Genomic DNA, 208,342 nt, shown 5'->3' on the forward strand with positions numbered 1-208,342 from the left:
CAACCGCCCACGGCAACGAAGCGTTCTATTATGTGTGCCTGGCAGGGCGCACCTGTTGGTGAAAGGCCGGTCGCGAGATCCGGGCTTCACCACCTCTGGCGAACGCCATGCCATCCCCTTCCACTTCCAGCGACCACAGCCGGGCTTCCGACCAGGAAGCCGTGCGCAAGATGCGGTATTAGTCCGATCAGGCGACTGCCCCGGACGCTTTCTCGGACGTGCGCAACGCCGGCCTGCCGGCTAATGCCGTTAAGTTAAGCTAATAAATCGTCGTTCCCGCGAAGGCGGGAACCCACAGCGTCTACGAACTGACGTGCTATGGATTCCCGCCTTCGCGGGAATGACGGCCTTAACAGAACGGAATTACGGCCTGCCGGCAAGTTTTTTTTGGCCGGGTCAACCTTACGCTGTCGCAAAACCGATACGCAGCAGTTAATACGTTCAACATTTATTGTTTCAATTTGTAAGTGTCACTTTGTCGCTTATTTGAAAAAACATGAATGGCGTGCGATCGACAGGAGCGCCAGGGGACCCAGTAAAAGAGCGAAATCCCACCTTCCGCCCGGGGCGTGCAGGGAAATCGGGATTGTCTTAGGGCAAGGTATTGCTTTCGCGGTAATATTCTCTGATAATGATCCGCCATATTTTTATGGGAAAAAATCCAAGTAATGTTTGAAGGAATTGTTCATTTTTGTGATGATCGTCACACAAGGTGGGCAAGGCCTTCTGCCATTATTCGGTACGTTGGATTGCAGCCCACACATGTGTCACTGCAAATTGAATTTACTCATGATCGAAAGATCGACATAGGAGCATTAAATGGCATCGACTTATCACACCCAGATTCAGAAGCTGTACGTTGCTTACTTCAACCGTCCAGCAGACTTTCTGGGCCTCGACTACTGGGAAGGCGTAGTTGAGCGCGCCGCCGCCGCTGCCGGCACCGACCCAGTTAAAGTTACTGCTGCAGTTAACGCAACCCTCGCAGCGATCTCCGGCGGTTTCGCCGCGAGCGCTGAATACAAAGCCGAATACGCTGGCCTGGACACCGAACACGTCGTTGGTAAGATTTACCAGAACTTGTTCGGCCACGCCCCTGACCTGCCAGGCCTGATCTACTGGTCGAACGGCATCCGCGCCGGTAACTTCACCATCGCTACCGCAGTTACCGTGATCGCCGGTGGCGCACAAGGTTCCGACCTGGTCGCATTCAACAACAAGGTGACCGCGGCTACCGCCTTCACCAACGCACTCGACACCGGCGCAGAAGTCCTGGCTTACAGCGGCGAAGCCGCCCTGGCAGCTGGTAACCTGTTTATCGCTGGCGTAACCAATGACGCATCCCTGGCAGCAGCTATCGCTCCTGCTGCCCTGAACGCAACCATCGCGTCGATCGTTGAATTGGCTAACCCGGGCACCACGTTCAACCTGACTACTGGTCTGGATACCGTTCTGGGCACTTCGGGCAACGACACCATCAACGGTGGCACCCTGAACACCTTAAGCGCATTCGATAACATCGACGGCGGTGCTGGTAACGACACCCTGACGATTCTGACCGACGCTGCTACCCTGCCAGGCGGCGCGACCATCAAGAACGTCGAGAACATCAATGTGAACGCCTCCGTTGCAGGTAATTTCACTGCAAATGCCTCGGCCTACACCGGCGTTAAGTCCTTCTCCGTGGTTTCCTCGGCACAAGCCGCTGGCACCCTGACCGTTGACTCCGCTTCTGGCGTTACCGTCAACTCCGCAGCAGCAACCACCGGCATCATCAACGTTGGTCAATCTGTTGCAGCTACCGGCGCTGTGGACGTTTCCAAAGTCATCACCGCCGCAGGCAACAACATTGGTGGTGCAATCAACATTAAGGGTGGTACCACCGTTAATGTTTCCACTTCCGCTACCAACTCCGGCGCTGCCGGTACTGTAGTTTCCCAAGGCGACGTAACCGTTACCGGTACTGCTGACACTACCTCCGTCACCGTTAAGCAATCCGCAACCGTTGCTGCTGTTGCAGCTGCTGCAGAGACTGCTGTTGTTGACTTCGGCGGCGTGGCAGCTCAGAACGCCACGATCGTGGTTGGCGGCCTGACCCTGACGGTTACCGACGTTGGCGGTATGACTGGTGCTGAGATCGCTGCAGCTTTTGCGAGCCTGGCCAACGGCGCAACCGGTCCTAACCCTGCCAAAGGTACCTTCACCGGTACTCTGACTGGCTGGAGCACTGGTGTAGTTGGCGCTGTTGATCAGATTACCTTCACCAGCACCACCAACGCCAACGTAACCAACCTGGCGGTTACCGGTACTGCAACGATCACTGGTGTGACCACGACCAACGGTACCGCTGGTAACAACGGTATCACTGCTGGTGCTATTGCCATCACCGACGTGAACGCAGCCTCGGCTTCCGCTGCTGGCAAGATCACCACCGTCAGCCTGGAAAACTTCGGTGCAACCACCATCAACTCGGGTGCCCTGGCTACCCTGACCCTGGCTGGTAAGGGCACCACCGTGACCGAAACCGCTGGTGCACTGACCACCGCGACTGCTACGACCCTGGCTCTGAACCTGAATGGCGTGACCACTTCCGGCGCAGTGACCCTGGACGCAGACCACACCACGCTGAACATCGCTTCCAGCACCGCTACGAACACGCTGGCAAACCTGGCTGCTTCCGGCGCCAAGGCTGTCAACATCAGCGGCGACAAGGCTCTGGTGGTATCCGCTCACACTCTGGATGCAGCTGCTGTTATCACCAGCACCAACTCCACTGGCGTGACCATCACCGCAGAACTGGGCACTGGTGTGACCTTCGTTGGCGGTGCAGGCGACGACGAAATCGGCCTGGGCGCTTCGACCAAGGCATCCACCCTGGGCGCTGGCGACGACGTTGTGACCCTGAGCGGTGCCGCTCTGGGCGTTGACGGTTCTGTGGCTGGTGGCGATGGCCGCGACACCCTGGTGCTGACCGCTGCGAACGCGATCACCGCTACCGCAGGCACCGCTGTTGCAAACTTCTCCGGCAAGGTAACCGGTTTCGAAGTCCTGGCAGTTGGCGCTGTCGGCGTCGCTGGTGAAATCAAAGTGGCTAGCCTGGACAACTCGTCCTGGAACGCCATTGACACCGTGCTGTTCACCGGTGCTGTTGGTGCAGCAGTGACTGTTTCCGGCCTGGTAAGCGGCGACACCATCGCCTTTGAAGCAACCAACGGTGCAGCAACCACCGCCGCTGTAACCGGTGCGACCGCTGCTACTGCTGACGTGCTGAACGTAAGCATCTCCGGCACTGCTGGTATCAACGTCAACACCGTTATCGCTGCTGACATCGAAACCATCAACTTCAAGACCGACGACGCGGCTACCACCGCTTCGGGCATCCAGCACACCGCTGCGCTGACCGCCGGTTCCGTGAAGACCATCACTGTTGCAGGTGATGCAGGCCTGGCGCTGACCAACACCGACACCACCGTCACCTCCTTCGACGCTACCGGCGTTACCAAGGGTGCTGTGAACTGGACCACCGGTGCACTGGCTGCTGCTGCCACCATCAAAGGTGGCGCTGGTATTAACACCATCGATGCTAGCCTGGCTACCAAGGCTGTGACCTACACCGGCGGTGCAGGCGTTGATAACATCACCATCAGCAACGCTAATGCTAACGTGATTGATGCCGGTGCTGGTAACGACGTTATCACCGTAGGTAACGGCGCGAACACCATCACCGCAGGTGCTGGCAACGACACCATCAACCTGGGTAGCGGCGCTAACACCGTGGATACCGGTGCAGGCACTAACAGCGTGAACTTCGATGTTGCAATCGCTGGCCTGAACAAGATCACCCTGGGTTCCGGTGTTGATACCCTGGACTTCGACGTTGTCTCGACGGCTGCTGGTTACTACCCATCGGTTACCGGCATCGCTGCTGGCGACAAGATTGACTTCGTATCTGCCTTCGCCGTTGCTGACGAAGCAACCCTGGGCGCGAAGATCACCCTGGGTGGTAACGCATCGTTTGCTAACTACCTGGACGCTGCTACTGCAACCGGTGGTGCAACTGCAGGTCAGGAAGTGAACTGGTTCCAGTTCAACGGTAACACCTACGTCACCCTGGACAATAGCGCTGAAGCAACCTTCAAGGATGGTTCTGACCTGGTGATCGAACTGGTTGGTCTGGTTGACCTGAGCACCTCGACCCTGGTAGCCGAAGTCATCACCATCGTTTAATTCCCTTAAACGACAAGCATCCGCCCCCGGGTAGGTGCTTTAGGTGAGAGCCTCTCAACCCCATCCCTCACAAAAGGGGTGGGGTTTTTTCTTAGTGCATCGCAAAATGGTGTGCTCAGAAAAGACCCCAAATAACAAGGAAAAGCAATGAGTGACTGGACTGCCGGCTATGTGGCCGATATTGGCTATACCTATGGCTATTACACCGAATTGAATCCACAGCGTGTCAAGCTCGCATTTCTGAACCAGGGCTTGGTTTTCCCAGAGGTCGGTACTGCGTGCGAGCTAGGTTTTGGCCAAGGATTGAGTGCCAACGTCCACGCCGCCGCCTCGGTCACCCAGTGGCACGGCACTGACTTCAATCCCAGTCAGGCGGGCTTCGCCCAGGAATTGGCCGCCGCTTCCGGTACTGGCGCCAAGCTCTACGACGAAGCCTTCGCCGACTTCGCCAACCGGGCCGATCTTCCGGACTTCGACTACATCGGCCTGCACGGAATATGGAGCTGGATTTCCGACGAGAATCGCCAAGTCATCGTCGACTTCATCCGCAAGAAGCTCAAAGTCGGCGGTGTGCTCTACATCAGCTACAACACCTTGCCGGGCTGGGCTGCCTTTGCCCCCATGCGCCACCTCATGACCGAGCATGCCGAGGTACTCGGCTCGGAAGGCCGTGGCATCGTCAGCCGCATCGACGGTGCCCTCGACTTCGCCGAGAAGCTGCTGGCGACCAATCCCCTCTTCAGCCGTGCCAACCCGCTGGTCGGGGATCGCCTGAAGAAGATGAAGGAACACAACCGCCATTACCTCGCCCACGAATACTTCAACCGCGACTGGCACCCGATGCACTTTGCCACCATGGCCGAATGGCTAGACGGCGCCAAGGTGCAGTTCGCCTGCTCCGCCCACTACCTCGACCACATCGAGGCGGTCAATCTAACCGCAGAACAGCAGGCCTTCCTGAAGGAAGTCCCTGATCCGATGTTCCGCGAGACCACTCGCGACTTCATGGTCAACCAGCAGTTCCGGCGCGACTACTGGGTCAAGGGCGCGCGCAAGCTGAATGCGCTGGAGCAGGCGGAAGCGCTGCGTGCGCAGAAGGTCATCCTCACCACCCACCGCGCTGCCGTGTCGCTAAAGGTCACCGGCGCCCTTGGCGAGGCCGACATGAGCGAGGCCGTCTACGCCCCCATCCTCGACCTGCTGGCCGACCACAAGGCCAAGACGCTGGGTCAGATCGAGCAGTCACTGAAGGACAAAGGCATTGCCGTCGCCCAAATCATCCAGGCCGCCATGGTGCTCACCAGTGCCGGCCACCTGGCGTTGGTGCAGGACGATCAGGTGATCAATAAGGCCAAGACGCAGACCGACAAGCTCAACGCCCACCTCTGCCAGAAGGCGCGCGGCAGCAACGATATCGGTTACCTGGCTAGCCCAGTAACTGGAGGTGGTTTTGCCGTCAACCGCTTCCAACAACTCTTCCTCATCAGCATCGGCCAAGGCAAAGAACAGCCCGCCGAATGGGCGCAATCCGTGTGGCAGATTCTTGCCGCCCAAGGCCAGAAACTGGTCAAGGAAGGCAAGACGCTGGAGACTTCTGAGGAGAATCAGACCGAACTCACGGCCCAAGCCCAGACCTTCGCTGAGAGACAGTTGCCCATTCTCAAGGCGTTGCAGATCGTTTGAGTTGAAAGCCATTGAAACCCCTGTAACTTCGGTTGACTGCCGCGACATCATCCGCAAACTCGCGCATATATCATTCTGACGGTAGCAACCAACAGAAGCCCAAGGCCCTCATACGGTCTTGGGCTTTTACCATTTCTGGACCGTCAAGAAGGAATCCCATCATGAAGAAGGCTATACGCCCTCCCGCGCTCGGCTGGATAACGCCCGATAAGGACAGCACCCGCCCATCCCAAGGCCGACCGAGAGGCACCCGTGTTCGGCCCTACGACCCTCAGGAAGGCGGTCTTGCCGCGCAGCCTGGACCTGATGCTCTCGCTGAGGTAGCGCCGCTAGACAAGCCGTCACGGCAGGAGGCTACGCGCTTGGCCTCCATAGATCCGCAATCGCCCACTCCCACAGTCCCCCGTCGGCCTCGTCAGCCACGGTTGATTTTCTTTGGTCATCGGACACACGATGCGCACCGATGCCGACCAAAAAGCCGCACGCAGCGCCAAGCGGACGCCACCGGCCAGGGCAGGACCGAAGCCTCGAAGGCGGCCCGTCAGGGAGAGCAAAACATCAGCGACAACAACCATTCAGGAGAACGAGATGAGCACCGACAATCCGAACTAGACCATCATTCTCAACTGGCGCACCAAAGGATTCGGTTGCGTCAAGAATTGTCAATATTACAATTGGCGCGACTCGCCGCTCCTGCCCCACGGAGGGCAGAGCGCCGAGGCAGTATCGAGCTTCATCACGCAATGCCGAAAGACGTTCGTCACCATCAGCGGCGGGGCCGATCCGCTCTATCGCTACGAGGAATACGGCGACCAATTACTAGAGATGATCGCCGTCATCAAGGCCCACGGTTTCCGGGTGCGCCTGATCACGCGGGAAGTGCAGCACATCGCCAAGCTGCGCGGCGTGGTCGATCACTTCTCGATCTCGCTGGATGCGGATGTCCTGGACGAGATAGACCAGCATCGAGCGGACTGGGCGGGACTCGATATCGATTACTCCCTGGTGCTTCCGGCGATCCCGAGCGCCGACCTCGTGCGCATCAAGCCGCAGTACGCTGCCCTGCGCGGTAAATCGGCGGGCGATTGGTGTTGAGGGAGAACCTGAACAGCATCTTCTCCGTGGACAGGAAGTCGCTGTCTTTCGGCCACAACGGCATCGTGTTTGTGCCGAAGGCGCTGTGCCTGAGCGGGAGCTACCTGTCCACCATCGACTGCGCCGGGTACGAGATCATGCAGGACAACGAGGCGCTGGCCGCCTACCTGATGGGCGACCCGCGCATCCACCTGTTCGGAGGCATGGTGCGTCACCTAGTCAGTCCGACGCTGCACACGGACTACGGCGATATCGACGTAATCGCCACCGATCCCGCCGTCATCGAGGAACTGACGGGCCGCTTCGGCTACGCGTTCCGGGAAAGCTCCACCAGCGAAAATTATCCGCGCTACTTCCTGGGCAAATCCAGCAGGGCAGGGAAGACGATCCAGCTGATCCTGATGCGGTCAGGCGCGGATGCCATGAGGTTCATCCATAACGCCCAGTACGACCTGGACCGGATCGGGTAAAGGTGTGTTGCAGGATTTGGACGGGTGGATTCGACGCAAGCTGCGCTGCCTGCTATGGCGGCAATGGAAGCGTCCTGCTACCCGGAGGAAGAGGCTACAAGCAAGAGGCCTCGACGATCAACGCGCGTGGAAGTCGGCAGTCAATGGGCGAGGACCTTGGTGGAACGCCGGGGCGAGTCACATGAACGCCGCCTATCCAACGAGCTTCTTCGACGTATTAGGGTTGGTCTCGCTGCTGGAAACCCGGCAGCGCTTCCAGATTGTTCAATGAACCGCCGTATCCGGAACCGCAAGTACGGTGGTGTGAGAGGGCGACGGGGGTAACCCCGTCCCCTACTCGATGTCCAGCTTGGGCGCGTCTAAAAAACGCTACAATGAAAGAATGATTGTTTAGCAATTCTATTTTGAGCGGACGAAGGAGACCTAATGGACTGGACGGCTGGCTATGCATCGGATGTGGCCGCATGACACCGGCCCGCCAGGCTGAGTGGCTCACCAGGACGGGCCTGCAGCTGCTGGTCCCGCGCGACACGGCGACGCTGGCGGGATTATCTAAGCCGGGCCGGTTTTTTGAATGCCGCAGACCGCTAACCCTGGCGGTCCTGCGGCAATCCGCTTTCATGGCGGATGCTGCCGTCCGTCGTTTCTATGCCACGCCCGCCTTCGCAAACTTCTGCAAAAAACCACGTCGCGACGCTGGCACGCAACAAATTTGTGATGTGCATCACATTTCCACCAGCTTTTCCGCGATAATGTCTTCTGAATCAATTTTTCTGTGGCAACGGTAACCTGGACTCCTGAAAGCCCGGCGCTCGCCGCGCTGGCATGCTTTCACCCTGAACCTTTAGCGGTAACCTCATAAATGATAAATAAATTTCTTAAGCCTAAGAACGAGATCGAGCAGGTGCTGGCGACTTTCAAGGGCACCTTCATCACCATCGGCGTGTTCAGTGCGATCACTAACCTGCTGATGCTGGTGCCTTCGCTGTACATGCTGCAGGTTTATGACCGCGTGCTGGCAAGCCGCAATGAGGTCACGCTGCTGATGCTGACGGTGCTGATGCTGGGCGCCTTCATGCTGATGGGCGCGCTTGAGCTGATCCGTTCATTCGTCCTGATCCGCGTCGGCGCCAAGTTCGACATGCAGCTGAACAAGCGCGTGTACACCGCCGCCTTCGAGCAAAACCTCAAGAAGGCGGGCGGCAACGCCGGCCAGGCCTTGCAAGACCTCACCAACCTGCGCCAATTCCTGACCGGAAATGCGCTGTTCGCGTTCTTCGACGCGCCGTGGTTCCCGATCTACCTGATCGTGATCTTTTTCTTCGAGCCGTCGCTTGGCTTCTTCGCACTGGGCGGTACAGTCATCCTGGTTGCGCTGGCCTATATCAACGAGCGGGTCTCGCGCAAGCCACTGGCTGAAGCAAATACCATGGCCATCACGGCAACCAATCTGGCCACCAATAATTTGCGCAATGCGGAAGTCATCGAGTCGATGGGCATGCTGCCGAACCTGCTCGGCCGCTGGTTCAAAGCGCACGGCCGCTTCCTGCATCTGCAGGCCGAAGCGAGCGAAAAAGCCGGCATTGTCGGCGCCCTGACCAAGTTCGTCCAGGTATCCTTGCAGTCGCTGGTGCTCGGTTATGGTGCGCTCCTGGCAATCGAAGGAAAAATCTCACCCGGCATGATGATTGCCGCATCCATCCTGGTCGGCCGCGCGCTTGCGCCAGTGCAGCTGGTGATCGGTGTCTGGAAGAGTTTCAGTACGACGCGAAGCGCCTATGAGCGCCTGAGCACCTTGTTGGAAGCTAATCCGGCGCGCGAGGCAGGCATGCCACTGCCGAAGCCGATGGGTGCGTTGAGCGTCGAAGGAGTCACGGCCGCGCCGCCTGGGTCGAAAGTTCCGGTTGTAAAAAATCTTACTTTCGCGATTGCGCCAGGCGACGTCCTGGGTGTCATCGGCCCAAGTGGTTCTGGCAAGTCGACCCTGGCGCGCCTGCTGGTCGGTGTCTGGCCTGCCTTCATGGGTAAGGTCCGCCTCGACGGCGCCGACATCTATCACTGGAATAAAGGCGAGCTGGGACCAAACATTGGTTACCTGCCGCAGGACATCGAACTGTTTGGCGGGACGATTAGTGAAAATATCGCCCGCTTCGGCGAAATTGATCCGGAAAAGGTCGTCCTGGCTGCAAAGCGCGCCGGGGTTCATGAGCTGATTTTGCAGTTCCCGGAAGGGTATGACACCATCCTCGGGGACAGCGGCGCCGGTCTTTCCGGCGGCCAGAAGCAGCGCCTTGGCCTCGCCCGCGCAATGTATGGTGATCCGTCGGTGATCGTTCTGGATGAACCAAATTCAAACCTGGATGATGTTGGCGAGAACGCACTGGTACAGGCGGTAGGCGATCTGAAGAGCCGTGGCAAGACCATTGTGCTGATCACGCATCGCACCAGCATTATCGGTGTCACCAACAAGCTTCTCTTGCTGCGCGACGGTAACGCCCAAGCCTTTGGCCCGACCCAACAGGTGCTGGCGGCCCTGCAGGAAGCCAACCAGAAACAGATCCAGGCCAACCAGCAGGCCGCCCAGGCACAAGCTCAAGCCCAGGAACAAGCACAAGCCCAGTTGAGCGCGCAGCAGCTGGCGCAGCAAAACTCGCCTGCCGAGCCGGGCCATGGCGCGGCAGCGACGACGGAACAGGAAAAATGATGAAAGCACTTCACGACAAGAACCAGATAACGGAAGTCATTACCCATGACGTGACCCCGTTGACGGTGAAAACCGACGCAGGCGCGTACAGCAAGCTGGGCTGGATTGTCAGCCTGGTGGGCATGGGCGGCTTCCTGCTGTGGGCACTGCTGGCGCCGCTGGACAAGGGTGTGCCGCTGTCGGGGACGGTGACCGCCGAAGGCAACCGCAAGACCGTTCAGCACCTGACCGGCGGCACCATCCAGGAAATCCTGGTCAAGGACGGCGACGTGGTCAAGGCCGGGCAGACCCTGGTGCGCATGAATCCGGTCGTCGCCAAGTCGGCTGCCGACATTACCAGCGGCCAGTACCTGACCGCGCGCGCCACCGAAGCGCGACTGCTGGCGGAACGCGACGGCGCCAGGAAGGTCACCTTCCCGGCCGACCTGCAGAATGACGCGGCGGATCCGCGCATCTCTGAACTGAAGAGCCTGCAGAACCAGCTGTTCATGTCCCGCCAGTCCTCGCTGCAAAGCGAGCTGGGCGCGCTGGACGAGAACATCGCCGGCCTCAAGCTGCAGATGCGCGGCATGCAGGAATCACGCGACAGCAAGAAGGTCCAGCTGTCGCTACTGAAGGAACAGCTTGACGGCATGCGCGACCTGGCCAAGGAAGGCTATGTAGCGCGCAATCGCCTGCTGGACCTGGAACGTACCTATGCCCAGATTGGCGGCTCGATTTCTGAAGACATCGGCAATATCGGGCGTGCCCAGCGCCAGGTCATCGAACTGACCCTGCGCCGCTCACAGCGCATGCAGGATTACCAGAAGGAAGTGCGCACCCAGCTGGCCGAAGTGCAGAAGGAAGCCGAAGCCCTTGGCAGCCGTAAAACGGCGCAGGACTTTGAACTGGCCAATGTCGATGTCAAGGCGCCGGTGGACGGCGTGGTGGTAGGCCTGGCCGTGTTCACCCAGGGCGGCGTGGTCTCGCCTGGCTTCCGCATGATGGACATTGTGCCGAGCGGCAACTCGCTGGTGGCCGAAGGCCGCCTGGCTGTCAACCTGGTCGACAAAGTACACACCGGCCTGCCGGTCGAGCTGATGTTCTCGGCATTCAACACCAACACCACGCCGCATATCCCCGGCGAAGTGACCCAGGTGTCGGCCGACCGTTCGGTTGACGATCGCACCGGCGAGCCTTACTACATGGTCCGCGTCAAGGTAACCGATGCCGGCGCCAAGCTGATCGCCAAAAACAAGCTCGATATCCAGCCAGGCATGCCGGTGGACCTGTTCGTGAAGACCGGTGAACGCACGATGATGAACTACTTGATCAAGCCGATTATCGACCGTGCAAAGACTTCGATGAGCGAGGATTGATCGTGGCCCAGGTAAAATCAAATGGAAGCACCGGCCGGCTTGGCCGGACCGCATGGGCACTGGCCGTGTTGCTGGCGATGTCTGCCGGCAGCGCCAGTGCGATCAGCCTGCAACAGGCTTACCAGGCGGCGCTGGCGAATGACCCTTCCTACCGCATGAACTTTTTCGAGAATGAGTCAGGCAAGGAAAATCGCATCATCGGCCGTGCCGCCCTGCTGCCAAATATTTCAGGCAGCTATAGCGCAAACCGGGTCCGCGCCGACGTGACGCAGGAAACCTTGGGCAAGGAAAATGTTACCCATCCACGCTACACCAGCCGTAGTGCGGTGGCGCAGCTGCGCCAGCCACTGATTAATTTCGAGGCATACGCGCGCTACCGCCAGGGCATCGCCCAGGCAGGCGAGAGCGCGGAACGCTTTGAAACCAACAAGGACGCGGTGGCGGTACGAGTTGTCAGTGCTTATGTCGACGCCTTGTATGCGCGTGACCAGCTGAAGCTGGTGAAAGCAGAGCGCGATGCGTTCAGCGAGCAAATGAAAGTCAACAACCGCCTGTTCGACAAGGGCGAGGGTACCCGGACCGATATGCTGGAGACCCAGGCCCGGCTCGACTTGGCCGAAGCCCAGGTGCTCGAAGCCGAGGATGCATTGACGGCAGCCCGCACCACGCTCGAGGGCGTGATCGGCATGCCTGCGGGTGAGCTGGACAGCTTGTCGGCGTCGTTCAAGATCGACCCGCTGAGTCCCGCATCGTTCGACGAATGGCGCGCGACTTCGCTCGCCAACAATCCCGACCTGAAAGCCGCGCGCCTCGCGGTAGAAGTGGCGCACCAGGAAGTGAACAAGTCACGCGCAGGCCATGCGCCGCGGCTCGACCTGGTCGCCAGCTACAGCAAGAATGACTCCGAGACACTGACGCAGCTGAACCAGGAAACGGTCAACCGCACTGTGGGTATCCAGCTCAACGTGCCGATTTATTCCGGCGGCCAGATCAGCGCCGTGTCGCGCCAGGCAGTTGCCACGCGCGAACGCGCCAAGGCAGACCTCGATCGCCGCACCAGCCTCGTGCTGGTAGAACTGCGCAAGGCGCATAGCGTCGTGCTCAGCAGCGTGGCGCGCGTCGATGCTTTAGTGAAGGCGGTCGGCTCGGGCAAGCTGCTGGTAACTGCGACGGAGCAAAGTATCAAGGGCGGCGTACGCATCAACCTGGACATGCTCAACGCCCAACAGCAGTTGGTGGCAAGTGAACGCGACCTCGCGCAAGCGCGCTATGGCTACCTGCTCGGCTTACTGCGTCTAAAGGCGGCCTCGGGTACGCTAACAGATGGTGACGTATATCAGGTGGCCAAATACTTCGAATAGTGTGCGCTTATATTCCAGTTAAAGTTAGCGTTAAATTATTAACTGGGGAATGACATGGCCACCAACATCGAGCAGATTCAACAACTTTACATCGCCTTTTATGGCCATCCGGCAGATGCCGGTGGCCAGTCTTACTGGGGCAATATTCTTGCCACCGATCCCAACGCCATCCCGACAATTGCCGCCACGTTCGCGCAACGCGCGGAGTATTCTGCGACCTTTGGCGGCAAGACCAATCCGCAAATCGTAACCATCCTGTACCAGAACCTGTTCGGCCATGCGCCGGACAGCGCCCAGCTTGCGGAGTGGTCGGGCAGGCTGGATTATGGAACTAATCTCGGCTCCGTCATGACCGGCATTATCGGCAGCGCCGCCGCGGCAGATGCCTCGGTGCTGGACATGAAAGTCCGCGCCGCGACCGCATTCACCGCATCGCTCGACACCACGGCCGAAACCCTTGGGTTCGGGACCAACGCCGGTCACGCCACCGCCAAAGAGTACCTCGCGTATGTGCACGACGCGCTGTCGCTGAACGCGACCACCACCCCATTCGCACTGAATCTCGTCACCTCCGACATCGTCGCGCAGACGGCCTGGTCGATGCCGGCCCGCGTCGACCAGCAAGTGCAGGAACTCTACGTCGCCTACTTCTCACGCGCGGCCGATGCGGGCGGGCACGACTACTGGACTGCGCGGCTCGACGGCAATCCTGCCAATCCAAGCCTGTCGGCGATGGGAGGTGCTTTTGCCATGTCCCAGGAATATCGTGACGAATACGCGCAGGCGACCAACGAACTGAAGGTCGCCAATGCGTACGAGAACCTGTTCGGACGGGCAGCGGAGCCTGCTGGAGTGGCGTATTGGGCGCAGCTGATGAACGCGGGCACCCTTACCATTGACGCCGCGGTCACTGCGATCGCCGACGGCGCGCAGGGAAGCGACAAGTACGCCTACGGCGCCAAAGTCGACGTGGCGCAGGCCATTACGGCAGCCATCGATACGCCGCAGGAAGCGCAGGCTTATACGACTGCCAGCGCGAATGCCACGGTAGCGGCCTATATCGCGCAGGTCAAAGATGTCGCCAGCTTCAATGCCGCGATCGCCCCTGCCGCAATCGATGCGCTGATTGCGTCCCTGGACGGTACGTCTGGCACCGTTCCGCCACCGCCGCCACCTGTGTACGGTGACCTTCAGCTAATCGGCATCGGCACGCAGGAAGGGTTGCCGGGAATCTTCTAAACAGCGTGCGGCTGGGCTTGCGGTGCATCTTCCTGCTTCGTCCCGTAGCAGTGCGGGCACGACACCTCGTACACATATTCAGGCGCCAGTTGCTGGCGCGGCGTAACGATCGCACGGCAAGCAAAACATTGAACCGTCGTCGACGGTTCCAGTTGCGGATTCAGCGCGGTGCGGTAATCGAACACGAAGCAGTCGCCCGTGTAGTGGTCGCCGCCAACGTCCTCGAAATACTTCAGGATGCCGCCTTCCAACTGGTACACGTTCTCGTAACCGATGTCCTGCATATGGATGGCCGCCTTCTCGCAGCGGATTCCGCCGGTGCAGAAGGTGACGACGGTCTTGTCGTTCAGCTCATCCTTGGCGGCAGCGATCACCGCCGGAAATTCGGTGAACTTGTCGATACGGTAGTCGATCGTGTTGGTAAACGTCCCGACATCCACTTCAAACGCATTGCGCGTATCGACCATCACGACTGGCCGGCCCGTGTCATCGTGGCCCTGGTCGAGCCAGCGCTTGAGCGTCGCCGCGTCCACGGCCGGCGCGCGGCCGAGTTCCGGCTTGATCAGCGGCATGCGCATCGTGATGATCTCGCTCTTGATCTTCACCAGCATGCGCTTGTGGGACTGTTCTTCCGACAGGCTTTCCTTTACTTCGATATCGGCGAAGCGCGGGTCGCTGCGCAACCAGGCGAGGTAGGTGTCGATGTTGGCGCGGGTACCGGAAAGGAACATGTTGATGCCTTCCGGCGTCAGCAGGATCGTGCCTTTCAGGCTTAGCTCGGCGCAGATGGCCTGGTACTGCGGGCGCATCTCTTCAGTGTTGTCAAAGGTGACAAATTTGTACGCGGCGATGTTAACGTAAGGGGTAGCGGCTTGCATATCGGTTCAGTGCATAGAGACGAGGCCACATTATAAAGCAATGGCCTTATCCACAGTGTGGCCTTACAATACCAGCCCAAGTTATCCAACCGGCAATTTAGGCGCCGTTATCGATGAAATCGCTGAACATCCCCTACAATCCGCGCATTGACCAGCTCAGGTGGCTGGCCGCCACGATGGTGTTCCTGTTTCATTTCTATCTCGAATGGCGCGGCCTCGGCGGTCCCGGAGTCACCTCTCCCTGGTTCGGATTGATCACCGAGGGCCACACCGGGGTGGGGCTGTTCTTTACCTTGTCCGGCTTCCTGTTCATGCAGATCGCACTGCATCAGACCGTCATCAACTATGGTGACTTCATGCGCAACCGCTTCCTGCGCATCTTTCCCCTGTTCCTGACCGTGTTCCTGGTGGCGACCTCGATAGGGCGCGACAAGTTCCAGCCGCAGGATATTTTCTACGTCCTGACCACCAACCTCGGCCTGGCGCCGACGTCGCTCAGCGTGATTACCGGCGCGGCCTGGACGATTTCGCTTGAGTTCCTGTTTTACGCGATTTTCCCGTTCCTCGCCCGGTTCGCGATGGAGCGCGGCGTGCGCTATTTGTTGAGCCTGATCCTGCTCCTGTTCTTCTTCAAGGTAGCGGCGTTCACCGTCAACGAGAACAGTACCCACATGTACTTCAGCACCTTCGTCGGGCGGTTCGACCAGTTCCTGATCGGCATGATCGGCGCGATGCTCTACCAGCAGAAGAAAGCGGCATTGCACCGCGCGGCTCCCTGGCTTGTCCCGGTGGCTTTATTGCTGGCCCTCGCCAACAGCGCGCTCCAGGCGAAGACGGCGAGTTTCGGCCAGCATCCGCATTCCGCGTTCTGGATCATCTGGTCGACGCTCGAAAGCACCGCTTGGGTGGCCGTGATCCTCGCATGGGTATCGTTCGACAAGGCGCTGCCGGCCTGGCTCGAGCGCGTGATGAATCACGGCGGCAAGATCAGCTTCTCGTTCTACCTTTTGCACATGGCTGTACTGCATGTGTTCGCGGTTGGGGCGCGCATGGCCGGATACGCGGGAAAAGTCACATGGCACGACTTGTTGTACATGCTGCCGATCGCGTATGGCGCAACCTGGGCGCTGTCTGCGTTGACCTACATCGTGATCGAAGAGCCGTTCCTGCGCATGCGGCGGGGATATGGTAAGGCGAAAACGGTGCCGCTGGCATCAGCGGCCTGACGGGGTCCAACGCGAAAACACGGAGTAGGGCGGAAGAGCCCGGAGGGCGTCATCCGCCGTTTGGGCGTTGCGGTGACGAATTCGCCGAATCATGGATCCCGCCTGCGCGCACTGCTGTCCGGAATAAGCTTGTTGACTTCAAAACCGTCGCCCTCGCGAAAGCGGGGGCCTAATTTGCCGCAAATTTTTGCTGGCACGCGCGGATGCTGTGATTATATTTACCCGAGAATCGCCCACGCTATAATTTAGCGAGGCAGGTCGGGGGAGATGTCATGAAGCGCTGGCGAATACAGGACGCAAAAGCAAGATTTCCTGAGCTTATCCATGCAGCCGCAGTTGACGGCCCCCAGGACATTACTCATCACGGCAAATCGGTTGCTGTCGTCCTCTCGCGCGACGCCTTCGATTGTTTGTCCCAAAACAGCGAGACGCTCGTTGCCTTTATGCAGCGTTCTCCGCTATACGACCTTGATGAGCTGGAGCTGGACCGCGCCTTGTAGCTCAAAATGTCAAGGATTTCGTCTCCTTGCCTGTTGCAACAATTGATCCCTGGTCGGACCCTTGAATCAGCTGCCAGTGTTCGCGGCACTGTAAAATACCGTCCTTTGCACAGCAGGAAACCGGATCATGAGCATGGATGTCCTCGAAGTCGGAAATGAAGCGCCCCTGGCGCCCGCCAAGCCAGTCGCCCCGGCGTTCGTCCACCTGCGCGTGCACTCGGAATACTCGATCGTCGACGGCCTGGTGCGCATCGACGACGTCGTCGCCTCGGCCGCCAAGGACAAGCAGCCCGCGCTGGCGATCACCGACCTGTCCAACCTGTTCGGCATGGTCAAGTTCTACAAGGCCGCGCGCGGCAAGGGCATCAAGCCGCTGATCGGCGTGGACGCCTGGATCTCGAACGACGACAACCGCGACAAACCGAGCCGCCTGCTGCTGCTGGCGAAGAACCGCATGGGCTACCTGCAGCTGTGCGACCTGCTGTCGCGCGCCTGGCTCACCAACCAGCACAAGGGCCGCGCCGAAATCCGTCCCGAGTGGCTTGAAGCGCTGGCCACCAGCGAATCGACCCTGACGCCGGGCGAAGACCAGAGCAATGGCCTGATCGTGCTGTCCGGCGCCCACTTCGGCGACGTCGGCACCGCGATCGAAAACGGCAACCTCGCGCTGGCCGAACGCTGCGCCCAGCGCTGGACTTCGGTATTCCCGGGCCACTTCTACATCGAAGTACAGCGCGCCGGCCAGGCCAACCAGGAAGCCCAGGTCCGCCAGGCCGTCGCGCTCGCGGCCAAGCTTGGCCTGCCAGTGGTTGCCACGCACCCGATCCACTTCCTGTCGCGCGACGAATTCATCGCGCACGAAGCGCGCACCTGTATCGCCGAAGGAGAGATGCTGGCCAACGCCAAGCGGGTCAAGCGCTTCAACGAAGAGATGTGCTTCAAGTCGCAGGCCGAGATGGCCGAACTGTTCGCCGACATGCCGGCGGCGCTGCAAAACTCGGTCGAAATCGCCAAGCGCTGCAACGTCGTGCTCACGCTCGGCAAGCCGCAGCTGCCGAACTTCCCGACCCCGCCGGGCATGACGATCGACGAATTCCTGGTCGCCGAATCGAAGGCCGGCCTCGAGCAGCGCCTGCTGCACCTGTACCCGGACCCGGTCAAGCGCGAAGCCGAGCGCCCGCGCTACGAAGCGCGCCTGAAGTTCGAGACCGATACGATCTGCAACATGAAGTTCCCGGGCTACTTCCTGATCGTTGCGGAGTTCATCAAGTGGGCCAAGGAAAACGGCGTGCCGGTCGGCCCGGGCCGAGGCTCGGGTGCGGGCTCGCTGGTCGCGTATTCGCTGCTTATTACCGACCTCGATCCGCTGAAATACAACCTGCTGTTCGAGCGCTTCCTGAATCCTGAACGCGTATCGATGCCCGACTTCGACATTGACTTCTGCCAGGAAGGGCGCGACCGCGTCATCCAGCACGTCAAGGACCTGTACGGCAAGGAGGCGGTCTCGCAGATCGCCACCTTCGGTACCATGGCCGCAAAAGGCGCGATCCGCGACGTCGGCCGCGTGCTCGATTTCGGCTACAACTTCTGCGACGGCGTCTCAAAGCTGATTCCGTTCAAGCCGGGCAAGCCGGTCACGATTGCGGACGCGATCGAAGAAGAACCGATGCTCAAGGAGCGCCTCGAGAACGAGGAAGAGGTCAAGCAGCTGCTCGACCTCGCGCAGCAGGTCGAAGGCATCGCCCGTAACATCGGCATGCACGCCGGTGGCGTATTGATCGCACCTGGCAAGCTGACCGATTTTTGCCCGCTGTACACGCAGGGCGGCGACTCCGGCGTGGTGTCGCAGTACGACAAGGACGACGTCGAAGCCGTCGGCCTGGTCAAGTTCGATTTTTTGGGCCTGACCACGCTGACGATCCTCGATCGCGCGGTCCGCTACATCAAGCAGCTCGACCCGGCGGCAAATGCCGACTTCGCGCTCGAGACGCTGCCGCTGAACGACAAGGCTTCCTACGACCTGCTGACCAAGGCGAAGACGGTAGCGATCTTCCAGCTGGAGTCGCGCGGCATGCAGGGCATGCTGAAGGACGCGCGTCCCGACCGCTTCGAAGACATTATCGCGCTGGTTGCGCTGTACCGTCCGGGCCCGATGGACCTGATCCCGGACTTCTGCAAGCGTAAGCACGGCGAAAAATTCGACTACCCGGACCCGCGCACCGAGTCGATCCTGTCCGAAACCTACGGCATCATGGTTTATCAGGAACAGGTTATGCAGATGGCGCAGATCGTCGGCGGCTACTCGCTGGGCGGCGCCGACATGCTGCGCCGCGCGATGGGTAAGAAGAAGGCCGAAGAGATGGCCGAGCACCGCGAGATTTTCCGCGCCGGCGCCGCCAAGGATGGCCTGTCGACCGAAAAGGCCGACGAGATCTTCGACCTGATGGAAAAATTCGCGGGCTACGGCTTCAACAAGTCGCACGCCGCCGCGTACGCGCTGCTGTCGTACCACACGGCCTACCTGAAGGCGCACCACACCGCGGCGTTCATGGCGGCCAACTTGTCGCTCGCGATGGACGATACCGACAAGATCAAGATCCTGGTGGAAGACAGTCTCGACGTCTGCCACCTGACCTTGCTGCCGCCGGATATCAACCACTCCGACTACCGCTTCACGCCGGAAGGCCCGCCGCCGTCAAGCACCGGCAAGCGCGTCACCAACATCCGTTACGGGCTGGGCGCGGTCAAAGGGTCGGGGCAGTCGGCGATTGAAGCGATCATCGCCGCGCGTACCAGTGGAGGCCCGTTCAAGGACCTGTTCGACTTCTGTAAGCGGGTCGACCGCAAGCAGATCAACCGCCGCACGATCGAATCGCTGATCCGCGCCGGCGCGATGGACTGCTTCGGTGTCGACCGCGCGATTCTGCTGGCGTCGGTCGCGTTCGCGGTCGAAGTGGCGGACCAGGCGCAGGCCTCGGTCAACCAGGTCAGCCTGTTCGGCGGCGACGACAGCGACCTCGTGGCGCCGCCCGAGTATGTCAAGGCGGTGCTATGGACGGACAAGCAGAAGCTATCCGAAGAAAAGATCGCGCTCGGTTTCTACCTGTCTGGGCACATGTTCGACACGTATGCAGGCGAAGTGCGGCGCTTTGCGCGCACCAAGCTGGCCGACCTTGATCCGTCGCGCGAGCCGCGCATGCTGTGCGGCGTGATTACCGGCGTGCGGCCGCAGATGACCCAGCGCGGCAAGATTTTGATTGTCACGCTGGACGACAAGACGGCGGTGGTCGAAGTGACGGTGTACAGCGAAGTGTTCGAAGCTAACAAGAACATCTTCAAGGAAGACGATTTCCTGCTGGTGGTCGGCAAGGTCTCGGAAGACCGCTTCAACGGCGGGCTGCGGATCACAGCCGAGAAGGTGTATGACCTGACCGCGTCGCGGATTCACTACGGCCGCCAGGTGGGGCTGTTCCTGCCGGCTGCGGTGCCGACGGCGAAGATCGCCGAAGTATTGAAGCCGCACCGCGCGCAGGAAGGCCTGCCGGTGGCGCTGCGCCTGAAGCCGGAAGGTGTCGAGTGCACGATCCAGCTGGGGGATGACTGGCTGGTGGCGCCGTCCGATGCCTTGACCCTGGCGCTCGAGCAGGTGCTCGGAGCGAAGGAAGTCGCGATCGAGTATTAACCACTCCCGTCGTTCCCGCGAACGCGGGAACCCATAGACAGCGTGACCGCACACTCTGCATGGATTCCCGCGTACGCGGGAATGACGATGTACGTTTGATCTGTCTCCATCTTCCTCTGCCTCGCCCGCATAACCATTAAAGCTCACGTGCGGGGGCGACATGGAAAAACAAAGCTACGTCTACATGCTATCGAGCATGCGCTATGGAACCCTCTATATAGGTGTAACATCCGACCTGATCAGACGCGTATGGCAGCATCGCGAAGGCCTGGCAGGCGGATTCACTAAGAAGTACGCCGTGAAAACCCTCGTTTGGTTCGAAACGCACGACGATATCGTCGAAGCGATCACACGTGAAAAGCAGATCAAGAAATGGAATCGCGCGTGGAAGATTGCATTAATTCAACAACATAACCCGATGTGGACGGATCTGTATCCGGAGATTGCCGGTTGACATACACCCCGTCGTTCCCGCGCAGGCGGGAATCCATGCTGATCGGCAGGGACTAGAGGCGTATAGGTTCCCGCCTGCGCGGGAACGACGGGATTCACTACCCGTGCTCCGCCAAGCCCCTGGCCGCGCGCACCGTCCCATCCTTCGCGCGCATCACCACCAGCTTCTTGTTACTCGACTCCTGATCCCGCGTCGCCTCGCGGTGCCACAGGTGGAACACTTCCGTTGCAAACGCGCCGTCCTTGCGCATCACGCCCGCGTTGAACAGCCTGACCACCAGGTCCGAATCCTCGTGCCCCCAGCCGGTGAAGCTTTCGTCGAAGCCGTTCACCAGCTCCAGGTCCGACTTCCACACCGCCAGGTTGCAGCTCTTGATGCGGCGCCACGAGAACCGGCGGCGATGACGCCAGATATCCGGCCAGCGCAGCAGCAGCTGCGCGACCTTGTTGATATGCCCCCGGAATCTGTAGGCCAGCTTGTCGCCGGCGTCGGCCTGCTGCAGGTCGATCCCCTCGGCCAGCACGCGCGCGGTGAAGGCGGGGCTGAGCAGCACGCGGCTGCCCGACACCAGGTAGCCGCGCCGCGCCAGCTTGCGGTGCTGCGAGATGAAGTCGCGCTGCGGGATGCAGTCGCCGTCGATGAAAACGATATACTCGCCAGCGGCGGCCAAAGTGCCGCGGTTGCGCGCCATCGCCGCCCGGAAGCCTTCGTCGGGCTGCCATACGTGGTGCAAGGGGACCGGCGAGCGCAATTTCAGGCTGTCGATACAGTCCTTCGTGTTGGCAGTAGAGCCGTCATCAGCGATAATGATTTCGAAATTTTTATCATCCTGGCCAAAACAGGCCTCCACGACCGCCTGCAAGGCGTCCGGCCGGTTGTAAGTCGTAATAACGACGGAAATTGTTGGTGCTTGCTGCATGTCTGTCATGGTGCTTTCAATTGCCGAAGGTAGCAGAATATCCCACCTAAGAATTAATGAACAATAACTCGATCAAACGAACGGACCCAAAACAGGCAGTTATTGGCTTCCTGATCTTTTTATTTCCATTCATTAGCCTGATTACGCCCTTCGGCATCGGTCTTTCCAGCTTCATTTTCCTGGTCGCCGCACTGTTCTTCCTGAAGCCCGGATTCGCCGCGCTGCGCCGCCATTGGCCGGCCATCCGCTGGGTCGTGATCTTTTTCGCATTTAACTTCTTCTACACGCTCGCCTGCTTCGCGCTGCGCGGCCAGGAACTCGGCGACCTTGAAAAGCCGGCCCGGATGCTGTTCGCGGTGTCGGCGATGATGCTCGTCATGGCCACAAAGCCTGACCGCAAGGCCTTGTGGTGGGGCGTGATCGGCGGGGCCTTCGTGGGCATGCTGCTGGTCGGCTACCAGCGCCTGTTCCTCGGCGAAGACCGCCCCGGCGGCCTGCTTAACGCGATTACCTTCGGCGACATCGCCTTGTCGCTCGGCCTGATCGCACTGGCGTCGATGATTGACGTGCGCGCTGTGCGCAAAGTGTTCTGGCCCGCCATCGGCGCACTGGCCGGCCTGGCCGCATCGACCATGACCGGCACGCGCGGCGGCTGGCTTGGGCTGGTCTTGTGCGGCCTGCTGTTCATCCAGCACAGCCACGTGCTGGCCAACCGCCGTGTGCGCGCCATCGTCGCGTTTACCTTCGCATTCATGGCCGCCACCTATTTCGTCCCCGAGACCGGCGTGCGCGAGCGCGTGCGCCAGGGCGTCGTCGACATCACGACCTACTTCTCGGGCGGCAGCGCGCTTACCAACGTCGGCGTGCGCCTCGAGCTTTGGAAGGCCGCCGGCATCCTGATCGGGGACGCGGCAGTGCTGGGACGCGGCGAGACAGGCTATCGCAAAGTCCTCGAGCCCCTCGTCCAGGAAGGCGAGCTCGATCCCGTCGTGCTGACGATGCCGCACTTTCATAATGAGGCGCTACAGGCGCTGGTGACCGGCGGCGTGGTGGGATTTGCCGCGTGGTTTGGCATGATCCTCGCGCCGTTCGCGTTCTTCACCCGCGCCATCAGCGTCAAGAACGCCAGCAGGCAGGAGTTCGCGACCGCGCTGGCCGGCATCCTGCTGGTGACCAGCTACTTCGGCTACGGCCTCACCGAAGTCATTTTCTGGTCGCTCAAGGGCGCCTTGTTCTACGCGCTGATGGTGTTCCTGCTGATGGGCTTCTACCTGAACGCCAAAGACGCAGGCCAGCAGCCGGGCCCGGTTTGACAGTATTGACGATAAAAAGAGATACTTCGACATGCCAAATACGATCAATGTAGTTGAGCCGACCCTGACCACCGCCGCCGGACACTGCTACAGCTTCATCACCGCGCTGTGCAGGATGGGCGACGACTCGCGCACCCTGCGCTTGTGGGCCAGCCGCAAGGTCGAGGTGACGTTCAGCGGCGCCAACGTCGAAGTCAAAAAGACATTCTTCCGCCGCATCCGCCGCGTGCAGAGTTATTTCCTGTACAAGTCGCTGCTGAAGGCGCCAGGCAAACTGTTTATATCGACCGCGCGTAATTCCGACCTCTTGATGCTGGACTGGGCCGCGCGCGGCACGGTCGTCCCTCCCAAGAAGGTCTTCCTCTACGTTCATTGGTTCAAGGCCAGCGAGAGCAAGATGGCGCGCCTGAAGGCGATCGCGCGCAAGCAGCCGAACTTCGAAATCTACGGCCCGACGCCGTCCGTGACCAAGGTGTTCCAGGACGCCGGGTTCGCCAACGCGCGCGTGGTGCCGTATCCGATCTCCAAGCCGCAGGTGCCGGCGGCGGCGCAGGCGCAGCCGTTCCGGCACGTCCTGTATGCCGGCGCTGCACGCAGCGACAAGGGGTTCTCGCAGGTGGTCGACCTGGTCGAGCGCATGCACAAGGACGGCCTGCGGATTCCGGTGGTGCTGCAAACTTCGCCGGAGCAGGCGGGAAAATACGACGCGGCCATTCGCGCCGACCTGAAACGCCTGGGCGAGATCGGCTACCCGCACCTGCGTATCCATGGCGAGACGCTGTCGCCCGAACAGTACGCGGACCTGTTCCGCGGTGCGGTGTGCCTGCAGCTGTATGACGCCGCCGCTTTCGCCGACCGCATCAGCGGCGTGACGCTTGACGCTTTCTCGCACGGCAGCCCGGTGATTTCGACACCCGGCTCGTGGATCGCGCGAATGGTGGAGCGCTTCGACGCCGGCAGCATCGTCGGCGACACTTCGCCCGACAGCGTGCTGCGCGCGGTGCAGCAGCAGATTGCCGCTTACACCGGCTATGCGCAGCGCGCGATTGCGGCCGGCGCTGTCCTGCAGGAAGAAAACAGCGCCCAGACCTTGTTTGACCTATTGACCACACCCGCTTAACGCGGGCAGAGAGACGAATGAAAGACCGGACAGTGGCCTCGCGCCTGTTTAACCTCGTAAAGCCTTACCGCGCGCGCGCCTTCCTGTCGCTGCTGGCGATGGCCGGCACCGCCGCAACCCAGCCGATGCTGGGCAAGGCGCTTGAACTTTTGCTCGACAAGGGCTTCGGTCCCAACAAGACCGGCTTCAGCCTGTGGCTGGTGCCGCTGGTCCTGCTGACGATTTTCATCATGCGCGGCGTGTTCACCTTCTCGACCGCTTACCTGAACAACTGGATCATGAGCCGCGTGCTGAACGACTTGCGCCGCATGGTGTTCGACAAGCTGCTGCGCCTTCCGGTCGCGCGCTTTCACGAAGAATCCACCGGCAAGGTAATCAACACCGTCATCGGCGACGTGCGCCAGGTGGTGGACATGATCAACTCCGTGTTCCTCGCCTTCGTGCGCGATTCCCTCGTGCTGATCGGCCTTCTGGTCGGCCTGCTGTACCTGAACTGGAAGCTGACGCTGATCGCGCTGGTGGTTATCCCGCTCACCGCGCTGATCGTCCGCACTACCACCAAGCGCCTGCGCCGTTTGAACCGCGAGAACCAGCGCGTGACCGCCGAAATGACGCAGGTGGTCGAGGAGGCCGCGCGCGGCCACCAGGTCATCCGCGTGTTCTCGGGCGAGCGTTACGAGCGGCGCCGGTTTGAAGAGCGCAGCACGGCGCTGCGCGGCTTCACCCAGCGCGCCACCGTGGCCGCTGCCGCCACCGTGCCGATCACGCAGGTCGCCACAGCGCTCGCCGTGTCGATCGTCATCGTGATGGCGATCCGCTCGGACATGACGGTCGGCGAATTCACCAATTTCATCACACTGATGCTGATGCTGCTGCAGCCGCTCAAGGCGCTGGTGGAAGTCAATGGCCCCATGCAGCGCGGATTGGCAGCAGCGGACACTGTCTTCGGCATGATCGATTCGCCGGTCGAAACCGATACCGGCACGATGGTGCTGGGCCGCGCGAAAGGACACCTGAAGCTGGAGGACGTGTCGTTCCGTTATTCTGAGCAAAACCCGCTGGCGCTGGATAAGGTCAACCTCGAGATCCTGCCGGGCCAGACGGTGGCGCTGGTCGGCGTGTCGGGCGGCGGCAAATCCACCTTCGTCAACCTGGTCACGCGCTTCTACGCGCCGAACCAGGGACGCCTCACGCTCGACGGCGTGCCGTATGACGAGATCACGCTGGCCAGCCTGCGCGAGCAGCTTGCGATGGTCAGCCAGAACGTGGTGCTGTTCGACGATACGCTCGGCGCCAACATCGCCTACGGCGCCGAGACGGTGGACCATGAACGCCTGGCTGCCGCGATCAAGGCCGCGCACCTGTCGGACGTCGTGGCGGCGCTGCCGGAAGGCGTCGACAGCCAGATCGGCGAGAATGGCATGCGCCTGTCGGGCGGACAGCGCCAGCGCGTCGCCATCGCGCGCGCCATCTACAAGGACGCGCCGATCCTGATCCTCGACGAAGCGACATCGGCGCTCGACAACGAATCCGAACGCGCCGTGCAGGCCGCGCTCGACACGCTGATGGCCGGCCGCACCACGCTGGTCATCGCGCACCGCCTGTCGACAATCGAACGCGCCGACCGCATCGTCGTCATGGAGCAGGGCCGCGTGATCGAAGCAGGCCGCCACGACGAGCTGCTGGCCGCGAACGGCATGTACGCCAACCTGTACCGCCTCCAGTTTACCAAGACCGAGCAATGAGCCAGGACCGCACCCTCATCATTTCCCCCAACTGGATCGGCGACGCCGTGATGGCGCAGCCGCTGCTCCAGCTGCTCAGCAAAAAGAATCCATCGCGGGCGATCGACGTGCTGGCGCCGCCATCCGTCGCGCCGGTCTGGCGCGCGATGAAGGAGGTCGACAACGTGCTGGTGACGCCGTTCCGCCACGGCGCGCTGCAGCTGCGCGAGCGCTGGAACTATGCCCAGGTACTGCGCGCGCGCGGTTATGCCGACGCCTACGTGCTGCCCAATACGCTCAAGTACGCGCTGATCCCGTGGCTGGCCGGCATTCCGCACCGCGTCGGTTACAAGGGCGAGATGCGCTACGGCCTGCTCAACCAGCTGCACCACGACGACCAGCCGCCGCGCGCGATGGTGCCGTTCTACGCAGCGCTGGCCGATGCGCCGCGCGACCCGCTGCGCGCCAGCCTGCCGCGTCCCGCGCTGGCGGTGAGCGATGAACAGAAACGCCTCACCCGCGGAGCGCACGGAATTGCGCTGGATAAGCCGCTGGTGGTGTTCGCGCCCGGCGCGGAATTCGGATCTGCCAAGCGCTGGCCCGCCGCGCATTTCGCCGCGCTGGCGCGCGCGATCGTGCTGGAGAACCAGGGCACGCAGGTCGCGTTGCTCGGGTCGCCGAAAGACCGGGAAGTGTGCGACGAGATTGTCGCGCTGGCGCTGGCCGCGTCGGTGCGGGTGCTCAACCTGGCCGGTGCCACCAGGCTCGATGAAGCGATTGCGCTGATTGCCAGTGCGGACGCGGTGGTGTCGAACGACTCGGGACTGCTGCACGTTGCGTCGGCGCTGAACCGTCCGGTGCTGGCGATCTACGGGCCGACGGACCCGGATCACGCGCCGCCGTTTTCGGACATGGCAAAGTCGATGTCGCTGCGGCTTGAATGCGCGCCGTGCCGGCAGCGCGAATGCCCGTTGGGGCATCACGCGTGCATGCGCGAGCTCACGCCGGATATGGTGTGGATCGAGTTGCGGAAGATGGTTGGCTGAACCGGCGTGCGCCACGTTGGCGCCTGTCTGTTGTACGATAAATCCCTCCCAACCAACGGAGCAGGACGATGTACATGGTGTACTGGACGATTCTCGAAGACGGCGCTGACACGCCTCACTCGCAGGCTTTCGATACCTCCGAAATGATCCCGGCCATGACCTTCATGGAAGGCCTGCGCAAGCGCCAGCGCGCGGGCGAGGGCGTCTGTTTCATCACCATGTCGTCCGAACACCCGGACTCGGTCGGCCACCCCGGCGTCGATGTCACCGGACCCGACTACGACTGGAAAAAGCGCCGCCGCTAAGCGTCGCGGCGCGGCCCGAACGCCTCGTCGAGCGAGAAGATCCTGCCAGTGTCCGCGGCGTCATAGCCGGTCAGCTTGTCCACCGCCTTGTGGTACTCCGGCAGCTGTAAAACCGCGATCAACTGCTGCATCAGCGGCTCCTGCAGCGCCGCCTTGGACAGCGCGAAGAAGTAGCGCTCGCGCACCAGCGGAATGAAGCCGAGATTGAACCGCTGCGCCGCGGTGCGCACGCCGACGCCGACATCGGCCATGCCGCTGGCGATATACGCCGCCACCGCCGAATGCGTGAACTCGGCATTGTGAAATCCCGTGATGCTCTTGCACGAGACCCCGGCCGCGTTGAGCATCAGCGACAGCAAGGTGCGCGTGCCGGACCCGTTCTGGCGGTTGACGAATCGCACATCGGCGCGCGCCAAATCCGCGATGCCGTTGATCCCAAGCGGATTCCGCGGCGCGACAAACAGGCCCTGGTCGCGTACCGCCACGTGGATCAGGCAGTGCTGCTCCGGATCGAGCCAGCGCATGTACACGTCCAGCATCTCCTGCTCGAATTCGCCGGTCGGCACATGGAATCCGGCCAGGTCGCACTCGCGCCGCGACAGGGCCGCGACCGCGTCGGTGCTGTTGCGGTAGCGGAGTTCAACCGGCAGCTCAACCTTGTTCAGGTGGACCATCAGCGCCGCCACCGCGAAGCCGTGGCTCGCATCCATGCGAATCATGCGCAGCTTTTCGGCGGTGATTTTCCCTAGCTCGCTTTCGAGTTCCGATGCCAGGCTGTCGAGCGTCGGCGACAGGCGCGCCGAGATGCGGCGGTCCGCCCATACCAGCTTTTGCGCCAGCGGCGTGAGCTGGGTGCCGCGTCCGCGCCCCGTCGCCAGCAGGCTTTCGCCGAACAGCGTTTCGGCTTCGCGCAGCAAGCCCCATGCGTAGCGGTAGGACAGGTTCGCGGCCTTGGCCGCCTGCGCGATCGAGCCGGTTTCCTGGATGCCCAGCAATAAGCCGAGCAGCGCCGCCGTATCCATGGCGGGCTGCGCACCGAAGCTGATTTCCCAATGCGGACGAATGTTCACTTTAAGCATATGCTTTAAATAGCCTATTTTTTAACCATTTGCATCATGATACGCTCCGCAAACAATAAAAGTTGTACAGGATATATGCTTTTTTGAGCATATTCGAGGTCAAATAAAATAGTGGAGCGAGACAATGGCTTTTCTGGATTTTCTAGATAAGAAACACACGATTGCGGGTCCGGGCTTTAACCGCTGGCTGGTTCCGCCCGCAGCGCTGGCAATTCACCTGTGCATTGGCATGGCCTACGGTTTTTCCGTATTCTGGCTGCCGCTGTCGAAAGCGATCGGCATCACCGAGTCCCTGGCGTGTTCCGCGGATATGGGTTTCATGGCGCAGATCATGTCCAGCACCTGTGACTGGAAGATCTCGATGCTGGGCTGGATGTACACCTTGTTCTTCGTCTTCCTCGGTTTGGCCGCCTGGCTGTTCGGCGGCTGGCTCGAGCACGCAGGCCCGCGCAAGGCCGGCCTGGTCTCGGCAGTGTGCTGGTGCGGCGGCCTGGTGATTTCGGCCTTCGGCATCTACACCCACCAGATCTGGCTGATGTGGCTCGGTTCCGGCGTCATCGGCGGTATCGGCCTCGGCCTCGGCTACATTTCGCCCGTATCGACCCTGATCAAATGGTTCCCGGACCGCCGCGGCATGGCGACCGGCATGGCCATCATGGGCTTCGGCGGCGGCGCGATGATCGGCGCACCGCTGGCGAATATGCTGATGACCTACTTCGCGACCCCGACCTCGGTAGGCGTCTGGGAGACCTTCCTGGCCCTGGCTGCGATCTACTTCGTGTTCATGGTGGCCGGCGCACTGACCTACCGCGTGCCTGCCACCGGCTGGAAGCCTGAAGGCTGGACTCCGCCGGCCCCTACCGCCAACACGATGATCACCGCGCGCCACGTGCACGCCAGCCGCGTATGGGGCATTCCGCAGTTCTGGCTGATCTGGGGCGTGCTGTTCCTGAACGTCTCGGCCGGTATCGGCATCCTGGGCATGGCGTCGCCACTGCTGCAGGAAGTCTTCGGCGGCCGCCTGATCGGCGTCGACCTCGGCTTCAATGACCTCGACGCCACGCAAAAGGGCCAGATCGCCGCGATTGCCGCCGGCTTCACCGGCCTGCTGTCGCTGTTTAACATCGGCGGCCGCTTCGCATGGGCGTCCTGCTCCGACTACATCGGCCGCAAGGCAACCTACTTCATCTTCCTGATACTCGGGTTTATACTGTACGTATCGATTCCGTCGATGGCGCACACCGGCCAGCTGGCACTGTTTGTGGGCTTCATCTGCATTATCCTGTCGATGTACGGCGGCGGCTTTGCGACCGTACCGGCTTACCTGGCTGACCTGTTTGGCACGCAGATGGTGGGTGCAATCCACGGCCGCCTGCTCACCGCCTGGGCTGCGGCTGGTGTACTTGGTCCGATCCTGATCAACTACATCCGCGAGTACCAGATCGCCAACGGCGTGCCGAAGGCGCAAGCCTACGACGTGACGATGTATGTCCTGGCCGGCCTGGTCGCGCTGGGCGTGCTGCTTAACGCGATGATCCGTCCGCTGGACAACAAGCACTTCATGACCGACGACGAACTGAAAGCCGAAAAGAGGCTGGCCCAGGAACGCGAAGTCACCGCGGCCACCGGCCCGCGTGTCGACAGCGGCGGTAGCGTTGGAGTCGGCAGCAACCCTGTCGTTACGACGTTCGCCTGGGCAGCAGTCGGCATCCCGCTGATGCTCGGCATATGGATCACGCTGCAGAAGGCGTCGGTGCTTTTCAAGTAATTGAGTAATCGAAATCGCGCGGGGGCGGCCACGAGCCGTTCCCGCGCTTGTTGAACTACCCAGGATTAAATCATGAACCACCCCATCATCCCGATCGCAGTGCAGGGCGCCAGCCGTGAGCGCAAGCGCCAGGCCCCGAAAGGGCGCCGCGTCGAACCGCAGGCGCTGGCCGAAGTGCAGGCGCTGCTTGGCGACGAATCGCGCCAGGCCGACCTGCTGATCGAGCACCTGCATAAAATCCAGGACCGCTACGGCTGCCTGTCGGCGCCGCACCTGGCCGCGCTTGCGCAGGAAATGCGCCTGGCCCAGACCGAGGTGTATGAGGTGGCTACCTTTTACCACCACTTTGACGTCGTCAAGGAAGGCGAAGATGCTCCCGCCGCCCTGACGGTGCGCGTCTGCGACGGCCTCTCGTGCGAGATGGCCGGCGCGCGCGATTTGATCAACAAGTTGCCAAGCATCCTTGGCCGCGATGTGCGCATCGTACCGAGCCCGTGCATCGGCCGCTGCGAGCAGGCGCCCGCGGCGCTGGTTGGCCAGCATCCGGTGCCATTTGCGACCGCTGAAGAAATCGCCGCCAAGGTCACCGCAGGCGAAACGAAACACGTACCAACCGGATTTGTCGACTACGCGGCGTATCGCGCCAGCGGCGGCTACGCGCTGCTGCGCGACTGCGTCGCAGGCGTGCATGACATCGAATCCGTCATCGCCACGATGGAAAGCTCGGGCCTGCGCGGCCTTGGCGGCGCAGGCTTCCCCGCCGGCCGCAAATGGCGCATTGTGCGCAGCGAGCCCGCACCGCGCCTGATGGCCGTGAACATCGACGAAGGCGAACCGGGCACCTTCAAGGACCGCTTCTACCTCGAGCGCGATCCGCACCGCTTTATCGAAGGCGCGCTGATCGCCGGCTGGGCGGTCGACGTCGAGACCATCTTCATTTACCTGCGCGACGAATACCACGGCTGCCGCGCGATGCTCGAAGCCGAACTGGAAAAGCTGCGCGCAGATCCGCCTGTGCCGGGAATGCCGAAGCTGGTGCTGCGCCGTGGCGCCGGCGCCTACATCTGCGGCGAAGAATCCGCGATGATCGAATCGATCGAAGGCAAGCGCGGCATGCCGCGCCTGCGTCCGCCGTACGTGGCGCAGGTCGGCCTGTTCGGCATGCCTACGCTGGAACACAACTTTGAAACCCTGCACTGGGTGCGCGACATCCTGGAAAAGGGCGCCGACTGGTTCGGCAGCCATGGCCGCAACGGCCGCAAGGGCCTGCGTTCGTTCTCGGTGTCGGGGCGGGTCAAGGAACCGGGCGTCAAGCTGGCGCCGGCCGGCATCACTATCCAGGAGCTGATCGACGAATACTGCGGCGGCATGCTGGACGGCCAGCAGTTCTACGGCTACCTGCCGGGCGGCGCATCGGGCGGCATCTTGCCCGCGTCGATGAACAACATCCCGCTCGACTTCGACACGCTGCAGCAGTACGGCTGCTTCATTGGCTCGGCTGCCGTGGTCATCCTGTCGGACCGCGACACCGCCACCAAGGCAGCTGTGAACACCATGAAGTTCTTCAAGCACGAGTCCTGCGGCCAGTGCACGCCGTGCCGCGTCGGCACCGCCAAGGCACTCGACCTGATGGAGCAGCCGGTCTGGAACGTCACCCTGCTCGATGAACTGTCCCGCGTGATGCGTGACGCGTCGATCTGTGGCCTCGGCCAGGCCGCGCCGAATCCGTTCGACTGTGTCGTCCAATACTTCCCACATGAGCTGACCAAATGAACGTGACCGCCCTCAAGTTCGAAATCAACGGCCGCGAGGTCGAGGCCTTTGCCAACGAGACGCTGATTGCAGTGGCCGACCGCGAAGGCATCGAGATTCCGCGCCTGTGCTACAAGCCGGGCATGGAAGAAGTCGGCAACTGCCGTTCCTGCATGGTCGAAATCGACGGCGAGCGCGTGCTCGCGCCGTCGTGCTGCCGCTTCCCGACGCCGGGCATGAAGGTCAGCACCGACAGCAAGCGCGCAGTCGCGGCCCAGAAGATGGTGCTCGAACTGCTGATGTCCGACATGCCGGAGAGGGAATACACGCGCCATAACGAGCTCGATTTCTGGGCCGGCAAGATGGCGCTGGGCCGTCCGCGCTTCGCCGCGCGCGCCCAGGTGGCGCGCGACGCCTCGCACGCCGCGATCACCGTCAACCTCGACGCCTGCATCCAGTGCACCCGCTGCGTACGCGCCTGCCGCGACGAGCAGGTCAACGACGTGATCGGCTTTGCCTTCCGCGGCGAGTCGAGCAAGATCGTGTTCGACATGGATGACCCGATGGGCAATTCCACCTGCGTCGCCTGCGGCGAATGCGTACAGGCCTGCCCGACCGGAGCCCTGATGCCGGCGCGCGAGGCCGCGCTGTCGGTCCCGGACAAGAAGGTCGATTCGGTCTGCCCGTATTGCGGCGTCGGCTGCCAGCTGACGTACAACGTCAAGGACAACAAGATTTTGTACGTCGAAGGACGCGACGGCCCGGCCAACCACGGCCGCCTGTGCGTCAAGGGGCGCTACGGTTTCGACTACGCGCACCACCCGCACCGACTGACCAAGCCGCTGATTCGCCGCGAAGGCATGCCGAAGACCGGCGACTTCAAGATGGACCCGGACCGCGTGATGGACGTGTTCCGCGAGGCCACCTGGGAAGAAGCGCTGGAAGTCGCCGGCGGCAAGCTGGCGCGGATCCGCGATACCTTCGGCAAGCGCTCGCTGGCCGGCTTTGGCTCGGCCAAGGGCAGCAACGAAGAAGCCTACCTGTTCCAGAAGCTTGTGCGCACCGGTTTCGGCAGCAACAACGTCGACCACTGCACGCGCCTGTGCCACGCATCGTCGGTCGCGGCGCTGCTGGAAGGGATTGGATCGGGCGCGGTATCGAACCCGGTCATGGACGTGACGCTCGCCGATGTGGTTATCGTGATCGGCGCCAACCCGACCGTGAACCACCCGGTGGCGGCAACCTGGATCAAGAACGCGATCAAGCACGGCACCAAGCTGGTCGTGTGCGACCCGCGCAAATCCGACCTTGCGCGCAGCGCCCACCGCTACCTGCAGTTCAAGCCTGACACCGACGTCGCGCTGCTCAACGCGATGATGCATGTGATCGTCAGCGAAGGCCTGGTCGACGCCGACTTCATCTCCAGCCGCACGATCGGCTACGCCGAGCTGGAACAGAACGTCGCCGGGTACAGCCCGGAGCTGATGGCGCCGATCTGCGGCATCGACGCCGACACCATCCGCTACGTGGCGCGCCTGTACGCGACCTCGAAGGCATCGATGATCCTGTGGGGCATGGGCATTTCGCAGCACATCCACGGCACCGACAACGCGCGCTGCCTGATCGCGCTGGCGCTGATGACCGGCCAGATCGGCCGTCCAGGCACCGGCCTGCATCCGCTGCGCGGCCAGAACAACGTGCAGGGCGCATCCGACGCGGGCCTGATCCCGATGATGTTCCCAGACTATCAGCGCGTCGATAATCCTGCCGCGCATGCCAAGTTCGAAAAGGCATGGGGCATGAAGCTGGACGACAAGCCGGGCCTGACCGTGGTCGAGATCATGGACGCGATCCTGCGCAGGGAAGTACGCGGCATGTACATCATGGGCGAGAACCCGGCGATGTCCGACCCCGACGCCAACCATGCGCGCGAATCGCTCGCCGCGCTTGACCACCTGGTCGTGCAGGACATCTTCCTGACCGAGACCTGCTACCTCGCCGACGTGATCCTGCCAGCTTCCGCCTTCCCGGAAAAAACCGGCAGCTTCACCAACACCGACCGCCTCGTGCAGATCGGCCGCCAGGCGATCAATCCGCCGGGCGACGCGAAGCAGGACCTGTGGATCATCCAGCAGATGGCGCACAAGCTTGGCCTCGACTGGCAGTACGGCCACGTGTCGGAAGTATTCGACGAGATGCGCCACACGATGCCTAGCATCGGCGGCATCACGTGGGAGCGCCTGGAGCGCGAACACGCGGTCACCTATCCGTGCGCGGTGGAGGGCGACCCTGGCCAGTCAGTGGTGTTCACCGAAACCTTCCCGCGCGAGTCTGGCCGCGCGCGCTTCGTGCCGGCCGATATCATCCCGGCCAACGAGCGTCCTGACGCCGAGTACCCGATGGTGCTGATCACCGGCCGCCAGCTCGAACACTGGCATACCGGCAGCATGACCCGCCGCGCCACGGTGCTCGACGCGATCGAGCCGGATCCTGTGGCGCTGGTCCATCCGCTCGACCTGTCCGCGATGGGCGGCAAGCCGGGCGACGTGATCACCATCGAATCGCGCCGCGGCACGGTCACCTTATACGCGCGCGCCGACGACAGCTCGCCGCGCGGTGCGATCTTCGTCCCGTTCTGCTACTACGAGGCGGCGATCAACAAGCTGACCAATGCCGCCTTGGATCCGTACGGCAAGATCCCCGAGTTCAAATATTGCGCCATCCGTGTCGCCTTGGGCGGCACGGTCGAAGAGCAAGGTTCGTACGGTGGAGGACAGATACTGGAAGACATGGCACAATCGCCAGCATGACAAATTCGCCATTCCGGTACAGGCCGCAGCTGTCGGAAGCCGCTGCCAGCCTCACGCATGACGTCGAGGTTGTGGATGAGCGCGGCCGCCGTTCGGTGATCGCGATTCCGGCCGAGCGGCCGCTGACCGTGTATGTCGACAAGCGCGAACTGGTGACCCTGATGACCCTGGGCGGCGCGCCGGAAGCGCTGACCCTCGGCTACCTGCGCAACCAGCGCCTCGTCAAATCCATCGAGGACATCGTCTCGGTGCAGGTCGACTGGTCGGTCGACGCGGTGGCGGTCGTCACACGCCACGGCATCGCCAACGTCGAAGAACGCACGTCCAAAAAAGTGGTGACGACCGGCTGCGGCCAGGGCTCGGTGTTCGGCGGCCTGATGGACGACATCGAACAGATCTCTCTGCCGCCGGATGCGCGCCTGCGCCAGTCGACCATCTACCGGATCGTCGAAACGATCCGCACGCAGCAGTCGATCTACAAACAGGCTGGCTCGGTGCACGGCTGCGCGCTGTTCTCGAAGGACGGCGAGCTGCTGTACTTCGTCGAAGACGTCGGCCGCCACAACGCGGTGGACGCCATCGCCGGCAAGATGTGGCTCGAGCAGATGGACGGCGGCGACAAGGTGTTCTACACGACCGGCCGCCTGACTTCCGAAATGGTGATCAAGGGCGCGCAGATGGGGATACCCTTCCTGCTCTCGCGCTCCGGCACCACGCAGATGGGCCACATGGTGGCCGGTAAGGTCGGCATGACCTTGCTGGCGCGCTGCACCGGCAAGCACTTCCTCTTATTGACGGGGCATGACAAGATCGATTTCGAGCCGCAGCTGCTCGAAGTAGCGCCCCGCATCGCCTGATGTCCCTCGCCGACGCAACCGCTGCCGCCTTCGGACTGCTCGTGTCGGGCGATGCGACGCTGTGGCAGATCATCTGGGTGTCCCTCAAGACCAGCGTCATCGGGCTGCTGCTGGCGACGCCCGTTGCGGTGCTGCTCGGGTATGCGATCGCCAGCTATCGTTTTCCCGGCCGGCGCATCGCGATCTGGCTTGCGCAGGCGGCCCTGTCGCTGCCGACGGTGCTGATTGGACTGCTGCTGTACCTGCTGCTGTCGCGCCACGGGCCGTGGGGCGCGCTGCACTGGCTGTTCACCCAGCCCGGCATCATCTTCGGACAGTTCATCATCGCGATGCCGGTGCTGGTCGCCTTCACGCTGGCCGCGGTGCAGGCGGCCGACCCGCGTTTCGCCGAGACTGCGATCGCGCATGGCGCCTCGCCGTGGCGCGTGATGACGACGGTGCTGCATGAAGTCCGCTTCGGCGTGATGGCGGCCGTGATCAGCGGCTTCGGGCGCGTGATCTCGGAGGTCGGCTGCGCGCTCATGGTAGGCGGGAACATCGCTGGCGAAACGCGCACGATCACCACCGCCATCGCGCTCGAAACCAGCAAGGGCGAGTTCGCGCAAGGGATCGCGCTTGGCATCGTGCTGGTCGCGATCGCGCTGCTGATGAACGGCGCACTGATGCTGCTGCAGGGCGATGCCCATGCGGCGAGGGGCAGGGCATGAGCGCCCTGATCCGCATCGCGCGCCTGCGCAAATCCTTTGGCGACCGCCCGCAGTTCGACATCGAACGGTTCTCGCTCAAGGCTGGCCACGCCTACGTGCTGACCGGCGTGAACGGTGCGGGCAAGAGCACACTCCTGCGGATACTGGCGGGACTCGAGGGCGCTGAGGCGGAGGGCGTGACGTTCGCAGGCCAGGCCACGACGCTGTCACCGTATCCGGCAGCGATGCGCGCCGCGGTGGTTTACGTTCACCAGCACCCTGTGATGTTTTCAACCAGCGTCGCTGCGAATATTGGCTATGGACTGACTGTGCGCGGCATGCCGAAGGCGAAGGTGGCGCAGCAGGTGGACGAAGCGATGGAATGGGCCGGCGTGGCGCACCTGCGCGACAGCGACCCATCGCGCCTGTCGGGCGGCGAGAAGCAGCGCATCGCGCTGGCGCGGGCCAAAGTGCTTGAACCGAAATTGCTGCTGCTGGACGAACCGACGGCAAACCTGGACGGCGCCGCGCGCGAACAAGTGCTGGCGTTGATACCGCAGTTGGTCAGGGAGGGCACGTGCGTGGTGATGGCCTGCCATGACCGTGATTTGATTGGGCTGCCTGGAGTCGGGCGCCTGAAGCTGCGTGATGGGAAGCTTGAACGGCGCGACGCTGACCGCGATGGCCCGGCAATCGCTCTCGTAACCTAACAACGTCATTCCCGCTTCCGCGGGAATGACGGATCTGGAGATAACTAATATGAACTTTCGAACCCTGATCACATTTGCAGTGCTCGCGATTGCGTCAACGGCTCAAGCCCAGCAAGTCATCCGCCTCTCCACCACCACCAGCACCGAAAGCTCCGGCCTGCTGGCCCATCTGCTACCGGCATTCGAAGCGAAGACCAACACCAAGGTCCACGTCATCTCGGTAGGCACGGGCAAGGCGCTCGAACTGGCAAAGAACGGCGACGTCGACGTGACCCTGGTCCACGCACGCGCGGCCGAAGACAAGTTCGTGGCCGATGGCCACGGCGTCGATCGCCGCGACGTCATGTACAACGACTTTATCGTGGCCGGGCCGGTGGCCGATCCGGCCGGCGTGAGGGGCAACAAGGACGTCATCGCGTCGTTCAAAAAGATCGCATCGAGCGGCGCGAAGTTCATCTCGCGCGGCGACAACTCGGGCACCGACGTGATGGAAAAATCATACTGGAAGCTGGCCGGCGCCCAGCCAGCACCAGGCGCCTACATCTCCGCTGGCCTCGGCATGGGCGAAGTGCTGACGATGGCCGCCGAACTGCAGGCCTATACCCTGACCGACCGCGCAACCTACGGCGCCTACAAGGCAAAGACCGGCCTGGCCGTGCTGGTCGAGGGCGACAGTAAAATGTACAACCCGTACGGGATCATTGCGGTGAACCCGGTGCGCCATCCGGGCGTGAACAACAAGGGCGCAAAGCTGCTGATCGACTGGATCACATCGCCGGAAGGGCAGCAGAAGATCGCCTCGTTCCGGCCTGCAGGGCAGCAGTTGTTCTTTCCGTTAGCGCGTTAATCGTTAGCGCCGCGCCCCCAGCAATCGCAGGACTTCCTCGGCGGCGGGCGCGGACGAAGCCGGGTTCTGCCCCGTCACAAGGCTTCCCTCGGTGACCACATACGGTTTCCAGTCCGGCCCCTTGCTGTAGCGCGCTTCGTTCTCGAGCAGCGCGTCTTCCAAAAGGAAGGGCACGATGGTGGTCAGCTGCACCGCTTCCTCTTCGCTGTTGGTAAAACCCGTGACGCGCCGGTGGCGTACCAGCGGCCCTTCGTCGGGGGCGGTCGCGTTCAGCAGCGCGGCGAGCGCGTGGCACACGGCTGCGACTACCTTTCCCTGCGCGTACATATTCTCGATAAGCTGGATTGAGTGTTCATCGGTGGCGAGGTCCCACAAGGGGCCGTGGCCACCCGGATAGAACACCGCGTCGTAATCCTCGTCGGAGATGTCCTTCAGCTGGACCGTGTTCGCCAGCACCTTTTGTGCATCCGGGTCGGACTTGAAGCGTTTGGTTGCCTCGGTCTGCGCGTCCGGTTCGTCGCTTTTCGGATCGAGCGGCGGCTGGCCGCCCTTGGGCGAAGCGAGCGTGATCTTCGCGCCCGCATCCTTGAAAACGTAATACGGCGCGGCGAATTCTTCCAGCCAGAAACCGGTTTTCTTTCCAGTATCGCCGAGCTTGTCGTGCGACGTCAGCACCATCAGGATGTTCATGTTGCCCTCCCGTGTTTTCGTACGGAGAGCTTACCCCGAATTGGTCAGCGCACGTTTTGAAGCACGAAGCTTTCTTGGCGGCAGCTGCTGTACGAACGCTTGATTTGTCCCTCGCTGCAACTACGCGATTCGCCGCGCTTGTTGTAGCACACGTGGACTTCGCGCAGGAAGCGTCCGCCGGCGGCACAGAACGGCAGTACCGAATACTGTTGCAGTTTCGGGTTCGCGCGCTTGAACGCCTGGACGAATTCGCCGTAGCTGACACGCACCGGTGACGAAGGCTGCTGGAAGGCGGGCGGAATCGCAACCTGGCTCTTCAGCTTTCCCGACAAGACAAAGTAGCCGGCCGGATCGAGGCCCGAACAGCTGCCGTGCTTCTTCCACTCATGCTCCGCCAGCCGTTCCGACGGGAACAGCGAGCTGTACTTGTCCTTCACGTGGCGCGGCAGTTTCTCCGTCGAACAGTTTTCCGGGTAGCCACGCTCGTGCTGGGGCCACAGGCCATGCAGGACGAAGCCCAGGCGGCGGCCAATCGCGCACTGGTCTGGATCGTTGCGGGTGGCGCAGTACGACGGCGACCAACTGAGCGCCACGGCGTAGTAATCGAATTGACCCGGGGCGTCAGAAGGACGCCTCGCCTCAGCGTTAAAGCCAAGGGCGGCCGTGACCACGACCAAAAGGATTTTGATTACGTGCATGTGTGTCCAGGAAGGATTTTTGATGGCGGCATCAAGCCGCGATGTGCGCATTCTACATGCCTCCTCAGCGACCATCTTCGGGCCGGGAGGGTGATGGTATAGTGGCAATCTTTACGCCAAATGGACAGGACGCCTTTCCCATGAAAACATTATCTACCAGGATGAAGTATCTGCGGAGCCGCGAGGCCTTCTCAGCTATTGTGCTACCGGCCGTAATCGTCTGGGGATGGTTGAACACGGGCGGTGACATCGCCTGGAGTTTGCGCATCGCCGCGCTGGCGATGCTGGCCTATATTCTGGTGCAAGGCACACTGTACTGGCATCTCAAACTGCGTTCGCTCGAAGATCAAACACCACTACCGGCGTACTTTGATATGGTGTTCCGCAGCTTTAAATGGTCGAACGTGATCGCAATCGGGACTATGCTGCTTGTCCTGCTTCTGGCCGATCGGAATTCCGTGTCGGAGGCTGATATTGGGTGGTCGGTTGGCTTGCTCGCTGGCGCCGTGCTCGAACATATCAACTATTATCATTATCAACTGATGTACGACACGCGCGCGTCCTTCGGCCACTTGCTGCGTAATTGCCGCCTGCGCAAAGCCGCGCTGGGGATCGATCTTGCCCAGTCCGGTTCAAAAGCAGGGCGCGCGGCTGCAGCGTAACGGTCTCGGCGCTTCCGCTCCGCCGTCGCGAATGTGACACATTGCGTTGAACAGTGGCAACAATGCAGCGTCGGACCGGAATCCCCGCCATAATGGACTCGGGCACCCTTTGCGCCGAACTCCAGCATGTCCATTCAATTCGAAGAATTCGATTCCTTTTCCGAAGGTCCGTCAGCGCCGCCCCAGGCGGCGGCGCCACTCGTTCGCCTTCAATACCTGCTCGACAACACTCCGGCAATCATCTACAGCTCGGTAGCCAGCGGCGATTTCAAGATGACCTTCGTCAGCAACAACGTGGTCAACGTGCTTGGATATCGCCCGGAGGAGATGACCGATGACCCGAACTTCTGGTTCGACCATTTGCATCCTGAAGATGCTTCCGAAATTTTTTCCAGCCTCGCCCAGCTGTTCGTCGAGGGAGAGCGCACTTACGAGTACCGGTTCCGCGCCGCAAACGGTGACTATTTGTGGATGCATGACAAGCTTCGGCTGATCCGCGACGAGAACGGCGTGCCGCTGGAAGTGATTGGTTCCATGACCAATATCTCGGAACACATCCAGATGGAACTTGCGCTGCAGGCGCAGGGCGAGGAACAGGTGCGCCTGATCGCGCGCCTGCGTGACGCCCATGATCAATTGCTCCAGTCTGAGAAGATGGCCTCGATCGGCCAGCTTGCCGCGGGGATCGCGCACGAGATCAACAATCCGGTTGGCTTCGTCAACTCGAACATGGGCACGCTGAAAAATTATCTCGCGACGCTGTTCTGCGTGATCGAAGGATACGATGAGGCCGTCTCCGGCGCTGCGCCCGGTTCATCCGTTGCGCGGCGGCTGGCCGAGATCCGCAAGAACTCCGAACTGGACTACCTGAAGGAAGACACCGCCGACCTGATCCGCGAATCGATGGACGGGCTCAAGCGCGTGAAGGATATCGTCCAGGCGCTTAAGGATTTTTCGCATGTCGGCGAGAGCGACTGGCAGCCGGCCGACCTTCACCACGGCATCGACAGCACGCTCAATATCGTCGCAAACGAGATCAAGTACAAGGCGACCGTCGAGAAGCACTACGGCCAGCTGCCCGAGGTAACGTGCATGGCGTCGCAGCTGAACCAGGTCTTCATGAACCTGCTCGTCAACGCCGCGCATGCGATCACCGTCAATGGGCTGATCACGATTCGCACGGGCGCGGGGAACGGCTGGGTATGGGTGGCGATCAGCGATAACGGCTGCGGCATCCCGGCGGAAAACCTGAACCGCATCTTCGAACCATTTTTCACCACCAAGCCGGTCGGCAGCGGCACCGGGCTGGGCCTGTCGCTGTCGTACAGCATCGTCAACAAGCATGGCGGGCGGATCGAGGTCGATTCAAAGGTCGGTGTTGGCACCACCTTCACGGTACGGCTGCCTGTGACGCAGCCCGAGGTTGGGTCTACATCAGGATGACGTCGTACTGTTCCTGGTGATAGCTGGTCTCGACCTGCAGCGAAATGCGCTTTCCGATGAAGTCGCCCAGCATCGCCAGGTGCTGCGACTCTTCTTCGAGGAACAGGTCGACCACTTCCTGCGACGCGAGGATGCGGAATTCGCGCGGGTTGAATTGCTTCGCTTCGCGCAGCAGCTCGCGCAGGATCTCGTAGCAGATCGTACGGCTGGTTTTCACCTGGCCCTTGCCCGAACATGCGGGGCACGGCTCGCACAGGATATGCGCCAACGACTCGCGCGTGCGCTTCCTCGTCATCTCCACCAGGCCAAGCGCCGAGAAGCCCGATACCGACACCTTGGTGCGGTCGCGCGCCAGCGCCTTCTTCAGCTCCGCCAGCACCGCGTTACGGTGCTCGTTGTTCTCCATGTCGATGAAGTCCAGGATGATGATGCCGCCCAGGTTACGCAGGCGAAGCTGGCGCGCGATCGCGTGCGCCGCTTCGAGGTTGGTCTTGAAGATCGTGTCCGCGAAATTGCGGCCGCCGACGAAGCCGCCGGTGTTCACGTCGATGGTGGTCATCGCCTCGGTCTGGTCGACGATCAGGTAGCCGCCGGACTTCAGGTCCACGCGGCGGCCCAGCGCGCGCAGGATCTCTTCCTCGACGCCATACAGGTCGAACAGCGGCCGCTCGCCGGTGTAGTGCTGGAGGCGCGACAGCACGCTTGGCGTGTATGCCTGGGCGAATTCGACCAGCTTGACGTGGTTCTCGCGCGAGTCGACCTGGATCGAGGCCGTCTCGTCGTGCACGAAGTCGCGCATCACGCGCTGGGCGAGGTTCAGGTCCTGGTACAGCAGGCTGGTAGCAGGGCGCGTGCGTGCGCCATGCACGATGGCCGCCCAGGTCTTGCGCAGGTAGTCGACGTCGGCGGCGAGGTCGGCGTCGGGCGCCTCTTCCGCCATCGTGCGCACGATGTAGCCGCCTTTTTCTTCTGGCGGCAGAAGGCTTTGCAGGCGCGTGCGCAGCAGCTCGCGGTCGGATTCCTTTTCGATCTTTTGCGAGATGCCGATGTGGCAGTCCTGCGGCAGGTACACCAGCATGCGGCCGGCGATCGAGACCTGTGTGGACAGGCGCGCGCCCTTGGTGCCGATCGGGTCTTTGATGACCTGCACGGTCAGCACCTGGCCGTCGAACAGGATCTTTTCAATCGGGGTAGGAGCGACGTTGGCGCCTTCGTGGCTGCGCGCTTCCCAGATGTCGGCGACGTGCAGGAAGGCCGCGCGTTCGAGGCCGATGTCGATGAAGGCCGACTGCATGCCGGGCAGGACGCGCACCACTTTGCCTGAGTAGACATTGCCAGCCAGGCCGCGCGTGAGCGTGCGCTCGATATGCAGTTCCTGTACGGCTCCTTGCAGGATCAGCGCGACGCGCGTCTCTTGCGGGGTGATGTTAATCAGGATGTCTTCGTTCATGGGGCGCAAGCGGCAGCTGGGGAAAGCATGATGATACACGGGCGCGGGGAGGGCCGGGGTGTTGGCCGCAGGGGAGTGATGTGCATGGCGGATGCGCGCAAGCGCGCATCCGCCGAACACCAATTGTTTAAGCCAGCGGAATGCCCGCTTTGCGCAGCAGGTTCGCCGTCTCGTAAAGCGGCAGGCCCATGATGCCCGAGTGGCTGCCTTCGATATGCTCGACAAACAGCGCCGCGAGGCCCTGGATACCGTAGCCGCCGGCCTTGTCATACGGCTCGCTGGTGGCGCAATAGGCCTTGATCGAAGCGAGACTGAGCTTGGCGAAGCGGACGTCGGACACCTGCGTGAACTGCTCGGCGAGGTCGGTGTAATGCACCGCCACCGACGTCAGAACCTGGTGGGTGCGGCCGGACAGTTTTTCAAGCATGGCGATCGCCTCATCGTGCGATGCAGGCTTGCCGAGGATTTCACCATCGACGGTCACGGTGGTGTCGGCAGCAAGCACGGGGCGAACCTTCATGCGCCGCTGGTGCACCATGTTCCACGCGAATGCGGCTTTTTCGTTGGCGACGCGCGCGACGTAATCGGCTGGCGATTCATCGTCGTAAACTTCTTCGGTCACATCAGGTCCGCGAACCGTGTCATTACGTAGCATGAGCAGTTCGAACTCCACGCCGATTTGCCGGAGCAGTTCCCGTCTGCGCGGGCTTTTAGAAGCTAGATATATTTTTCTCTCGTGCGGTCTCATCGAATCTTCCAGCAGTTACTCAAACGCGATGATAGGGGTGATTCTGCGTGATCGACCACGCCCTATACAATTGCTCGGCAAGCATAACACGCACAATCCCGTGCGGGAGTGTCATGCTGGAAATTCGTATTAGCATTTCGGCACGTGCTTTGAGGGCCGGATCGAGGCCGTCGGCCCCGCCGATCAGGAAGGCGGTGTCGCGCCCGTCCTGCTGCCAGGTTTCGAGCTGCTGCGACAAGCCGACGCTGGTCAGGTCCTTGCCGCGCTCGTCGAGGGCGATGATGCGCACGTTTTTGGGAAGGACCGCTTCGATGCGCTCGCGTTCGAGCGCCATGGCGGTGGCCGCTGTCTTGCTGCCGGAGCGGTCGACCGGCTTGACTTCCTTGAGCACGATGCGCAGCTCGGGAGGCATGCGCTTCGTGTACTCGGAAAAGCCGGTCTCAATCCACGCCGGCATCTTGTGGCCAACCGCAGCGATAATCAGCTGCATCGGCGCTTACTCTGCTGCTTTCTTGACGGCGCGCTTGATGACCTTCTTGACCGGAGCTGCGTCAGCTGGCGCTTTTGGCGCTGCTGCCTTCTTCGGCAATGCCTTCAGCGCCTTGACGGCAGCCGCTTCGGTCTTGCTCGGTGCGACCTTCACGACCTTGCCGGCTGGAGCGGCGGCCTTCTTGGCTGCGGCCCTCTTCGGCTTGTCTGCGGTTGCAACTGCCTTCTTGGCAGGCGCCTTGCGTTCGCGGACCGGCTTGACTTCAGGGGCTTCCTGGGTCGATGCGAGGTGCTTCGAGCGAGTCTTCGGCACAGCTTCGGCCGCTTCGGTGGTCGACTTGCGCTTGGCGGCGCCCAGCTTGACTGGCTTGTCGCCCCAGATCTCTTCGAGGCGATAGTATTGGCGGATCGGCGCTTGCATGATGTGGACGATCATGTCGCCCAAATCGACCAGCACCCATTCGCCGGTATCTTCACCCTCGACGCCGATGATGTCGCCGCCGGCTTCCTTGACCTTGTCGCGTACCGATGCGGCGAGCGCCTTGGTCTGGCGGTTGGAGGTACCCGAGACGACGGCGATGCGGTCGAACAGGCTGGTAAGGTGGGTGGTGTCGAACACTGTGATGTCCTGGCCCTTGATGTCTTCAAGAGCGTCCACGACGATCGCTTGCAGTTTTTTGATATCCATTATCTTTTGTATAATTTATGTTGTTGAATATAGTCTAGCACTACCGGGGAGATAAGCGAGTTTGGCATCTCGCCCCGTTGTAATGCGGTTCGTATCTGAGTGGCGGATATATCGACCGCCAGCGCTTCCGCCAGGTACACCTTGCCTGACGGCGCAGAGCGGAGCTGCTCGATGCCGCTCCGGCGCTTTTCAAGTTCCTCGGCCACCGCGGCGGGCAGGGCGGCATTGGCCAGGTCGAAACCGGGCCGCGCGCCCACGCCGATGTGGGCGTAGTCGAACAGCTGGCGCCAATCGCGCCAGCTGTCCAGTTGCTGCAACTGGTCCGCGCCCATCAGGAACACGATCGAGGCATCGGGTCCGAGTTCGGCGCGCACATTGCGCAGCGTGTCGATGGTATAGGTCGGCGCGGTGCGCTCGACCTCCTGCAGGTCGAACGCCACCGGCAGCCCGGCTTCGCCGAAGGCCAGTCCCAGCATCGCCATGCGGTCTTCGGCGCTGGTCTTCAAGCCGCTCTTCTGCCACGGGCTACCCGCCGGGACAACGCGTAGCTGGTCAGGGTTCAGCAGGTTGGCAAACAAAGTGGCCAGCGCCACGTGACCATGATGGACGGGGTCGAAACTGCCTCCCAGCAGTGCGACGCAGAATGTCACGTAGCCAGCCAGTCGCGGTGAACGAGGAAGTCGGTGTACAGCTTCGCTTCGACAGTGCCGGCTTCCGGCTTCCAGTCGTAGCGCCATTTCACGATCGGAGGCATCGACATCAGGATCGCCTCGGTCCGTCCGCCCGACTGCAGGCCGAAGTGGGTGCCGCGGTCGAACACCAGGTTGAATTCGACATAGCGGCCGCGCCGGTAAGCCTGGAAGTCGCGTTCGCGCTCGCCGTATTCCATGTCCTTGCGGCGATTCAGGATCGGCAGGTAGGCGTTGATGAAGCTGTCGCCGACGCTTTGCGTCATCGCGAAGCTTTGTTCGGCGCCGGCCGAATTGAAGTCGTCGAAGAAGATACCGCCGACGCCGCGCGGCTCCTTGCGGTGCTTCAGGTAGAAGTAATCGTCGCACCAGGCCTTGAAGCGCGGGTAGAGGTCTTCGCCGAAAGGCGCAAGCGCGTCAAGGCAGGTCTGGTGGAAGTAGCGCGCGTCTTCCTTGAAGCCGTAGTACGGAGTCAGGTCCATGCCGCCGCCGAACCACCACACCGGCTCCTGGCCTTCGGCGGTGGTGGTGAAAAAGCGCACGTTCATGTGCACCGTCGGCGCATACGGATTGCGCGGATGGAGCACCAGCGACGCGCCCATCGCTTCCCACGCGCGGCCCGCCAGTTCCGGGCGGCTGGCCATTGCCGACGGCGGCAGGTTGGCGCCGGTCACGTGCGAGAAATTGACGCCGCCGCGTTCAAAGACATTGCCTTCCTCGACCAGGCGCGACACGCCGCCGCCGCCTTCCGGGCGAGTCCACTCATCGCGCAGGAACTGCTTGCCGTCGACGTCTTCAAGCGCATTCACGATGCGCGACTGAAGGTCGATAAGCCAGGCTTTGACAGCCGCAGGGGAGGGGGAAGACATCGGGATCTTGATCGGGGAATAAAAAAGTGAGGACAGATTGTACACTGTCCGGGTGTTCTATGGTATGTGGGAGGGAAGGGCCGTTGGAGGGCGGATGCGCGCTCCACGCTTATCCGCCCTACGCAAACCCTAGTGCTTCAAGCCGCGCCAGCCGATATCGCGGCGGAACTGCGCGTCGTTGAAGTGGACCTTGTCGACCGTTTCATACGCCTGCTTCTGCGCCATCCGCACGCTGTCGCCCAGTCCCACCACGCACAGCACGCGTCCGCCGTTGGTCAGCAGCTGGCCATCGACCAGCTTCGTCCCGGCGTGGAAGGTGACACACTCCGCCGTCTCGGCCGGGATCCCGTCGATCACATCACCCTTCTTCGGATCGTCCGGATAACCGCCGGCCGCCATCACCACGCCGACCGCCGTGCGGCGATCCCAGTCCAGCTCCACTGTGTCGAGCGTGCCGTTGACCGCGTGCTCCATCACCGTCACCAGGTCGCTCTTCAGGCGCGCCATGATCGGCTGCGTCTCCGGGTCGCCCATGCGGCAGTTGAATTCCAGCGTCTTGGGATTGCCGGCCGCGTCGATCATCAGGCCCGCATACAGGAAGCCGGTGAACGGAATGCCGTCCTTGGCCATGCCGTTGATGGTTGGGTCGATAATCTCGCGCATCACGCGCGCGTGCATCGCAGGCGTGACGATCGCGGCGGGCGAGTACGCGCCCATGCCGCCGGTGTTCGGGCCTTCGTCGTTGTCCTTGAGGCGCTTGTGGTCCTGGCTGGTCGCCAGCGGCAGGATGTTTTTACCATCGCACATGACGATGAAGCTGGCTTCCTCGCCGGCCAAAAACTCTTCGATCACGACGCGCGCGCCGGCGTCGCCGAGGCGGTTATCGAGCAGCATGGTATCGACCGCGGCATGCGCTTCTTCCAGCGACATCGCCACCACCACGCCTTTGCCGGCGGCCAGGCCGTCGGCTTTGATCACGATCGGCGCGCCGTTCGCATCGATGTAAGCGTGCGCCGGGGCGGCGTCCGAGAAGGTCTGGTAGGTGGCGGTCGGGATGCCGTGGCGCTGCATGAACGCCTTGGCGAAGTCCTTCGAGCTTTCCAGCTGCGCCGCTTCTTTGGTCGGGCCGAAGACCTTCAGGCCGCGCGCGCGGAACAGGTTGACGATACCCGCCGCGAGCGGCGCTTCCGGGCCGACCACGGTCAGGGCGATGTTTTCGGACTCGACGAAATCGGCCAGCTGGGCCGGATCGGTGATCTCGACATTGATCAGCCGGACATCGCGCGCGGTGCCGCCGTTACCAGGGGCGACGTAGACCATCTGGATGCGTTCTGATTGGGCCAGTTTCCAGGCCAGGGCGTGTTCGCGGCCGCCAGAGCCGACTACCAGGATTTTCATAGGTGCTTACTCTTCGATGACGGCGTTGGTGTAGACATCCTGGACGTCGTCCAGGTTTTCGAGCGCGTCCAGCAGCTTTTGCATCTTCGCTGCGTCGTCGCCGGTAAATTCGGTTTCGGTGGCCGGCTTCATGATGATCTCGGCGACTTCGGCCTTGAAGCCGGCCGCCTCGAGCGCATCCTTCACGCCTGCGAAGTCGTGCGGGCCGCACAGCACTTCGAAGCCGCCTTCATCGTCGGCCACCACGTCTTCGGCGCCTGCTTCGAGGGCCGCTTCCATCAGCTTGTCCTCGTTCACGCCGGGAGCGAACAGGAACTGGCCGCAATGTTTGAACATGAAGGCCACCGAGCCCTCGTTGCCCATGTTGCCGCCGTTTTTGTTGAAGGCGTTACGCACTTCAGCCACGGTACGCACGCGGTTATCGGTCATGCAATCGACGATGATCGCCGCGCCGCCGATGCCGTAGCCCTCGTAGCGGACCTCCTCGTAGTTGGCGCCTTCGAGGCCGCCCGAACCACGCTGGATTGCGCGGGTTACATTCTCCTTCGGCATATTCGCATCGGCAGCCTTATCCACGGCCAGGCGCAGGCGCGGGTTGGCGGCGATATCGGCACCACCCATGCGGGCCGCGACGGTGATCTCCTTGATCAGGCGCGTCCAGATCTTGCCGCGCTTCGCATCGGTAGCGGCTTTCTTATGCTTGATGTTGGCCCATTTGCTGTGTCCAGCCATGTCGGATATTCCTTAGAGACGGTATGCAGAGTGGCCGACATTTTACCATAGCGACACTTCCCAAAATCGGGGTCCGTCCCCGGGGACGGACCCCGGGGACAGACCCCGGGGACGGACCGGGTCACGCGGACCCCGATCCTGGTGCATATCGAAATCGGATATGTCTCCGATTTTGGCAATTAGGGTCTGTCCCCGGGGACGGACCCCGAATTGCAGCGGGAGAATGTTTGGCCGCCAGCGGGCTTGGGCGTTTGCTTTTACAATTGGGGCATGAGCAAAAACGCAATGGCCACGGCGCAAACATCGATCCCACGCCCGGCCCTCGTCGCCGGGCTGGCCATCGCCATCGGCGGCGCCGTGCTGTTCTCGACCAAGGCCATCGTCGCCAAGCTGCTGTACCGCTACCACATCGACGCCGTCACCCTCATCGCCTTCCGCATGCTGTTTTCGTTTCCGTTCTTCCTCGCCGTGGCGGTGTGGAAAATGCGCACGGAAGCGCCGCTGCCCGTCATCGACCGCTGGCGCATCCTGGGCCTCGGCCTGATCGGCTACTACTTGTCCAGCTTCCTCGATTTCCTCGGCTTGCAGTACATCTCCGTCGGCCTCGAACGGCTGATCCTGTTCCTGACGCCGACCTTCGTGCTGCTGATTACCTCGGTCTTCCTGAAGCGCCACATCAGCAAGGTGGAGTGGATCGCGCTGGCCACCTCCTACTGCGGCATCATCCTGGTGTTCGTGCATGACCTGCACGGCGGCGCCGGCAATGCCATGCTCGGCTCGCTGCTGGTGGTCGGTTCGGCCATCTCTTACGCGCTTTACTTGCTGTTCTGCGGCGAACTGGTGCGGCGCATCGGCACGCTGCGGCTGGTGTCGTACGCGATGTGCGTGTCGAGCGTGGCCTGCATCGCGCAGTTCTTCGCGCTGCGGCCGGCCGCGATGCTGATCCAGCCGGCCGAGGTGTACTGGTTGTCGCTGGTGAACGCGATATTCTGTACTATCTTCCCAGTGTTCATGACGATGTACGCGGTCCAGCGCATCGGCGCGGCCACCGCGTCCCAGGCCGGCATGGTCGGCCCCGTGTCGACCTTGTTCCTCGGCGCACTGGTGCTGGCCGAGCCAATCACCTCGGTCCAGCTGGCCGGCACCGGGCTGGTGTTGGGTGGAATCTATATGCTGTCCAGAAAAAAATAGCGGGTCCTATCAATCAACAACGGGAAAAAGCAGGCATGAAACCACGTATCGCGCTGATCGCGCACGACATGAAAAAAGACGACATGATCACGCTGGCGGCCCAGTACATCGACTTCCTGCGCGGCTGCCAACTGGTCGCCACCGGCACCACCGGCGGCCGCCTGGCCAATGAGCTGGGCCTGACCATCGAGCGCAAGCATTCCGGCCCGTTCGGCGGCGACCTGCAGATCGGCGCCCAGCTGGTCGACGGCCAGATCGACGCGGTGATCTTCCTGCGCGACCCGATGACGCCGCAGCCGCACGAGCCGGACATCAACGCGCTGGTGCGCGCCTGCGACGTGCACAACGTCGCCTGCGCCACCAACCTGTCGACCGCGCACCTGGTCCTGTCGCAGCTGAAGCTCGCGGCACGCAAATAACACCACAAGGAGAACTGAGCATGGCAAAGGCGATTCGCATCAACCGCAACGGCGGCCCGGAAGTGATGGAGTATGTCGACGTGGAGGTGGGTGAGCCAGGTCCTGGCGAAGCGCGCGTGCGCCACCATGCGATCGGCTTGAATTTCATCGACGTGTACTTCCGCACCGGGCTGTATCCGCAGCCGCTGCCGGCAGGCCTTGGCAAGGAGGGCGCCGGCGTGGTCGAGGCGGTGGGCGAGGGCGTGACCGAGGTCAGGCCAGGCGACCGGGTGGCCTACGCGGGCGGCCCGAACGGCGCGTATGCGGTAGTGCGCAACATGCCTGCATCGCTGCTGGTGCGCTTGCCCGATGCGATTTCGTTCGAGACCGCGGCGGCCATGATGCTGCAGGGGTTGACGGTGCAGTACCTGTTCAACCGCACCACGCAACTCAAACGGGGCGACACCATCCTGTTCCATGCCGCAGCCGGCGGTGTCGGCCTGATCGCCTGCCAGTGGGCGCGCGCAATGGGCGTGAACATGATCGGCACGGTGGGCTCGGATGCCAAGGCCGAACTGGCGCGGGCGCACGGCTGCACGCACGTCATCAACTACAACACCGAGGATTTCGTCAAGCGCGTGGCCGAGGTCACCAATGGCGAGAAGGTGTCGGTGGTGTATGACTCGATCGGCAAGGACACCTTCATCGGCTCGCTCGACTGCCTGCGCCCGCGCGGCTTGATGGTCAGCTTCGGCAATGCCTCCGGCCCTGTGGATCCGTTCGGGCTGAATGAGCTGGCGTCGCGCGGTTCGCTGTTTGTCACACGGCCTAGTTTGTTCGCGTACGCGGCAACGCGCAAGGACATCGAGGAGATGTCGGCCGATTTGTTCGGGATGGTCGAAAGCGGGAAGGTGAAGATCGAGATCAACCAGCGTTACAGCCTGGCCGATGCGGCGCAGGCGCATCTCGATCTCGAGGCGCGCAAGACGACGGGATCGTCGATTTTGCTGCCTTGATCAATTCGGCGGATGCTTCGCCAAGGAGTCTCCGCTTGCAAGCGGAGACCGTTTCGCAGGCGAATCGCATGCGATTCGAAACCCCTGCTACACCGGGCGGCGCCCTTATCCGCCATGTGCCCGCCAGCGCGATTCTTACTTCGCCTCGCGCTTCAATTCCACGGTCCGCGCCACCCCGCTCACGCCGGGGAATTCGGCGAACGCACTGTGCACCAGCGCCGGCATGACCTGCGGCGTCGACATCGTCCGGCTCAGGTTATTCACCGTCACATCAAACAGCCGCTTGCCATCCTTGACCGACTTGATCCCAAGCTGCAGATCGCGCTTGTAATGATGAACGATGCTTTCCTGGTACATCGGCGTGCCATACCAGAACGGGTCGTAGAACGGGCTGTGCCAGCCGCGCCAGTAACCATATCCGCGGCGGTACGGCCGCATGAACGCCGAACGCGGCATCCAGTAATGGTCGAAGTGCGAGTACACCGGCTCGATCACCCGGACCGGCACATCAACCGTCATGAAGCGCATCGCCACCTGCAGCGTCGGCGTCCCCGCCGCGCCGGCGTCCTGGAACCCCAGCCGCGCCAGCTCGCCGCGCACCATGTTCTGGTAGCTGCGCCATTCCAGCGTGTCGTCCTGCGCCGGCGGCGCCTCGAACACGTAGGTCTTATCGGCCAGCTGCTCCGGCCACTGGTGGAAGGTGGTCACATCGCTGCGAATGGTCGTGGCGCATCCGCCCAGCAGCAGGGTCAGCGCAGCGGTCGCGGCAATCATCAGGCGTTTCATGTTATTTCTCCGTTTGGTGGGCGTAGTCCACCCAAAGTAACTTTATGTCGTAGTTGGCATTCTGGCAGATAATTTACAGAATGTTACCCATGAGCACATGGCGTTACAACGAATATTGTGACCTGTGCATCTGGCAGGAGTTGGTAGAATAGCCGCCTGCCCACCTGCCAAAGTCCGATTTCCCATGCGCACAGATACCCCCCAGACTATCTACCGGAAAGACTACACGCCGCCAACTTACCAGGTCGAAACCGTCGAGCTCGGCTTCGACCTGGACCCGGACCGCACCATCGTCGCCAGCCGCCTCGTGATGGTCAGTAACCCGGAAAGCGTGGGCGAGGGCATCGAGCTGCATGGCGTCAACCTCCAGCTGGTGTCGCTGCGCATGAATGGACGGACCCTCTACGAGGGCGATTACGATATCTCAGGCGGCATACTGCGCATCCCTGCCGCGCCGGACCGGGTGACGCTGGAGATCGAGACGCTGACGTCGCCGGTCAAGAACACCACCCTGAGTGGTCTCTACGTTTCCAACGGCAATTTCTTCACCCAGTGCGAGGCCGAAGGTTTTCGCTCGATCACTTACTTCCCCGACCGTCCCGACGTGATGGCGAAGTTCACCGTGATGCTGCGCGCGGACAAGAATAGATATCCAGTCCTGCTGTCGAACGGCAACCTGGTCGAGGAGGGCGACCTGGACGATGGCCGCCATTTCGCCAAATGGGAAGACCCGTTCAAGAAGCCGTCCTACCTGTTCGCGCTGGTCGCCGCGAAGCTGGTGTGCCAGGAAGAAAACTTCAGGCTGAAGGATGGCCGCGACGCCTTGCTGCAGGTCTGGGTCGAAGACGGCAACCTCGACAAGACCGACTACGCGATGCAGTCCCTGAAGAACAGCATCCGCTGGGACGAGGAGCGTTTCGGCCTCGAGCTCGACCTCGACCGCTTCATGATCGTCGCCGTCAGCGACTTCAACATGGGCGCGATGGAAAACAAGGGCCTGAACATCTTCAACACGAAGTTCGTCCTGGCCAACCCGCGCGTCGCCACCGACGTCGACTATGCCGGCATCGAAGCCGTGGTGGGCCACGAGTACTTCCACAACTGGACTGGCAACCGGGTTACCTGCCGCGACTGGTTCCAGTTGTCGCTGAAGGAAGGCCTGACCGTGTTCCGCGACCAGGAGTTCTCGGCCGACATGATCGGCACCGACAGCGGCCGTGCCGTCACCCGCATCGAGCAGGTGCGCACCTTGCGCCAGGCACAGTTCCCGGAAGACGCCGGCCCGATGGCGCACCCGGTGCGTCCCGACTCCTTCGTGGAGATCAACAATTTCTACACAGTCACCGTGTACGAAAAGGGCGCGGAAGTCGTGCGCATGTACCAGACCCTGCTGGGCCGCGACGGGTTCCGCAAGGGCATGGACCTGTATTTCGAACGCCACGACGAGCAGGCTGTCGAGTGCGACGACTTCCGCGCTGCAATGGCCGACGCCAACGGACGCGACCTGGCGCAGTTCGAGCGCTGGTACAGCCAGGCCGGCACGCCGGTCGTGACCGCATCGAGCCGCTATGACGCCAACGCCGGTGCGTTCGCGCTGACCTTGTCGCAAAGCTGCCCGGCCACGCCCGGCCAGCCGGACAAGCTGCCGTTCCACATCCCGGTGGCCGTCGGCCTGCTGGGCGCGGACGGCAAGGACATTGAACTGACCGTCGACGGCAAGAAGGCCGGCGCCACCGCCGTGCTGGAACTGACCGAGCCATCGCAAACCTTCCAGTTCACGGGCGTGAAGCAAGCGCCGATTCCGTCGATCCTGCGCGACTTTTCCGCGCCGATCGTACTCGACTATCCGTACACCGACGAGCAATTGCTGCACTTGTTCAGCCACGACAGCGACCCCGTCAACCGCTGGGAAGCCGGCCAGCGCCTGGCGATGGAACGCCTGCTGGCGATGACCGCCGCGGCCGGCTCGGGCGGCCAGTTGGCGCTGGACGACACCTTCATCGACGCGATGCGCAAGATCCTGGTTGACGAGTCGCTCGACCCGGCCTTCCGCGAAAACGCCTTGCTGCTGCCGTCCGAAAGCATGGTGGCCGAACAGATGGATATGGTGAACCCGCAGGCGATCCACCTGGCGCGCCAGAGCATGCGCAAGGCCATTGGTTCCACCTTGCGTAAGGAATTCCATGCGCAGTACGAAGCCAACCAGACACCTGGCGACTACAGCCCCGATGCCATCTCGGCCGGCAAGCGCGGCCTGAAAAACCTGGCGCTGGCTTACCTGTCGGCCGCGCCGGACGATGCCATCAACATGCTGGCCCAGGGCCAGTTCGACCGTGCCGGCAACATGACGGACCGCGTCGCCGCGCTGGTATCGCTGATCCAATCTGCGGCGCCGGGTGCTGCCGATGCGCTGGAACGCTTTTACGCCGAGTTCGACAACGAGGCGCTGGTGGTCGACAAGTGGTTCGCGATCCAGGCCGCGGCGCCGGGCGCCGACGTGGCGGCGGTGCGCGCGCTGATGAAGCACCCGGCATTCACGCTGAAGAACCCGAACCGCGCACGCAGCCTGATCTTCAACTTCTGCAACGGCAACCCGGCGCAGTTCCACGCGCCCGATGGCAGCGGCTACGCGTTCTGGGCCGAGCAGGTGAAGGCGCTCGACGCGCTCAACCCGCAGGTGGCCAGCCGCCTCGCGCGCTCGATGGACCGCTGGCGCCGCTACGCCCCGGCGCTGCAGGCGCAGATGAAGAATGCGCTGGAGAAGGTCGCCGGCGCGGGGAAACTCTCGAATGACGTCAACGAAGTCGTCAGCAAGGCACTCACCAATTAACCTCGTTCCAGGGCTCGGCGCCCCCCTTGGCGGGAACCCATGCCGAGTCTGCTTTCACGCGGGAACGACGAATAGCACAAGCATTTAATCAAACTAAGGAAGTCCATGAAACGCGTCAGTCTCACGCAATACCTGGTTGAAGAACAGCGTCACAACAATTCCATTCCCGCCGAGCTGCGCTTGCTGATCGAAGTCGTCGCGCGCGCATGCAAGACCATCAGCCATTCGGTCAGCAAGGGTGCGCTGGGCGACATCCTCGGCAGCGCCGACACCGAGAACATCCAGGGTGAGGTTCAAAAGAAGCTCGACGTGATCTCGAACGAAATCCTGCTCGAAGCGAACGAGTGGGGCGGCCACCTCGCCGCAATGGCATCGGAAGAAATGGAATCGATCCATCCGATCCCGAACCGCTATCCGATGGGCGAATACATGCTGCTGTTCGATCCGCTCGACGGCTCGTCGAACATCGACGTCAACGTGTCGATCGGCACCATCTTCTCGGTGCTCAAGGCGCCGGACGGCATGGGCACGCCAACCGAAGAGCACTTCATGCAGCCAGGCAGCGCGCAGGTTGCCGCCGGCTACGCCGTGTACGGCCCGCAGACGATGCTGGTGCTGACCACCGGCAACGGCGTCAACTGCTTCACGCTGGACCGCGAGATGGGTTCGTGGGTGCTTACCAGCCGCAACATGACGATTCCGGAAACCACCAAGGAATTCGCGATCAACATGTCGAACCAGCGCCACTGGCATCCGCCGGTGCAGCGTTACGTCAGCGAGATGCTGGCAGGCTCGACCGGCCCGCGCGAGAAGGACTTCAACATGCGCTGGATCGCCTCGATGGTGGCCGATGTGCACCGCATCCTGAACCGCGGCGGCATCTTCATGTATCCGGCCGACATGCGCGACACCTCGATGCCGGGCAAGCTGCGCCTGATGTACGAAGCGAACCCGATGGCGATGATCGTCGAGCAGGCGGGCGGCGCGGCAACCGACGGGCGCCAGCGCATCCTCGATATTCCGCCGCACAAGCTGCACCAGCGGGTGCCGGTTTTCCTCGGTTCGAAGAGCGAAGTCGAGCGTGTGACCAGCTACCACGCGGCGTAAACCGGGGTATTTGTTCAGAAAAAGGCAAGTTTCGCTGATTCGGGGTAGCAAGAGTCAGCGAAACTTTGCTAGAATATCGGTCTTCGCCGCTTTAGCTCAGTTGGTAGAGCAGTTCATTCGTAATGAAAAGGTCGCCAGTTCGATTCCGGCAAGCGGCACCAGAACTTAGTATCAAGCAATCTCAGGTACTCTCAAAACCCGCCTCTCTACTAGGGAGCGCGGGTTTTTTGTTTTCTCAGCGCATCGCAGCCGGTAGCATGACATACCAATTTTCTTGGTAGTTATGTTGGTATTTCAAAAATACCAAAAATCAGATACCAACACCGGCACAACAATGGCACTTACAGATACCTTCATTCGGCAGCTCAAACACAGCGGAGCATCGGCCGGCGACAAGCACACCGATGGCCACGGTATGTTCCTCCAGGTCAACAAGGCAGGCAAGTAATGGCGCCTAAGCTACCGCTTCGCCGGTAAGCAGAAAACGTTGGCGCTCGGCGTCTATCCTGAAGTCTCGCTGGCGCAAGCGCGTAAGAAGCGCGAGCAGGCGCGAGAACTGCGCGCTGCTGGAACCGATCGAGGGCAGGCCAAGCGCGAGGAAAAACGCACGGACACAGTGACGGCTTGGCTGGAGCATGACGTTTTTCCGTTTATAGGAAAGTTGCCAATTGACTCGGTGAAGCCCCGCGACATTCTGTTCGCCGTCCAGAAGATGGAAAGTCGCGGCGCGGTCGACTCTGCCCACAGGGTGAAGCAGGTATGCGGTCAGGTGTTCAGGTTCGCGGTGGCTCTTGATTTAGTGAAGCGCGACATCACCGCCGATTTGCGAGGTGCGTTGTCGACGCCGGTCAAGTCCAACTACGCTGCTATTACCGACCCCAAGCAGGTAGGGGCGCTTATGCGCTCAATATTCGATTACCACGGTCATCCAGCGGCCGTAGCGGCCCTGAAGCTCGCCCCGATGCTGTTTGTGCGCCCGGGTGAGCTTCGCGCCGCGGAATGGGCAGAGATTGACCTCAACGCTGCTGAATGGCGTATCCCAGCCGCGAAGATGAAAATGAAGCTCGAGCACTTGGTGCCCTTGGCGGCGCCGGCGGTCGAGATTTTGCGTGATCTGCACAACGTGACCGGCGACGGCAGGTTCGTCTTTCCCAGCTTACGCACCAGCCAAGCGTGCATGTCCGAAAATACCATCAACGCAGCCCTTCGCGGGATGGGGTACACCAAGGAGGTTATGACCGGCCATGGTTTTCGCGCGATGGCACGCACGATCATGGACGAGGTACTCGGGGAGCGCGTCGACCTGATCGAGCACCAATTGGCGCATGCGGTAAGGGATGCGAACGGCCGGGCCTATAACCGTACCGCCCACCTGCCTGCACGCCGGGTGATGATGCAGCGTTGGGCGGACTATCTGGATGGGCTGCGCGTTGGCGCTGACGTTGTGCAGCTTCGGGCTTAACAAAACTGAATTTCAGAAATCAAAATGCTGCCAGAGAGACAAATTGGTCGACTACCGACGCCAGAGGTTCGCCGAGAGGTCGCGGATTTTGCTGCCGTCTGCCGCAAGGCGTTGAGCAGTCCAGAAAGGCGTGCCTGTGCGAACCCTGAGGCGCCCGTAGAGGAGCGTAGCTATGTGCACGCTGATGAGGTACTGGAATTCGCGCTGCGCGCGTTGGAAAGATTCGGCGAGCACGGCGATCATTTTCGCCCAGACTGGGACATCAACCGAATGGTCATTCGCGGCAAGGTGAGCGGCCTGCGCAAGAGCGGCTTGAGCTTCGAGGAGGCGGTGGGTGCGGTGGCGGACGATCTGGACGTTGACGACCGAACGGTGAGCCGATTCATTAGTCATGGCAAGTCGTGACACGACTCGCCAGTGTTTTTAAAAGTTAGGACTGAAATACTCCTCGTTGTTCTATTACAACGGAGTATTAGATGTCCACCCGTATCATCCGCATCGCAGAACTTGCGACCACCCCCAAGAAAGCCGGCATCCTGCCGGTCAGCCCGGCCACCATCTGGCGCTGGGTGCGCGACGGCAAATTCCCCAAGCCTTTGAAACTCGGTCCCTGCGTGACCGGCTGGCACACCTACGAGGTCGATGCCTTCATCGCGGCGCGCACCATCAACAACTAAGTTCGCCGAAATACCGGCACCTTGGGCGGCAACCGCCGCCAATCCGCCGCACCCTTCCTTCACTGCCCCCATAGCAAACTCCCAGAAAGACTCTATGAGCGCGTTTTCTCCCCGTATGACCCAGCAGTTGCCCCCGAGCCTGACCGCGCAAGCCCTGCTGATGACCCACTACCAGCCGCAGCGCGCGCTGGCCGCCAACGTAAAGTTGCTGATCGATGCGCCCGCCTTCAGCACCGCCTCGGGCCAATTCGGCGATGCACAGCTCGAACTGATGAACGCCTGGAACGCCGAAGCCGACGATGACCTGCAAGATAAGCTGACCATGACCGAAGTCTCGGTGGGCCAGCTCCGCGAGCCGGCGCATGCCGCGCCACATGACGGTGTTTCCTGGTGGTGAATCGTTGGAGCGTGCGAGGTACCCGCCGAGTTGTGCAATTTTTTCTAGATAGCGCGAAAGCGGCGGCTGCTCGCGGGATCTTTTGCTGTCTTTTACCAAGCAGTTGAGGAGACCAATTTCCGAAGGCGTCAGTGCCATCTCGGGCTCTGCATCGGGGCAGGTCCGGTTGAGCATGGTCAGCCAAAAAATGCGCCAGCTGATTATGCAAAAAACAGCGATTAGGTTGGCGAGTCGTTCGGCCGTACGTAGCCGAGACTCCTCGGCATTACATCCAGATTTCAGGATTTTGTGGAACGTCTCGATTTTCCAGCGCATGGCATACCAATCGAGTTTTTCAATTGCCTCGCGTCGGGATGCGACCGGCAAGTCGGTGATTAATTTCCACTCGATGGGCTTCCGATTCGCTGGCGTATCATGTTCGCGCGCATGGATCACGGTCAAGGAGAGAGCTGGATAACGGCTCTGCTTTCCAATTGGCGGTAGCACCTTGATGCGGCGATAGCGGATTTCCAGAACCGCATCGACGACGTTCCCTTTGGGATCGGAAGTCCGGACTCGATGCAGTCCTTTCAATTTCACTTCCTTCATCTCCTGGGCGATGGTATGGCCGCCATCGCCGGCTAAGCGGTCGACGCACGTGCGGACAAGGAAGTGTGTGCCAACGTCTTGCGCTGTACAGAACAACTCATAGATGTCGCTCTCCCGGTCGCCAATATGCACGCAACGCTGAGGATCGTCGAACAGCTCGGTTGACTGCCTCAAATTCTCCAGCCAGCGATAGCTTTCCTTTTCTTCGATCGGCACGCGCGTGGGGTTGATCGTCTTCTTGAGTGCGTTGCAGCCCTTGAACTTACTGCGCGTCCAGAACTTTATCGCCGCCAGACCAAGCGGAACACCCTCTGTCGTCACGGCCAAACTCGAATGCATCAGAATGCCGCACTGGGTCAGCTGTTTGCTGCGCCCATCGATTTTGCGGACCCCGCTCTTCCCAATGAATCCAATGCGCTCTGGCTGATCGCGCTGATAGGAAAACGTGGTTGTGTCTTGAAGGATAAGTATCGGCCCTTCCGCATGGGCGAAGCGCTCGCTTGTCGCCTGAAAATGGCCACCCAATATGTCCTGCTCACTGACGTGGTCGTTGGAAAAAAAGCGATAGGCCGCTTTCGTACTGGCCCAGTCCTGGCAGGCAAATGGAATGCTTTGGCCCATGTGCTTCCAGAACTGCTCAAGCAGCAGGCGGAAGCGCCTCTTGAGTCGTTCGTCTCGGAAATGACAGGCGGAATTTTCTTGATCCATCCAAGTCTGCTCGCCTTCCGGCGCCACCGCATGACGAGGCCGGGAATCGTCTGGCGATCCCCGCGTCGTCATCTGATTGCGATCAAATTCCTCATGTGAAAAAAGTTAACAGAACTGGCAAAAGTACCAAGCGAATTGTGGGTAATCGGAAGACTGGGCTGACGCTTACATGTGGCGCGATGTCGGGACGAAAAAAAGCCGCCCGGCTTGCACCGGGCCGCTTCGCACTTCAACGTCGGTTTATTTGGTGACGGTGCGCGTGCCAACCACTTCGACGGTCACCCGGCGATTCTTCGCGCGGCCTTCGGCCGTAGCGTTGTCCGCCAGCGGCTGGGTCTCGCCCTTGCCTTCGGTGTAGACGCGGGCCGGATCGAGTCCTTTCGATACCAGGTAGGCCTTCACGGCAGCTGCGCGGCGTAGCGACAGCTTCTCGTTGTAGGCGTCGGATCCGACCGAGTCGGTGTGGCCGATCGCGATCATGACTTCGGTATTCATGCCCTGCAGCCTGGCCAGCAAATCATCCAGCGCTGCCTTGCCGTCTTGCTTGACGACTGATTTGTCAAAATCGAACAGCGTTTCGGCGGCGAAGGTGACTTTTTCCGAGACGGCGACCGGCTCTGGCTGCGGCGTTGGCGGCGGCGTTTCGACAACCGGTGCCGGCATCGGCTCGGCTGCCGGCGCGACTACCGGTGCGGCTGCCGGGCGGCCGAGTTTGTAGACCAGGCTTAGCGACAGTAGGTCGACCTCGCCGCGATTGGATACCGCGTCGTTCACGCGGTATCGCTCAACTTCACCCCTGACGGCCAGGGCTTCGCTTAATTTGTATTCGAGACCAAGGCCGACCTTGGCGTTCAGCTTGCGTTCGCTGGCGTTCGGGTTGGTCACGGCTGCGAGGCGATTGCCTGAGAAGTGGGTTTTGGCTTCTGCATAGTTCATGCCGACGCGGGCCAGCAGCGAAACGCGCTGGGTCAGTGGGAGTTGTCCGACCAGATCGAGGTTCACGCCGCGGAAACCGGCTTCGCCGCGAAGTACGCCGTTACCCGATGTGGTGGCATTGAAATCGAATTTACCCAGGTCGAAATACCCGCCTTCGACCGCGAAGTATTGGTTCAGCTGCTTGCCGACGAACAGCTTGTAACCGGCCTCGCGTTCATCGGTGGTGAACGAGCTCATTGTCGCGCCATTCGCGGTAAGGCTGCGGACCAGGCGCTGGTCGTCGATGCTGGCGCGCGACTGGCCGATGGCCGCGCCAATGTACCAGGCGCTGTTGGCCCAGTCGGGGTGGATGAAGTCTTCCGCGTGGACGGCCTGGGCGGCCATCATGGCGCCCGCCAGCACGGTCAGGGTTGCGAGTGATTTTGTGGGTTTCATTTTCTTGGTCGTTTATTTAGTGATTTGGTTGTTGCTCAGGGTAACTGCGGCAGCGGTCAGCACACGGCCGTTGAGCAGCGTGGTGTTGTCGCCCACCGTAATGGCGGCGGCCTGGCCAAGGATCGAACCTTTGAAGACACTGTTGGCGCCAAGCGTAGTCGGGCCGACTGGCACCCACGTCACGTTGTCCGCCGTTGCGCCGTTGGTCAGTGCAACGATTGAGTTCGCGGTTGTGTCCAGCGTCAGGGCAGTGCGGAAGATATACACGCCCGCGCCGCTCAGTTGCAGTGTGCCGGTGATGTTGATGGCGCCCGCGTAACAATAAACACCTGGAGGCAGCACCAGGCCGCCGAGGTCGATTCCGCCGGCGAAGGTGACGTCGCAGGTACGGCCGTTCGCATCGGTGATCGCAGTTTGCAGGTCAGCCAGTGCACCGTCGAGAATCGCGCCCGACTTGTAGTTGGTGAAGCCTGCCGCGATCACCGGGTCGGTGGTTTGCGAAGGCGAACCGACGTCGCCGGTCACCAGCGTCGTGCCACCGGCATTGTTGGTGATCGACGTTCCGGCGAGGACTGCAAAGTTCGCTGCACTGCGCAGGTTGACACCGGCCGAGGCTGGCGGCGGGACGATTGCTGCTACGGTCAGCGCCGCAGTGGCAGACGTGCCGCCGAAAGTGGCGGTGATGTTCGTCGTGCCGGCGGCGATGCCGGTTGCCGCACCAGTATTAAGTACGGTGGCGATGCCGGTTGCCGACGAGGTCCAGGTGGCGTTGTTCGTAATCACCGCAGTGGAGTTGTCCGAGTAGGTGCCGACAGCAACGAAGTTCTGGTTCGCACCAACGGCGATGGTCGCCGAAGCTGGCGTGATGGAAATGCTCGACAGCGTGACAGCCTCGGTCGTTGCATTTGCCGTCGCCGTCTTGCCGCCGAAGCTTGCGCTGATCACCGACGAGCCCACAGCCACGCCGGTGATCAGGCCAGCTGGGGTGGAAGCGACTGCGGCGGTGTTAGCCGACACGAAGTTGGCTGACGCGCTCACATCGCTGGTGCTGCCATCGGAATACGTCGCGATCGCCGCCAGCTGGCGGTTGACGCCGGCTTGCAGGGTAACCGACTGTGGCGTAATCGCCAGCGACATCAGCGACGCCGGGGTCACGGTCAGTGTTGTGCTGCCGCTGAGGGCGCCGGAGGTGGCGGTGATCACCGAAGTGCCGGCGACTTTGCCCAGTGCCAGGCCGGTGGTCGCGTTGATGCTGGCGACGGCCGGTGAGGCCGAGGTGAAGGTCGACACGGCAGTGATGTCGCGCGTAGTGTTGTTATCGAAGGTTCCCATGACAGCGAACTGCTGCGAGATGCCTGCGCTGACCGACGGGTTGGCCGGCACAAGGGCGATCGACACCAGTACCGATGGCATGGCGGTCAGCGTGGCCGAGCCCGCCTTTCCGTTAAACGCGGCGGACACTACCGAAGTGCCTGCGCTGACGCTGGCGGCCATGCCGGTGGTGGCGTTGACCGTGGCGACCGCTGGGGTCGCCGAAGTCCATGCGGCGCCGGTGGTCACGTCGCGCGCCGATCCGTCCGAATAGACCGCGGTGGCGATGAATTGTTGGGTAGCGCCGGTGGGCACTGTTGCCGTGGCGGGCGTTACCGCAACGCTGACCAGGTCGGCGGCAGGCAAACCGAGGATGGGATCGCGTCCCTGGTCGCCGCCGCCGCAGCCGGCCACCAGCGCGGCGGTCAGGAGACCGGTCGAGCAGAGTAGGATTTTCGTGTAGCGCTTGAATGCATTCATGTTGTGTTTCCTTCGTGAGTAGCCATCGTTCGACGTCCTTGGTTCCCACTATTGCCGTTCGAATGGACGCGCTCGGTGCAATAGCGCACATAAGGAGCGGAAGTTGGAAAATTCACTCCGAAAAACAACAGTGTGGTTCCGGCTGGCGCCGGGCGTCGCCGTCCCGGACAAGGAATTCTGGCCCGCAATCTGCATTACCTTCTGGAAAATGGCTGCTCGTCCGAGATTGCCGGCGTCGGCAACGACCGTGCTCGGCATTTCGCTGTTCATGGGCGGCGACACGACCCCAAGCCGCGCCGTTGTCCGCGAAGCGCGCCCGACGCGTACCTCAGGGCAGCCACTAATAAATCAGTCCACCTTGGACAGCATCGACGTGAACATCCCGCCGCCAAGTGTTCAACGCGATATTGGGGTCTTCCTGTCTGCCCTTGATAACCGCATCGCCCTCCTACGCGAAACCAACACCACCCTGGAAGCCATCGCTCAAACCCTGTTCAAGTCATGGTTCGTGGACTTCGATCCAGTGCGCGCCAAGCAGGAAGGCGGGTGCCTGAAGGAGTGGATGATGCGATGGCCGCATTGTTTCCTGACAGTTTTGAAGGGGGCGGTGCGCGGGCCAGTGCCAAAGGGATGGCGCGTGACAGCCTTGGCCGATGCGTTCGACATCAACCCAAAACGTCAGCTCAGGAAAACAGTGAGCGCGCCTTATCTTGACATGGCGAGTCTGGCCACGAGCGGGCACTGTGTTGAGGCGCCCATCCAACGCGACATGGGTTCCGGTGCAAAATTTCGCAATGGCGACACCCTGCTGGCGCGCATAACGCCCTGGTGGGCTTAGCGTGGCCTGCACCGCGCGGGAGTGGCCATGTGGACGTATCAGTCGCCGCGACCATGAAAAAGGACAGCGATCATTTGAGGAGGCTTGCCGCGCAGGTCACTGGAGCGGCGCTCACTTCACATCTGACCAGGCAGTAGCAGGAAAGCCACAATTGGTTCGCTCAGCCCATCGCGCGGATTTGATGGTATTTTTGTTGGTATGTTTACCAACGTCAAACGATTCTTCCTATAGGTAAAGCCTCTATTCGATTAGTTCGATTCCGGCAAGCGCACCAGGATTAGGTAGTAAGAAAAAAGCTTCGCTGGTAACCCTTTTTTCTTTGTACGACACTTTATGGAAAAATTTCGCATTTCCGGGCGGCACAGCGCGCTTCGCTGAGATTTCCGCCCGAAACCATCCCATTCCTCTGCTCCACATTTCAGCGTAGACCCCGTCGCAACAGCATTTCCTTCATGTCCGAGCTCTGTTAGTCAGCGCACAGTGAGCATCCCCTCGACGTTATATTTTTGGTATTCGCTCATCCGGGAAGGAATATTGAAGGGGCGATAGCTTCACGCCGCATTGGTATAACTATTTAAAGGGAATGGATCATGGATAATCAAAAGTCGAACGAGGGATCGGGTAGCAACATGGGTAAGGATTCCGCAGACAAAGGCGCCGGCGGCAACCAGGCAAGCAGCGGTTCGCCAAACGTTCCGGGCTCGGGCAACCTGGGCGCCAGTAGCTCGGGCAACATGGGTTCGTCGAGGAACGATACCTCGGCAAGCGGTACCTTGAACAAACAATCCCCGTCGAGCGGCGGCAGCATGGGCAGCGGCAGCGCAGGCAGCATGGGCTCCAGCGCTTCCCCATCGATGGGCGGCATACCGAAGAACGCCGACGACATGCACAAAGTGATCGACAAGGCAGCCGATTCCGCACAGCCTGCCGTTGACCGCCTGGTCAGCAGCGCACACGCCGGTGTCGACAAGATGTCGGAAATGTTCTCCGGCGCTTCCGGCAAGATGGATGAACGGAAGCACCAGGTCACCGACGCGTACAACAACTTCACGGCAACCAGCCGCGAATACGTCCGCAACAGCCCAGGTACCGCGGTACTGGGTGCATTGGCTGCAGGCTACCTGCTGTCGAAGATCCTCGGTGGCCGTCGCCACTGACCCAGGCGCAGTACCTGAACGCTCCGGCCGCCCGCTAAAGCGGCCGGGTGCTTTTGTACGTCCCGATTCCCATCTCCAATTGTCAGGGGTATCAAATGGCTACACGTAAAAAGAACGGGCAGTCCACCGCCGGCGCCGGTTCGATCCTCAGTACCGTTTCAGGTCCGTCCGCTGCGCAGCCGCCTTCCAGCCTGGGCATGAAGAACGACGTCGCCGAGCAGCTGCGCGGAAACAAGGTCGCCGGCATGAACCTGGCCGCCGCGATGCCGTTCAATCCGAACAAGCCGGGCGAACACGGCGACGCGGCGCGCACCCCGCAGCCTGGCGCCACGGCGGAGCCGGAAACCTTGGCGGCAACCGCCAGCACCAGCACCGAAAACGCCGTCTCGGCAAAAGTGGGCAGCGGCGTTCCGCCCAATGGCAGCAATCCGGCCAATGGCCCGCTCGACCGGGTGCGTGTCGACAGCGGCGGCCAGATGCTGACCACCAACCAGGGCGTCCCGGTTGCCGATAACCAGAATTCGCTGAAGGTCGGCCTGCGCGGACCGACCGCCATGGAGGATTTCATCCTTCGTGAAAAGCTTACCCATTTCGACCACGAACGCATTCCTGAACGCGTCGTCCACGCACGCGGATCGGCCGCGCACGGCTACTTCGAAGCCTACGAAGACTTCAGCGACCTGACCCGCGCCAATCCGTTCTCCGCAGCCGGAAAGCGCACGCCCGTGTTCGTACGATTTTCGACCGTGGCCGGCGAGCGGGGTTCCGCCGATACCGTGCGCGACGTGCGCGGCTTTGCCGTCAAGTTCTATACGGAAGAGGGCAACTGGGACCTGGTCGGCAACAACATCCCTGTGTTCTTCATCCAGGACGCGATGAAGTTCCCTGATCTCGTGCACGCCGTCAAGCCTGAGCCGCATCACCAGATGCCGCAGGCTTCCAGCGCGCATGACACCTTCTGGGACTTCGTCTCGCTGATGCCGGAGTCCGCCCACATGCTGATGTGGCAGATGTCGGACCGTGCGATTCCGCGCAGCTACCGCACGATGCAGGGCTTCGGCGTGCACACCTTCCGGCTGGTTAATGCCGCAGGCGAATCGCGCTTCTGCAAATTCCACTGGACGCCGATGCAGGGTACCCATTCGCTGGTGTGGGACGAATCGGCCAAGATCACCGGCGCCGACGCCGACTTCCATCGCCGCGACCTGTGGGAAGCGATCGAGGCCGGCGCCTTCCCTGAATGGGAACTGGGCGTGCAGGTGTTCACCGAAGAACAGGCGGAAGGCTTCCCCTTCGATGTGCTGGACCCGACCAAGATCGTGCCGGAAGAGCTCGTGCCGCTGCTCCCGCTGGGCAAGATGGTCCTCGACCGGAATCCCGACAACTTCTTCGCCGAGACCGAACAGGTCGCGTTCTGCACGGCGCATATCGTGCCGGGTATCGACTTCAGCAACGACCCGCTGCTGCAAGGGCGTATCCACTCCTACCTCGACACCCAGCTGACGCGCCTCGGCGGAGCGAATTTCCACGAGATCCCGATCAACGCGCCGGTCGCGCAAGTGCACAACAACCAGCGCGACGGCATGCACCGCCAGGCCGTCCAGCGCGGCCGTGTCGCCTACGAGCCGAACTCGCTGGCGGGCGGCTGCCCGTTCCAGGCCGGCATGGCCAAGGGCTTCACCAGCTTCCCTGAGCGTATTTCGGAAGACAAGGTACGCGGCAAGCCGGAACTGTTCGCCGACCACTACTCGCAGGCGACGCTGTTCTTCGAGAGCCAGACGCCGGTCGAGCAGGCCCACATCGCCGCCGCCTTCCGCTTCGAGCTGACGCGGGTGCAGGTGCCGGCGGTGCGCCTGCGCGTGCTGGCCTTGCTGGCGAACGTGGACGCGACGCTGGCGGGCGCTGTCGCGGCCGGCCTTGGCATGGACGTGCCGGCGCCGCTGCCGCTCGCGATCGCCGGTCCTGCTCCCGCGTACGAGCCGTCGCCGGCCTTGTCGCTGCTGAGCCGTCCGGGTGAAACCGGCATCAAGACGCGCCGCGTGGCGATCCTGGTCGCGCATGGCGTCGACGCCGCGATGGTGCGCACGATCTACGACTCGCTGCTGGCCGATGGCGCGGTGCCGCGCGTGGTGGCAAGCACGCTGGGCAAGGTCAAGGCGGCCGATGGTGGAACGCTCGACGTCGAGATCTCGCTCGAAGCCGGTGCGTCGGTGCTGTACGACGCGGTTGTCGTGCCGGACGGGCAGGACGCCGTCACTGCGCTCAGCCGCGACGCGCATGCGCTCGACTTCGTGCGCGAGCAGTACCGGCACTGCAAGCCGATCCTGGTTCTTGGCGCTGGCGCTGGGCTGCTTGCAAAGGCCAGCGTTCCGCCGGCGCTGGCGGACGGCTCGGATGATCCGGGCCTGCTGGGTGCGCACGGCGAGGACCTGAAGCAGGCGCTTGCCGCGTTCAAGGAAGCGCTCGCGACGCACCGCTCGTTTGGGCGCGAGACCGATCCGCCGATGGTGTAAGAAGATATAAAATTTGCATAAATTAAGTTTTATGCAAATTTTATTTAGTTAAATCAATGGATGCCGAAGATGATGGTGAGTAGCGCCAATACCGTATTTTTACTGTATTGCGATGCACCATAGGCGAGACTATATTGAACCTGTCTCCTCCAATCTCTGTATTGGATTATCGCCCGCCCGCCATCATGGCCTGCGGGCGTTTTTTTGGCTATGTCACCGTTAAGTGTGGAAATTAGCATGTCGTTCGCGCTGCGCGGGAACGAGGCGGGGGATTCCCTCTGCGCTGGTGAGCGCGCGCCGCTCATGCGGGATGCAGCTGCCTGACCTGTGCCCCTACTGGCCCCGGGACTTGCATCACCTCGACGATGCCCTGCTCGACTGCATCGCTGAAGCCGGATTCGATCGCTGCCAGCGCGTCCGTCTCGTCCGCATTGACGCCGGCCACGGCCACCGCGCGGTTGCGGCCCTGCTGCTTGGCGTGATGCAGCGCCTTGTCGGCCAGGCTCACCACTTTCTGCCAGTCGAATTCGGCCTCCGGGATGCCGGAGAACGGCACGCACGCCAGGCCGGCGCTGATCGTCACCGGGATCGATTTGACGTCGACCTGCACCGGCGTCGAGCCGACCGCGCCCATCACCCTTTCAAGCATCATGCGCATCTGGTTCGGATGGGCGTTCGGCGAGAACACGAGGAACTCTTCGCCGCCCCAGCGCACCAGCATGTCGGTGTCGCGCACGACCTTGTTCAGGCGGCGCCCGACTTCGGCCAGCACCGCGTCGCCGACGTCATGGCCGAGACGATCGTTGACCAGCCTGAAATTGTCGATATTGATCAGGGTGATGCAGTCGGTGCTTGCCCTGCGCTGCGCCGGCGACTCCGAGCGCTCGGTCATCTTGTCGAGGAAGGCGCGGCGGTTCTGCAGGCGGGTCAGCGGATCGCGGCGTGCCTGATCTTCCAGTTCGCGATTGAGCTGAGCCAGCCGTTCGCTCTTGTCCTGCGCGCGGCGGTACATCATGAAGACCGCAGCGGCCGCCGCGGCCGCCGCCACCGCCGCCAGGGTCGTGGCCAGCAGGCGCAGGCGCTGTGCCCGCGGGATGGTTTCGGCCGTGCTGCGCGAGCCCGCAGGCTGGGCGCGGTCGAGCCCCGGCGCGCGTGCCGGCGTGGCGCCAAGCGCGGGCTTGCCGAGGGCCGGCTTGCCAACGCTCGCGCCGCCCGGCGCTGCCGCCACCGCCAGCCCGGCGATCGCCTGCAAGGCGCCCGGCGACAGGCAGCCGCGCACGCGTTCTTCGGTGCTGGCCAGTTCGCGCTTGAGCAGCGGCGACGCATCGGGCGGCAGCGCCAGGCGCACCATCTCGATACGGCGCACCGCCTCGGTGTCGGCATGGTCAACCAGCGCGCGAATCGATTTCAGTTCGGCGAGGGCGCTCTGGTCACTGGCCAGCGCCACCGGAGGCGCGAGGAAAAGGGCGGCAATGATGCCCGGCAGGGCGAGGCGTCGCAATGGGGCTTGATATTTGAGCATCATGGAACGGGCGTCTGGCCCCGTATCGTCAAATTAAACCCTCGCACATTAGCTCAATTTTTGATGCTTGTGGGAAATATCTAATGGCGATCCGGCTTGCATCAAGCCGGCCGGCTCAGGCGGCTGGCTTGAATTCGCGGGTGGGAAGGCTCAGCGTGAAGGTGCTGCCGCGGCCGAATTCGCTGCTCAGCGTCAGCGTACCGCCCAGCAGGTTGGCCAGGTTCTGGCACAGGTACAGCCCCAGGCCGGCGCCTTCCACATTGCGGGTCGAGGTCGAGTCTAGCTGCGAGAACGCCTGGAACAGCCTGGCCTGGTCTTCGGTGCGGATGCCGCTGCCGCTGTCTTCCACCGAAATCTCGGTCAGCGATGCGCCGTCGGCGATCCGCTGCGACAGCGCGACCTTGATCGAGCCCTGTTCGGTGAACTTGATGGCGTTGTTGACCAGGTTGATGACGATCTGCGTCAGCGCGCGCCGGTCCGACGTGATGATGACCGGCGTCTCCGGCAGGTCGAGCGCCAGCGACAGTCCTTTTTGCGCGGCCAGCGGGCGCAGGGTGTCGGCGGTTTCGTTCAGCAGGTTCTGGCAGTGCACGCGCTCGGCCGCCAGCGTGACCTTGCCCGATTCGATCTTGGCCACGTCGAGGATATCGTTGATCAGCGAGAGCAGGTGGCGCGCGCTGGTGCGAATCGTGTTGAGCTGCTTGTCCTGGTCGGTGGTCAGCGGCCCGGCAAGCTTCATCAGCAGCGCGCCGGTAAAGCCGATGATCGCGTTGAGCGGGGTGCGCAACTCGTGCGACATGTTCGCGATGAAGGCCGACTTCATGCGGCTCGCCTCGGCCAGCTCAAGGTTCTTGTGCGCGATCTCGCGGTTGGTGTTTTCCAGCGCGGTGGCGTGGTGCGCCAGCCGCATATTCAGCTCGATCACCTGGCGTTCGCGCGCCTGCAGTTCGCCGTTGACGTGCACCGCCTGCTCGTAGGTCGAGATCAAGAGGTCGAGGATCTGCTGGCGGCCCGCGTTGATGAAGTGCTTCTGCTCGCCCAGGTACAGCGCGACGCCCACTTCGGCATTCATGTCGCGGCGCAGGACCTGGTTGGCCAGCATCTGGCTGATGCGGCTTAGCAGGTAGTCTTCCGCGTACGGCTTGCGCACGAAGTTGTCGGCGCCGCACTCGATGCCGCGGATGATGTCCTTGGCGTCGTTCAGGGCCGTCACGAGGATGACCGGGACATCTTCCAGCGCCGGGTCGGACTTGATGGCGCGGCACAGGTCATAGCCGTTCATCTCGGGCATGATGATGTCCGACAGGACCAGGTGCGGCTTGCGTTCCCTGATCTCGTCCAGTGCCAGCCTGCCATTGGCCGCGACGCGCACGCAGTAGGACCGCGCCTGGATCAGCCGGCGCAGGCGCTCGGCCTGGGTCGGGCTGTCCTCGACGACCAGGATCTCGAAAGGCTGGTTATGTATGTCGTTCGTTAGTTCCAACGGACTGCTCCTCGCCGCCGCGGCTCACGCCGCCTGACCAAAGACTATATCGAACTTCGAGCACGGTAAGCATAAATTTTCAGTGTGCGAGAAGTCACATTTTTTACGGCACCTGCGCGCCCTGGAATCCGCCGGCGCGCCACGTCAATACGAGGGTGTCGCGATGGCCGTTGGCGCCGTCCGGCTGGATCGGCGTCGATTCGTGGATCACGCGCGCGTCGTCGAGCAGCAGCAGGGTCCACGGCTCCAGCATCGTGAAGCGCTGGCCATTCGGGCCATCGGCGTCGAACACGCGCGTCTCGCCGCCCTTGATATGGCTGCGGCCGACCAGCAGCACGGCGACAAAGTCGACCCCGTCGCGGTGCGCGCCTTCCGGCGTCGGGCGGCCGATGCCTTCCAGCGTATCGATGCGGAACTGATGCGCTTCGACATACCAGCGGCGCGCGCCCGCCACTTTCGAGCACACGTCGCCCAGGCTGCGCAGCAGGCGCTGCCAGCCGGCTTGCGCCACGGTGCCCGCTTCAACCGGCGCGAACAGGCGGTGCATGCCGCCGTGGAGCGCGTTGTACTCCACCGGCTGCCAGTGCGCGCGGTGCGGCGCCTGCGCCAGGGCGCCGTCCTGGATGAAGCAGGAGTGGCGCCGGCGCCGGTAGCGGCCGGCGTCCTTCAGGTAGTTATCGAGTTCGAGATTGTCCCAGCTTGCGGCCAGCGCGGCCAGCTCGGCTTCGCTGCAGCCGGCCAGGGCGCACACGTCGGCCGGGCGCAGTACGGCGTAGCCGTCGTCTTTCAGCGCGGCCGCAAGCCGCGCAGGATCTGAATAGGGTGGTTCAACGTAAGTCATCCTGCAAGCGTACCATTTTTCACGCCGGCCGGCAGGGGGAGGCCTACCACTGAACGATGGCGGCGACGCGGAAATTGCGCGGTTCGAGCGGATGGAAGTGCACGTCGTCGCGTGCTTCGCTTTCACCATTCAGGCGCGAGGCATAGAAATACGAGATCGCCGCATCGCGCCGGTCGAGCAGGTTGAAGCCTTCCAGCTCAAGCCGCACACGGCTGTTGATCCGGTAGCCGATGCGTGCATTCAGCGTGCTGCTGCCGCCGCTGCGCACGCTGTTGTCCTCAAGGAGCGGACGCGGTCCGGCGTAGCGCAGGTTGGCCGAACCCGACCAGGCGCCGCGCCGGTCCACCGTCACGCCCAGCTGCCCGACGCCTTCGACCGCACCAGAGATAAAGTCTTCGCCCGCAGCGGCGCCGCGCGAACGCGCGTGCGCGTACGCCAGGTCCAGGTCGAGCGACAGCCATTTCACCGGCTTGTAATAGTTCGACAGTTCGACGCCGTGCCGCACGCTTGGCAGTCCGGCTTCGGTGGCGCCGGCGTCGCCCAGGTAAGCCAGCTCCGAATCGAACGCAAGCCGGTACACGGCGAGGCTGGTTTGCAGGCCTTTCACGGGCTCGGTGCGCAATCCTGCTTCGATGCCGCGCGACTTTACCAGGCCGGGCGAACGGTCAACCGCGGCGGTCGTGCCGCGCGCATCGTTGCTGTGGAAGCCGGCGCCCATGTTGAAGTACAGCTCGGTGTTTGCGGCCGGCGTCAGCGCCACGCTGAGCGACGGGCTGGCAAGGCGGGCGCGCGCGGTGCCGGAATTATCGCTGCGGTCGCTGCTGACGTCGAAGCGGTAGTGGTCGGTGCGCACGCCGGCGACGGTGCGCAGCATCGCGTTCCAGCGCGTGCCCGCTTCGATGAACATCGCGGCGCTGCTTTCGACAATGTGGTCTTCGCGGGTGACCGACAGGCGCTTGCGTTCGCGCGTGTTGTACAGGCCATTGAAGATATTGTCGTTCTGGAGCTGGATGCCGGCCGTGATGTCGGTCGCGCGGGCGTCGCCGTGCAAGTGCCAGCTGTGGGTCGCATTCAGGCCGCTGGTGACGCGGCGGTCCGGCTGGGCGAACTGGTCGCCGTTGACCGGGTCGTTCAGGAAATAGGTGAAATTCGAGTACAGGTCGGTGCGGTTGCGGATCACGAAGGCATTGACCTTGGACGCCGAATCGCTGGCGGTGCGGCGCCAGGTGCCGGACACGCTGTAGCGCTGCGCCTCGCCGGCGTCGCTCGGGTCGATGGTGTCGAAGCGGCCGATCGTCCCCGCATCGACGGCGCGCTGCGGCACCTGGTCGCTCGCATTCCAGCGGCCGCGGTAAGCCATCGCCGCGATGCTGAAGCCGTTGTTGGCGTAGCCGCGGCTGTAGCGCAGCACGGCGTTGGCCTTGCGGTAGTCTTCCGGGCGCGTGAACGGGCCGTCCTTGTGCAGCAGTTCCAGCGCGTACAGCAGGTTGCCGCCAAACGCTTCGGGCGACGCCGCGGTCATCGCGCGGCGGTAGCCGTCATGGCCGGCCGCGACGCTGGCGATGCCGCGCGCAAGCCGGTTGGCGTAAGTAATCGAGGCGCTGCCGGCCGACGCGAAGTCGCCTTCGCGGGCCGAGTACGGGCCTTTTTTGTAATCCAGCCGCGCAGCCAGTTCGGGAATCAGGAAATTCAGGTCGCTCCAGCCCTGGCCGTGCGCATGGCTGCGCTGGTTGACGGGCATGTCGTCGATGGCGGTGCGCAGGTCGGTGCCGTGGTCGAGGTTGAAGCCGCGCAGGAAGAACTGGTTGGCTTTGCCTTCGCCGCTATGCTGGGTCACCAGCACGCCGGGCGCAGCCTCGAGCAGTTCGCCGGGGCGGTACACGGTGCGCGCTTCGAGCTGCTGGCGCGAGACGCTGCCGGCGCTGGCCGAATCGGCCAGTCCAAGGTCGCCGTCGCGCATGCTGTGGATCAGCACGGACGGCAGCATCGGGTCGTCGGCCAGGGCCGGCAGGTGGCAGCACAGGGCGCCGACGGCAATCGGCGCCAGCCGCAGTCGCAGCGGATGAATCATGGACTCTGGCGTACGCTGGCGCGCTGGAAGGTCAGCGACCGGACCGTTCCGCCGGGCGCCATGTTGATGGTATTGACCTGGTCGGGCAGGAAGTCGATCAGCACTTCGTCATGGATGGCCGCGATTTTTTCCGGCGGCGTGCCTTCGAGCTCCTGGTAGATCGTCACGCTTTGCGGATCGACAGTGACGCCGATCCAGCGCAGCGGCAGGCGCGATTTATCAGGCGCCAGCAGGTAGAACTGCTGCTCGATGTACTTGCGCAGGATCGCCTCGTCTTCCGGGTCCTGCAGGTCGAACTGGCGCTGGTACAGGTTGGACAGCAGCGCTTCGACGTCATGCAGCATGTAGGTGTGCACGATCTCGGTGCTGCCGGTGCGGGCATTGAACGACAGGTCGGTGATGCCGGCGTGGTAGCGGTGCGCGTGCGCCGCCGCGCTGACGCAAACCAGCGCGGCGGCCACGGCGAACTTCAGGCGATGCAAGGCGATGACTTACTCCTCGGCCTTCTCTGGCGCGCCGGCCTTGTCCTGCTCCGTCTTGGTCTTCAACGGCGTATTGAAGTCCTTCATCATGTCGCCCTCGCCGCGCTTGGTCTTGAACAGTTCGAGGCGCGACGGGGTGACCTTGCGCGGCCACGCGTTGTTGGACACGTCGATATCGGCGGTCTCCCAGTACGGGTCCTGGGTCAGGCCGACCATCGGCTCGTCGGTGACGATCAGCTTGGTGATCTTCTTCGACGACATGCGCCACACTTCGGCCGGCACGCGCTCGATGTACTTCTTGCCGCCCTTGAGTTCAACCTCCAGCACCAGCGGCGTGACCAGCCCGCCGACGTTGGTGAAGTCGACCAGGTACAGGTGCTTGCCCTGCGCGAGCAGCGCCTTTTCCCAGTCTTCCAGCGACTCCATCGTCTCGTTGTACTTGTTGCGGTCCTTGTTGGTGACCGTGAAGTCGTCGTGCTCGTTGTAGAAGTCCTTCAGCTCCGGCTGCGCATCGACGCGGCGCGGCATGCCCTTGTTGCGCTGGTCGGTGACCGACATTGGCTCTTCGGCGCGGCGGCTGCGCTGCAATGCCTTTTCGGTTTCCGGATTCTTGCTGCTGATGCCGTACTCGGTGATGCCGTCGACGCTGACGTCGACCGGCTCGGTGGTGTAGAACCAGCCGCGCCAGAACCAGTCGAGGTCCGTGCCGGACGCGTCTTCCATGGTGCGGAAGAAGTCGGCCGGGGTAGGGCGCTTGAACTTCCAGCGCTGCGCATATTCGCGGAACGCGAAGTCGAACAGGTCGCGGCCCAGCACCGTTTCACGCAGCACGTTCAGCGCGGCGGCCGGCTTCGAATACGCGTTGTTCCCGAACTGGAGCAGCGACTCCGAGTTGGTCATGATCGGCACCTGGTTCCGGCTGCGCATGTAGTCGACGATGGCGCGCGGCTCGCCGCGCGACTGCGGGTAGTTCTCTTCCCACGCCTGCTGCGCCATGTACTGCACGAAGGTGTTCAGGCCCTCGTCCATCCAGGTCCACTGGCGCTCGTCCGAGTTGATGATCATCGGGTAGTAGTTGTGGCCGACTTCGTGGATGATCACGCCGATCAGGCCGTACTTGGTGCGCTTCGAATAGGTCAGCTCGCCGGTCTTCTTGTCCTTGGTCGGACGCGGCCCGTTAAACGAAATCATCGGGTATTCCATGCCGCCGACCGGGCCGTTGACCGAGATCGCGGCAGGGTAAGGGTAGTCCAGCGAATACTTGTTGTACTGCTCGATGGTGTGGATGATCGCCTGGGTCGAATACTTCTCCCACAGCGGGTTGCCTTCCTTCGGGTAGTACGACATCGCCATCGTGTCGGTGCCGCCCTTCTTGTAGCCCTGCGCGTCCCAGATGAACTTGCGGCTGGTGGCAAACGCGAAATCGCGCACGTTCTTCGCCTTGAAGTGCCAGGTCTTGGTATCGGTGGCGCGGCGCTTCTCGGCCGCCTCGGCTTCCCTCTGGGTGACGATGACGACCGGCTTGTTCGACTTGCGCGCGCGCTCGAGGCGCTCGCGCTGGATAGCGGTCAACACCGCGCCCGGGTTCTGCAGCTCGCCGGTGGAGGCGACGATGTGGTCGCTCGGCACGGTCAGCTGGACGTCGTAGTCGCCGAATTCCAGCGTGAACTCGCCGGCGCCGAGGAACTGCTTGTGCTGCCAGCCGTAGACGTCGTAGTAGGCCGCCATGCGCGGGAACCAGTGCGCAATCTCGAACAGGTCGTTCTTGTCTTCGTCGAATTTCTCGTAGCCGGTACGTCCGCCCATCACCTTCGCTTCGTTGATGTTGTAGCTGAAGTCGATGTTGAAGGTGAAGCGCGAGCCTGGCTTCATCGGCTGCGGCAGGTCGATCCGCATCATGGTCTTGTTGATCGTGTACGTCAAAGGCTGGCCGCTCGAAGTTTTCACCGCACCGATCTTGAAGCCGCCGTCGAAGGTGCGGCTTTCGAGGATGCTGCGCATGCCTTCGAACTTCATGCCTTCCTCTTCGCCGCGCGCCTTGGCCCACGCTTCGCGCGACGCGACGGTGGAGGTGGTGCGGGCGTCGGATCCGGGCTGGAAGATGTTCTGGTCCAGCTGGATCCACAGGTACGGCAGGCTGTCCGGCGAGTTGTTGTAATAGGTGACGGTCTCGGTGGCCGAGATCGAGCGGTTCGCTTCGTCGAGGCGGGCGCGGATCGTGTAGTCGGCGCGCTGCTGCCAGTAGGCGTGGCCAGGCGCGCCCGAGGCGTTACGGATCGTGTTCGGCGTCGGCAGCACTTCTTCAAGCTGGCGGAATTTGTCGTCGAACGGTTCGGCCGCAAGCGCGGACATGGCAAAACACAGCGCCGCAACGCTGATCGGCAAACGTCTCATATTTACCCGTTGTTATTATAGAAAAATGGAAAGGGCATTCTAAACGTTACCTCCAGGGATTGTTTTGGGGAATTGTAAAAAAGCTGAAACATGGGAACAGCCCGGCGGTATGATGCTTGGACCGGAATCTGGAAAGGTAAATACCGATGGAGAAGCGGCTGACACGCACCTATGGCTACCTCGCCTTTGCGGTTGGTATTTGCCTCACGGTATGGACTTGCATCCTGGTCAGTAATGCGCAGGATGCCCGCATCCGCGGCAATTTCCAGCGCGACGCCGACAAGGTCGCCAGCGACACGCGGGTGCGGCTGCAGACCTATTTCGACATGCTGATGAGTATGAAGGGCATGTTCGCGGTCAATGACCAGGTCGACCGCAAGCAGTTTGCCCAGTTTATTGGTGAACTCAACCTTGCCGAGCGCTACCCGGGCTTCCAGGCGATCCAGTTCGTCCGCTACCTGCCCACCGGCCAGCTCGACGGCTTCGTCGGCACCGTCCGGCGCGACACCTCCTTGCTGGCTGGCGGTTACCCGGCATTCAAGGTGACGCCGGCGCCCGGCCGCGACGACCATTACATCATCGACTACAACGAACCGATGGCGGGCAACGAGATCGCCTTCGGCCTCGACCTGGCCGCCTTGCCGGGCCAGCTGGCGGCGCTGCGGCATGGCCGCGACACTGGCGCGCTTGTCGTGGCCGAGCCGATCCAGATTGCGCAAGGAGGCGCCGGCTTCGTCGCGCGCACCCCTGTGTACAAGCCCCACATGCCGATCGATACGGTGGAACAGCGGCGCGCTGCGTTTGTTGGCATGCTCGCCATCGTCTTCAGGATGAACAACCTGATGCGCGAAGTGATCGACCCCGCGCTGGCCCCGCACATGGCGGTGCGGGTGCATGACGCAGGTATCGGCGGGGCCGGAGCAAGGCGAGATCCGATGTACGACAACGGCAACGGCCGCGGCCTGGTGCCGGGCCTGGCGCTGGAGCGCGCCATCGACGTCGCGCCGCGCCAGTGGACCATGAGTGTCGGCGCCGTCAGCGGCGCCCGCTACAGCCGCGATGTCGCCAACGTGATTTTGGTGGGCGCCGCCGGCAGCATCATCAGCGCGCTGATGGCGGCGCTGCTGATCGCGTCCGGCCGCAGCCGCAGCCTGGCGCTGCGCCTGAGCGCATCGCTGAAAGAGCAGCGCGCCTTCCAGGACAGCGCCAGCGTCGGCATCGCGCTGTTCTCGGGCGGCGTCATCGTGCGCTGCAACCGCGGCATGGAAGAAATCATGGGATACGATCCGGGCGAGCTGACCGGAAAACGAACCAGCATCCTGGTGCACGGCGGTCCGAATCCGTTCGCCGGACGCGCCAACAGCCCGCGTTCGGAGCTGGAAGCGGAGCTGGTGCGCAAGGACGGCGAAACGATCTGGTGCCTTATCAACGGCAAAGCGCTGAACCGCACCGACCTTGCCGGCGGCGGCGTCTGGGCGATCCAGGACATCAGCGACCGCAAACGCACCGAAGCGATCCTGAAGCAGGTCGAGACCAACCTGATCACGTCGGAAAAAATGGCGTCGCTCGGCGCGCTGGTCGCCGGCATCGCGCACGAACTGAATACCCCGATCGGCAACAGCCTGCTGACCGCGACCGCGCTGGCCGACATGGCCGCCGATTTCGAGGCCCGCTGCGCGGACGGCGTGGTCAAGCGCTCGGCGCTGGAATCGCACCTGGCCGATACCAAACTGGCATGCGGGATCATGGTCAGCTCGCTGCGCCGCGCTGGCGACCTGATTACTTCGTTCAAGCAGGTGGCGGTGGACCAGACCAGAGCCCAGCGCCGCCGCTTCGACCTGTGCGACGTGGTGCGCGACACGATGGCCACGTACGCGGCGCAGTTCAAGCGCGCCAACTGCGAGATGGAGATCGACGCCTGCGACACGCTGGTCATGGATTCGTATCCGGGCAGCGTGGGCCAGGTGCTGTCGAACCTGATCAACAACGCCATGCTGCACGCCTTCGAGGGGAAGGGCGCGGGACGCATCACGGTGCGCGTGCATCCGGTCGGCGACGAGCAGGTGCTGATCCTGTTCGCCGACAATGGCATCGGCATGCCGGCGCGGGTGATGCACCAGGTGTTCGCCCCGTTCTTCACCACCAAGATGGGGCAGGGCGGCACCGGGCTTGGAATGAATATCGTTTATCACATTGTGACGGGTGTGCTGGGCGGGACCGTCGAGATCGATTCGGCGCCGGGCAAAGGGACCACCGTGACGATCCGCGTGCCGACGCGGGCGCCGGACCGGGGACTGGCCCCCAGCCACGACGAAGATGTGCAGGCGCGCGTGCCAGCGGAACTACCCGACGGCCGTTAATCAATCGTAGCGCGCCAGTTCCTCGCGCAGGTCTTCCTGCAGCTCCGTCGCGGCCACCAGCACGCCGTGCGCCGCCGGTGTCGGGAAGACGATCGCATTCATGCCGCCGGCCGCCATGGCCGGAAGCCAGTCGTCGGCGAATTGATAGACATCGATCTCGGCCAGCTCGCTGCCTTCCCACTCGCCTGTCGCAGCTTCGAGCGCGTAAGCGGGATGCGGCCAGAGCGGCAGCCCGGCGGCGCCATTGGCGTCGACGGCAGATACCCAGCCGTCGTCGGTGCGCAGCGTGAACAATACCTGCGTGTCGGCGACACGGCCAATGAAATGCTTGTAGCGCAGCGGGCCTTCAAGACACGTTACCGCGTCGTGTTCCTGCTGCGTGAGTTCGTATGGCGTATTCAAAAGTGGTCCTTTCAGGGCAGGAAGCCGCGCGCAGGGAAGCCGCTGCCGCGCTGTATCCAGTTTTGCGGCGAGTAGGCAGTCCGCCCATCGGTCACGTGCAGCGTGTACGCGTGGCGCGATGCCGGCGAGCGGTTCGGCGCGCTGTAGTGGGGCAGCAGGCCGTGGAACACCACCAGGCTGCCCGCTTTGGCTTCCAGCGGCACCGCCACGCTGTCGTCCGGCCACGGTGTCGTGTCGAGCTTCTCCATCCGGATCGCGTCGCCATTGCGCAGGAAGCGTTCGCGCATCGGGCCGCGATGGCCGCCCGGCTCGACCCACAGGCAGCCATTGTCGATGGTGGCGTCCTCCAGCGCAAACCAGAAGGTCGTGACGCTGACCGGATCGGTGTCGAAGAAGGCGGCGTCCTGGTGCCAGCGCACCTCGCCGCCGATGCCGGGCTGCTTGAAAATATACATGGACTGCCAGATCAGCGGCTCGGCCAGGCCAAGCCCGCGCGCGACCGCGTCCAGCGCAGGGCCGCGCGAGAAAGCGTCGAACACCGGGTCGAGGTCGTGCATCGCATGGCCGATCTTGTTGATCGACAGCGCTTTGGGCTGGCGCAACTGGCCGGCGCCGTCGAACGCCTCTTCCTCGAAAAAGCAGCGGACTGCGTTGTCCGAGCCGAGGAAGTAAGCGTCGCTGGCCGTGGCCTGGTTTTGGGTCGTGAAGGTGGACCGGTTCTGGCCCGGATCGAACGCGTCGACGATTTGCCCGGCGCGTTCGCGCAGCTGCGCGATCTCGTCGGTGCTCTTGAAGCCGGGCACCATCAGGTACCCGTCGCGATGGAATATATGGTGTTGCTCTCTCGATAACATTGGTTGCCGTCCCATGTCGATAATGCGATCCTGACTATCCGCCTGGAAGATCGCTGGCCTCAGCGGTAATGGCGTGCTGAACGTTGCAATCATCGCCGATTCCGGCACCTTCCGCTTCACCAGTTCGACCCTGCGATCATCGGTACCCGCGGCGAAGTCGTTGTCCCGCCTGCGGAAGTAGTTCCTGAGCTGCGGCAATCACACCGCCCACTGCCCGTCCTTGTACACCTGCCGGTCATCCAGGTACACCGCTTCGGTAACCGCGAAAATATCGATGTGGTAGCGCGCATCCTTGCGCTTGAAGCCCGGCTTCGGATACACGCCGTGCTTGGCGCCCAGCGACAGGTGGATGCCGCACATGCGCTCGTAAGTACCGATGTCGTTGACCCTGCGCTCGGCCGTGAACGCGCGGTTCATGCCGAAGCCAAGCTCGCGCACCCATACCTCGCCCTCGTCGGCGCGGATCATTTCCAGCACATGCTCGAACTCCGGCGTGGCGTCGCGCGTGCCGACCACCCGTCCGCGTTCGATCACCAGCGTCACCGGCACCTCGGGGCGGTTGACCATGTACGCGGTATCGCCAAACACGTGCACCCGCACCTCGCCATTGACCGCTTCCAGGTCCTGCGCCTCGGTGAACACTTCGCCGATCGGGAACTGGCCGCCCACGTTGTTCATCTCGCTGTAGTCGCCGACGTTCAGCTTGGCCGGTTCGAAGCGCGAACCGAACACCAGCGGATTCGCGCTGCCGCTGTACACCGTGCCCGAACCGGCATGGTCGATCAGCGCCTTGAGCGCGCGCCCGGTGCCGCGGTAGTAAGCCGGGTCGTAGGCGAGCGACTCGATGTAGTGCTCGCCCTGCGCACCCGGCATGCGCGACAGGTGCACGTGCTCGATCACTTTCAGGCCAAGCTTGAACAGCTCGACCCGGATGCGGAAAGCTTCAAGGCGGAAATTGGTGGACTGCACCAGCACCACCAGGCCGGACGGCGCCATGCGCCTGAACGCGGCCAGAACTTCATCGGGCCCGACGGTGTCGAAATCGATGAACAGCGCTTCCGGCAGGGTGCGGCGGTAGCCTTCGGTCAAAGCCCGCGCCAGGTCGCAGCGGGTGTCGAACACGACCAGCGCACCGTGCGCCGGCCGGTGCTCGACCGCGATCGACAGGATGTCGCGCAGGTGGGCGGCGGCGGCGTCGACGGCGTGTGCGGGAATCGCGCCAATATCGGCGGCGGCAGGGACGGGGGTGTTCATGATCAATTCTGCGGAGGGAAACAACCTGCCATTATACGGTTGCGGCTGTCCATTTCGCCTGCCGCGACGCATTTTTGCAGGCCGGCGGTAGCGTATTTCGCACCCGCCGGGCTCGCTTGGCAGTACCGGGCAATCAAACCGCCCGCAGTTTCCAGTTGCGCTATGATTTATCAAGCAACAGCGTCCCCATTGTGGTGGGCATCGTTGCGTATATTCATACATATATCAGGCGAGCGAGATGGCATACCGATGGGAAACGCCAGCCAGCGTCTGGCTGGAGGACGACAAGAGCGGACGGTTTGAACTGGTGTCGAGCGAAGGCTTGAGCCGGATCGACTGGCACGCGCAGGAGCGCGGCCGCGTGCCCGACTGCGCCCAGCTGCTCGGCGCCTCGCTCCCGCTGTCGTGCGACTGCTCGCCGATCTTCCCCGAAGGCTTCGCGTTCTGCCCGAACTGCGGGCGCGCGCTCGACAAGCTGGCCGGCCAGTACAAAAACCAGCCTGACTGGTGGGGCCCGTGGAGCGACCAGTTCCTGCCGCGCCATGTGCCGCATGGCCTGCCGGTCACCATGCTGGCGCTTGGCGACAGCCTCGAAGAACGTCCCGCCGCACCCGCCATCGGCCGCGTCGAACTGGCGATGCCGGTCCCGCCCAATGCCGAATGCGTGTTCGCCGCCGGTGCCTACGGCTTTCCGGTGCCGCGCCTGCTGGCGCTGGCGTGCGCGCGCGGCGTGCTGCAATACTGGGATCCGATGGCGCAGCTGTGGCATGTGATGGCGGCCGAACCAGGCGCGGCCTCGCTGGCCTTCACCGCGGCGGAGTACGCGTGGATTCCCGCGCTGAACCCGATGCGCGGCGAAGTCGCGCTGCTGCCAAGCGATACCGGACTGCACCGGTTATGGATCAACCCGGTCAGCGAAACCTACCGCACCGAGTGCGTGCTCGACGCGCCTCTGGCCAGCAGCCCGGGCATGATCCGGCGCCACGTGGCCTGCCTGTTTAACAGCGACGGCGGCGCGCGCCTGTGGACAGCCGACGGCGCCGAAGCCACCGTGTTCGATTGCGGCGGCGTCCCCGCCAGTGGCTGGAGCCGCCCGATCGGCTACGACGATCGCCTGACCTGGCTGCACGCGCAGGGACAGCTGTCATGGCGCGCAGGAACGGCGCCGCAGTGGCTGCCGTGGCCGGCCGGCTGGACGCCGCGAGCTGAATTCGGCGGGCCGACCCAGAGCCGCGATGGCCGCCTGTGGCTGATCGGGCACGGCGCCGATGGCTATTCCTTCCTCGAACTGGGCACCGCGACGCCGCAATCGGAGCCGGTCAACGGCGCGCGCCTCGGCTTTGCCAGCCTGCTGTTCCGCCGCGGGCACGCGGTGGTCGGGGACCCGTGGGACCCGGAGCACGTCGAAGACCCGCACGACGACGACACGCTGGTGCTGCCGCTGCTGCGCGGTTTCAACAACAACCGCAGCCAGCCAAGCGGCCTGATCCTGCGCTTCCACAAATACACCGGCAGGGCGGAAGATGCGCTGTCGGGCCGCACGATCGCGCGCACCACGGTCGAATGGATCGGCAAGCGCAACGTCATCCTCGACGAAATCGTGCGCCTCGCGCGGCCGCTCGCATGCGTGCCGTTCGTGTACGACGGCTGCCTGTGGCTGCACCATCCCGACTGGAACCGGATGCGCGGGTGGCGACTGGAAGAACTGTCGTGAGGCGCGGTATTCGCCACGTCGCCGCGGCCGCCGCGCTGGCTGGCGCCGGCCTGCCCGCGCACGCCGTGTCGCACGTGTTCCTGGTCCAGAACTCGGGCTGGATGGAGCCGTTCTACGCCGACCCGGCGTCGCAGTTCAAGCCGCTGGTCGTCGAGCTGGCGGCCGCCGTCACCCAGCCGGGCGACCTGATGGTGCTGGCCTCCTTCAACCAGGGACGTCCCGGCGCGCCGTCGCCGAAGGCGCTGCTGTCGGCACGAGTGCCAGCCGGCGGCGCACGCTCGCAAGTGCGCGGCGCCATCGACGGCCTGCAGCCGGCGCGCAAGCCGGGCAGCACTGCGCTGGCCGACACCGACCTGGGCGAGGCGGTCCAGGCGGCCATCCACACTGGGCTGGGCGGCAAGCCGGGGCTGGTATGGCTGGTGACGAACAACCGCAACAGCCCGGACAACGACCAGGCGACCGCGCTGCGCAACCGCGAGTTCTACCAGCTGATACACCAGGGCGGCGGCATCGCCAAGGCACTGGCGTGGCCCCTGAAAATGCCGGTGCAGGGCGCACAGTACCGCGCCAACGGGCTGATGGTGTATGTGTTCGCCGTTGGCGCGCAGGGCGCGAACGAACTAGATGCGCTGCTGGCGTCGGGCCGCATCGCCAGCGTCATCACCGAGCCGCCGGCGCGCCTGAAACCGCTGGACCGCGCCACCGTTCGGCTGGTGCCGCGCAAGGTCGAAGAGGCGCGCGGCGTGTCGTTCTCGATGGCGGCGAACGGCATGCTGCGCGCCGACGTGTCGCCCGACGCGAAGTCACCGCTCGCGAAGATCGGCTGGAACCTCGAAAACACGATGTACCCATACACGATCGCCAGCGCCACGCTGGCCGCGCGCTCGGTGCTGGGCGGCGAGGACCGGCCGATACGCCTTGCGAACGCCGAGGTAAAAGGCCTCGCGCCCGGAAAAAGCGAACCGCTGGCGTCGGTCATGCAGCTGCCGGTGGCGCAGCTGCCCGGCAAATGGTCGCTCGCGGCGCTTGGCTCGGCCGGATCGGCTTACGTGTTGCCGGGCCGGATCGAACTGACGCTGACCGGACAGCGCCTCGAACTGTCGCGCGCTTTCCGTGAACGCATGGCCGCGCTGTTTCCCGGCGACCCGCTGCCGGACATCTTTATTCCGCCGTCAAGCATCGACGGTTCGCGCGCGGTGCTGCCGATCGAGGTGCGGGTGCATTACGGCGTCGGGCCGCTGCTGGCCGTGATGGCCGCGGCGCTTGGCGCGCTGGCCGCCGCGGCAGGCGCCGCGTATGCGCTCGGGCGCCCGCGCGAGGCCTGGCTGACGGTGGAGGACGAGCAGCGCACGATGATGGCGCGCGCCGGCACCACCCAGCCGATCTACGACAAGGCCGGCGCCAGGGTCGCCAGCCTGAAGACGACACTTTTCGGCCACCAGCTGATCGACCTGCGCGATGGTGCGCAGGTGCGGCTGGGCCGCTGACCCACGAGGAAACCACGCATGCAGAACCACCAGACTCCCGCCACGCCGACCGAAGACCCGGGCTTCAAATTGCCGGGCGAGGCCGAGGCCCAGCCGAAAACCGAATTGCCTGCGGCAACCGGCCAGGTCGAAGTAGTGCCCTCGACGGTGGAAGGCGCGCCCGTCACCGACACCTCGACGCGCGACCTGGCGATCGGCGCGGCCGTGTTCGCGGTGCTGCTGCTGGTGTACTTCTTTGCGCGTAACGCCTACGTCCACCACCTGGTGGTGCGGCGGGTGGCGCCGTCGTCGGCAGGCAGCGCCGGCTGGCTGATGTTCGTCGGGCTGGCGTTCATGAGCGCGGCCGCGGTCCTGGCGATCATCAACGCCAGCAAGTTCCTCACCTTCGCCGTGACCGCACCGCTGGTCGCGGTCGGCCTGGTTGCGCTGGCGGCCGCATTCTTCGTCGGCCGCCGCTGACCCCTACTTCACTGAAAGAACCGAACATGGCAGATTATCCAGGCACAGGGAAGAAGGCGGAACTGAAGGTCGACCTTCGGCCGACGCTGTTCATCGGCGCGGGCGGCACCGGGATGGAGGTGATGCTGCGCATTCGCCGCCGCATCCTGTCGGCAGTGTGGAACAAGCAGGACCCGACCCGGGTCGAGTCGATCGGCCAGTTCCCGGTCGCCCGCTTCCTCCACTTCGACCTCGATAACAGCGCAGTCATCGACGAGGGCAAGTCGCAGCGCACCGACCCGTGGTACGAACTGGTCAAGCTGTCGGACGAAGAACGGCTGGTCGAACCGATCGACCTGCCGCAATACCACGAGTCCGACGACAGCCTGGCGCGCTTCCCGCTGATCGAAAGCTGGATGCCGCTGCGGCCCAAGAAACTGCGCTCGCTCGGCATCGACCCATCCAAGGGAGCAGGGCAGATCCGCGCGGTGGCGCGGCTCTACCTGTTCGACAAATATCCGAAGCTGCGCGGCCGCATCAAGGGCGCGCTCAACTTCTTGAGCAGTAACGCGGGTAACGAGCGCAAGGAAAACTACCAGCGCCTTGGCCTGCAGGTCGACACCTCCAAGTTCCGCATTGTCGTCATCGGTTCCTGCGCCGGCGGCACCGGCGCGGGCACGGCGCTCGACCTGGGCTGGATATCGAAGGCGATCGCGCGCCAGGAAGTATCGGACAGCCAGGTCGACCTGGTGATGTTCATGCCGTCCGGCTTCGCCAAGGCCAACAAGGAGCGCACCGAGGCGAACGCTTACGCCACCTTGATGGAGCTGGAAACCGCGATGCGCGACATGAATGCGCAGGTGCGCTGGGCCGACCCGGATTCGCTGGCCGGCAAAGGCGCGCCGTTCGACGACGTCTACTTCGTCGATACCGCCAACCTGGCCAACAAGGCCACCGCCGACATCAAGGACATCTACCAGATGGTGGCGGACACCTTGTTCGAAGACTTCGCGTCGGCCGATTTCGCCAACCGCAAACGCTCGGTGGCGGTCAACCAGCAGCAGCACAAGCTGGGCCCGTACAACCCGCGCGTGCCGGAGCAGCGCTTCGGCGCCATGCGCCTGTCGTATTCAAAAGTATATTCGGCGTTCGGCCAGGCGGTGCTCGACACCCAGCAAAGCCTGCGCGACGACATCCGCGCCTATGAACTGGCGGCGTTGATGGTCAAGGCGTTCTTCGGCCTGGCGGGGCGCGACGGGGTAGCCCCGCGCCGTGCGGGCGACCAGGAACGCGACATCTTCATGCGCGACCAAATGCAGATGAGCGAGCGCCCGTTCAGCGAGTTCCCCGACTTTAAGAAGGGAACGTCCGACGTCACGCCGTTCCAGGAATACGCGCTGACCGACCAGCTGTTGATGGACAAGGACCAGCGCTCGCTGCTCGAACGTGTCGAGAGCAAGGTGCAGGTCGAGATGGACCGCATCATGGCGTCTTACGACGTCAGGCAGTGGCGCGAGAAGGTCGCCGGGCTGCTGCCGGACCTCGAACGCGACGCGATCCGGGAGGCCGGCGCCACTGCCGAGACCAGCGAGGACCGCATCAAGCGCCACACCATCGAACTGACGGCGCGCCTGAAGGACCGCGCGCGCAGCCAGCTGTATGCACTGCTGGACGACCGCAAGCAAGGCGGGCTGGAGTTCGTGCTGTCGCTGCTCGAACAGGTCAAGGCGCGCCTGCTGCAGCGCGACCTCGGCAACGCGGAACGCAACGGCAAACGCTACCGCGATGTGCGCGACGCGCTGCGCACGCGCCAGGTCGAGGAATCGCTCGGCAACCTGGCGCAGGCGTCCACGCGCCTGATCGGCAAGGAGGCGCAGGCGCGCGAAGTGATGGGCCACCTGAAGCGCGACATTTCGGACTACCTGCGCTTCCACCTGCTGGCGGTGGCGGCGGGCCAGTCGATTGACGTCATGCGCGCGATGTCCGCCTGGCTGGGCGAAACACAGTCGACCGACGAACAAGGGCAGCCTGTATGGACCGGCATCGCCGGCGAATTCCAGCAAGGCCGGCGCGCGGTGCAGGGGATGCTCGGCGCGGTCGACCGCCGCATCGACCAGCTGCGCGCGGATGCCAGGCACGAGCATGCCACCTGCATCAAGCTGGCTGGCGACCTCGATCCGCAACCGGTCAGGCTGACCGGCGACGTCAGTGCGTGGAGTGAGGAAGTGCTGCTCGAATTCGGCGGCTCGGCGCGGCTGTTCCCGCAGCTGGACGACGACAAGCTGCGTTCCAGCCTGCTGCTCAAGCTGTTCCGTCGCGCCCAGACCCAGCTCTCGCGCGAACAGATCGGCGAGGAAGCGCCGCAAGACCCGCTGCTCGATCGGCTGGCCGCGATGACACCGCCGGAGCGCCACCGCATTTTCGCGGAATGGATCAAGAGCGCGATGCCGTGGATTAGCGCGCGCTTCTCGGCCGAGTTCACGCCGCGCGCCGACCAGTTCAAGTGCTTCATCGGCGTCGGCGACGTCAATGCATGGCGCCGGATGGAAGCGGAGATCCGCGCCGCCGTGCCGACCGGTTTCTTCCACGGCGAGCTGGTCTCGATCGTCAACACCGGCATCACCGGCAAGGCGGTGTGCTACATCGAACTGTCGGGCTATCCGATGACGGTGCTGCGCGGCTTGCCGACCTGGCGCACCTCGTACCAGATCGAGAACCCGAAGATCCCGACCCACCTGCATTTCGACTCGACCCGCTTCCGCCATCCGATTTCTCCGTCGATGGATGAACTGAACCGCCTGGCCGACGACTACGAGTGGTTCCTGCAGGCGAACGCGCTGGGCGTCATCCGGCGCAAGGCCGATCTTGGGGATCGCGAAGCGTCGTTCCAGCCGCGCGGCCAGTACCTGTTCGAGGTGGAGCCGGGTTCGGGCGAATGGCTACAGATCGGCAACGAGTTCGCGATCCGCTCGAACGGCCTGCCCGCGTACTACCGCGAGCAGGTGATCGAAGGCGTCAGGCGCAAGCTGGCCGGCATGGGACCGCACCAGATGACAATGCTGGCGGCGCTGATGCGCCACTACCAGCAGCGCGTGTATGAGCCGCGCCTGGAAGTCGACGAGACCGGCGCTCAGCTGCCGTCGCCATCGCTGCCGACGATTACCGCGCGCCGCCTGTACGAGGAATGGTTCAAGCGCGCGCGTGCACTCGACCCGGCAGTCGGGCCGCGCCACATCGATGCGGCGTTTGCCGCGATCGGCACGTGGACATCCCTGGTGCCAGGCTCCTCTGGCGATGCGTATTCGTGGGAGGTTGAGCGCCCGGTCGACAAGCGCATCATCTGCGCCGAGTACCTGGCCAGCGAGGAAGCCGCCGCCGCCGCGATCGCGCGGCCGGCCGCCGCACCGGCCCAGGCCTCGACTGCGGGCGCACGCTTCAAGCTGTTCCTGAATGGCGCCCAGGCCGGACCGTTCGGGCTCGACGAGATCGTGCAGCGCATCGCGCGCGGCGAAGTGCGCGAGGCGACCAAGGCGTGGAACATGGCATGGAATCCGAAGGCCGACAAATGGCAGGCCGCCGGCGCGCTGCCGGAGCTGGCGCCGCTGTTCGGCCATGCGCAAGCGATCCCGGACCCAGACGACGACGTTCCCGATCCGGACTAAAGGCGCCTTACGTGCAAGAGCAAGTGTACCGATGTATCCACGCTGCCTGTGCGCGGCCGTTGCCGCGCAGGGTGGACTTTTGCCCTTACTGCGGCACCGGGCAGCACGCGGGCGTCAGTAATCCCGCGCATGCGCGGCCGGCGCCTGCGCCCTACATGCCGCCGTCGCCGCAGCCCGCCGCCGCGCCACCTATGCCCGAACCGAAACCGAAACCGGAACCGGTCGCTGTCGCCGCGGCGCCCGCTGCGATGGCATGGGGATCCAGGCCGGCGCCCGCGACCGTAGCGTCGAAGCACCAGCGCGGCCCGGTCAGGCTGCGCTGGTGGTTGCTGCTGCTGGCCGTAGTGATCGGCCTGTGGGTGTGGGACAAGCCGAGGAGGATCGAGGCGCGCATCGAGCGCGCCCTCGCACTCGGCGCCGAGTGCCAGCTCAACGAGGCGCAGGCGGAGCTGATCGAGCTGCGTTCGACGCGCGCGTCGCCGGAGCAGCTCCAGCGCCTCCAGCAGGGACTCGACAAAGCTTCGGCCGTGTGCGAGCGCAGGCAGCAGCGCGCCAAGGCATGGCGCGGCACCGAGATCGCGGTGGATCAAGCAATCGACAGCGCCAGCTTCATCAAGGCGCAGCAGCGCCTGCAGGGGTTCGTGCGCAAATGGGGCGAGGACAGCGCCACCCGCAGCCTGAAGGAAAAGATCACCGCGGCCAGGATCGCGTGGCAGAACAGCGACGCCGGAAAGCTGGAAAAGGAAAAGGCGGAGTGCCTGGCGCGTAACGGCAGGTGGCTGCTGGGAAGCTGCTGGTAAACTATCGTCGTCGGAAAGTCGCAAAAATAGTAGTGGAGGATTGTAATTTAGTCTACTATTTAGACTTCCCGACGGAGGTTTCCTGATGACGTTTTTCCGACCCTGCTAGCGGCCGTGCTGGCGCTGGCCGACGCGCCGGCGCTGGCGTCCGGCTTCGACTGCGTCGCCCCCGAATTCCCGCAAAAGTCCACGTCGAACGAGAGCGTACGCAGGGTGCAGAAGAAGATCAATTCGTGGCGCGCCTGCTATGCGGAGCAGGGCGCCGTGGGACCTGCCACGCAGGACGCGCAAAAGCTGAACGCCGAAGTCGACGCCGGGCTGCAGAAATGGATCGACGCCACCCGCGCCGCTAGCGGCCGCAATTCCGTCAGCGCCGGTACGCTGGCCACCATCGAGCGCGAACGCACCGACTACCTGCGCTCGGTACAACTGCGCTGATTTGCGCCGTTCCCGGCTGCACAGGTGTATGCTGTTCAGCAATATCATCGAGGGACTTCATCATGAACACGACACCAATTACCGGCGTCATGCTGGCACTGGCCATCCTTGCCGCCGCCGCCGGCTGCACTCCGCGCGACGAAGAAAAGGGACCGGCGCAGCAGGCCGGCGAGGCCATCGACAACGCGGGCGACAAGGTCGCGCGCAAGCTGCAGGAAAAGCTCGACAAGGCTGAAGAGGCGGGCGAGAAGATGGCCGACGCCGCCCGCAGCACCGGCGACCAGATCGAAGACGCGACCAGCGACGCCAGCCGCGGACTGGAGGAAGCGACCAAAAATGCGGGCAAGAAGGTCGAACAGGCCGGCGAGAAAATCCAGGACGCGGCCGACCCGGATTAAGAGCGGCTTACCCCCCTGCTGGATTCAAGGGGCTGAGAAGGAGCAAAAAATGAACATGGCAATCCTGCGTGGTATTGGAGTCGGATGCGGCGTAGGGACTGCGCTCGGCGTCGCGCTGAACAGCGCTACATTGGGGCTCAGTCTCGGTATTGGGATCGGCGTCGCAGTCGCGGCAGCATCCCGTCTTCCTGACCCGATGCGAAAGGGCAAAGCAAAGTAGCTGGCCGACTTTTTCCGGATGTCGACGTTCGCTTAGGGGCGACGGCAGACCTGTCCGGACTAGCGGGGTTGGACCTTCTAATCGGTAATTGCACGAAGGCGTGCGAGTGCATCTTCAACCACAAATTCGGGCGCTGTCTCAACCCGTTTTGCTTTTCGCGCTTCGAGGTCAAGCATGCGAATCTGATTGACCAAAACCGCGCCTTGCATCTTCGTTCCCGCCCCGGTGAGAGATGCCGCGAATCCTGCATGGCGAGCAAAGTTACCGCCTTGAGTTATTGGTGCAACTAACACTATGCCCAGCGCGTTGAACGCACTCACGGACAGCACCAAGGCGGGTCGCATGCCCTTTTGTTCGTGGCCTTCGGTTGGATCGAGATTAACCATCACGATGTCGCCGCGTCCAAACTTCACTCGGCTTACCACACTTCACGCCCTACTGGCTTCACGCTGCTCCATGCGGCCATATCGGCAGGCTCGGGAGCCGAAAGGTCACACTGGGCAACCAGATCAGACAGCGAATACGACGGACGGGCTGCCTTCAACAAAACGCCCTCAGGCAGCACATTGACACTCAGCTTGTCGCCCAAAGTGACTTTGAGCATAGCCAGTAGCTCAGTAGGCAGGCGGACCGCTGCGCTGTTACCCCATTTCTGCACCGACAGTTCCATATATCCTCCTGATGTTGATACATTGTAGATTCACAAAATTGAAGTGGCAATCTCTTTTGAATCTACAATGTATCTACGGCCACTCAGCGCCTGCGTGATTGCCCGAAAACCACGTTGAACCTGCCCGGTATTTATGGCGCTCGCGCATCACCGGTTCGGACGACAGGACTTTCCCTCGTACTCATGCCGGTTCAGCGTGTACTCCCTGCCGTTCCAGCGTATGACCGGGAAGCAGAAACCGGGTCCGCCGACCTCGATGTCCGGCCAGCCATCCTTGCCCTTGGATGGCAGGAAGGTGGCGATGCCGGTGCCGCCGGTGACCTTCTTCCAGCTGCCGTTCGCCTGTTTCGACACCACCGTGTACGCCGTGCCGGCGTGCCCGTAACAGTAGGTGCCGCCCTCGGTGATGACCGCCTCAAGCCGTCCGTCGCCGTTCAGGTCGCGCACCTCGGCGACATCGCCCGGCGAATAGGTCGGCGTCGGATCGTCGCAATTGCGCCACTGCTTTCCGTTCAGCGTGAAACCGGCCGCCTTGAAGGCGGCGGCTTCATCCGCCGGGGTGAGCCTGGCCGGCGCGCTGTGGGCCGTGGCGCTACAGGCAAACATCGCCACGGCAGCGATTAACATGCAGGTTTTCATTGGCCTTCCTTTCCGCGATGGGTGGAAACAGCTTCATTATGCACCCGTCCGCAACAAGGCCCTGGCACGCTCCCTGCGTCAGCGCGCGCTCCTCGACAAGCGCTGCCGCTTCCGGCCACTGAGCCGCGCGCGCGGGCGGCGTTTCGCCCAGCACCACCGCCATGTCGACGAAGCCCGCGCGCCATGCGCGCTCGAGGTTCTGCTCGATATCTTCCATCGTGGTCAGCTCGAAGTTCGCGAAGCCGCGCACGCCGTACGCGCGGTTGCGGCCCTGGGCCTTGGCCAGGTACAGCGCCATGTCGACCAGGTTGACGGCGCGCTCCCACGACAGTTCGGCGCGGCCCGGCTTGAGCGGGAAGGGTGCGTAGCCGACCGACACCCGCACCGGAATGCGCGCTCCCAGGTAGATAATGTCCTGCTCGGCGATGCCGGCCAGCAGGCGGGCCGCGACTTCGTCGATGCCGTTGCGGGGAATCGCCGGCAGGAAGGCCAGGAACTCTTCGCCGCCCCAGCGCACGATCATGTCCGTCTCGCGCAGGATGATGTGCAGGTTCTCCGAGATCATCGTCAGCACCGCATCGCCGGCGGCGTGGCCGTGGCGGTCGTTGACGTGCTTGAAGTGGTCGACGTCGATCAGGAACATGGCGCCGACGATTTCCTCGCCCGAGGTGCCGGCGCTGCGCTTCTCGGCCTGGATGTGGCCGCGGATGAACTCCTGGAAGTGGCGCCGGTTGTACAAGCCGGTCAGCGGATCGCGCGAACTTTGATGTTTCAGTTCCAGGTTCTTTTCATGCAGCCGCGCGTTCGCGGTGCGCACCTTGCGGTACAGGATGCCGACGATCACCGACGCCATCGCGAACACCAGCGCCAGCAGCCACCAGACGCGCTGCTGCAGTTTGCGATTATCGAGTTCGGTCGACTTGAGCTGGTTCTCGCGGCTCAGGAGCTCGATCTGGCGCTGCTTTTTCTCGGCCTCGTACTTTTCCTGCAGTTCGAGCATGGATTTCTGGCGGCTTTGCTTGAACAGTTCGTCCGAGATGGCGCGTTCGCGGTGATAGGCGGCCACCGCGCCGGCCATGTCGCCGGCGCGCTCCAGCGCTTCGCCATATTCGGCCAGCACCGCCTGCAGTTCCGGCTGGTCGCCCGACGCTTCGTAATGGGCGAGCCCGCTCTCGAACTCGCGCTTGCCCTCGGCGATGCGGCCGCGGCCCAGGTGGGCCTGGCCCAGGTTGACCCGCGCGGTGGCCTCGCTGCCGGCCCGGTGAACGCGCTTTGCCGCCGTGATGGCCTGCTGCGCGTAGCTGGCGGCGCGTTCGTAGTCGTGCCGCTTCAGGTAGCTGTCGGACAGGTCGACCAGCGAGCCGACAATCATCGTCTCGGCGCCGATCTTGCGTTCCAGGGCGAGCGCCGCGAGCAGTGCGTTCAGGGCGCGGTCGGCCTGGCCGGTCTCGATGGCCAGGCCGTATTCGGTGTTCTTCAGGGTGGCCATGCGGCCCGGCGAATTGGTCTTGACCGCGATGTCGGATGCCTCGGCCAGCGCCTCGAAACCCTTGTCGAATTCCCTCAGCCGGCTGTACTGGTTCGCCAGCGCGTTGAGCGCCATGACCATCTGGATCGGGCGGCCGTGGTTGCGCGCCAGCGCGACCGCTTCCTGCACCTTGGCCAGCGCGGCCGGCAGGTTGCCTTCTTCGCTGAACGCGGTGCCCGAAGTGATGGCCAGTTCCACCCGCAGCGCCATGTCGCCGGTGCCGCTGGCGAGCCGTTCGGCTTCCCAGATCAGCTGGTGCGACAGGTCGAGCTGGTTCTGGCGCGAGGCGACATAGCCCTTCGCCAGCAGGCCCTTGGCGACCAGTACTTTGTCGTGGTGCTCCTTGCCGAGCGCGAGCAGCTCGTCGGCGACCGTGATCGCCTCGGCGTGGCGGCCGGTGGCGCGCTCCGTCAGGGACAGCAGGTTGAGGAATTCTCCACGGGTGGCAGGCGCGGCCGCGCGGGCGTCTGCTTCGACCTGGCGCAGCTGGCCGATCGCTTTTTCGGGCACGAACCGGCCCACTTCGCGGATCTCGGCGAGGCGCCGGTCGAGGTCCGGCTGCTGGCCGAACGCGACCGACGACACCAGGCAAAGCGCCGCCATCCGCCCCGTGGCCGTGCGGATATGGCGAATCGTTGCCATCGAGCCTGTGGGCATCATGTCCCTCGTTATAGGTTTTTGGGGCAATTATATGCGTGTTGAACGGCAGGAAATTCGCCGGCATGCCATATTTTTTCGGTTTCCGTTGTGCGCGGCGTCAGAAGGCAGGGCGACGCCCCTGCCCGCCCTGAAATGGCGCGCGCTTTCCGTTGTGAGCAAGCAACGGATTTGCGGACCCAAGCTCAAGCTCAGCGCGCGCCTGCCGTCGGTGGCCAAAACGTCGACAGGGGCGTGCGCTAGGCTTCCAGCTGCTGCAGCAGGTACAGGCGCTGGTACAAGCCGCCGTCGATGCGCATCAGCGCGTCGTGGGCGCCGCTTTCGGCGATCCGGCCATGGTTCAGCACCACGATCCGGTCGGCGTCGCGGATGGTCGACAGGCGGTGCGCGATCGCGATGATGGTCACCTGTCCGCGCAGCTCATTCAGCGCGACCTGGACGACCTGCTCGGTCTGGCTGTCGATGTGCGAGGTCGCTTCGTCCAGCAGCAGGATGCGCGGCTTGCCGGCCAGCGCGCGCGCGATTGCGATCAGCTGTTTCTGGCCGGTCGACAGGCGTCCGCCGGCTTCGCCCAGCGACGTGTCGTAGCCTTGTTCCAGCGCGGCGATGAAGTCGTGCGCGTGCGCCGCGCGCGCCGCCGTCTCGATCTCCTCCTGCGTGAGGCCGCGTCCCATGTCGATGTTCTCGCGCGCCGACGCCGCCAGCAAGAACGGGTCCTGCGGCACCAGTCCCACTTCGGCGCGGAAGCGCTCGTTATCGATGCTGTCGAGCGCCTGGCCGTTGATCTCGATGCTGCCGTGCGGGCTCGGATAGTAGCGCAGCATCAGCGACAGCAGCGTCGATTTGCCGCTGCCGGTATGGCCGACGATGCCGATGAAGGCGCCGTGTCCGATCTCCAGCGACAGCTCGTGCAGCACCGGATTGCCGGGCGCATAGCCGAAGCTCAGGTGCGAGATTTTTACCGCCGGTCCGCCCGCCGCCTGCGCCTGCGCCGGCGTGCTGCTGCGGCCGAGCGCATGTTCGGGCGCGCCCGGTTCGTCCAGCAGCGCCTTGACGCGCGCGCTCGCCACCACCGCCTGCTGCAGGCCGCTGAACTGCATGGTGATCTGGATCAGCGGCTCGACCACGCGCGCGATGTAGCTGATGAACGCATACAAAATGCCGACTTCGACCGCGTTCATCTCGCGCTGGCCGAAGCTGAAGATCACCACCGCCAGCAGCACCACGTTGAGCAGGTCGAGCGCGGGGCGCAGCAGGAAGGCGTTGGCGCGCAGTTCGGCCAGGCGCGCCTTGTAGTGGGCGTGGTTGGTGGCGGCGAAGCGTTTGGCGAAGCGTTCCTCGGCGTTGTTCGCCTGCAGCACGCTCATGCCGCCGATGGTCTCGGCCATCTGGCCATTGATGTCGCTGCGCAGCGCGCGGGCGCGCGTCACTGCGGGCGCGGACAGGCGCTGGTACAGCCAGACGATGCCCAGCACCGCGGGCAGCAGGGCCAGCACGATCAGCATCAGGCGCCAGTCCAGCCACGCCATCGCGATGATGGTGCCGGCCAGGACGATGCTACTGTCGAGCATGACGAACAGCACCTGGATGTACAGCGACTTGACCGCTTCGGTATCGTTGGTGACGCGGCTGATCAGCTGCCCGGTGATGGCGCGGTCGAAGAACGCCATCGGCAGCCGCAGCACATGCGCGAACACCCGCTCGCGCAGGCGCTGCACCGAACGCATCGCCATGCCGGACAGCCGCACCAGCTGCAGGTAGCGCAGGCCGGTGGCGATCCAGCCGGTGATCAAAAAACCTCCCAGCAGCAGGGCCATGCGCGTCAGGTCGAGGTCGCGCGGCAGCAGGTGCTCGTCGATCAGCGCCTTGCCGAGGATCGGCCCGCTCACTTCCAGCGCGGCGGCAATCACCAGCCAGAACGTGGCCCATCCAAGGTGGCGCCGGTCCGGGCGCGCGGCCAGGCGCAGCAGCGCGGTCGCTTCGGCCGCGTTCGCGCGCATGCTTGTTTGTTTCGGGTCAGGTTGCATCGAGGCTGGCCTCCAGTTGCTGGTAGCGCCACTGGCTCGCGTACCAGCCGTTTTGCGCAAGCAGGCGGTCGTGGGTGCCGGCTTCGGACACGCGGCCGTCGCGCAGCACCACGATATGGTCGGCGTTCACCACGCCGGACAGCCGGTGGCTGGCGATGACCACGCTGCGCTCGGGCCGTTCGCGCCGCAGTTCGGCGAGGTGTTCGAGGATGCGCGTTTCGGTGCCGGTGTCGACCGCCGACAGCGCGTCGTCGAGCAGCAGCAGGGTGCTGTCGGCCAGCAGCGAACGGGCGATCGCCACGCGCTGGCGCTGGCCGCCGGACAGTGTAATGCCGCGTTCGCCCACCGGCGTGTCGTAGCCCTGCGGGAAACGCAGGATGTCGTCATGGATGTCGGCCATGCTGGCCGCGTGTTCGATCTCGGCGCGCGCGGCGCCCGGCCGCGCCAGCGCGATGTTCTCGGCCACGGTGGCGGAAAACAGGAACGACTCCTGCGGCACCCAGCTGATCGCCGCGCGCAAGGTGGCCAGCGTGTATTCCGACAGTTCATGCCCGCCCCAGGTGGCGGCGCCGTGCTGCGGCGTCGTCTGGCGCAGCAGTACGCGCAGCAAGGTCGACTTGCCGGAACCGGTAGGGCCGACCAGCCCGAGCGTCTGGCCCGGTTGCAGCGACAGCGCGATGCCGGACAGGGCGGGCACGGTTTGGCCGTCGTAGGCGAAGCTGACATCCGTGAGCGCCAAGGCGCCGGATTCCAGCCGGGTCAGGGTGCCGTGGTCGTCGACGGTAAGCGGCGCGTCGAGCAGCGGCTGCAGGCGCGCCAGGCCGGCGCGTCCGCGCTCGATCAGCGACAGCACCCAGCCGGCGGCGAACATGGGCCAGATCAGCTGGCCCAGGTACATCGTGAAGGCGGTCAGCGCGCCGATGGTCAGCATGTCGTGCCATACCAGGTAGCCGCCCAGGCCGAGCGTCAGTACGCTGGCGGCGGTGAGGGTCAGGCCGACCGCCGGTTCATACGCGGCTTCCCATTTTTGCGCGGTCAGGCTGGCCTCGGCGGCGCGCGCCGCCAGCTCGCTGAACTGCTTCGCGTTGCGCTCTTCCAGGCCGAGCGCGCGCACGGTGCGCACGCCCGACAGCGATTCCTGCACGTGGTCGTTAAGGGCCGCGAAGCGCTTGAGCGAGTCGGATGCGGCGACCTGCATGTGGCTGGAGATGCGCCAGAACGCAAGCGCCATCAGCGGGAAGGGCAGCAGGGCGATGGCGGCGAGGCGCCAGTCGACCCCGAGCGTCATGATGGCGAGCACCATGACCAGGGTCAGGGTGCCGTCGAATCCCGCCAGCAGCGCTTCGCCGGCGGCCATCTCGATGGCGTCGATGTCGTTGGTCCCGAGCGCCATCAGGTTGCCGGTGCGCTGCTTCTGGTAGAACGCCGGGCCCTGCGCCGAAAGCCGCGCGAACAGGCGGGTGCGCAGCTCGACGCCGAGCTGGTAGGCGGTGGAAAACAGGCGCAGGCGCCATGCCACGCGCAGCGCGTAGATGGCCAGGCCCATGGCCAGCAGCTGCGCGAGTCCGGTCAGCAGGTCGCTGCCGGACAGCCGCTGTGCGGCGAGGCCGTCGATCATCGCGCCGATCTTGTGCGGTATCAGGACGGTCAACAAGGCCACGCCGAACAGCATCGCTGCCGACGAAGCATAGGCGCGCCAATTCCGGCGTACGAAACCGCCGATCAGCCTTGATAAAGTCATGCACAATCCCTGGAGACTGGCCCGTAAAACAAAGAACGGGCCGAAGCCCGTCAATGTACACCGTTTGGCAAGCGGGCGCAGCGGGCGCCCGGCCTGGCCGGACTAGCGTTTCTTGCCGCGTTTCGGCGTCAGCAGGTCCTGGTCGAACACGGTTGGCGGCGGGCTCGCTTCGACCGGCTTCACGTGCGGCAGGATGTGCGCGCCGTCGCCTTCCAGCGGCGCCGCGGCTGGCCTGGCCTCGAGCGGCTTGCCAGCCGCCTTGTCAGCCGCCCTGGCGATCGGCCTGGCTTCGACTACCGGCTCCGGCGCTGCTTCCGGCTCGACGGCGACGACAGGCTCCGTGCCGGGCTGGACCGTGCCAGCGGGTTCGTCGCTGCTTTCAAACGCAGGCGCCGGCGGGGCAGGGACGGGCGCGAATACTGGTGCTGGTGTGGGCTGCGGCGCTGCGGCCTTGAACAAGCCGGCCTGCACATCGGCCACGATGCTGAGCCACTCGCTGCCCCAGGCGACCATCTTGCTGAAGTCCTGCGGGGCTTTTGCCAGCGCGAGCAGGTCGCGCGGGTCGCGTACTTCGGCCAGTTGCCTGAGCGCCGCCGCCGAGCTGTCGACCGCGGCGCGGCCGGTGTCGATATTCAGGGCGATCAGGCGCGCCGCGCCCTCGAAAGCGCGGGCGCCGAACGACTCGAGAAAATCGAACTGGGCCTGGATCTGGGACTTGCTTGCTGCCGAAAACTGTTCTGGAAGTGTACTCATGTGGTTTCCTCTGGTTCGTTTATGACGCGCTGCAATATTGGCTAGTGTATCTATGAACTGGCGGGTTGAAAAGCTCTTTTATCAGATTGCTGTACGTCTATATCTTGCGTTGCAGCATCAATGATTGAGATTAATCAAATGCGAAGACATGTATGGTGGGAAATCGCTACAATCGTTTGTCCCAGCCAGCAAGGAAAGCCAGATGGATCTCGTCATTCGCAACGCCACCCTGCCCGACGGCGGTACCCCGGTCGATATCGCCATCCAGGGCGAGCGCATCGCCGCTATCGGGCCGCGCCTGGCCTGCACCGGCGCGCGCGAAGTCGACGCCGAAGGGGACCTGGTCACGCCGCCGTTTGTGGACGCCCACTTCCACATGGACGCCACGCTCAGTCACGGGCTGCCGCGGGTAAATGCGAGCGGCACCCTGCTCGAGGGGATTGCGTTGTGGGGCGAACTGAAGCCGCAACTGACGCAGGACGCGCTGGCCGAGCGCGCGATGCAGTACTGCGACTGGGCGGTGGCGCGCGGCCTGCTGGCGATCCGCACCCACGTCGACGTCTGCGACGACCGCCTGCTGGCCGTCGAAGCGCTGCTCGACGTGAAGCGCCGCGTGGCGCCGTATATCGACATGCAGCTGGTCGCGTTCCCGCAGGACGGCCTGCTGCGCAGCCCGACCGCGTTCGCCAATTTGAAGCGCGCCATCGCGATGGGCGTGGACGTCGTGGGCGGCATCCCCCATTTCGAGCGCACCATGGCGGCCGGCGCCGAGTCGGTGCGCCTGCTGTGCGAGTTCGCGGCGGACAAGGGCCTGCGCGTGGACATGCACTGCGACGAGTCGGACGACCCGCTGTCGCGCCACATCGAGACGCTGGCGGCCGAGACCCACCGCCTCGGCCTGCACGGCAGGGTGGCCGGGTCGCACCTGACCTCGATGCATTCGATGGACAACTACTATGTCAGCAAGCTGCTGCCGCTGATCGCGGAGTCGGGCGTGGCGGCGATCGCCAACCCGCTGATCAACATCACGCTGCAAGGGCGCCACGATACGTATCCGAAACGGCGCGGCATGACGCGCGTGCCGGAACTGCTGGCCGCCGGCGTCGACGTCGCGTTCGGCCACGACTGCGTGATGGACCCGTGGTACGGCCTCGGTTCCGGCGACATGCTGGAAGTGGCGCACATGGGACTGCACGTGGCCCAGATGACCGGCAGGGAGGCGATGCACCAGTGCTTCCTTGCCGTCACCGCGACCCCGGCGCGCATCCTCGGGCTGGAGGGTTACGGCCTGGCGCCGGGCTGCAACGCCGACCTGGTGCTGCTCGACGCCGGCAGCACGGTGGAGGCGATCCGCCTGCGCGCCGCGCGCCGCATGGTGGTCCGGCGCGGCCGGGTGGTCAGCGAGGCGCCGCGTGCGCGCGCGTCGCTGGCGCTGCCGGGACGTCCAGGCGAAATCGATTTCAGGTTGGGGCGGTAACGCCGGCGCGCGTCGGTGCTAGACTCTGCGGTTGGACCCACTACTCCCTGCCGCCTATGAAGATCCTCGAAACAGAACGACTGCGCCTGCGCACGCTGGACCAGGACGACGCCGTGTTCTATCTCGCGCTGGTAAACACCCCCGGCTTTATTGAATTTATCGGCGACCGCGGCATCCGCACCGTCGAAGCGGCAGCCCAGGCGATCGCCGAAGGCCCGATGGCGATGCAGGCGAAGCTTGGCCATTCGATCTACCTGGTCGAGCGCAAGGACAGCGGCGAGCCGGTCGGCATGAGCGGCCTGATCAAGCGCGACACCCTCGACCATGTCGACATCGGCTACGCCTTTCTTCCAGAGCACGGCGGCAAAGGCTATGCCGGCGAGGCCGCGCGGGCGGTGCTGGAGCACGCGCGCAGCGATATCGGACTGGAGCGCCTGCTGGCGATCACCTCGCCCGGCAACGCGGCCTCGATCGGGTTGCTGGAAAAACTCGGGCTGCGCCTGGAAAAGGTCGTGCACCTGACCCCGGAAGATACCGGTACCAATCTCTATTCCTTGATCTTTACGGCCGAACGACCCACCTAGTTCGCCTTCATCATTCGCACCCCGTATATATCGAAGCTGTTCGACGGCCCTTCCGTGCCACCCGCCGCACTGAAGGTGCTGTTGCTATCCAGGTAGCTCATGTTGTAGAAGTCGCTGAGCTCGAGCCGGTACGTTCCCGCTGGCAGGTGCGCTTCGAGCGGCGTCGAGTACACCAGCGGCGTGTTTTCCTTCTCGACGCGCGCGTGCGGCAGCTGGACCACGCCCTGCGCCACCGTGCGTCCCGCCGCATCCTTCACCGCCAGCCACTTCACGCCGCCGCTGATTCCCAGGTTGATCTGGTTGGCCGCGTTGTGATACTGGACCTGCACGCGGTAATGCCCGGCGCTGTTGACCTTCACCGCGTCGACGGTGAAGCGGTCGCCTGGCATGCCCCATCCCTTGACGTGCGGAGCGGCGAAGCGCGCGTTCGGCCCCTGCACGCCCACGTTCGACTTCACCCTGGCATCCGCAACAGGAATGTGCAGTCCGGCGTCGACGCAGCGCGGCGGGCTGTGATGGCTGCGGTTGCCCGATTTTTCAAACTGGGCCTCCACTGCGTAGCAGCTGCCCGGGGCGGCATTCACGTCGCGCCATGTTCCCGCCGCCAGGTTCGCCGCCACCAGCTTGCCGTCGCGGTAGATGTTGTATACGGTGCCGGCGGCGTTGCCGCCAGCGCCGATGCCGAGCGCCACCGTGGCGTCCTGGCCGCGCGTGATATGCGCGACGGCCGGTTCACGCGGACCGAAGACCTCCGGCGATTCCGCATACGGGTCCGCACTGACGCGGCGGATCGCCTGCTCGCCGGCGCGCAACGCGCCAAGCGTGACGGTAATCGTATTCCCTGCCTTGAGCTGGGCCCAGCGGATCTGCTGCGATACTGGGGCGCCGTTCAGCATCACCGTAGCGACCTCGTAATAGCCGTCCGCTGGCGAAGCAGGCGGCAGCTCGACGCGTATATCGACCTGCTTGCCGCGCAGGCGCAGGCGCTGCAATGAAATCGCGTCGGCCTTGCCGAATGTCTCGCGCCGCAGTTTTGCGGTGATAAACGGGCGCACGCGCATGCCATCACCATCAAGCGACACGCCGAACACGTTTTCCACCACCATCCCGAGGTAGGCGCCGACAGACCACAGCTGGCGCCGTGAGTTGATCACCGGCCCGATCAGGGAAGGATTGGCTTCGTCAAGCAGCAGCGGCTGGCCGGAAAGCCATTCAAGGTTCTCCATGTTCGACAGGTTGACCGCGGCGCCGCGCATCAGCGTGTCGTACGCCGCGTCGGCCACACTCGCATTGCCTGCCATTGCGGCGGCCTTCAATCCATATGCCGTCACGAACGGCCACATCGCGCGGTTGTGATACACCGGCATTCCCTGCTGCTGCGGATAGATGACCGGCGCGCCCATCGGGCCGTGCGGATAGCGGGCCAGTATGCTGCGCGCCTTGGTGTCGTCGGCGATGCCAGTGACGATCGCCAGCGATTGTCCGAGCCAGTCGAATTTGTGCATTGGCGCGCCGTCGAAGTGGCCCGCCGTCAGGCTGCTGTACATGCCGGCGCCCGGAAGCCACAGGCGCGTGTTGATCGCCTTTTTCAGGTCGCGCGCCCAGCCGTTGTACTTTCGCGCGCGCGCATCATCGCCGTGTTCCGAGGCCAGTGACGCGGCGAGGGTCAATGCCTTGTAGTGGCCGACATTGGTGGACAGCGATTTCGAGCTTGCCATCGACGACAGGTCGTTGACGATCCAGGCCGCATAGCTCTGGTCGCGCCAGTCGAGGAAGGACTGTTCGCCGGTGTACAAGCCGGCAGCCTTGTCGAAGGCGGCGATGCGGTCGTTCTCGATTGTATTGGACAGGGCCTTGAGCGCGCGCGCCGCGAACGGCTTGCGTTCGGCCGCCGGCAGCGACTTGAGCGCCTCCTCGGCGCCGAAGGCCCAGGTAATGCGGTCGGTGCTGACCGGCCAGCTGCCGCCGCTGCCGGTGTCCTGGATGACCTGCAGGCCGTCTGCGCTGCCGGCGACCTGCGGCGCCTTGATGACGCCGGTGCGCAAGGATGACAGCTTGAAGTCCAGCGAATTGCGGGTGCGCGCCGGGTCCAGCATCGCAAGCCCAAGGTCGGCTGCATACGACAGGTCGCGGGTCCACACGTAATGCCATTTCTCGCCGGTTTCGAAGCACTCGCACGGAATCGCCGCGCCGCCGTTGTAGTTGCCGTCCTTGATCTCGCTGACCGAATCCTGCTTCATCTCGGCCGCGGCCAGCGCGAACAGCGCGTCGAAAGCGAGGTTGCCGGTGCGGGCAACCGGCAGCCCTTCGGACTCGCTATAGACCGCGTACTGCGGCCCGGGATCGCGCAGCTGCATCGTGGTCGACTGGGCGTAGGTGCGCAATCGCGCTGCGGCGTCCTGGACCGAGAAGCGCACGGTTTCCTGCTTGCCGTCGAAAGTCGGGTATGCCACTACGGCTTGCTGCTGGTGGCCCTTGTGCGGGTCGATCGCGGCGACCGGCGGATTCGGCAGGCGCGTCACGCGCAGCATGGGCGCCTTCGGGTCGGAGGCGTCGACGCTGAATTTGTACGGCGCCGTGGTTTTGACGAACAGGTAGTCCTCGGGGCCGGCGCTGGTGTCCATCCGGTAGTCGGTATCGGTCGCCACCTTGACGCTGGCGTTCGGATCGATCACCCATTCCGCGCTCCAGTCCTTGCTGCCGACCTTGAAAGCGTGGTTGCCGGGGCTGATCAGGATATCGGCTTCATACACGCCCTTGCCCTTGTAGAGCATGGCGTTGTCGGTGCCCCAGCCATTGAAGGCGCCGCGGATGAACAGGTCTTTGCCCACCGGCCCCTCGGCGGCCATGGCGCAGCCGCAGGCGAGGAGGGCGGCAAGAATCCAGCGCGATGCATTGGTCATGGCGATGTCCTCAGATCTCGAGGATGACGGCGGTTTTGGCCGGCAGCGTGAGGGCGGTGTCGAGCGCATAGCTCTTGCCGGTGATGACGTCGACGCCAGACTTCACGCCCTTGAGCATCTCATTGAAGCGCGCGGTCGGCAGCACGGCGTCCTTCGCGCCCTTGTTCAGCGCCACCATGACCTTCTTCTGGCCGTCATAGCGGAAGTAGACGTAGGTGCCGTGCTCCGCGCCGAAGTGCATGGTCTTCCCGTGATGGATGACCGGCTGCGACTTGCGCCAGTTGACCAGCTTTTTGACGAATGCCTGCGCCTCGCGCTGCGGCGAAGTCAGGCCTTCGCCGGTAAAGGCATTGACCTTGTCGCCGGCCCAGCCGCCCGGGAAATCTTCGCGGTAGCTGGCGTCGTTGCGCGCGCCGGTGGCGCTGGTCATCAGCACCTCGGACCCGTAATAGAACTGCGGGATGCGCGGCATCGTCATCACGAACGCGAGATTGATCTTGTACAGGCCGAGGTCTTCGCCGACTACGCTGAACAGGCGCGAGATGTCGTGGTTGCCTTCGAACAGGACCAGGCTGCCGGCGTCCGGATACAGGTAATCCTGCGACAGCGTTTCATATACGTCGGTGAAGCCGGTGTCCTTGCTGGCCAGCGCGCTGCGCATCGCTTCGGCCATCGGGAAGTCCATCAGGCTTGGCAGGGAGCTGGTGTAGCCGTCGAAGTTGACCTTGCCCTTCTGCCAGCGCGACACCACCGCCGGCGACTTGTGCCATTCCTCGCCGACCATGTTCAGCTGCGGGTACTCGGCCATCAGGCGGCGCGTATATTCGGTCAGGAAGGCGCTGTCGGAGTAGCCGTAGGTGTCGATGCGAAGGCCCGACAGGCCGGCGTATTCGATCCACCAGATATTGTTCTGGATGAGGTAATTGGCGACCAGCGGATTGGTCTGGTTCATGTCGGGCATCCCGTCGGAGAACCAGCCGGTGGTGAAATTGGCGCCGTCCTCTTTCGATGCGTACGGATCCTGGACAGCGACGCGATGATGCATGGTCGGGACGAATTTGCCGCCATGGTTGGTCCAGTCGGGCGTCGGCATATCCTTCATCCACCAGTGGCCAAGGCCGATATGCGACAGCACGACGTCCTGGATCATGCCGATGCCTTTTTTGCGCGCCTCCTGCGTCAGCTTGCGGTAATCCTCGTTGGTGCCGTAGCGCGCGTCGACCTTGTAATGATCGGTGGCCGCGTAGCCGTGGTACGAGTAGGCCGGCATGTCGTTCTCGACGAGCGGGGTCGGCCAGATCTGCGTGAAGCCCATGCCGGCGATGTAATCGAGGCTGTTCAGGACTCCCTTCAGGTCGCCGCCGTGGCGCCCGCCGCCATTGGCGCGATTGAGCTTGTCGGCCATCGGTGTCAAGCTGTCGTTGGACGGGTCGCCGTTGGCGAAGCGGTCAGGCATGATCTGGTAGATCGCGTCGGTGCTGTTGAAGCCTGCGCGCGCGGCCGATCCTTTTTCGCGCGCCAGCAGCTGGTAGCCGTACCTGACGGTGTCGGCGCCGTCCTTGAACGTGATGTCGAATTTGCCGGGCGCCGTGGCCGGGTCGATGACCAGGTCGACGAACAGGTAGTTCTTGTTGGCGACGCGGGTGACCGATGCGATGCGCACGCCAGGGTAGCTGATTGCCGGTTCGAGGTTCGCGATCTGCTTACCGTGCACCATCAGCTGCACCTTCTTCTCCTGCATGCCGGCCCACCAGAACGGCGGCTCCATGTGATCGATGCGGTAGTCCTTCGCAGCGGCGAGGCCGGGTACCATGAATGCGCTTGCAGCCAGCAGGGAAAGGGTAATGCACTTCATCGCGTTCTCCGTCGATTAGTTGATTCGTCGTTCAGTGGTTGGGTCGAAGAGTACCGCCTTCGACAGGTCGAAGGCCAGCACAATCGGCTTGCCGGGCATGGCGCCGGCGCGGGGGTGGGTGCGGCAGGTAATGCGTGCGCCGTTGACGTGCGCAAAGGCCAGCGTATCGGGCCCGGTCGGCTCGATCATCTCGATCGTTACCTGGACTTCGCCCGGCAGGTGGGTTCCGGCACGTGCGCCGCCTGCGTCGGTAATGTGCTCGGGGCGTATGCCGAGCACCACCTCGCGCCCGCCGGCCACTCCCGCCAGGTGGGACGGCAGCGGCAGCATCGTCGTCGCGCCGCCGTGCTCGATGGCGAAGGCGCCGTCGCCGATCCGGCCGCGCAGGAAGTTCATCGATGGCGATCCGATGAAGCCGGCGACGAACAGGTTAGCGGGATCGTCGTAGATCTCCTGCGGGCTGCCGAACTGCTGCACCACGCCGTCCTTCATCACGGCAATCTTGTCCCCAAGCGTCATGGCTTCGACCTGGTCGTGCGTGACGTACACGGTGGTGGTGCCGAGGCGCTGGTGCAGCAGCTTGATTTCGGCGCGCATCTCCACGCGCAGCTTGGCGTCGAGGTTCGACAGCGGCTCGTCGAACAGGAACAGGGCAGGGTTGCGCGCGATCGCGCGGCCCATCGCGACGCGCTGGCGCTGGCCGCCCGACAGCATCGCCGGCTTGCGGTCCAGCAGGTGGGTGATCTGCAGCGTCTCGGCCACGCGCGCCACCGTTTGCGCCTGCTCGGCCTTCGGCACTTTGCGCAGGCCCAGGCCAAACGAAATGTTCTCGCGCACCGTCATGGTTGGATACAGCGCATACGACTGGAACACCATCGCGATGTCGCGGTCCTTCGGCGCCACGTCGTTGACCACGCGCTCGCCGATGCGGATCACGCCGTCGGTGACCGGCTCGAGGCCGGCGATCATGTTAAGCAAGGTCGACTTGCCGCAGCCGGAGCCGCCGACCAGGATCAGGAACTCGCCATCGGCGACTTCGATGTCGATGCCTTTCAGGATGTCGGCGCCATTGGGGTAGACCTTGCGCACGTTTTGAATCGATAAACTCGCCACTCTCTTATCTCCTTAACCCTTGACCGCGCCCGCGGTCAGCCCGCGCACGAAGTATTTGCCCGCCACCAGGTACAGGGCGAGCGTCGGCAGCGCGGCGATAATCGCGGCGGCCATGTCGACGTTGTATTCCTTGACGCCGGTCGATGTGTTGACCAGGTTGTTCAATGCGACCGTGACCGGTTGCGCATCCGAGCCGCCGAACACCACGCCGAACAGGAAGTCGTTCCAGATCTGGGTGAACTGCCAGATGAAGCAGACCATGAAGATCGGCAGCGACAACGGCAGGATGATCCGCCGGTAGATCGTGAAGAACCCGGCGCCGTCGATGCGCGCTGCCTTGACCAGTTCTTCCGGCACTGTGACATAGTAATTGCGGAAGAAGAGGGTGGTGAAGGCGAGGCCGTAGATGATGTGGACGAACACCAGGCCAGGGGTGGTGTTGGCCAGTTCCGCCATGCCGAGCAGGCGCGCCATCGGCAGGATGACCACCTGGAAGGGGATGAAGCAGCCGACCATCAGCGCGGTGAACAGCACTTCGGAACCGCGGAAGCGCCAGTGCGCCAGCACGTAGCCATTGACGGAACCGATGGCAGTGGAGATGAGCACTGCCGGAACCGCCATCGATATCGAGTTCCAGAAGTAGGGCGCCAGCCCGCTGCATTCGGCGCCGGTGCAGGCGCTGCTCCAGGCCTTTGCCCATGCGGCCGTGGTCGGGGAAAGCGGAAGGTCGAGCAGGTCGCCGGCGCGGATCTGGTCGAGCGTCTTGAACGACGTGGCCAGCATGACGTACAACGGCAGCAGGTAGTACAGCGCGCACACGGCGAGAAGCAGGTAGACCGCGGCGCGGCCAGGCGACAGTCTAGCGGCCATGGCGGGTCCCCTTCGTTTCGAGGTACATCATCGGCACCAGCACGGCGAGGACGGTGGCCAGCATCATCATGGCCGACGCCGCGCCGAGCGCGAGCTGGCCGCGCGAAAACGCGTACTGGTACATGAATACGGCCGGCACGGTGGTCGAGGTGCCGGGGCCGCCCGCGGTCAGCGCCATGACGAGGTCGAAGCTTTTGATGGCGATATGGGCGAGGATCAGCAAGGCGCTGAAGAACACAGGGCGCAGCGAGGGGATGACGATCCGGCGGTAGATGGCAGGCAGGCTCGCGCCATCGACCTGCGCCGCCTTGATGATGCTGTCGTCGACGCCGCGCAAGCCTGCCAGGAACAGCGCCATCACAAAGCCGGACGACTGCCACACGCCCGCGATGACGACGGTGTAGATTGCCATGTCCGGATCGATCAGCCAGTCGAAGGTGAAGTTTTCGAAGCCCCAGCCGCGCACCATTTTCTCAAGGCCCAGGCCCGGGTTGAGGATCCACTTCCAGGCGGCGCCGGTCACGATGAACGACAAGGCCATCGGATACAGGTAGACGGCGCGCAGCGCGCCTTCGAGGCGGATTTTCTGGTCGAGGAAGATGGCCAGCAGCAGCCCGATCGCCAGGCATGCGGCGATGAACAACAGGCCGAACACACCGAGGTTGGCGGCGGCGACCCACCAGCGGTCAAGGTCGAACAGCTCGATGTATTTGCCGAAGCCCGCGTACTCGTAGTTCGGCATCATGCGCGAGGCGGTCAGCGACAGGTAGCCGGTCAGCGCGATGAAGCCGTATACAAATACCAGCGACGCGATGACGGTCGGCGCAAGCACGATTCTTGGCAGCCAGCGGTCGGCGAATGCAGATAATCGCAATCAATTTCTCCAAATTCGGGGTCCGTCCCCGGGGACAGACCCCGGGGACGGACCGCGTCACGCGGACCCCGAAGTTGAAGTTGCACCACGCGGCGCGGGAAAATGCTTATTTGGTGCGCGCGGCTTTGGCGAGCGCGGCCACGGCATCCTTCGAGCTCATGGTCGAATTCATGAAGCGCGCGATCACGTCCATGATCGCGCCTTGTGCCGCGGAACCAACCGCCATGTTGTGCGCCAGGCTCGGAACGAAACTGCCTGCCTTGCTGCTGGCGTCCATGTCGGCCATCGATCGCTGGGCGCAGCTGTCGAAACGGGTCTTCGGCACGCCTGCCCTCACCGGGATCGATCCCTTGTTCAGGCTGAATACTTCCTGGAACTGCGGGCTCATGATGGCGCTGGCCAGCACTTGCTGGGATTTCTGGTCGTCCGCGCCGGGCTTCTGGAACATCAGCATCGAGTCGATGTTGAAGGTGTAGGCCGCAGCTGTGCCCGGCGCCGGCAGGCACAGGAAGTCGGCGCCGGCCTGCTTGCCGGCGGCGGTGAATTCGCCCTTGGCCCAGTCGCCCATGAATTGCATGCCGGCTTTGCCGTTGATGATCATCGCAGTGGCGAGGTTCCAGTCGCGTCCGGCGCTGTCGCGGTCGATGTAGGTCTTGATGCGCGCCAGCGTGTCGAAGGTCTTGATCATCACCGGGCCGGTCAGCGCCGCCGGGTCGAGCTGCACCAGCGCCTGCTTATAGAAGCCGGCGCCGCCGACGCCAAGCGCGACCGATTCGAACAGCGTGGCGTCTTGCCAGGGCTGGCCGCCATGCGCGACCGCGATCATGCCTGCGGCCTTGATCTTGTCGGCGGCGGCGAAGAATTCGTCGAGGGTGGCGGGCGCGGTGGCGCCGGCTTTCTTCAGCACCGCAGGATTGACCCACAGCCAATTGACGCGGTGAACGTTCACCGGGGCCGCGACATAGCTGCCCTTGTATTTCATGATGGATGCGACGGCGGGCGGGAGCAGGGCGTCCCACTTTTCGCTCCTTGCGACCGCGTCGATGTTTGCCAGCACACCTTCCTGTCCCCATTCCTGGATCGCCGGACCCTTGACCTGGGCAGCGGTCGGCGCGCCGCCCGACATCACGCGGGCTTTCAGCGCGGTGGCGGCGTTTTCACCGGCGCCGCCGGCAACCGCGAAGTCCTTCCAGTTGACGCCGCGCGCAGCCAGTGTCTTCTTCAGTTCGGCAATCGAGCGCGCCTCGCCGCCCGAGGTCCAGTAATGCAGGACTTCGACCTGTGCTGCTTGCGCGGCGCTGCTGGCGCCAAGCGCGGCGGCCGCCATCACGATGAGGGAGGTTAGGGGTAGATGGGTCATGTTGTCTCCATGGCGTATCGGTAACGGCTACACATCTTGTGGTGTTTGGCCGCTTCATTTATACGTTGGCGTAGTTCGACTACACCATTTTTTGTCATTTAAGCATACTACAGAATGAAAATCCCATCAATGAACCGGGCTAAAAGGCTGGACGGCAGGCCGTGAAGTCCGCTAGTTTTAGTACATCTGGTGCGATGGACTGCCGAGCAGGGCGTGATGGGGTCCAAATCTCCCGTGTAAACATCGCCGCCCGAGAAAATTTTCGCACTGGAATGGTGCGTTGCGGCGATGAGGTAGTGCAAAAATGCATAAATGTAGTCGTACTACATCACGCGGACTTGATCTCTGTATCAGAAATACAACGCGTTCACCCTACAACTACGGGACTCCTCGGAAAAATGTGGCATTTTGGTAGTGCGATACAACTGTCGTTGACAGTGCATCTAGTTTTAGTACAAAATTATTATGAGCATGTTATGGATCCCGTAAATAAGCTGCCAAGAAACGGGAATTGTGTAGTACTGATGAACGAGGGGACAAATGAATAAATTAACAAACAAGGCTGGCCAGGTAGCATTCAGGCTGAGCCCAGTGGCAGCTGGTTGCGCCATTTTCGTTTCGGCAATGGCCACGTCGGCGTTTGCACAAGAGGCAGTTCCGGCAGTTCCGGCCGCTCCAGTCGTCGAGACCGCTGTTGAAGCGCCGTCGGTTGTGGTCGTTACCGGCATCCGCCAGGGTATCGAGGCCGCGATTTCGATCAAAAAGAACAACAGCTCGATCGTCGAGGCGATTTCCGCCGAAGACATCGGCAAACTGCCTGACTCGAGCGTGGCTGAATCGATCTCCCGCCTGCCAGGCGTGACCACCCAGCGCAGCCGCGCGTCGGGCAAAGCGGCCGGCGTCTCCGTGCGCGGCCTGTCGCCTGACTTCAACGGCACATTGCTGAACGGACGCGAAATGGCGTCGACCAGCAATTCGCGCAGCCCTGAATTCGATCTGTTCCCTTCAGAACTGATGGGTTCGGTACTGATCTACAAGACCCCGGACGCGTCCGTCATCGGCCAGGGCCTGGCCGCGACCATCGACCTGCGCACGGCGCAGCCGCTCGACTTCGGCAAGCGCGTGATCGCTATCAGCGCCAAGAAGAGCCGCCTCGGCGTCGACGTCGAAGGCGACCTGCCTGAAGGCGATGGCAAGCGCCTGACCTTCTCGTACATCGACCAGTTCGCCAACCGTACCATTGGCGTGGCCTTCGGCCTGACCAAGTACGAAGAAGAAGGCGGCGCACAAGCCAAGTTCAACTCGTGGGGCGGCTGGGCGCCGACCCTACCGTACAACGGCCAGCAAGTCGCACTGCCGGGCGGCTTCACCGCTGATACCGAAGTCAACACCCATAACCGCGACGGCGCTTTCGCCACGCTGCAATTCCGTCCGAACCGCAATTTCCGTTCGAGTATCGACCTGTTCTACTCGGCCGGCGACGACGGCTACAAGAAGACCGGCCTGGAAGGCGCGATCGGCGGCAACGCCAATGGCGCGTACGATCCTGCCGGCGTGCTGCAGAACGTCACCGTGGTCAACGGCGTCGCTGCCTCCGGCACGCTGACCAACTTCAAGGGCGTGGTGCGTAACCACATCGAGTCGTCCGAAGACGACCTGAAGTCGGTGGGCTGGAACACCGAATGGAAGGCCGGCGACTGGACCACCAACGCCGACCTGAGCTATTCGAAAGCGAAGAAGCAGAGCTCGCGTTACGAGACCACCGCAGGCTTGCCTGGCGACGCGACCGCCCTCGACACGATTTCGTGGACCGGTTTTAACGGCGGTAACTTTACCGACGTCGTCTACAAGACCGGCCTGAACTATGCAGACCGCAACGTCGCCAAGCTGACCGACGTCAACGGCTGGTCCGGTGGCGTCGCATCGCCGCAAGCCGGTTACTTGGCGCTGCCGCACGTTGAAGACACCATCAAGGCGATTCGCCTGACGGGCAAGCGTTCGATTGAGTTTGGTCCGGTTGAAGCCCTGCAGTTCGGCTACAACTACACGGTCCGCGACAAGGCGCGCACCGGCGAAGAGGGCCGCCTGGTCATCAAGGGCGGCAATCCGTACGGCACCGCTGCCGTGCCGGGCACCGACACCGTTATCGCCGGTACCACCGGCCTGCCGGTCGTGGCATGGAATCCGCTCGGTTCGCTGGGCACGATCTATGAACTGGCGCCGAAAGTCGACGCCGACATCCTGAACAAGTTCTGGGACGTCAAGGAAAAGGTCAACACCGCGTACGTCAAGGCTGACCTGGACGGTACGCTGGCCGGCTTGTCCTACCGTGGTAATGTAGGCGCCCAGATCGTCCACACCAACCAGACCGGCGGCGGTTACGCCGTCGACCTGGCCCGATGCACCGGCAACACCGCGGCGACTTGCCCGGCCAAGGCCGTGTCGGAAAGCTCCAGCTATAACGACGTGCTGCCAAGCGCCAACCTGACGTTCGACCTGAACAATGACCAGCTGCTGCGCGTGGGCGTGGCCAAGGTGCTGTCGCGCGCCAACCTGGATGACCTGCGCGCCAGCAGCAGCGTCTCGATCAACACCAGCGGTCCGTTCCCGCTGCTGACCGGTTCGGGCGGCAACCCGCAGCTCAAGCCGTTCCGCGCCAAGGCCTTCGACCTGTCGTATGAGAAGTATTTCGGCAAGAAGGGCTATGTCAGCGTGGCCGGCTTCTACAAGAAACTCGACACCTACATCCTGCGCGCGCCCCGTGCGTTCGACTTTGCCGGCGTCATCACGCCGAGCACCCCGCTGCCGCAGACCGGCCCTTACGCCGGCTCGACCGAGGGCCTGCTGACCCAGCCGGTCAACGGCGAAGGCGGCAGCATCCACGGCTTCGAAGTAGCGCTCAACGTGCCGTTCGAGCTGTTCACGCCTTACCTGGACGGTTTCGGCGCGCTGGTCAACCATTCGGACACCACGTCGAAGGTCACGCTGCCGTCGTTCGGCTTCGCCAACGTCAGCTTCCCGGCAATGGACATTCCGCTGCCAGGCCTGTCGAAGAAGGTCACCAACCTGCGCGTGTACTACGAGAAGGCTGGCTTCCAGATCGCTGCCGCAGCGCGCAAGCGTTCGGACTTCCTGGGCGTGGTATCGGACTTCCAGGACAACCAGCAGCTGACCTTCATCAAGGGTGAGACCATCGTCGACCTGCAGGCGTCGTACGAGTTCCAGACCGGCTACCTGAAGGGCCTGAGCATCTACGCACAGGCGATCAACTGGGGCAAGGAGCCATTCCAGGAGTTCACCGTGGACCGCAACTCGGTCACCAACAAGGTGGACACGGGCCGTACCTACTCGCTGGGCATGGGCTACAAGTTCTAAGCGACCGGTTTTAAGGTCTACAATGCAACCCCTGCCGGCTCGCGCCGCAGGGGTTGTTTTTTATCCGTCTAGGGGCAGGAATGCAGAACGAACCAATCAAGGACATCGTCATCGTCGGCGGCGGGACCGCCGGCTGGATGACCGCGGCGGCGCTGTCGACCGTGCTGAACGGCCGCTATAACATCCGCCTCGTCGAATCCGACGAGATCGGCATCGTGGGCGTGGGTGAAGCGACGATCCCGATGATCCAGCGCTTCAACCAGGTGGTCGGCATCAACGAGCAGGAGTTCATGCGCGAGACCCAGGGCACCTTCAAGCTCGGCGTCGAATTCGTCAACTGGGGCAAGCAGGGCGACCGCTACATGCACGGCTTCGGCCGCCTCGGCCAGGACCTGGCCACGGTGGCATTCGACCAGTACTGGCAGAAGATGCGCCGCCTCGGCAAGGCCGCGCCGCTGGAGCAGTATTCGATCACGCGCATGGCGGCCAAGGCCAACAAGTTCATGCCGCCGCGTCGCGACGTGGCCAATTCGCCGCTCAACGACATCGCCTACGCCTACCACTTCGACGCCAGCCTGTACGCGCGTTACCTGCGCAAGCTGTCGGAAGGGCGCGGCGTGCAGCGCATCGAAGGCAAGATCACGCGCGCCACGCAGCGCGAGCCGGACGGCTTCGTCGACGCCATCGAGCTTGAAAGCGGCGTGCGCGTCGAGGGCGACCTGTTCATCGACTGCTCGGGCTTCCGCGGGCTGCTGATCGAGCAGACTTTGACAACCGGCTTCGAGGACTGGAGCCACTGGCTGCCGGCCGACCGCGCGCTGGCCGTGCCATGCGAGTCGGTGCCGTCTTTGACCCCGTACACCCGCGCGACCGCGCACAAGGCGGGCTGGCAGTGGCGCATTCCGCTGCAGCACCGCATCGGCAACGGCCACGTATTCTGCAGCCGCTTCATCAGCGAAGATGAAGCCGCATCGACGCTGTTGTCGAACCTGGACGGCAAGGCGCTGGCCGAGCCGCGCCTGATCAAGTTCACGACCGGCATGCGCAAGCAGGCCTGGAACAAGAACGTGGTCGCGGTGGGCCTGGCCGGCGGCTTCCTCGAACCGATCGAATCGACCAGCATCCACCTGATCCAGACGGCGATCGCGCGCCTGATCGAGTTCTTCCCGGACCGCAGTTTCAACCCGGTCGACGTAACCGAGTACAACCGCCAGTCGCGCTTCGAATACGAGCGTGTGCGCGACTTCATCATCCTGCACTATCACCTCAACCAGCGCACCGATTCGGAGTACTGGACCGCATGCGCGAACATGGCCATCCCGGAAACGCTGCGCCAGAAGATGGCGATGTACCGTGCCCGTGGCCGTGTTGTGCGCGTCGATAACGAGTTGTTCTCGGAGGTCGGCTGGATCCAGGTGCTCGAAGGGCAGAACATGCCGGTCGACGCTTTCAGTCCGCTGGTCGACGTGCAGTCCGAGGCCGATATCCACGAGTACCTCGAAAGCGTGCGCAGCGTGATCGCGCAGTGCGTGGATGTGATGCCGGACCATGCGGAGTATGTGAAGAAGTTCTGCGCCGCAGCGAAGATGTGAAAACCGGCGGATTCGCCCCCTGGGCTTATCCGCCTGCGCAGTGTTGCATTAACCGGACCATCGGTGCGAATAGATTGCCGATAGGCACCGTTACGTCCAGTTTGCGCCCCGCCAAACCCTACAACAGAGTAAACTGGAGGTTTAGCACCATTTAGCGAGTACCTCCAATGTCCGACACCCCCCTTCCGTTGTTTTCCGACCTGAACCTTTCAGCCGCCGTCCTCAAGGTGATGAAAGAGGTTGGCTACGAAACGCCATCGCCGATCCAGGCCGCCACCATCCCGCTGCTGCTGGCCAATCGCGACGTGCTCGGACAGGCCCAGACCGGTACCGGTAAAACCGCTGCATTCGCGCTGCCGATCCTGTCGAACATCGACATCAAGCAGCAGTCGCCGCAAGCCCTGGTGCTGGCGCCGACCCGCGAACTGGCGATCCAGGTCGCCGAGGCGTTCCAGAAGTACGCCACCCACATCAAGGACTTCCACGTCCTGCCGATCTACGGCGGCCAGAGCTACGGCCCGCAGCTGTCGGCCTTGCGCCGCGGCGTGCACGTTGTCGTCGGCACCCCGGGCCGCGTCATCGACCACCTTGAAAAAGGTTCGCTCGACCTGTCCAAGCTGAAGACGCTGGTGCTGGACGAAGCCGACGAGATGCTGCGCATGGGCTTTATCGACGACGTCGAGCAGATCCTGCAGAAGACGCCGGCGACGCGCCAGACCGCGCTGTTCTCGGCGACGATGCCGGCGCCGATCAAGCGCATCGCCAAGACCTACCTGCGCGACCCGCAGGAAGTGACCGTCGCTGCCAAGACCGGCACCGCCGAAAACATCACCCAGCGCTACTGGCTGGTGAGCGGCATGCAGAAGCTTGAGGCGCTGACCCGCATCCTCGAAGCCGAGCCGTTCGACGGCATGATCGTCTTTGCGCGCACCAAGCTGGGTACCGAAGAACTGGCGACCAAGCTGCAGGCGCGCGGCTTCGCGGCCACTGCCATCAACGGCGACATGCAGCAGACGCAGCGCGAACGCACCATCGAGCAGCTTAAGCAGGGCAAGATCGACATCCTGGTGGCGACCGATGTTGCTGCGCGCGGCCTTGACGTTGAGCGCATCAGCCACGTGATCAACTACGATGTGCCGACGGACCCTGAAAGCTACACCCACCGCATCGGCCGTACCGGCCGCGCCGGCCGCAGCGGCGATGCGATCCTGTTCATCACGCCGCGCGAGCGCGGGCTGCTGAAGTCGATCGAGCGCGCCACGCGCCAGCCGGTGACCCTGATGACGCTGCCGACCATCAAGGCAGTCAACGACGTGCGTATCGCGAAGTTCAAGGACCAGATCGCGGAAACGCTGGCGTCGGGCGGCCTCGATGTATTCCGTTCGCTGATCGAAGAATACGAGAGCGAGCAGAACGTGCCTGCGATCGAGATCGCGGCCGCGCTGGCCAAGCTGGCGCGCGGCGATATCCCGCTGCTGCTGGAAAAGCAGGACCGCGAGGCGAAGGCGCCGCCGGCATGGAAGGACGAGCAATCGTCGCCACGCGCACCGCGCTTCGACTCGCCGGCGGCTGCAGCGCCGTTCAAGCGTGACCGCGAACGTGTGGCTCGTCCGCAGGAAGAGGGCATGGGCAGCTTCCGTATCGAAGTCGGGCATTCGCATGGCGTCAAGCCGGGCAATATCGTGGGCGCGATCGCGAACGAAGCGGGTATCGAGTCGCGCAACATCGGCCGTATCGAAATCTACGACGACTACAGCACGCTCGACCTGCCTGCGGATCTGTCGCCGGACCTGATCGAGCACCTGAAGAAGGTGTGGGTAGCGGGCCAGCAGCTGAACATCACGCGCGACGGCGAAAAGCCTGCGGTGAAGAAGCCGTCCGGCCCGCGCAAGGAAGGCGGCCCGAAGCCGGGCGGTCCTAAGTTCAAGAAGCCGCACCGCAAGGGCCCGGACGCCGGGTAACAGGCCCGGCATTTTCCGCGGAGGCCATCCACGGCCCCGCGGGAGCCCAGCAGGTCCACGCAACAACCGGCGCACCGCTTGCCCTTCCAGGCAGGCGGTGCGTTTGCATTTTCGCTGCAAATTACTCACGCAGGCCTGATCCCGGCACAGGTCTGCGTCCTGCGCGATTCCCGATTGGTCTTTGGTACACTTATCCGCGCCCGCTGATTCAAATGCGGCACCCCGCCCTGGGTCAGAATTCAATCAGCAAGGTGGGGGTGCGGACAAAAACTTGGACTACTTGGAGGTAGTTCATGTACTCATACGAAGACCGCATTCGAGCAGTCCATCTTTATATAAAACTCGGGAAACGCATCAATGCGACCATTCGGCAGTTGGGTTACCCAACCAAGAACGCACTCAAGGCATGGCATCGGGAATACGAACATGGTCGCGATTTGCAGGTAGGCCGTGCACGCTCATTGCAGAAGTATTCTGACGAACAGAAGCATGCAGCAGTCGAGCATTACCTAAGCCGCGATCGCTGCATTGCTGGGGCCATTAAGGCACTTGGATACCCATGCCGTGATACGCTCAGAGCGTGGATTGCAGAACTTCACCCTGAAGTGCGAAATCACCTTGTTGGCAAGGCGGCAGGCGTACAACACTCCCCGGAGTTCAAGCAGGCGGCAGTCGTGGAGCTTTGCACCAGGCAGATAAGTGCCCAAGCAATTGCTCAAAAGCTGGCGGTTAGCAGGCCGACGTTGTACGAATGGAAAAATCAACTACTTGGTCGTGAGGCTCCCCCATCCATGAAACGCCAGAACGATTCACCGCCAGATTCAGAGCGGACGGAACTGCAACCTCCTGAAGCTGACCGCGCCCCAGATGACGGTGCTCGTGGGCGGCATGCGCGTGCTCGATGCGAACCACGGGCAATCGAAGCACGGCGTGTTCACCGACCGGCCGGGCACGTTGACCAACGACTTCTTCGTGAACCTGCTCGACATCGGCACGGCGTGGAGACCATCCGTCACGGAGAAGAATGTGTACGAGGGCAGCGATCGCGCTACGGGCAAGCCGAAGTGGACCGCGACCGCCGCTGATCTTGTCTTCGGCGCGCATTCTCAACTGCGCGCGCTGGCCGAAGTCTATGCGAGCGACGATTGGGAGGAGAAGTTCGTGCGCGACTTCGTGGCGGCGTGGAACAAGGTCATGAACCTTGATCGCTTCGACCTGCTCGCCGTGGGCAACGGTCGACGCGCGGTTGTAGCCGCGCTCTAAACCGACATCGCTGCAGCAAGCGCAGGCGCCCCCGAGGGTCGCCTGCGCCTCGTTGCTCGGACGCGTCGCTCAACATCACGTGAGGCGTGCCCATGGATCAAGACACCGCGAATCTGATTATTGCTGCCTCGAGATGTACACGGCGGCGCTGGTCGAACTGGCGCGCTGACCAGGGTCGAACGAAAGCAAGTCGGTGGCGGGTCAGGGCTTTGCGCTTGCCATCGAAGCGCTTTTCGGCGCAAACATCCACAGCACCGCTTCGCGGAACTCGCCGCTCCAGAATCCCTCGTTATGTTTGGCGCCCGGCACAACCTTGAACGTGAGGTTGTTCGCCGGATGCCCGGTCTTCGCCAGCAGCGCAGCCATGCGCTGCGCATCCGGCACCATCGATTCGCCTTCCTCGCCCCCCATCAGCATATACACGCGCGCGTCCTTCGGCACCTGTTTGGCCGCGACGAAGTCGTACACCGGCATCGCGGTCCAGTAGGCCGGCGAGAACACGCCCGCCTTGCTGAATACGTCCGGGTACTGGTTGATCGCGTAGTGCGAGATCAGGCCGCCCATCGAGCTGCCCATGACCGCAGTGTTGGCGCGGTCGGGCAGGGTGCGGTAATCCTTGTCGATCAGCGGCTTGACCACCTTGACGATAAAGTCCATGTACTGCTCGCCTTCGGCATTGCCGAAACGCGGGCTGCTCCACGCACTCAGTTCCGTCATGCGCCTGGCTTGGCCGTTGTCGATGCCGACCACGATCAGTTCCAGCTGGCCTGACTTCGACAACGCGTCCATCGTTTCGTCGACCTTCCACTCGCCCGCGTACGAGGTGGCGTTATCGAACAGGTTCTGCGCGTCGTGCATGTACAGCACCGGATAACGCTTGCCGGACGTCGCGTAACCGGGCGGGAGGTAGAGGCGGACCTGGCGCTTGCGCTCAAGGCCCGGCATGTCGAGTTCCGGCGCAAGCAGCTTGACGCCGGGGAGGGCGGTGGAAGCGCGTGCGGCCGGAGCGTTATCCGCGGCCATGGCCGAAACGGACAGCAGGGCGCCGGCGATCAGCGCCAGGAGTGGCTTGGTCAACGATTGCATAGTCAGTGCCTTCACAAGGTTTAATGGGACGCGGCCAGCGCCGGCGACGCGGCGCCAGCCTGCTGCGATTCACGCACGAACATCCACAGCACGCCCGACACCGCCAGGCACGCGCCGCAGATCACAAACAGGACGCCCTTGTCGGCCGAGCGGTTCAGCACGAAGCCGATCCCGGTCGACATCAGCTGGGGGATCACCACCGACAGGTTGAACAGTCCCATGAAGTAGCCCATGCGGCTCTTGTCGACCTTTTCGCTCATGATCGCAAACGGCAGGCTGACCACTGCGGCCCAGCCGATGCCGGCCAGGGCCATCATCAGGTACAGCATCGACGGCGAGCGCGCGACGAACGCGATGCCGAAATAGGCCAGCGCCATGATCGCGATGCAGGCCGCCTGCGTACGCACGCGGCCGAGTTTTGCCGCCAGCGGCGCAAGCACCAGTGCCGGCAGCACGAAGCCAACCACGTTCATCACCGCGAACGAGATCGCGATGACCTTGCCCGACTGCGCCGACGCTTCAGCCGCCGTCAGGCCGGCAGGTACGATGTGCTGCTGGATGAAGGCGATGATATAGACGAACATCGCCTGCACGCCGATCCACGAGAAGCCATGGGCGAAGTAGATGCGCCACAGCTGGCCCCATTCGGTGCCGGTCGCCGCGACGGTTTCGCCTGGCGCCGCCAGCACGCGCGGCTCCTCGACAAAAAACATCGGCACGATCGAGAACGCGAACACGATCACCACGCCCACCGAGATCAGCGCGTAGTTGTCGATGAAGGCGCCGATCAGGTAGGCCATCACGCCCCAGAAGCCGGAGATGGTCTGCATCCACGTAAAACCGCGCGTGCGCGCTTCGCCGTCAGGGGTGACGTCCGCGATCAGCGAGCGGGTAGGGTTGAAACCGATGTTAATCGACAGGTCGAGGGTCAGCGCGATGATGACGGCGACCACCAGCAGGTTGCCGATGCCGAGCACCTCGCCGACCATGTCGATGCGCGGCAGCAGGAACACCATCAGCGCGGCGAGCGCGCCGCCGATCATGATGAAGGGCCGGCGCCGCCCGCCCCAGAACCACGTCTTGTCGCTGATGAAGCCGATGATCACCTGGCCGAGGATGCCGGCCAGCGGACCCGCAGCCCAGACGATGCCGATTTCATGGATCTCAAGCTTGTATTTGGTGCTCAGCAGCCAGCTCAGGGCGGAGATCTGGATGCACAAGGCGAAGCCCATCGCCGTTGACGGCAGGCCAATGATCGCGAAAAAGGAATTGCTCAGGCGTTTTTGCATATCAAGCATGGTTGTCCCCATCTACATTTTGTTATTTGACTACAAAACGAATATTTTTATTGTCATTCTCTGGTCATTCTACTGGAAGCAGATTGGATTGACACTTAGAAATCGCCATGTTATTTTGCTACAAATTATCGCCCTTCCGCCCGTCCACATTTCCCGCAGGACCGATACAAGCCCTGAGTTTCCAATGCATGATCGGATATCATGCAGCGGCGGGTATGGTGGCGGCGACAGCGACAGCGGCAAGCCGATCAAGGCGATTGAATCAAAGGCCCGGTACTGGGCAGGTCTTTTTGGGGACAACAAAATGAAGATGGAACTATCAACGCTCAAGCCGCGCCTGAGCTTCTGGCAGCTGTGGAACATGAGCTTCGGCTTCTTCGGCATCCAGTTCGGCTTCGCGCTGCAGAACGCGAACACCAGCCGCATATTCTCGACGCTTGGCGCCTCGCCTGACGACCTGCCGCTGTTCTGGCTCGCCGCGCCGGTGACCGGCCTGCTGGTGCAGCCGGTGATCGGCTACCTGAGCGACAATACCTGGCACCCGTACTGGGGCCGCCGCCGCCCGTTCTTCTTCCTCGGCGCGATCTTCGCGTCGATCGCGCTGTTCCTGATGCCTAACTCGACCAGCCTGTGGATGGCGGTTGCTGTCTTGTGGATGATGGACGCCGCGATCAACGTGTCGATGGAACCGTTCCGCGCTTTTGTGGGCGACAAGCTCGATACCAGCCAGCAGACGGCCGGCTTTGCGATGCAGACCTTCTTCATCGGCTGCGGCGCGGTCGTGGCCTCGCTGCTGCCGACCATTTTCTCCGACTACTTCGCGGTCAGTAACGTGCCGGTCGACGGCATGATCCCGGACACGGTGCGCTACTCGTTCTATATCGGCGCGCTGATCTACCTGCTGTCGGTGATGTGGACCGTATTCACGGCCAAGGAAGCGCCGCCTGAAGACCTGGCGCTGTTCCGCGCCGAGCGCAAGGCGTCCGGCGGCCTCTCCAACGCCATCACCGAAATCCTCGGCGGCTTCGCGAAGATGCCGAAGACGATGGTGCAGCTGGCGCTGGTCCAGTTCTTCACCTGGATCGCGCTGTTCGCGATGTGGATCTACACCGGCACCGCGGTCGCCGACAACGTCTGGGGCACCACCAATGCACAGTCGGCCGGCTACCAGGACGCGGGCAACTGGGTCGGCATCATGTTCGGCGTGTACAACGGCGTATCGGCACTGGCGGCCTTCATCCTGCCGATCTTCGCGCGCGCCACCAGCCGCAAGGTCGTGCACACTACCTGCCTCGTCATCGGCGGCCTGAGCCTCGCCAGCATCTTCATGATCACCGATAAGTACACGCTGATCTATCCGATGATCGGCGTCGGCATCGCATGGGCCAGCATCCTGACTATGCCGTACGCGATCCTGGCTGGCGCGCTGCCGGCCAAGCGCATGGGCTACTTCATGGGGTTGTTCAACTTCTTCGTCGTGATCCCGCAAATCGTCAGCGGCCTGCTGCTCGGATGGGTGACCACGCAGTTCCTGGGCGGGCACACCGTCAAGACGCTGATGCTGGGCGGCGCCTGCATGGTACTGGCCGGCATCCTGACGTTGTTCGTCACCGACAAGGCGCCTGCGGCAAAGTAAAACGCCTCAATCCATGCGCCCCCATTTTTCGTCCTGTCGTATCGTCTATCGACCATAAGACCGCACCGACAGGACGAAAAAAATGACCATCCATACAATCACGACAGCACCCTTTGCCGGGCAACGGCCCGGCACCTCGGGCCTGCGCAAGAAGGTGGCCGAGTTCCAGCAGCCCGGATACCTCGAAAACTTCGTGCAGGCCATCTTCAATACCCTTGTCGACTGCACCGGCCAGACCCTCGTCGTCGGCGGCGACGGCCGCTACTTCAATCGCCAGGCCATTCAGGTCATCCTGCGCATGGCGGCCGCGCACGGCATCGGCAAAGTGCTGGTCGGGCAGGGCGGCATCCTCTCGACTCCGGCGCTTAGCTGCGTGGTGCGCAAGCACGGCGCGTTCGGCGGCATCGTGCTCTCGGCCAGCCACAATCCCGGCGGCCCGCACGGCGACTTCGGCATCAAGTACAACACCAGCAATGGCGGCCCCGCGCCGGAGCGCATCACCGAAGCCATTTACAGCAATACCCTCGCTGTCGAAGCGTATGACATCAGCGACGAGGGCGAGGTCGACCTGGACCGGCCTGGCATCGTGCGCATCGAGCAGATGGAAGTCGAAGTGATCGACCCGGTTGCCGACTATGCGCAGCTGATGCAGGAGCTGTTCGATTTCGACGCCATCAGAACACTGTTCGCGAGCGGGTTCCGCATGTGCTTCGACGGCATGGGCGCGGTCTCCGGACCGTACGCGCGCACCATTATTGAAGGCATGCTCGGCGCGCCTGCCGGCACCGTTATCAACGGCATCCCGCTGGAAGACTTCGGCGGCCACCATCCCGACCCGAACCCCGTCAACGCAGCGGAACTGATCGCGCTGATGGCGGCGACGAACGCGCCTGATTTCGGCGCCGCCTCCGATGGCGACGCGGACCGCAACATGATCGTCGGCCGCGGCATCGCGGTGACGCCGTCGGACAGCCTTGCCATCATCGCGGCGAACGCGCGCGTGGCGCCGGGCTACCGCGTCGGCATCGTCGGCATCGCGCGCTCGATGCCGACGTCGACGGCGGCCGACCGGGTGGCGCTGGCGCTTGGGGTGCCATGCTACGAAACGCCGACCGGCTGGAAGTACTTCGGCAACCTGCTCGACGCAGGCATGGTTACCCTGTGCGGCGAAGAAAGCTACGGCACCGGTTCGGACCACATCCGCGAAAAGGACGGCGTCTGGGCCGTGCTGTTCTGGCTCAACCTGATCGCGGCGAGCGGCAAGCCGGTCGAGACGATCGTCCGCGATCACTGGGCGCGCTTCGGCCGCAACTACTATTCGCGCCACGACTACGAAGCGGTCGACGCGCTCGCCGCCACATCGATGATGACGCACCTGCGCGCAAAGCTTGCCAGCCTCGCCGGCAAACCGATCGGCAGCTACACAGTCGATTTTGCCGATGACTTTATCTACGCCGACCCGGTCGACCGGTCGGTCGCGTCGCACCAGGGTGTGCGCATCGTGATGACCGACGGATCGCGCATCGTGTTCCGCCTGTCGGGTACCGGCACCGAAGGCGCTACCGTGCGCCTGTACCTGGAGCGGTACGAAGTGGATTCCTCGAATCATGCGATACCTGCGCAGGAAGCGCTGGCGGAACTGGCCGCAATCGCCGACAGCGTAGCCGGACTGCGTGTACATACCGGCCGTGACGGGCCGACAGTCATCACCTGAACTCCAACCACAACAACCGGAACGATATCAATGAAAACTACCGCACTCGCCGTTTCCCTGGCACTGGCCGTCGGCACGCTGGCGCAGCCCGCCGCGGCCGCACCTTCGGGCAAGCCCTTCCTATGGGAGAACGCGACGGTATACTTCCTGTTGACGGACCGCTTCAACAACGCGAACAAGGCCAACGACCTGGCGTACGGCCGCAAGGCGGACGCCGCACCGATGCGCGGCTACATGGGCGGCGACCTGGCGGGCGTGACGAAAAAGATCGAGGAAGGCTATTTCACCAGGCTGGGCGTGAATGCCATCTGGATCACGCCGCCGGTCGAACAGATTCACGCCGGTACCGATGAAGGTACTGGAAAATCCTACGGCTTCCACGGCTACTGGGCCAGGGACTTCACCCAAGTCGACGCCAACCTTGGCACGGAAGCGGACGTCCGCAAGCTGGTCGACACCGCCCACGCACATGGCATCCGCGTGCTGCTCGACGTGGTCATGAATCACACCGGGCCGGTGACGGAGACCGATCCGGCATGGCCGGACGAATGGGTGCGCAGCGGGCCGACCTGCACGTACAAGGATGCGATCACGACGATCCGATGCACGCTTGTGAAGAACCTGCCCGACATCCGAACCGACAGCATCAACCCGGTCGCGCTGCCGCCGCAGCTGGTTGCGAAGTGGAAGAAGGAAGGGCGCTACGAACGTGAAGTGAAGGAACTGGACGAGTTCTTCGCCCGTACCGGCTACCCGCGCGCGCCGCGCTACTACCTGATGAAGTGGCACGCCGACTGGGTGCGCAAGTACGGCTTCGACGGCTTCCGCGGCGACACGGCGAAGCACACGGAGCCTCAGATCTGGCTCGAACTGAAGAAGGTCGCGAGCGAAGCGTATGAAGACTGGAAGCGCGCCAACCCGAAGAAGAAGCCAGGCGACGACAAGTTCTTCATGACGGCCGAGGTATACAACTACGCGATCGGACACGGGCGCAAGTTCGACATGGGCGGCGCGAACTACGTCGACTTCTTCTCGAACGGCTTCGACAACCTGATCAACTTCAGCTTCAAGGACGACGCGAAGCGGGGCTACGAAAAGGTGTTCTCGGCATACTCGGACCAAATCAACGGACCGCTCAAGGGCTACTCGGTATTGAACTACATGAGTTCCCATGACGACGGCCAGCCCTTCGACGCGCTGCGCACCAAGCCATACGAGACCGCCAACATGCTGCTGCTGGCGCCCGGCGCGGCGCAGGTCTACTACGGCGACGAGACCGCGCGCGTGCTGAAGCATGAAGGCGCGGAAGGCGACGCCAACCTGCGCACCTTCATGAACTGGAAAGACCTCGCGGCCAATGCGAAGCGCGACGGCTACCGCGTCGCGGATTTGCAGCGCCACTGGGCGCTGCTCGGCAAATTCCGCCAGGCGCATCCGGCGGTCGGCGCAGGCGTCCACAAGAAGCTCGCGGACGCGCCGTACACGTTCTCGCGCACGCTGGAGCGTGGCGACCTGCGCGACAAGGTTGTCGTTGCGCTGGACGTTGCGGGCGGCAAAGCGGCGCCGATTACGGTGGCGGGTGTCTTCAGCGACGGCGATACCGTGCGCGACTACTACTCCGGCAAGCGCGCTGTGGTGGCCGGCGGCAAGGTCCAGTTCGCGGCATCCAAAGGCGTCGTACTGATCGGCCAAGACTAAACGAGCGGCAACGAGGTTTCGATCCAGAAGTTTCGGGGTCCGTCCCCGGGGACGGACCCCGATGCTGAATTGCTTATTGTCCCCGGGGACGGACCCCGATGCTGAATTGCTTATCGCAATTCAAGTTTTGGTGCATTTCATACAATAGGGTATCCTTGTCGCCATCCAGTTTTTACTGATAGTGATGACCAAAAACCTCGACAACGAACAGAAGTACAGCCGCACAGCGTATGCGGATGGCCCGCGCCTGCTGGCCGATATTGGCGCAACCCACGCGCGCTTCGCGCTCGAAACCGCACCCGGCGTGCTGCGCGCGGTGCGCGTCTTGAAATGCGACGATTTCACCGGCATCGTGCCGCTGCTGCATTCGTATCTGGCGGACCACGCCGGCACCCGCATCAATCACGCCGCTTTCGCGCTGGCGAATCCGATCAGCGGTGACCTGATCCGCATGACCAACCGCGACTGGCGGTTTTCGACCGACGAAGTGCGCCGCGAACTGGGCCTGAACACGCTGCTGATCGTGAACGACTTCACCGCGCTGGCGATGTCGCTGCCCGGCCTGGCCGGCGGCGACGTGATGCAGGTAGGTGGCGGAACGCCTGTCGATAACGCCGTCATCGGCGTGCTCGGACCTGGCACCGGCCTTGGCGTATCGGGCGTCATCCCGACACTCGACGGCTTCGTCACGCTGGGCAGCGAGGGCGGCCACGTCAACTTCGCACCGGCCGACGAGCGCGAGTTCGCGATCCTGCAGTTCGCGTGGACCGAGTGGTCGCACGTCTCGAACGAACGCCTGATTTCCGGCCCCGGCATGGAGATCATCTATCGCGCGCTGGCCGATCGCAACGGCATGGACGTCAAACCGCGCTCATCGCCTGAAATCATCAGCGGCGCGCTGGAACAGAACGACGCGTTGTGCATCGAGGTGCTCGAGTGCTTCAGCGGCATGCTGGGCGGCGCCGCCGCCAACCTGGCGGTGACGCTGGGTTCATTCGGCGGCATCTTCATCGGCGGCGGCATCGTGCCGCGCATGGCCGAGTGGTTCGCGAAGTCCTCATTCCGCGCGCGCTTCGAGGCCAAAGGACGCTTCACCGATTACCTCGCGCAGATCCCGACCTACGTGATCATGACGCCGAATCCGGCGTTCTATGGCGTGGCGACGATCTTGTCCGAACACCTGCGCGGACGCAGTGGCGCCAACACGCTGATGGAGCGCGTGCAGCACCTGCAGCACGAACTGTCGCCAGCCGAGCAGCGCGTCGCGACGCTGGTGCTGGAGCATCCGCGCAAAGTGCTGAACGAGCCGATCGCGGAAATCGCGCGCCTGGCCGACGTCAGCCAGCCGACCGTCATCCGCTTCTGCCGTTCGCTCGGTTTCCTTGGCCTGGCCGACTTCAAGCTGAAGTTCGCCAGCAGCCTGACCGGGACGATCCCGGTGCGCCACAGCCAGGTGCGGCGTTCGGACAGCACGCACGACCTGTCGGCGAAGGTGATCGACAATACGGTGTCGGCGATTTTGAAGTTCCGCGACCAGCTCGACGTGGTGTCGATCGACCGCGCCATCCATCTGCTGCGCAAGGCGAACAAGGTGGAGTTCTACGCGATGGGGAATGCGCGCGTGGTGGCGCTGGATGGCCAGCACAAGTTTTTCCGCTTCCGGATTCCGACCGCGTCGTATGGCGACTCGCACCTGTTCACATTGGCGGCGGAGCTGCTCAAGCCGGGCGACGTCGTGATCGCGATCTCCACGTCGGGCAAGCTGCCTGAGTTGCTGGCGGCCGTCGATGCTGCGCGCGCCACGGGAGCGGATGTCATCGCGATCACCAGCAGCAAATCGCCGCTGGCGAAGAAGGCGTCGATTTGCCTGTCTGTCGACCACAGCGAGGACAGCACCACCTTCCTGTCGATGATTTCGCGGATCCTCCAGCTGCTGCTGATCGATATTATCTCGGTCGGCATCTCGCTCGGCGCGCAGGGCGGCGAGTCGGAAGGCGAAACGGAGAACAAGCGCCTGCTGATTTCGCATACCGACGTTTAGGAATCTTGGGAGTTCGGCCTGGACCGCTGGGTGAAAGGAACCGAGCGTTATTGAGCCCAGCTGTATTCCCATCTCCACGGCATATCGGTCTCGCCCAGCACGCGCCTGGCGAGCTCCGGAAAGATGCGCTCGGCGCGGACGTCATTTGCCAACAGCACGATGCAGCGCTGACCTGACTCCAGGCATAGCACCATGTTCCCGGTCGAGTCATTATGTCCACCCTTGAACCACGCTGGACCACTGCGGTCACGGAATGTGACCAGCCCCAGGCCCGCCGCAAGCGATTGCGGCCAGCTGGCCTGTGCGGCTGTGAGTGTGGGGAACTGGCTGGTGGACCCGATCGGCAGCTGTGGCTTGATCAATGCCGCGCGCGCGGCTGCGCTTAGCCCATCGCCGCGCATGATGCCGGCCCACATACGTGACTGGTCATCGATGGTTGTATCCATCGACCCGGCCGCCCTGGGGCTGCTGCGCTGGTCGTGGGGTTCGACCTTGCCTTCGGCCGTATAGCCGTCGGCCAGATTGGCGCCGAAGTCCTCGCGCCAGCTCATGCTCGTATTGCGCATTCCAAAGCGGTCGAAAACACGCCGCTGCATTTCCTGCCCTGTGTCGAGGCCCAGTCCTTTCTCGACGACCAGCTGGAGCAAATAGAAGCCCTCGCCGGAGTAGGCATATCGGCTGCCCGGATCGAAATGGAGCGCAGCTTCTTGTCCGGTTCCAGCCAGCGGAAGTTGGCGAAGCCCGAGGCGTGCGTCAACAGGATGCGTGGCGTCAGCCGTCGCCAGCGCTGGTCATTCGCCAGATCGGTGAAATCGTATGGGTGAGCGTCGTACGATGGAAGCGCTTGCGGGAGCAACGCGCTCAAGGGGGCGTCGAGGTCGAGCTTCCCTTCGTCGGCCAGCTGCAACAGCATGTACGCGAACGCAGTTTTTGTCAGCGAGGCGCCGTACATGATGGTATCGGGGGCGAGCGGAAGTGCATTCGCCACGTTGCGCCTGCCGTAAGCGCTTACCTTCACCACTTTGCCACGTTCGATTACAGCCAGTGCCAGGCCTTCCACGCTGTTGCGCCGCATGAGTGCATGCACTTCGGCATCCGGGATCGCTTCCGGCGCCGGTCGCAGGGCAGAACATCCGGACAGGACGCATGCAAGCAAGCAGATTGCTGTTTTCATCGACGGTGCCCGGGCTGAGTTGAGGTACATCCATCATGACATACGCACGGGCGGCCCGCGCTGTCCTTGAAAGTTCGCCCGGTTTGTGGTGCCATGGGACAGTCCGTCCCGAACCCTGATCCTGGAGTCGCATAAATGCTAGCCAAGCTGTCCGCGAACCGCCGCCGCATCCTGCAGTCGATACTGGCGCTTGGCGCCGGCGCGGCAGTGCCGCTTCGAGCCGCCGCGCCAGCGCTGCTGAGCCGCCGCATTCCGTCCTCGGGAGAGCTTATCCCAGTGGTCGGCCTCGGCAGCTGGATCACCTTCAATGTCGGCAGCGACCCTGCCGCCCGCGCCGAGTGCGCCGCTGTCATGCGCCAGTTCTTCGCGGCCGGCGGAAGGATGATCGATTCGTCACCGATGTATGGCTCGGCGCAGGATGTCATCGGCGCCGGGCTGCAGCAGCTTGGCCGGCCGGCTGGGCTGTTCTCGGCCGATAAGGTCTGGACCAGTTCGGACGGTCCGGCGCAGGTCGCCGGGTCGCGCCGCAAATGGCGCGTTCCCAGGTTCGACCTGCTGCAGGTGCATAACCTGCTCGCGTGGGAGCAGCACCTGCCGATGCTGTTCGCGATGAAGAGGGCCGGCCAGTTGCGCTATGTCGGCATCACCACTTCGGAAGGGCGGCGCCACGCCGACATCCTCAAGATCATGGCCAGCCAGCCGATCGATTTTGTCCAGGTGACGTACAACGCCGTCGACCGCGAGGTGGAGCGGCGCATCCTTCCGCTGGCGCGATCACGCGGCATTGCGGTGATCGCGAACCGGCCATTCCGGCAAGGAGAGCTGACCGCGGCCCTGCGGCGCCATCCGTTGCCGGCTTGGGCGGCGGAGATCAAGTGCACCAGCTGGGCGCAGGTGCTGCTTAAATTTATCGTGTCGCATCCGGATATCACGTGCGCGATTCCAGCGACCTCGCAGGTGGCCCACGTGCGCGAGAATATGGCGGCGGGATCGGGGCCCATGCCCGACGCGGAATTCCGCAACCGCATCAGCGCACATGTCGCGCGTTTACTGTGAGCGAATGGTCTACCTACAGGTTGTCCGACCTGCTGATGTTTTCGGCGCGGACTTACTATCGGCTCATTCAGCTCTACAACCTGGAGGTCTGGCCGCTGCACCTGCTTGCCTTCGCCGCAGGCCTGGCGCTGGTGCTGTGCGTTCGGCGCACCGGTGCTGGCCGCGTCGCGGCGATTGTATTGGGGATCTGCTGGCTGTGGGTGGCATGGGCATTTCACGCCGAGCGTTACACCGCGATCAATTCGGCAGCGCCGTACTTTGCTGCCGCTTTTGCGGTCCAGGGAATGCTGTTGATTTTCGCGGGGAGACTGCACGCAAGCCACGACCGGTTCGGGCCTGGCGTGCTGTCGCTGGCGTTGCTTGGCTACCCGCTGCTGACGCTGCTGAGCGGGCGGCCGTGGCAGCAAGCGGAAATGTTCGGAATCGCGCCCGATCCGACCGTCGCCTTCACGCTGGCGTTGCTGGCGCTTTGCCAGCGCGTCCACTGGATATTATGGCCAGTTCCCCTTCTGTGGAGTGCTGTCAGCGGCGCGACCTTGTGGACCATGGGCGCGCCCAATGCCTGGGTCGTGCCGCTGATTGCTTTGCTTGCGTTGATGCGGATTATTCAACGAAGACGACAGCGGTGCGCGGCGGGATGCTGAAGGTGCCGCTGGCGCTGTCATACGTGGCTTCCGCCACGCGCTTGTCGGACTTGTGCGCCGGATGGATGCGCAGCGTTTTACCCCTGGCTTCGCCAACCGTCACCGTGTGCGCCACCTTGTCGACGTTGAGGAAGTAGCTCACGCCCTTGAAGTTCGCACCCGCATAGCCTTCGCCATCGATGTGCGCGGCGATGACGGTTGGCTCCTGCTGCGGTCCCGTGTTGAAAAAGCGCAGGCGCTGCTTGATGTCGTCCGCGCTGCGCAGGCGGAACAGCGTGCTGCTGGCGCGGATCGCGAGCAGGTCGCGGAAGACGTCGCGTGCATGCGCGATGTCCGCCGGCGATGGCTTGAGCGCGGCGTTGGCGAGCAGTGGCTTGAGCAGCGCGTAGTCCTTGCCGTTGTCTTCGGCACGCGGCATGCCGGTGCCGAAGTAGTTGTCCTGGTAGCTCCAGTCGATGCGGTTGAACCAGTCGCCGGAGTTGAAACTGTTCCGGTCGAGCGATTTCGAGCGCAGCGTGTCGATGCCGGCGTGGTAGTACGCCACGCCCTGGCTGAAGGCGTTGATGGCGGCGCCAAGCATCTGCACCCGTGCGCGGTCGTAGGAAGTGGTCGCGACCGGAAGCTTGAAGGCGTTGATGTCGTACAGCGTGTGGTTGTCGTGATTCTCGACGTAGTTGACCGCTTCACCCGGCTGGCTGGCATAGCCGGCCGGCTGGCCGCCGTAGTCGATGTCCTGCAGCGCCTTCTTCTCGCCTTTGTATGTCGTCAACGGATAGCTGCGCACCGATCCGGCCAGGCCGGCGCGGACCATGTCCGCACTGTGCATCAGGTCCGTTACCGGGCGCTTTTCCGTCGCCGCGTTCGGGTCGTACACCAGGCCGTTGATGTAGCCCTGCAGCTTGAGCATCTTGTCGCCGGAGTCGCCCGCCGATCCGCCGCGGACGTGGTCGCGCGCGCGGTCGCTGAAGGTGCCGATGCCGCTGCCGTTCAGCGAAAGCTGCGACGCCTGCACGAAGCGCGCACCGTCCGCTACTTCGCCGAAGTTCCAGCCTTCGCCGATCAGTTGTACGTGGCGGCCCGCAGCTCTGTCGACGCGCTTCTGCAGCTGCTCCATCACGGAGCGCGGCTGGTGGCCCATCAGGTCGAAGCGGAACGAGTCGATCTTGTATTCGCGTGTCCACAGCTCGGCCGAATCGACCATCAGCTTGCCCATCATGAGGTTCTCGGTGGCCGTGTTGTCGCAGCAGGTGGACTGTTCGACGCCGCCGGTGGCGTTCAGGCGGTGGTAGTAGCCGGGCACGATCCGGTCGAGCACCGACTTTTCCTTCTGGCCGGAAGCGAAGGTGTGGTTGTAGACGACGTCCATGCCTACGCGCAGCCCGGTGCGGTGCAGGTTCATGACCATGTCGCGGAACTCGATGATGCGCCTGGCGCCGTCGGCCGGGTCGCTCGCGAAGCTGCCTTCGGGCGCGCTGTAGTGGTAAGGATCGTAGCCCCAGTTGAAGCAGTCTGTTTCCGCCGTCTTCTGGACCAGTTCCTGCTGCGTATCGCTGTCAGGCGCGCCCGTCGGCTTTGGCTGCGCGCATCCTTGTTCGGGCACGCTGCCGATGTCATAGACCGGCAGCAGGTGCACGTCGGTCATGCCCGCGCGGGCGAGCGCGGTCAGGTGCTTCATTCCGTTCGATCCGGCCTCGCCGAACGCGGCGTACTTGCCGCGGTTCGCGGCGCTGACCGTGTCGTCGTTGATCGAGAAGTCGCGCACATGCAGTTCGTAGATCGTCATGTCGGTCTGCGCCTGCACCGTCGCCTGAATCTTGTGGCTGTCCCAGCCTTTCGGCTTGAGCGATGGCGCTGCCAGGTTGGCGATGTAGCTGCGTTTCGAGTCGGTCGTCAGGCTGACCGAGTAGGGGTCGGTGACGAGGTTGCGCACAACGCCCATGCCGTCGACGACCACGTCCACCGCGTACTTGTAGTATTTGCCGCTCATATCGGCTGGCTTCGAGGCTGTCCACACGCCGGTTTTCGCATCGCGTTTCATCTGCTCGATGCCGCTGGCGCGCGCGCTGCCGCTGTCGAAGGTGCAAACCGAAACGTCGCGCGCGGTCGGCGCCCACAGTTTGAACGATGTGCGGCGCTTGCCGGCGGTGGCGCCAAGGTCGTGGACCTGCGCCGCCGGCGCATACAGTTCGTCGAGTGCCCCGGCGGACTGGATGCGCGTGGCGGCGATAACGGTGCCGTCCGCGGCTTCCTGGACCAGCACCAGCTGCTGGCGGTGCAGCTCCGCCATGTCCTTTTGAGCCACGGCCAGCACCGGCCCTTGCCCTACATATTTGAACCGCTTGCTCACGCCGGCCGGAACGGTGTCCTTGAATTCGGCCAGCTTCAGCGCGCCCGCAGCGCCGCTTACCTTCGCGCCTTTGACCGCGCTGATTGCTGCCGTGGGCGAGTGATACAGCTTGAACGTTCCTGCCGCATCGGCGCCAGGCCATTTAATCAGCCCCGCGTTCAGCCAGACGGCGCGGGCGTCGTACTGCGCAGGCGCGGCATGGACGACAGTCAGGAACGACGCGGCGTCGCACGCTTCGATCGGCGCGGCGGCATGCGCGGCACTTGCGACACAGGCTGCGGCGCCGGCGAGGGACAGGCGGAAAAGGGCTTGGCTGGAGAGGTGGCGCATGGCTGTCTCGGAGTAGGTTGTTATTAACTTACAGACTGTCTGGACGTGATGCGTCCTTGCTCTCACAATGGTAGCGCAATATTTGTAGCTTTACTACGTAGATTTAATGCCCCTCCCAGGACGGGAGGGGCAGCTGGATCAGGCCAGGGCGGCCTTGGTGTCGACGCGGTAGTTGTCGACCATGCGGTAGCGCACTGCGTACATGCCGAATGCGACGGCTGCTGCAAATGCAAACGCGGCAAAGAAGAACATCTGGAACGCCATCACGCCGACCCCGCTATTGGCGATATGCGCGAGCACGGCCTCGTTCTTGACTGCCTGGTTGACGATCAGGACCCACAGTGAGCCGACGGTGGTGGCCAGGAACCAGAACGCCATGATCACGCCCTTCATCGACGCAGGCGCCTGGCTGTAGGCGAATTCAAGCCCGGTTGCCGAGACCAGCACCTCGCCGAACGTGAGCAGCGCATACGGCAGGATCTGCCATGCCATCGACATCGGCTCGCCGCCGTCCATCGATACCTGGATCATGCCAATCACAATCCACGACAGCGCCGAGAACACGATACCGACCGTCATGCGGCGCAGCGCAGTTGGCTCGATGCCGGCCTTGCGGATCAGCGGGTACAGTACCAGGTTATTGAACGGGATGAGGATCATCACCAGCAGCGGGTTCAGCGCCTGCATCTGCGCTGGCAGGATGGTGAACTCGGTGCCGAATGCGGCGACCGTCGGCACCATCGCCTGTGCCTGGACGATCCAGGTCGAAGCCTTTTGGTCGAACAGCGACCAGAACGGTGTCGACAGGCCGAACACGATCAGGATGCGCAGCACGGCGCGCACGCCGTCGACCGCTTCGTCAGGGTGGGCGCCGCGCGCGCGTTCGAGCTGCATCGAGGTGCCGATGCCGCCGCCAGCCAGCAGCAGCACGACCGCGGTACAGGCGGCGATGACAAAGCCCCACTGGAGGCTCATGGCGAGCGAGGCGAGGGCGCCTACCGCGCCGATGCCGGCGACCATCAGGCCAGGGCGGGACTGGCCAGGCTTCGCTGCCAGCAGCGCTGTACGTGCCACACGTGTGAACGAGTTTGGGTCTTCTGGCGCCGGCGGTACGTTGATGTACTTTTTGCGGCCGGACCAGAACACCATGGTGGCGATGAACATCAGGATGCCCGGGATGCCGAAGGCGATCGATGGGCCGAAGTCCTTCAGGAAGATCGGCATCAGCAGCGATGCGAAGAACGAGCCGAAATTGATCATCCAGTAGAAGATGTCGAATACGACCTTGGCCTTGCCCTTGTTGGTCTGGTCGAACTGGTCGCCGACGAACGAGGAGATCAGCGGCTTGATGCCGCCCGAACCAAGCGCGATCAGGAACAGGCCGAAGTAGAAGCCGTTCAGGTTATCGTCCCAGATCGCCAGGCAGGCGTGGCCAGCGCAGTAGACAAGGCTTAGCCAGAAGATGGTGTCGTATTTACCGAAGAAGCGGTCGGCCAGCCAGCCGCCCAGCAGCGGGAAGAAATACACGCCGATGACGAAGGTGTGGAACACGTGCTTGGCTTCGCCCGCGCGGTCCGGCTCCGGGAGGAACAGCAGCAGGGTGCTGATCAGGAATGGGGTGAGGATGTTGCGCATCCCGTAAAAGCTGAACCGTTCGCACCCTTCGGTTGCGATGATGAACGGGATTTGCCGGGGCATTTTCCCCGTCCCGCCTTGAATTTCTACCTGCGACATTTTCGCTCCGAATGTTTTAACCAGACGCGATGCTAAGCCGAAGCGGAAATGCTGGCAACATAAAATTGTTGAGCTCCAAACATAGCTGTAGTTTGACTACTGATCCGTTAAATTTTAGTCCGCTGCGTTCGAGTTAAGTCGTTGATTTTATAGAGTATGTGCGTAATACTTTCTATCTCCGGCAAATTGTAAAAGCGCGCCAAGTCATGTATATTGTGTACAAATTCCCGTCTTGCATTCCACCGGACCCAGCCATGAACAAAGACCTCGCCCAGCATTCCGACGAAAAAGCGACTTGGTATCGCGAAGCAATCATTTACCAGGTTTATCCACGTAGTTTCCTCGACTCTAACGGCGACGGCATTGGCGACCTGCCGGGCATCACTTCAAAGCTCGACTATATCGCGAGCCTGGGCGTCGACATTGTCTGGCTGTCGCCGTACTTCAAGTCGCCGATGAAGGACTTCGGCTACGACATCTCGGACTACTGCGACGTCGACCCGATGTTCGGCACGCTGTCGGACTTCGACGCGCTGATCGCGAAGGCGCACGGCCTGGGCCTGAAGATCATGATCGACCAGGTGATGTCGCACACCGCTGACGTTCATCCGTGGTTTGTCGAGAGCCGCAAGAGCCGGGACAATCCGAAGGCCGACTGGTATGTATGGGCCGACCCGCTCCCGGACGGTAATCCGCCAAATAACTGGCTGTCCGTATTCGGTGGCTCGTCGTGGCAGTGGGACAGCCGCCGCAAGCAGTACTACCTGCACAACTTCCTGGCAAGCCAGCCGGACATGAACTTCCATAGCCCGGATGTACAGCAGGCCCACCTCGACGCGCTGCGCTTCTGGCTCGCGCGCGGCGTCGACGGCGTGCGCATGGATGCATGTAACTTCCACTTCCACGATACTAAGCTGCGCAGCAATCCGGCTGCGACCAAGCGCGATACGGCCACCGTCACCGACGTCAACCCGTACGGCATGCAGTCGCACATCTACGACAAGACGCAGCCCGAGAACCTCGCCTTCCTGCAGAAGATCCGCACGCTGCTCAATGAATTCGGCGCGGTGGCGATCGGCGAAGTAGGCGCGGACGATGCGCTCGGCGTCATGGCCGAATACACCGCCGACGGCGACAAGCTGCACATGGCGTACAGCTTCAACCTGCTCACGCCACAGTTCTCGGCTGCCCACATCCGCACGCAAGTCGAAGAATTCGAAGCGCGCGTCAAGGGCGGCTGGGCCTCCTGGTCGGTCGGCAACCACGACGCGATCCGCGTGATGACGCGCTGGGGCGGCGACAACCCGACGCCTGCGCTGGCCAAGCTGGTGCTGGCGATGCAGCTGTCGCTCAAGGGCACGCCGTGTCTGTACCAGGGCGACGAACTGGCGCTGACCGAAGCGGACGTGCCGTTCGAGCTGCTGCAGGACCCGTATGGCATTACTTTCTGGCCGGAGTTCAAGGGCCGCGATGGCTGCCGCACACCGATTCCATGGACCAGCGAGAAGCCGAATGCCGGGTTCACGACTGGCAAGCCGTGGCTGCCGGTGGCCGAGCCGCATATCGCGGTGGCGGCGTCGGTGCAGGAGAGTGATCCGGAGTCGCCGCTCAATTTCGCGCGCCGCCTGATCGCATGGCGTCGCAATACGCCGCAGCTGACGCGCGGCGAGATTGTGTTCTTCGACGCGCCGGAACCTGTGCTGGCGCTGCGCCGCGATCTGGCGGGGCATCCGGGTGTGGTGGCGGTGTTTAATTTGGGCGCTAAGCCAATCGAGGTGGACTTGCCGGCCGTTGCGGGCGCGGTCGCGATGACGGGGCACGGGCTGCACGGTAGCGTCAATGGGACGAAGGTGACGCTGCCTGCATTTGGCGGATGGTTTGGTACGGTCGAATAATCCATACAATGACCAGCCTCGCCGCTACCTCCAAACTTTCGCGTACCGCCTTCGCCGACGGCCCGCGCCTGCTGGCCGACATCGGCGCGACCCACGCCCGCCTCGCGCTCGAAACCGCCCCTGGCGCCTTCGGCTCCGTGCGCGTGCTGCGCTGCGACGACTTCGAAGGCATCGTCCCGCTGCTGCGGTTCTACCTCGCCGACCACGAACACATCACGCTCCACCACGCCGCACTGGCTGTCGCCAACCCGATCAACGGCGACAAGGTCCGCATGACCAACCGCGCCTGGGAGTTTTCCACCGACGCGGTGCGCCGTGAACTCGGCCTCCACACCCTCCTGATCGTCAACGACTTCACCGCGCTGGCAATGGCCCTTCCAGGGCTGAAGCCCAACGACCTGATGCAGGTCGGCCAGGGCACGGCCGGCGCCAACGCCGTCGTCGGAGTGCTCGGACCTGGTACCGGCCTTGGCGTGTCCGCCGTCATCCCAACGGTGGACGGCTTCGTCACCCTGGGAAGCGAAGGAGGGCACATGAACTTCGCGCCCGCCGACGAGCGCGAGTTCGCGATCCTGCAGTACGCGTGGAAGGAGTGGTCGCACGTGTCCAATGAGCGCCTGATTTCCGGCCCGGGCATGGAGATCATCTATCGCGCGCTGGCGCAGCGTAACGGCGTCAAGACCGCGCCGCGTTCATCGCCTGATATCATCACCGGCGCGCTCGACGAGCGCGATCCGCTTTGCCTCGAAGTGCTCGACTGCTTCAGCGGCATGCTGGGAGGCGCGGCCGCCAACCTTGCCGTTACGCTCGGCGCGTTCGGCGGCATCTTCATCGGCGGCGGCATCGTGCCCCGGATGGGCGAGTGGTTCGCGCAGTCGTCGTTCCGTGCGCGCTTCGAAGCGAAGGGGCGTTTTTCGGACTACCTGTCGAGTATCCCGACCTACGTGATCACCACGCCGCACCCGGCCCTGCGCGGCGTCGCGACGATTTTGTCGGAGCACCTGCGCGGGCGCAGCGGCGCCAACACGCTGATGGAGCGCATCGCGCACCTGCAGCACGAGCTCACGCCCGCCGAGCAGCGCGTGGCGAAGCTGGTGCTGGAGCAGCCGCGCCTTGTGCTGAACGAGCCGATCGCGGAGATCGCGCGCTCTGCCGACGTCAGCCAGCCGACCGTGATCCGTTTCTGCCGCTCGCTCGGTTTCCTCGGCCTGGCCGACTTCAAGCTGAAGTTCGCCAGCAGCCTGACCGGCGCGATTCCGGTCCGGCATAGCCAGGTACGTACCGGAGACAGCACCCACGATTTGTCGGCGAAGGTGATCGACAACACGGTGTCGGCGATCCTGAAGTTCCGCGACCAGCTGGACGTGCGTTCGATCGACCGTGCCATCGAACTGGTGAGCAAGGCGAACCGGGTCGAGTTTTACGCGATGGGGAATTCGCGTGTCGTGGCGCTCGATGGCCAGCACAAGTTCTTCCGCTTCCGCATTCCGACGTCGGCGTACGGAGACTCGCACCTGTTCACGCTGGCAGCGGGCCTGCTCAAGGCGGGGGATGTGGTGATCGCGATTTCGAATTCCGGGCGTTTGCCGGAGCTGCTGGAGGCGGTGGCTGCGGCACGGGCGGCCGGTGCGGATGTCATTGCGATTACCAGCAGCGGTTCGCCGCTGGCAAAGCGCGCCAGTGTGTGCCTGGCTGTCGATCATACGGAGGACAGTACGACCTTCCTGTCGATGATTTCGCGGATGCTGCAACTGCTGCTGATCGATATCGTATCGGTCGGGATTTCGCTCGACGGCAGCGGCAAGGAACTCGGCGAGGCGGATCACCGGCGCATGATGATCTCGCACCTCGATAGCTGACGCTTATTCGCCGATCATCTCGCCCGACGTGCGTGCCATCGGGCGCTTCTCCTTGCGCCACTTCTCGAGAGTGAGCGGGGTATCGGTGCCGAAGTCCTCGACCAGTATCTCGCTGCCCTGCTGCGCGACCAGGAAGCTGTCCCACGGGTGCGCCGCGTCGCTGCCATTTTCAACAAAGCTGAACTGCCAGTAGCTCTTGCCGTTGATGACGCGCGGCGCGCTGTCGTATTCGATCAGTGCGCCGCGCACTTTGCCGCCCGACGCTTTTTCAAGCTGGATTGACCAGGCCTGCAGTTCCGGCAGCGCCATCAGCGCGCTCATCGCCTGTTCGCGGGTGCGGCTGGCGGCAGCATCGGTAGCGGCAGCCGCCGGTGCCGGCGCAGCAGGGGCAGGCGCCGGCTTCTCACGGCAGCCGCCCAGCACCGAGGCAAGCGCGATGACCGCGGCCAGCGCTACGCCGCTGATGCGTTGATTGGACGATTCCTGCTTGAGCATGTTGGCACCTCTTTTTATAGTGCGGCCATACTAAACCAAAGGCATGGCGGGGGCAATCATGCTCGCTGCGGACGGTTTTACTTCAGCGAGCCATTGGCTTTCATCGCTTGCTCAAGGTACTTCGCCAGCTCAGGCGTGGGCGCCGCGACAGGCGGGCCGCCAAGGTGCTTGTGCAGCATCTGCTGGAGCAGGTAGCTGTACGCCTGGCGAACGATTGGCTTGCGCGGATTGTGGCCTTCGTCCGGGTCGACCAGCAGGCTGACCGGTTTTCCCAGTCCCTGCAGCCGCGCGACGTAGTCCGTCACCGCCGCAATGTCAACCTTGTCGTCTTTGCCGCCCGCGATCAACAACAGCGGCTTGGTGATTTTTTCAGGATGCGCGGCCGGTGCCGCATCGGCAATGCGCTTCATCGCGGCTGGGTCGTCGAGGTGGATGCCCATCTCGGCAAGCGTCACCGAGAACGGCACGCCGCCTGCGCCCATGACGTCTCCTGCATCGCTGGCCAGCTTGAGGGTGCGCGCGAAGTCCGGCGGAGGGACGGTCGCCATCCCGAACTGGAACAGGTCCGGCTCGTTCGTCAGTGCCAGCAGTGTCGAATAGCCGCCGAACGAATCGCCCATGATCGCAAGGCGCTTCTTGTCGCCCACGCCGTTGGCGAGCAGCCAGCGCACGCCTTCGATGATGTCCGCCTGCGCGCGGCCGTTGCCGAAGTCCGCCTTCGGGGCCAGCATGTACTTGTCGCCGTAGCCGGTCGAGGCGCGGAAGTTTGGCTGGAATACCGCGACGCCGCGGTTGACCACCAATTGCACCAGGCTTGTGTAGTTATTGTCGAAACTGGACCACGGTCCGCCGTGGACCATCGTCAGCATCGGCAGGCTGGCGGCAGCTTTGCCCGGCGGGAGGCTCAGGTAGCCGTGGACGATGGCGCCGTCGGAGGCGCGGTAGTGCACGGGGATCTTGGCGGCCAGCTGCTGTTCGGGCAGCGGGTTGCCGAGCTGGCGTTCCTGCGCGAGTATTTCGGTGAAGCTGCGGGCCTTGCGGTCGTACAGCCAGAAGCGCTCCTGCTGCAGGCGGGCGCCGCGTTCGGACAACAGCCACTGCGCAGCGGCTTCGGCCGCGCCGATGCTGATCGTCGTGTCCGGGAAGCGGCGCGTGATGTCGGCAGCCGCTGCTTTTGCCGCAGGCGTCAGCCCGTGAAGGCGGCGCTGGGGCATGTCATAGATGGCAAACAGCGGCTGTTGCGAGGCTGGCGAAACAACGACGGTGCGCAGGTCGCTGAGCGCGGCTGGATCGGTGTGCAGAACGCGCTGCGCCTGCTTCGCGAGGTCGATTTCAATGAACGCCTTGCGGTCGTCGGCGTGGTTCACGACCATCGTCAGGCGGTGCTGGTCGCCCGACACCAGGTTGCAGGCGCGCAGGCGCTTGCAGCGGGTCGCCTCGATCCACGTATCGCCTGCCTTGCGCGAGACGACCTGGTTGTACTGGTCGTCGAGCGTGCGGGTGAAGGCAAGCTGGCCGGCGCCGTCCAGCAGGAACTCCTCAAGCTGGCGTCCTTCGTACAGCAGTTCGCGGGTTCCGTCGGCATTGAGGCGCGAGAGGCGGTAGATCTTCGCGGCGCGGTCGAATTCCTCGACCAGTGCTGCGCGTGGACGTGCCGTGTCCACTGCCACGAACTGCTGCGCGAGCTTGCGGTCGAAGGATGCGATCTTGCTTCCTGAACCACCGTCGACCGGCAGCACGGACAGGCCGTCGCCGCTGTCGATGAACAGCGCCTTGCTGTCGCTCGCCCAGTGCACTTCCTGGCGGCCGGTCGACGTCAGCAGCCGCTTCTTCTCCAATGTCCGCGTATTCATCAGGTTCAGGTGCAGCGACTGGCCGTCGATCTCGACGAAGCTGACGAAGGCGCCATCGGGCGACAGCTTGACGTCGCGCAGCCGCGAGCGGCGGCTGAAGTCGTCGTCTCCGATGAAGGGGGCTGCGGGCAGCGCGGCGTTGCGGGCGATCGCTTCCTTGAGCGAGCGCGTTTCCGCCACTGGTGCGGCATGAGCGAACGATGCCGCGGCAAGGCAGGCTATAACGATGGCGCGAACGGGTCCTGCCCGTTCAATCTGACGGGAAAACATGGTGACTCCTTTTTGTTATGGTTGGCTGTCTGGCTGGATCAGGCTGCGGCGGCCGCAGCCTGCGGTGCTTCGTTCGCTTTTGGCTGAGGCGGCCGCGCATGCAGCACCATCAGGCAAAGCAGGGATGGGGGACCGAGCAGGATGCAGCTGGCGATCCATGCGGCCTTGCCAAATGGCGTCACCCTTGACCGGCGCAGCCAGAACCAGGCGCCGCCGGCGGACAGCAGCGACAACGCTGCCGCCGCAATCCATATGGAAGGAGGACGTGGATACCGCAGCTCGATCGCGGCGTCGCTGTCGCCTCGGTCGAGGATATGGCCCTCGTCAAGGAGTGCGTCGGGCAGCGCGTGCACCGCATGCAGTACCGGCGAGATCAGCCATGCGTGATGTTCGAACACCGGGGCGAAGTCGTGTGCCAGCTGGCGTTTCGCCACAACGCTTGCGCGTCCCGCCGCGTCGACCAGCATAATCGTCTGGGCCGATTCTCCGGCGCCCTGGATCATCGCGCGGCCGAAGCTGAACGAGACCAGCGAGCCATCGAGCAGGCCGGCGATGTCGATGCGATCGAGGTCGCTGAATGGGCCGGGCAGGGGAGCGCTGTACGCCTCCTTCAGCATCCCTTTATCGTCGTCGTCCGGACGCTGGTAGGCGATCAGGCGGTGATTGGTAATTACGTAGAGGCGCTCGCCAACGAGCTTCGGTGTGCGCGCCAGCGTCTCCGGCGCGCGCAGGGCGATGAGCGGGCGCACGGCGCCGCTGTCGCTGTCGAATGCGTACAGGTCCTGCGGCGTGAGGATGTATCCCTCCTCCGGCAGGATTGGCACGGCAGGAAACGGCTGCATGTCGCCGATGCCGTGCAGTCCCAGCGTGCCGCTCACCTGCGAGGTGAACGTGTCGCGGCCATGGAAGCGCATGGTGTCGTGGCTGAAGGTCCATTCGACGTGGCGTCCGGCGTCCTCCCATTGCAGCGTGTCGAGATTGCTGGCCTGGTGGCGCACCGGGAACTTCGATCCGGATGGCTCGAAGTTGGCGACGTCGAGCAGCGGAACCTGGCGGCGCCATTGCGGCGCACGCGGGTCGGTCGAGTGCGCGAGCCCGGCCAGCAGCAGGTCGCGGCCTTCGGCGCGGGTCGACTCGGTAAAGCCGCCGGCCGGTGGCGTCGGCATATTGAGCGGATGCGTGCCGAGACCGATCTGGACGTTTTGGTACATCACCGAGCCGCCCCACAGCAGCACGAAATAGAAGCCGAACATCAGCGGCACGGCGGTCGCCGCCGCCATCGCGGGATTGGCAGGTGGCGCCATGCGGTCAGGCTTGAAGGCGCCCGATGCGGTGAAGGCAAGCAGCGCGACGCACAGTGCGCCCGCCAGCAGCATGACGAATCCGGATGCGAGGTGGGCCATCAGCAGGAAGGGCACCAGCAGGATGACGATCGCGCTGCGGCTGCGGTTGAGGATGACGTAGCTGCCGGCGAGCCATGCGCTCAGCGTCAGGATCACCAGGTGCAGTACCAGTACGTAGTGGCGCGCGTCGACCGTCCGGGCGCTCAGCACGTCGTTGCCGAGGACCGCCAGCAGCGCCGGAAGCCCGACGGCAAACACGATCAGCGCGAATGCCGCCAGGCCGATGGCGCCGAAGATCGCGCGCGGCGCCAGCGGGCGGTGCAGCAGCCATATCCAGCGCCCCGGCTGGCGGTAGCTGCCGAACTGGTACAGCGCGAACGCCAGCCCGGCCAGCATGTAGGCCGCGAGCGCCAGCATGTGCAGCTCCCAGCGGCTTTGCAGCAGGTCGGTCATGCGGTGGACGAACAGCTGCAGCAGCAGGTGAACGCCGGCGAAGATCAGCGCGGCGTTCCTGAATCGCCGGCATTCGCTCAAGAAGAGGTCTTTCATGATTCTTCCTTCAGGCTGCGAGTTGGACCGGCGCGTTCGACACATGGCCGCGCGACAGGAAGCTGTTGACGGCGCGGTCCAGGCTGACCGGCATGCTGTGCACGCTGCGCGCGCCCAGCAGGCGCAGGCGCGCACCGAAGTCTTCGTCCTGGTCGAACACGACGAAGTGGGTCAGGCCCTCGAGCCGCTGGATTTGCAGCACGCCGGGGAGGTGGCTGGTGTCGGGATCGCGGAACGGGAATTCGGCGACCCACAGCTGCACCTGTTCGCAGAATTCGAACGGCGCCGACATGTGGCGCAGCGTTCCGCGCTCGAGGATGATCAGGTTGTCGGCGACGCGCTCGATCTCTTCCATCTGGTGCGAGCAGTAGATGATGGTCGAGCCGTCTCCCACGCTGGTGAACATCAGCGCTTCGAGGAAGGCGCGCTTGGCGACGACGTCGAGGCCGAGGGTCGGTTCGTCGAGTATCAGCAGGTCCGGGCTTTGCGCGAGCGCCAGCGCCAGGTTGACGCCGGCGCGCTCGCCGCGCGAGAGCTGGGCGATCTTCTGCTCGGGCAGCACGTTGAAGTGGCGTAGCACCTCGCCGTGGCGCTGCTGGTTCCATTGCGGGTACTGGCGGCGCTGCATCGCGGTCACTTCATCGACGCGCATCCAGCCGGGCAGGGTGTGCTCTTCGTTGACGAAGCCGATGCGGCCGCGCAGCGCGTGCGGCAGCTGCGTGCTGTCGTGGCCGAGGATGCGCGCGGCGCCCGAATCGGGGGTCTCGAAACCGAGCAGCACGCGGAACAGCGTCGACTTGCCCGCGCCATTGGCCCCGACGATGGCGTGGGTGCCGCCGCGCGGGATATTCAGCGTCAGGTTGTCGAGCGCCATCTTGCGCTGGTACTGGAGGCATAGCTGACCGGCCTCGATTACGAAATCGCTCATCGTCATTCCTCAGGCGGTTTTTTTGGGAAAGCACTGCTCGAGTTCGCCCGCCACCCTGTCCACGATCGCGCCGGCGGGATATCCCAGGCCGACCACGTCGCCGACGAAGCGCTGCACGGCGTCGTCGAGACGGCGGTTGCGTTCTTCATCGGACAGGCGCTGGCGCGGGATGGCGACAAACACACCGAGGCCGGCGCGCGAGTCGAGCCAGCCTTCGGCCGTCAGTTCGCTGTAGGCCTTGGCGACGGTGTTCGGGTTGACGGTGAGTTGCTGCGCCAGGCCGCGCACGCTGGGCAGCGCGGCGCCGACCTCGAGTTCACCGCTGGCGATCATGCGCCGTACGCCATCGACGATCTGGCGGTTGATCGGGCGTGGGTCGCCAGTGGCGATTTGAAGCATCAGGGCGGCGCGGCGGGTCATGGTGGGGTGTCCTATACTGTACTATTACGGTTAGTACAGTAGCATCGCGTTTATCGACGGTCAACATATTTTTTGGGGTTTGGACGTATGCGAGCGCGGACTCAGCATGGATTCCCGCCTCCGCGGGAGCGACGTTTTTAGGCCAACTAATACAAAAAAGCCTGCAAGGCATAACCTTGCAGGCTTTTTTTCTGCTGGGAGCAGGGCACCTGAAGCAAGCGCCCAAGTCCGGCTAATTACATCATGCCGTCCATGCCACCCATGCCGCCCATGCCGCCCATACCGCCCATGCCGCCCATCGCTTGCTTGTCGTCAGCCATTTCGCAGACCATTGCATCGGTGGTCAGCATCAGGCCGGCGATCGACGCTGCGTTCTGCAGTGCCGAACGGGTAACTTTGGCTGGATCCAGCACGCCCATCTCGACCATGTCGCCGTAGGTGCCGTTGGCTGCGTTGTAGCCGTAGTTGCCTTTGCCAGCCAGTACAGCTGCAACGACTACCGATGCTTCTTCGCCGGCGTTCTGGACGATCATGCGCAGTGGCTCTTCCATTGCGCGCAGGACGATCTTGATGCCTGCGTCCTGGTCAGGGTTGTCGCCCTTGACGGTCAGGTTCGCGCGGGCGCGCAGCAGTGCTACGCCGCCGCCAGGAACGATGCCTTCTTCAACAGCTGCGCGGGTTGCGTGCAGTGCATCTTCGACGCGTGCTTTCTTTTCCTTCATTTCGACTTCGGTGGCAGCGCCAACCTTGATCACTGCAACGCCGCCTGCCAGCTTGGCAACGCGTTCCTGCAGCTTTTCACGGTCGTAGTCCGAGGTTGCTTCTTCGATCTGGACGCGAACCTGCTTGACGCGTGCTTCGATCGAGGATGCTTCGCCAGCGCCGTCGATGATGATGGTGTTTTCCTTGCCGACTTCAACGCGCTTAGCCTGGCCGAGTTCTGCCAGCGTGACCTTTTCCAGGGTCAGGCCGACTTCTTCAGCGATCACCTGGCCGCCGGTCAGGATAGCGATGTCTTCCAGCATTGCCTTGCGGCGGTCGCCGAAGCCCGGAGCCTTGACGGCAACGGTCTTCAGGATGCCACGGATGTTGTTGACAACCAGGGTTGCCAGCGCTTCGCCTTCGATGTCTTCCGCGATGATCAGCAGTGGACGGCCAGCCTTGGCAACTTGTTCCAGGATTGGCAGCAGGTCGCGGATGTTCGAGATCTTCTTGTCGCACAGCAGGATGAACGGGCTATCCTGGATAGCGACTTGCTTGTCCGGGTTGTTGATGAAGTATGGCGACAGGTAGCCGCGGTCGAACTGCATACCTTCAACGATGTCCAGCTCGTCGTTCAGCGACTTGCCGTCTTCAACGGTGATAACGCCTTCCTTGCCGACTTTTTCCATGGCTTCAGCGATGCGCTCGCCGATCGAATAGTCGGAGTTAGCCGAAATTGCGCCAACTTGCGCGATTTCCTTGGTGGTGGTGCATGGCTTGGAAATCTTGGCCAGCTCTTCGACGGTGGCAGCGACTGCCTTGTCGATGCCGCGCTTCAGGTCCATCGGGTTCATGCCGGCAGCAACGAACTTCATGCCTTCGCGAACGATCGCCTGCGCCAGGACGGTTGCAGTGGTGGTGCCGTCGCCGGCGTTGTCGCTGGTGCGCGAAGCAACTTCCTTGACCATCTGCGCGCCCATGTTCATGAGCTTGTCTTTGAGTTCGATTTCTTTCGCAACCGACACGCCGTCCTTGGTGACGGTAGGGGAGCCGAACGAACGCTCGAGCACAACGTTGCGGCCTTTCGGGCCCAGGGTGACTTTCACCGCGTTGGCGAGGATGTTGACGCCTTCAACCATTTTGGCGCGCGCTGCGTCGCCGAACACTACATCTTTAGCTGCCATGTTTGTTTCTCCGTTAAATTCGTTGGTGGGTCAAACGGTGCGGGCTGATTACTTGACCAGCACGGCCATGATGTCTTCTTCGCGCATCACGAGCAGTTCTTCGCCGTCAACTTTGACGGTCTGGCCCGAGTATTTGCCGAACAGGACGCGGTCGCCGACTTTGACTTCCAGCGGACGCACATTGCCGTTTTCCTGCACTTTGCCATTGCCGACGGCGAGGATCTCGCCTTGGTCCGGCTTTTCTGCGGCTGCATCAGGGATGATCAGGCCGGACGCAGTTTTGGTTTCCTGGTCGAGACGCTTGACGATGACGCGATCGTGCAAAGGGCGAAGGTTCATGCATAACTCCTTAGTTATCAATGGTTTGACTTGCTATCGGCAGAAGCTGCGCTGGGCTGCTTCCTGTCGTAAATGTGCCGTTCCAGTGACTGCAACGGCCAGAAAGAGTTGTTAGCACTCTCTACTAACGAGTGCTAATTATAGGGACGGTCATGGTGGTTTTCAAGGCGCTAAGGTATTTATTTAACTGAAAGACTTGAGTTTGCGCAAATGCGGCACCGCTGCATCGCCTGTTGCCGTACAGATTGGATGAATAAACGGCGCTAACGTACTGAATCGGTTGACGGAAATTCCCCGACACCCCTATAGTTATGGGATGATTTCCGAATTCCAAGAACTTTCCGACAAAATCGACCGGCTTGCCGAGATGACGATGTCGCTCCGCCGCGAGAATGCCGCCTTGCGCCAGTCCAACACGCTGCTCGGCCGTGAAAACGAAGCCTTCATGGAGCGCCTGTCCGAAGCCCAGCGCCGGGTCGAGGCCCTGCTGGCCCAGCTGCCTGCGGCTGATGCCGCCGACGACGCAACCACCCAGGAGGCCGCGCAATGATCCATCTCGACGTCACCATCATGGGCACCCCGTACCGCCTGGTATGCAAGGAAGGCGAGCAGGCCACGCTGAGGGAAGCGGTGGCCTACCTCGACGCCAAGATGACCTCGCTGCGCGACTCGGGCAAGGTGAAAGGCAACGACCGCATCGCCGTCATGGCCGCGATCAGTGTCGCCGCCGAATTCCTGTCGGTGAAATCGCCGCAAGGAGGCCCGCTTTCGGACATGTCGATCCTGGAAGTCAAGCAGAAACTGAGCGCGATGCACACAGTGTTAGACAGCGCCCTCACGCCGCAGGAAAATCTGTTTTAAGAGCCCAAATTCGTTTGACACGGCGACGCATCGGAGTAAACTCCGTTCCACCCTGCGGTGTTCGCGATTGCCATATATTCCTTGAACCATTTATGTGCATCGGTTGCGGAATTTTGTTCGATGGGCGTGAGCGTCGCTAGTCCGACGAACCCGAAATTGAACTAACTGTGACCACCTTGAACCATCAGGTTCGGGATGCCGGCAAAAACGGCACAGGCGGGGCTCTTATTCCAGAAGCGGTTGCAAGCATTCGGTGCGCAACCGTTTTTTTTTATGGGCGCGCGATTAAGAATTGATGGAGTGTGGAGATGGCGTATTGGTTGATGAAATCGGAGCCGGACGAAGTCAGTTTCGCTGACGTACTGGCGGCGCCGCAGAAAACGGTGGCGTGGTTCGGCGTGCGCAATTACCAGGCGCGTAATTTCATGCGCGACCAGATGAAGGCCGGCGACGGCGTGCTGTTCTATCACTCCAGCTGCGCGGTGCCGGGTGTGGCCGGGATTGCGGAAGTGGTCAGCGGACCGTATCCGGACGCCTCGCAGTTCGACAAGAAAAGCCATTATTTCGATCCGAAAGCGACGCTTGAACAGCCGCGCTGGATTTCGGTCGACGTCAAGGCGGTGGAAGAGGGCAGCTATCTGCCGCTGTCGGAAATGCGCAGCATGCCGGCGCTGGAGGATATGGTTTTGCTGCAGAAGGGGAGCCGGCTGTCGATTACGCCGGTGACCGTGCCGCAATGGAAAACGGTGCTCAAGCGCCTGCGGGCGGGCAGCTGATGGATTGGAGTTTAGTCGGCATACTGCTCATCATGGGGACCGCGGGCGGCTTTGCAGCGGGCCTGCTTGGAATTGGCGGCGGCATGGTGCTGGTGCCGTTTATTACGATGATCTTTACGGCGCGAGGCTTTCCGCCGGAGCTGGTCGTGCACATGGCGATTGCCACGTCGCTGGCGACCATCATGTTCACATCGCTGTCATCGGTGCGCGCGCATCACAAGCATGGTGCGGTGCTGTGGCCCGTGGTTCGCATGCTTGCGCCCGGGATTCTGATCGGATCGTGGATCGGGCCGTGGATCGGCAAGCAGCTCGATGCATCCGCGCTGGCGCTGGTGTTCGCGCTGTTTGTCGCTTTCTCCGCGACCCAGATGCTGGTGGATAAGAAACCGCAAGCCTCGCGCGATTTACCGAAGGCGCCTGGCATGTTTGCGGCGGGCGGCGTTATCGGCATCGTCGCGGGACTGGTTGGCGCGGGCGGGGGTTTTATCTCGGTGCCGTTTATGAGCTGGTGTAACGTGAAGATCCATAATGCGGTGGCTACCAGTGCGGCGCTCGGATTTCCGATTGCGTTGGCCGGCACGCTGTCGAATGTTTATTTTGGATTGGGCGAGACACGGTTGCCTGAATATTCGCTCGGGTATATTTATTTGCCGGCGCTGGTGGTGATTGCGGCGGCCAGTATGACAATGGCGCCGCTGGGTGCGCGGACCGCGCACAAAATGCCGGTCGCGAAATTGAAGCGGATATTTGCCGTGATTTTATATGCGCTTGCCGTGTATATGTTCTGGAAGGCGTTTGCGTAGACGCGATGCAAATTGGCGGACGATCCGAAAGTCCCGCACCTGCGCGTTCGTCAGCCCAGGGACTTTGCCATTTTGATCAGCGGGATTTCCACGCCGTTGACGTCTACGGGATTGGGCGCCACTGCCTGGTAGCCGTTTGCTTCGTACAGCGGCACGCCGCTCATCGTTGCCATTAACCCGACCCGCGCGAAACCTTCGGCGGCTGCAGCTGTCTCACACATGGCGAGAATGATCTTCGCCACGCCTTGGCGTGCGAAGTCGGGGTGCGTGTACATCGCCCGCACTCGCGCCGGGTCGCGCGCTGGATCGAGCAGGGCGGGGTCGCGCGCGTGCACGCTGTTGTCGCCACCGTAGAGCGTGGCGCGCTTGCTCCATCCGCCACATCCCACGATCCGCCCGTCGCATTCGACGACGAAATAGGTGCCGTCGCGCACCAACTGGGTGTCGAGGCTCATGATCGCGCGGCTGGCCTCGATCTGCGCGTCGGTCAGGAAGGATTTTTGCAGCGTTCCCACCGACGCGGAAATCAGCGCCGGCAATTCGGGCAGGTCCCTTTCTTCAGCCAGGCGGACGGTGAATTTGGCCATGGCAGGTCAGGCGCGAACCGGCCGCCCGCCTTCGCGCGAATACGCCCACACCAATATCGCGATCGCGGCGACGATCATCGGCAGCGACAACATCTGGCCCGACGTGATCGGAACGCCGGCAACGGTGACCTGCCAATCCGGGACGCGGAAGTATTCGGTAAAGAAGCGTGCACAGCCATACAGCAAGGTGAACATCGCGCCGACCGCCAGGCGCGGACGTGCCTTGCGCGCATAGATCCACAGGAAGATGAACACCAGCACACCATCGATCAGGGCCTGGTACAGCGGCGACGGATGGCGCGGACCGTCGACGCCAGGCCATAGCATGGCCCACGGCAGGCTCGGGTCAGCGAGGCGGCCGGGCAGTTCCGCATTGATGAAGTTGCCGATGCGACCCGCAGCATAGCCAAGCGGCACCAGCGGCGCGATGAAGTCATACACATCGAGCACGTTGCGCCTAGACTTGCGCGCCCACAGCGACATGGCGATCATCACGCCAATGAAGCCGCCGTGGAAGGACATGCCGCCGTGCCACACCTTGAGAATTTCGATCGGGTTAGCGAAGAAATAATCAGGGCGGTAGAACAACACCTCGCCAAGCCGGCCGCCGATCACCACACCGAGCATGCCGTAGAACAGCATGTCGTCGAGGTCTTCGTTCTTCCAGCCCTGCGCGGCGATGTGCGGCTGCTTGATGCGCACGCGGCCGAGCAGCAGGAACAGGCCGAACGCCACCACGTACATCAGGCCGTACCAGTGGATGGCCACCGGGCCGAGTTGAAGGGCTACGGGATCCGGCATCGGATGGGTCAGCATGTCAGTATATTCTTTCTTAATAGGTCGAGGAATCCTTGCAGCACGGGCGACGTGTTATCGCGGCGCCAGGCCAGGCCTGTTTCCACCAATGGCGTCGGGTCGTGCAACGCCCGGTATTCTACGCCGGGGCGCATCAGGTTGCTGACGGATTGTGGCACAAGTGCCAAGCCCATGCCCGCCGATACGAGGCTGACGATGGTCTGCATCTGGATCGCCTCCTGCCCGACCTCCGGCGTGATGCCTGCCGCGCGGAAAACGGCGAGGATGGCGTCGTGCAACGCTGGCGCGATCGGACGCGGGAAGATGATCAGCGGCAGACGCGGCAAGTCTTTCAGCCAGACTGGGCCGGGAATGCCGAGCGCATCGAGGCCGACCGGCGCGGCGAGGATCAGCGGTTCGTCGAGCACTTTCAGGTAGTCGAGGATGGGCAATGCTTTTTCGGGCAGCGGGGGAATGATCAGGCCGGCGTCGATACGTTCACGCAGCAAATCGTCAACCTGCACGTCGGAGGTGGCCTCCTGCAGCACGATCTGCACCTGCGGAAAGGCGGCGCGGTAGTTGCGCAGGAATGGCGGCAGTACGCTGTAGTCGGCCGACGATACGAAAGCAAGCGACAGGCGGCCCGACTCGCCGCTGGCCGCGCGTGACACCAGTCGGGGAATTTCCGCCGCCTGTGCGAGCATGCGGCGCGCCTCGGGCAGCAATGCCCCGCCAGCGGGCGCGAGCGTTACCGCGCGGCGGTTGCGCACGAACAGCGGGGTGCCGAGCATATCCTCCAGCGCGTGGATCGCCTGCGACAGGGGAGGCTGGGTCATATGAAGCCGGTCGGCCGCCTTGCCGAAGTGCAGTTCCTCGGCGACGGCGACGAAGTAGCGGAGTTGTCGAAGTTCCAGGTTCATCGATATGATTCTCGTTATGTATTGCGCGCTGTGATATTCGAAGCGTATCACAGACCGAGCATTTGGTATTTGACTTGCGAGGGTGCTGGGGGCATTCTGGCAAGATCAGAGAACAGGAGCCCACCATGGCTGACACGCCTCGCTACAACCGCCGGTCCCGCAACGTCACCGAAGGCGTCGCGCGCAGCCCGAACCGTTCCATGTATTACGCGCTGGGCTACCAGGAAGCCGACTTCGACAAGCCGATGATCGGCATCGCCAACGGACACTCAACCATCACGCCATGCAACTCAGGCCTCCAAAAACTTGCCGACATCGCCATCAGCGCGGTGCGCGAAGCGGGCGCCAATCCGCAAGTGTTCGGCACGCCGACGATCTCGGACGGCATGTCGATGGGCACCGAAGGCATGAAATATTCGCTCATCTCCCGCGAAGTGATCGCTGACTGCATCGAAACCGCAGTCAATGGGCAGTGGATGGATGGCATCATGGCAATCGGCGGCTGCGACAAGAACATGCCGGGCGGGATGATCGCGATGGCGCGCACCAACGTTCCGGCGATCTACGTCTACGGCGGCACCATCAAGCCGGGCAACTGGAAGGGCAAGGACCTGACGATCGTATCGTCGTTCGAAGCGGTCGGCGAATATACCGCGGGGCGCATGTCGAAGGAAGACTTCGATGGCATCGAACGCAACGCCTGCCCGTCGTCGGGCTCGTGCGGCGGCATGTACACGGCAAACACGATGTCGTCCTCATTCGAAGCGCTCGGCATGTCGCTGATGTACTCGTCGACCATGGCCAATCCGGACGACGAGAAGGTCGGTTCGGCGGCCGAGTCGGCCCGCGTTCTGGTCGAAGCCGTCAAGCGCGACCTCAAACCGCGCGACATCATCACGCGCGAATCGATCGAAAACGCGGTCGCGCTGATCATGGCCACGGGCGGCTCGACCAATGCCGTGCTGCACTACCTGGCGATCGCGCACGCGGCCGAAGTCGAATGGACCATCGACGACTTCGAGCGTATGCGCCGCAAGGTGCCGGTCATCTGCAACCTGAAGCCGTCGGGGCAGTATGTCGCGACGGACCTGCACAAGGCCGGCGGCATCCCGCAAGTGCTCAAGCTGCTGCTCGACGGCGGCCTGCTGAACGGGAATTGCATAACCATCACCGGCCGTACTTTGGCGGAAGAACTGGCCAGTGTGCCGGCGCTCAATCCGAACCAGGACGTCATCCGCCCGCTCGACAAGGCTTTGTATGCGCAGGGACACCTGGCCATACTGAAGGGCAACCTGTCGCCGGAAGGCTGCGTCGCCAAGATCACGGGCCTGAAGAACCCGGCGATTACCGGGCCCGCGCGCGTGTTCAACGACGAATATGCGGCGATGGAAGCGATTCTGGCGGACCAGATCAAGCCCGGCGACGTGCTGGTAATGCGCTATCTGGGGCCAAAGGGCGGGCCGGGCATGCCCGAAATGCTCGCGCCGACTTCGGCGCTGATCGGCAAGGGCATGGGCGACTCGGTCGGATTGATCACGGACGGTCGCTTCTCGGGCGGAACCTGGGGAATGGTGGTTGGGCACGTCTCGCCGGAAGCGTTCGACGGCGGCACGATTGCGCTGGTACAGGAAGGGGACTCGGTGACAATCGACGCCCACAAGCTGCTGATCCAGCTCAACGTCCCCGACCAAGAAATCGCCCGCCGCCGCGCCGAATGGAAGCAGCCTGCGCCGCGCTACACCCGCGGCGTGCTGGCAAAGTTTGCCGCGCTGACATCGACCGCCAGCAAGGGCGCCGTCACCGGCTGACAAGCTCGTCGCTTAAGCAATTCGGGGTCTGTCCCTGGGGACGGACCCCGATTTAGCGAAACGTTACTTGCGGGTCTTGTCGAAGCTTTGCTTGACGCGGTCTTTGCGGCGCTGTTCGTCGACGTCGTGCTGCTTTTTCTTGTCCAGGCCGAGTATCTTTTCGATGAACTCGAACCAGATGAACGCAACCACCATCAGTCCAACAATCCACCACCACGAAATCTCGGCGAATCGCCAGACTTCGAAGTAGCGCAGTCCGACCAGTAAAACAATGAGAATGATGAGTGGCATGAGGAGACTCCTTTTCTTAGCTGCATCTTACAAAGTTTCGCTGAGGCCGTGGTGATTTTTGGTGTGTCCTGGGTGCAACATCTGGTCAACCGGGGAGAGGGCTGGCGCGTTATGGAATACAAGAGGGCGCATGTGAGCGCGTGGTTTACGCGGTAAAATGCAGCCTGAAGTTTTTGTTATCTTGGAGAAATAAATGAAACGGTCCCTGTTGGTAGTTGTGGCGATGTCGGCGCTTGCTTCTTCGAGCGCCATGGCGAATGCAGACCTGGCCAAGGCCAAGAACTGCATGGCGTGCCACGCGGTTGCAAACAAGCTGGTCGGCCCTGCGTTCAAGGATGTGGCTGCCAAGTACGCCGGCCAGAAAGACGCTGAAGCGAAACTGACTGGCAAAGTGCTGAAGGGCGGCTCCGGCGCCTGGGGCGCGGTCCCGATGCCAGCCAATCCACAGGTGAGCGACGCTGAAGCGAAGACCCTGATCAAGTGGGTCCTGGCGCAGAAGTAATCTTCCGCATCCAATGAAAAACGCGCCATCGGCGCGTTTTTTACGTCCATCGCTTCCTCTCCGGGAAAAATCCTCCCCGACGAGGCTGATGCGATTAGTAGATGACGTCCATCTTGGTCTTCTTGCCGCCCTTGTAGGTGAACAGGGTCAGCGCGCCGTTCTGGAGGTCGCCCTTCGGGTCGAACTGGATGTTGCCGGTCACGCCCTGGTACTTGATCTTCTTCAGTTCAGGCAGGTACTTGGCAGGATCGGCCGAGTTGGCGTTCTTCATCGCGGTCGCCATCACCATCACAGCGTCGTACACATATGGCGCGTACAGCTGGACGTCGATGTTGTACTTCTTCTTGTAGCGCGCCTGGAAGTCGCTCATGGCCTTCTCCTGCGGGCCCTTGACGCCGCCTGCTTCAGCGCAGGTGACATTGCTTTCACCCAGGCCGTCGCCAGCCAGGCGTGACAGCGCTTCGGTGCAGATGCCGTCGCCGCCCATGAATTTCGCCTGGATGCCCAGCGCCTTCATTTGCTTGAGCATCGGGCCGCCAACTGCGTCCATGCCGCCGAAGAAAATCAGGTCGGGCTTCTTGGCCTTGATCGACGTCAGGATGGCGGTGAAGTCGGTTGCGTTCGGGTTGGTGAATTCTTTGCCGACGATCTTCACGCCTGGGAATTTCTTCTTCGCGCCTTTGACGAATTCGTCAGCCACGCCCTGGCCGTAGGCCGAGCGGTCGTCGATCACGGCGATGTTCTTGGCTTTCAGGGTGTCGACCGCGTAGGAGCCCAGCGTGCCGCCCAGTTTGTTGTCGTTCGCGACCACGCGGAATGCCGACTTGAAGCCCTGCTTGGTGTATTGCGGGGTGGTTGCCGATGGCGAAATCTGTGGGATGCCGGCGTCGTGGTAGATCTTCGATGCAGGAACGGTGGTACCCGAGTTCAGGTGGCCGATCACGCCGTGCACTTTGGCGTCGACCAGTTTCTGGGCGACCGCGGTGCCTTGCTTTGGATCGGCGCCGTCGTCTTCCAGCAGCAGTTCGAGTTTCACTTTCTTGCCGCCGAGCGTGAAGCCCTTGGCGTTCAGTTCCTCGATTGCCATCTTGGCGCCGTTTTCGTTGTCCTTGCCCAGGTGCGCGCTGGCGCCGGAGATCGGGCCAACGTGGCCGATACGGACGACTTCCTGTGCGCTGGCAGAGCCGGCAAAGGCGATCGCGATGGCCAGTGGAATGAGTTTCGTGGTGAACTGCATATACTTCCTCCAATAGGTAGAAAACCAGGCGTTCGTGACGCCTTTATAAATTTTGCGTAGGCAAAAGGTACAACAAATTAAAAGCTTAGCAAAGGCTAAACTTAAATTTTCTTGGCCTTGATGGGGTAACGCACCGCCGGAGGGCGTGGTGCACTGCGATTGTGCTGGATTTGTAAGCAGATGAAAGGGGCGCGACGCAAGGCACATTCCGCCATGCAGCGACTTGGCGGAATGTGCGCTCCGCGCTTTTCCACCCCTACACCCTATATGCAGACGACTCGACGTTTTACTTCTTCAGGGCCTGCAGATGCGCCAGCTCCTGCGCCACCGCCCGCACCACGATTTTCTCAATCGTGTCCTGCAGCCCCTGCTGGATCTCCGCCGTCAGCCCGGCCACCGCGTGCCGCAGCACGTCTTCCATGCTGTCCTTCAGCCGCTGCTCCAGCACGAAGTCCACCCGCCCCTGCAGCTGCTGCAAAATCCGCTCCGTCAGCCGCCGCTCAAGCAGGGTCCACTCAGGCTCGCTCCAGTCCTCGATGGCGCGCTGCTTCAGTTCCGCGTGCAGCGTGTCCTGTACCGGCGCCTCCGCCTCCGCTTTTTCCTCGAAAACCTCAGTCAGTACCGGGATGCTCGCGTCGAAAACCTGGTTGCTCATGTCTGTCCTGCGACGAAATGGGTCAGTGGGTAGGATTGCTGTTTGTACGCGACGTAGCGCTTGCGCCCCGCCGCGGCGTCTTCTTCATCGGTCGAGATAATCTCGAACACGCGCTGGAACCGGTCCACCGTCGACGGCACCCGGCGCGTCAGGTTGACCAGCATGTCGGCATGCGGCAGCTCGGCTTCTTCGTTGTCGGTGACGATGATCGGCGACTGCGGCGCAAGCGCGTCGCCCGCCATTGCATGCGGCAGGAAGTCGGTCTCCGAGAGGTTCCACAAGGCTTCGTTCAGCGCCGCAGCCTGCGCGGCATCCTCCGCCAGCAGCACCAGCTTGCCGCGCGCCGCGTAGGCCTTGCGCGCAAGCCGGCAGGCGTAGGTGAGCTTGTCCGGAATATTGGTGTGGAAGTCGATGCGTGTCATGAGATCAGAATTGGAAGGCTGGCGCCGTGTTGGATTTTTTCTTTTCGCGCGCTGCCGTTTCGCGCGCGGCGGCAGCCGCAGCTTCGGCTTCAGCTACACGCGCCGCTTCGCGCTCAAGGATCTCGGGCGATGGTCCCTTCGCCACCGGCGCCGCCGCGACGGCGTCAGGATGACGGTAGCGCGATGGCAGCATGCTCCTGGCCGGGTACGCAGCATTGGTGAGCGCGCTGTCCCACGCATCGGACTGGAATCCGAGCAGCTTGTTGCGCCCGACCAGCAGCAGCGGCAACTGGCCGTCGCTGCCTGCTTCTTTCAGCTTGTCCTGGTCGGACGCCGTGGTCACCGTCTTCTCGGAAAACGGAATGCCGCGCGCCTTGAGCAGCGCGCGGCCGGCGTCGCAGCCCTGGCATTTAGGCGTTGTGTACAAGGTCACCGGCGCACTACGCGCGACCCGCGCCAGCTCGTAGGGCAGCGGCACCAGCACCGCATCGGCGCCGGCGTATGCCTTGACCTCGGCCTGTTTGGAGGCGGGCGGCGTGTCGCTGTAATGCGTCACACCCTTCGCATCGACCCATTTGTAGACCTGCGCGCTGGCCGCCGCGCCAAGCAGGAGCAGCGCAACGCCAACCGCCGCAGGAATCATCTTTGCCACTTTCATCAGAATTGCTCCGAGAAACCCTGTCCTTCAGGGCAGGGCGTGAAAGGAGCCGGGCGCGTAGCGCCCGCAGCCGTCCAGGTGAAAAAATGTTTTGAACTTGGTTGTTGGGGCATGGTCAAACTCCATAAGTGCTTCAGTATGCGATTACGCGCTGGGGCATGAGTCACCTGCACCGTTTTTTTTCCGATCCGCAGTCGCCTTAGGCGAGGTCGAGAGATATCCTGCGGATTGAATAAGAAGCTGGGCTACTTTCAGTCCGGCTTCCGTCTGGGGCATCAGACGCCAGCAGTGGGAATCCCCTTCCGTTTACGAAGGGGAGGATGTCAAAGTCTCTCCCGCGGCGTGAGGCCCGTTCAGGCCTTCATGCCGCTATGCCGCAACAGGGCGTCGATGTTCGGTTCGCGGCCGCGGAAGGCCTTGAACGATTCCAGCGCGGGGCGCGAGCCGCCGACCGCCAGGATCTCTTGCTGGAAGCGCTTGCCGGTTTCTTCCGACAGTGTGCCGCCACCCGCTTCCACCGCTTCTTCAAAGGCGGCATAGGCGTCCGCGGACAAGACTTCAGCCCACTTGTAGCTATAGTAACCGGCGGCGTACCCGCCTGAGAAGATGTGGCCGAACGAGTGCTGGAAGCGGTTGAACGACGGCGGCATCATCACCGAGAACTTCTCGCGTACTTCGTTGATCAGTTCCTGCACGCTGCGCGCGCTGGCCGGATCGTAGTCGTAGTGCAGGTGCATGTCGACCAGCGAGAACTCGACCTGGCGCAGGGTCTGCATCCCGGACTGGAAATTTTTCGCGGCCAGCATCTTGTCGTACAGCGCGCGCGGCAGCGGTTCGCCCGTCTTCACGTGCGCCGTCAGGTGCTGCAGTACGTCCCACTCCCAGCAGAAGTTCTCAAGGAACTGCGACGGCAGTTCGACCGCGTCCCACTCGACGCCCGAAATGCCCGACACGCCCAGTTCTTCGACTTCGGTCAGCATGTGATGCAGGCCATGGCCGAATTCGTGGAACAGCGTGGTCACTTCATCGTGCGTGAACACCGATGGCTGCAGCTGGCCATCGACTGTCGCCGGCGGCGTGAAGTTGCAGGTCAGGTAGGCGATCGGGGTCTGCACCACGCCGCCGGTATCGAGCTTGCGGCCGCGCGCGTCGTCCATCCAGGCGCCACCGCCCTTGCCGGCGCGGGCGTACAGGTCGAAGTAGAACTGGCCGACCAGTTGGCCGTCGCGTTCGATGCGGTAGAAGCGCACGTCCGGGTGCCACACAGGCGCGGTGTCAGGCTTGATCTCGACCGAGAACAGGCTTTGCACAAGGCGGAACAGGCCGTCGATAACCTTCGGCTCGGGGAAGTACTCCTTCACTTCCTGCGCCGAGAACGCGTAGCGCTGCTCGCGCAGCTTTTCGGATGCGTAGGAGACGTCCCAGGCCTCGAGCTTGTCGATGCCCAGTTCGTCCTTCGCGAAGGCGCGCAGTTCGGCCAGGTCCTTCTCGGCATACGGGCGCGCGCGTTTGGCCAGGTCTTCGAGGAATTCGATCACGTGCTCAGGGCTTTGCGCCATCTTCGGCACCAGCGACACTTCGGCGAAGTTGCGGTAGTCGAGCAGGCGCGCCTCTTCATTGCGCAGCTTCAGCAGGGTCGAAATGTTCTCGCTGTTGTCCCATTTTTCCATCTCGCTGAATAAGCTGCCTTGCTCCGACGCCTTGGTGGCGCTGGCGCGGTAGATCGTTTCGCGCAGGTCGCGCTTGTCGGCGAACTGCAGCAGCGGGAAGTAGGATGGGAAGTGCAGCGTGAACAGGAAGCCAGTTTTGCCCTCGGCTTCGGCGGCAGCGCGCGCGGCCTGCTTGACGTCGTCCGGCACGCCGGCCAGGTCGCCTTCGCTGTCGACCAGCAGCTTGTAGTCGTTGGTCGCGTCCAGCACGTTCTCGGAGAAGCGGGTCGACACGGCGGCCTGCTGTTCCTGGATGTCGGCGAAGCGTTCCTTGCGGTCGGCCGGCAGTTCGGCGCCGCCGAGGCGGAAGTCGCGCACCGCGTTACCGACCAGTTTCTGGCGCGCCGCCGACAGCGTCGAAAACTCTGGGCTGGCAGCGATCGCCTTGTACTTGGCGAACAGCGCTTCGTTCTGCGCCAGCGCGGTCCAGAACTCGGTCACTTTCGGCAGGTTCTCGTTGTAGGTGGCGCGCAGTTCAGGCGTATCGGCCACGTTGTTCAGGTGGTTGACGATGCCCCAGGCGCGGCCCAGGCGTTCGGTCGATTCCTCCAGCGGCACGACGAAGTTTTCCCACGTGACGTTATCGCTCGGCGCTTCGAGGCTGGCGACGACCGCGCTGGCCTTGGCGATCAGTTCATCGACCGCAGGTCCTACGTGTTCGGGCTTGAATTGATCGAAGCGCGGCAGGCCGGAAAAGTCGAGGAGGGGATTTGCATTCGTAGTCGTCATGTCATTTTCCAGTTCGTTGTTCGCGGCCTTGCCGCGTTCTTAGGTTCGTTCGGCCGCTTCCACCGTATTCATCAGCAGCATCGTAATCGTCATCGGTCCGACGCCGCCCGGCACCGGGGTGATGAAGGAGGCCACTTCGCGCACGTTGGCGGTGTCGACGTCGCCACACAGCTTGCCGTTGTCGTCGCGGTTCATGCCGACGTCGATGACGACCGCGCCCGGCTTGACCATGTCGGCGGTCAGCGTGTTGCGGCGTCCGACCGCGGCGACCACGACGTCTGCCTGGCGCGTATGGTAGGCCAGGTCCGGCGTCGCGCTATGGCATATGGTCACGGTGGCGTTGGCTTGCAAGAGCAGCAGGCCCATTGGCTTGCCGACCGTGTTGCTGCGGCCGATGACCACCGCATGTTTGCCGCGCAGGTCGATGCCGGTGCTTTCGATCAGTTTCATGCAACCGTACGGGGTGCATGGACGGAAGCCGGTCAGGCCGGTCATCAGCTCTCCGGCGGACAGCACCGAGTAGCCGTCGACGTCCTTGGTGGTCGAAATCGCTTCGATCACCTTGTGCGGGTTGATGTGCTTCGGCAGCGGCATCTGCACAAGGATACCGTGAATCGACGGATCGGCGTTCAGCGACGCGATGCGGTCGAGCAGGGCCGCTTCGCTCAGGTCGGCGTCGTACTTTTCGAGCACCGAGTGGAAGCCGACGTCGCCGCAGGCCTTGACCTTGTTGCGTACATATACCTGGCTGGCCGGATCTTCGCCTACCAGGATGACGGCCAGGCCGGGCTGCTTGCCCTTGGCCGTAAGCGCCGCGGCGCGCTGGGCGATTTCCGAGCGCAGTTGTTGGGAGAGGGCGATTCCGTCGATCAGTTGAGCAGGCATGATTGTCAATAGGGCAGGGAAAATAGCGATTATAAGGCGTGGGAGCTATCGCTGCCCTGATGCCGGTACGTATATTCCACAATATGAAACGATCTTCCGCAATTTGAAAATCTTTAAGAGTGCTGTTAGAATTCCCACACTAATTAATGGTATTTTCAGACACTTAGCAAAAACGTCCAACTGCGGTCCCGCGGATCGGGTAGGGCACTAACAAAGGAGACGCACCAATGTCAGCTCAACTCGACCAGTTGACGGCACAAGCCGCCAACGATCCGGACACGCTCGAAACCAGGGAATGGCTCGACGCGCTCGAAGCGGTCATCGAAAACGAAGGCCCTGAACGCGCACACTACCTGATGGAGCGCCTGGTCGACCTGGCCCGCCGCCGCGGCGCCGTCATTCCATTTTCCAGCAATACCGCATACGTCAACACCATCCCCACCCATCTCGAAGAACACTGCCCAGGCAACCTCGAATTCGAAGAGCGCCTGCGCTCGTGGATGCGCTGGAACGCGATGGCGATGGTGGTCAAGGCCAACCGCGCCGATGGCGACCTGGGCGGCCACATTTCGTCGTTCGCCTCGCTGGCGAACATGCTGGGCATCGGTTTCAACCACTTCTGGCGCGCCCCGAGCGAAGGCCATGGCGGCGACCTGCTGTACATCCAGGGCCACTCCTCGCCAGGCATCTACGCGCGCGCCTTCCTCGAAGGCCGCATCACCGAAGACCAGCTGCTGAACTTCCGCCGCGAAGTCGACGGCAAGGGCCTGTCGTCGTACCCGCACCCTAAACTGATGCCGAAGTTCTGGCAGTTCCCGACCGTGTCGATGGGCCTTGGCCCGCTGATGGCGATCTACCAGGCGCGCTTCCTGAAGTACCTGCACGCACGCGGCATCGCCGACACCGAAAACCGCAAGGTCTGGGTCTTCTGCGGCGACGGCGAGATGGACGAGCCGGAATCGATGGGCGCGATCGGCATGGCCTCGCGCGAACGCCTCGACAACCTGGTCATGGTCGTCAACTGCAACCTGCAGCGCCTCGACGGCCCTGTGCGCGGCAACGGCAAGATCATCCAGGAACTCGAAGCGGACTTCCGCGGCGCCGGCTGGAACGTCGTCAAGGTCATCTGGGGCCCGGGCTGGGACGCCCTGCTGGCCCAGGACAAGGACGGCATCCTGCAGCGCGTGATGATGGAAACCGTCGACGGCGAATACCAGAACTACAAGGCCAAGGACGGCGCCTACGTGCGCAAGAACTTCTTCGGCAAGCACCCTGATTTGCTGAAGATGGTCGCCAACATGACCGACGACGACATCTGGCGCCTGACCCGCGGCGGCCACGACCCGCACAAGATCTACGCCGCGTTCAAGAACGCGCAGGACAACAAAGGCACCCCGACCGTGCTGCTGGTGAAGACCGTCAAGGGCTTCGGCATGGGCAAGTCGGGCGAAGCGCGCAACACCGCGCACCAGACCAAGAAGCTGGACGACGAAGCGATCCGCGAAATGCGCGACCGCTTCGCCATCCCGATCCCGGACGACCAGCTGAAGGACATCCCGTTCTTCAAGCCGGCCGAAGATTCGCCGGAAATGCAGTACCTGCATGCACGCCGCAAGGCGCTCGGCGGCTACCTGCCGCAGCGCCGCGAGAAGGCCGAAGAAGTCCTGCCGGTGCCGGAACTGTCGGCATTCAAGAACGTCCTCGACGCCACCGCCGAAGGCCGCGAAATCTCGACCACGCAGGCGTTCGTGCGCATCATCTCGACCTTGCTGCGCGACGAGAACCTGGGCCAGCGCATCGTGCCGATCCTGGTCGACGAATCGCGCACCTTCGGTATGGAAGGCCTGTTCCGCCAGATCGGCATCTTCAACCAGCAGGGCCAGTTGTACGAGCCGGTCGACAAGGACCAGGTCATGTACTACCGCGAAGACAAGGCCGGCCAGATCCTCCAGGAAGGCATCAACGAAGCGGGCGGCATGAGTTCGTGGATCGCAGCGGCGACGTCGTACTCGACCAACAACCGCGTAATGATCCCGTTCTACACGTTCTACTCGATGTTCGGCATGCAGCGCATCGGCGACCTGGCCTGGGCGGCAGGCGACATGCGGGCACGCGGCTTCCTGATGGGCGGCACCGCCGGACGCACCACGCTGAACGGCGAAGGCCTGCAGCACGAAGATGGCCACAGCCACATCATGGCGGCGACCATTCCTAACTGCATGCCGTACGACCCGACCTTCTCGCACGAAGTCGCGGTGATCGTGCAGGACGGCCTGCGCCGCATGGTGGCGGAACAGCAGGATGTGTTCTACTACATCACGCTGATGAACGAGAACTACACGCACCCTGGCCTCAAGCCAGGCAGCGAAGAGGGAATCCTGAAGGGCATGTACCTCCTCTCGGGCGGCGACGCAAACGCCAAGCAGCGCGTGCAGCTGATCGGCTCGGGCACCATCCTGCGCGAATCGATCTTCGCCGCCGAACTGCTGCTGAAGGACTGGGGCATCGCTGCCGACATCTGGTCCGCTCCGTCGCTGACCCTGGTGGCGCGCGATGGCCAGGACGCCGAACGCTGGAACCTGGTCAATCCGACCGCTGCGCCGCGCGTACCGTACGTGACCTCGCTGATGGAAAAGACCAGCGGCCCGATCGTTGCGACGACCGACTACATGCGCCTGTTCGCGGAGCAGATCCGCGCGTTCATGCCGAAGGGCCGCACTTACCGCGTGCTGGGTACCGACGGTTTCGGCCGCTCGGACAGCCGCGTCAAGCTGCGCGAGTTCTTCGAAGTGAACCGCTACTACATCACCGTTGCGGCGCTGAAGTCGCTGGCGGAAGAGGGTACGATCGCCGCGTCGGTTGTCGCTGACGCGGTAGCGAAGTACGGCATCGATCCGAACAAGCCAAATCCGGTGACTCAGTAAATCAGCGCCGTCGTTCCCGTGAAAACGGGAACCCATGCTGACTACGAATAGCCAGCTCAGCATGGGTCCCCGCCTTCGCGGGGACGACGTGGCTAAATCAAATAAGAACGGAGCAACGATATGAGCGTAGTGGAAGTTAAAGTCCCGGATATCGGCGACTTCAAGGAAGTCGAAGTGATCGAGCTGATGGTCAAGCCGGGCGACACCATTAAGGTCGACCAGTCGCTGGCCACGGTCGAATCCGACAAGGCAAGCATGGAGATCCCGTCCAGCCATGCTGGCGTGGTCAAGGAAATCAAGATCAAGGTAGGCGACAAGGTGGCCGAAGGCTCACTGCTGCTGACGCTGGAGGCTGCCGAAGGCGGCGCAGCCGCTGAAGCGCCGGCGGCACCTGCTGCGGCTCCGGCCGCGCCGGCGCCTGCTGCTGCTGCTGCACCAGCTCCGGCCGCAGCGCCAGCACCTGCTGCGGCTCCTGCACCGGCAACGGCAACCGCGGCTGCACCTGCCCCAGTATCGAACGGCAAGGCGCACGCTTCGCCATCGATCCGCAAGTTCGCGCGCGAACTCGGCGTCGACCTGACTCGCGTCCCGGGAAGCGGTCCTAAGGGCCGCATCACCCAGCAAGACGTGCAGAACTTCGTCAAGGGCGTGCTGTCCAGCGGCGCGCCAGGCGACGGCAAAGCTGCCGCCGGCGGTGGCACAGGCGTTGGCCTCGACCTGCTGCCATGGCCATCGCTCGACTTCTCGAAGTTCGGCCCGACCGAACTGCTGCCGCTGTCGCGCATCAAGAAGATCAGCGGACCGAACCTGCATCGCAACTGGGTGATGATCCCGCACGTGACGCAGTTCGACGAGTCCGACGTCACCGACCTCGAACAGTTCCGCGTCGATTCGAACGCTGCGCTGGCGAAGGCCAAGTCGACCGTCAAGCTGACCATGCTGGCGTTCGTGATCAAGGCCAGCGTCGCCGCGTTGAAGAAGTACCCGGCGTTCAACGCATCGATCGACGGCACCGGCGCCAACCTGATCCTCAAGCAGTACTACAACATCGGCTTCGCAGCCGATACCCCGAACGGCCTGATGGTCCCGGTCATCAAGGACGCCGACAAGAAATCGATCTCGCAGATCGCGACCGAAATGGGCGAGCTGTCCGCGAATGCACGTGACGGAAAACTGAGCCCGGCAAACATGCAGGGCGCGACCTTCACGATCTCGTCGCTGGGCGGAATCGGCGGTACGGCGTTCACGCCGATCATCAACGCACCGGAAGTGGCGATCCTTGGCCTGTCCAAGTCGGCCATGAAGCCGGTGTGGGACGGCAAGGCATTCCAGCCGCGCCTGATGCTGCCGCTGTCGCTGTCGTACGACCACCGCGTGATCGACGGCGCGATGGCCGCACGCTTCACTGCATACCTGGCCGAAGTCATGGCCGACCTGCGCAAGTCACTGCTTTAAGGAGATCGGGCGAATGAGCACTATCGACGTTAAAGTTCCAAATATCGGCGACTTCAAGGAAGTCGAAGTTATCGAGGTCATGGTCAAGGCTGGCGACACCATCAAGGTGGACCAGTCGCTCGTGACGGTCGAATCCGACAAGGCCAGCATGGAGATCCCTTCGACGCACGCTGGCGTGATCAAGGAAGTCAAGGTCAAGGTCGGCGACAAGATCGGCGAAGGTTCGCTGATGCTGACGCTGGAAGAGGCGGCGGGCGCACCGGCTGCTGCCGCACCTGCCGCTGCACCTGCGCCTGCACAAGCCGCTCCTGCACCAGCCGCCGCCGCTCCGTCACCTGCGGCCGCCGCGATCCCGGCCGGCAGCTACACCGGCAAGGTCGACATCGAATGCGAGATGATGGTGCTGGGCGCAGGCCCTGGCGGCTATTCGGCGGCATTCCGTTCGGCCGACCTGGGCATGAACACGGTCCTGATCGAGCGTTACGAAACGCTCGGCGGCGTGTGCCTGAACGTGGGCTGTATCCCGTCCAAGGCGCTGCTGCACGTTGCGGCCGTCATCGACGAGACCAAGGGCATGGCCAAGCACGGCGTATCGTTCGCCGCGCCTGAGATCAACATCGACGAACTGCGCGCCTACAAGGATGGCGTGGTGAAGAAGATGACCGGCGGACTGAATTTCATGGCCAAGACGCGCAAGGTCAACGTGGTTACCGGTGTCGGCCAGTTCGTCGGCCCGAATCACATCGAAGTGGCCGCGGCCGACGGCAGCAAGAAAGTCGTCGCGTTCCAGAAGGCGATCATCGCAGCCGGTTCCGCGGTGGTGGACCTGCCGTTCGTGCCAAAAGATCCGCGCATCGTCGATTCGACCGGCGCGCTCGAACTGCGCCAGGTACCGAAGAACATGCTGGTCATCGGCGGCGGCATCATCGGCCTCGAAATGGCGACCGTGTACTCGACGCTTGGCGCGCGCATCGACGTCGTCGAAATGATGGACGGCCTGATGCAGGGCGCGGACCGCGACATGGTCAAGGTCTGGCAGAAGTTCAACGAGAAGCGCTTCGATAACGTCATGACCAAGACCAAGACGGTGGGCGTGGAAGCGCTCCCTGAAGGCATCAAGGTCACGTTCGAAGCTGCGGAAGCCGGCGCCACCGCACCTGAACCGAAGATCTACGACATGGTTCTCGTCGCAGTCGGCCGCAGCCCGAACGGCGGCAAGGTCGCTGCCGACAAGGCTGGCGTCACCGTCACCGACCGCGGCTTCATCCCGGTCGACGGCCAGATGCGCACCAACGTGCCGCACATCTTCGCCATCGGCGACCTGGTAGGCCAGCCTATGCTGGCTCACAAAGCGGTGCACGAAGCGCACGTGGCTGCGGAAGCGGCGCATGGCGAGAAGGCCTTCTTCGACGCGAAGGTGATTCCGTCGGTGGCGTACACCGATCCGGAAGTCGCGTGGGTTGGTATCACCGAAGACGAAGCCAAGGCCAAGGGCATCAAGCTGGAGAAGGGCCACTTCCCATGGAACGCCAGCGGCCGCGCGGTTGCGAACGGCCGTGACGAAGGCTTCACCAAGCTGCTGTTCGATGCGGAGACGCATCGGATTGTCGGCGGCGGTATCGTCGGCACGCACGCGGGCGACATGATCGGCGAGATCGCGCTGGCGATCGAGATGGGCGCCGATGGCGTCGATATCGGCAAGACGATCCACCCGCATCCGACGCTGGGTGAGTCGATTGGCATGGCGGCCGAAGCGTACGAAGGCGTGTGTACCGATCTGCCGCCACCGCGCAAGCGCTAATGTCGTGTCGTTCCCGCTTTCGCTGGAACGAGGTGCGTAAGGTAACGGTGTAAACAAAACGGGGGCGGACAATTTGTCCGCCCCCGTTTTTATTCCTGCGCCCTCACGGGTCGCCTCACAGCGCGAACGCTGTTGTAGTGTTCTTAATTGTAGATCGTCGAACGCGTCGGAATATCGATACTGCCCGAGCGCGCGGCATCTGCGTACGCGCGCATTTCTTCGACCATCGCTTCCATCTGGTCGCTTCCTGGATTTTGCAGGAAACCCTTCAGCCGCTCATTCAGCGACGCTTGCTGATCGCGCCATTCGTGTCGTGCGGACTTGCTCATACTGCCTCCCTGCGGCACGGTCGCCCGAGCCTATTATTAATTCTTAAAAAAGTCCCCTAGAGGCGTCTAGCATGCCTGAACGTCAACAACTGATCCGTGCGATGGCGCACATTGAAGATTACAATTCGCTCCTCGCCGACCGCAGCTGCAGCGTGTCGAGATGCGCAGTGGTTCTTCACGACGATCCGCACTGGCTCCGACGGCAAATTCAAGGTGGTGAAGTATTCGGACGAATACCGTTCCGAGCTCGAGAAGCTGGCCAGGCTGCTGCGCGATGCGGCGGCGCTGACCGATAACGCCTCGCTAAATAAATGCCTGGCGCTTCGTGCGGACGCCTTCCTGTCCAACGATTACCTTGAGTCGGACTTCGCATGGATGGATCTCGATTCGCCGGTCGACATCACCATCGGCCCATACGAGACCTATAACGACGAACTGTTTGGCTACAAGGCCGCGTTCGAAGCCTACGTGAACATCCGCGACGACTAGGAGACGCGCAAGCTCGACTTCTTCGGCAAGTACATGCAGGAGCTCGAAGACAATCTTCCGATCGGCAAGGAGTACCGCAACCCGAAGGTCGGCGCGATGGCGCCGATGGTGGTGGTGAACCGGGTGTACGGCGCCGGCGACGGCAACATGGGCGTGCAGACCGCGGCCTACAACCTGCCGAACGACGAGCGCATCATCAGCAAGCGCGGCTCCAAGCGCGTCATGCTCAAGAACGTGCAGGAAGCGAAGTTCAAGTCGACCCTGACGCCGATCGCCAAGCTGGTGCTGCGTCCGGAAGCGCAGAAGGATCTCGATTTCGACTCCTTCTTCACCCACATCCTCGCGTACGAAATCATGCACGGCCTGGGTCCGCATGCGACCAGGGTCGATGGCAAGGACTCGACACCGCGCCAGGACCTGAAGGAAACCTATTCGATCATCGAGGAAGCCAAGGCCGACGTCACTGGCCTGTGGGCGCTGATGTACATGATGGACAAGGGCCTGCTGAAGGACTCGCTGGGGCAGGGCGAGGCCGCCGAGCGCAAGCTGCACAACACCTTCCTCGCGTCGGCGTTCCGCACGCTGCACTTCGGCCTGACCGACTCGCACGCTCGCGGCATGGCGATCCAGCTTAACTACCTGCTCGATAAAGGCGGCTTCATCTCGCACGGCGACGGCACGTTCTCAGTCGATTTCAAGAAGATTCGCCAGGCCGTGACCGACCTCGATCGCGAGTTCCTGATGATCGAAGCGACTGGTGACTACGCACTGGCTATGGCGATGATGACGAAGTACGTGGTGATTCGTCCTGATGTCCAGAAGGCCATGGACAAGATGAAGAAGGTGCCGAACGATATCCGTCCGACCTTCTCAACGGCGAAGGCGCTGGCAGGTGAACAAGAAGGCCGATAACAGGGGGCGGCGTTAGCCGTCCCTTGTTTTTGTCCTGAACAACGCGCACTGATAGTATTTCCTTATCAATAGACGGTGAAAATCAATTGCTATTATTCAATAGGCGTTGCACATAGGACACGTGATTGTGCTAGAGTTGCGCTGTTGCCAGTTGGAATGATGTTCGGGCAGCAGCGTCCGGACGCCTTTCCGGTACTTTTCTCGACTGTCCACGACAATGACTAACTCCGGTTTGACAATCCGCGCCCGCCTTGCCCTGGGCTTCGGCGGCGTATTCGTGCTGATGCTGCTCCTCGGGGCGCTTGCTTCCATGCGCGTCAACAACATCGACAACAGCCTCAACCGCATCAATGACGTGAACAACGTCAAGCAGCGTTATGCGATCAATTTCCGCGGCAGTGTCCATGACCGCGCTATCGCCCTTCGCGACGTGGCGCTGGCCGCCGATGCAGTCGCCACCAGGCCGCACATCGAGCTGATCAAAAAGCTCGAACAGAACTACACCGACTCGGCCGGACCGCTCGACGCGATGTTCCAGGGCCGCACCGACATCTCGGATGAAGAGAAGGCCGCGCTGGCCGGTATCAAGGAAAGCGAACGCAAGACGCAGCCGCTGGTCGCGCGCGTGATCGAACTGCGCCTCGCGGACAACATCCCAGAAGCGACCGCGCTGCTCGCGTCCCAGGCGGCTCCGGCCTTCGTCGAATGGCTCGCAAGCATCAACCGCCTGATCGACCTCGAAGAGAAAATGAACAAGGGCGAGGCGGCCTATGCGACCGAACTGGCGCACTCGTTCCAGGTATGGATGCTCGCTTTGTGCGCCGTCGGCATTGCGCTCGGTTCGGCCGCTGCGTGGTTCATCAGCCGCAGCCTTCTGCGCCAGCTTGGCGGCGAGCCTGGCTATGCAGCAGCGATCGCAGGCAGCATCGCCGCCGGCGACCTGTCCGTCAGCATCGACACCGTGCACGGCGACAAGTCGAGCCTGCTGTTCGCCATGAAGGGCATGCGCGACAGCCTGGTCGATATCGTCGCCCAGGTGCGCACCGGCACCAACGCCATCGCAACTGCGTCGACGGAAATCGCCGCCGGTAATATCGACTTGTCGGGGCGCACCGAAGCCCAGGCGGGCACCCTCGAAGAAACCGCGTCGTCGATGGAAGAACTGACCGGCACGGTTCGCCAGAATGCCGACAATGCGCGCCAGGCCAACCTGCTGGCCGTGTCGGCCTCGGAAGTGGCGGTGAAGGGCGGCGCGGTGGTGTCGCAAGTGGTCGACACGATGGCTTCGATTAACGAATCGTCGAAGAAGATTGTCGACATCATCGGCGTCATCGACGGCATCGCATTCCAGACCAACATCCTGGCGCTGAATGCCGCGGTGGAAGCCGCGCGGGCTGGCGAGCAGGGCCGCGGTTTTGCCGTGGTTGCTACTGAAGTACGCAACCTTGCCCAGCGTTCGGCCGCGGCGGCGCACGAAATCAAGAGCCTGATCGGCAGCTCGGTCGAGCGCGTCGAAGTGGGTGCGCGGCTGGTGGACGAGGCGGGGACGACGATGGAAGAGATCGTTACCAGTGTCAAGCGCGTCACCGACATCATGAACGAGATCAGCATGGCCAGCCAGGAGCAGACCGCGGGCATCGAGCAGGTGAACCAGGCGATCGGGCACATGGACGAAGCGACGCAGCGCAATGCGGCGCTGGTGGAGCAGGCGACGGCTGCGGCGGCGTCGCTGCAGGATGAGGCGCATGCGCTGGAGCAGGTGGTGAGCATCTTCAAGCTGGATGCTGGCCGACCGGCGACAGTCGCATCACGACGCCCGGCGGCTCGCACCGCGCCGTCCGTTATGAAGATCGCTAGTTACTAAGCGATTCCGTAAGGCGGATCAGGGCACCGCCCGCATCCGCCGAACGTGTATCGACACGCATTTTCGACAAGATTGCAGTTCTATATCTGCACAGAAATATAGTTGAATTGGGGGGTAAGGCGGGCCTTAGAATTGGCGATAGGCATTTATGGACCTGTAAGGAGCCCGCCATGTTAAAGAGAATCCTCATCGCCTCGCTGTACCTGTTTTCCTCCCCTGGCGTTGCCTCGGCCGACCTGACCGAGCAGGAAATCCGCTGGCTCAAGGCGGCGTCGCCGGTCCTGGCGTATTCCAAGAAAATCAAGCTTCCCATTGATGTTGTCGTCCAGCCAAAGGCGCGTCCTGGCACGGTGCCGTTCGCCATGGGCTTCGTCGATGGACGCTGCAAGCTGGTGCTGTCGATGCGCGGCAACCCGGAAGCGGAAGCCGTCCTGAAAGATGTGCCGGAAGCCAGGCACCGCCTGCTGATCGAAACGATGGCGGCACACGAGCTGGGCCACTGCTGGCGCTACGCGCAGGGCGTCTGGCACACATTACCTGCCGGCTTCACCGAAGTCGGCGAAGAATTTGCCGACGACAAATCCCTGCGCGAAGAATCGAAAGCGCTACGCGAAAACCGGCGCGAAGAAGGCTACGCCGACCTCGTCGCGCTGGCCTGGACCAGGCACAGGAATCCTGATCAGTACGCGAGCGTGTATGGCTGGCTGGAATCTGTGCGCGGCCATCACCCTGAGGTGCGTACTGCCCACGACACCTGGGCGTGGGTCAAGCTCGCCAGGGACGCGAGCGTGTTCGGGTCCACCGACAACCCGTTCGAAGACGTGCGCGCGACCTGGAGCCGCGGCCTGCTCGAGGATGAGTAAGCTGTGGCGCCCGGCCTGCGCGGCGCTGGCGCTGCTGTGCGCCAGCCTTCCCGTGCCGGCCGCCGAGGCCAGCGAGCAGCAATGGATCGCCGCCGCGCGCTACGCGGTAGCGTTCGGCAAAGCGCATGGGCTCGACATCGTGATGGAGGTCGCGCACGGCAATGGCCTGTCCGGCCACACGCCAATCGGTATATGGAATGAGAACGGCCGCTGCACCCTGGTGGTGTCGGTGCGCGACAACCCGACCGCGCGCCGACTCGAGGCGATGATCGATCCGGCCTTGCTCGAGCTGTTCCTGCAAGGCGCGGCGATGCACGAAGTAGGCCATTGCTACCGCCGCCTCAACGGTTATCCGCACAACGAAAAGCTGCTGCCCGTCGTCGGCTGGTTCGGTCCGGTGCGCAACTGGTTCGCGCGCCGCATCCGTACCGAGGAAGCGTTTGCCGACATGACCGAGATCGCCTGGCTGGCGCGTTACCACCCGGAGCGCTTCGACGCGATGGTCGCGCAGATCCAGCGCGTGCGCCGCCGGTTCCTTGAGCCAAAACACGATACCCTGGCGTGGCTGGACGTCGCCCGCCGCGATGGCGCGGTCGATGCCGAAGGAAATATTTTCGCGCTGGCCGGGCAGCGAATGTTGAGATATCAATAACTCTTTATGTACGTTCTCGCACAGATCGGTTGGGCGAACGGGCGTTAAATCGTGTACCAACAATACACATGAAGGGACAACACCATGAAAGCACTTAGCGCAACCCTGCTGGCGACTGCCCTCAGCGCCAGTTTTTCCGTCCATGCAGCCGGCAACCCGAGCGATCCGGCCAGCTACAAGAACATGAGCCAGAAGGCCGCCGCCGACTACAAGGCCGCGTCGGCAAACTGCACTGGCATGGGCGGCGCCGCCCGCCAGGTTTGCGTCGAGGAAGCCAAGGTTGCGCGCGCCCGTGCTGAAGCCGATGCCGTCGCCCAATACAAGAACACCCAGAAGGACCGCACCAAGGCGCGCACCGCGCTGGCCAATGCCGACCACGCGCTGGCCAAGGCCAAGTGCGCAGCCATGACCGGCGGCGAGAAAGACAGCTGCCTGAGCACCGCGCACACCGTCCACACCGCGGCACTGGACGATGCCAAGGCTGACCGCAACATGGCGGTTGCCAGCACCAATCCGGCCAGCCCTGTCACCAGCACCGAAACGCGCGACCCTGCCAAGGCAGCCGCCGTCGACAAGTGCGCGCAGATCGCCGGCCAGCCGACCACGGGTTGCCTGATCCAGCACGAAGGCAAAACCATCGCCGACCGCACCGAGCGTGCCACCGAGCGTACCGCGATAACCGCCGATAGCGCAGCCCAGCGCACCGACAACGCCGCTGAACGCGCCGGCGACAAGACCGAGCGTATGGCTGAGAACGCCGCTGCGAAGACCGAACGCGCCGGCGACACCATTGCCGCCAAGACCAAAAACGTCGCTGCGGAGACCAAGGAAAACGTGGCCGACGCCGTCATCACGACCAAGATCAAGGCCGACCTGTTCGCGGAACCTGAGCTGAAGGCGCTGGCGATCGACGTCGATACCGAGAACGGCGTGGTCAACCTGAGCGGCTTCGTGGCATCCAAGGCGGAAGCCGACAAGGCGGTGCGGCTGGCGAAAGGCGTCAAGGGCGTGACCAACGTGAAGAACTCGCTGAAAGTGAAGTAATCGCGGCCGGTTTCCGGCCGCACAGGAAAGGGGAGCTGCGGCTCCCCTTTCTGATGGTGTGGTTGAATGGCGCCGCAACATGAAACCTTTGGTACCACAGCCGGTGCGGCGGGGTATAATTTTTGCCGTGAACAGACTAGAAGCCTTTGGATACATCGCCGCACAGGCCGCCCGCGGGGATATGACCTTTCCCACCAGCGTGAATGCCGCCCTGCGCCTGCAGCTCGCCCTCGACGATCCCAATTGCCATATCGAGGATGCCATCAAGCTTGTGCTGGCCGAGCCGCAACTTGCCGCGCGCACGGTGGCGCTGGCCAACTCGGCCGCCTTCAACCGCAACGGCGACGCCCCGATCACCAACGCGCGCGCCGCTGTCATGCGGGTCGGTTACCGCAGCCTGCAGACCTTGGTCGCAAGCCTGGTGGTGCGCCAGTTCGGCACCCGCATCGTGGACCCGGCGATCCGCGCCAAGGCCGAACGGTTGTGGGAACACACGGCGCACGTCGCCGCGCTGTCCCAGGTGATCGCCAAGCGCGTCACCTTCGTCAATCCCGATACCGCCGTGTTCGCCGCGATCATGCATGAGGTCGGCGGGTTCTACCTGTTGTCGCGCGCCGACGAATTCCCCGGCCTGCTCGACGAGGACCCGGAAAAATGGTCGGAGCTGTGCGAAGACGTGGTCAGCCGCGAGGTGCTGGCCAAGCTGTCGGTGCCCGAGCCGGTGCGCGGCGCCATCGAAGCGCTGCGCGACGCATGGCTTAGCATGCCGCCATGCACCTTGCTCGACACCTTGATCCTGGCCAACCAGTTCTCGCCGGTACCTTCGCCGTTGGCAGCGCCGGTGCTGGACATGCCGGCCCATGAGGACTCGGTGCTCGATTTCGTGCTTGACGGCGACACGCTGGAAAGTATCCTGAAAGAGTCGGCCGATGAGGTCAAGTCGATGAGCACGGCGCTGCTGGTCTGAACGGGCCGCGTACGGTCGCGAGACCGAACGGCTTGGTGGCGGGAACCTAATCCCCGGCCCGGCTTCTAACCCGACAAAAGGACAAAGTCTGGTCCGGGAGGAGGTATGTTCCGACGTTCCGGCGTGCCGGTCGCGAGCTGGCTGCACGCGCTGGCCGCTTGCCTGCTCATCTTCTTGTGCGCGCCGTCCGCAAGTGCGGTCGCGCCTGTCGCCGTGCTCACGATCGACGGCGCGATTGGCCCTGCCAACGCCGATTATGTGGTGCGCGGCATCGCGCGCGCCGCGCGCGACGGCAGCCAGCTCGTCATCCTCCAGATCGATACGCCCGGCGGACTCGACACCGCCATGCGCGACGTCATCAAGGCCATCCTGACCGCGCCGCTGCCGGTCGCCAGCTATGTCGCGCCCGGCGGCGCACGGGCTGCCAGCGCCGGCACTTATATCCTTTACGCCAGCCATATCGCGGCGATGGCGCCCGGCACCAACATCGGTGCGGCCACGCCCGTGCAGGTGGGCATCGGCCCCGACCGCGGCGCCAGGCCGCCCATCGGCAAGGATGGCGCGGGCAAGGACGACAGCACCGCCGGCGCCATGGCGCGCAAGCAAATGAACGACGCCGCCGCCTACATCCGCGGCCTCGCCCAAATGCGCGGCCGCAATGCCGACTGGGGAGAACGCTCGGTGCGCGAATCGCTCAGCCTGCCGGCCGGCGAGGCCCTCAAGCTGCAGGTGATCGACCTGGTGGCGCCCGATGTGCAGGCGCTGGTCAAGGCGCTGCACGGCCGCAAGGTGCAGGTGCTGGGGCGCGAGCTTACCCTCGATACGGCAGGCGCGCCGATCAACTCCATCCAGCCAGACTGGCGCACGCGAGCGCTGTCGGCGCTGACCAATCCCAGCATCGCGCTGATCCTGATGACGCTCGGCATCTACGGCCTGATGTTCGAATTCATGAGCCCCGGCGCGGTGGCGCCCGGAGTGATCGGCGCGCTCTGCCTGCTGCTGGGGCTGTACGGACTGCAGCTGCTGCCGGTTAATTACGCCGGCCTGGCGTTCATCCTGCTGGGCATCGGATTCATGATCGGCGAAGCCTTCCTGCCGAGTTTCGGCATTCTTGGATTAGGCGGCGTGGCGGCCTTCGTCGCTGGCGCGCTGATGCTGATCGATACCGAGTTGCCGGATTACGGCGTTCCGGTCGGACTTGTCGCCGCCGTCGCGATCGTCAGCGCCGTGCTGATCGGTGCGACCGCCAGCATCGCGCTGAAGACGCGGCGCCGCGCCGTGTTCGGCGGTCCGTCCGATATCATCGGCAGCATTGCCGAAGTGCTGGACGACACGGCCGGCGGCGAGGGCTGGGCCAATGTACGCGGCGAAACCTGGCGCGTGACGAGCGCCACGCCGCTCAGGCGCGCGCAGACGGTGCGCGTGGTCGGCCGCAGCGGGCCGTTGCTCGAGGTGGTTCCTGCAGAACATCCATAACAAGGAGAACAAGCATGATTTTCGAAATCGGTTTTGGGGCCGGGCTGCTGGTGCTGATCGTGGCCACGCTGTTCGGCATGTCGGTGCGCATCCTGCGCGAGTACGAGCGTGGCGTGGTGTTCCAGCTGGGCAGGTTCTGGCGGGTCAAGGGGCCGGGCCTGATCCTGCTGATTCCGGTCGTCCAGCAGATGGTGCGGGTGGACCTGCGCACCATCGTCCTCGACGTGCCGACGCAGGACGTGATCTCGCGCGACAACGTGTCGGTGAAGGTCAACGCGGTGCTGTATTTCCGGGTGATCGATCCGGCACGCGCGATCATCCAGGTGGCCAACTTCCTTGAGGCGACCAGCCAGCTGGCGCAGACCACGCTGCGCTCGGTCCTGGGCAAGCATGAGCTGGACGACATGCTGGCCGAGCGCGAGCGGCTCAACATCGATATCCAGCAAGTGCTGGACGCGCAGACCGATGCATGGGGAATCAAGGTGGCCAACGTCGAGATCAAGCATGTCGACCTGGACGAGTCGATGATCCGCGCGATCGCGCGCCAGGCCGAAGCCGAGCGCGAGCGGCGCGCCAAGGTGATTCATGCGGAAGGGGAGCTGCAGGCTTCGGAAAAACTGATGCAGGCAGCCCAGGTGCTGGCCCAACAGCCGGGGGCGATGCAGTTGCGCTACATGCAAACCCTGACCACCCTGGCGACGGACAGGACCTCGACGGTGGTGTTCCCGATGCCGATCGAACTGTTCGAGCTGATTGCCGGCCGGGTCGCCCCGGACCGGCCGCGCTCTACTTAACGGTCAGCAGTTCGACGTCGAAGATCAGCACCGAGTTGGCCGGGATCGACGCCGAGGCGCGCGAGCCGTACGCCAGCTCCGCGGGGACCACCAGCGTGCGCTTGCCGCCAGCTTTCATGCCCAGCACGCCGCGGTCCCAGCCTTCGATGACAGAGCCGACGCCAAGCGGGAATGCGAACGGGCCGCGCGTGGCCGAGCTGTCGAACTGCGCGCCGCGCTTGTTGGGGGCAGTTTCGCTGTACAGCCAACCCGTGTAGTTGACGGTCAGGGACTTGCCCGGGACTGCCATGGCGCCGCCGCCGACCACCGTGTCGGTGATGACCAGTCCGTCCTGCGGCGTCGCCGCCATCGTGCCCGTGGTGCGCGCCGCATTGGTCGCCGCCACGATCAGGCTGCGTGTTGCGCCGGCATTCGCCGCGTAGCTGAACGCCACGCCGGTGGCCGATTGTCCCTGGAGCGGGCAGGTGCCTGCGCCGAACGCCCAGCTGACGTCGAAGACGTTCTTGCCGGTTGGACGTGGGGTGAACTTGCCCGAATAGCTGCAGCGCAAGGTGGTCGCGCTGAAGGTGCCGTCGGCGTTAACCAGCATGATGTGATGGCCAAGCGTGCCGGCCATGCGCTGGCTGCCGACCAGGTCGGACAGCTTGGCGGGCGCGTTGTAGCGGTAGCTTGCTTCCGCAATGCCGGCGCCCGAAAACGGCAGGGTGCTGCCACCGATCGCAATCGTGCCGGCCAGGCTTACCAGCGACGAATAGTTTGCAGTCAGGCTGCCCAGCACGGCCGGGTTCGGCCCGAAGTCCTTGAGGTCGTTCGCATTGAAGCTACCTGCCGACGAGCTGCCGCTCCCCTGCACGAAGCCGGTCGGCGACAGCGCCCCGGACGTGGCGGTGCCGTAGAAGCCCCAGTATTGGCCATTTTCCAGCACGAGCGAGTTGAACAGGCGGCCGGTGGCAGTCAGCTTGCCCGCGTACATGCCTTGCGCACCAAGCTGGGAGACCAGCGTGTTCAGCGTGAAATCGATGTTCGCTGCGAATGCGGCGGGGTCGGTGGACAGGGTGACCGTCCCCAGCAGGTTACGCACGACCACGTTCGCGTCCAGGCCGCTGTAAGCAAGCTGGCGTTGCGGTGTATTGAGCGCGGTGGTGAAGGCGCCCGCGACCAGCGCCCGTTTGGCGATTTCGTCGCGGTCGGTGAGCTGGGCGCCAGCCATGATCTTGATCGCGGCGGAGGCGCGGGTCATGATTTTACGATCCAACAAGTCCACCCAATATGTCTTGCCTGCCGCATCCGCCGGGCGGCCGAACAGGTTGCGGTAGACCGCGTCGATAAACACGTTATTGTCGCCGGAGTACAGCGCTTGCGATTCGGCACTCGTACCGAAGCCATCGATCACTAAAGCCACCTGGCTGTTGCTGTCGAACGCCACGCTGAGGTCGGCGATGTTGGTCGGCGCACCCAGGTTGCTCAGCAGCTGGGCGAAGTAGTCCACGCCACCCGAATCGCCCGGGCGTCCGAAATAGCCGACGTAAATATGCTGGACAACGTCGTAGTAGGCGCTTGCCGGCTGCGCCTGGGCGGCCACGGTAGCGGACATCCGCGACGCTACGGTCGCCGGCTGCGAATCCGGACTGCGGTCTGCCCCGCAGGCGGCTAACAGGACGGACAGGGAACACAGGGCTGCATATTTCATCGGCTTGGTCATCACACGCTTTCGGTCAGCAAAAAAGGGGTCTTGTAAATCCGAAAGATTATACCGGGGCATGTGTAGAAGATTTTCGCTAATTTGTAAGGCAGGCCGCGAAGTCCTCGAAGGCGCCATAGGCCGGTTCGGTCGGGCGAACGGTGCCGCACAAGTCGGCGCCGGCCAGCGGCGTCGCATCGCGCCGCGGTGCATCGCCGCGCCAGCGCAGGTCGAGACCCGCCGATGCCGAGAACAGGTCGCGCACCGGATGCGCGCCGGTGAACAGCCGCGTCACGCCAGTGTCGAGATTGTCGTCCTCGCGCAACGCGGCGCCATCGCGCGCCACGATCCTTCCGTCGACGATGTTGCCGTGAATCTCAGCGCCGCTTTCCGGCCATCGCGCCTTCATGCCTGCGGTATCCAGCAGGGTGTTGTGGGTGACGGTCGTCGCCGCAGCGCGGTTCAGGTAGATCCCCTCGTCCGAGCACGAAGCGACGAGGTTCGAATCGATCACGCCGCCATCCTGTTCCGGCACGCAGCGCTTGCCGCGGCAATGCGCGGCGATGCTGCCGGCGCCGCCAAACGACAGGCCGGTGCGCTGTCCCGGCACGCTGCGCAGCCTGTTCTCGCAGATGACGACGTTGCGTTCGATCCGGTTGCCCTTGCCGCCGCCGCGCGCCTGCACGCCGAAGCTGGCCCGATCGCCTTTCGCCTTGGCAAAGTCGCTGACGAGGTTGGCGCGGATCGTCCAGTTGCTGGCGGCGGCCAGGTCGACCGCGCCGACGGCTGCCGCGGTGTCGCGCGGGCGGGTATTGCTGATTGTATTGTTCTCGATGACGCCGTTATCCGGATAGGCGTTGCCGTTGCCGCCAATCTTGAAAGGCGTATTGAAATCGGTCACCGTGTTATTGCGGGCGACGAAGCCGGCGCCGCGGCCGATCACATGGAATGCGTGGTCGCAGCCGTCATGCGTCTTGCAGGCGCCGCGGATGTGCAGGTTCTCGAAGGTCCAGTTGGGCGAGGCGACCAGGAAACCTCCGGGAAGACCGAACTCCAGCGTCACGCTGCCCGGCAGGCCGGCACGCACGGTGACGCCGCTGGCGCTGCTGGTCGCCAGATAGGGACGGCCGTTGAAATGATAGGTGCCCGGCGCAAACGTGATCACGTCTCCCGGCTGCGCCTTTTCGATTGCCTTGACCGCGGCGTCCGCGTTGTCTACCGCGACCACGAGTCCGGAAGGCGCAGGCGTGGCCGGCGCAGGCTGCGCGCCGGCGCGCAGCGCTGGAAGGGCCGCCAGCGGTGCTCCCCGTTCCAGTTCGTTGAAGGTAAGCGCAAACCAGGCGCCGATCCGCGCCCAACCGTTTCCGGCGAGGCGGGTTTCAATATAAGGGCCAAACTGGCGCGGCGGCAGCGCCATGCTTTCCAGCGTCCATGCAATGGCGGCCGCGGCGAACACGACGATCAGCAAAACGAAGAGGGCGATTTTCTTGATGGATGGCGAACGGCGCCGGGAGTTCTTGGGCATTGGGTCTTCTTAGTTGCTGCCGATCGCTTCGCGCAGGCGGTACCATGCGAGGCCGGCCAGCTCGTAGCTTGCGTAATAGGATTTCTGTAAGGCCGATGCGCTCGGGACGAAATCGAGCGCCATCAATGGTCCTGCGCCGTAAAACATCGTTGGCGCCGGAATGACTTGCAGGCCGCTGCGTGCAAACACGCGTTCGGCGCGCGCCATGTGCATCGCATTGGTGACCAGCAGGATGCGCCGCACCCCCCTGGCGTTGAGCATGCGCGCCGAGAAGGCGGCATTTTCCGCGGTCGTCGACGAGGCGTCCTCGACCCACTCAACCGGCGTGCGGAAGTCTTCGCGCAGTGCGCGCGCCATGGTGCGCGCTTTCGGTTCATGTGTTCCGTCCGCCGAGCCCTGGCCGCCGGTGACCAGCAGGGGCAGGCCGGTCCGGTGCTGCAGGTGCGCGCCATAGCGCAGCCGGGCCAACGCAGTCAGGTCGGGGATATCCTTGCCGCCGTATTCGGGGGCATGCTCGAGCCGGCCGGCGGCCAGCACGACGATGGCGCCGGCGCCTTCAATCCTGGCCGGGTCGAGTGGCTGCGTCATGCGTTCCAGCGGATGCATCAGCAGGCGCGCGCCGGCATTGGTGAACAGCACCAGCAGCAAGGCAAGGGAAACGCCGGTAAGCACGCGCCCGGCGCGCCGCCTGCGACGGCCGATCAGCAAGCCGGCCGCGGCGCCAAGCAGCAGGCACACGGGCGGCAGCAGGACAACATGGGTCAGCGTGGAGACGAGCAGGTCTGTATTCATGTTGCCATTTTAAATGGCAACGTTGTTCTCCAACAAAATCAATCGAACGGGGGCGAAAAAAAACCCGGGACCGTGGTCGGTCCCGGGTCGGTTCAGTTCATGGCGAAACGGAAGCTCCGCACCTCGATGCCGCTTTGCGCCACGTCACGCGAGCCGGCGGGCCGGGTGTCCATCAACAAATAGCCGGTAACCTCACCGTTCACCGGTTCCGACAGGACCACGCGATACCTCTGGTCCAGCGACACAAAATCGTAGTCCCCCACCGCAACGACTTCAGTCCGCGAGCCGTCGCCGATCTGGATGAACTTGCGGTTAATTCTTTTCATCATGGCCATCGAATCGCCGTTCGACAGGTCGTACGTGCCTTGTAAGCTGTCAAATTCTCCGGCCCAGACCCTGCTGTATTTGGCCGGTAGTTCAATTGTTTTGGGAGCCTCACCCGTGATGGTGACCCGTCCAAGGTCAGACGGTGTCTGCGCTGCGGCTGGCAGGGCCAGGACAGCGAGGGCTGTGGCGAATAGTAGAGATTTCATGACGTACCTCCGGAACCGTTGCCGGTCGGGCTGTCGTCGCTGAGGCACTCGGCGAGCGGAATGTCTGAACATGGCAGCCGTCAGGCGCAGGTTCGATAAATGTTGTAAAAATGAGGGTGCTCGCCAGGCGGAAGGTTTTCAGACGCTCCCGTCTAATAGCACTATAGGTCGGAATTTGTACGCCGTCGAATGAGATTGCGGTCGACTGATCAAAGCAGATGATGCCGGCCCTGAAAGAGCATCCCGGTCGTTGCGCCAAGGCCGCCTGCGATGCGCCAACTTTTTCCCGTTCGGCGTAAAGTCTCTTATCGAATTTGCAAAACAACGTCGGAGAACATGATGAAATGGGAAGGCAACCGCCAGAGTGACAACGTCGAAGACCGGCGCGGCAGCGGCGGCGGGGGACGGTTCGGATTCGGCGGCAAGTCGATCGGTATCGGCACCATCGTGCTGGCGCTGATTGGCTCGGCAGTATTCGGCGTCAATCCGCTGACGATGCTGGACATGCTGAGCGGAGGTTCGGGCCAGGTCGCGCCGGTGCAGCAAGGGCCGGCTACAGCGCCGCCCGCATCGGACCGCAAGGCGATGATGGTATCGACCGTGCTGGCCGATACCGAAGATACGTGGACCGAGCTGTTTCGCGCGCAGGGCGGAACCTACGTCAAGCCCAAGCTGATCCTGTTCTCGGGTGCGACGCCGACGGCGTGCGGCACCGGCCAGAGCGCCAGCGGGCCGTTCTATTGCCCAGGTGACCAGCAGGTCTACATCGACCTCAGCTTCTACGAACTGATGCAGGAACGTTTCCAGGTATCGAGCGAGTTTGCGCAGGCGTATGTGATTGCGCATGAGGTCGGCCACCATGTGCAAACCCTGACCGGCACCGCGGACAAGGTGCGCGCCGCGCAGCAGCGCATGTCGCAAGCGCAGGCAAACCAGCTGTCGGTGCGCATGGAACTGCAAGCCGATTGCTACGCCGGCTTGTGGGCCCATCACGCCAACCGTTCGCGCGGCATCCTGGAACAGGGTGACGTCGAAGCCGCATTGCACGCGGCCAGCGCGATCGGCGATGACGCCATGCAGCGCCGCTCGCAAGGGCAGGTGGTGCCGGATTCGTTTACGCACGGCACCTCGGAGCAGCGCGCGCGCTGGTTCAAGAAAGGCATCGAGAGCGGCCAGGTCGCGGACTGCGACACGTTCGCGGCAAGGCAGCTATAAGCCCTGACGGCTAGGTTTCGACAGTCTTGTCCTCGGCTTGGGCCGCCTGCATCGCCTGCGGCTCTAGTTGCTCCGCATCGACGTTCATGCGGACGAAGGCGCCCCATGCCGCCAGGATCACGGCCGCCGCCACGCCAATCGAGGCGGCGTGCGGCAGCAGTTCGGGCTTGCCGTGGACGAACTGGAACACGGCGATCAGGCATTCGATCGACAGCGACACCACGACCACGATCAGGAAGCGCGACAGGAAACGGCGCACGCGCGTCGGCGCACTGATGTTGGCCGAACGCTGGACTTCCTCCTCCAGCACCGTCTGTCCAAGTTCCATTGCGGCCACCGCGATGGTCAGCAGGCCGATGCATTCAAGGATCAGGTTGAAGCGCGCCTGCACCGGCATGTCCGAGGCCGGCTGCAAGGCCTCCCACATCTCGCTGGCCGCCAGCGCGATCAGGGCGACGGCGCAGAGAAAGAACAGCGCAACGACCAGCATGTAGCCGAACGAGAAAAGCTTCTGGATGATCTTCACGTTATCCTTTTGATTGTCGGACCCGGTCCCGCAACATCATTCCTCGTGATGGTGTTTCTCGTACTCGTCGGCTTCCGCCTTGGTCTTGTGGACGATGCCGTCCGGATGCTCAGGCGGCGTGTAGAGGGTGTACAGGCGCAGCGCTGCGGTTGTCGACGTATTGATGACATTGTGCTCGGTGCCTGCCGGGATAACGACCGCGACCCCATCCGTCAGTTGGTGCCGTTCGCCGTCGAGAATGGCAACGCCTTCTCCCTCTTCCACGCGGATGAACTGGTCATGGCCAGTGTGGTGCTCCATGCCGATTTCCTCGCCCGCTTGCAGGGTCATGATGACCAGCTGGCTGCGCTTGGTGGTATACAGGACCTCGCGGAAGTTATCGCTCGCGAGCGTCTTTTCTTCGATGTTGATGCTGTAGCCTGACATGCTTGCTCTCCCTGGAACGGTAAAAGTGTGGACTGTTTTATCATAATTCAAAAAAGCTCATCGAGTCGCCTGTGACCGCTCTGGTGAACGCGGCGTCCCGGCTTGGGCGAGGTGCTAAACTACGGCCTTCACCTTCAGGCCTCACTCCATGACCAACAATAAAAAAGCCCCCGCCAAAAAAACCGCCGATGCGCCAGCGGGACGGCCAGAGAATCCATTCCTCGACACCGGGTTTTTCTCGCGCATGCGCGACTACACCGAACGCGATGCGGCGTTCTCCAAGGAGTTGAAAGCGATCTCCGAACGCGGCGCCGGCAAGGACGGCGCCGACCCGCGCTACGCGCCGTCGCTCGCCGTTCTGCGCCCGGTAGTCAAGAAAGGCCTGTCGCTCGAGGACATCCTGGGACGTATCGTGGCCGGTGTGGAATCGGGCTCGTGGGAGTCGTGGCTGGCCGCGTATGGTTTCGAGCTGCGCGGGGTGAATTATTCGAAGACAGAACCACGCAATGCGCGGCTGGCGCTGGATCTCAGCCTCGGATCGAAAGCGACGGCGGCATTTTCGAATGCCGGCATTCCGAACTGGCGCAGCCTGGCGGCGGAAGACTGCGCGCAAGTGCAGGTAGAAAAACCAACCGAAAAAACGCCGGCGAAAGCCTGGGCGATTTTCCTGCTGGACGCGCCCGACTGATTATTTTCCCAACAGCGCGAGCGTATGCGTCCATTCCGCATCCCACTCGTCGAGAAAATCGTGCGCCTTGAACGCTTTTCCCAGATGGGATAGCGGAACGCGATAGACATCGTTCAGGCCAAGCGCCAGCGTGACCGGATTCCAGATGGCGTTCTTTTTCGATTTTTTGGCGCTGCCCTTCACCCGCGCGCCTTCATCGCCGAATATTCCGCCGCCTCCGGCCAGCGCCTGCGCAAGATCGATCCTCACCAGCTTGCCGAAAGCGGTGAGCACCTGTTCGGCGTTGATGCCGCTGCGCGACTCCTGCGCCGTCGCTGCCTTTACTGGCTTCGGCTCGGCGTCGCGCTTGATCTGACTGGCGAGGCGCTCAATATCCTTTTTCAGGAATCGCACTTCGTCGAGCGACCGCCTGAATCCGGGCGGCGGAAGCGTGGCGACGATTTTGTAGGCGTCCTTGGTCATCGTGATCAGTACATCTTCGCTACCGGCTGCAAGCCGCTGGGTGTCGCCTTCGAAGAAAATCGGCGCTGCGTACCCGCCATTGGCGTCACCGAACAGTTCCGGATATGCGGCGTCATAATCGAGCCAGACGTATGGAGTGAGGCCATTTTCGATCAGGCGGGCCAGGGTCCAGGCCGAAGCGGTCTGCTGCTCCAGCCAGTCGCACGCTTGTGCGGTGCTTGCGCGGAAGGGAAGGTCGGTCGTCGTCATTGTTCTTTTCCAGCTTACGAAGGTAACATTGTGCGCAGTATGAGGCATGGCGCTATAACGTTGCCACCTAATCGATTAAGGCAGGACGTTGGACCAATTACAGCAGGGATTTCTCTTGACCCGGCACTGGCGCGATACCGCGGCTGGCACCGAGGTCGATTTTTGGCTCGCGACCGACAACGGACCGCGCCGGGTCCGGCTTGCGCCGCATCCGTCGGTGGCGTTCATTCCGGCTGAACAGCGCGAACAGGCCGAACTGGTCTTGCGCGACGAGAAATCGTATGAATTGCGGCCGCTTTCCCTCAGCGACTTTCATCACCGTCCCGTGGTGGGCTTGTACTGCGCGCAGTACCGCCAGTTGTTAAAGCTGGCAAAGCGCCTGCGCGAATATGGCATCGACGTCTACGAATCCGATGTAAGGCCGCCGGAACGCTACCTGATGGAGCGCTTTATCACCGCGCCCGTCTGCTTCAGCGAGCACACGCTCAAACCCGCCCCGGGATACCGGCCGAAGCTGACCCTCGCGTCGCTGGATATCGAAACCACCATGCATGGTGAGCTCTATTCGATCGCGCTTGAGGGCTGCGGCCAGCGCCAGGTCTACATGCTCGGCCCACCGAATGGCGGCGACGAAGAACTCGACTTCGACCTTGAATACTGCGACAGCCATGCCGCGATGCTGGAGAAGCTTAACCGCTGGTTTGAATTACACGATCCGGATGTCATCATCGGTTGGAACCTCGTGCAGTTCGACCTTCGCGTTCTTCACCGCCACGCCGAACGGAACAAGGTGCCGCTGCGATTGGGGCGCGACGGCAGCGAAATGGAATGGCGCGAGCACGGCAAGCAGCAGCATTTCTTCGCCGCGGCGGCCGGGCGCCTGATTGTCGACGGTATCGAAGCGCTAAAATCCGCCACCTGGAGTTTTTCGTCATTCAGCCTTGAGCACGTGTCGCAAACGCTGCTGGGCGAAGGCAAGTCCATCGACAATCCTTATCAGCGAATGGCGGAAATCGACCGTCGATTTGCCGAGGACAAACCAGCGCTGGCGAAGTACAACCTGAAGGACTGCGAACTCGTTACGCGCATTTTCGAGAAAACCGAGCTTCTGATCTTCCTGCTTGAACGGGCCAGCGTGACCGGACTGGCTGTAGACCGCAGCGGCGGCTCGGTGGCGGCGTTCGAGCACCTTTACATGCCGATGATGCACAGGCAGGGTTACGTCGCGCCCAACCTCGGGGACATCGCCGGTGAAAATAGCCCGGGCGGTTATGTCATGGATTCGAAATCCGGGCTGTACGACTCGGTGCTCGTACTCGATTATAAAAGCCTGTATCCCTCGATTATCCGCACCTTCCTGATTGACCCGGCCGGACTGGTGGAGGGGATGCGCGCCGATGAAGAGGACTCGGTAGAGGGCTTTCTCGGCGCGCGCTTTTCGCGCACCAAACACTGCCTGCCCGCGATCGTAAAACGGATCTGGGATGGACGCGACCAGGCCAAGCGCGACAAGAACAAGCCGCTGTCGCAGGCGCTGAAAATCATCATGAACGCATTTTATGGCGTGCTCGGATCGAGTGGCTGCCGCTTCTTCGACCCGCGCCTTGCGTCGTCGATCACCTTGCGCGGGCAGGAGATCATGCACCTGACCCGCAAGCTGATCGAAGATAAAGGCTACCAGGTCATTTACGGCGACACCGATTCGACCTTCGTCTCGCTCAAGCACGCGCATTCCGATGAGCAAGCTGGCGTTATTGGCCGCGAGCTTGTGCGTCATGTGAACCAATGGCTGGTCGAACACCTGAACGAAGCATTCGGTCTTGAAAGCGCGCTCGAACTGCAATACGAAACGCATTACCGGCGATTCCTGATGCCGACCATCCGCGGATCGGACGAAGGCAGCAAGAAGCGTTATGCGGGGCTGATCCTTCGCGCCGACGGCAGCGAGGAGATGATTTACAAGGGACTGGAAACCGTCCGCAGCGACTGGACGCCGCTTGCGCAGCAGTTCCAGCAGGCGCTGTATTTCAAGATATTCAAAGGCGAGCCTTATCAGGACTATGTGCGCGACTATGCGAACCGCACGGCGAGCGGCGAACTGGACGAGATGCTGGTGTATCGCAAGCGCTTGCGGCGGCCGCTCGGGGACTACCAGCGCAACGTGCCGCCGCATGTGCGCGCGGCGCGTATCGCTGACGAATACAACCGGGAACAGGGGCGGCCGCTGCAGTACCAGAACGGCGGCTGGATCCGGTACGTGATTACGCTGGCGGGCCCGGAACCGCTGGAGGTGCGGCGCTCTGCGATCGATTACGACCACTACCTGACGCGCCAGTTGCAGCCCGTGGCTGACGCCATCCTGCCATTTGTCGAGGATGATTTCTCGACGCTGACCAGCCGCCAGAAAAGCTTGTTTTGAAGGCGTCGTCTACTTTTGAAGACGGCCGCGATGGTATTCTGCGGGCTCACAGGCTTCCGGAATATCCATGGCCATCAAGCTAAGTAAAGACACTGAAGAACGCTTGCTCACGTCGCTGCAGCGCTACTGCTCCGACAACTTCGACGAAGAAATCGGCAACCTGAAAGCGCAGATGCTGCTTGATTTCTGCCTGCGTGAAATTGGACCGTCGATTTACAACCAGGCGGTGCAGGATGCGCAAAAGGTCATGCTGGAAAAGGTCACGGAGCTGGAGACCAATTGCTATGAGACGGAATTCGCGTACTGGCAAAAGAAGCGGTGATATTTACGACCTCGTTTCGGATTTCGGTCGACCATAAATCCTGAAGCGTCGATGAAATGCAAACGGGCGGCTTACACCTTTCGGGTCTGCGATAAACGGAAGCGCAAGCTCGTCCCTGTTAAGTAGCTCGAGCGTCCAAGTGGTGTCGCCAAAGAACGCGAAATGGAGCATGCTGGGCGGCGCCAGTTCGAGGTGATCGAATGAACCAGTCGAGTACATCGCGCCGAGCGTCGCCGAGTCGATCAGATTCAGGCGCGAGTCAAGGAGGTAGATTCGCAACGTCTCTTCGTTCGGAATGTCGTCCGTAACAAACGCCAGATAGCACTCGCCCCATCTGACCGTGGCCTCAAGAATTGCACCAGCAATCAACTTCCCCATCGGTTCGCCATGAATGAGGATCTCACTTTGAGGCATAGTCCGATCCGTAAATGGCCGGGCCACCTTTAGTGAGAATTCCGAGGGCGATATTAATTTCATCGGCTTTACCAGAATGACGTGATTCCGAAGGCAGCCAGGGCCCCGCCGGCGAATGCGCCAACTGTAACGCAGACTGGGGCACCCGGCCCGCATGCTAGGCCTGCCATGGCGCCGCCTGCTATTCCGCCTGCGATACCGGCCCCGGTTGTCATTATTTCCCTTCGCGTCGCCGCCACCTTGTCTTCAGAGGTGACAATGTCGTACACAGAAAGCGCGAGCGAGAGACCGAGCACACATCTTCCGACGAACGAGATCCGCGACATGGCATTCGTGACGGCCACGTTTGATTTGGCTGCGGAGGATACAACGGAAGCGTAGATTGCGTTTTTCTGTGAAACGGAAAGCATAGGAAATGAGGCCGCTTTACCGTGAGCTCGCGTAGTTTTCTTTGCAATGATTTCGTTGAGCGTTGTACCGTTTGTCTTCAACCGTTGTGCCATTGCTCGGCCGACGGGCGTGCTGCGCCCTCTGACAACATCCATGACCAGATTGCGGGTCTCTTGTGCCTGCTGCGCCGCTTGCGCCCAGGTTATCCGGTTGCGCGTCGCCTGATCGCGAAGTTTATCCGCCATTCGTTTGATTTCCCGAGTGTAGGTGAGGCGGGCTGAGGAATCTATGGTGAGATGTGCACCTCTGTTCGCTGCCTGTGCTTCGATCGAGTCGATCATGTTTTCAAAGGCGGTGCGGTCTGCTGGTTTGCTCGCGACTTGCATGGTAGCTCTCCTTCAGATCAAAAAGAGAAGCATACGGAGTCGGCTCGGCGGCAAGTTGTGGGATGTCAATTTTTTTTGGATTCGGTTGCGGCTCAATCGGGGTTAGACCCCCAAAGGACAAATCGTGGTCTGGCCCTCGCACGGTGCCTGGCTGAAACCTCTGCAGATTAAGGATATCGCAGACGCGAATGCAGTATGGATACGATTTCAATCGCAGTTACAGTGACGCGGTACGCGAAGATGTAATTAGGGTTGGCGACGAGTTCGCGCGTGCCTGCTACGCGTTCAGGTCGGTACAGATAGGGATGATGAGGTAGTTGAGAAACCTGCGACCAACGGATTAAAAGTGCGTTGCAAAAGACAATTCGAGGTTGTGCGTATCAAAAACAACCGCGAAATCAGCTGTCATTCCGACAGAATCGTCTAAAAAACAGCCCTATAAATTACATGGTGTAACTATTGAATATCGTTTACTGGTATTTATCCCCCGCACCGTCAGGCGTACAGTGGCTTCACCCGATCAGCAAACGATCGGACTTCACCAACAAACTTAACGGAGTTCATTATGACCCAGCAGCAAAAAACCATCATCGTTACTGGCGCCTCGCAAGGCATCGGCGCAGGTGTCGTCCAGGCTTTCCTGGCTCGCGGCTACAACGTGGTAGCAACCTCGCGCAATGTCAGCAAATCCGAGTCCCTGTCTGCATCCGATCGCCTGGCACTGGTTGACGGCGACATCGGTGACGCGGCCACTGCCGCCAAGGTAGTCGAGACCGCCGTGCAGAAATTCGGCGGCATCGATGCCTTGATCAACAACGCCGGCATTTTCATCGCCAAGCCGTTCATCGACTACAGCGCGGACGACTTCAAGGCGCTGGCCCATACCAACCTGGAAGGCTATCTGTACATCAGCCAGCTGGTGGTCAAGCAGATGCTGGCGCAACAGCGCGGCGGCAGCATCGTTAGCGTCAGCAGCACCCTGGCCCAAAGCCCGAACAAGGCCCTGTCCGCATCGGTGCCGATGCTTACCAAGGGCGGCATCGAGGCTATCTCGCGCAGCCTGGCCATTGAATACGCCGAAGCCGGTATCCGTGTCAACGTAGTGGCGCCTGGCTCGGTCGACACCCCGCTGCTGAAAGGCGTTCCACAGGACTTCCTGAAGTCGCTGCACCCGATGGGCACGATTTCCAGCGTCGAAGAAATCGCCGACGCCGTGATTTTCCTGACCGAAGCCAAGCAAGTGACCGGTGAAGTGCTGCGTGTCGACGGCGGCGCGCACATCGGCAAGTGGTAAGTCACAAATAGCAAGTAGCACGTCGTTTTGCTCCCGCCCGCAGTCCTATCTGGCTGCGGGTGGGATTTTGCATGGGCGCGAGCACGACAACAGAATCTGGCCGCGCTGCGGCAACGCCAGATATACGCAGTCTTCGCAGCACGCCGGCCGCGTGCTGGGCCGCTTCCTGGCGGCGTGCCGGGTGGCGCGACTGGAATGCGATCGGTATTTTTCCTGACCAGCATCCCGCTGCTGGCGGGCGCGGGCCCGAACTATCTGGCGCTGCGTTGGGGACAGCAATCCGCCTGGTAAAAATGAAGCGGCCCGCCCGGTTGCCCGGAGCGGCCCGCTTGCTGTCCACGCACTGCTTAGTGATTGCGCGGATCATCCTCGGCACGGATGTACCTGATGCCCAACGGGCCGACGCCGCTGACCTGGGTCATGTAGTCGCCCGATTTGGCCCAGTGAAAGTGCGGTGTGTTGGCCGGCAGCACTATTATTGATCCCGGTGCATAGGCTTGCAGCTTGTCGGGATCGAAGGTGGTGCCCAGGCCGATGTAGAACACGCCGGAGATCACGGTGTAAATGCGGTCTTCCGGATGGCTATGCGGCATCAGCTTGACCCCGGCCGGCAGCTTGACCCGCACCACATAGGCCCCGGCCTTGCCTGGATCGCCGACCAGCACCGCCAGCCGCGCTTCCGGCGGAAACGCCGGGAACGCCTGCCACTCGATGTTTTCAGCCAGGACGGCGCCAAACTGGAACGCCGGTAAACCTGGCTGTCCCTTGCTTGCCGTTTGGGCGCCGGCCACGCCGGCGAACGTCGCCGCGGTGGCGAGTGCAATCAACTTGCTAGTCGGCATCATGTGGCGCCTCCTTCGATTACTTCAGCCTTTTCAGCATAGCCACAGCGACAGCCTTGGCCGACTGTGGATTCTGGCCCGAGATCACTTCGCGGTCTTCGACCACGTTTTCGCTCCATGGCTTGCCTTCGACGAAGCTGGCGCCGGCTGCCACCAGGCCGTCTTGTGGGAACAGTTTCATGTGGCCGCCGTTCAGGAAGCCCTTGGACTGCTCTTCTTCCTCATTGGTAAAGGCGGTCACTTTGTAGCCTTTGTAGATCCAGTTGGCAGGCGCGGCCGGCTGCTTGCCCGATTCCAGCGCGGTCACGAAGCCACGCGCATCCGGGATCGCCGACACCATGGCGATGGTGCCATGGCAGGTAAAGCCGGTGACTTTGCCGTTCTCGTGGAAGTTCGTCAGCAGTTGGCCCAGTTGCTTATCCTTCAGCAGGTCTTGCATAGGGACATGGCCGCCCGGTACGAACACGCCATCGAATTTGTCGTAGCCAATTTTCTTGACTTGCGCGAAGCTGATCGCAGGCGAGCCGGACTTCGAGGTCAGCTTCAGGGAGGCCAGCAGGGCCAGGCTTTCCTGACGAGCCTTCTCGTCGCCGCCGAAGTAGTTCACGTCATTCGATTTCTGGTCCGCGGTTGGCGCCTTGCCGCTTGGGGTGGTGAACACCACCGTGTGGCCAGCCTGGATAAAGGTCTGGACCGGCTGCATCAATTCGTTGATGAAAAAGCCGGTTTGCATGATCTTGCCGTCTTTCAGGTTCAGTTGGTCCTGATCCGACAGCACGACCAGCACGGTGCCGGCGTTAGCGAAGTTGGCGGCGGCGGCCAGCAGGCCGGCGATGATGGTTTTTTTCATTTCAAACTCCCTTATCAATATTGGAACAGCGCGGATGCGTTGATGTAGCCATCTTATTGGGCAGTCGAGCATTGATAAATAGGGATGAATGGAATTTACTTGTTACGTGATGTAATCAAGTGGCGTGAAGACTTGCGTTGGCTAATGAGAAGAATTTCTCGACGTCGATGCGAACCGGCCGCAACCGGACCTTTTCCGAAGCGACCAGAGATCGACCAGACAGCAAAAAGCCCACGAACGCAAATTCGTGGGCTTGATACTAATTCGTGGTAGGCCGTGCGGGATTCGAACCTGCGACCAAGGGATTAAAAGTGCCCGAAGCAGCCGCTATTGTAGAGCCTTCCATGTTGACATTGTTGCCGTCGCGTCTGGGACTTCCTTGAACCGCCAGATTCATCGGTGAATGTCGCCGTTCCCGTAGATTTGGACGATCCTTGGCCGTGATGGATCCAGCTTGATCCTATTGGATCTGGCCCCGACCAGAGAGCGACCAGAACATCGCAGTGCAGGAAGCAAACCGAGGGTTCATCCGAAGAGCAAACCGAGGGTTCATCCGAAGGTGGTTCGCCTTGAAGATCACGGATACTGCTGCCGCGAATGCAGTATGGAGACTATTTCGATCGCGATAGCGCTGACGCGATACACGACAATGTAATTGGGGTGAGCAACGAGTTCACGCGTGCCGGATACCCGCCCAAGGCGGTACAGATACGGATGGTGTGGTAGTTGTGACACCACACGCTCGATATCTTCGTATAGGTCGAGGGCGGATTGCGGGTTGCGCTCCGCAATATATTCGAGGGTTGCCGCGAGATCTGCTTGCGCTTCAGCGCGCCACAGGATCGGAAGCATGGGCGCGGCGCTTTGCTTCGATAATATCCCGCAACGTGGCCATTACCTGGTCATGCGGCGTCGACGGGCGCTGGTCGTCAAGCGACGCTTGAACTTTCGCTCGAAACCAGCGATCGTGCTCTTCGGCCTCAGCGACCGTGGCGAACTCTGACTCAATCGGTGATAGGACGGTACTCATAGTCTGGTAATTATACGGCAGGCTGACAGATGATGGCCGCTTGCCTCGTGATGGTTGGTGGTTGTCAATACAGCATTGATTAATTTCCCGGAAACATGGAGTTGTGCACGCTTGGCCTTGTGTGTGACTTGCGTCGATGGCTTCTCGCAGCTTGGCCATGACATGGTCAATAACACAGTGCGCCCCTTCGTCGTGCCGGTGCGCGAGACCTGTCATTTCGTCTGGAACGCGCCATGGTGCCGAGCCACGGAGTTCAAATCCGTGGCTCAGGCCTCGTAGGCGGCGTTCACGGTCGAATGGATGAGGCTGGGCATGCCTCATCGCGTGGCGTGCCGTTTGGGCCGTGCTGGTGCGGTCCTGTCCGGTCCATTTCCGGTCGTGGTGGCGGTCGGTCAGGCCTATTGCGCGGCGAACTGGCGCAAGTTCAGTATTCTTCGGGCAGCAGGATCATTGTCGATACGCTGGGGCCTCGGTGACGTGGCTGTCAATGCGGCCCGCGCGCCCGCAATGCGCCAGGAACGCAACATTATGGACAAGGACAATGAGCAGAAATTCCGTGCTTTGCAGGAGAAGAGTAAAGGGGCGTAGCTAAAATCACTGGCGATGCCACGCCGCTGACGAAGGTCAATGGTGGGGAAAAACGGGCGCAAAGTACGATAGATTACCGGAGACCCTTCGGCACGATTGATAAACTCGGCGAAGTGCCCCTTTTTTTGTGCGACAAGCCATGCGGACCGGCACAGACCGGACCTTTTTCGAAGCGACCAGAGAGTGACCAGAACGCAAAAAGCCCACGAACGTGAATTCGTGGGCTTCTTGGTTATTCGTGGTAGGCCGTGCGGGATTCGAACCTGCGACCAACGGATTAAAAGTCCGCTGCTCTACCAGCTGAGCTAACGACCCGAAAGAGGCAAGATTATAGCGCGGCTTTTTTGTTTGCGCTAGGGTCTTGTTGCATAACAATGCAAATCAGGTCAGCGCTGCAGTCACCTTCAATACTTCGTCGGCCGTCGTCACCCCTTCGATAATCTTGTGCGCGCCGGCGATGCGCAGCGGTTTCATGCCGTCGGCGACACTCTGCTTGCGCAGGCCGAGCAGGTCGGTGTCTTCGCCGATCAGCTTGGTGAAGTCTTCGGTGATCGTCAGTAATTCGTAGATGCCGGTGCGCCCGCGGTAACCGGTTTGCCGGCACTCCGGGCAGCCGATTGGCCGGTACACGGTTTGCGGCTTTGGAATCTTCCAGGCGCCGCCGATGCTTTCCCATACGTCGTCGCTGATATGGCCATCTGGCGCCTTGCAGTGGGGGCACAGGGTACGCACCAGTCGCTGGGCCATGATGCCGATCAGCGTCGCCTCGAGCAGGTAGTAGGGCACGCCGAGTTCCAGCAGGCGCATCACGGCCGATGGCGCGTCGTTGGTGTGCAGCGTCGACAATACCAGGTGTCCGGTCAGCGCGGCCTGGATCGCCATTTCCGCCGTGCCAAGGTCGCGGATCTCGCCGACCATGATGATGTCCGGGTCCTGCCGCATCAGCGCTTTCACGCCGTCGGCAAACGACAGGTCGATGCCCGGTTGTACCTGCATCTGGTTGAACGAAGCTTCCACCATCTCGATCGGGTCTTCCACCGTGCAGACATTGACTTCCGACGTGGCAAGCGCCTTGAGCGTGGTGTACAGCGTGGTCGTCTTGCCCGAGCCGGTCGGCCCGGTGACGAGGATGATGCCGTGCGGCCTGGTGGTCAGGTCGTCCCAGCGGCGCGCGTCGTCCAGCGGGAAGCCGAGTTCCGGCAGGGTCTTGACCACCACCTCCGGATCGAAAATACGCATCACCAGCTTCTCGCCGAACGCGGTCGGCATTGTCGACAGGCGCAGCTCGACTTCCTGGCCACCACTGGTGCGCGTCTTGATACGCCCGTCCTGCGGGCGGCGCTTTTCGATCACGTCCATGCGGCCAAGCAGCTTGATGCGCGCGGTCATTGCGATCATCACGACCGCCGGCACCTGGTAGACCTGGTGCAGCACGCCGTCGATGCGGAAGCGGATCACGGCGAGTTCGCGTTTCGGTTCGAGGTGGATGTCGGAGGCGCGCTGCTCGAACGCGTATTGCCACAGCCAGTCGACGATGTTGACGATGTGCTGGTCGTTGGCATCGACTTGCTTGTTCGACTTGCCGAGTTCGACCAGTTGCTCGAAGTTGTTGCGCAGCGCGAGGTCCTGGCCGGTCGTCTTGTTGGCGTCCTTGATCGACTTGGCCAGGCTGAAGAACTGCGAGATGTACTGTGAGATGTCGAGCGGGTTGGCCAGTGCCAGCTGGATCTTGCGGCGCGAGATCTTGGAGATCTCCGCTTCCCATTCGGTGACGAACGGGTCGGCGGTGGCGACGGTCAGCGTGGTGGCGGTCAGCTCCAGCGGCAGGATGTTGAAGCGCGCAGCGTAGCTGGCGGACATCACATCGGCCACCCGGGTAAAGTCGATTCTCAAAGGGTCGATGCGCACGAAGGGCAGGCCGACTTTACTGGCAGTGTATTCGCTCAGCAGGTCGAGCGTGAGCAGGCGGTTGGGCGGCTGGGCTGAGATCAGCTTGCACTGGGCGATGGCCGACAGCGGGTGCATCGAGCCAACCGCATTTTTCAGGATGCCCTGGGCCTGCGTGAAGCTGGCTTTGACATTGGCTTTTTCGACGATGCCGTCGGTAAGCAGCCACGAGAAGATCGTCTGGAGGTCGAGCGAGCGGTGCGGCCTCGGGCCGCCCGGCGCTGCTGTTGCCGTCATTGGTTTCACGTCTGCGTTCAAGCCGTCTCTCCGTGCTGGCGCTGCTGGTTATTCTGCGGCCTGGATCCCTTTGACCCACGATTTAGCCGGCAGCTTGGTCGTTGCGACGATCTGCGCCGCGCGCGCCTTCAAGGCCTCGATGTCGAGGACAGGGCGCTGCTTGAAGCAAATCGCGACCACATTACCATCATGCACTTCTGGCAGGCATATTACCTCGTCGAAGGCGAACTTCATTGCCTTGATGTTCCTGGCGAAGCTCGGATGGTCGCCGAACAGGTTGACTGTCATGATGCCGCCGTCAGCCAGGCATTCCTTGCACGCCTGATAGAACTCGGGCGTGTCCAGCACCGGCCCGCGCGCGGTGGCGTCGTAAAGGTCGCACTGGATGACGTCGTAGGCGCCATGGTTGGCCTCGTCGTGGACGAAATCGAACGCATCCATTTGGACCACGTCGAGGCGTTCATCGTTCGCCGGGAGCTTGAACATCGACTCGCAGATCGTGACAACCGATTCGTTCAGTTCGACGGCGGTGACTGTCGCTTCAGGAAACTGGCGGTAGCAGAACTTGGTGAGGGTGGCGGAGCCGAGGCCGAGCTGGACGATCTTGCGCGGCTGTTCGATGAATAGCATCCAGGCCATCATCTGCTGGGCGTATTCGAGTTCCGGCCAGTCCGGCTTGCGGATGCGCATCGCGCCTTGCACCCATTCGGTGCCGAAGTGCAGGTAGCGGACGCCGTCCTGTTCGGAGAGGGTGACTGGGGCAAACTTTGGTTTGCGGGCGGGCTTGCGCGAGGATTCGACTTGTTCGATGGATTTGCGTTTGATGAGCATAATGCGGCCTGGGGAGATCGGGGCATTATAGCGTGGGGAGAGGGGGGCGCTCTAGAATCGTAGGGTGTGGAAGAGCGGGGCGGCCCCGGCGGCAGCCACGCTTTTCCACCGCTACCAAAGCGGGGGGATTTTTACTGATTCATCTCGGGCTCGACCGATACGCGCAGGCGCACACGGTTGCCCGGATCGCGCGGCATCACCGTCGTATAGCTGCGGCCGCGATAGTCGTAGGTAACCTCATAGCCATTCGTGCGCGACTCGATCGCTTCAACCGTGCGGCACTGGCGAACTGCCTGTTCCTGATACTCGGCTTGCGGCACCGGACGGCCATCGTTCTGTACCTTGTCGCCGACCATCGTGCCGGCAACGACGCCGACAGCGGTCGCCGCCGCACGGCCAGAGCCGCCACCCACCTGGTTGCCCAGCAAGCCGCCGGCAATCGCGCCGAGGATGGCGCCGCCCGAACCGCGTTGCTGCTGCTGCGCTACCGGGACCTGCACATATTCGGTGCGGCATTCCTGGCGCGGCTCGCGGATCTGCTCGACGCGCGGCTTGACGCGAACGACGTTGCCATAATCTTCAAACTCCGCAACCTGGGCCTGCGCCAGCGGCAACGCGCATACGCCGAGTACGGTCATCATCATTTTGGTGTGCAAGTTCATCTGGAACCTCGTCTGAATTCGGTGTGGGACTGCATTGTGTACTGCTCCAGAACTAATAGTAATACGGGGCGGGGCGAAGAATTAATCCACATGGCAACAAGATGTAACAGACCGCTAACTCATCCGGACGCCGCAGATACTGCTCAGTTGGCGCTTTTGCATGGAAATCTTTCTATATTTTCACAAATCTGGTGCGGTTAATCACATTCGGGTTGATTCAACTACCACAAAACGTTACCCTTATATGATTCAGGGATATATTGGCGCGTGGAAACCAACCTAGGAGACAAGTGTTTGCACCAGCAAACGCGTAGCGCATTTGCATCGAAAAAGAAAAAACACCCCGTTCATCAGGTCGATTTGAGGGAAAAATGAGTTTGTTAATATCAGTGCCGCCTAACCTAGTGCAGTCCATTCGTGCGTTCCGGGTAACGGAGCTGCAGGAGGAAGCCGCTCGCCTGGGGCAGCACTTTCTGTACGCTCACTGCGCCGACATGCTGACGAAACAGCAGGTGTGCGCGCGCATTGGCGAGAACTTCCATTTTCCTAAGCCGGCAAGCAAGAACTTCGAAGCACTGCGCGTCTCGCTGACCGACACCATCCATAAGGCCGGCCCGCAACCGGGCTTCCTCGTCGTGATCGAGCAGTTGCCGAACACGCAGAAGTTCGACAAGGAAGCGCGCGAGACCCTGCTCGACGTATTCCGCGATGCGGCCGACTTCTGGGCCGAGAAGAAAGTCCCGTTCCGGGTATTCTACTCCTTCGAATAAGCCCGCAAGGGCCGTTCACCAGCGCGGCATGTTGTTTGCTGCGCCGCATCATTTTTAGCCCGTTTCCTTGGTTCGGCCTGTCCGCCGGGGTACAATGCGCGCTATGAAAAACATTGTCATCCTTATTTCCGGTCGCGGCAGCAACATGGAAGCGGTCGTGCATGCTGCGCGCTCAGAACAGTGGCCTGCGCGCATCGCGGCTGTCATCAGCAACAAAGCCGACGCCAAGGGTCTCGAGTTCGCCCAGGCGCACGGCATTCCCACCGCCGTAGTGCCGAACAAGGATTACGCCACCCGCGCAGAGTTCGATGCGGCGTTGCAGGAAGCGATCGACAGTTTTTCTCCTGACCTGGTCGTGCTTGCGGGCTTCATGCGCATCCTGACCGCGCCGTTCGTCGAGCATTACGAAGGCCGGATGCTGAATATCCATCCGTCGCTGCTGCCGCTGTTCCCTGGCTTGCATACGCACCAGGCGGCGATCGATAGCGGTGTTGCCGAGCATGGCGCGACGGTGCATTTCGTGACCGCGCAGCTTGACCACGGCCCGGTCGTGGCGCAGGCCAAAGTCCCGGTCCTGCCGGGCGACACCGAAGACACGCTGTCGGCGCGCGTGCTGGTGGAAGAACACAAGCTGTACCCATATGCCATCCGGCTGTTTGTCGAGGACCGGCTCAGCATCGTCGGCGGCGACGTCCGCATTGCCGACACAGTAAATATTTAAGCGAAGGAATTACATGAGACTGCCACCAGCGATCCTGGCCAATACGGAAGAAGTACTGCGCGAGATTCTGCGTTTTTCGGCGCCTGCCGACACCACCTTGTCGCGCTACTTCAAGGATCACCCACGCCTGGGCGGCCGCGAGCGCGGCGCCATCGCAGAAGGCGTGTACGCAGTGTTGCGTAACAAATCCTTCTTTACCGATTTCGCCGGTTCCGGCAATGGCATGCGCCGCCTCGCGATCCTCGGCCTGGCCGAAGCGGTCGGCGCCGATTCGCTGGGCGGACTGTCTGATGAAGAAACCGAGTTCCTCGCGCGGATCAAGGAAATCGACCGCACGCTGATGCCGGCGCAAAAGCGCGCGAACCTGCCCGATTGGCTGTACGAAAAATTCGTCGCACAATATGGCGAAGAAGAAACCGTCACCCTGGCCGAAGCCCTGAACCAGCCGGCGCCGCTCGACCTGCGCGTCAACTCGATCAAGGCAACGCGCGACGATGTGATGAACGAACTGGCGCTGGCGCCGATCACCGCCGAGCCAATGCCGTTCGCGCCGCTCGGCCTGCGCGTGCACAAGAAGCCATCGCTGCAAAACCTGCCGTTGTTTAAGTCCGGCGCGATTGAAGTGCAGGACGAGGGCAGCCAGGTGCTGGCGCAGATCGTCGGCGCCAAGCGCGGCGAGATGGTGGTCGACTTCTGTGCCGGTGCCGGCGGCAAGACGCTGGCGCTGGGCGCGCTGATGCGCAACACCGGCCGCCTGTATGCATTCGACGTTTCCGAAAAGCGCCTCGCCAAGCTGAAGCCGCGCCTCGCACGCAGCGGCCTGTCGAACGTGCATCCGGTCCAGATCGCGCACGAACGCGATGTCAAGATCAAGCGCCTGGCCGGCAAGGTTGACCGCGTGCTGGTCGACGCGCCGTGCTCCGGCCTGGGCACCCTGCGCCGTAACCCTGACGTCAAGTGGCGCCAGAAACCGGAAGCCGTGACCGAAATGCATGACAAACAAATCGCCATCCTCGACGGCGCCGCGCGCCTGCTGAAGGGCGGCGGCCGCCTTGTCTACGCGACCTGCTCGCTGCTGGATGAGGAAAACAACCAGGTGGTCGAGCAGTTCCTGGCCGCGCACGACGACTTCGAGCTGGTTCCGATGAGCAAAGTGCTGGCCGAGCAAAAGATCGACCTGGAAATGGGCGACTACTTGAAACTGCTGCCGCACAAGCACCAGACCGACGGTTTCTTCGCAGCGGTCCTCGAGCGCAAGAAAATGGTCAAGCCGGTAGCGCCTGCCGCTACTGAAGAAGCTGACGCGGAAGAAGAATAAGCGCGCAGCCGATGCCACTGTCGAACCTGCTTAACGACCTGCTCACCGATATCCGCGACCCGCATCTGCTGTGGCAGGCTGTGACGATCGCGGCGTGCGTGGGCCTGGGCTGGTTCCTCGCGCGCCAGATCCGTAACAACTACGGCAAGGGCAGCGCGGAGGAGGGGCGCAACGGCGTCGTGCATGCGGGTGTGGCCAGTTTCGGGCATGTGCTTGCGCCTTTGCTGGTTGTCGCGCTGATCTTTGTGGCGAAGCTGGCGCTGGCGCCGTTCCTTCACAATGTCCACCTGCTGCGCGTGGCGCTGCCGGTGTTCGGTTCGCTGGCGGTGATCCGCCTCGCCTTCTACCTGTTGCGCCGCGTGTTTGCCCGCCATGGGCCGATCGGCGCCACCATCCTCACGTTCGAGAAAATCTTCGCGCTGCTGGTGTGGCTTGCCGTCGCGCTATACCTGACCGGGCTGTGGCCAGACGTATTCAAGTTCCTGGACGGTACCGAACTGCCGCTGGGGCGCAACAAGGTGTCGCTGGCCACGATCCTTCAGGCTACGGTCTCGGTGGTCATTTTCCTGATGCTCGCACTGTGGGCAGGCACCGCGCTCGAAGAGCGGCTGATGCGCGTCGAAGGCCTGCACACGTCGCTGCGCGTGGCGATGGCGCGCATGAGCCGCGCCTTGCTGATCCTGGTTGCGGTGCTGGTCAGCCTGTCGATGGTGGGCATCGACCTGACCGTGCTGTCGGTATTCGGCGGCGCCCTGGGTGTCGGCCTCGGCCTCGGCCTGCAAAAGATCGCCAGCAATTACGTGTCCGGATTCGTCATCTTGCTGGAACGTAGTTTGGCAATTGGCGACACGATCACCGTCGACAAATACAACGGCAAGGTCGCGCGCATCAACACGCGCTACACTGTGTTGCGTAGTTTGGACGGAACCGACTCGATGGTGCCGAACGAAATGCTGGTGTCCGGCGCGGTGGTCAATTCTTCACTCTCGGACAAGAAGACGCGCGTGGTCACCTTGATGACGGTTGGTTTCGACACCAATCTCGATAGCCTGCTGCCGAAGCTGGAAGCGGCCGTTGCGTCGCTGCCGCGAGTGATGGCGGCCCCGGCGCCGGCCGCCATGCTCAACCGTTTCGCCGCTAACGGACTCGAGCTTGAAGTAGGGATGTGGATTGCCGACCCGGATACGCGCGGCAGCGTGTTGTCGGAAGCAAATCTGAAGATATGGTCGCTCTTGCAAGCGGAAGGCGTCAGCTTCCCGAAAAACGCGAGTGTTCCTGACCAGACCTGACAACGTACCTGAAATGATTGGTGACAATCGTTCCGTGCATCAGTAGATCAGCGTAAAATGGAGGTTCCCTGCACGTTGTGAAATAAATGCTGCGTGGTGGGAAAGCCACCATTTTGGAGCAGGAATGAATTTGTTCAGCAACATCGTAAATGCAGTGCTTGATTTTCTCTCGACCGGGATTGTTGGCCTCACCGGTTGGCAAGTTGTAATCTACACCCTGATCGTCACCCACATCACGATCGCCGCCGTCACCATCTACCTTCACCGTCACCAGGCGCACCGCGCGCTGGAACTGCACGCCATTCCGAGTCACTTCTTCCGCTTCTGGCTGTGGCTGACGACCGGCCAGGTCACCAAGGAGTGGGCGGCGATCCACCGCAAGCACCACGCCAAGTGCGACACCGAAGAAGACCCGCACAGCCCGGTAACCCGCGGCATCAAGAAAGTATTCTTCGAAGGCGCTGAACTGTATCGCGCGGAATCGAAAAACCTCGAGACCATGCAGAAGTATGGCCACGGCACGCCGGACGACTGGATGGAGCGCAACGTCTACACCAAGTACAGCTGGATGGGCGTGATACTGCAGCTGGTGATCAACGTTGCGCTGTTCGGCGTGATCGGCCTGACGATCTGGGCGATCCAGATGATGTGGATCCCGATCACGGCGGCCGGCATCATCAACGGCATTGGGCACTACTGGGGCTACCGCAACTACGATTGCGCCGATGCGGCGACCAACATCATTCCGTTCGGTATCCTGATCGGCGGCGAGGAACTGCACAACAACCACCACACGTATGCGACCTCGGCCAAGCTGTCGTCGAAGTGGTACGAGTTCGACATCGGCTGGGGTTATATCCGTGCGCTGGAGATCGTTGGCCTGGCAAAGGTAAAGAAGGTTGCGCCGAAGCCGGCGTTCGAGCACGGCAAGCTGGTGGCCGACTTCGATACGCTCCAGTCGGTGATTGCCAACCGCTACGACGTGATGGCCAAGTATGCCAACTCGGTCAAACATGCATGGCGCGAAGAGATTGAGCACCTGAAGCACAAGACCGAGCCGCGCATGCTGAAGTCGAGCATCAAGCTGATGCAGCGTGAACCGGGCAAGCTGGAAGCGCCGCACAAGCAGCAGCTGAGTGAGCTGTTCCAGCACAGCAAGGCGCTGGAAACGATGCACAACATGCGTGTCGAGCTTGGCGCGATCTGGGAACGTTCGCACTTCACGCGCGACCAGCTGCTGCATCAGCTGCAAGATTGGTGTGCGCGGGCGGAAGCGTCGGGCATCAAGTCGCTGCAGGACTTCTCGCTGAGGCTGCGTAGCTACGCTTAATACGACGCTTGCACGTTATGTGAAAAACGGCTCCTCGGAGCCGTTTTTGCGTTTGGGCGGAACGCGGCGTTCTCGCACGTCTATGACGGCGCCGGCTGGTCATGGCGGATTGCGGGCTGCGCCCTTATCCAGCCTGCGGCAGGCGGTCGTTCCAAGCCGCAAAACAAAAAAGCCGCAAACTTGCGTTTGCGGCTTTCTGCGAACCAGGTACCAGATCAGTATTACTTGATCTTGGTTTCCTTGTACATCACGTGCTTGCGTGCTTTAGGATCGAACTTCATGATCTCCATTTTTGCAGGCATCGTGCGCTTGTTCTTGTCGGTGGTGTAGAAGTGACCCGTGCCTGCAGTCGATTCCAGCTTGATTTTGTCGCGGCCAGTTTTTGCCATGATTGCTCCCTAATTTAGACTTTTTCGCCACGAGCGCGCATGTCGACCAGAACTGCGTCGATGCCCACTTTGTCGATGACGCGCAGACCGGCGTTAGACAAACGCAGGGAGACCCAGCGGTTTTCCGACTCTACGAAAATACGGCGGTTCTGCAGGTTAGGCAGAAAACGGCGTTTGGTTTTGTTGTTAGCGTGCGATACGTTGTTACCAACCATCACGCCCTTTCCAGTAACTTGGCAAACACGTGCCATAGCGCACTCCTTGAAAATATCCAAAATTGGAAAAAAGAGAGTATAGCGTGAAAACCATCACTGAATCAATGACTTGTGAAAAACAATAGTGTCACCCATCCTGTCGGTAATTTAACAATTGTGAATTCGTGCCATTTGCCTTGATTAGCAAGGGTGTATCGGCTAACCCGGCCTTACATCTGGCCATGTTCGGCGAAGGAATGGACCTGTGGCCCGGCGACAACAAAATGGTCGAGCACCCGTACATCGACCAGGGCCAGCGCCTGCACCAGCGCCCGCGTCAGCATCAGGTCGGACTCGCTCGGTTCCGCCACGCCGGAAGGATGGTTGTGGACGAGCATGACACTGGCGGCATTGTGTGCCAGCGCCTTCTTGACGACCTCGCGCGGGTACACGCTGGTGTGCGTCAGCGTGCCAGTGAACATCTCTTCTTTCTGGATCAGCCTGTTCTTCACGTCCAGGAACAGCACGACGAAGGATTCGTGATGCTGCCGCCCCAGCTGCAAGGTCAGGTAGCTGCGCACGGCAGTCGGGGAACCGAGCAGGTCGCCAGCACGCAGCTGCTCGCCGATCGCGCGTTGCGCCAGCTCCAGCACAGCCTGTAACTGCGCGTATTTCGCCGCGCCCAGCCCGGGGACCGTCGCGAATTCGCGCAAACTGGCATTGAACATGCCGCCCAGCGATCCGAAGCGGGTGATCAGGTCGCAGCCAAGGTCCACGGCGCTCTTGCCTTTGATGCCGACGCGCAGGAACACGGCCAGCAGTTCCTGGTCGGACAGGGCAGGGGCGCCGTCCCTGATCAGGCGTTCGCGCGGCCGCAGGTGTTCCGGCCAATCCTTGATGCCCATCCTTGCTCCTGTCTGAAGTGGCGGTTGATGAGGCGGGCGCGGGCGCAGTGGCTTACAATATGGGATTACCGATTTTTGCTACCATTATGTCCAGCCCATCCGCACCAGTTGTCAACGAGTCCTCTTACCTCACGCTGCATTATCGGCTCGCGTCGATGGACGGTACTGATCTGATTACTACTTTCGGCGGGAACCCGGCCACCCTGATGCTCGGCCAGGGCCAGTTGGCGCCGTCGCTTGAAGCCTGCCTGCTCGGCCTGCCTGAAGGTACGCACCAGACCTTCGAGCTGGGCCCGGAGCAGGGCTTCGGCGAACGCAGCCCTGACCTGGTGCAGGCGGTCTCGCGCGCGACGCTGGACGAAAACTCGGCGCCGGACGCCGATTACAAGGTCGGCGACCTGGTTGACTTCGCCGCACCTGGTGGCGGCCGTTTCGCCGGCGTTCTGCGTGAACTGGGCGCAGAAAGCTGTATTTTCGACTTTAATCATCCGCTCGCGGGCCAGACGCTCAAGTTCGAAGTTAACCTGATCTCGGTTTTGTAACAGGACCATCCATGGAAAACGAAATTCTCCTGGCCCAGCCGCGCGGTTTCTGCGCCGGCGTGGACCGCGCCATCGAAATCGTCGAGCGCGCGCTGCTTCAGTTCGGCGCGCCGATCTACGTGCGCCACGAAATCGTCCACAACGCCTACGTCGTGGACGACTTGCGCAACAAGGGCGCGATCTTCATCGAGGAGCTCGATGACGTCCCGGCCGGCAATACGCTGGTGTTCTCCGCCCACGGCGTCTCGAAGGCCGTGCGCGCCGAAGCCGAGAGCCGCGGCCTGAAGATCTTCGACGCTACCTGCCCGCTGGTGACCAAGGTCCACGTCGAAGTGGCCAAAATGCGCAAGCAGGGCTGCGAAATCGTGATGATCGGCCATGACGGCCACCCGGAAGTCGAGGGCACGATGGGCCAGACCGAAGCGGGCATGCATCTGGTCGAAACGGTAGCAGACGTAGCGACGCTGCGGGTCGGCAACCCTGACCAGCTGGCCTACGTATCGCAGACCACCTTGTCGGTCGACGATACCGCCGACATCATCGCGGCGCTCAAGCAGCGCTTCCCGAACATTATCGAGCCGAAGAAGGGCGACATCTGCTACGCCACCACCAACCGCCAGGAAGCCGTCAAGTTCATGGCGCCTCAGGTGGATATTGTCGTCGTCGTCGGCAGCCCTAACAGCTCGAACTCGAACCGCCTGCGCGAAGTGGCCGACAAGATGGGTACGCCGGCCTACATGGTCGACAACGCGGCCCAGATCGACCCGCAATGGCTCGAAGGCAAAGTGCGGATCGGCGTCACCGCGGGCGCGTCGGCCCCCGAGGTGCTGGTGCAGGCCGTCATCGACCGCCTGAAGCAGCTGGGCGCGCGCAGCGTCCGCGCGCTCGACGGTGTCGAGGAGCATGTCACCTTCCCATTGCCGAAAGGCCTGGACGGCATCAAGGTCAACGCCGATTGATCGGAGATATTTACAGTTGGCAAGAGAATATTTTGCGGGCCCTTGATTTTCCGGTGTTAGTTTTTACGAAACCTCGCTATGATGATGGCGCTCGGAATTATTGCTATCCGGTGCGCCGGCATCGTTCGCGCATAGGATAGGGTGCAGTTGCAGCGGAAACATGAGACACGTGTAATCCCGGTCGGGATGCGGCGTTTGTGAAGCGCGTCAGGCCATGAGCGGCACTACGGACTTTCTCCGGGGTGCCGTTTTTATTAGCTCTATAATAAAAGAGGCAAGTAAACCATGGATACCTTTATCCAACAGATTATCAATGGTCTGGTGCTGGGCAGTATGTACGCCCTGGTGGCACTGGGCTACACGATGGTGTACGGTGTTCTGAACCTGATTAACTTCGCCCACGGCGACGTACTCATGATCGGCGCCATGGTCGGCCTGTCGATCCTTAAACTCCTCGATGTCTTCATGCCCGGCCTGCCCGGCGCGGTGCAACTGGCGATTGCCATTGCAGGTGCGATTCCGGTCTGTATGCTGGTTAATATCATCATCGAGCGCGTCGCCTACCGCCGCCTCCGCAACGCCCCCCGCCTCGCTCCCCTGATTACCGCCATCGGCGTCTCGACCCTCCTCACCACCTTCGCGATGATGATCTGGGGCCGCAACCCACTGCCTTTCCCGCAACTGCTGTCGACCGAACCAATCGCCATCGGCGGCGCCGTTATTTCCCAGACCCAGGTCTTGCTGCTCGCGCTGGCTGCCCTGTCGATGGGCGGGCTGGTGCTGCTGGTTGAAAAAACCAAGATGGGCCGCGCCATGCGCGCCACCGCCGAGAACCCGCGCGTTGCCGGGCTGATGGGCGTGGATTCGAACAAGGTCATCGTCGCCACCTTCGCCATCGGCGCGGCGCTGGCGGCGGTGGCCGGCGTGATGTGGGGCGCCAACTACTCGTCGATCCAGTTCGCGATGGGCTTCCTGCCTGGCCTGAAGGCCTTCTCGGCCGCGGTGCTGGGCGGTATCGGGAATATCTACGGCGCGATGATCGGCGGTATCCTGCTGGGCCTGATCGAAGCGATGGGCGCAGGCTACATCGGCGACCTGACCGGCGGCTTCCTTGGCAGCCACTACCAGGACATCTTCGCCTTCGTGGTGCTGATTATCGTGCTCACGATCCGGCCTTCCGGCATCATGGGTGAACGCGTCGCTGACCGCGCCTGATCGAACCAGACAAGGAAATCATCATGAAACTTCTCTCTTTCGACGTCGAACACAATCCGCGCAAGGCCTACACCAGCATGGCCATCGTGCTGGCGCTGCTGCTGATCTTCCCGTTCGTTGCCCAGAATTTCGGTAACTCCTGGGTCCGCATTGTCGATATCGCGCTGCTGTACATCATGCTGGCGCTCGGCCTGAACATCGTGGTCGGCTTTGCCGGCCTGCTCGACCTTGGTTACATCGCGTTCTTCGCGGTCGGCGCCTACCTCACCGGCCTGCTGGCGTCGCCGCAGTTCGCCGCCTTGCTCGAATCGATCGTCTACCAGTACCCCGTGCTCGGGGAATGGCTGGTCGCAGTGATGGGCCCGGAAATTGTTGAATCCGGCGTGCACCTGTCGGTCTGGTTCATCGTGCCGCTGGCGGCCGCGGTCGCGGGCCTGTTCGGCGCGCTGCTCGGCGCCCCGACCCTGAAGCTGCGCGGCGACTACCTGGCCATCGTGACCCTGGGCTTCGGCGAGATCATCCGTATCTTCATGAACAACCTGAACGACCCGATCAACTTCACCAACGGTCCGCAGGGCATCAACATGATCGACCCGATCCGCATCTTCGGCGTGTCGCTGGCGGGTGAGGCCGGTTCGAAGGCAACCGTGTTCATCGGCGACTTCGCGATGCCGTCGGTGAATGCCTACTACTTCCTTTTCCTGTTCCTGTGCATCGCCACCATCTTCATGACCTCGCGCCTGCAGCATTCGCGCCTGGGCCGGGCGTGGGTGGCGATCCGCGAAGATGAAATCGCCGCCAAGGCGATGGGCATCAACACCCGCAACGTCAAGCTGCTCGCGTTCACGATGGGCGCCTCGTTTGGCGGCGTCGCCGGCGCGATGTTCGCGTCGTTCCAGGGCTTCGTGTCGCCGGAATCGTTCTCGCTGATGGAGTCGATCGCGGTACTCGCGATGGTGGTGCTGGGCGGTATCGGCCACATCCCTGGCGTGATCGTCGGCGGCATCTTGCTGGCGGCCTTGCCGGAAGTGCTGCGCCATACCGTCGAGCCGTTCCAGAACGCCGTGTTCGGCAAGGTCCTGATCGAAGCCGAAGTGCTGCGCCTGCTGCTGTACGGCCTGGCCATGGTGATGGTGATGCTGCTGCGTCCGGCCGGCCTGTGGCCGTCGCCGAAGCACGAAGACCGGCCGCAAGCCGCCGAGACCAACAAGCCAGACGCGTTTCCGGCCTGACCGGGAGGACGAAAAATGAGCGAACAAATCCTATTGAACATCGCCGGCGTCAACAAGCGCTTCGGCGGATTGCAAGCGCTGACGGACGTCGGCATCCAGATCAGGCAGGGCCAGATTTATGGCCTGATCGGGCCTAACGGCGCCGGCAAGACGACTTTCTTCAACGTCATTACCGGCCTGTACCAGCCGGACACGGGCACGTTCGAGCTGGACGGCAAGCCGTATTCGCCGTCGGCCCCGCACGAAGTGGCCAAGGCCGGCATCGCGCGCACCTTCCAGAACATCCGCCTGTTCGGCGAGATGACGGCGCTGGAAAACGTGATGGTCGGCTGCCACGTGCGCACCCATCAGGGCGTGTTCGGCGCCATCTTCCGCCACAAGGCGGCGCGCCTGGAAGAAGCGGCGATCCGCCGCCGCGCGCAGGAGTTGCTGGACTTCGTCGGCATCGGCGAGTTCGCCAAGCGCACCTCGAAGTTCCTGTCCTACGGCGACCAGCGCCGCCTCGAGATCGCCCGTGCGCTGGCGACCGAGCCGAAGCTGCTGGCGCTGGACGAGCCTGCGGCCGGCATGAACGCGACCGAAAAACTGGCGCTGCGCGAGCTGCTGGTGAAAATCAAGAACGAAGGCAAGACCGTGCTGCTGATCGAGCACGACGTCAAGCTGATGATGGGCCTGTGCGACCGCATCACGGTGCTGGAATACGGCAAGCCTATCGCGGAAGGCTTACCAGCCGACATCCAGAAGAACCCGGCTGTGATTGAAGCCTACCTCGGAACGGGCCATTAATATGAGCGAAAACATTCTCAAGATTCAGGGCCTGAAAGTTGCATACGGCGGCATCAAGGCAGTCAAGGGCATCGACCTCGAAGTCAACAAGGGCGAACTGGTCACGCTGATCGGCGCCAACGGCGCCGGCAAGACCACCACGCTGAAAGCGATCACCGGCACCTTGCCTGATTGCAGTGTGGAAGGCGTGATCAGCTACATGGGCCAGCCGCTCAAGGGCAAGCATTCGTTCCAGCTGGTCGAGCAGAAGCTGGCGATGGTGCCGGAAGGCCGCGGCGTGTTCACCCGCATGTCGATTTACGAAAACCTGCAGATGGGCGCCTACACGCGCAACGACAAGGCAGGCATCGAGGCCGATATCGAGAAGTGGTTCACGGTATTCCCGCGCCTGAAGGAGCGTGCCTCGCAGCTGGCCGGCACCTTGTCCGGCGGCGAGCAGCAGATGCTGGCGATGGCGCGCGCGCTGATGTGCCACCCGACCTTGCTGCTGCTGGACGAGCCGTCGATGGGCCTGTCGCCGATCATGGTCGAGAAGATCTTTGAGGTGATCCGCGATGTGTCGAAGCAGGGGATTACGATCTTGCTGGTCGAGCAGAACGCGAAGCTGGCGTTGCAGGCGGCGGACCGTGGCTATGTGATGGATTCGGGGGCGGTCATCATGACCGGCAATGCGGATGACATGCTGCACGATCCGCGCGTACAGGCGGCGTACCTGGGCGAGTAATTTCGCAGGCGCATGTAATGATGAAGATGCCTCGCAACGCGGGGCATTTTTGCATCGGCGCACGACGCATCCACCGAACGACAGCGCGTTGTCCTACCGCCCGTTCAGACCAGCTCCTATTTCAGGCGGCCGCCGTGACCCCTACGATAAGGTTCGCACATCGAATAGGAGACTGTTATGAGTTCGAAAGTGAGCAGCGGTAAAAATCACAACCACAGCGACAGCAAACCAGCAGGTGGTTACGCCGGGACCGGCGGCGGCTCCAAGGGGCAGGCCGGCACCCAAGGTAGCAAGAGCAGTGCCGGAGCCGGGAATCAACAATCCGGGGCAAAAGCCAGTGGTTCAGGAAGTAAATCGTCGGACAAAGCTGGCGGGAAACAGTAACGCCGGCAAAAAAAATGCCTCGCAACCATGAACTGACCCCGTAAAGTTGGACGGTTAGTTTAATGAGCGGCCAAGGGCTGGGTGCTGTATTGCACAGGACTCAGCCCTTTTAGTTTCATCTTGATGCGGTCGTAATTGTAATAGCGAATGTACTTCTTGATGCCGGCTTGTAGCTCGTCCACGCTGCTGAATTTGTTTAGATGGAAGAACT

177 protein-coding genes, 2 tRNA genes, 1 other RNA gene and 3 pseudogenes are annotated in these 208,342 nt (G+C 62.7%); 99 read left to right on the plus strand and 84 right to left on the minus strand.

Annotated elements, in window-relative coordinates:
* The first annotated feature begins 819 nt into the window (after positions 1 to 819).
* From HHL21_RS08800 to HHL21_RS08845, 10 genes are all read left to right on the plus strand, one after another.
* Complete coding sequence (locus HHL21_RS08800; protein WP_169464879.1) at positions 820 to 4,227, plus strand: DUF4214 domain-containing protein; 3,408 nt, start codon at positions 820 to 822, stop codon at positions 4,225 to 4,227.
* 147 nt (positions 4,228 to 4,374) lie between these two features.
* Entirely contained in the window at positions 4,375 to 5,910 is a 1,536-nt protein-coding gene (locus HHL21_RS08805; RefSeq protein WP_169464880.1) for a methyltransferase regulatory domain-containing protein, read from the plus strand.
* Positions 5,911 to 6,735: 825 nt separating this feature from the next.
* Complete coding sequence (locus HHL21_RS08810; RefSeq protein WP_169464881.1) at positions 6,736 to 7,005, plus strand: hypothetical protein; 270 nt, start codon at positions 6,736 to 6,738, stop codon at positions 7,003 to 7,005.
* Entirely contained in the window at positions 7,002 to 7,475 is a 474-nt protein-coding gene (locus HHL21_RS08815) for a hypothetical protein (protein WP_169464882.1), read from the plus strand. The genes HHL21_RS08810 and HHL21_RS08815 overlap by 4 nt, the downstream gene beginning before the upstream one ends.
* 4 nt (positions 7,476 to 7,479) lie before the next feature.
* On the plus strand, positions 7,480 to 7,746 hold the full coding sequence (locus HHL21_RS22300; RefSeq protein ID WP_502569989.1) for a group II intron maturase-specific domain-containing protein: 267 nt from the start codon (positions 7,480 to 7,482) through the stop codon (positions 7,744 to 7,746).
* 193 nt (positions 7,747 to 7,939) lie between these two features.
* Entirely contained in the window at positions 7,940 to 8,263 is a 324-nt protein-coding gene (locus HHL21_RS08825) for a hypothetical protein (RefSeq protein WP_169464883.1), read from the plus strand.
* A gap of 74 nt (positions 8,264 to 8,337) precedes the next feature.
* A complete protein-coding gene (locus HHL21_RS08830; RefSeq protein WP_169464884.1) occupies positions 8,338 to 10,179 on the plus strand; it encodes a type I secretion system permease/ATPase in 1,842 nt (613 codons plus the stop codon).
* The gene (locus HHL21_RS08835) at positions 10,179 to 11,537 is read left to right on the plus strand and encodes an HlyD family type I secretion periplasmic adaptor subunit (protein ID WP_169465162.1); all 1,359 of its coding nucleotides are present in this window, start codon (positions 10,179 to 10,181) and stop codon (positions 11,535 to 11,537) included. Before HHL21_RS08830 ends, HHL21_RS08835 begins: the two co-directional genes overlap by 1 nt.
* Before the next feature lie 2 nt (positions 11,538 to 11,539).
* Positions 11,540 to 12,898 carry a TolC family outer membrane protein gene (locus HHL21_RS08840; RefSeq protein ID WP_370659690.1) on the plus strand — a complete coding sequence of 453 codons (1,359 nt, stop codon included), beginning with the start codon at positions 11,540 to 11,542 and terminating at the stop codon, positions 12,896 to 12,898.
* A gap of 54 nt (positions 12,899 to 12,952) precedes the next feature.
* Positions 12,953 to 14,137: a DUF4214 domain-containing protein gene (locus tag HHL21_RS08845; protein WP_169464885.1), complete on the plus strand. Its 1,185-nt coding sequence runs from the start codon at positions 12,953 to 12,955 to the stop codon at positions 14,135 to 14,137.
* On the opposite strand, the gene HHL21_RS08850 is transcribed toward HHL21_RS08845, so the two are convergent.
* On the minus strand, positions 14,134 to 15,015 hold the full coding sequence (locus HHL21_RS08850; protein ID WP_169464886.1) for a sulfurtransferase: 882 nt from the start codon (positions 15,013 to 15,015) through the stop codon (positions 14,134 to 14,136). The genes HHL21_RS08845 and HHL21_RS08850 overlap by 4 nt on opposite strands.
* 113 nt (positions 15,016 to 15,128) lie before the next feature.
* Between HHL21_RS08850 and HHL21_RS08855 the strand changes: the two genes are divergently transcribed.
* The 4 genes from HHL21_RS08855 to HHL21_RS08870 all read left to right on the plus strand — a co-directional run bounded on the left by HHL21_RS08855 (position 15,129) and on the right by HHL21_RS08870 (position 20,877).
* Positions 15,129 to 16,241: an acyltransferase family protein gene (locus HHL21_RS08855; protein ID WP_169464887.1), complete on the plus strand. Its 1,113-nt coding sequence runs from the start codon at positions 15,129 to 15,131 to the stop codon at positions 16,239 to 16,241.
* 272 nt (positions 16,242 to 16,513) lie between these two features.
* Positions 16,514 to 16,741: a type II toxin-antitoxin system prevent-host-death family antitoxin gene (locus HHL21_RS08860; RefSeq protein WP_169464888.1), complete on the plus strand. Its 228-nt coding sequence runs from the start codon at positions 16,514 to 16,516 to the stop codon at positions 16,739 to 16,741.
* Between the two features lie 133 nt (positions 16,742 to 16,874).
* Positions 16,875 to 20,423, plus strand: a complete 3,549-nt coding sequence (gene dnaE / locus HHL21_RS08865) for a DNA polymerase III subunit alpha (RefSeq protein WP_169465166.1) — start codon at positions 16,875 to 16,877, stop codon at positions 20,421 to 20,423.
* 160 nt (positions 20,424 to 20,583) lie between these two features.
* Positions 20,584 to 20,877 (plus strand): GIY-YIG nuclease family protein, encoded by a 294-nt coding sequence (locus HHL21_RS08870; protein ID WP_169464889.1) that lies wholly within the window; start codon positions 20,584 to 20,586, stop codon positions 20,875 to 20,877.
* A gap of 97 nt (positions 20,878 to 20,974) precedes the next feature.
* On the opposite strand, the gene HHL21_RS08875 is transcribed toward HHL21_RS08870, so the two are convergent.
* The gene (locus tag HHL21_RS08875; RefSeq protein WP_308640226.1) at positions 20,975 to 21,805 is read right to left on the minus strand and encodes a glycosyltransferase family 2 protein; all 831 of its coding nucleotides are present in this window, start codon (positions 21,803 to 21,805) and stop codon (positions 20,975 to 20,977) included.
* Positions 21,806 to 21,852: 47 nt separating this feature from the next.
* Between HHL21_RS08875 and HHL21_RS08880 the strand changes: the two genes are divergently transcribed.
* From HHL21_RS08880 to HHL21_RS08900, 5 genes are all read left to right on the plus strand, one after another.
* Positions 21,853 to 23,109 carry an O-antigen ligase family protein gene (locus HHL21_RS08880; RefSeq protein WP_169464890.1) on the plus strand — a complete coding sequence of 419 codons (1,257 nt, stop codon included), beginning with the start codon at positions 21,853 to 21,855 and terminating at the stop codon, positions 23,107 to 23,109.
* Positions 23,110 to 23,140: 31 nt separating this feature from the next.
* Positions 23,141 to 24,229, plus strand: coding sequence for a glycosyltransferase family protein (locus tag HHL21_RS08885; protein ID WP_169464891.1), 1,089 nt, complete (start codon positions 23,141 to 23,143; stop codon positions 24,227 to 24,229).
* Positions 24,230 to 24,246: 17 nt separating this feature from the next.
* Complete coding sequence (msbA, locus tag HHL21_RS08890) at positions 24,247 to 25,974, plus strand: lipid A export permease/ATP-binding protein MsbA (protein ID WP_169464892.1); 1,728 nt, start codon at positions 24,247 to 24,249, stop codon at positions 25,972 to 25,974.
* Positions 25,971 to 26,999, plus strand: coding sequence for a lipopolysaccharide heptosyltransferase II (gene waaF / locus HHL21_RS08895; protein WP_169464893.1), 1,029 nt, complete (start codon positions 25,971 to 25,973; stop codon positions 26,997 to 26,999). The genes msbA and waaF overlap by 4 nt, the downstream gene beginning before the upstream one ends.
* Positions 27,000 to 27,067: 68 nt before the next feature.
* Complete coding sequence (locus HHL21_RS08900; RefSeq protein WP_169464894.1) at positions 27,068 to 27,304, plus strand: hypothetical protein; 237 nt, start codon at positions 27,068 to 27,070, stop codon at positions 27,302 to 27,304.
* On the opposite strand, the gene HHL21_RS08905 is transcribed toward HHL21_RS08900, so the two are convergent.
* Positions 27,301 to 28,383, minus strand: coding sequence for a substrate-binding domain-containing protein (locus tag HHL21_RS08905; RefSeq protein ID WP_169464895.1), 1,083 nt, complete (start codon positions 28,381 to 28,383; stop codon positions 27,301 to 27,303). The genes HHL21_RS08900 and HHL21_RS08905 overlap by 4 nt on opposite strands.
* 124 nt (positions 28,384 to 28,507) lie before the next feature.
* Between HHL21_RS08905 and HHL21_RS08910 the strand changes: the two genes are divergently transcribed.
* The 7 genes from HHL21_RS08910 to HHL21_RS08940 all read left to right on the plus strand — a co-directional run bounded on the left by HHL21_RS08910 (position 28,508) and on the right by HHL21_RS08940 (position 37,813).
* Positions 28,508 to 30,151, plus strand: a complete 1,644-nt coding sequence (locus HHL21_RS08910; protein WP_169464896.1) for an OFA family MFS transporter — start codon at positions 28,508 to 28,510, stop codon at positions 30,149 to 30,151.
* Between the two features lie 72 nt (positions 30,152 to 30,223).
* Positions 30,224 to 31,924, plus strand: coding sequence for an NAD(P)H-dependent oxidoreductase subunit E (locus HHL21_RS08915; protein WP_169464897.1), 1,701 nt, complete (start codon positions 30,224 to 30,226; stop codon positions 31,922 to 31,924).
* The gene (fdhF, locus tag HHL21_RS08920) at positions 31,921 to 34,713 is read left to right on the plus strand and encodes a formate dehydrogenase subunit alpha (RefSeq protein WP_169464898.1); all 2,793 of its coding nucleotides are present in this window, start codon (positions 31,921 to 31,923) and stop codon (positions 34,711 to 34,713) included. The genes HHL21_RS08915 and fdhF overlap by 4 nt, the downstream gene beginning before the upstream one ends.
* Positions 34,710 to 35,570: a formate dehydrogenase accessory sulfurtransferase FdhD gene (locus HHL21_RS08925; RefSeq protein ID WP_169464899.1), complete on the plus strand. Its 861-nt coding sequence runs from the start codon at positions 34,710 to 34,712 to the stop codon at positions 35,568 to 35,570. Before fdhF ends, HHL21_RS08925 begins: the two co-directional genes overlap by 4 nt.
* Positions 35,570 to 36,277, plus strand: coding sequence for an ABC transporter permease (locus tag HHL21_RS08930; protein WP_169464900.1), 708 nt, complete (start codon positions 35,570 to 35,572; stop codon positions 36,275 to 36,277). The genes HHL21_RS08925 and HHL21_RS08930 overlap by 1 nt, the downstream gene beginning before the upstream one ends.
* Positions 36,274 to 36,966 carry an energy-coupling factor ABC transporter ATP-binding protein gene (locus HHL21_RS08935; protein ID WP_169464901.1) on the plus strand — a complete coding sequence of 231 codons (693 nt, stop codon included), beginning with the start codon at positions 36,274 to 36,276 and terminating at the stop codon, positions 36,964 to 36,966. Before HHL21_RS08930 ends, HHL21_RS08935 begins: the two co-directional genes overlap by 4 nt.
* A gap of 49 nt (positions 36,967 to 37,015) precedes the next feature.
* Complete coding sequence (locus tag HHL21_RS08940; protein ID WP_169464902.1) at positions 37,016 to 37,813, plus strand: ABC transporter substrate-binding protein; 798 nt, start codon at positions 37,016 to 37,018, stop codon at positions 37,811 to 37,813.
* Positions 37,814 to 37,816: 3 nt separating this feature from the next.
* On the opposite strand, the gene HHL21_RS08945 is transcribed toward HHL21_RS08940, so the two are convergent.
* Positions 37,817 to 38,503, minus strand: coding sequence for a type 1 glutamine amidotransferase domain-containing protein (locus HHL21_RS08945; protein ID WP_169464903.1), 687 nt, complete (start codon positions 38,501 to 38,503; stop codon positions 37,817 to 37,819).
* A gap of 44 nt (positions 38,504 to 38,547) precedes the next feature.
* A complete protein-coding gene (locus HHL21_RS08950; protein ID WP_169464904.1) occupies positions 38,548 to 39,201 on the minus strand; it encodes a ribonuclease T2 family protein in 654 nt (217 codons plus the stop codon).
* A gap of 140 nt (positions 39,202 to 39,341) precedes the next feature.
* On the opposite strand from HHL21_RS08950, the gene HHL21_RS08955 reads away from it, so the two are divergent.
* Both HHL21_RS08955 and HHL21_RS08960 read left to right on the plus strand, forming a co-directional pair.
* The gene (locus HHL21_RS08955; RefSeq protein WP_169464905.1) at positions 39,342 to 39,863 is read left to right on the plus strand and encodes a hypothetical protein; all 522 of its coding nucleotides are present in this window, start codon (positions 39,342 to 39,344) and stop codon (positions 39,861 to 39,863) included.
* A 126-nt stretch (positions 39,864 to 39,989) separates the two neighbouring features.
* Positions 39,990 to 41,306 carry an ATP-binding protein gene (locus HHL21_RS08960; protein WP_169464906.1) on the plus strand — a complete coding sequence of 439 codons (1,317 nt, stop codon included), beginning with the start codon at positions 39,990 to 39,992 and terminating at the stop codon, positions 41,304 to 41,306.
* Here HHL21_RS08960 and rng read toward each other — a convergent pair.
* From rng to HHL21_RS09000, 8 genes are all read right to left on the minus strand, one after another.
* Positions 41,293 to 42,756, minus strand: coding sequence for a ribonuclease G (gene rng, locus HHL21_RS08965; RefSeq protein WP_169464907.1), 1,464 nt, complete (start codon positions 42,754 to 42,756; stop codon positions 41,293 to 41,295). The genes HHL21_RS08960 and rng overlap by 14 nt on opposite strands.
* A 127-nt stretch (positions 42,757 to 42,883) precedes the next feature.
* Positions 42,884 to 43,504 carry a Maf family protein gene (locus HHL21_RS08970; RefSeq protein ID WP_169464908.1) on the minus strand — a complete coding sequence of 207 codons (621 nt, stop codon included), beginning with the start codon at positions 43,502 to 43,504 and terminating at the stop codon, positions 42,884 to 42,886.
* Between the two features lie 19 nt (positions 43,505 to 43,523).
* The gene (gene rlmH / locus HHL21_RS08975; protein ID WP_169464909.1) at positions 43,524 to 43,994 is read right to left on the minus strand and encodes a 23S rRNA (pseudouridine(1915)-N(3))-methyltransferase RlmH; all 471 of its coding nucleotides are present in this window, start codon (positions 43,992 to 43,994) and stop codon (positions 43,524 to 43,526) included.
* Positions 43,995 to 44,000: 6 nt separating this feature from the next.
* Complete coding sequence (rsfS, locus tag HHL21_RS08980; RefSeq protein WP_169464910.1) at positions 44,001 to 44,681, minus strand: ribosome silencing factor; 681 nt, start codon at positions 44,679 to 44,681, stop codon at positions 44,001 to 44,003.
* Positions 44,681 to 45,331, minus strand: a complete 651-nt coding sequence (locus HHL21_RS08985) for a nicotinate-nucleotide adenylyltransferase (RefSeq protein WP_169464911.1) — start codon at positions 45,329 to 45,331, stop codon at positions 44,681 to 44,683. Before HHL21_RS08985 ends, rsfS begins: the two co-directional genes overlap by 1 nt.
* Positions 45,328 to 46,239 (minus strand): oxygen-dependent coproporphyrinogen oxidase, encoded by a 912-nt coding sequence (gene hemF, locus HHL21_RS08990; RefSeq protein ID WP_169464912.1) that lies wholly within the window; start codon positions 46,237 to 46,239, stop codon positions 45,328 to 45,330. The genes HHL21_RS08985 and hemF overlap by 4 nt, the downstream gene beginning before the upstream one ends.
* Before the next feature lie 129 nt (positions 46,240 to 46,368).
* Entirely contained in the window at positions 46,369 to 47,637 is a 1,269-nt protein-coding gene (gene purD, locus HHL21_RS08995; RefSeq protein WP_169464913.1) for a phosphoribosylamine--glycine ligase, read from the minus strand.
* Between the two features lie 6 nt (positions 47,638 to 47,643).
* Positions 47,644 to 48,369 carry a YebC/PmpR family DNA-binding transcriptional regulator gene (locus tag HHL21_RS09000; RefSeq protein WP_169464914.1) on the minus strand — a complete coding sequence of 242 codons (726 nt, stop codon included), beginning with the start codon at positions 48,367 to 48,369 and terminating at the stop codon, positions 47,644 to 47,646.
* A gap of 270 nt (positions 48,370 to 48,639) precedes the next feature.
* On the opposite strand from HHL21_RS09000, the gene HHL21_RS09005 reads away from it, so the two are divergent.
* From HHL21_RS09005 to HHL21_RS09015, 3 genes are read left to right on the plus strand one after another with little or no spacing between them, the layout of a single operon-like run.
* Entirely contained in the window at positions 48,640 to 49,560 is a 921-nt protein-coding gene (locus HHL21_RS09005; protein ID WP_169464915.1) for a DMT family transporter, read from the plus strand.
* A gap of 35 nt (positions 49,561 to 49,595) precedes the next feature.
* Positions 49,596 to 49,979, plus strand: coding sequence for a methylglyoxal synthase (locus HHL21_RS09010; protein WP_169464916.1), 384 nt, complete (start codon positions 49,596 to 49,598; stop codon positions 49,977 to 49,979).
* Between the two features lie 20 nt (positions 49,980 to 49,999).
* Complete coding sequence (locus tag HHL21_RS09015) at positions 50,000 to 50,974, plus strand: quinone oxidoreductase family protein (RefSeq protein ID WP_169464917.1); 975 nt, start codon at positions 50,000 to 50,002, stop codon at positions 50,972 to 50,974.
* A gap of 135 nt (positions 50,975 to 51,109) precedes the next feature.
* Here HHL21_RS09015 and HHL21_RS09020 read toward each other — a convergent pair whose 3' ends face one another.
* Positions 51,110 to 51,760 carry a DUF4136 domain-containing protein gene (locus HHL21_RS09020; RefSeq protein WP_169464918.1) on the minus strand — a complete coding sequence of 217 codons (651 nt, stop codon included), beginning with the start codon at positions 51,758 to 51,760 and terminating at the stop codon, positions 51,110 to 51,112.
* Between the two features lie 184 nt (positions 51,761 to 51,944).
* On the opposite strand from HHL21_RS09020, the gene pepN reads away from it, so the two are divergent.
* The 6 genes and pseudogenes from pepN to HHL21_RS09050 all read left to right on the plus strand — a co-directional run bounded on the left by pepN (position 51,945) and on the right by HHL21_RS09050 (position 57,836).
* Positions 51,945 to 54,590, plus strand: a complete 2,646-nt coding sequence (pepN, locus tag HHL21_RS09025) for an aminopeptidase N (protein ID WP_169464919.1) — start codon at positions 51,945 to 51,947, stop codon at positions 54,588 to 54,590.
* Between the two features lie 105 nt (positions 54,591 to 54,695).
* Positions 54,696 to 55,697 carry a class 1 fructose-bisphosphatase gene (locus tag HHL21_RS09030; RefSeq protein ID WP_169464920.1) on the plus strand — a complete coding sequence of 334 codons (1,002 nt, stop codon included), beginning with the start codon at positions 54,696 to 54,698 and terminating at the stop codon, positions 55,695 to 55,697.
* 85 nt (positions 55,698 to 55,782) lie between these two features.
* Positions 55,783 to 55,858: transfer RNA gene (locus HHL21_RS09035), tRNA-Thr, on the plus strand.
* A gap of 173 nt (positions 55,859 to 56,031) precedes the next feature.
* Positions 56,032 to 57,159: pseudogene (locus HHL21_RS09040) on the plus strand (tyrosine-type recombinase/integrase).
* Positions 57,160 to 57,183: 24 nt separating this feature from the next.
* A complete protein-coding gene (locus tag HHL21_RS09045) occupies positions 57,184 to 57,564 on the plus strand; it encodes a hypothetical protein (RefSeq protein ID WP_169464921.1) in 381 nt (126 codons plus the stop codon).
* A gap of 71 nt (positions 57,565 to 57,635) precedes the next feature.
* A complete protein-coding gene (locus HHL21_RS09050) occupies positions 57,636 to 57,836 on the plus strand; it encodes a helix-turn-helix transcriptional regulator (RefSeq protein ID WP_169464922.1) in 201 nt (66 codons plus the stop codon).
* On the opposite strand, the gene HHL21_RS09055 is transcribed toward HHL21_RS09050, so the two are convergent.
* From HHL21_RS09055 to HHL21_RS09065, 3 genes are all read right to left on the minus strand, one after another.
* Entirely contained in the window at positions 57,826 to 59,529 is a 1,704-nt protein-coding gene (locus tag HHL21_RS09055; RefSeq protein WP_229496240.1) for an IS4 family transposase, read from the minus strand. The genes HHL21_RS09050 and HHL21_RS09055 overlap by 11 nt on opposite strands.
* A gap of 240 nt (positions 59,530 to 59,769) precedes the next feature.
* Positions 59,770 to 60,900, minus strand: a complete 1,131-nt coding sequence (locus HHL21_RS09060) for an OmpA family protein (RefSeq protein ID WP_169464923.1) — start codon at positions 60,898 to 60,900, stop codon at positions 59,770 to 59,772.
* A gap of 12 nt (positions 60,901 to 60,912) precedes the next feature.
* Positions 60,913 to 62,691, minus strand: coding sequence for an ice-binding family protein (locus HHL21_RS09065; RefSeq protein ID WP_229496242.1), 1,779 nt, complete (start codon positions 62,689 to 62,691; stop codon positions 60,913 to 60,915).
* A 103-nt stretch (positions 62,692 to 62,794) separates the two neighbouring features.
* Here HHL21_RS09065 and HHL21_RS09070 point away from each other — a divergent pair, with 103 nt between their 5' ends.
* The 3 genes from HHL21_RS09070 to HHL21_RS09080 all read left to right on the plus strand — a co-directional run bounded on the left by HHL21_RS09070 (position 62,795) and on the right by HHL21_RS09080 (position 67,199).
* Positions 62,795 to 63,529: a restriction endonuclease subunit S gene (locus tag HHL21_RS09070; protein ID WP_229496244.1), complete on the plus strand. Its 735-nt coding sequence runs from the start codon at positions 62,795 to 62,797 to the stop codon at positions 63,527 to 63,529.
* Positions 63,530 to 64,119: 590 nt separating this feature from the next.
* Positions 64,120 to 64,686 carry a hypothetical protein gene (locus tag HHL21_RS09075; protein ID WP_169464926.1) on the plus strand — a complete coding sequence of 189 codons (567 nt, stop codon included), beginning with the start codon at positions 64,120 to 64,122 and terminating at the stop codon, positions 64,684 to 64,686.
* Positions 64,687 to 64,781: 95 nt separating this feature from the next.
* Positions 64,782 to 67,199, plus strand: a complete 2,418-nt coding sequence (locus HHL21_RS09080) for a catalase (protein WP_169464928.1) — start codon at positions 64,782 to 64,784, stop codon at positions 67,197 to 67,199.
* Between the two features lie 301 nt (positions 67,200 to 67,500).
* On the opposite strand, the gene HHL21_RS09085 is transcribed toward HHL21_RS09080, so the two are convergent.
* The 6 genes from HHL21_RS09085 to HHL21_RS09110 all read right to left on the minus strand — a co-directional run bounded on the left by HHL21_RS09085 (position 67,501) and on the right by HHL21_RS09110 (position 75,992).
* A complete protein-coding gene (locus tag HHL21_RS09085) occupies positions 67,501 to 68,700 on the minus strand; it encodes a GGDEF domain-containing protein (protein ID WP_206085690.1) in 1,200 nt (399 codons plus the stop codon).
* Between the two features lie 136 nt (positions 68,701 to 68,836).
* Positions 68,837 to 70,204 (minus strand): hybrid sensor histidine kinase/response regulator, encoded by a 1,368-nt coding sequence (locus tag HHL21_RS09090; RefSeq protein WP_169464932.1) that lies wholly within the window; start codon positions 70,202 to 70,204, stop codon positions 68,837 to 68,839.
* A 103-nt stretch (positions 70,205 to 70,307) separates the two neighbouring features.
* Positions 70,308 to 71,045 carry a 2OG-Fe dioxygenase family protein gene (locus tag HHL21_RS09095; protein WP_169464934.1) on the minus strand — a complete coding sequence of 246 codons (738 nt, stop codon included), beginning with the start codon at positions 71,043 to 71,045 and terminating at the stop codon, positions 70,308 to 70,310.
* Between the two features lie 43 nt (positions 71,046 to 71,088).
* Positions 71,089 to 73,116, minus strand: coding sequence for a TonB-dependent receptor (locus HHL21_RS09100; protein ID WP_308640228.1), 2,028 nt, complete (start codon positions 73,114 to 73,116; stop codon positions 71,089 to 71,091).
* A complete protein-coding gene (locus HHL21_RS09105; RefSeq protein WP_206085692.1) occupies positions 73,113 to 73,598 on the minus strand; it encodes a DUF6702 family protein in 486 nt (161 codons plus the stop codon). Before HHL21_RS09105 ends, HHL21_RS09100 begins: the two co-directional genes overlap by 4 nt.
* A gap of 9 nt (positions 73,599 to 73,607) precedes the next feature.
* Complete coding sequence (locus HHL21_RS09110) at positions 73,608 to 75,992, minus strand: M1 family metallopeptidase (protein WP_169464936.1); 2,385 nt, start codon at positions 75,990 to 75,992, stop codon at positions 73,608 to 73,610.
* Positions 75,993 to 76,138: 146 nt separating this feature from the next.
* Between HHL21_RS09110 and HHL21_RS09115 the strand changes: the two genes are divergently transcribed.
* The gene (locus HHL21_RS09115; protein ID WP_169464938.1) at positions 76,139 to 78,352 is read left to right on the plus strand and encodes a CHASE domain-containing protein; all 2,214 of its coding nucleotides are present in this window, start codon (positions 76,139 to 76,141) and stop codon (positions 78,350 to 78,352) included.
* On the opposite strand, the gene HHL21_RS09120 is transcribed toward HHL21_RS09115, so the two are convergent.
* The 3 genes from HHL21_RS09120 to HHL21_RS09130 form a co-directional block, all read right to left on the minus strand.
* Entirely contained in the window at positions 78,353 to 78,754 is a 402-nt protein-coding gene (locus HHL21_RS09120; protein WP_229496245.1) for a DUF2750 domain-containing protein, read from the minus strand.
* Between the two features lie 11 nt (positions 78,755 to 78,765).
* Positions 78,766 to 79,608 (minus strand): phytanoyl-CoA dioxygenase family protein, encoded by an 843-nt coding sequence (locus HHL21_RS09125; protein WP_169464940.1) that lies wholly within the window; start codon positions 79,606 to 79,608, stop codon positions 78,766 to 78,768.
* 198 nt (positions 79,609 to 79,806) lie between these two features.
* A complete protein-coding gene (locus tag HHL21_RS09130) occupies positions 79,807 to 80,862 on the minus strand; it encodes a M29 family metallopeptidase (protein ID WP_169464942.1) in 1,056 nt (351 codons plus the stop codon).
* 238 nt (positions 80,863 to 81,100) lie between these two features.
* On the opposite strand from HHL21_RS09130, the gene HHL21_RS09135 reads away from it, so the two are divergent.
* From HHL21_RS09135 to HHL21_RS09165, 7 genes are all read left to right on the plus strand, one after another.
* Positions 81,101 to 82,576, plus strand: coding sequence for a hypothetical protein (locus HHL21_RS09135; protein WP_169464944.1), 1,476 nt, complete (start codon positions 81,101 to 81,103; stop codon positions 82,574 to 82,576).
* Positions 82,573 to 84,063 (plus strand): hypothetical protein, encoded by a 1,491-nt coding sequence (locus tag HHL21_RS09140; RefSeq protein ID WP_169464946.1) that lies wholly within the window; start codon positions 82,573 to 82,575, stop codon positions 84,061 to 84,063. Before HHL21_RS09135 ends, HHL21_RS09140 begins: the two co-directional genes overlap by 4 nt.
* Before the next feature lie 18 nt (positions 84,064 to 84,081).
* Positions 84,082 to 84,522, plus strand: a complete 441-nt coding sequence (locus tag HHL21_RS09145; protein WP_169464949.1) for a hypothetical protein — start codon at positions 84,082 to 84,084, stop codon at positions 84,520 to 84,522.
* Positions 84,523 to 84,548: 26 nt separating this feature from the next.
* Complete coding sequence (locus tag HHL21_RS09150; protein ID WP_169464951.1) at positions 84,549 to 88,163, plus strand: tubulin-like doman-containing protein; 3,615 nt, start codon at positions 84,549 to 84,551, stop codon at positions 88,161 to 88,163.
* Between the two features lie 191 nt (positions 88,164 to 88,354).
* Positions 88,355 to 88,963, plus strand: coding sequence for a hypothetical protein (locus HHL21_RS09155; protein WP_169464953.1), 609 nt, complete (start codon positions 88,355 to 88,357; stop codon positions 88,961 to 88,963).
* Positions 88,964 to 89,077: 114 nt separating this feature from the next.
* Complete coding sequence (locus HHL21_RS09160; RefSeq protein ID WP_169464955.1) at positions 89,078 to 89,401, plus strand: hypothetical protein; 324 nt, start codon at positions 89,078 to 89,080, stop codon at positions 89,399 to 89,401.
* Positions 89,402 to 89,463: 62 nt separating this feature from the next.
* Complete coding sequence (locus HHL21_RS09165; RefSeq protein WP_206085694.1) at positions 89,464 to 89,799, plus strand: hypothetical protein; 336 nt, start codon at positions 89,464 to 89,466, stop codon at positions 89,797 to 89,799.
* Between the two features lie 297 nt (positions 89,800 to 90,096).
* On the opposite strand, the gene HHL21_RS09170 is transcribed toward HHL21_RS09165, so the two are convergent.
* The 7 genes from HHL21_RS09170 to HHL21_RS09200 form a co-directional block, all read right to left on the minus strand.
* Positions 90,097 to 90,444, minus strand: a complete 348-nt coding sequence (locus HHL21_RS09170; RefSeq protein WP_169464957.1) for a type II toxin-antitoxin system ChpB family toxin — start codon at positions 90,442 to 90,444, stop codon at positions 90,097 to 90,099.
* On the minus strand, positions 90,438 to 90,689 hold the full coding sequence (locus HHL21_RS09175) for an AbrB/MazE/SpoVT family DNA-binding domain-containing protein (RefSeq protein ID WP_169464959.1): 252 nt from the start codon (positions 90,687 to 90,689) through the stop codon (positions 90,438 to 90,440). Before HHL21_RS09175 ends, HHL21_RS09170 begins: the two co-directional genes overlap by 7 nt.
* Before the next feature lie 147 nt (positions 90,690 to 90,836).
* Positions 90,837 to 91,316 carry a hypothetical protein gene (locus HHL21_RS09180; RefSeq protein WP_206085695.1) on the minus strand — a complete coding sequence of 160 codons (480 nt, stop codon included), beginning with the start codon at positions 91,314 to 91,316 and terminating at the stop codon, positions 90,837 to 90,839.
* Positions 91,282 to 93,516 carry a tetratricopeptide repeat-containing diguanylate cyclase gene (locus HHL21_RS09185; protein WP_308640229.1) on the minus strand — a complete coding sequence of 745 codons (2,235 nt, stop codon included), beginning with the start codon at positions 93,514 to 93,516 and terminating at the stop codon, positions 91,282 to 91,284. The genes HHL21_RS09180 and HHL21_RS09185 overlap by 35 nt, the downstream gene beginning before the upstream one ends.
* Before the next feature lie 236 nt (positions 93,517 to 93,752).
* Entirely contained in the window at positions 93,753 to 95,513 is a 1,761-nt protein-coding gene (locus HHL21_RS09190; protein WP_370659691.1) for an ABC transporter ATP-binding protein, read from the minus strand.
* Positions 95,514 to 95,529: 16 nt separating this feature from the next.
* A complete protein-coding gene (locus HHL21_RS09195; RefSeq protein WP_169464965.1) occupies positions 95,530 to 97,281 on the minus strand; it encodes an ABC transporter ATP-binding protein in 1,752 nt (583 codons plus the stop codon).
* Positions 97,282 to 97,383: 102 nt separating this feature from the next.
* A complete protein-coding gene (locus HHL21_RS09200; RefSeq protein ID WP_169464967.1) occupies positions 97,384 to 98,034 on the minus strand; it encodes a phasin family protein in 651 nt (216 codons plus the stop codon).
* A gap of 202 nt (positions 98,035 to 98,236) precedes the next feature.
* Between HHL21_RS09200 and HHL21_RS09205 the strand changes: the two genes are divergently transcribed.
* Positions 98,237 to 99,511, plus strand: a complete 1,275-nt coding sequence (locus tag HHL21_RS09205; protein ID WP_169464969.1) for an amidohydrolase family protein — start codon at positions 98,237 to 98,239, stop codon at positions 99,509 to 99,511.
* A gap of 56 nt (positions 99,512 to 99,567) precedes the next feature.
* On the plus strand, positions 99,568 to 100,095 hold the full coding sequence (locus tag HHL21_RS09210; protein ID WP_169464971.1) for a GNAT family N-acetyltransferase: 528 nt from the start codon (positions 99,568 to 99,570) through the stop codon (positions 100,093 to 100,095).
* On the opposite strand, the gene HHL21_RS09215 is transcribed toward HHL21_RS09210, so the two are convergent.
* The 6 genes from HHL21_RS09215 to HHL21_RS09240 all read right to left on the minus strand — a co-directional run bounded on the left by HHL21_RS09215 (position 100,092) and on the right by HHL21_RS09240 (position 109,070).
* On the minus strand, positions 100,092 to 102,998 hold the full coding sequence (locus tag HHL21_RS09215; RefSeq protein WP_169464973.1) for an MGH1-like glycoside hydrolase domain-containing protein: 2,907 nt from the start codon (positions 102,996 to 102,998) through the stop codon (positions 100,092 to 100,094). The genes HHL21_RS09210 and HHL21_RS09215 overlap by 4 nt on opposite strands.
* 10 nt (positions 102,999 to 103,008) lie before the next feature.
* Positions 103,009 to 104,853 (minus strand): glycoside hydrolase family 13 protein, encoded by a 1,845-nt coding sequence (locus tag HHL21_RS09220; protein WP_169464975.1) that lies wholly within the window; start codon positions 104,851 to 104,853, stop codon positions 103,009 to 103,011.
* 15 nt (positions 104,854 to 104,868) lie between these two features.
* Positions 104,869 to 105,966 carry an ABC transporter ATP-binding protein gene (locus HHL21_RS09225; RefSeq protein ID WP_169464977.1) on the minus strand — a complete coding sequence of 366 codons (1,098 nt, stop codon included), beginning with the start codon at positions 105,964 to 105,966 and terminating at the stop codon, positions 104,869 to 104,871.
* 12 nt (positions 105,967 to 105,978) lie between these two features.
* Positions 105,979 to 106,836 carry a carbohydrate ABC transporter permease gene (locus HHL21_RS09230; RefSeq protein WP_169464979.1) on the minus strand — a complete coding sequence of 286 codons (858 nt, stop codon included), beginning with the start codon at positions 106,834 to 106,836 and terminating at the stop codon, positions 105,979 to 105,981.
* Complete coding sequence (locus HHL21_RS09235) at positions 106,826 to 107,710, minus strand: carbohydrate ABC transporter permease (RefSeq protein ID WP_169464981.1); 885 nt, start codon at positions 107,708 to 107,710, stop codon at positions 106,826 to 106,828. The genes HHL21_RS09230 and HHL21_RS09235 overlap by 11 nt, the downstream gene beginning before the upstream one ends.
* A 106-nt stretch (positions 107,711 to 107,816) precedes the next feature.
* Positions 107,817 to 109,070, minus strand: coding sequence for an ABC transporter substrate-binding protein (locus HHL21_RS09240; protein ID WP_169464983.1), 1,254 nt, complete (start codon positions 109,068 to 109,070; stop codon positions 107,817 to 107,819).
* Between the two features lie 540 nt (positions 109,071 to 109,610).
* Here HHL21_RS09240 and HHL21_RS09245 point away from each other — a divergent pair.
* From HHL21_RS09245 to HHL21_RS22140, 4 genes and pseudogenes are all read left to right on the plus strand, one after another.
* Positions 109,611 to 112,445 carry a TonB-dependent receptor gene (locus HHL21_RS09245; RefSeq protein WP_169464985.1) on the plus strand — a complete coding sequence of 945 codons (2,835 nt, stop codon included), beginning with the start codon at positions 109,611 to 109,613 and terminating at the stop codon, positions 112,443 to 112,445.
* Positions 112,446 to 112,525: 80 nt separating this feature from the next.
* Positions 112,526 to 114,037: a tryptophan halogenase family protein gene (locus tag HHL21_RS09250; RefSeq protein ID WP_169464987.1), complete on the plus strand. Its 1,512-nt coding sequence runs from the start codon at positions 112,526 to 112,528 to the stop codon at positions 114,035 to 114,037.
* 167 nt (positions 114,038 to 114,204) lie between these two features.
* Complete coding sequence (locus HHL21_RS09255) at positions 114,205 to 115,998, plus strand: DEAD/DEAH box helicase (protein WP_169464989.1); 1,794 nt, start codon at positions 114,205 to 114,207, stop codon at positions 115,996 to 115,998.
* A gap of 293 nt (positions 115,999 to 116,291) precedes the next feature.
* Positions 116,292 to 117,216: pseudogene (locus HHL21_RS22140) on the plus strand (peroxidase family protein); the annotation flags it as partial.
* 246 nt (positions 117,217 to 117,462) lie between these two features.
* Here the strand turns inward: HHL21_RS22140 and HHL21_RS09270 are convergent.
* Positions 117,463 to 118,338: an alpha/beta hydrolase gene (locus tag HHL21_RS09270; protein WP_229496247.1), complete on the minus strand. Its 876-nt coding sequence runs from the start codon at positions 118,336 to 118,338 to the stop codon at positions 117,463 to 117,465.
* 29 nt (positions 118,339 to 118,367) lie between these two features.
* On the minus strand, positions 118,368 to 119,645 hold the full coding sequence (locus HHL21_RS09275) for an MFS transporter (RefSeq protein ID WP_169464993.1): 1,278 nt from the start codon (positions 119,643 to 119,645) through the stop codon (positions 118,368 to 118,370).
* Positions 119,646 to 119,955: 310 nt separating this feature from the next.
* Here HHL21_RS09275 and HHL21_RS09280 point away from each other — a divergent pair, with 310 nt between their 5' ends.
* From HHL21_RS09280 to glk, 4 genes are all read left to right on the plus strand, one after another.
* Positions 119,956 to 121,281 carry an MFS transporter gene (locus HHL21_RS09280; RefSeq protein ID WP_370659695.1) on the plus strand — a complete coding sequence of 442 codons (1,326 nt, stop codon included), beginning with the start codon at positions 119,956 to 119,958 and terminating at the stop codon, positions 121,279 to 121,281.
* A gap of 82 nt (positions 121,282 to 121,363) precedes the next feature.
* On the plus strand, positions 121,364 to 122,995 hold the full coding sequence (locus HHL21_RS09285; protein WP_169464997.1) for an alpha-D-glucose phosphate-specific phosphoglucomutase: 1,632 nt from the start codon (positions 121,364 to 121,366) through the stop codon (positions 122,993 to 122,995).
* A 30-nt stretch (positions 122,996 to 123,025) separates the two neighbouring features.
* Positions 123,026 to 124,693: an alpha-amylase family glycosyl hydrolase gene (locus HHL21_RS09290; RefSeq protein WP_169464999.1), complete on the plus strand. Its 1,668-nt coding sequence runs from the start codon at positions 123,026 to 123,028 to the stop codon at positions 124,691 to 124,693.
* Between the two features lie 184 nt (positions 124,694 to 124,877).
* Complete coding sequence (gene glk, locus HHL21_RS09295; protein ID WP_169465001.1) at positions 124,878 to 126,734, plus strand: glucokinase; 1,857 nt, start codon at positions 124,878 to 124,880, stop codon at positions 126,732 to 126,734.
* A gap of 47 nt (positions 126,735 to 126,781) precedes the next feature.
* Here the strand turns inward: glk and HHL21_RS21920 are convergent, their stop codons facing one another.
* On the minus strand, positions 126,782 to 127,519 hold the full coding sequence (locus HHL21_RS21920) for a serine hydrolase domain-containing protein (protein WP_370659696.1): 738 nt from the start codon (positions 127,517 to 127,519) through the stop codon (positions 126,782 to 126,784).
* A gap of 2 nt (positions 127,520 to 127,521) precedes the next feature.
* Positions 127,522 to 127,938 (minus strand): annotated as a pseudogene (locus HHL21_RS22145) (serine hydrolase domain-containing protein); the annotation flags it as partial.
* A 105-nt stretch (positions 127,939 to 128,043) separates the two neighbouring features.
* Between HHL21_RS22145 and HHL21_RS09305 the strand changes: the two are divergent.
* Both HHL21_RS09305 and HHL21_RS09310 read left to right on the plus strand, forming a co-directional pair.
* Positions 128,044 to 128,964, plus strand: a complete 921-nt coding sequence (locus tag HHL21_RS09305) for an aldo/keto reductase (protein WP_169465003.1) — start codon at positions 128,044 to 128,046, stop codon at positions 128,962 to 128,964.
* A gap of 20 nt (positions 128,965 to 128,984) precedes the next feature.
* Positions 128,985 to 129,608, plus strand: coding sequence for a DUF6064 family protein (locus HHL21_RS09310; protein WP_229496249.1), 624 nt, complete (start codon positions 128,985 to 128,987; stop codon positions 129,606 to 129,608).
* Here the strand turns inward: HHL21_RS09310 and HHL21_RS09315 are convergent.
* Together HHL21_RS09315 and HHL21_RS09320 are read right to left on the minus strand one after the other, a co-directional pair.
* Positions 129,568 to 132,285 (minus strand): alpha-1,6-glucosidase domain-containing protein, encoded by a 2,718-nt coding sequence (locus HHL21_RS09315; RefSeq protein WP_169465007.1) that lies wholly within the window; start codon positions 132,283 to 132,285, stop codon positions 129,568 to 129,570. The two genes, HHL21_RS09310 and HHL21_RS09315, sit on opposite strands and share 41 nt — an antisense overlap.
* A 138-nt stretch (positions 132,286 to 132,423) precedes the next feature.
* On the minus strand, positions 132,424 to 133,983 hold the full coding sequence (locus HHL21_RS09320) for a POT-type proton-dependent oligopeptide transporter (protein ID WP_169465009.1): 1,560 nt from the start codon (positions 133,981 to 133,983) through the stop codon (positions 132,424 to 132,426).
* Positions 133,984 to 134,273: 290 nt separating this feature from the next.
* On the opposite strand from HHL21_RS09320, the gene HHL21_RS09325 reads away from it, so the two are divergent.
* The gene (locus HHL21_RS09325; protein ID WP_169465011.1) at positions 134,274 to 135,914 is read left to right on the plus strand and encodes an alpha-amylase family glycosyl hydrolase; all 1,641 of its coding nucleotides are present in this window, start codon (positions 134,274 to 134,276) and stop codon (positions 135,912 to 135,914) included.
* 8 nt (positions 135,915 to 135,922) lie between these two features.
* Complete coding sequence (locus HHL21_RS09330) at positions 135,923 to 137,773, plus strand: glucokinase (protein WP_169465013.1); 1,851 nt, start codon at positions 135,923 to 135,925, stop codon at positions 137,771 to 137,773.
* Between the two features lie 3 nt (positions 137,774 to 137,776).
* Here HHL21_RS09330 and HHL21_RS21645 read toward each other — a convergent pair whose 3' ends face one another.
* The 7 genes from HHL21_RS21645 to groES form a co-directional block, all read right to left on the minus strand.
* Positions 137,777 to 138,268, minus strand: a complete 492-nt coding sequence (locus tag HHL21_RS21645; protein ID WP_229496251.1) for a hypothetical protein — start codon at positions 138,266 to 138,268, stop codon at positions 137,777 to 137,779.
* Between the two features lie 77 nt (positions 138,269 to 138,345).
* Complete coding sequence (locus tag HHL21_RS09340; RefSeq protein WP_169465016.1) at positions 138,346 to 140,391, minus strand: alpha/beta hydrolase family protein; 2,046 nt, start codon at positions 140,389 to 140,391, stop codon at positions 138,346 to 138,348.
* 38 nt (positions 140,392 to 140,429) lie between these two features.
* The gene (locus tag HHL21_RS09345) at positions 140,430 to 142,283 is read right to left on the minus strand and encodes a hypothetical protein (RefSeq protein WP_169465018.1); all 1,854 of its coding nucleotides are present in this window, start codon (positions 142,281 to 142,283) and stop codon (positions 140,430 to 140,432) included.
* A gap of 10 nt (positions 142,284 to 142,293) precedes the next feature.
* Positions 142,294 to 143,211, minus strand: coding sequence for an ABC transporter ATP-binding protein (locus HHL21_RS09350; RefSeq protein ID WP_229496253.1), 918 nt, complete (start codon positions 143,209 to 143,211; stop codon positions 142,294 to 142,296).
* 9 nt (positions 143,212 to 143,220) lie between these two features.
* Positions 143,221 to 143,631: a GntR family transcriptional regulator gene (locus HHL21_RS09355; protein ID WP_169465022.1), complete on the minus strand. Its 411-nt coding sequence runs from the start codon at positions 143,629 to 143,631 to the stop codon at positions 143,221 to 143,223.
* 236 nt (positions 143,632 to 143,867) lie between these two features.
* Complete coding sequence (groL, locus tag HHL21_RS09360) at positions 143,868 to 145,517, minus strand: chaperonin GroEL (RefSeq protein ID WP_169465025.1); 1,650 nt, start codon at positions 145,515 to 145,517, stop codon at positions 143,868 to 143,870.
* 48 nt (positions 145,518 to 145,565) lie between these two features.
* Complete coding sequence (gene groES, locus HHL21_RS09365) at positions 145,566 to 145,856, minus strand: co-chaperone GroES (RefSeq protein WP_119809403.1); 291 nt, start codon at positions 145,854 to 145,856, stop codon at positions 145,566 to 145,568.
* Positions 145,857 to 146,223: 367 nt separating this feature from the next.
* Here groES and HHL21_RS09370 point away from each other — a divergent pair, with 367 nt between their 5' ends.
* The 5 genes from HHL21_RS09370 to HHL21_RS09390 all read left to right on the plus strand — a co-directional run bounded on the left by HHL21_RS09370 (position 146,224) and on the right by HHL21_RS09390 (position 148,296).
* The gene (locus tag HHL21_RS09370) at positions 146,224 to 146,406 is read left to right on the plus strand and encodes a DUF904 domain-containing protein (protein ID WP_308640230.1); all 183 of its coding nucleotides are present in this window, start codon (positions 146,224 to 146,226) and stop codon (positions 146,404 to 146,406) included.
* Positions 146,403 to 146,717, plus strand: coding sequence for a cell division protein ZapA (locus HHL21_RS09375; RefSeq protein WP_169465028.1), 315 nt, complete (start codon positions 146,403 to 146,405; stop codon positions 146,715 to 146,717). The genes HHL21_RS09370 and HHL21_RS09375 overlap by 4 nt, the downstream gene beginning before the upstream one ends.
* Before the next feature lie 46 nt (positions 146,718 to 146,763).
* A non-coding RNA gene (gene ssrS / locus HHL21_RS09380) (6S RNA) lies at positions 146,764 to 146,944 on the plus strand.
* A gap of 81 nt (positions 146,945 to 147,025) precedes the next feature.
* On the plus strand, positions 147,026 to 147,493 hold the full coding sequence (locus tag HHL21_RS09385) for an EVE domain-containing protein (RefSeq protein ID WP_169465030.1): 468 nt from the start codon (positions 147,026 to 147,028) through the stop codon (positions 147,491 to 147,493).
* Positions 147,493 to 148,296: a sulfite exporter TauE/SafE family protein gene (locus HHL21_RS09390; RefSeq protein WP_169465185.1), complete on the plus strand. Its 804-nt coding sequence runs from the start codon at positions 147,493 to 147,495 to the stop codon at positions 148,294 to 148,296. Before HHL21_RS09385 ends, HHL21_RS09390 begins: the two co-directional genes overlap by 1 nt.
* Positions 148,297 to 148,346: 50 nt before the next feature.
* On the opposite strand, the gene HHL21_RS09395 is transcribed toward HHL21_RS09390, so the two are convergent.
* From HHL21_RS09395 to HHL21_RS09405, 3 genes are read right to left on the minus strand one after another with little or no spacing between them, the layout of a single operon-like run.
* A complete protein-coding gene (locus tag HHL21_RS09395; RefSeq protein WP_169465032.1) occupies positions 148,347 to 148,883 on the minus strand; it encodes a GNAT family N-acetyltransferase in 537 nt (178 codons plus the stop codon).
* Positions 148,884 to 148,889: 6 nt separating this feature from the next.
* On the minus strand, positions 148,890 to 149,699 hold the full coding sequence (gene lgt, locus HHL21_RS09400; RefSeq protein ID WP_169465034.1) for a prolipoprotein diacylglyceryl transferase: 810 nt from the start codon (positions 149,697 to 149,699) through the stop codon (positions 148,890 to 148,892).
* Positions 149,693 to 150,598 carry a LysR family transcriptional regulator gene (locus tag HHL21_RS09405; protein ID WP_169465036.1) on the minus strand — a complete coding sequence of 302 codons (906 nt, stop codon included), beginning with the start codon at positions 150,596 to 150,598 and terminating at the stop codon, positions 149,693 to 149,695. The genes lgt and HHL21_RS09405 overlap by 7 nt, the downstream gene beginning before the upstream one ends.
* A 125-nt stretch (positions 150,599 to 150,723) precedes the next feature.
* Between HHL21_RS09405 and ilvD the strand changes: the two genes are divergently transcribed.
* Positions 150,724 to 152,406, plus strand: coding sequence for a dihydroxy-acid dehydratase (gene ilvD, locus HHL21_RS09410; RefSeq protein WP_169465038.1), 1,683 nt, complete (start codon positions 150,724 to 150,726; stop codon positions 152,404 to 152,406).
* A 63-nt stretch (positions 152,407 to 152,469) separates the two neighbouring features.
* On the opposite strand, the gene HHL21_RS09415 is transcribed toward ilvD, so the two are convergent.
* Positions 152,470 to 152,697: a TIGR04438 family Trp-rich protein gene (locus HHL21_RS09415; RefSeq protein WP_169465040.1), complete on the minus strand. Its 228-nt coding sequence runs from the start codon at positions 152,695 to 152,697 to the stop codon at positions 152,470 to 152,472.
* 193 nt (positions 152,698 to 152,890) lie between these two features.
* On the opposite strand from HHL21_RS09415, the gene HHL21_RS09420 reads away from it, so the two are divergent.
* Positions 152,891 to 153,199 (plus strand): c-type cytochrome, encoded by a 309-nt coding sequence (locus tag HHL21_RS09420; RefSeq protein ID WP_169465042.1) that lies wholly within the window; start codon positions 152,891 to 152,893, stop codon positions 153,197 to 153,199.
* A 94-nt stretch (positions 153,200 to 153,293) separates the two neighbouring features.
* Here the strand turns inward: HHL21_RS09420 and HHL21_RS09425 are convergent, their stop codons facing one another.
* The 6 genes from HHL21_RS09425 to folD all read right to left on the minus strand — a co-directional run bounded on the left by HHL21_RS09425 (position 153,294) and on the right by folD (position 159,494).
* Positions 153,294 to 154,436: a branched-chain amino acid ABC transporter substrate-binding protein gene (locus HHL21_RS09425; RefSeq protein WP_169465044.1), complete on the minus strand. Its 1,143-nt coding sequence runs from the start codon at positions 154,434 to 154,436 to the stop codon at positions 153,294 to 153,296.
* Between the two features lie 286 nt (positions 154,437 to 154,722).
* Positions 154,723 to 155,091 carry a DUF2486 family protein gene (locus HHL21_RS09430; protein ID WP_169465046.1) on the minus strand — a complete coding sequence of 123 codons (369 nt, stop codon included), beginning with the start codon at positions 155,089 to 155,091 and terminating at the stop codon, positions 154,723 to 154,725.
* Positions 155,088 to 155,513 (minus strand): DNA polymerase III subunit chi, encoded by a 426-nt coding sequence (locus HHL21_RS09435; RefSeq protein ID WP_169465048.1) that lies wholly within the window; start codon positions 155,511 to 155,513, stop codon positions 155,088 to 155,090. Before HHL21_RS09435 ends, HHL21_RS09430 begins: the two co-directional genes overlap by 4 nt.
* Positions 155,514 to 155,517: 4 nt before the next feature.
* Entirely contained in the window at positions 155,518 to 156,171 is a 654-nt protein-coding gene (locus HHL21_RS09440) for a glutaredoxin family protein (protein ID WP_229496255.1), read from the minus strand.
* 353 nt (positions 156,172 to 156,524) lie between these two features.
* Positions 156,525 to 158,609, minus strand: coding sequence for a M3 family metallopeptidase (locus HHL21_RS09445; RefSeq protein WP_169465050.1), 2,085 nt, complete (start codon positions 158,607 to 158,609; stop codon positions 156,525 to 156,527).
* A gap of 39 nt (positions 158,610 to 158,648) precedes the next feature.
* On the minus strand, positions 158,649 to 159,494 hold the full coding sequence (gene folD / locus HHL21_RS09450; protein WP_169465052.1) for a bifunctional methylenetetrahydrofolate dehydrogenase/methenyltetrahydrofolate cyclohydrolase FolD: 846 nt from the start codon (positions 159,492 to 159,494) through the stop codon (positions 158,649 to 158,651).
* A gap of 227 nt (positions 159,495 to 159,721) precedes the next feature.
* Between folD and aceE the strand changes: the two genes are divergently transcribed.
* From aceE to lpdA, 3 genes are all read left to right on the plus strand, one after another.
* Positions 159,722 to 162,418: a pyruvate dehydrogenase (acetyl-transferring), homodimeric type gene (gene aceE / locus HHL21_RS09455; protein WP_169465054.1), complete on the plus strand. Its 2,697-nt coding sequence runs from the start codon at positions 159,722 to 159,724 to the stop codon at positions 162,416 to 162,418.
* A gap of 120 nt (positions 162,419 to 162,538) precedes the next feature.
* Positions 162,539 to 163,873: a dihydrolipoyllysine-residue acetyltransferase gene (gene aceF, locus HHL21_RS09460; RefSeq protein ID WP_169465056.1), complete on the plus strand. Its 1,335-nt coding sequence runs from the start codon at positions 162,539 to 162,541 to the stop codon at positions 163,871 to 163,873.
* Positions 163,874 to 163,886: 13 nt separating this feature from the next.
* The gene (gene lpdA, locus HHL21_RS09465) at positions 163,887 to 165,674 is read left to right on the plus strand and encodes a dihydrolipoyl dehydrogenase (protein WP_169465058.1); all 1,788 of its coding nucleotides are present in this window, start codon (positions 163,887 to 163,889) and stop codon (positions 165,672 to 165,674) included.
* 143 nt (positions 165,675 to 165,817) lie between these two features.
* Here the strand turns inward: lpdA and HHL21_RS09470 are convergent, their stop codons facing one another.
* Entirely contained in the window at positions 165,818 to 166,003 is a 186-nt protein-coding gene (locus HHL21_RS09470; RefSeq protein ID WP_169464739.1) for a hypothetical protein, read from the minus strand.
* A gap of 111 nt (positions 166,004 to 166,114) precedes the next feature.
* Between HHL21_RS09470 and HHL21_RS21650 the strand changes: the two genes are divergently transcribed.
* From HHL21_RS21650 to HHL21_RS09510, 9 genes are all read left to right on the plus strand, one after another.
* A complete protein-coding gene (locus tag HHL21_RS21650; RefSeq protein ID WP_229496257.1) occupies positions 166,115 to 166,492 on the plus strand; it encodes a hypothetical protein in 378 nt (125 codons plus the stop codon).
* A gap of 33 nt (positions 166,493 to 166,525) precedes the next feature.
* Positions 166,526 to 167,404: a DUF8614 domain-containing protein gene (locus HHL21_RS09475; RefSeq protein ID WP_229496259.1), complete on the plus strand. Its 879-nt coding sequence runs from the start codon at positions 166,526 to 166,528 to the stop codon at positions 167,402 to 167,404.
* A 232-nt stretch (positions 167,405 to 167,636) separates the two neighbouring features.
* Entirely contained in the window at positions 167,637 to 169,268 is a 1,632-nt protein-coding gene (locus HHL21_RS22030) for a methyl-accepting chemotaxis protein (protein ID WP_308640231.1), read from the plus strand.
* Positions 169,269 to 169,438: 170 nt separating this feature from the next.
* Positions 169,439 to 170,131: a hypothetical protein gene (locus HHL21_RS09485; RefSeq protein WP_169465062.1), complete on the plus strand. Its 693-nt coding sequence runs from the start codon at positions 169,439 to 169,441 to the stop codon at positions 170,129 to 170,131.
* Positions 170,124 to 170,783: a hypothetical protein gene (locus HHL21_RS09490; protein WP_169465064.1), complete on the plus strand. Its 660-nt coding sequence runs from the start codon at positions 170,124 to 170,126 to the stop codon at positions 170,781 to 170,783. Before HHL21_RS09485 ends, HHL21_RS09490 begins: the two co-directional genes overlap by 8 nt.
* An 84-nt stretch (positions 170,784 to 170,867) precedes the next feature.
* Positions 170,868 to 171,827 carry a BON domain-containing protein gene (locus tag HHL21_RS09495; RefSeq protein ID WP_169465066.1) on the plus strand — a complete coding sequence of 320 codons (960 nt, stop codon included), beginning with the start codon at positions 170,868 to 170,870 and terminating at the stop codon, positions 171,825 to 171,827.
* 181 nt (positions 171,828 to 172,008) lie between these two features.
* Positions 172,009 to 172,794 carry an HDOD domain-containing protein gene (locus HHL21_RS09500; RefSeq protein WP_206085696.1) on the plus strand — a complete coding sequence of 262 codons (786 nt, stop codon included), beginning with the start codon at positions 172,009 to 172,011 and terminating at the stop codon, positions 172,792 to 172,794.
* Positions 172,795 to 172,899: 105 nt separating this feature from the next.
* Positions 172,900 to 174,270, plus strand: a complete 1,371-nt coding sequence (locus tag HHL21_RS09505) for an NfeD family protein (RefSeq protein ID WP_169465070.1) — start codon at positions 172,900 to 172,902, stop codon at positions 174,268 to 174,270.
* 14 nt (positions 174,271 to 174,284) lie between these two features.
* On the plus strand, positions 174,285 to 175,064 hold the full coding sequence (locus tag HHL21_RS09510) for a slipin family protein (RefSeq protein ID WP_169465072.1): 780 nt from the start codon (positions 174,285 to 174,287) through the stop codon (positions 175,062 to 175,064).
* Here HHL21_RS09510 and HHL21_RS09515 read toward each other — a convergent pair.
* From HHL21_RS09515 to HHL21_RS09530, 4 genes are all read right to left on the minus strand, one after another.
* Positions 175,057 to 176,658, minus strand: coding sequence for an FKBP-type peptidyl-prolyl cis-trans isomerase (locus HHL21_RS09515; RefSeq protein ID WP_169465074.1), 1,602 nt, complete (start codon positions 176,656 to 176,658; stop codon positions 175,057 to 175,059). The two genes, HHL21_RS09510 and HHL21_RS09515, sit on opposite strands and share 8 nt — an antisense overlap.
* A 184-nt stretch (positions 176,659 to 176,842) precedes the next feature.
* Complete coding sequence (locus HHL21_RS09520; RefSeq protein ID WP_169465076.1) at positions 176,843 to 178,270, minus strand: right-handed parallel beta-helix repeat-containing protein; 1,428 nt, start codon at positions 178,268 to 178,270, stop codon at positions 176,843 to 176,845.
* A gap of 9 nt (positions 178,271 to 178,279) precedes the next feature.
* Positions 178,280 to 179,062 carry a YdcF family protein gene (locus tag HHL21_RS09525; RefSeq protein WP_169465077.1) on the minus strand — a complete coding sequence of 261 codons (783 nt, stop codon included), beginning with the start codon at positions 179,060 to 179,062 and terminating at the stop codon, positions 178,280 to 178,282.
* A 92-nt stretch (positions 179,063 to 179,154) separates the two neighbouring features.
* Entirely contained in the window at positions 179,155 to 179,595 is a 441-nt protein-coding gene (locus tag HHL21_RS09530; protein ID WP_169465080.1) for a hypothetical protein, read from the minus strand.
* 339 nt (positions 179,596 to 179,934) lie between these two features.
* Here HHL21_RS09530 and ypfJ point away from each other — a divergent pair, with 339 nt between their 5' ends.
* Positions 179,935 to 180,810, plus strand: coding sequence for a KPN_02809 family neutral zinc metallopeptidase (gene ypfJ / locus HHL21_RS09535; RefSeq protein ID WP_169465189.1), 876 nt, complete (start codon positions 179,935 to 179,937; stop codon positions 180,808 to 180,810).
* A gap of 10 nt (positions 180,811 to 180,820) precedes the next feature.
* On the opposite strand, the gene HHL21_RS09540 is transcribed toward ypfJ, so the two are convergent.
* Positions 180,821 to 181,336: a hypothetical protein gene (locus tag HHL21_RS09540; protein WP_169465082.1), complete on the minus strand. Its 516-nt coding sequence runs from the start codon at positions 181,334 to 181,336 to the stop codon at positions 180,821 to 180,823.
* A 36-nt stretch (positions 181,337 to 181,372) separates the two neighbouring features.
* Positions 181,373 to 181,762 (minus strand): cupin domain-containing protein, encoded by a 390-nt coding sequence (locus tag HHL21_RS09545; RefSeq protein ID WP_169465083.1) that lies wholly within the window; start codon positions 181,760 to 181,762, stop codon positions 181,373 to 181,375.
* Between the two features lie 148 nt (positions 181,763 to 181,910).
* On the opposite strand from HHL21_RS09545, the gene HHL21_RS09550 reads away from it, so the two are divergent.
* Positions 181,911 to 182,450 (plus strand): hypothetical protein, encoded by a 540-nt coding sequence (locus HHL21_RS09550; RefSeq protein ID WP_169465085.1) that lies wholly within the window; start codon positions 181,911 to 181,913, stop codon positions 182,448 to 182,450.
* Here the strand turns inward: HHL21_RS09550 and HHL21_RS09555 are convergent, their stop codons facing one another.
* Positions 182,451 to 183,161, minus strand: coding sequence for a hypothetical protein (locus HHL21_RS09555; protein ID WP_169465087.1), 711 nt, complete (start codon positions 183,159 to 183,161; stop codon positions 182,451 to 182,453).
* Positions 183,162 to 183,249: 88 nt separating this feature from the next.
* Between HHL21_RS09555 and HHL21_RS09560 the strand changes: the two genes are divergently transcribed.
* Positions 183,250 to 185,580: a DNA polymerase II gene (locus HHL21_RS09560; RefSeq protein WP_169465089.1), complete on the plus strand. Its 2,331-nt coding sequence runs from the start codon at positions 183,250 to 183,252 to the stop codon at positions 185,578 to 185,580.
* A 67-nt stretch (positions 185,581 to 185,647) separates the two neighbouring features.
* The gene (locus HHL21_RS09565; RefSeq protein WP_169465091.1) at positions 185,648 to 185,902 is read left to right on the plus strand and encodes a DUF2164 domain-containing protein; all 255 of its coding nucleotides are present in this window, start codon (positions 185,648 to 185,650) and stop codon (positions 185,900 to 185,902) included.
* Between the two features lie 3 nt (positions 185,903 to 185,905).
* On the opposite strand, the gene HHL21_RS09570 is transcribed toward HHL21_RS09565, so the two are convergent.
* Both HHL21_RS09570 and HHL21_RS09575 read right to left on the minus strand, forming a co-directional pair.
* Entirely contained in the window at positions 185,906 to 186,316 is a 411-nt protein-coding gene (locus HHL21_RS09570; protein ID WP_169465093.1) for a hypothetical protein, read from the minus strand.
* Positions 186,317 to 186,384: 68 nt separating this feature from the next.
* Complete coding sequence (locus HHL21_RS09575; protein ID WP_169465096.1) at positions 186,385 to 187,092, minus strand: hypothetical protein; 708 nt, start codon at positions 187,090 to 187,092, stop codon at positions 186,385 to 186,387.
* A 565-nt stretch (positions 187,093 to 187,657) separates the two neighbouring features.
* Here HHL21_RS09575 and HHL21_RS09580 point away from each other — a divergent pair.
* Positions 187,658 to 188,386 (plus strand): SDR family NAD(P)-dependent oxidoreductase, encoded by a 729-nt coding sequence (locus HHL21_RS09580; RefSeq protein ID WP_169465098.1) that lies wholly within the window; start codon positions 187,658 to 187,660, stop codon positions 188,384 to 188,386.
* A gap of 347 nt (positions 188,387 to 188,733) precedes the next feature.
* Here the strand turns inward: HHL21_RS09580 and HHL21_RS09585 are convergent, their stop codons facing one another.
* The 4 genes from HHL21_RS09585 to relB all read right to left on the minus strand — a co-directional run bounded on the left by HHL21_RS09585 (position 188,734) and on the right by relB (position 191,429).
* Positions 188,734 to 189,231: a cupin domain-containing protein gene (locus tag HHL21_RS09585; RefSeq protein WP_206085697.1), complete on the minus strand. Its 498-nt coding sequence runs from the start codon at positions 189,229 to 189,231 to the stop codon at positions 188,734 to 188,736.
* Positions 189,232 to 189,247: 16 nt separating this feature from the next.
* Entirely contained in the window at positions 189,248 to 190,078 is an 831-nt protein-coding gene (locus HHL21_RS09590; protein ID WP_169465100.1) for a type 1 glutamine amidotransferase domain-containing protein, read from the minus strand.
* Between the two features lie 576 nt (positions 190,079 to 190,654).
* Entirely contained in the window at positions 190,655 to 190,930 is a 276-nt protein-coding gene (locus HHL21_RS09595) for a type II toxin-antitoxin system RelE/ParE family toxin (RefSeq protein WP_169465102.1), read from the minus strand.
* Positions 190,905 to 191,429 (minus strand): type II toxin-antitoxin system RelB family antitoxin, encoded by a 525-nt coding sequence (gene relB / locus HHL21_RS22150; RefSeq protein WP_370659692.1) that lies wholly within the window; start codon positions 191,427 to 191,429, stop codon positions 190,905 to 190,907. Before relB ends, HHL21_RS09595 begins: the two co-directional genes overlap by 26 nt.
* Between relB and HHL21_RS09600 the strand changes: the two genes are divergently transcribed.
* The gene (locus tag HHL21_RS09600; RefSeq protein ID WP_169465104.1) at positions 191,421 to 191,696 is read left to right on the plus strand and encodes a hypothetical protein; all 276 of its coding nucleotides are present in this window, start codon (positions 191,421 to 191,423) and stop codon (positions 191,694 to 191,696) included. The two genes, relB and HHL21_RS09600, sit on opposite strands and share 9 nt — an antisense overlap.
* A 239-nt stretch (positions 191,697 to 191,935) precedes the next feature.
* Here HHL21_RS09600 and HHL21_RS09605 read toward each other — a convergent pair.
* The 4 genes from HHL21_RS09605 to HHL21_RS09620 all read right to left on the minus strand — a co-directional run bounded on the left by HHL21_RS09605 (position 191,936) and on the right by HHL21_RS09620 (position 195,373).
* A tRNA-Lys gene (locus tag HHL21_RS09605) sits at positions 191,936 to 192,011 on the minus strand.
* Between the two features lie 66 nt (positions 192,012 to 192,077).
* Entirely contained in the window at positions 192,078 to 193,880 is a 1,803-nt protein-coding gene (gene tfpB / locus HHL21_RS09610) for a type IV pilus assembly ATPase TfpB (protein WP_169465106.1), read from the minus strand.
* Positions 193,881 to 193,928: 48 nt separating this feature from the next.
* Positions 193,929 to 194,711 carry a spermine/spermidine synthase domain-containing protein gene (locus HHL21_RS09615; RefSeq protein ID WP_169465108.1) on the minus strand — a complete coding sequence of 261 codons (783 nt, stop codon included), beginning with the start codon at positions 194,709 to 194,711 and terminating at the stop codon, positions 193,929 to 193,931.
* A gap of 131 nt (positions 194,712 to 194,842) precedes the next feature.
* Complete coding sequence (locus tag HHL21_RS09620) at positions 194,843 to 195,373, minus strand: glycine zipper 2TM domain-containing protein (protein WP_169465110.1); 531 nt, start codon at positions 195,371 to 195,373, stop codon at positions 194,843 to 194,845.
* Positions 195,374 to 195,744: 371 nt separating this feature from the next.
* Between HHL21_RS09620 and HHL21_RS09625 the strand changes: the two genes are divergently transcribed.
* The 5 genes from HHL21_RS09625 (at position 195,745) to HHL21_RS09645 (ending at position 200,801) form a co-directional block, all read left to right on the plus strand.
* Positions 195,745 to 196,143: a barstar family protein gene (locus HHL21_RS09625; RefSeq protein ID WP_169465112.1), complete on the plus strand. Its 399-nt coding sequence runs from the start codon at positions 195,745 to 195,747 to the stop codon at positions 196,141 to 196,143.
* A 103-nt stretch (positions 196,144 to 196,246) separates the two neighbouring features.
* Positions 196,247 to 196,864 carry a phosphoribosylglycinamide formyltransferase gene (gene purN / locus HHL21_RS09630; RefSeq protein WP_169465114.1) on the plus strand — a complete coding sequence of 206 codons (618 nt, stop codon included), beginning with the start codon at positions 196,247 to 196,249 and terminating at the stop codon, positions 196,862 to 196,864.
* A gap of 13 nt (positions 196,865 to 196,877) precedes the next feature.
* Positions 196,878 to 198,182, plus strand: a complete 1,305-nt coding sequence (locus HHL21_RS09635; RefSeq protein WP_169465116.1) for an RsmB/NOP family class I SAM-dependent RNA methyltransferase — start codon at positions 196,878 to 196,880, stop codon at positions 198,180 to 198,182.
* An 11-nt stretch (positions 198,183 to 198,193) separates the two neighbouring features.
* Positions 198,194 to 199,471 carry a mechanosensitive ion channel family protein gene (locus HHL21_RS09640; RefSeq protein ID WP_169465118.1) on the plus strand — a complete coding sequence of 426 codons (1,278 nt, stop codon included), beginning with the start codon at positions 198,194 to 198,196 and terminating at the stop codon, positions 199,469 to 199,471.
* Between the two features lie 124 nt (positions 199,472 to 199,595).
* Positions 199,596 to 200,801 carry a DesA family fatty acid desaturase gene (locus tag HHL21_RS09645; RefSeq protein WP_169465120.1) on the plus strand — a complete coding sequence of 402 codons (1,206 nt, stop codon included), beginning with the start codon at positions 199,596 to 199,598 and terminating at the stop codon, positions 200,799 to 200,801.
* Between the two features lie 221 nt (positions 200,802 to 201,022).
* On the opposite strand, the gene rpmG is transcribed toward HHL21_RS09645, so the two are convergent.
* The 3 genes from rpmG to radC form a co-directional block, all read right to left on the minus strand.
* On the minus strand, positions 201,023 to 201,193 hold the full coding sequence (gene rpmG / locus HHL21_RS09650) for a 50S ribosomal protein L33 (protein ID WP_197422130.1): 171 nt from the start codon (positions 201,191 to 201,193) through the stop codon (positions 201,023 to 201,025).
* A gap of 11 nt (positions 201,194 to 201,204) precedes the next feature.
* A complete protein-coding gene (gene rpmB / locus HHL21_RS09655; RefSeq protein ID WP_169465122.1) occupies positions 201,205 to 201,441 on the minus strand; it encodes a 50S ribosomal protein L28 in 237 nt (78 codons plus the stop codon).
* Positions 201,442 to 201,614: 173 nt separating this feature from the next.
* Entirely contained in the window at positions 201,615 to 202,289 is a 675-nt protein-coding gene (radC, locus tag HHL21_RS09660) for a RadC family protein (protein ID WP_169465124.1), read from the minus strand.
* Between the two features lie 86 nt (positions 202,290 to 202,375).
* Between radC and HHL21_RS09665 the strand changes: the two genes are divergently transcribed.
* The 7 genes from HHL21_RS09665 (at position 202,376) to HHL21_RS09695 (ending at position 208,131) form a co-directional block, all read left to right on the plus strand.
* The gene (locus HHL21_RS09665; RefSeq protein WP_169465126.1) at positions 202,376 to 202,831 is read left to right on the plus strand and encodes an FKBP-type peptidyl-prolyl cis-trans isomerase; all 456 of its coding nucleotides are present in this window, start codon (positions 202,376 to 202,378) and stop codon (positions 202,829 to 202,831) included.
* Positions 202,832 to 202,842: 11 nt separating this feature from the next.
* Complete coding sequence (gene ispH / locus HHL21_RS09670; RefSeq protein WP_169465128.1) at positions 202,843 to 203,790, plus strand: 4-hydroxy-3-methylbut-2-enyl diphosphate reductase; 948 nt, start codon at positions 202,843 to 202,845, stop codon at positions 203,788 to 203,790.
* Between the two features lie 285 nt (positions 203,791 to 204,075).
* Entirely contained in the window at positions 204,076 to 205,005 is a 930-nt protein-coding gene (locus HHL21_RS09675; RefSeq protein WP_169465130.1) for a branched-chain amino acid ABC transporter permease, read from the plus strand.
* A 23-nt stretch (positions 205,006 to 205,028) separates the two neighbouring features.
* Positions 205,029 to 206,237: an ABC transporter permease subunit gene (locus HHL21_RS09680; protein WP_169465132.1), complete on the plus strand. Its 1,209-nt coding sequence runs from the start codon at positions 205,029 to 205,031 to the stop codon at positions 206,235 to 206,237.
* Positions 206,238 to 206,252: 15 nt separating this feature from the next.
* Entirely contained in the window at positions 206,253 to 207,023 is a 771-nt protein-coding gene (locus HHL21_RS09685; protein ID WP_169465134.1) for an ABC transporter ATP-binding protein, read from the plus strand.
* A gap of 1 nt (position 207,024) precedes the next feature.
* Positions 207,025 to 207,747, plus strand: coding sequence for an ABC transporter ATP-binding protein (locus HHL21_RS09690; RefSeq protein WP_169465136.1), 723 nt, complete (start codon positions 207,025 to 207,027; stop codon positions 207,745 to 207,747).
* Positions 207,748 to 207,924: 177 nt separating this feature from the next.
* Positions 207,925 to 208,131, plus strand: a complete 207-nt coding sequence (locus tag HHL21_RS09695) for a hypothetical protein (protein WP_169465138.1) — start codon at positions 207,925 to 207,927, stop codon at positions 208,129 to 208,131.
* A gap of 59 nt (positions 208,132 to 208,190) precedes the next feature.
* Here HHL21_RS09695 and HHL21_RS09700 read toward each other — a convergent pair.
* Positions 208,191 to 208,342 (minus strand): IS3 family transposase (locus HHL21_RS09700; protein ID WP_169465140.1); only part of this gene is annotated, 152 nt, incomplete at its 5' end.

It is taken from the genome of Massilia polaris (genome assembly GCF_012927275.1).
GTDB lineage: Bacteria > Pseudomonadota > Gammaproteobacteria > Burkholderiales > Burkholderiaceae_D > Telluria_A > Telluria_A polaris.

Bases quoted from the DNA above. Each gene is read 5' to 3' on its own strand.
- HHL21_RS08800 (WP_169464879.1), top strand. From the start codon at position 820: ATGGCATCGACTTATCACACCCAGATTCAGAAGCTGTACGTTGCTTAC.
- HHL21_RS08805 (WP_169464880.1), top strand. From the start codon at position 4,375: ATGAGTGACTGGACTGCCGGCTATGTGGCCGATATTGGCTATACCTAT.
- HHL21_RS08810 (WP_169464881.1), top strand. From the start codon at position 6,736: ATGATCGCCGTCATCAAGGCCCACGGTTTCCGGGTGCGCCTGATCACG.
- HHL21_RS08825 (WP_169464883.1), top strand. From the start codon at position 7,940: ATGACACCGGCCCGCCAGGCTGAGTGGCTCACCAGGACGGGCCTGCAG.
- HHL21_RS08830 (WP_169464884.1), top strand. From the start codon at position 8,338: ATGATAAATAAATTTCTTAAGCCTAAGAACGAGATCGAGCAGGTGCTG.
- HHL21_RS08835 (WP_169465162.1), top strand. From the start codon at position 10,179: ATGAAAGCACTTCACGACAAGAACCAGATAACGGAAGTCATTACCCAT.
- HHL21_RS08845 (WP_169464885.1), top strand. From the start codon at position 12,953: ATGGCCACCAACATCGAGCAGATTCAACAACTTTACATCGCCTTTTAT.
- HHL21_RS08850 (WP_169464886.1), bottom strand. From the start codon at position 15,015: ATGCAAGCCGCTACCCCTTACGTTAACATCGCCGCGTACAAATTTGTC.
- HHL21_RS08855 (WP_169464887.1), top strand. From the start codon at position 15,129: ATGAAATCGCTGAACATCCCCTACAATCCGCGCATTGACCAGCTCAGG.
- HHL21_RS08860 (WP_169464888.1), top strand. From the start codon at position 16,514: ATGAAGCGCTGGCGAATACAGGACGCAAAAGCAAGATTTCCTGAGCTT.
- dnaE (WP_169465166.1), top strand. From the start codon at position 16,875: ATGGATGTCCTCGAAGTCGGAAATGAAGCGCCCCTGGCGCCCGCCAAG.
- HHL21_RS08870 (WP_169464889.1), top strand. From the start codon at position 20,584: ATGGAAAAACAAAGCTACGTCTACATGCTATCGAGCATGCGCTATGGA.
- HHL21_RS08875 (WP_308640226.1), bottom strand. From the start codon at position 21,805: ATGACAGACATGCAGCAAGCACCAACAATTTCCGTCGTTATTACGACT.
- HHL21_RS08880 (WP_169464890.1), top strand. From the start codon at position 21,853: ATGAACAATAACTCGATCAAACGAACGGACCCAAAACAGGCAGTTATT.
- HHL21_RS08885 (WP_169464891.1), top strand. From the start codon at position 23,141: ATGCCAAATACGATCAATGTAGTTGAGCCGACCCTGACCACCGCCGCC.
- msbA (WP_169464892.1), top strand. From the start codon at position 24,247: ATGAAAGACCGGACAGTGGCCTCGCGCCTGTTTAACCTCGTAAAGCCT.
- waaF (WP_169464893.1), top strand. From the start codon at position 25,971: ATGAGCCAGGACCGCACCCTCATCATTTCCCCCAACTGGATCGGCGAC.
- HHL21_RS08900 (WP_169464894.1), top strand. From the start codon at position 27,068: ATGTACATGGTGTACTGGACGATTCTCGAAGACGGCGCTGACACGCCT.
- HHL21_RS08905 (WP_169464895.1), bottom strand. From the start codon at position 28,383: ATGCTTAAAGTGAACATTCGTCCGCATTGGGAAATCAGCTTCGGTGCG.
- HHL21_RS08910 (WP_169464896.1), top strand. From the start codon at position 28,508: ATGGCTTTTCTGGATTTTCTAGATAAGAAACACACGATTGCGGGTCCG.
- HHL21_RS08915 (WP_169464897.1), top strand. From the start codon at position 30,224: ATGAACCACCCCATCATCCCGATCGCAGTGCAGGGCGCCAGCCGTGAG.
- fdhF (WP_169464898.1), top strand. From the start codon at position 31,921: ATGAACGTGACCGCCCTCAAGTTCGAAATCAACGGCCGCGAGGTCGAG.
- HHL21_RS08925 (WP_169464899.1), top strand. From the start codon at position 34,710: ATGACAAATTCGCCATTCCGGTACAGGCCGCAGCTGTCGGAAGCCGCT.
- HHL21_RS08930 (WP_169464900.1), top strand. From the start codon at position 35,570: ATGTCCCTCGCCGACGCAACCGCTGCCGCCTTCGGACTGCTCGTGTCG.
- HHL21_RS08935 (WP_169464901.1), top strand. From the start codon at position 36,274: ATGAGCGCCCTGATCCGCATCGCGCGCCTGCGCAAATCCTTTGGCGAC.
- HHL21_RS08940 (WP_169464902.1), top strand. From the start codon at position 37,016: ATGAACTTTCGAACCCTGATCACATTTGCAGTGCTCGCGATTGCGTCA.
- HHL21_RS08945 (WP_169464903.1), bottom strand. From the start codon at position 38,503: ATGAACATCCTGATGGTGCTGACGTCGCACGACAAGCTCGGCGATACT.
- HHL21_RS08950 (WP_169464904.1), bottom strand. From the start codon at position 39,201: ATGCACGTAATCAAAATCCTTTTGGTCGTGGTCACGGCCGCCCTTGGC.
- HHL21_RS08955 (WP_169464905.1), top strand. From the start codon at position 39,342: ATGAAAACATTATCTACCAGGATGAAGTATCTGCGGAGCCGCGAGGCC.
- HHL21_RS08960 (WP_169464906.1), top strand. From the start codon at position 39,990: ATGTCCATTCAATTCGAAGAATTCGATTCCTTTTCCGAAGGTCCGTCA.
- rng (WP_169464907.1), bottom strand. From the start codon at position 42,756: ATGAACGAAGACATCCTGATTAACATCACCCCGCAAGAGACGCGCGTC.
- HHL21_RS08970 (WP_169464908.1), bottom strand. From the start codon at position 43,504: ATGAGACCGCACGAGAGAAAAATATATCTAGCTTCTAAAAGCCCGCGC.
- rlmH (WP_169464909.1), bottom strand. From the start codon at position 43,994: ATGCAGCTGATTATCGCTGCGGTTGGCCACAAGATGCCGGCGTGGATT.
- rsfS (WP_169464910.1), bottom strand. From the start codon at position 44,681: ATGGATATCAAAAAACTGCAAGCGATCGTCGTGGACGCTCTTGAAGAC.
- hemF (WP_169464912.1), bottom strand. From the start codon at position 46,239: ATGTCTTCCCCCTCCCCTGCGGCTGTCAAAGCCTGGCTTATCGACCTT.
- purD (WP_169464913.1), bottom strand. From the start codon at position 47,637: ATGAAAATCCTGGTAGTCGGCTCTGGCGGCCGCGAACACGCCCTGGCC.
- HHL21_RS09000 (WP_169464914.1), bottom strand. From the start codon at position 48,369: ATGGCTGGACACAGCAAATGGGCCAACATCAAGCATAAGAAAGCCGCT.
- HHL21_RS09005 (WP_169464915.1), top strand. From the start codon at position 48,640: ATGAGCAAAAACGCAATGGCCACGGCGCAAACATCGATCCCACGCCCG.
- HHL21_RS09010 (WP_169464916.1), top strand. From the start codon at position 49,596: ATGAAACCACGTATCGCGCTGATCGCGCACGACATGAAAAAAGACGAC.
- HHL21_RS09015 (WP_169464917.1), top strand. From the start codon at position 50,000: ATGGCAAAGGCGATTCGCATCAACCGCAACGGCGGCCCGGAAGTGATG.
- HHL21_RS09020 (WP_169464918.1), bottom strand. From the start codon at position 51,760: ATGAAACGCCTGATGATTGCCGCGACCGCTGCGCTGACCCTGCTGCTG.
- pepN (WP_169464919.1), top strand. From the start codon at position 51,945: ATGCGCACAGATACCCCCCAGACTATCTACCGGAAAGACTACACGCCG.
- HHL21_RS09030 (WP_169464920.1), top strand. From the start codon at position 54,696: ATGAAACGCGTCAGTCTCACGCAATACCTGGTTGAAGAACAGCGTCAC.
- HHL21_RS09045 (WP_169464921.1), top strand. From the start codon at position 57,184: ATGCTGCCAGAGAGACAAATTGGTCGACTACCGACGCCAGAGGTTCGC.
- HHL21_RS09050 (WP_169464922.1), top strand. From the start codon at position 57,636: ATGTCCACCCGTATCATCCGCATCGCAGAACTTGCGACCACCCCCAAG.
- HHL21_RS09055 (WP_229496240.1), bottom strand. From the start codon at position 59,529: ATGGATCAAGAAAATTCCGCCTGTCATTTCCGAGACGAACGACTCAAG.
- HHL21_RS09060 (WP_169464923.1), bottom strand. From the start codon at position 60,900: ATGAAACCCACAAAATCACTCGCAACCCTGACCGTGCTGGCGGGCGCC.
- HHL21_RS09065 (WP_229496242.1), bottom strand. From the start codon at position 62,691: ATGAATGCATTCAAGCGCTACACGAAAATCCTACTCTGCTCGACCGGT.
- HHL21_RS09075 (WP_169464926.1), top strand. From the start codon at position 64,120: ATGGATAATCAAAAGTCGAACGAGGGATCGGGTAGCAACATGGGTAAG.
- HHL21_RS09080 (WP_169464928.1), top strand. From the start codon at position 64,782: ATGGCTACACGTAAAAAGAACGGGCAGTCCACCGCCGGCGCCGGTTCG.
- HHL21_RS09095 (WP_169464934.1), bottom strand. From the start codon at position 71,045: ATGACTTACGTTGAACCACCCTATTCAGATCCTGCGCGGCTTGCGGCC.
- HHL21_RS09100 (WP_308640228.1), bottom strand. From the start codon at position 73,116: ATGATTCATCCGCTGCGACTGCGGCTGGCGCCGATTGCCGTCGGCGCC.
- HHL21_RS09110 (WP_169464936.1), bottom strand. From the start codon at position 75,992: ATGAGACGTTTGCCGATCAGCGTTGCGGCGCTGTGTTTTGCCATGTCC.
- HHL21_RS09115 (WP_169464938.1), top strand. From the start codon at position 76,139: ATGGAGAAGCGGCTGACACGCACCTATGGCTACCTCGCCTTTGCGGTT.
- HHL21_RS09125 (WP_169464940.1), bottom strand. From the start codon at position 79,608: ATGTTATCGAGAGAGCAACACCATATATTCCATCGCGACGGGTACCTG.
- HHL21_RS09130 (WP_169464942.1), bottom strand. From the start codon at position 80,862: ATGAACACCCCCGTCCCTGCCGCCGCCGATATTGGCGCGATTCCCGCA.
- HHL21_RS09135 (WP_169464944.1), top strand. From the start codon at position 81,101: ATGGCATACCGATGGGAAACGCCAGCCAGCGTCTGGCTGGAGGACGAC.
- HHL21_RS09145 (WP_169464949.1), top strand. From the start codon at position 84,082: ATGCAGAACCACCAGACTCCCGCCACGCCGACCGAAGACCCGGGCTTC.
- HHL21_RS09150 (WP_169464951.1), top strand. From the start codon at position 84,549: ATGGCAGATTATCCAGGCACAGGGAAGAAGGCGGAACTGAAGGTCGAC.
- HHL21_RS09155 (WP_169464953.1), top strand. From the start codon at position 88,355: ATGCCCGAACCGAAACCGAAACCGGAACCGGTCGCTGTCGCCGCGGCG.
- HHL21_RS09165 (WP_206085694.1), top strand. From the start codon at position 89,464: ATGAACACGACACCAATTACCGGCGTCATGCTGGCACTGGCCATCCTT.
- HHL21_RS09175 (WP_169464959.1), bottom strand. From the start codon at position 90,689: ATGGAACTGTCGGTGCAGAAATGGGGTAACAGCGCAGCGGTCCGCCTG.
- HHL21_RS09180 (WP_206085695.1), bottom strand. From the start codon at position 91,316: ATGTTAATCGCTGCCGTGGCGATGTTTGCCTGTAGCGCCACGGCCCAC.
- HHL21_RS09185 (WP_308640229.1), bottom strand. From the start codon at position 93,516: ATGATGCCCACAGGCTCGATGGCAACGATTCGCCATATCCGCACGGCC.
- HHL21_RS09190 (WP_370659691.1), bottom strand. From the start codon at position 95,513: ATGCGCGCGAACGCGGCCGAAGCGACCGCGCTGCTGCGCCTGGCCGCG.
- HHL21_RS09195 (WP_169464965.1), bottom strand. From the start codon at position 97,281: ATGACTTTATCAAGGCTGATCGGCGGTTTCGTACGCCGGAATTGGCGC.
- HHL21_RS09200 (WP_169464967.1), bottom strand. From the start codon at position 98,034: ATGAGTACACTTCCAGAACAGTTTTCGGCAGCAAGCAAGTCCCAGATC.
- HHL21_RS09205 (WP_169464969.1), top strand. From the start codon at position 98,237: ATGGATCTCGTCATTCGCAACGCCACCCTGCCCGACGGCGGTACCCCG.
- HHL21_RS09210 (WP_169464971.1), top strand. From the start codon at position 99,568: ATGAAGATCCTCGAAACAGAACGACTGCGCCTGCGCACGCTGGACCAG.
- HHL21_RS09215 (WP_169464973.1), bottom strand. From the start codon at position 102,998: ATGACCAATGCATCGCGCTGGATTCTTGCCGCCCTCCTCGCCTGCGGC.
- HHL21_RS09220 (WP_169464975.1), bottom strand. From the start codon at position 104,853: ATGAAGTGCATTACCCTTTCCCTGCTGGCTGCAAGCGCATTCATGGTA.
- HHL21_RS09230 (WP_169464979.1), bottom strand. From the start codon at position 106,836: ATGGCCGCTAGACTGTCGCCTGGCCGCGCCGCGGTCTACCTGCTTCTC.
- HHL21_RS09240 (WP_169464983.1), bottom strand. From the start codon at position 109,070: ATGACCCATCTACCCCTAACCTCCCTCATCGTGATGGCGGCCGCCGCG.
- HHL21_RS09245 (WP_169464985.1), top strand. From the start codon at position 109,611: ATGAATAAATTAACAAACAAGGCTGGCCAGGTAGCATTCAGGCTGAGC.
- HHL21_RS09250 (WP_169464987.1), top strand. From the start codon at position 112,526: ATGCAGAACGAACCAATCAAGGACATCGTCATCGTCGGCGGCGGGACC.
- HHL21_RS09255 (WP_169464989.1), top strand. From the start codon at position 114,205: ATGTCCGACACCCCCCTTCCGTTGTTTTCCGACCTGAACCTTTCAGCC.
- HHL21_RS09275 (WP_169464993.1), bottom strand. From the start codon at position 119,645: ATGCTTGATATGCAAAAACGCCTGAGCAATTCCTTTTTCGCGATCATT.
- HHL21_RS09280 (WP_370659695.1), top strand. From the start codon at position 119,956: ATGGAACTATCAACGCTCAAGCCGCGCCTGAGCTTCTGGCAGCTGTGG.
- HHL21_RS09285 (WP_169464997.1), top strand. From the start codon at position 121,364: ATGACCATCCATACAATCACGACAGCACCCTTTGCCGGGCAACGGCCC.
- HHL21_RS09290 (WP_169464999.1), top strand. From the start codon at position 123,026: ATGAAAACTACCGCACTCGCCGTTTCCCTGGCACTGGCCGTCGGCACG.
- glk (WP_169465001.1), top strand. From the start codon at position 124,878: ATGACCAAAAACCTCGACAACGAACAGAAGTACAGCCGCACAGCGTAT.
- HHL21_RS09305 (WP_169465003.1), top strand. From the start codon at position 128,044: ATGCTAGCCAAGCTGTCCGCGAACCGCCGCCGCATCCTGCAGTCGATA.
- HHL21_RS09315 (WP_169465007.1), bottom strand. From the start codon at position 132,285: ATGCGCCACCTCTCCAGCCAAGCCCTTTTCCGCCTGTCCCTCGCCGGC.
- HHL21_RS09320 (WP_169465009.1), bottom strand. From the start codon at position 133,983: ATGCCCCGGCAAATCCCGTTCATCATCGCAACCGAAGGGTGCGAACGG.
- HHL21_RS09325 (WP_169465011.1), top strand. From the start codon at position 134,274: ATGAACAAAGACCTCGCCCAGCATTCCGACGAAAAAGCGACTTGGTAT.
- HHL21_RS09330 (WP_169465013.1), top strand. From the start codon at position 135,923: ATGACCAGCCTCGCCGCTACCTCCAAACTTTCGCGTACCGCCTTCGCC.
- HHL21_RS21645 (WP_229496251.1), bottom strand. From the start codon at position 138,268: ATGCTCAAGCAGGAATCGTCCAATCAACGCATCAGCGGCGTAGCGCTG.
- HHL21_RS09340 (WP_169465016.1), bottom strand. From the start codon at position 140,391: ATGTTTTCCCGTCAGATTGAACGGGCAGGACCCGTTCGCGCCATCGTT.
- HHL21_RS09345 (WP_169465018.1), bottom strand. From the start codon at position 142,283: ATGAAAGACCTCTTCTTGAGCGAATGCCGGCGATTCAGGAACGCCGCG.
- HHL21_RS09350 (WP_229496253.1), bottom strand. From the start codon at position 143,211: ATGAGCGATTTCGTAATCGAGGCCGGTCAGCTATGCCTCCAGTACCAG.
- HHL21_RS09355 (WP_169465022.1), bottom strand. From the start codon at position 143,631: ATGACCCGCCGCGCCGCCCTGATGCTTCAAATCGCCACTGGCGACCCA.
- groL (WP_169465025.1), bottom strand. From the start codon at position 145,517: ATGGCAGCTAAAGATGTAGTGTTCGGCGACGCAGCGCGCGCCAAAATG.
- groES (WP_119809403.1), bottom strand. From the start codon at position 145,856: ATGAACCTTCGCCCTTTGCACGATCGCGTCATCGTCAAGCGTCTCGAC.
- HHL21_RS09370 (WP_308640230.1), top strand. From the start codon at position 146,224: ATGACGATGTCGCTCCGCCGCGAGAATGCCGCCTTGCGCCAGTCCAAC.
- HHL21_RS09375 (WP_169465028.1), top strand. From the start codon at position 146,403: ATGATCCATCTCGACGTCACCATCATGGGCACCCCGTACCGCCTGGTA.
- HHL21_RS09385 (WP_169465030.1), top strand. From the start codon at position 147,026: ATGGCGTATTGGTTGATGAAATCGGAGCCGGACGAAGTCAGTTTCGCT.
- HHL21_RS09390 (WP_169465185.1), top strand. From the start codon at position 147,493: ATGGATTGGAGTTTAGTCGGCATACTGCTCATCATGGGGACCGCGGGC.
- HHL21_RS09395 (WP_169465032.1), bottom strand. From the start codon at position 148,883: ATGGCCAAATTCACCGTCCGCCTGGCTGAAGAAAGGGACCTGCCCGAA.
- lgt (WP_169465034.1), bottom strand. From the start codon at position 149,699: ATGCTGACCCATCCGATGCCGGATCCCGTAGCCCTTCAACTCGGCCCG.
- HHL21_RS09405 (WP_169465036.1), bottom strand. From the start codon at position 150,598: ATGAACCTGGAACTTCGACAACTCCGCTACTTCGTCGCCGTCGCCGAG.
- ilvD (WP_169465038.1), top strand. From the start codon at position 150,724: ATGGCTGACACGCCTCGCTACAACCGCCGGTCCCGCAACGTCACCGAA.
- HHL21_RS09415 (WP_169465040.1), bottom strand. From the start codon at position 152,697: ATGCCACTCATCATTCTCATTGTTTTACTGGTCGGACTGCGCTACTTC.
- HHL21_RS09420 (WP_169465042.1), top strand. From the start codon at position 152,891: ATGAAACGGTCCCTGTTGGTAGTTGTGGCGATGTCGGCGCTTGCTTCT.
- HHL21_RS09425 (WP_169465044.1), bottom strand. From the start codon at position 154,436: ATGCAGTTCACCACGAAACTCATTCCACTGGCCATCGCGATCGCCTTT.
- HHL21_RS09430 (WP_169465046.1), bottom strand. From the start codon at position 155,091: ATGAGCAACCAGGTTTTCGACGCGAGCATCCCGGTACTGACTGAGGTT.
- HHL21_RS09435 (WP_169465048.1), bottom strand. From the start codon at position 155,513: ATGACACGCATCGACTTCCACACCAATATTCCGGACAAGCTCACCTAC.
- HHL21_RS09440 (WP_229496255.1), bottom strand. From the start codon at position 156,171: ATGAAAGTGGCAAAGATGATTCCTGCGGCGGTTGGCGTTGCGCTGCTC.
- HHL21_RS09445 (WP_169465050.1), bottom strand. From the start codon at position 158,609: ATGACGACTACGAATGCAAATCCCCTCCTCGACTTTTCCGGCCTGCCG.
- folD (WP_169465052.1), bottom strand. From the start codon at position 159,494: ATGCCTGCTCAACTGATCGACGGAATCGCCCTCTCCCAACAACTGCGC.
- aceE (WP_169465054.1), top strand. From the start codon at position 159,722: ATGTCAGCTCAACTCGACCAGTTGACGGCACAAGCCGCCAACGATCCG.
- aceF (WP_169465056.1), top strand. From the start codon at position 162,539: ATGAGCGTAGTGGAAGTTAAAGTCCCGGATATCGGCGACTTCAAGGAA.
- lpdA (WP_169465058.1), top strand. From the start codon at position 163,887: ATGAGCACTATCGACGTTAAAGTTCCAAATATCGGCGACTTCAAGGAA.
- HHL21_RS09470 (WP_169464739.1), bottom strand. From the start codon at position 166,003: ATGAGCAAGTCCGCACGACACGAATGGCGCGATCAGCAAGCGTCGCTG.
- HHL21_RS09475 (WP_229496259.1), top strand. From the start codon at position 166,526: ATGCAGGAGCTCGAAGACAATCTTCCGATCGGCAAGGAGTACCGCAAC.
- HHL21_RS09485 (WP_169465062.1), top strand. From the start codon at position 169,439: ATGTTAAAGAGAATCCTCATCGCCTCGCTGTACCTGTTTTCCTCCCCT.
- HHL21_RS09490 (WP_169465064.1), top strand. From the start codon at position 170,124: ATGAGTAAGCTGTGGCGCCCGGCCTGCGCGGCGCTGGCGCTGCTGTGC.
- HHL21_RS09495 (WP_169465066.1), top strand. From the start codon at position 170,868: ATGAAAGCACTTAGCGCAACCCTGCTGGCGACTGCCCTCAGCGCCAGT.
- HHL21_RS09500 (WP_206085696.1), top strand. From the start codon at position 172,009: ATGACCTTTCCCACCAGCGTGAATGCCGCCCTGCGCCTGCAGCTCGCC.
- HHL21_RS09505 (WP_169465070.1), top strand. From the start codon at position 172,900: ATGTTCCGACGTTCCGGCGTGCCGGTCGCGAGCTGGCTGCACGCGCTG.
- HHL21_RS09510 (WP_169465072.1), top strand. From the start codon at position 174,285: ATGATTTTCGAAATCGGTTTTGGGGCCGGGCTGCTGGTGCTGATCGTG.
- HHL21_RS09515 (WP_169465074.1), bottom strand. From the start codon at position 176,658: ATGTCCGCTACCGTGGCCGCCCAGGCGCAGCCGGCAAGCGCCTACTAC.
- HHL21_RS09520 (WP_169465076.1), bottom strand. From the start codon at position 178,270: ATGCCCAAGAACTCCCGGCGCCGTTCGCCATCCATCAAGAAAATCGCC.
- HHL21_RS09525 (WP_169465077.1), bottom strand. From the start codon at position 179,062: ATGAATACAGACCTGCTCGTCTCCACGCTGACCCATGTTGTCCTGCTG.
- HHL21_RS09530 (WP_169465080.1), bottom strand. From the start codon at position 179,595: ATGAAATCTCTACTATTCGCCACAGCCCTCGCTGTCCTGGCCCTGCCA.
- ypfJ (WP_169465189.1), top strand. From the start codon at position 179,935: ATGAAATGGGAAGGCAACCGCCAGAGTGACAACGTCGAAGACCGGCGC.
- HHL21_RS09545 (WP_169465083.1), bottom strand. From the start codon at position 181,762: ATGTCAGGCTACAGCATCAACATCGAAGAAAAGACGCTCGCGAGCGAT.
- HHL21_RS09550 (WP_169465085.1), top strand. From the start codon at position 181,911: ATGACCAACAATAAAAAAGCCCCCGCCAAAAAAACCGCCGATGCGCCA.
- HHL21_RS09555 (WP_169465087.1), bottom strand. From the start codon at position 183,161: ATGACGACGACCGACCTTCCCTTCCGCGCAAGCACCGCACAAGCGTGC.
- HHL21_RS09565 (WP_169465091.1), top strand. From the start codon at position 185,648: ATGGCCATCAAGCTAAGTAAAGACACTGAAGAACGCTTGCTCACGTCG.
- HHL21_RS09570 (WP_169465093.1), bottom strand. From the start codon at position 186,316: ATGCCTCAAAGTGAGATCCTCATTCATGGCGAACCGATGGGGAAGTTG.
- HHL21_RS09575 (WP_169465096.1), bottom strand. From the start codon at position 187,092: ATGCAAGTCGCGAGCAAACCAGCAGACCGCACCGCCTTTGAAAACATG.
- HHL21_RS09580 (WP_169465098.1), top strand. From the start codon at position 187,658: ATGACCCAGCAGCAAAAAACCATCATCGTTACTGGCGCCTCGCAAGGC.
- HHL21_RS09585 (WP_206085697.1), bottom strand. From the start codon at position 189,231: ATGATGCCGACTAGCAAGTTGATTGCACTCGCCACCGCGGCGACGTTC.
- HHL21_RS09590 (WP_169465100.1), bottom strand. From the start codon at position 190,078: ATGAAAAAAACCATCATCGCCGGCCTGCTGGCCGCCGCCGCCAACTTC.
- HHL21_RS09595 (WP_169465102.1), bottom strand. From the start codon at position 190,930: ATGCTTCCGATCCTGTGGCGCGCTGAAGCGCAAGCAGATCTCGCGGCA.
- HHL21_RS09600 (WP_169465104.1), top strand. From the start codon at position 191,421: ATGCCTCATCGCGTGGCGTGCCGTTTGGGCCGTGCTGGTGCGGTCCTG.
- relB (WP_370659692.1), bottom strand. From the start codon at position 191,429: ATGAGGCATGCCCAGCCTCATCCATTCGACCGTGAACGCCGCCTACGA.
- tfpB (WP_169465106.1), bottom strand. From the start codon at position 193,880: ATGACGGCAACAGCAGCGCCGGGCGGCCCGAGGCCGCACCGCTCGCTC.
- HHL21_RS09615 (WP_169465108.1), bottom strand. From the start codon at position 194,711: ATGCTCATCAAACGCAAATCCATCGAACAAGTCGAATCCTCGCGCAAG.
- HHL21_RS09620 (WP_169465110.1), bottom strand. From the start codon at position 195,373: ATGAACTTGCACACCAAAATGATGATGACCGTACTCGGCGTATGCGCG.
- HHL21_RS09625 (WP_169465112.1), top strand. From the start codon at position 195,745: ATGAGTTTGTTAATATCAGTGCCGCCTAACCTAGTGCAGTCCATTCGT.
- purN (WP_169465114.1), top strand. From the start codon at position 196,247: ATGAAAAACATTGTCATCCTTATTTCCGGTCGCGGCAGCAACATGGAA.
- HHL21_RS09635 (WP_169465116.1), top strand. From the start codon at position 196,878: ATGAGACTGCCACCAGCGATCCTGGCCAATACGGAAGAAGTACTGCGC.
- HHL21_RS09640 (WP_169465118.1), top strand. From the start codon at position 198,194: ATGCCACTGTCGAACCTGCTTAACGACCTGCTCACCGATATCCGCGAC.
- HHL21_RS09645 (WP_169465120.1), top strand. From the start codon at position 199,596: ATGAATTTGTTCAGCAACATCGTAAATGCAGTGCTTGATTTTCTCTCG.
- rpmB (WP_169465122.1), bottom strand. From the start codon at position 201,441: ATGGCACGTGTTTGCCAAGTTACTGGAAAGGGCGTGATGGTTGGTAAC.
- radC (WP_169465124.1), bottom strand. From the start codon at position 202,289: ATGGGCATCAAGGATTGGCCGGAACACCTGCGGCCGCGCGAACGCCTG.
- HHL21_RS09665 (WP_169465126.1), top strand. From the start codon at position 202,376: ATGTCCAGCCCATCCGCACCAGTTGTCAACGAGTCCTCTTACCTCACG.
- ispH (WP_169465128.1), top strand. From the start codon at position 202,843: ATGGAAAACGAAATTCTCCTGGCCCAGCCGCGCGGTTTCTGCGCCGGC.
- HHL21_RS09675 (WP_169465130.1), top strand. From the start codon at position 204,076: ATGGATACCTTTATCCAACAGATTATCAATGGTCTGGTGCTGGGCAGT.
- HHL21_RS09680 (WP_169465132.1), top strand. From the start codon at position 205,029: ATGAAACTTCTCTCTTTCGACGTCGAACACAATCCGCGCAAGGCCTAC.
- HHL21_RS09685 (WP_169465134.1), top strand. From the start codon at position 206,253: ATGAGCGAACAAATCCTATTGAACATCGCCGGCGTCAACAAGCGCTTC.
- HHL21_RS09690 (WP_169465136.1), top strand. From the start codon at position 207,025: ATGAGCGAAAACATTCTCAAGATTCAGGGCCTGAAAGTTGCATACGGC.
- HHL21_RS09695 (WP_169465138.1), top strand. From the start codon at position 207,925: ATGAGTTCGAAAGTGAGCAGCGGTAAAAATCACAACCACAGCGACAGC.